Genomic DNA, 226,720 nt, shown 5'->3' with positions numbered 1-226,720 from the left:
GGCGAGCTGGGGCTGAGCGGCGACTGGGCGACGCGCTCGCTGCAGCGCTTCGGCCGCAACTCGGCGTCCGGCACCTACGGCTATTTCAAACTGCGCGCGCTGTGCGGCGGCGATTTTATGCCGCGCGTCAATGAGCTGCCCGGTTCGGCCTCGGTGGTGCAGGCGGTGGCCGGTTCGCTCAACGGCATCGGCTACGCCAGCATCGGTTTTCGCGCCAGCGGCGTGCGGCTGCTGCCGTTGGCGGAATCGGGAGAGGACTATGTCGCGCCTACCGCCGCCAACGTGCGCAACGATCGCTACCCGCTGTCGCGCTATCTCTATATCTACATCAACAAAGCCCCCAATCAACCGCTGGAGCCGCTGACCGCCGCGTTCCTCGATCGCGTGCTGTCGAACGCAGGGCAGAGCCTGGTCAATCACGACGGCTATCTGCCGCTGCCGCCGGGCGCCCTGCAGAGGACCCGCCAGGCGCTCGGGCTGCAGCCGCTCGCGGCGGCCACGGTGCAATAAGCGACAAAAAGCGGCGTAATTTTCGCCTTTTTTAACGGCCAAACGGAGCTTATACCACGCGAAAACCGGGCATTTATTGGCGTTTTCGCGCGGTAAAGTGGTATATGTTTCACGTTTCGTGAATCCATTGTTCAAAAATGATACAAATCATGTAGTGTATATTTATTGATAGCCAATATGATCGACTGGTGGCTAAAGTTTATATGGTTGATAGCTCTGCTTTTCGCCGTGCGTCTTGCCTTGAAGCGCTATAAACGTTTACCTTAGCCCTCGTTGTCGGATTAAACCTCCATTTTTATAACTCCTAAAATTTTGCCCATCTTCATGAGCGGCCACTTTCGAATAGGGACATAAACGCCGGATCGACTGCGTTTAGGATGCTTATTTGGCGCTGCGACGATCGGGCATGCCGGCAACCGGTGGGGCGTCACGCCACCACGCTATCGGACACTATTTTTCATTTGAACAGGCAACACGACATCGTATGAGTCATCGTTTAACGTCAAAAGATATCCTGGCACTGGGCTTCATGACCTTTGCCTTATTCGTTGGGGCCGGGAACATCATCTTCCCGCCGATGGTCGGCTTGCAGTCCGGTGAACACGTCTGGATCGCGGCGCTGGGCTTCCTGATCACCGCCGTCGGTCTGCCGGTCATCACCGTCATCGCGCTGGCGCGCGTCGGCGGCGGCATCGACGCCCTCAGTTCGCCGATCGGCCGCGGCGCCGGCCTGCTGCTGGCGACCGTCTGCTACCTGGCCGTCGGCCCGCTGTTCGCCACGCCGCGCACCGCCACCGTGTCCTTTGAAGTGGGCATCGCCCCGCTGACCGGCGACGGCGCCATGCCGCTGTTCATCTACAGCCTGGTGTACTTCGCGCTGGTGATCGGCATCTCCCTGTATCCGGGCCGCCTGCTCGACACCGTCGGCCATGTGCTGGCACCGCTGAAGATTGTGGCGCTGGCCGTATTGGGCATCGCCGCGCTGCTGTGGCCTGCCGGCGCGCCGATCCCGGCGACGGCGGCTTACCAGAGCGTGCCTTTCTCTTCCGGTTTCGTTAACGGCTACCTGACCATGGATACGCTGGGCGCGCTGGTATTCGGCATCGTTATCGTCAACGCGGCGCGCTCGCGCGGCGTGAAAGACGCCGGTCTGTTGACCCGCTACACCATTCTGGCCGGTTTGATCGCCGGCGTGGGCCTGACGCTGGTTTACCTGAGCCTGTTCAAGCTGGGCTCCGGCAGCGGCGCGCTGGTGCCGGACGCCACCAACGGCGCGGTGATCCTGCACGCTTACGTTCAGAACACCTTCGGCGGCCTGGGCAGCTTCTTCCTGGCGGCGCTGATCTTCATCGCCTGTATGGTGACCGCGGTCGGCCTGACCTGCGCCTGCGCCGAGTTCTTCGCGCAATACCTGCCGTTCTCGTACAAGACGCTGGTGTTTATTCTGGGCCTGTTCTCGATGGTGGTGTCCAACCTCGGCCTGAGCCACCTGATCCAGATCTCCATTCCGGTGCTGACCGCGATTTACCCGCCGTGCATCGTGCTGGTGGTGCTGAGCTTCACCCTGCGTTGGTGGCACAGCGCGCCGCGCATCATCGCGCCGGTGATGCTTGTCAGCCTGTTGTTTGGTATCCTTGACGCGGTGAAAGCCTCCAGTTTCCAGCAGCTGCTGCCGGCCTGGACCACTCACCTGCCGCTGGCGGAGCAGGGGTTGGCATGGTTGCCGCCTTCGCTGCTGATGCTGGTGCTGGTCGCGATTTATGATCGGGTGTGCACGCGTTCTCAAGTGACCGCGCACTGATAATCCCCCGGCTTAATCCAGGGCCACGGACATGTCCGTGGCTTTTTTACGTTTAAAACTATGGGTCATTTTCATGCAACAACAGTCACCCACCACTGCCCCCGACAATAAGCTGAAACGCGGCCTCAGTACGCGTCATATCCGCTTTATGGCGCTGGGATCGGCCATCGGCACCGGGTTGTTCTACGGCTCGGCGGACGCCATCAAAATGGCCGGCCCGAGCGTGCTGCTGGCTTACCTGATCGGCGGCATCGTGGCCTTTATCATCATGCGCGCCCTGGGGGAGATGTCGGTCAACAACCCGCAGGCCAGCTCGTTTTCCCGCTACGCGCAGGACTACCTCGGCCCGATGGCGGGTTACATCACCGGCTGGACTTACTGCTTTGAAATCCTGATCGTCGCCATCGCCGACGTGACCGCCTTCGGCATCTATATGGGGGTCTGGTTCCCGGAAGTACCGCACTGGATTTGGGTGCTGAGCGTGGTGCTGATCATCGGCGCCATCAACCTGATGAGCGTCAAGGTATTCGGCGAGCTGGAGTTTTGGTTCTCGTTCTTCAAGGTCGCTACCATCATCATCATGATCGCGGCCGGCATCGGCATCATCATCTGGGGCATCGGCAACGGCGGGCAACCGACCGGCATTCATAACCTGTGGTCGAACGGCGGCTTCTTCAGCAACGGCTTTATCGGCATGATCCTGTCGCTGCAGCTGGTGATGTTCGCTTACGGCGGCATTGAAATCATCGGCATCACCGCCGGCGAAGCCAAAGATCCGAAAAAATCGATTCCGAAGGCCATCAACTCGGTGCCGTGGCGCATTCTGGTGTTCTACGTCGGCACGCTGTTCGTCATCATGTCTATCTACCCGTGGAACCAGGTGGGCACCAACGGCAGCCCGTTCGTGCTGACCTTCCAGCATATGGGCATCACCGTGGCGGCAGGTATCCTCAACTTCGTGGTGATTACCGCTTCGCTGTCGGCGATCAACAGCGACGTGTTCGGCGTCGGCCGCATGCTGCACGGCATGGCCGAGCAGGGCCATGCGCCGAAGATGTTCAGCAAGGTGTCGAAACGCGGCATTCCCTGGGTGACGGTGGTGGTGATGATGCTGGCGCTGCTGCTGGCGGTATACCTCAACTACATCATGCCGGAGAGCGTGTTCCTGGTGATCGCGTCCCTGGCGACCTTCGCCACCGTGTGGGTGTGGATCATGATCCTGTTCTCCCAAATCGCCTTCCGCCGCAGCCTGAGCAAAGAACAGGTGAAGCAGCTGGCGTTCCCGCTGCGCGGTGGGGTGTTCACCTCGGTGGTGGCGATCGTGTTCCTGGTGTTCATCATCGGCCTGATCGGCTACTTCCCGACCACGCGCGTCTCGCTGTACGCCGGCCTGGTCTGGGTGGTATTGCTGCTGGCGGGATACTGGTTCAAGATCAACCATCAGAAAAAACGCGCGCCGCTGGCGACGCTGCAAGACTAAATGGAAAAACACCGGCCAAGGCCGGTGTTTTTTTAGGAGCAGGCGTCAAGCGAAGTCCAGCTTGCGCAGTTTGGAAACGTCGATGGACTGCCTGGCCTGCCACAGATCGTAAGCATCCTGCATGCCCATCCAAACCTGTTCGGAACTGCCTATCACGATGGACAGGCGGATGGCCATTTCCGGCGAGATATCGGACTTTCCGCTGATCAGGCGTTGAACCGTGGAGGGCGCGACGTCCAGCGCTTTAGCCAGCGCACGCGCGCTGAGATTCAGCGTTTCCATGGTTTCTTTGATCAACTCGCCAGGATGAGGGGGATTATGCATGCGGTTCATTAGTGATAGTCCTCATAATTCACGATATAAACATCACCCTCGACCAGTTCAAACGTGATACGCCAGTTGCCGGTTACGGTGACGGACCATTGCCCGCTGCGAGCGCCCGTTAGCGGGTGCAAGAAGAAGCCGGGCAGATCTACGTCATCAATCACTTTCGCCAGATCCAGCACGCTCAGCCGCAGCGCGATTTTCTTCGCCTGATTGGCGTCGATACCCGCCGTTGAACCGGTTTCGAAAAACTTTTTGAGTCCCTTATGCTTGAAGCTTCTTATCATCCTGACGGCTCCATGAGTGTTGCGCTATACGCATCATAGCCAGGTGTTGCGTATGGCGCAACAAGATGGGGCGTTTTTCAACCTATTATGCCGGGCGTTTGTCTTCCGCTTCATCCTCCCCGGCGGCGCGCGCTTCGATACGCATGTCGCCGCCGTTAAGGCGTTCCTCCTCTTCCTCGCCGGCGCAGCGCGCCAGCACCTCGCGAATGTCTTGCATATTGCTGCTCAGGGCGCTCAGCGAAGGTTGCAGGTTGCGGGGCATGCGGCTTTCGTCCAGCGAAGCGCTGTGCAGGCAGCCGATAAACAGCAGGGTGGCCATCAGGGTAAACAGCCGGTGACGTAAGCGTTTCAGCAAGGGCTTTCCCTCTCGGTGGTGAAGATGATGGCGCATTAACGCCGTTTTCACCGGGGAAAAGAAGGGGATGGAGATATCTGCTGGCAATTGAAAGAACATCATTACCAGCAGACACAGTTACGTCAGCCGACGTCAGGAAGCGTTGGCGTTTTGTAGCAGCATGCCGCGCAGGTCATTGCCGGTTGGCGTTTGATGCACGCGCAGGCCGAACTCGTCGATCACCGCCAGGATATGGTCGAAAATATCCGCCTGAATGCTTTCATACTCCGCCCAGACCGTGGTGTTGGTGAAGGCGTAGATTTCCAGCGGCAGGCCTTCCGGCGTCGGCGCCAGCTGGCGCACCATCAGCGTCATGTTCTGGTGAATGCGCGGGTGAGCGCGCAGGTAGGCTTCCAGATAGGCGCGCAGCGTGCCGAGGTTGGTCAGGCGGCGGCCGTTGAGCGGCGAGGCCAGATCGATGGCAATCTCCTGATTGTGCCGGCTCAGCTCCTGGGTTTTATCGTTCAGGTAGCTGTGCAGCAGCGGGTTGCGCTGCAGGCGACGCTGTTCCTCTTGCGACAGGAAGTGCACGCTGCCGGTGTCGATATTCAGGCTGCGCTTGATGCGGCGCCCGCCGGATTCCGACATCGAACGCCAGTTTTTGAACGAGTCGGAGATCAGCGCGTAGGTGGGAATGGTGGTGACGGTATTGTCCCAGTTACGCACTTTGACCGTGGTCAGGCCGATGTCGGTGACCGCGCCGTCGGCGCCGTATTTCGGCATTTCCAGCCAGTCGCCGATCTTCAGCATATCGTTGGCGGAGAGCTGGATGCCGGCCACCAGGCCGAGGATCGGATCCTTGAACACCAACATCAGGACCGCGGTCATGGCGCCCAGGCCGCTGAGCAGCAGCAGCGGCGATTTGCCCATCAGCAGCGAGACGATCATGATGCCGATCAGGATCGCCGCCACCAGTTTCAGGCCCTGGAAAATGCCGCGCAGCGGCAGCTGATTGGAGATCGGGCTTTGGCGCAGCAGCGCCAGCAGCGTATCCAGCAGCGAGAACAGCGACAGCAGGGTGAAGGCGAGGATCCACACCTGCGCGGCGGTGACGATCACCGCCTGGGTCTGGCTGCCGCTCTGCAGCCACAGCGTCGCCTGGATGCTGATGATCACCCCTTGCAGCAGCAGCGCCACGCGCTGGAACAGTTTGTATTGGGTGATGGCCTGTTGCCAGACGCGCTGCGATTGCTGGCCGCGGCGCTGAAGGGCGGCCAGCACCACCCGGTGCAGCACCAGGTGGATCGCGACCGAGATCAGGACAATCAACCCCAATACCATCAACAGCGACATCACTCCGCCGAATTCCAAACCAAATTGTTCCAGCCAGCGCGTTATCTGTTGTTGCATTACCGCTCCTTAAAAAATGCGCAAAAAATATCCTGTAAACTTAAAACGCGTTAGCCTAAGGGGTAACGTGCAGGATTTGTACCTGTTTACCTTTTTTTACATCGGGTTAGCGTTATTTTTCGGTCTCCGCCCCCCGGCTCATCCCCGGGTTTTGCGGCCAGAGAGGAGGGGGAGTTGCACTTAACGTGGCATTGTTCGTTTCTTGAAGAACGCCGTCGATTTCGTTTGGTACAGCAGGAGAAACAGTATGCTTAACGCCTGGCATCAACCGGTCCCGCCTTTTGTGGTAAAGCAAGGGCAACGTTTGGATATCACGCTGTGGTTACAGGGGGATGAACTGCCGGAACGGGTGTTTTTGCGCGCCGAACCGGACAACGAAGAGTGGCTGCTGGTGATGAAAGCGCAGCGCCACGAGGGGATGCGGCGCTACCAGGCCAGCCTGACGCTGAATGAGGGCGAGCCGACGCGGCGTTACTGCTTCAAGCTGCTGTGGGCCGATCGCCAGCAGTGGTTCGGGCCGCAGGGCTGGTCGCCAACGCCGCCGGGGCAGCTGGCGCAGTTCGCCGTCGACGAACCTGACAACGGCCCCGAGTGGGTGGCGGATCAGCTGTTCTACCAGATTTTCCCCGATCGCTTCGCCAGCAGCGGCGGCGAGCACGGCATCCAGAGCGGCAGCTACCGCCATCACGCGGCCGGCGCCGAGGTGATTCGGCGCGACTGGCAGCACCCGCTGGAGGATCGCCACGCCGCCTCGACCTTTTACGGCGGCGATCTGGACGGCATCGGCGCCAAACTGCCGTATTTGCAGCAGCTGGGCGTGACGGCGCTGTACCTGAACCCGATTTTTACCGCACCGAGCGTGCATAAGTACGATACCGAGGACTATTACCAGGTCGATCCGCACTTCGGCGGCAACGCGGCGCTGCAGCGTTTGCGAGTGAGCACTCACAAGGTGGGCATGAAACTGGTGCTGGACGGGGTATTTAACCACACCGGCGACTCGCATCCGTGGTTCGACCGCCATCGTCAGGGCGAAAACGGCGCCTGTCACCACCCCGATTCGCCGTATCGCGGCTGGTTCAACTTTTACCCGGACGGCCGCGCGCTCGACTGGAAGGGCAACGCCAGCCTGCCGAAGCTCAACTTCGCCGAGCCGCAGGTGGCGGAAGCGATCTATCGCGGGGAAGGCAGCGTGGTGCGCCACTGGCTGCGCCCGCCGTACAGCATCGACGGTTGGCGGTTGGACGTGGTGCACATGCTGGGGGAGAACGGCGGCGCCACCGGCAACCTGTACCACCTGGCTGGCATCTATCAGGCGGTGAAGCAGGAGAATCCGCAGGCCTACGTATTGGGCGAGCACTTCGGCGACGCGCGCCGCTGGCTGCACGCCGGCGTGGAGGATGCGGCGATGAACTACATGGGCTTCGCGCTGCCGGTGCGGGCGTTCTTGGCGGGGCTGGACGTAGCCTATCACCCGGTGCGGCTGGACGCCGCCGGGTGCGCGCAGTGGATGGACGGCTACCGCGCCGGGTTGCCGCACGGCCGACAGCTGATCCAGTTCAACCAACTGGACAGCCACGATACCGCGCGTTTTCTCACGCTGTTGCAGGGGAACCCGGCGCGCATGCAGATGGCGGCGGTGTGGTTGCTGAGCTGGATAGGCGTGCCTTGCCTCTATTACGGCGATGAGATTGGTCTGGACGGCGGCAACGATCCGTTCTGCCGCAAGCCGTTCCCGTGGGACGTCGGCGACTGGGACCGGCCGCTGCTGGCGCTGTTCCAGCGCATGGCGGCGCTGCGTAAACAGAGCGTGGCATTGCGCCGCGGCGGTTGTCAGGTGCTGTACGCCAGCGGGGAAACGCTGGTGTTCGTGCGCCTGTATCAGCAGGAGCAGGTGTTGGTGGCGCTGCAGCGCGACGGCAGCGGCCAGGCGCAGCTGCCGTACAACCCGCTGTTGGCGCGCGGCCCGTGGCGGCGTGTGGAAGGGCGGGGAGAGTTGAGCGAAACGGCAGGCGGGCTGCGCCTGCAGCTGGCGGAAGAGACGGCCACAGTGTGGCGCTGTGAAGGCTAAAGACACTGCGGGGGCCGAAGTGCCCCCGCGATAAAGGTGAGTAGGCGTTTACATCAGTAACCGACCGCAGAACCTGCCGGGCGACGCACGTCGTTGGCGCCGTACAGATAGCCTTCGCGCACCTTTCCGGAAACCGCCGAGTCGTTGCCGGAGTTGGCCGGGCTGACGCCCGCCGCGCCCGGCAAGCCGACCAGAATCAGTTCGGCGGCGCCCCACGGCGTTTGCTCGACCATCTTATAGCCCATGCCGCTCAGCAGCTTCAGCGTATCGGCGGAAACGCCGCGCTGTTCGTAGTACACCTCATCCGGCAACCATTGGTGATGGATGCGCGGCGCGTCCACAGCTTCCTGCGGCGCCATGCCGTGGTCTATCACGTTCAATGCGGTCTGCAGGGTGATGGTGATGATGCGCGAGCCGCCCGGCGAGCCCAGCACCATAAAGATCTTGTTGTCCTTGGTCACCAACGTCGGGCTCATCGACGATAGTGGGCGCTTACCGGGGGCAATGCTGTTGGCGGTGCCCTGCACCAGCCCGTACAGGTTTTTCTCGCCCACTTTGACCGTAAAGTCGTCCATCTCGTCGTTGAGGAAGAAGCCGGTGCCCGGTGCGATCACCACGGCACCGAAGCGGCCGTTGACGGTATAGGTGGTGGAGACCGCGTTGCCGTCGTGATCGACGATCGAATAGTGGGTGGTTTCCGGTTTCTCATGCGGTTCCATGCCGGGCTGCACGTTTTCCGACGGCGTGGCCTTGTCCGCGACGATTTTCTTGCGGATCTGCTCGGCGTAGCTCTTGCTCACCAGCCGGTCGATTGGGTTTTTGATGAACTCCGGGTCGCCGAGGTAGGTGTTGCGGTCCATGTAAGCATGGCGCATCGCTTCGGTGATGGTGTGAATGGCCGCCGCCGAGTTGAAGCCCATGCTTTTCAGGTCGTAGCCTTCCACCACGTTGAGGATTTCGCACAGCGTCACGCCGCCGGAGCTGGGAGGCGGCGCCGACACGAACTTGTAGCCGCGATAGCTGCAGGTAATCGGCGGCGTTTCGGTGACCTTGTAATTGGCGAAGTCGGCGGCGGTCAAGATACCGCCGCCCTGTTTGGCCGCCGCCTCCACCGCCTGCGGGATCTTGCCTTTATAGAAGGCGTCGGTTCCCCCTTTGGCGATGGCTTCCAGCGTATTGGCCAGATCGGTTTGCACCAGTTTGTCCCCCGGCTGCAGCGGGCTGCCGTCCGGGCGCAGGAAGATTTTGGCCGACTCGGGATCCTGTTTGAAGCGCGCGACGGTGGTGTCGAGGATATCGGTATCGGCGCGGGTCAGCACAAAGCCTTCGCGCGCCAGCCTGATCGCCGGCGCCAGCACCTGTTCACGGCTCAGCTTGCCGTACTTCTCACGCGCGGTTTCCATCCCCAGCACGGTGCCCGGCACGCCCGCCGCCAGATAGCCGTACAGGCTGGCGTCTTTCTTCACCTTGCCGTCGGCATCCAGATACATGTTGGCGCTGGCCGCCGCCGGCGCGGTTTCACGGAAGTTGATGAAGGTGTCGGTGCCGTCCGCCAGGTGAACGGTCATAAAGCCGCCGCCGCCGATGTTGCCGCAGCAGGGGTTAACCACCGCCTGCGCATAGCCCACCGCCACGGCGGCGTCGATGGCGTTGCCGCCCATCTTCAGGATATCTACGCCGACCTGCGAGGCCAGGTGCTGCGAGGTGACCACCATGCCGTTTTTGGCTTCCACCGCGGGGTTGGATGCCGCATACAGGCTGCCGCTGACCAGCAGCGCCGCCATGGTCAGGGGTTTGCTCCATTTCTGTAAAAACATAGTTATTCCTACCCTGTCAGTTTTTTATTGTGTTGTGTTTGCTTGCCGCTGTTCGCTTGCAAAGCGCGAGCCAGCGTTATTGATAGTAGCCGCAGATGGGCGCACGCGCGGCGAGCAGGGTGGGAAATGTGAGCGGAAACAGGGAAATAAAGCACTGAAGGTGGGCGGTCTGCCCCATAAAGGGGCATAAAAAAACCGGCCGCGTGGGCCGGTTGATTCACTATCAGGCTGAAATTACAGCTTGGCAGCGTTTTCAGACAGGTATTTTGCAACGCCGTCTGGGGAAGCGCCCATACCTGCTTTGCCTTTTTCCCACTGAGCCGGGCACACTTCACCGTGCTCTTCGTGGAATTGCAGCGCGTCAACGGTACGGATCATTTCGTCGATGTTACGGCCGATTGGCAGGTCGTTAACAACCTGAGCACGCACGATGCCGTCTTTGTCGATCAGGAAGGAGCCGCGCAGCGCAACGCCGGCTTCCGGGTGTTCGATGCCGTAAGCTTTCTGAATTTCACGCTTGATGTCAGCAACCATTGCGTATTTCACTTCACCGATGCCGCCTTTGTCGACAGGGGTTTTACGCCATGCGTTGTGAACGAACTCTGAGTCGAAGGAAACGCCAACCACTTCAACGCCACGCTTCTGGAACTCTTCATAGCGGTGATCGAAAGCGATCAGCTCGGAAGGGCATACGAAGGTGAAGTCCATTGGCCAGAAGAACAGGACGGCCGGTTTGCCGTTCAGGTGCTTCTTCAGGTTGAAGTTTTCAACGATTTCGCCGCTACCCAGTACGGCAGCTGCAGTGAAGTCAGGGGCTTGACGAGTTACCAGGACCATAATTACTCCTGTAATAGGTGTTAAAGGGTGGATGTAAAAACAAGGGCCAGTATAGGGGCCGCGACTTGGTGAATAAAGGGTAAAAGACCAATCGATGAGATAGCTTTCACCTATCAAAGTCGTTGATATAATTTAGCGAGCTTTAAAAATAACCTTTTCCCACAAAAGGGCAAGCGGCAAAACGTAAATTCTTGCAAGGCGTTGCAATTTCAAGGGCTTGAGCTTGACCTTAGAGCGCTTTGTCCTTCGCCTGCCGCATCATTTGCGGGTAAAACTGCCAGAACTGTGTTTCAAGCTGATGATAATGTTGCTCGACGTCGGCGAACGAACCGGCCAGCGCCTCGAGGCGCGGGCGGCGGCTGGCCATGCCCTGCAGCACCCGGGCGATGAACGGCAATTCGGCGTAGCGCTCCAGCCAGCGTTCCTGCCACAGGTAGCCGTTCAGGTTCTGAAAGCGCGGCGGCGTGAGCGGCAGGTAAGGTTCGATTTGGCTGCGGGCTTCCTGGGTAAACTGGTGCAGGTCGCGCGAAGGCTCGAGCTGCTGCCAGTGGCGCGCCAGAAAATGGTCCCACACCACGTCGAGGGTGATCGGCGCCACGCGGCGGTAGGGGGTGCTGAAATAGTCGCGGCTGGCTTTGACCTGCGGCAGGCTGTCGGTCAGCACGTCGACGCGGCGGTGCATCATGATGCCGGCCACCACCTCGGGCTGGTAGTCGGCGGCGGGGTTGCCGCGCACGAAATCGGCCAGCAGGTTGCCCAGCAGCGAGCTGTCCGCCAGCATGGCCAGGTGAAGATGAGCGAGAAAATTCATCCCTCAACTATACCCGAAGTCAGGCAAATCCTCCTTATTTCTTGCCGCTGACCGCCCCCGGCTTTAGACTAGGCCGCCTGTTTTTTACCAACCAGCCCTAAATTGAAGAAGTGAATACCCATGCGCGTCGCTGATTTTTCGTTTGAACTTCCCGAATCCCTGATTGCCCACTATCCCCAGGCCGAACGCAGCGCATGCCGCCTGCTGCAGCTGGACGGGCCGAGCGGGGCGCTGACGCACGGCGTATTCACCGATCTGCTGGATAAGCTGGAAGCCGGCGACCTGCTGGTGTTCAACAATACCCGCGTGATCCCGGCGCGCATGTTCGGCCGCAAGGTCAGCGGCGGCAAGATTGAGGTGCTGGTGGAGCGCGTGCTGGACGACCATCGCGTGCTGGCGCACGTGCGCGCGTCGAAAGCGCCGAAGCCGGGCGCCGAGCTGCTGTTGGGGGATGACGAGAGCATCGCCGCCACCATGGTGGCGCGCCACGAAACGCTGTTCGAGCTGCGCTTCAACGACGAGCGCGACGTGTTCACTATCCTCAACGCCGCCGGCCACATGCCGCTGCCGCCTTATATCGCCCGCCCGGATGAAGACGCCGACCGCGAGCTGTATCAGACGGTCTACAGCGAGAAGCCCGGCGCGGTTGCCGCGCCGACCGCCGGCCTGCACTTCGACGAGCCGCTGCTGGCGGCGCTGCGCGCCAAGGGCGTGGAAATGGCGTTCGTGACGCTGCACGTCGGCGCCGGCACCTTCCAGCCGGTGCGCGTGGAAACCATCGAAGATCACGTGATGCACGCCGAATACGCCGAAGTGCCGCAGGAGGTGGTCGATGCGGTGCTGGCCTGCAAGGCGCGCGGCAAACGCGTCGTAGCGGTGGGCACCACCTCGGTGCGCTCGCTGGAAAGCGCCGCGGCGGCCAGCAAAGAAGCGCTGATTGCGCCGTTCTTCGGCGATACCAGCATCTTTATCTATCCGGGCTATCACTATCAGGTGATCGACGCGCTGGTGACCAATTTCCACCTGCCGGAATCGACCCTGATCATGCTGGTGTCGGCCTTCGCCGGCTATAAAAATACCATGAACGCCTATCAGCAGGCGGTGGCCGAGCAGTATCGCTTTTTCAGCTACGGCGATGCGATGTTCATCAGCCGTAACCCGCAGGCGGAAAACGAGTCCGTCGGCGGTTAATTTCCCGGGCTGCGCGCACGGCGCGGCCCCGTTTCAACGACATCAGACTGTTTCTCTGATGCTGGAGGTTTTGTGAAGTACGAACTACAAACTACCGATGGCCGCGCGCGTCGCGGCCGCCTGATCTTCGACCGCGGCGTGGTGGAGACCCCGGCCTTTATGCCGGTCGGTACCTACGGCACGGTCAAGGGCATGACGCCGGAAGAAGTGAAAGAAACCGGCGCGCAGATCCTGCTGGGCAACACTTTCCACCTGTGGCTGCGCCCGGGCCAGGAGATCATGAAGCTGCACGGCGACCTGCACGATTTCATGCAGTGGCATGGGCCGATCCTTACCGATTCCGGCGGTTTCCAGGTGTTCAGCCTGGGGGCGATGCGCAAGATCAAAGAGGAAGGCGTGTACTTCCGCAACCCGATCAATGGCGACAAGGTGTTCCTGAGCCCGGAAAAATCGATGGAAATACAGTATGACCTGGGTTCCGACATCGTGATGATCTTCGATGAATGTACGCCGTACCCGGCCGACTGGGACTACGCCAAGCGTTCGATGGAAATGTCGCTGCGCTGGGCGGAGCGCAGCCGCAAGCGATTCGACGAGCTGGAAAATAAAAATGCGCTGTTCGGCATCATTCAGGGGGGCGTTTACGAAGATTTACGTGATGTTTCCGTCAAAGGGCTGGTGGATATCGGCTTTGACGGGTACGCTGTGGGCGGCTTGGCTGTAGGCGAGCCGAAAGAGGATATGCATCGCATTCTTGAACACGTTTGCCCGCAAATTCCGGAAGATAAGCCACGCTATTTGATGGGCGTCGGCAAGCCGGAAGATTTGGTGGAAGGCGTGCGCCGCGGCATCGACATGTTCGATTGCGTCATGCCGACCCGCAACGCCCGCAACGGCCATCTGTTCGTGACTGACGGTGTGGTAAAAATCCGTAATGCCAAGCACAAGGATGATACTTCTCCGCTGGATAAGGACTGTGATTGCTACACCTGTCGCCATTACAGCCGCGCCTACTTGCACCATCTCGACCGTTGCAACGAAATATTGGGTGCTCGACTGAACACGATTCATAACCTGCGTCACTACCAACGCCTGATGGCGGGTTTACGCCAGGCTATCGAAGAGGGTAAATTAGAGCAGTTTGTTGCGGATTTCTATGGTCGGATCGGCAAGCCGATTCCGCCTTTAAACGCTTGATCCAATAATTGATAACTTAATGAGGGAATTTCAATGAGCTTTTTCATTTCTGACGCCGTCGCATCCGCAGGGGCTCCGGCTCAGGGAAGCCCGTACTCTCTGATCATTATGCTGGTGGTGTTCGGCCTGATCTTCTACTTCATGATCCTGCGCCCACAGCAGAAGCGCGCTAAAGATCACAAGAAGCTGATGGACTCCATCGGTAAAGGCGACGAAGTGCTGACCACCGGCGGCCTGATCGGTCGCGTGACCAAAGTGGCCGACACCGGCATCATCGCCATCGCGCTGAACGACACCACGGAAGTGATGATCAAGCGTGACTTCGTGGCGGCCGTTCTGCCGAAAGGTACCATGAAGGCCCTGTAATCTTTTTTCCCGAAGGGAATTGCCGTGCTAAACCGTTATCCTTTGTGGAAGTATCTGATGTTGATCGTCGTGATCCTCGTCGGTCTGCTTTATGCGCTTCCCAACATCTACGGTGAGGATCCGGCCGTACAAATCACTGGCGCGCGCGGCGTCGCCGCCAGTGAAACTACGCTGGACCAGGTCCGTACCGTATTAGAAAAAGACAACATCGCGAGCAAGTCGATTGCGCTGGAAAATGGCGCCATCCTGGCTCGCTTTAAAGATCCTGACGTTCAGCTGCGCGCCCGCGAAGCGCTGGTGACCGAGCTGGGTGACAAATTCGTCGTGGCGCTGAACCTGGCGCCGGCCACGCCGACCTGGCTGGCCATGCTGGGCGCAGAGCCGATGAAACTCGGCCTGGACCTGCGCGGCGGCGTGCACTTCCTGATGGAAGTGGACATGGACACCGCGTTGAGCAAGCTGCAGGAACAGACCATGGATACCCTGCGCAGCGAGCTGCGCGAGAAGGGCATTCCTTACGCGTCTATCCGCAAGCTGGACAACAACGGCGTGGAAGTTCGCTTCCGCGACAATGCGGCCCGTGACCAGGCCATCAGCTACATCGGCCCGCGTCAGCGCGATCTGGTGCTGTCCGCCAACGGCGCCAACACCATGAAAGCCAGCCTGACGGACGCCCGTCTGAGCGAAGCGCGCGAATACGCCGTCCAGCAGAACATCACTATCCTGCGTAACCGCGTCAACCAGCTCGGCGTCGCCGAACCGCTGGTGCAGCGCCAGGGCGCCGACCGCATCGTGGTCGAGCTGCCGGGCATTCAGGACACCGCGCGCGCCAAAGAAATTCTGGGCGCCACCGCGACCCTCGAGTTCCGTCTGGTGAACACCAATGCGGACGCCACTGCGGCGGCCAACGGCCGCGTGCCGGGCGACTCCGAGGTGAAATACACCCGTGACGGCCAGCCGATCGTGCTGTACAAGCGCGTGATCCTGACCGGTGATCACATCACCGACTCCACCTCGAGTACCGACGAATACAACCAGCCGCAGGTTAACATCTCGCTGGACAGCGCCGGCGGCACGTCGATGTCCAACTTCACCAAGGACAACATCGGCAAGCCGATGGCGACCCTGTTCGTGGAGTATAAGGACAGCGGCAAGAAAGACGCCAACGGCCGCGCGGTGCTGGTGAAACAGGAAGAAGTGATCAACGTGGCGAACATTCAGTCGCGTCTGGGCAACAGCTTCCGCATCACCGGTATCGGCAACCCGAACGAAGCGCGTCAGCTTTCGCTGCTGCTGCGTGCGGGCGCGCTGATCGCGCCGATTCAGATCGTCGAAGAGCGCACCATCGGTCCAACCCTGGGTCAGCAGAACATCACCCAGGGTCTGGAAGCCTGTCTGTGGGGCCTGGTGGCGTCCATCGTCTTCATGGTGGTCTGGTACCGTAAGTTCGGCGTGATCGCCACCACGGCGCTGGTCGCCAACCTGGTGCTGATCGTCGGCGTGATGTCCCTGTTGCCGGGGGCGACGCTGACCATGCCGGGCATTGCCGGGATCGTGTTGACGCTGGCGGTGGCGGTCGACGCCAACGTACTGATTAACGAACGTATCAAGGAGGAGCTGAAGAACGGCCGGTCCGTTCAGCAGGCGATCCATGAGGGCTATAAAGGCGCGTTCTCCAGTATCGTCGACGCCAACATCACCACCCTGATCACCGCGGTCATCCTGTACGCAGTGGGCACCGGTTCGATCAAAGGCTTTGCGATCACCACCGCTATCGGTGTGGCGACGTCCATGTTCACCGCGATTGTCGGTACCCGTGCCATCGTCAACCTGCTTTACGGCGGCAAACGCATTAACAAGCTGTCTATCTGAGGAGTGCGTTGTGGCACAGGATTATACTGTTGAGCAACTCAACTACGGCCGTAAAGTCTACGACTTTATGCGCTGGGACTATTTGGCCTTCGGCATCTCGTTGCTGCTGTTGGTCGCGTCGATCGCCACCATGTCGGTGCGCGGCTTTAACTGGGGTCTGGATTTCACCGGCGGTACGGTGATTGAAATCAACCTGGAGAAGCCGGCTAACCTCGACCTGATGCGCGATACGCTGGAGAAGGCCGGGTTCCAGGATCCGATCATCCAGAACTTCGGCAGCAGCCGCGACGTGATGGTGCGCATGCCACCGGCGACCGGCACCGCAGGCCAGGAACTGGGCAACAAGGTGATCGGCGTGATCAACGACTCGGTGGATAAAAACGCCACCGTGAAGCGCATCGAGTTCGTCGGCCCGAGCGTGGGCAGCGAACTGGCGCAAACCGGCGGCATGGCGCTGCTGGTGGCGTTGATCTGTATCCTGATCTACGTTGGTTTCCGCTTCGAATGGCGCCTGGCGCTGGGGGCGGTTATCGCGCTGGCGCACGACGTGATCATCACGCTGGGCGTGCTGTCGCTGTTCCACATCGAGATTGACCTGACCATCGTCGCGTCCCTGATGTCGGTTATCGGCTACTCGCTGAACGACAGCATCGTGGTTTCCGACCGTATTCGTGAGAACTTCCGCAAGATCCGCCGCGGTACGCCTTACGAGATCATGAACGTGTCGTTGACCCAGACGCTGAGCCGTACGCTGATGACTTCCGGGACCACCCTGATGGTGGTGCTGATGCTGTACATCTTCGGTGGCGCGATGCTGCAAGGCTTCTCGCTGGCGATGCTGATCGGCGTGTCGATCGGTACCGTCTCCTCGATCTACGTCGCGTCCGCGCTGGCGTTGAAGCTGGGGATGAAACGCGAACACATGTTGCAGCAAAAAGTGGAAAAAGAGGGCGCAGATCAGCCTTCGATTCTGCCTTAACAACCGCAGTATTCAGCGATATGAGAAGGAGCGCCGATGGCGCTCCTTTTTTTTGCCTCGGGGGTCAGTGCTGCTTCACTACCGCCGGTTGGGCGGTCGAAACCAGACTGTGCAGACGGATATAGCCCAATTGTTCCGGCGTCAGGCCGCTGAAGCGCAGTTCGAAGTCCTGGCCGGGCTTCGGCAGCAGCGAATCGGCGCTGGCGATCGGTTGCGACAGCGCCTCGGCGGTCAACGGCCGGCCGGTGGCGTCGTCCAACTGGCCCCATTCCACCACGGCTTTGAACGGCGGCAGCGTGGCCTGTGAGAGGACGCGCACATGCAGCTGCGCCTGCGTGCCGTTGGCTTCATTCTTGATGTGGCTCAGCGAAACGCTCAGTTCGCCGATACCGCTCTGCAAACGGGCGGCGCTTCGGGCCGCCGGCAGCAGATAGACGCCGTTGTCGGAGTGCTGATTGAGCTGATTCTGCCGCTCCAGCGCGGTGGTTTGATCGGTCAGCACGCTCACTTTCTGGTTCAGCGCGGCGACCTGATGGCGCAGCTGGGGCACGGCGGCGTTATGCGCGCAGCCCGCCAGCAACACGGCGGCGGCGAGCAGGGCGATTTTGGGGTAACAGGTTGTCATGACGGCGATTTCCTATGCTGAATCTCCTGTTATCAGCTTAGTCCGCCCGGAGGGGAAAGTCATATCGGCGCCGCTTCCCGGCCGCGTGTCGCAACAAATGGCCGCCGCCCTTTGTTGTGGCTGCACTTCGGGGTAAACTGCATTTATCTATAAAAAACGTTTATCAGGACGTGTTATGCATTGCCCTTTCTGCGCCGCCGTTGATACCAAAGTCATTGATTCCCGCCTGGTGGGGGACGGTTCGCAAGTGCGCCGTCGCCGCCAGTGTCTGGTGTGCAATGAACGCTTCACCACCTTCGAGGTGGCTGAGCTGGTGATGCCGCGAGTGATTAAAAGCGATGAGGTGCGCGAGCCGTTCAACGAAGACAAACTGCGCCGCGGCATGCTGAAAGCGCTGGAAAAGCGCCCGGTCAGCTCGGACGACGTGGAAAACGCCCTTAATCATATCAAATCCCAACTGCGCGCCACCGGCGAACGCGAAGTGCCGACCAAACTGGTGGGCAATCTGGTGATGGACGCGCTGAAAAAGCTGGATAAGGTCGCCTACATTCGCTTCGCGTCGGTGTACCGCAGCTTCGAAGACGTGCGCGAGTTCGGCGAAGAGATTGCCCGCCTGCAAGACTAAAGGATCTTTCATGCATCACGACGAACTTTATATGGCGCGCGCCTTCGAACTGGCGCGGCTGGGGCGTTTTACCACCGCACCCAATCCGAACGTCGGTTGCGTTATCGTGCGCGACGGCGAAATTGTCGGTGAAGGCTATCATCTGCGCGCCGGCGAGCCGCACGCGGAAGTGCACGCGCTGCGCATGGCGGGCGACAAGGCGCGCGGCGCCACCGCCTATGTCACGCTCGAGCCGTGCAGCCATCACGGCCGCACGCCGCCCTGCGCCGATGCGCTGGTGGCCGCCGGCGTAACCCGGGTGGTCGCGGCGATGCAAGATCCCAATCCGCAGGTGGCGGGGCGCGGGCTGTACAAGCTGCAGCAGGCCGGCGTCGAGGTGCGGCACGGCCTGATGCTGGCCGAGGCCGAAGCGGTCAACCTGGGCTTCCTCAAGCGCATGCGCACCGGTTTCCCTTACGTGCAGCTGAAGCTGGGCGCGTCGCTGGACGGCCGCACGGCGATGGCCTCCGGCGAGAGCCAGTGGATCACCTCACCCGAAGCGCGTCAGGACGTGCAGCGCCTGCGTGCGCAGAGTGCCGCCATTCTCAGCACCAGCGCCACCGTGCTGGCGGACGATCCGTCGCTGACGGTGCGTTGGGATGAATTGGACGCCGAGACGCAGTGCCTCTATCCGCGCGACAATCTGCGCCAGCCGCTGCGCATCCTGCTCGACAGCCAAAATCGCATTACTCCGCAGCACCGCGTGGTGCAGCAGCCGGGCGCCACCTGGCTGGCGCGCCTGCAGGCGGATGAACAGGCCTGGCCGCAAGACGTCGAGCAGTTTATCTGCCCGGCGCACGGCGGCGGCGTCGATCTGGTGGTGATGATGATGCTGTTGGCCAAGCGCCAGGTGAATTCAATCTGGGTGGAGGCGGGCGCATCGCTGGCCGGCGCACTGCTGCAGGCCAGCCTGGTGGATGAGCTCATTTTGTACATCGCGCCGAAACTGTTGGGCGATAATGGCCGTGGCCTGTGCCACCTGCCGGGCCTGGAGCGGTTGGCCGACGCGCCGGAATTCGTCTTTAGCGACGTGCGCCAGGTCGGCCCCGATCTGCGTTTACGCCTGCGGGTGAAACACTGAATCTCGCGCCCGTGCGCCGGTTTTACAAAAGCGCCGCGCAGGCGATGAAAGAATATGATAGAATCCGCCCCCCTGCGGGGTATTGAACCCATTTTTAAGGAAAGCCCATGAAAGTTATCGAAGGTGTTGTTGCTACTCCAAAGGCCCGTGTGGCGATCGCAATTGCACGTTTTAACAATTTCATCAACGACAGCCTGCTGGAAGGCGCGATCGACGCGTTGAAACGCATTGGTCAGGTTGCTGACGACAACATCACCGTTGTCTGGGTCCCGGGCGCTTACGAGCTGCCGCTGACGGCGAACGTATTGGCCAAAACCGGCAAATACGACGCGGTTATCGCGCTGGGCACCGTTATCCGTGGGGGCACCGCGCACTTCGAATATGTGGCGGGCGAAGCCAGCTCCGGCATCGGCAACGTTGCGATGAATGCCGAAATCCCGGTTGCTTTTGGCGTGCTGACCACCGAAAGCATCGAGCAGGCGATCGAACGCGCCGGCACCAAAGCGGGCAACAAGGGCGCTGAAGCCGCGCTGACCGCACTTGAAATGATTAATGTTATCAAAGCTATTAAAGCCTGAATTTAGTTAAGGGGAATTCCGTGAAACCTGCTGCTCGTCGCCGCGCTCGTGAGTGCGCTGTTCAAGCGCTTTACTCTTGGCAGTTGTCTAAAAACGACCTTGCCGATGTTGAACACCAGTTCCTGACGGAGCAGGATGTCAAAGATGTTGACGTCGCCTATTTTCGCGAGTTGCTGTCCGGCGCGGCAGTGAATGCAGGTATGCTGGACGAACTGATGGCGCCTTACCTGTCGCGTCAGCTCGAAGAGCTGGGCCAGGTGGAGCGCGCGGTGCTGCGCGTCGCGCTGTTTGAACTGAAAATGCGCGAGGATGTCCCTTACAAGGTGGCGATCAACGAAGCGATCGAACTGGCGAAAACCTTCGGCGCGGAAGACAGCCACAAGTTTGTGAACGGGGTGCTGGATAAAGTGGCGCCAACCCTTCGCAAGAAAAAGTAAAACATTAAGGCCGGCATTCCCGGCCTTAATTTCTTCTAGTGGAATATCGATATGGCATGCGGCGAATTTGACCTCATTGCCCGCTATTTTGACCGGTTCAAGCGTGTGCGCCGGGATGTACAGTTGGGCATTGGAGATGACTGCGCACTGCTGGCAGTGCCGGAAAAACAGCTGGTGGCCGTCAGTACCGATACGCTGGTGGCGGGCGTGCACTTTCTGCCGGACATCGATCCGGCCGATCTCGGCTATAAGGCGTTGGCGGTCAATCTGAGCGATCTGGCGGCGATGGGCGCCGATCCGGCCTGGCTTTCGCTGGCGCTGACCCTGCCTGAAGTGAACGAATCCTGGCTGAAGGCCTTCAGCGACAGCCTGTTCGATCAGCTCAACTATTACGGCATGCAGCTGATCGGCGGCGATACCACGCGCGGGCCGCTGAGCATGACGCTGACCATCCAGGGGCTGATCCCGGCCGGCCGGGCGCTGACCCGCAGCGGCGCGCGCATCGGCGACTGGATCTATGTGACCGGCACGCTGGGCGACAGCGCCGCCGGGTTGGCGATCCTGCAGGATCGTTTGGCGGTGACGGAAACGACGGCGCGCGATTATTTGGTCGCCCGCCATCTGCGGCCGCAGCCGCGGGTGTTGCAGGGGCAGGCGCTGCGCGATCTGGCCAGCTCGGCGATCGACATCTCCGACGGCCTGATTTCCGATCTGAAGCATATCCTTAAGGCCAGCGACTGTGGCGCACGCATCGTGCTGGACGAGCTGCCGATGTCGCAGGCGCTGAGCAGCCACGCCGATGCCGAACAGGCGCTGCGCTGGGCGCTGGCGGGCGGCGAAGATTACGAGCTGTGCTTCACCGTGCCGGAGATCAACCGCGGCGCGCTGGAAGTGGCGTTGAGCCACCTCGGGGCCGACTACACCTGCATCGGCCAAATTGGCCCGCTGTCTGAAGGCATCCGCTATTATCGCAACGACGAAGCGGTAGAGCTGGACTGGGCTGGGTTCGATCATTTCAACGCGGAGCCGGGCACCCATGGATGAAGCCAAGCGCCGGCTGCGGATGAGCAATCCGTGGCACCTGCTGGCCACCGGGTTTGGCAGCGGTTTGTCGCCGGTGATGCCGGGCACCATGGGATCGCTGGCGGCGATCCCGTTTTGGCTGCTGCTGATCCAGCTGCCGTGGCAGCTCTACTCGCTGACGGTGATGTTCAGCATCTGCATCGGCGTCTATATTTGCCACCGCACGGCAAAAGACATGAAGGTGCACGATCACGGCAGCATCGTCTGGGACGAGTTCGTCGGCATGTGGATCACGCTGATGGCGCTGCCGGTCAATGACTGGCGCTGGGTCGCCGCCGGTTTCGTTATCTTCCGCATTCTCGACATGTGGAAGCCGTGGCCGATCCGCTGGTTCGACCGCAACGTGCATGGCGGCATGGGCATCATGGTCGACGATATCATCGCCGGCGTGCTGTCCGCCGGCATCATCTACCTGATTGGGCACCACTGGCCGATCGGGCTGTTCTGACAGACGGGCGCGCCGTTTTGCGCCCGCTTCTCTTATTCAAATCCCGTCACCCGATGCGGCACGTAAGCCGTCTCCAGTTCTGCGACCTCTTGCGGCGACAAACTCAAATCGACCGCGGCGATGGCGTCATCCAACTGCTCGCTGCGTGAAGCGCCGACGATCGGCGCGCTGACCGCCGGCTTGTTCAGCAGCCAGGCCAGCGCGATCTGCGCGCGTGAAACGCCACGTTCGTCGGCGAGGCTGGCGACGCGCTCGGCGATGATGGCGTCGATGCCTTCAGTTTCCTCGTACAGGCTCTTGCCGAACTGGTCGGAAACCAGCCGCGCGGTGGTTTCGCCCCAGGGGCGGGTCAGGCGGCCGCGCGCCAGCGGGCTCCACGGCAGCACGGCGATGCCTTCGGCGGTACACAGCGGATGCATTTCGCGCTCTTCTTCGCGCTGGATCAGGTTGTATTGATCCTGCATGCTGACGAAGCGCGTCCAGCCGTGCAGATCGGCGGTATACAGCGCCTTGGCGAACTGCCAGGCGTACATCGAGGAGGCGCCGATGTAACGCGCCTTACCGGCTTTCACCACGTCGTGCAGCGCTTCCAGCGTCTCTTCCAGCGGCGTTTCGTAATCCCAGCGGTGGATCTGCAGCAAATCGACATAGTCGGTGCCCAGGCGCCGCAGGCTGTCGTCGATGGACTGCATGATGTTGGCGCGCGATAAACCGCGCTTCAGGTTACTCAGCGGGAAATACACCTTGGTGGCGACCACCACGTCTTCGCGGCGCGCATAGTCGTGCAGCGCCCGGCCGAGGATCTCCTCGCTGCTGCCGTCGGAATAGCTGTTGGCGGTGTCGAAAAAGTTGATACCGGCTTCCAGCGCCTGTTTCAGCAGCGGACGGCTGCTCTCTTCCGGCAGCGTCCAGGCGTGATTGCCGCGGTTCGGTTCGCCGTAGGTCATGCAGCCCAGGCAGATGCGCGAGACGTTCAGATCGGTGTTGCCCAGTTTCAGGTACTTCATGCTTGCCTCCCATTCACAGCTCAGACAATAACTGTAGCGCGGATCCCGGAGGGCGGAAATGAAAACGCCCCCGAAGGCGGAGGCGTTTTGTCAGGCGCGAGTGGCGATTACTGCGCCAGCCAGGTTTCGATTTGGCGCTGAATGCCGGCGGCGTCCAGCCCCAGATCGGCGCGCAGTTCTTCCTGGCTGCCCTGCGAGACGAAGCTGTCCGGCAGGCCGAGGTTCAGCACCGGCACCGGACGGCGTTTGGCCATCAGCAGTTCGTTGACGCCGCTGCCGGCGCCGCCCATGATGGCGTTCTCTTCCAGCGTGACCAGCGTTTCATGGCTGGCGGCCAATTCGAGCACCAGCTGCTCGTCCAGCGGTTTGACGAAGCGCATGTCGACCAGCGTGGCGTTGAGCGCCTCCGCCGCTTGCGCGGCCTCCGGCAGCAGGGTGCCGAAGTTGAGAATGGCGATCTTTTCTCCCTGGCGGCGCGCCACGCCTTTACCGATCGGCAGCAGGTTGAGCGGCTCCAGCGCCGCGCCGGTGCCGGTGCCGCGCGGATAGCGCACGGCGCTCGGGCCGTCGTTGTAGTGATAGCCGGTGTACAGCATCTGGCGGCATTCGTTCTCGTCGCTCGGCGTCATGATCACCATGGTCGGGATGCAGCGCATGAACGACAGATCGAACGCCCCCTGGTGAGTCTGGCCGTCGGCGCCAACGATGCCGCCGCGATCGATGGCGAACATCACCGGCAGGTTTTGGATCGCCACATCGTGGATCAGCTGATCGTAGGCGCGTTGCAGGAAGGTGGAATAGATCGCCACCACCGGCTTGTAGCCGCCGATCGCCAGCCCGGCGGCGAAGGTGACCGCATGCTGCTCGGCGATCGCCACGTCGAAATATTGCTGCGGGTAGTCACGAGAGAACTGCACCATGCCGGAGCCTTCGCGCATCGCCGGCGTGATCGCCATCAGCGAGCTGTCTTTGGCGGCGGTTTCACACAGCCAGTCGCCGAAGATTTTCGAATAGGTCGGCAGACCGCCGGCGCTTTTCGGCAGCGTGCCGCTGGCGGGATCGAACTTCGGCACCGCGTGGAAGCTGATCGGATCCTTCTCCGCCGGCGCGTAACCGCGGCCTTTCTTGGTCATGATGTGCAACAGCTGCGGGCCTTTCAGATCGCGCATGTTTTTCAACGTGGCGACCAGCCCCTGCACGTCGTGCCCGTCTACCGGGCCGATATAGTTGAAGCCCAGCTCTTCGAACAGCGTGCCCGGCACCACCATGCCTTTCAGGTGCTCTTCGGTGCGTTTCACCAGCTCCTTGATCGGCGGCACGCCGGCCAGCACTTTCTTGCCGCCTTCGCGCAGGGTGGAGTAAAGCTTGCCGGACAGCAGCTGCGCCAGGTGGTTGTTCAGCGCGCCGACGTTTTCCGAGATCGACATCTCGTTGTCGTTCAGCACCACCAGCATGTCCGGGTTGATGTCGCCGGCGTGGTTCATCGCTTCGAAAGCCATGCCGGCGGTGATGGCGCCGTCGCCGATCACGCACACCGTGCGGCGGCCTTTGCCTTCACGTTCCGCCGCCACCGCCATGCCAAGGCCGGCGCTGATCGAAGTCGACGAGTGGCCGACCGACAGCACGTCGTATTCGCTTTCGGCGCGCCACGGGAAGGGGTGCAGGCCGTTCTTTTGCCGAATGGTGGCGATACGGTCGCGGCGGCCGGTCAGAATTTTGTGCGGGTAGGCCTGGTGGCCGACGTCCCACACCAGATGATCGAACGGCGTGTTGTAGACGAAATGCAACGCCACCGTCAGTTCGACGGTACCCAGCCCGGAGGCAAAGTGGCCGCTGGAGCGACTGACGCTGTTCAGCAGGTATTGCCGCAGCTCATCGCACAGCTTCGGCAAGCTCTCTTTGGGCAGTGAGCGGAGTTCCTCGGGGTTTTCCGCTAGCGCCAGGGTTGGGTATTTGGCTATATCAAGACTCATTCGATACTCATATCAGAGGAGTTAACGTCACACGTTAATTGTCGCGTTCAATAATGAAGCTGGCTAACGCTCGCAATGGCGCTGTGTTATAAGATTGCGCTGCCAAAGTGTCTAATGCAGCTAATGCTTCCTGATAGAGATCCCACGCTTTTGCTTTCGCGCTGTCAAGCCCGAGCAACGCCGGGTAGGTACTCTTTCCGTGTTGTTGGTCCGCTCCCTGGCGCTTGCCGATTTTTTCAGTCTCGCCGACAACGTCCAAAATGTCATCCTGCACCTGGAACGCCAGGCCAACCGCAGCGGCGTAACGATCCAGCTGCGGCAACGCCGCTCGCCCGGCTTCGCCGGCGCTCAGCGCGCCCAGACGCACCGCCGCGCGGATCAGCGCGCCGGTTTTGTGGCGATGGATCTGCTCCAGCGCCTGCAGGTCCACGCGTTTGCCTTCGGCTTCCAGATCCAGCGATTGGCCGCCGCACATGCCGGCTACACCGCTGGCGGTCGCCAGTTCAGAGACCATCGCCAGCCGATCGCGCAGGGCCACGTCGGGCATTTCAGCATCGGCCAGGATCGAAAACGCCAGCGTTTGCAGCGCATCGCCGGCCAGGATCGCGTTGGCTTCGCCGAATTTAATGTGGCAGGTCGGCTGGCCGCGGCGCAGATCGTCGTCGTCCATCGCCGGCAGATCGTCGTGGATCAGCGAGTAGGCGTGAATGCATTCCACCGCCGCCGCCGGCGCGTCCAGGTTGGCCAGCGACACGCCGAACATCTGGCCGGTGGTGTAGACCAGGAACGGGCGCAGGCGCTTGCCGCCCAGCAAGGCGCCATGACGCATCGCCGCCACCATGTTGCCGTCGTTGAACGGCAGTGGGGCGATGAAGTCCAGCAGCGCGCGATCGGCGCGCTGGCGGAAAATCTGCAGTTGATCGGCAAAAGCGGCCGCTGGGGCGATCTCAGACATGTCGGTTACTCGGCATCCGGTGTGAAAGGCGCCAGCGCCGCGTCGTCGGCGCTGTCGTTAAGGAGTATCTGCACACGCTGTTCCGCCTGTTGCAGTTTCTGCTGGCCCTGACGCGCCAGCTGCACGCCGCGTTCGAACTCGTTCAGCGCGTCTTCCAGCGGCAGTTCGCCTGATTCCAGACGCGTCACGATGCTTTCCAGCTCGCCGAGGGCGCTTTCAAAGCTGGCTGTTTGCTCTGTACTGGCTGATTGTGCTGGTTTTTTCGGCATAATTTTCTTTTTACGTCATCATGTGAACCGTGGCGCCAGAGCCTATCCTAGCGGATCTTGATTAGCAAATCATGGCGCTCATGTATGGTTTTGTGCGCAGAGCGCGGCGATATGGTGATATACTCCGCGCCGTAATTCTTATCTGACAACAAAGACCGCCATGAAGTTTATCATTAAATTGTTCCCGGAAATCACCATCAAGAGCCAATCTGTGCGCTTGCGCTTTATCAAGATTCTCTCGACCAATATTCGCAACGTCCTGAAGCAGTATGATGAAACGCTGGCGGTCGTCCGTCACTGGGATCATATCGAAGTTCGCGCCAAAGATGAAAACCAGCGGCCGGTCATTGCCGACGCCCTGACGCGCATTCCCGGCATCCACCATATTCTGGAAGTGGAAGATCGCGCTTATACCGATATCCACCACATCTTCGAGCAGACGCTGGAAGCCTACCGCGCCCAGCTGGAAGGCAAAACCTTCTGCGTGCGCGTCAAGCGCCGCGGCAAGCAGGCGTTCAACTCGCAGGACGTGGAGCGCTATGTCGGCGGCGGTCTGAATCAGCATATCGAGAGCGCGCGCGTTAACCTGACCCGCCCGCAGGTTACGGTAAACCTGGAGATCGAAGACGACAAGCTGATGCTGGTCAAACGCCGCCTCGAAGGCATCGGCGGTTACCCGGTCGGCACCCAGGAAGACGTAATGTCGCTGATTTCCGGCGGTTTCGACTCGGGCGTGTCCAGCTACATGCTGATGCGTCGCGGCTGTCGCGTGCACTTCTGCTTCTTCAACCTGGGCGGCGCCGCGCACGAGATCGGCGTGAAGCAGGTGGCGCACTACCTGTGGAATCGCTTCGCCAGCTCGCACAAGGTGCGCTTCGTCGCCATCGATTTCGAGCCGGTGGTGGGTGAGATCCTGGAGAAGATTGACGACGGCCAGATGGGCGTGGTGCTCAAACGCATGATGGTGCGCGCCGCTTCGCAAGTGGCCGAGCGCTACGGCGTGCAGGCGCTGGTGACCGGCGAAGCGTTGGGGCAGGTCTCCAGCCAGACGCTGACCAACCTGCGCTTGATCGACAACGCGTCCGATACCCTGATCCTGCGTCCGCTGATCTCGCACGATAAAGAGCACATCATCAAGCTGGCGCGCGAAATCGGCACCGAAGACTTCGCCAAAACCATGCCGGAATACTGCGGCGTGATTTCGAAGAGCCCGACGGTGAAAGCGATCAAGGCCAAGATCGAAGAGGAAGAGAGCCACTTCGATTTCAGCATTCTCGACCGGGTGGTGAGCGAAGCGAAGAACGTCGATATCCGCTCCATCGCCGAGCAGGCGCAGGAACAGGTGACCGAGGTGGAAACCGTCGCGGCCTTCGGTGCCGACGAAGTTATCCTGGATATCCGCTCCAACGACGAGCAGGAAGAGAAGCCGCTGCAGTTGGAACAGGTTGAAGTGAAAGCGCTGCCGTTCTACAAGCTGAGCACCCAGTTCGGCGATCTGGACCAGAGCAAAACCTACCTGCTGTACTGCGAGCGCGGCGTGATGAGCCGCCTGCAGGCGCTGTATCTGCTGGAGCAAGGCTTCAGCAACGTGAAGGTTTATCGTCCGTAATTTATCCGCCGGCGTCGCCAGACACCGGCCGTTTTCTTTCAAAGCGCATTTTCCCGCCAAATAACCCTGCTTATTACGCCGTTTTTTAAATAATACACTTAACTTGGCTTTTGTTTTTATTAAAATCACTTCAGTCAATATATTAAATATCTATTGATTTTTTTATTTGATGGTATGGATATTATTGTTATCGAACGCTGGCAGCCCTGTCGGTGTTTATCTGCAGATTCCCTATTGAAATTGTGTTTTGGCATTTGATTGCGCATATTTTTTCTCTTACTGTGCAAATTATATTTTTGCTGAGCATAGGCCATTCGTATTTTATGGTTATCAGGGTAATGCACATTGCAAAGGAGGATATCCCTATGGCCATTAATGTTTTTCGCCATTAGTCTGAACGTCAGTTAATGGTTGGCAGGGATGGACAACGTTATTTAAGGAGAGCGATTAATGAAAATGAATAAGACGACATTGCTGTTGTCGGCAGCGGCGTTGCTGTTGCCCAGCGCGCCGCTGTTGGCGCAAATAGCACCTCAGGCGGGGGGCGCATCGGTTGACCATATCAATCAGGTGCCGGTGGTGAATATCAATCGTGCGGGTGCGGACGGTGTCTCGCATAACGTTTACACGCAGTTCGACGTTGGCGCTCAGGGCGCTATTTTAAATAACAGCCTTGCGGGCGCGAATACGTCATTGGCCGGAACCGTTGCGGGGAACGCTCAGTTAGAGGGTCGTGCAGCTAAGGTAATTCTGAATGAAGTGAATTCGGCAAATAAAAGTATTTTGAAGGGGGTGGTAGAAGTCGCCGGGCAACGTGCCGATGTTGTCATTGCCAATAAATCCGGCATTACCTGCAACGGTTGCGGTTTTATTAATGCCCGCAACGGCGTATTAACTACCGCCGATTTGCAGTTCAAGGACGGCGCTTTTAACGGCTTCCACGTTAATCAAGGCAATATTCGAGTCGAGGGGGAGGGCTTGACGAAGGGAGATGTCGATTATACGGCTGTTATTGCGCGCACGGCGGAAATCAGCGCGGCGGTTCATGCGGACGCCCTGTTAGTCTCGGCGGGGAAAAAAACGGTTTCGGCAGATCTATCCCGCTTCAATAGCGTTGAAGCGTCTAAAGATAAGCCTGAAGTATTGATCGACGTCGCCGAGTTGGGGGGAATGTATGCCAACAAGATTAGGCTGGTCGCCAATGAAAACGGCGTAGGCGTCAATAGCGGCAATGCCAATGGGGCGGGCTCCAACGCCGGCGCCGCGTTGAACAATGTCAGCATCGTCAGTATCCAAACCGACGCGGGAAGTGATGAACGCGTGCAAATCGGCAACGGCGCTCAAAACGTATCTCGCGCTTCCGTCGGTATCGCCAACCGCGGTCAGATTCAGGCGAAAAACGGTGGCGCCGACATCAGTACCGACTCGCTGGTCAATCAAGGAAATATCGCCTCACAGGGGCAATTGAACATCAGCGCTACCCGGCTGCAAAATGAAAAGAACGTGAATGCGCGTTCTGCCTCCCTGACGGCAACGCAGCTGGACAATATCGGCCGCATCGAGGGCGAGGCAATACGGCTGAATGCGACCCAACTGAACAATCGCGGCAGCGTCAAAACGCAAAACGGCGCGCTGACACTGCGGGCGACCCGCGTCGACAATACCGGCGGCATTCAATCCGCGCAGGCTTTGCAACTCAACGCCACCAGCTTGTTCAACGCCGGCAATGGCGTGATCGAAGCCCAAAACGGCGCGGCGATCCAAGGAACGTCCATAACCAACCGCGGGAGCATCGTTTCTCGCGCTTCTTCCATCAGCTTGTCGGACACCAGTTTCAGCAACTACGGCAGGATTGAAGCCTATGGCGATATCAGCCATCGCGGCGTCTCTTTCAACAACTCAGGCACGATGCGCTCCACGTCCGGCGCGGTCACCAACAACGGCCGCGACATCAACAAGCCCGCGAATAGCTGGGGTTGGGGATACGGCGGTTTCGGCTGGCCTTACGGTTGGTCTTATTGGATGTGACAAACGTTTCCCCCACCCAAGGGTGGGGGAATGGATGAGAGAGCATGAAAAGGGAATGTCTTATTCTTTGTCTGGGCGTGCTGTTCAGCTGTTGCAGCCGCGCTGAAGCCACGCCGGCGCCGGCCAAACAACGCGTTAGCCAGGAAAGCCTCATCGGCGATACGCAACGCAAGCTGTTACCGTCCACCCCTCCTGTTTTGTCGCCGCAGCCGGAGCAAAACGCGCAAGCGGACATATTTATCAGCGAATCTCCGTGTTGGATGATCGATAAAGTCGAAACGGCGACGGCGCCGCTACGCCTCACGGCTTTCAAACAGTTGGCGCATACGGCCCGTGGCCGCTGTATGGGGGAGAAAGGGTTGGCGAGGTTGCGCAAAAAGCTGCAAAACGCGCTTATAGCGCAAGGCTATATCACTTCGCGGGTGCAGCTCGACGTTCAAGAGGTACCGGCAGGGATACTGAAGGTTCGTGTGCATTATGGCCGCATCGGTCAGCTGAAAATGCAGGCGGGCAGCAGCGCCTATTTCCGCCCCGATGCGCTTTTTCCCATTGCGGCCGGCGATGTGCTGAATTTGCGTAGCATCGAGCAAGGGCTGGAGAACATGGGGGGGATACCGGACGTCATCAGCGATATCCGCATTGCTCCGGGCGAACGAGCTGGCGAAAGCGATATCGAGATCCTGCGCCAACAGGATAAATATTGGCGTTTTACCGCCTGGGCGGATGATGCCGGAGTTCGTTCTACGGGGCGTTATCAGACCGGCGGCGCGCTGTATCTCGATAATCTGACCGCATTGGGCGACGTTTTTTACCTGTCGATGGCGCGCAGCATTCTGGCGCCGCCGGGCAAAGGCAATGAAAGCCGCGCCCTGTACTATAGCTTGCCTTGGGGATACTGGCGCTTCAGCGCGTTGGGCGGAGACAGCCGCTATCACCAGACTTTCGCCGGCAACTTCACCGATTATCGCTATAATGGCCGTTCGCAGTATTGGGGGCTGCAGGCTGACTATACGTTGGCGCGCGGGATGAATGAGAAAACGTCGTTGAATGCGCAACTGCTGCAACGTCATTACCGCTATTACCTCAATGACACGGAGATTGCCTTGCAGAGTGCACGGCTAACCAACCTGAAGCTGGGCGTCAGCCATCTTTATTATGGCGCCCGTGCGCAAATCGCGCTGACCGCCGACGCCCTTGCCGGCGTCGTGAAGGGGAGCTCACATGCCGAACAGCAGCTGCGAGCGGGCGGCAGTATGCTGAAACCCTTCAATGCATTTGGTCATCGTCTGCGTTATCTCGGGGAGTTATCGGGGCAATGGGCAAGCGCCGCACAGCCGATCCAGGATAAGTCGTTTATCGGCGACCGTTCTACGGTGCGCGGGTTTAGCGGCGACAGCAAATTGATCGGCAGCAGCGGAGGGTATCTGCGCAATACGCTGACGTTGGAACGTGACATGCTGCAACCTTATATTGGATTCGACTATGGGCAGTTGGCCAAACAACAGGGGGAAGGCGGCCAGTTGGCGGGGAGCGTCATTGGCCTGCAGGTGAATCAGGGGCGTTTTGCTGCGGACATTTTCGCCGGCACGCCGGTGATCAAACCCGGCGCGCTGCCGAGTGAGCGTCTGGTTTTGGGCTTCTCCAGCCAGCTCAGTTTTTGACGCGATACGGGGCGCGGATCTGCGCCCCGTGTTTACGATCGCTGATTCAGTTTTCTTCACTGTCGCGATAATCGTACATCCCGGGGATCAGCACCAGCTGCGCGGCGATCTCCGCCGCCTTGGCCTTGCCGAGCAGCAGGTCTATCAGCTTCAGCGCGAACTCCATCGCGGTGCCCGGCCCCTGGCTGGTGAGCAGGTTGACGCGCGCGTCGTACACCACGCGGCGCTCCATCCATTTATCCGCCGGTATCTGGTCTTTCAGGCCCGGGAAGCCGGTCATGTTGCCGATCGGGAACAGATCGTGATGCTGCAGCACCAGCGCCGGCGCCGCGCAGATGGCGGCGACAATGTTGCCCTGCAGATGCATCTGCCGCACCTTTTCCACCAGCAGCGGGCTGTCGCGGAAGCATTCTGCGCCTTTCAGGCCGCCGGGCAGCACGATGGCGTCGAACGGCTCATCGACGATCGCCACCAGCGGCGCGTCGGCCAGCAGCTTGACGCCGCGCGAACAGACGATAGTCAGCTCGCCGTCGCCGGCAACGCTGGCGGTAGTGACTTTTACGCCCGCCCGCACCAGCAGATCGAGGGTGGTGACGGCTTCGATTTCTTCGCTACCAGGTGCCAGGCAGACCAGCGCCGATACGCTCATATTCATTTTCCTTTCGTTTAATCAGTTCAAACAGCCGCGCATTCTCCGGCAGCGTGAGGCCGTGGCTGCGCGCGCGGCGCAGCAGGTAACCGGTGATGTAGTCGATCTCGGTGTGCCGCTGGCTGCGGATATCCTGCAGCATCGACGAAACGTTGTCGGCGGTGCTGTGGATCACGTCCATCACGTATTGCATCAGACCTTCGCAGGAGGTGTGGTAGCCCTCCATCGCCATCACGCTGGCGACTTCACGGCACAGCGTTTCGATCTGCTCCGGGTAGCGCTGCAGATCGCCGTTGCGGCAGCCGTACAGCGCCGTCAGCGGGTTGATCACGCAGTTGACCGCCAGCTTGCGCCAGTTGGCCGAGGCGATGTTGTTGTGCCAGGCGACGTCGGGCAGCGCCTGATGCAGCACTTCCGCCAGGTGGCTGAGGTGTTGGGCGGCCGGCGAGGTGGGGCCAATGTGGGTGATGCCGGTGGCGACGTGAATAATGGTGCTGCCTTCGTGGCGCGCGGCGTGGGTGGTGGTGCCCTGCAGGATCGGCTGGCCGTTCGGCGGCAGCTCCTCCTGGGTGCCCATGCCGTTGTGCAGCAGCAAAATGGCGCACTGGGGGTTCAGCTTCGGCAGCAGCGCGCTGACCGCGCTGGACACCTGCCAGGCTTTCAGCGTCACCAGCAGCAGCTCGCTCTGCGCGAGGTGCTCCGGATCGTTGGTGGGCAAGTTGCGATTAAACGAGACGCCTTCCGGCTCTATCACGTTCACGGCGCAATAAGGCTGAGGCACTCTTAGCCATCCCTGCACATCGTGGCCCTGCTGATACAGCCGGGAGAGCCACAGTTGTCCGAGCGCGCCGCAACCAAGAATGGTTATTTTCATTCAGTCTCCTTGGAAACACGGGAATACCGCTCAATTACCGTGAATTAACTATAGGCTTTATGGCAGCCCGAAGCGCTATCCCTGCGTGCGTTCAGCAGATTTTGTCTGAGGCGGCAAAGCGGTTATCATGCTCGGCATCAAAATCGCCTAAGCTATTAGGCACTCATTCAGGAGGAAGAAGTATGCCATCTTTCGACATCGTTTCCGAAATTGATATGCAGGAAGTGCGTAACGCCGTTGAGAACGCCACCCGCGATCTCGGCACCCGCTGGGATTTTCGCAACGTGCCGGCCAGCTTTGAGCTAAACGAGAAAAACCAAAGCATCAAGGTTGCCACCGAGTCTGATTTCCAGGTGCAGCAGCTGCTCGACATTCTGCGCGAAAAGCTGAGCAAGCGCAGCATCGACGGCGCCGCGCTGGAGATCCCGGAAGAGTTTACCCACAGCGGTAAAACCTACAGCGTGGAAGCCAAGCTGAAGCAGGGGATTGAAACCTCTGTGGCGAAGAAAATCGTCAAGCTGATCAAAGACAGCAAGCTGAAGGTGCAGGCGCAGATCCAGGGCGAAGAAGTGCGGGTGACCGGCAAGTCACGCGACGATTTGCAGAGCGTGATGGCGCTGGTGCGCGGCGGCGATCTGGGGCAGCCGTTCCAGTTCAAGAACTTCCGCGATTAATCTCTACGGGGCCGGCATTGCCGGCCCTGATGCTTTATAGCGAATTGACCAGCGCTTCCAGCTGACCGCGATTGGTCTGCTTGGTATCCACCTTGACGTAGGCGCTGCGCTCTTCCGGCACCACGATCGCTTCGGCCACGCCGGGCTGCGCCTTCAGGCGGCTTTCCAGCGCCGAATCCTTCACCGCCAGTTCCGACAGCGTAATGCGCAGGCTGCTGACATACGGTGGCTCTTTCATGGTGCTGCTGACCAGGAACCAGACCGCGGCCAACACGGCGCCGGCGATAAACACCAGCCCTGCGCCCTGCAACCCGTATAGCCAGCCGCCGAGGCTGCCGCCGATCGCCACGCCGATAAACTGGCTGGTGGAGTAGACCCCCATCGCGGTGCCCTTGTAGCCGGCCGGCGATTCTTTGCTGATCAGCGAAGGCAGAATGGCTTCCATCACGTTGAAGGCTATGAAGAACAGCTGCACGCCGGCGATGATGCCCCACAGGCGCGCGCCGGAGAGCCACAGCAGCACTTCGGCGCAGAACAGCACCGCCACGCAGCCCATAAACACCTGTTTCATGCGGCGATATTTTTCGGCATAGATGATGAAAGGCACCACGGCGGCGAACGACACCAGCATGGTGACCAGGTAGACGATCCAGTGCTCGCTGGCCGCCAGCCCGGCTTTTTCCATCGCCAGCGGCAGCGCCACGAAGCTCGACATCAGCAGGATATGCAGGCACATGATGCCGAAGTTGAGCTTCAGCAGGCGCGAGTTGCTCAGCACCTTGCGGAAGCTGCCGCGCACGATGCTGGACTCGCGGTTCAGCAGGTGAGTGTCGGCGGAAGGCACCACCGCCAGGGTGATGACAATGCCGGCCAGCGCTAGTACGGCGATCATCCAGAACAGCGCATGCAGGCCTAAGGCGTGGGTGATGATAGGGCCCAATACCATGGCGATGGCGAAGGTGATGCCGAAGCTGACGCCGATAAACGCCATCGCCTTGGTGCGGTTCTGCTCGCGGGTCAGATCGGAGAGCAGCGCCATTACCGCGGCGGCGATGGCGCCGGAGCCTTGTAGCGCGCGGCCGAGGATCACGCCCCAGATCGAGTCGGTAGCGGCGGCGATCACGCTGCCGAGGGCAAAGATCAGCAGGCCGCCGACGATCAGCGGCTTGCGGCCGATGCGATCGGACACCAGGCCGAACGGGATTTGAAACACCGCCTGCGCCAGGCCGTAGATGCCGATGGCGATGCCGATCAGCGCTTCGCTGGCGCCGTTGAGCGCCATGCCGTAGGTGGTCAGCACCGGCAGTACCATAAACATGCCGAGCATGCGCAGGGAGAAGACGGTGCCCAATCCCCAGGTGGCGCGGCGCTCCTGCGGGGTCATTGAATTATCGTTCACATCAAACCTCGGTAAAAACCATGCCATCAGACGTTGAGACAGCGCCTGATGGCATGATTTCTGTAAAGCTGCGTCATTTTAGTGTGCAGGGCAGGGGGGGTAAATCGAATGTTGTTTAACAGATATTACAGTTCGGCCGCTTTTCGGCGTGACAAATAAAATGGGCCGCAAAAGCGGCCCATTCACAGATGATTTGGCTTACCAAACGTAGGTCACCAGCGCTTCAGGCGCCGCCGTGGCGCTGAAGTCGATCGACATCATCACGCTCAGCGAGGTGATGGCGACGATGGAGAACACGAACAGTTTACGCGCCCAGACGCTGTCGTTTTCGGTTTTGTAACCGCGCAGCGCCATGCCCAGCCACCAGACGCTCACCGCCGCAGCGACGATCAGGTATTTGTAGCCGGCGTAGCCCACCAGGGTCAGCATCAGCGTGGCGATCATAAATGCCAGGATGTAGACCGTGATGTGGTTCTTGGCGACGGAAATGCCTTTCACCACCGGCAGCACCGGAATGTTGGCCGCCTGGTAATCTTTAAAGCGGAAGATAGCGATCGCATAAGAATGCGGCATCTGCCACAGGCTAAAGATAGCCAGCAGGATCAATGCCCCGGCGTCGAACTCGTTGGTTACCGCGCAGTAGCCGATAACCGGCGGCGCGGCGCCCGACAGGCTGCCGATCAGCGTGCCGTAGACCGAGTGGCGTTTCATGTACAGGCTGTAAACGCCGACATAAACCACGAAGCCCATCACCGCCAGCCACATGGCCAGCGGGTTGGCCGCGATATACAGCAACGCGAAGCCCACAATACCCAGAACGGTCGCATAAACCAGGGTGACACTCGGCGCGATCAGGCCTTTTACCAGCACCCGATTCTTCGTTCTCTCCATTTTCTTGTCGATGTCGCGGTCGATGTAGTTGTTAAACACACAGCCCGACGCGACCACCAACGAGACACCCACCAGGGTGGCGAGAAACAGGGGATAGTCGATGCTCCCTTTGGAAGCGAGCAGGAATCCCCCAACGACAGAAATTAAATTGCCGAAAATAATTCCTGGTTTAGTGACTTGCAGGTATTGCTTAATCATCACGTGCAGCTCAGCTCTTAATCGACCATCATATTGATGTTGAGGTTGTACATAATCCAGAGTGAACCTACAACAACGATACCGATGATCATAGCGGTGAACAGCAATGCCACCAGGTTCCAGCGCTCTTCCGATGAGGTGTTCATGTGCAGGAAGTAAACCAGGTGAACAATCACCTGGATAACCGCCATGCCGACAACAACCGCCAGGATGGTGGAATGAGAGGCAGTGCCGTTCATTACCATCGCAAATGGAATTACCGTCAGGATGATCGACAGGATAAAGCCGATCAGGTATGACTTCACGCTGCCGTGGCTTGCGCCGCCGTGAGAGGTTTCATGGGATGAATGGCTCATTACATAACCCCCAGCAGGTAGACAACGGTAAATACGCAGATCCAGACCACGTCCAGGAAGTGCCAGAACAGGCTCAGGCACATCAGGCGGGTTTTGTTGGTCGCGGTCAGGCCGAACTTGCTCACCTGAATCATCAGCACGATGATCCAAATCAGGCCGGAAGTTACGTGCAGACCGTGGGTGCCGACCAGCGCGAAGAAGCTGGACAGGAACGCGCTGCGATCCGGACCGAAGCCTTCGGCGATCAGATGATGGAATTCATAGATTTCCATCGCCACGAAGCCCAGACCAAACAGGAAGGTCAGGAACAGCCAGGTGTTTACACCGCCAACTTTACCCTTGTTCATGGCGATCATCGCCATGCCGTAGGTGATGGAGCTGAACAACAGCAGGAAAGTTTCGACCAGGACAAACTTCAGGTCGAAGATGTCTTTACCTGAGGGACCGCCAGCGGTCCCGTTCACCAGGACTGCATAAGTCGCGAACAAGCTCGCAAACAAAATACAGTCGCTCATCAGGTAGATCCAGAATCCGAAGACTTTGGTCTCTCCCGCGTCGTGGTGCCCATGCTCTGCATGGGCTGCGTTATGATTGGTCAGAGTTTCAGTTGACATGGTTCACGCCTGCTTTACGGATTTGTTCGTAGTGTTGGTTCTCAATGCGCTCGATTTCATCAACCTGCACATAGTAGTCAACATCGTGATCGAAGCTCTTGCCGATCCAGACAACGATCATACCGATGAAGCCGGCCAGAGCCATCCACCAGATTTCCCAAATCATTGCGAAACCGAATACCAGGCTGAAGAAGGCGATGATAACGCCGGCGCCGGTGTTCTTAGGCATATGAATCGGTTCGTATTTAGCCGGTTTCTTATACGCTTCGCCTTTTTCTTTCATGTCCCAGAATTCATCACGGTCATGAATCTGCGGCACTACGGCAAAGTTATAGAACGGCGGTGGAGACGAAGTTGACCACTCCAGAGTACGAGCGCCCCATGGGTCACCGGTCAGATCGCGGTTTTGTTCGCGGTCACGGATACTGACGAAGATCTGGATCAGCTGGCACAGGATGCCGCAGGCGATCAGCGCCGCACCGCCGGCTGCAACCAGCAGCAGAGGGTGGAACTCAGGGTTGATGTTCTGGCTGATACGACGGGTCATACCCATAAAGCCCAATGCGTACAGCGGCATGAAGGCGGTGAAGAAGCCGATGATCCAGAACCAGAACGCGCGGATGCCCCATTTTTCGTTCAGCGTGAAGCCGAAGGATTTCGGGAACCAGTAGGTCAGGCCCGCGAAGCAACCGAACACCACGCCGCCGATGATGACGTTGTGGAAGTGAGCGATCAGGAACAGGCTGTTGTGCAGCACGAAGTTCGCGCCCGGCACCGCCAGCAGAACGCCGGTCATACCACCTACGGAGAAGGTGATGATGAAGCCAACGGTCCACAGCATCGCGGAGTTGAGCTTGATACGGCCCTGATACATGGTGAACAGCCAGTTGAAGATTTTCACCCCGGTCGGGATGGAAATGATCATGGTGGCGATACCGAAGAAGGCGTTAACGTTCGCGCCGGACCCCATGGTGAAGAAGTGGTGCAGCCAGACGATGAACGACAGAACGGTGATCGCGATGGTTGCCCATACCAGTGAGGTATAGCCGAACAGGCGTTTTCTGGAGAAGGTCGCGGTGACTTCGGAGAACACGCCGAACACCGGCAGAACCAGGATATACACCTCTGGGTGACCCCAGGCCCAAATCAGGTTGATGTACATCATCATGTTGCCGCCCATATCATTGGTGAAGAAATGGGTGCCCAGATAGCGATCCAGGGTCAGCAGCGCGATGGTGACGGTCAGAATTGGGAAAGAAACGATGATCAGGACGTTGGTACACAGCGCCGCCCAGGTGAACACCGGCATCTTCATCATAGGCATGCCTGGGGCACGCATCTTCAGAATGGTGGCGAAGAAGTTCACGCCGGTCAGCAGGGTACCCAGACCGGAAATCTGCAGACTCCAGATCCAGTAATCGACCCCGACGCCAGGACTGTACTCTTTACCCGACAGCGGCGGATACGCCAGCCAACCGGTCTGAGCGAACTCACCGACCCCCAGGGAGATGTTGATCAGCACAACGCCCACCACGAAGAACCAGAAGCTCAGGGAGTTCAGGAACGGGAAGGCGACGTCGCGCGCACCGATTTGCAGCGGCACCACGACGTTCATCAGGCCGACCACGAAAGGCATCGCCATGAAGAAGATCATGATAACGCCGTGCGCGGTGAAGATCTGGTCGTAGTGGTGCGGCGGCAGGAACCCGGCTTCGCCGGCGGACGCCAACGCCTGCTGGCTACGCATCATGATGGCGTCGGCGAAACCGCGCAGCAGCATGACCATCGCCACGATGATGTACATGATACCAATTTTTTTATGGTCGACCGAAGTCAGCCATTCGCTCCACAACCACTTCCATTTGCCGAAATATGTCAGCAGCGCCAGCACTGCCAGGCCCCCGACAATAATTGCGGCTACGGTGACCATGATGATCGGTTCGTGGTACGGAACCGCATCAAGTGTTAATTTTCCCAACATCAGTTATTCCTCGGCTCCGGCGTGAGCAGCATGTTCACCCATGTCCATACCTTGGCTCATGTCCATGCCTTCGTGCGCGCCAGCGCCTTTGTGCATATCCATGTCGCCCATGAATTTGGCAATTGTTTCTTTGAACAAATTCGGTTTGACAGCGGCAAAGTACTCAACCGGGTTGTTTTCACTCGGCTCTGCCAGTTTGTTAAAGTCGTCGGTGGTGTTCAGGTTTTTAGACGATGCCTTCACCTTGGCCACCCACTGATCGAAGTCGCCTTCGGTCGGGGTAACGATCGCGGTGAATTTCATGCCGGAGAAGCCTGCGCCGCTGTAGCTGCTGGAGATGCCTTTGTAGGCACCGGCTTCGTTGCCGATCAGGTGCAGTTTGGTCTGCATGCCGGCCATCGCATAAATCTGTCCACCCAACTGCGGGATAAAGAACGAGTTCATTACCGAGTTAGAGGTGATCTTGAATTCGACTGGAACATCTTTCGGGAAAGCCAGCTCATTAACGGTCGCAATGCCTTGTTCCGGGTAGATGAACAGCCATTTCCAGTCGAGCGACACCACTTCGATCGTCATCGGCTTCTTGTCGGTGACAATCGGCTTGAACGGGTCGAGTTCGTGGGTGGTCTTCCAGGTAATGGTGCCAAGGATGGCGATGATAATGATAGGAATGGTCCAGACGACCGCTTCGATCTTGTTGGAGTGGGCCCAGTTCGGACTGTACTTGGCGTCTTTGTTGGAAGCGCGATACTTCCAGGCAAAGGCGAACGCCATGAAGATAACTGGCACCACCACGATCAACATCAACGCGATTGCAGTGATAATCAGTGTCCGTTGCTCAACACCAATTGCTCCTTTGGGATTCATCAAAACCATATCGCAACCACTGAGCAATACAGTGGCTGCGATTAATGACAGCATCCCAATACTTTTATTGTATTTCTTAAGTCTCATCTAACGACCTCAATAACAAAGGCTCAATTGTCGTTTCATGTGTGCGGGCATTTTACGGGAAGGTTGCAGTACTGTAAACATGCTTAAGGGAGTGTCAGCGGCTTGTTGACACTTTCTGTTAAGGGGGTCACAGATGTAACCCTGCGTGACAATTTACTAATGACAACAACGCGTTGGCACGCTGAATCGTGACGAGCAGCCCGTATGTTAAGGAAAACTAAAGGTATGATGAATTTGGCGAAGAAATGCGCGGCAGGGAAATACGAAGAAAAGGTTTATTTAATGTAAAATAATTGTGTCTTAAAGGTGAATTTAATTTTATTTCCGAGCGCGGCAGTCGGATAAAAAAATAATTTTCGCGCCGATTATCTTTTTTTAGCGAAATAAATATACCCCCGGATCGCTTTTTTTTCGGCCGGCGAAATCGCCGGCCGGTCAGATTATGCCAAACGGGTGCGGCGAAGGGCGAGGTAATCCAGCGTGCTGCCCATCGCGACGCCGAGCAGGCTCAGCGCGGCGCCGACTTGCAGCAGCCGATCGGCCAGCAGCGGTGCCTGCGTCCAGTCCAGCGCATTGGCGATCAGCAACAGCAACCACAGGCCCAACAGCGAACAGCCTAGCGTCAGCAGGCGCAGTGCCCAACGGTAAGATTCTGAAAACTCGGTGCGCGGCATGAAGTCGCCATGCTGCTGGGTGTGCTCCAGCGTCTGACGGCAGATGCCGAGCAGCAGCAAGCCGGGCAGGGCGGCGGCGATAGAGAACAGGTAGAACAACGGCCAGCCGTGGGCTTCGACGAACCAGCCGGCGATCGGGCCGACATAGACGCGCCCCACGGCGGACAGCGCCGACAGCAGCGCGAACTGGGTGGCGGAGAACGAACGGTTGCACAGCGTCATCAGCAGCGCCACGAAGGCCGCGGTGCCCATGCCGCCACACAGGTTTTCGAGGAAGATGGCGCTGCCCATGGTGAGCAGGCTCTTGTCGGTCACCGCCAGGATCCAATACCCGAGGTTGGAGACCGCCTGCAGGACGCCGAACAGCATCAGCGCGCGGAACAGGCTGAGACGCTGCATCAGCACACCGCCGAACAGGGCGCCGACGATGGTGGCGAACAGGCCGAGGGTTTTGTTGACCAGCCCGACTTCACCGGCGTCGAACCCCACACCGCGGATCAGGAAGGTGGTGCTCAGGCTGCCGGCGAAGGCGTCGCCCATTTTGTACATCACGATCAGCAGCAGGATCAGCCAGGCGTTGTTGCGGCCGAAGAAATCACGCAGCGGCGCGACGACCGCCTGTTCCATGGTGCGCGGCGCCGGGATGCTTTCGTCCGGCTCCGGCGCCAGCAGCGTGGCGGCCACGCCGATCAGCATCAATCCGGCCATCAGCCAGTAGGTGGCTTGCCAGCCGAAATAGCGATCCGCCAGCCACAGCGCCAGGCCGCCGGAAACCAGCATCGCCAGCCGGTAACCCAGCACCGAGATCGCCGCGCCCGCCCCGCGCTCTTCGGCTTTCAGCAGATCGGTCTTGTAGGCGTCGAACACGATATCTTGCGAGGCGGAGCAGAACGCCACCAGCACCGCCAACGCCGCCAGCCACCACAGGTGCTGCGCGGGCTGCATAAAGCCCATCGCCACGATCGCCGCCACCAGCAGCAGCTGGCTGACCAGCAGCCAACCGCGCCGCCGCCCGAGGAACGGCGGGGTATAGCGGTCCATGAACGGCGACCAGAGGAATTTGAAGACGTAGGCCTGGCCCACCAGCGAGAAGATGCCGATGGTTTTCAGATCGATATTTTCGACGGTCATCCAGGCTTGCAGCGTGCCGGAGGTCAATGCCAGCGGCAGACCCGACGCGAAGCCCAGCAGCAGCAGAATGGCGGAGTTACGCTGGGTGAAAATGTTCAGATAGTGTTTCGACATGAGTTCCCTGTCTGCGCCGCCCGATCCGCCGGGCGGCACAAGGCGCGGCGATTAACGCGCGTTTTGCTTGATGAAATCGTTGACGCTGGTGTCCTGGGCCATATCGGCGATCACGTCGCCCAGCACGGAGTTGACGGCGTCGGTGATCTTCTCGTTGGTGGCCGTGAAGGCGCCCTGCACGTTATAGGTCGAGCGGTAATTCTTCACCTGCTTGTTGCCGTTCTTCGCCTGGGCGATGATCGAGATGTCGGCTTTGGTGGTGATGTTGTAGCGCAGGTTGCCTTCGGAGACGTCCGCGTACAGATTATTGACGACGATTTGCAGCGCCACCGGGCCGTCGGCGCCGATCATGTAGCCGCGAGCGCCCATCTGTTTCTCCAGCACTTCCTGCAGCAGGAAACGCAGATCGCGCGATGGCGTCAGCGTGACCAACTGGCCGTCGCGGTTCACCTTGGCCAGCGCCTGATCGGTGCGCTGATCCGCGCCGTTGATGCTGACGGTGATGCCCTGCAGGGTAGGATCCTGCTGCGGCAGAACGATTTTCGGCGTGACGTTCAAGGTGTTGCTGCTGGTCGCGCAGCCGGCCAGCAGCAGGGCGGCCAGCAAAGGAAGACAAAGTTTCTTTAACATGTTTTCTGTCTCATTCTCGATGGATTTAGCAATAATCAGAGCGGGATAGCTGACAACAAATTGCCGACATCATAGCATCGCCGCCGTGCGGTGGAAGCGCGGAAGGCGCCTGAGTGACAAATTTTTACCTGCCGTTGATAAAAACACGCTTTTTTGGCCCGCTCAATCGGATAATCCCCCAAGCGGCGGGGATGACGCTCATCATTTGACCGCAGAAAAGAGAAATTTGTCCCGGCGATGGTCTAAACGGGGGGAAACCGGCTAATATTGAACTAGATGGGCACGGTCCTCTGCCGGTGTTGTAAGGAGATCCTATGATTCGCGAGCAAATAGAAGCAAAGTTAAGGGCGGCGTTTGAGCCCGCGTATCTGGAAGTCGTTGATGAAAGCTATCGTCATAACGTTCCGGCGGGTTCAGAAAGCCATTTCAAAGTGGTATTGGTCAGCGATCGCTTCGTCGGCGAACGTTTTTTGACGCGCCACCGCTCCATCTACGGCGTGCTGTCGGAGGAGCTGGCGGACGGCGTACACGCGCTGGCGCTGCACACCTACACGCTCAAAGAGTGGGAAGGGTTGCAGGATACCGTACCGGCCTCGCCGCCGTGTCGCGGCGCCGGGACGCTGGCCTGAGGGGGAAATTTTCAGGTATCAGTGGAACTTTGCCCTTGAATTAGGGTATTACTACTGACGAATTTTGAAACGGCCTGCGGGCCGTTTCTGTTTTTGACGACGACACGGCCGATGCGCAATGTGGCCAACGTTCGGGCTGTTTTGGCGGCCTTTTGGCGATCGAATCGGCAAAAGTGTGAGTTTTAGCGCGCCTGCGCCGCCTAGCTTTCCTCGACTCGCCATGCATGCGCCGCTATAATGTCGCGTCTTATTTTTCCGGAATGGTTTCGGGACGCTTCTGTCATCAGGGAACTCGGTTCTTATTTGTAGCCGTCCTGGTTCTTGGAACGGAGTTGACCGAGCACTGTGATTTTTTTGAGGTAACAAGATGCAAGTTTCAGTAGAAACCACTCAAGGCCTTGGGCGCCGTCTCTCTATTACTGTACCGGCTGATACTATCAAGCAGGCGGTGAAGAAAGAGCTGATCAACGCAGCGAAAAGCGTGCGTATCGACGGCTTCCGCAAAGGCAAAGTGCCGATGAACATCGTGGAACAGCGTTACGGCGCCTCTGTTCGTCAGGACGTGCTGGGCGAAGCGATGCAGCGCAGCTTCGTTGACGCGATCATCAAAGAAAAGATTAATCCGGCCGGCGCACCAAACTACGTGCCGGGCGAGTACAAAGAAGGTGAAGACTTCACCTTCGCCGTTGAATTCGAAGTGTATCCAGAAGTTGAGCTGAAAGGCCTGGAAAACATCGAAGTTGAAAAACCTGTGGTTGAAGTGAACGACGAAGACGTCGACGCGATGCTGGACACCCTGCGCAAGCAGCAGGCGACCTGGAAAGAAACCGATCGCGCAGCGGAAGCTGAAGATCGCGTGACCGTTGACTTCACCGGTTCTATCGACGGTGAAGAGTTCGAAGGCGGCAAAGCGTCCGACTTCGTACTGGCAATGGGCCAGGGCCGCATGATCCCAGGCTTCGAAGAAGGCCTGGTCGGTCACAAAGCGGGCGAAGAGTTCTCCATCGACGTGAACTTCCCGGAAGATTACCACGCGGAAAACCTGAAGGGCAAAGCGGCCAAATTCGCTATCGTGCTGAAGAAAGTTGAAGAGCGCGAACTGCCGGAGCTGACCGAAGAGTTCATCAAGCGTTTCGGCGTGGCGGACGGTTCCGTTGCCGGCCTGCGCACCGAAGTTCGCAAGAACATGGAGCGCGAGCTGAAAGGCGCCGTGCGTAACCGCATCAAGTCTCAGGCGATCGACGGCCTGGTGAGCGCGAACGAAATCGACGTGCCTGCTGCCCTGATCGACGGCGAAATCGACGTGCTGCGTCGTCAGGCTGCACAGCGTTTCGGCGGCAACGAGAAGCAAGCGCTGGAACTGCCACGCGAGCTGTTCGAAGAGCAAGCGAAACGCCGCGTAGTGGTTGGCCTGCTGCTGGGCGAAGTGATCAGCACCAACGACCTGAAAGCTGACGAAGACCGCGTGAAGACGCTGATCGAAGAAATGGCTTCTGCCTACGAAGATCCGAGCGAAGTCATCGAGTTCTACAGCAAAAACAAAGAGCTGATGAACAACATGCGCAACGTGGCTCTGGAAGAGCAAGCGGTTGAAGCCCTGCTGGCAAAAGCGAAAGTGACTGAAAAAGCCACTACCTTCAGCGAGCTGATGAACCAGACTCAACAGGCGTAATGCCGGCGTGCCGGGTGCCATTAACGGCGCCCCCGGTTTCGCCTGGCGAACCGGCGCACGATGAAAAAGCCCGCAACCTCAGGTTGCGGGCTTTTCTTTTTGCCACGTTGCTGATTAATCTCAGGTTAAGCGGGGCAATATGCACTATATTTACCCTGTTGCCTGGGGAACTGGCTGGCATGATAACGGTCAGATTAACGGCATCGTTTTCGGCGCGCGGAGAAAATCGGCCTCTGGGCTTGAAATCGCGCCGGGATCCCCCAATCTGTAAAGAATAATTCTGGGGCTGTTTGCCAAAGTGCGCGGGATGAAATAACCGTCGGGTACGTGCGGCGCGGGTCGAATGCTTGAGCATAGTCATCATGGCCGTTCTCAAGTAGAATCGGCGTATTAGGGTGACACCCTGGCCGCCAAGGCAATTTCTATTAGGAGACGGTAATGTCATACAGTGGCGAACGAGATCAATTTGCACCGAACATGGCGCTGGTGCCGATGGTGGTAGAGCAGACTTCACGCGGGGAGCGTTCTTACGACATCTATTCCCGCCTGCTGAAAGAGCGCATCATTTTCCTGACCGGCCAGGTGGAAGATCACATGGCCAACCTGATCGTGGCGCAAATGCTGTTCCTCGAAGCGGAAAGCCCGGAAAAAGACATTTACCTCTACATCAACTCGCCGGGTGGGGTAATTACCGCGGGCATGTCGATTTACGACACCATGAAGTTCATCAAGCCGGACGTCAGCACCATCTGTATGGGCCAGGCGTGCTCGATGGGCTCCTTCCTGCTGACCGCGGGTGCCAAAGGCAAACGTTTCTGCCTGCCTAACTCGCGCGTGATGATTCACCAGCCGCTGGGCGGCTACCAGGGCCAGGCGACGGACATCGAAATCCATGCGCGTGAAATCCTTAAGGTGAAAGCGCGCATGAACGAACTGATGGCCGAGCATACCGGCCAGCCGCTGGAGCAGATCGAGCGCGACACCGAGCGCGATCGCTTTATGACCGCGGAAGAAGCCGTGGAATACGGCCTGGTTGACGGCATTCTGACACACCGCAGCTAGAACCACGCGGCGCCGATGGACTATAGTAATCAGAGTGGGCAGGGGCTCGCTCTGTTGTGGCTCCTCGGCGTTCCCGATATGAGTTTGGGCGCACTGCCGCCGTGATTTTCCTGCGGGACAAGACTAAAGAAGAGGTTTGACTGATGACAGATAAGCGCAAAGACGGTTCAGGAAAGCTGCTGTACTGCTCTTTTTGCGGCAAAAGCCAGCATGAAGTGCGTAAGCTGATTGCCGGGCCGTCAGTGTATATCTGCGATGAATGTGTCGATCTGTGTAACGACATTATTCGCGAAGAGATTAAAGAAGTTGCCCCGCATCGTGAGCGCAGTGCGCTGCCGACGCCGCACGAGATCCGCCACCACCTGGATGACTACGTCATCGGCCAGGAGCAGGCGAAGAAAGTGCTGGCGGTTGCGGTGTACAACCACTACAAACGCCTGCGCAACGGCGATACCAGCAACGGTATCGAGTTGGGCAAGAGCAACATCTTGCTGATTGGCCCGACCGGCAGCGGTAAAACCCTGCTGGCGGAAACGCTGGCGCGCTTCCTGGACGTGCCGTTCACCATGGCCGACGCCACCACGCTGACCGAAGCCGGTTACGTGGGCGAGGACGTGGAAAATATTATCCAGAAGCTGTTGCAAAAATGTGACTATGACGTGCAGAAAGCGCAGCGCGGCATCGTTTATATCGATGAAATCGATAAGATTTCCCGCAAGTCCGATAACCCGTCGATCACGCGTGACGTCTCGGGTGAAGGCGTGCAGCAGGCGCTGCTGAAGCTGATTGAAGGCACCATCGCCGCGGTTCCGCCGCAGGGTGGGCGCAAGCATCCGCAACAGGAGTTCCTGCAGGTTGATACCTCCAAGATCCTGTTTATCTGCGGCGGCGCTTTCGCCGGCCTGGATAAGGTGATCGGTCAGCGCGTCAACACCGGCTCCGGCATCGGCTTCGGCGCGACCGTCAAGGGCGAGTCCGAGAAGGCGACCGAGGGCGAACTGCTGCTGCAGGCCGAACCGGAAGATTTGATCAAGTTCGGTCTGATCCCAGAGTTCATCGGCCGTCTGCCGGTGGTGGCGACCCTGAGCGAGCTGAGCGAAGATGCGCTGATTCAGATCCTGAAAGAGCCGAAGAACGCCCTGACCAAGCAGTATCAGGCGCTGTTCAATCTGGAAGGCGTGGAGCTGGAGTTCCGCGACGAAGCGCTGAACGCCATCGCCAAGAAAGCCATGGCGCGCAAAACCGGCGCCCGCGGCCTGCGTTCCATCGTGGAAGGCGCGCTGCTCGACACCATGTACGATCTGCCGTCGATGGACAGCGTAGACAAAGTGGTGATCGACGAGTCGGTCATCGCCGGCCAATCCAAGCCGCTGTTGATCTACGGCAAGCCGGAAGCCCAGGCATCTGGCGAATAATTAGCCAGTTAAACCAGAGCGTTATCAGCAAAATGGGGGATTTCATCCCCCATTTCTTTTTCCTGCATTCTTGCCGTTGAATGTAAGAGATTCATCCCCATATACTCATTAACCAGATTTTATGAAACGTTAGATGCTTGCGTCTCATGAGATTCCCCCTCAACCTGGCGGAAATTAAACTAAGAGAGAGCTCTATGAACCCTGAGCGTTCCGAACGCATTGAAATCCCCGTCCTGCCATTGCGCGACGTGGTGGTTTATCCGCACATGGTGATCCCGTTATTTGTTGGCCGGGAAAAATCGATTCGGTGCCTCGAAGCCGCAATGGATCACGATAAGAAGATCATGCTGGTGGCACAGAAAGAGGCCTCAACGGATGAACCTGGCATTAACGACTTGTTCTCGGTTGGCACCGTAGCGTCGATCCTGCAGATGTTGAAGCTGCCGGACGGCACGGTAAAAGTGCTGGTCGAGGGGCTGCAGCGCGCACGCATCACTACGCTGTCCGACAGCGGTGAGCATTTTGCCGCGCAGGCGGAATACCTTGAGTCGCCAGCGATCGACGAGCGCGAGCAGGAAGTGCTGGTGCGCACCGCGATCAATCAGTTTGAAGGCTATATCAAGCTGAACAAAAAAATCCCGCCGGAGGTGCTGACTTCACTGAACAGCATCGACGACGCCGCGCGCCTGGCGGACACCATCGCTGCCCATATGCCGCTGAAACTCAGCGACAAGCAGTCGGTGCTCGAGATGTCCGACATCACCGAGCGCCTGGAATACCTGATGGCGATGATGGAATCGGAGATCGACCTGCTGCAGGTCGAGAAACGCATCCGCAACCGCGTCAAGAAGCAGATGGAGAAGAGCCAGCGCGAGTACTATCTGAATGAGCAGATGAAGGCGATTCAGAAAGAACTGGGCGAGATGGACGACGCGCCGGACGAGCACGAAGCGCTGAAGCGCAAGATCGATGCGGCGAAAATGCCGAAAGAGGCGCGCGAGAAAACCGAAGCGGAACTGCAAAAGCTGAAGATGATGTCGCCGATGTCGGCGGAAGCGACCGTGGTGCGCGGCTACATCGACTGGATGCTGCAGGTGCCGTGGAATGCGCGCAGCAAGGTGAAAAAAGACCTGAACAAGGCGCAGGAAGTGCTCGATACCGATCACTACGGCCTGGAGCGCGTCAAGGATCGCATTCTCGAGTACCTCGCGGTGCAGAGCCGCGTTAGCAAAATCAAGGGGCCGATCCTGTGTCTGGTGGGGCCGCCGGGCGTGGGTAAAACCTCGCTGGGGCAGTCGATCGCCAAAGCGACCGGCCGCCAGTACGTGCGCATGGCGCTGGGCGGCGTGCGTGACGAAGCGGAAATCCGCGGTCACCGCCGCACCTACATCGGTTCGATGCCGGGCAAACTGATCCAGAAGATGGCCAAGGTCGGGGTGAAGAACCCGCTGTTCCTGCTGGATGAGATCGACAAGATGTCTTCCGACATGCGCGGCGATCCGGCCTCCGCTCTGCTGGAGGTGCTGGATCCGGAACAGAACGTGGCGTTCAACGACCACTACCTGGAAGTGGATTACGATCTGTCCGACGTGATGTTCGTCGCCACCTCGAACTCGATGAACATTCCTGCGCCGCTGCTGGACCGTATGGAAGTGATCCGCCTGTCGGGTTACACCGAGGACGAGAAGCTCAACATCGCCAAGCAGCACCTGCTGCCGAAGCAGCTTGAGCGCAACGCGCTGAAAAAAGGCGAGCTGACGGTCGACGACAGCGCCATCATCGGTATCATTCGCTTCTACACCCGCGAAGCCGGGGTGCGCAGCCTGGAGCGTGAAATCTCCAAGCTGTGCCGTAAAGCGGTGAAAACGCTGCTGATGGACAAGAAGCTCAAGCATATCGAGATCAACGGCGACAACCTGAAGGATTACCTGGGCGTGCAGCGCGTCGATTACGGCCGTGCGGATACCGAAAACCGCGTGGGCGAAGTCACCGGGCTGGCGTGGACGGAAGTGGGCGGCGATCTGCTGACCATCGAAACCGCCTGCGTGCCGGGCAAAGGCAAGCTGACCTACACCGGTTCCCTGGGCGAAGTGATGCAGGAATCGATTCAGGCGGCGCTGACCGTGGTGCGCGCGCGCGCGGAGAAATTGGGCATCAACGCCGATTTCTACGAGAAACGCGACATCCACGTGCACGTGCCGGAAGGGGCGACGCCGAAAGACGGCCCGAGCGCCGGTATCGCGATGTGCACCGCGCTGGTCTCCTGCCTGACCGGCAACCCGGTACGCGCCGATGTGGCGATGACCGGGGAGATCACGCTGCGCGGCCAGGTGTTGCCGATCGGCGGCCTGAAAGAGAAGCTGTTGGCGGCGCATCGTGGCGGCATCAAAACCGTGCTGATCCCTTACGAGAACAAGCGCGATCTGGAAGAGATTCCGGACAATGTTATCGCCGATCTGGAGATTCATCCGGTGCAGCGAATCGATGAAGTTTTGAACATTGCGTTGCAAAACCCGGCCTTCGGCGCACTGCCGGTAGCGGCAAAATAGTGACGAATCGCAAAAACCATTGATAAAACTTATACTGGCAAGCCATTTCGGACTTGCCAGTATTTTTTTGTACCGCTAAGTTAGATCTCTGTCGGCCCGCGTTTTGCCACCCAGTCGGTGGCTTGCCAAGGTTCGATGGGATTGATATAACAGCTGCGCTGTCGCAACCGTAGGGATTTTTCGGTGCGACGATAGAATTCTAGAGGGGATGATAGAGTGAATAAGTCACAACTGATCGACAAGATTGCCGCAGGTGCTGATATTTCCAAAGCGGCAGCGGGACGTGCTTTAGACGCAGTAATCGCTTCCGTTACCGACTCTCTGAAAGCAGGGGATGACGTGGCTCTGGTAGGTTTCGGTTCCTTCACCGTGCGTGAACGTTCGGCTCGTACCGGCCGCAACCCGCAGACCGGTAAAGAGATCAAAATCGCGGCAGCCAAAGTACCGGCCTTCCGTGCAGGGAAAGCGCTGAAAGACGCTGTAAACTGATTTAGCGTCTAACCGTTTAGCGTAACAGGGTTTTGTAATAAACAATCACCTGACGCAGCGGTGCTGGTAAGGTAAGATACAAGGCGCATCGGACTGATGCGCTTTTTTTATTTTTGTCGCAGGGAACGCGCCTGCACAAGGGTTGTTAATCCACATCACAGCGGAGTGTTGTCACACTATGATGGACAATTTACGCGCGGCTGCTAATCACGTCGTGCTCAAAATCATCCTGGCCCTGATCATCCTGTCATTCGTTCTGACCGGGGTGGGTAACTACCTGATCGGCGGCTCCGGCGATTATGCTGCGAAAGTAAATGGTCAGACGATCGAGCGCGCTCAGCTGGAACAGGCTTTCCAAAGCGAGCGTAGCCGCATGCAGCAGCAGCTGGGTGACCAGTTCTCCGCGCTGGCCGGCAACGAAGGCTATATGCAGCAGATGCGCCGTCAGGTGTTGTCCCAGTTGATCGACAACATGCTGCTCGACCAGTACGCCAAGAAGCTGGGCCTGGCGGTCAGCGACGATCAGATCAAGGACGCCATCCGCAAGGCGCCTTACTTCCAGACCAACGGCCAGTTCGATAACGCCAAATACCTCGACCTGATCGGCCGCATGGGCTACACCGCCGACAACTTCGCGCAGTCGATGCGCCAGCAGTTGGTCAATCAGCAGGTGATCCAGGCCTTCGGCGATTCCGGCTTCGTGCTGCCGTCTGAATCGCAAGCCATGGCGGCGTTGGTGCTGCAGGAGCGCGACGTGCGCCTGGCGACCATCGATTTGAAAGCGCTGCAGGCGAAACAGAGCGCCGGCGACGACGAACTGAAGGCGTATTACGATCAGAACAAGAACAGCTTCATCGCACCTGAGCAGGTGAAGGTGAGCTATATCCCGCTGGACGCTGCGTCCATGCAGGACAAGGTGAAAGTGAGCGAAGAAGACATCAGCGCTTACTACGACCAGCACAAGAGCAGCTACGGCCAGCCGGAGCGTAAAAACTACAGCGTGATCCAGCTGAAAACCGAGGCGGAAGCCAACGCGGCGCTGGACGAGCTGAAGAAGGGCGCCGATTTCGCCACGCTGGCGAAAGAGAAATCCACCGACATCATCTCACGCCGCACCGGCGGCGAGCTGGGTTGGCTGGAGCCGGAAACCACCGCCGACGAGCTGAAGCAGGCTAACCTGACCGAGAAAGGGCAGCTGTCCGGCGTGGTGAAGTCTTCCGTCGGCTACCTGATCGTGCGTTTGAACGATATCGAACCTGAGAAAGTGAAGCCGCTGAGCGAAGTGCATGACGCCATCGCCAAGCAGGTGCAGCAGGAGAAAGCGGTAGACGCGTATTACGCGCTGCAGCAGAAGGTGAGCGAAGCGGCGACCAGCGACAACGAATCTCTGGCCTCGGCTGAAGAAGCGGCCGGCGTGAAAGCGGCGCAAAGCGACTGGTTCACCCGTGACAACATTCCTGCCGCGCTGAACTTCAAGCCGGTCGTGCAGGCGATCTTCGACGGCTCGCTGATCGGCGAGAACGGCGCGCCGGGCAGCAACTCCGACGTGATCACCGTAGACGGCGACCGCGCCTTCGTGGTGCGCGTGAGCGGCCACAAGCCGGAAGGCATCGAACCGTTCGACCAGGTGAAAGACCGCGTGGCGGAACTGGTGAAGCGCAACAAGGCGCTGCAGGCAGCGAAACTGCAGGGCGAGAAGCTGCTGGTTGAGCTGAAGCAGGGCAAGGGCGACGAGGCGATGAAAGCCGCCGGCCTGAGCTTTGGCGCCGTGCAGAAGATGGCGCGCGCGCCGGAAGACAGCCAGCTGGTGGAGAGCGTGTTTGCGCTGCCGCACCCGCAGGAAGGTAAACCGGTATACGGCATGTCGCAGGATCGTCAGGACAACGTGGTGCTGATCGCGCTCGATGCGGTGAAGCCAGGCACGTTGCCGGAAGACGAAATGAAAACCTTCGTTGGCAAGATGGAAGAGGGCGCGACCGGCGTCTCCTTCGATTCGCTGCTGGCGAGCCTGCGTAAAGAAGCCGAGATCAAAATGGGAGCCGCTGAGCAACAGCCTCAGTAATCGCCGCATTTTTCTGCAACGCAGTGCAACAAACAAAGGCCGCTTTCGCGGCCTTTTCCACATCTGATATCCGCCGATTGCTGAATATCCGCCGCCGCGGCAAGGTAACCGTGCTGTCACACACAAGGAGGATACAGCATGCAACATTCAGAGAAAAAAGCGTTTTTCGGTTACCGTCGTCACGTTAACGCCGCGCTGACCGCGCTGTTGTTATGCCTGGCGGGGCCGGCCGCCGCGGTGAATAAAGCCGAGGCTCCGGCACCCATGCTTTCAGCACCGGCGAGCAATGGCGGGCAACCGGTGATGACCAAGGCAAGCGAGGAGGCGGCGGTCAGCATCAATCAGGCCACCGCCGAACAGCTGGCCGCCGCCTTGAGCGGCGTCGGCCTGAAGAAGGCGGAAGGCATCGTGCGCTACCGCGAGCAGAACGGGCCGTTCACCCAGATTGAGCAGTTGCAGGAGGTACCGGGCATCGGGCCGGCGCTGTTTGAGAAGAACCGCGCCCGGCTGAAAATGTGATCCCGGTCGCGGCTGCGTGGCAAAATGCCGCTGAGGCCGAAACTCCTCTGCTACATTTTACAGGTCTTACCAGTTTGGCGCGTTGACCAAACGGGCGAGGGAGCCAGCGCGGCTCCCTCTTTCTGTAATCACCAGGCAGGAGCGATCGTTCCCTATGCAAACCTTTATCAAAGTTCGCGGTTATCATCTTGATGTTTACCAGCACGTTAACAATGCTCGCTATCTGGAGTTTTTGGAAGAGGCGCGTTGGGAGTGGCTGGGGAACGAGGCCGGGTTCCGCTGGATGACGGAAAACAACATCGCTTTCATCGTGGTGAACATCAATATCAATTACCGCAGCCCGGCGGTATTGGGGGATAAGCTGCGTATCGACAGCCAGATGGTGCAGCTCAACGGCAAGAGCGGCGTGCTGAGCCAAAAGGTGACGCAGGATCCGGCGGGGACGCCGGTGGCCGACGCGCTGCTGACTTTCGTGTGCGTCGATCTGAAAACGCAGCGTGCGCTGCCGCTCGAGGGGGAACTGCGTGCGCATCTGGAGGCGCTTGTGCCGCAGGAAAACTCACGGTAAACAGGGGGGGAACGGGCGGCAGAAGCTGCCGCCGTCACTGCCTCAGGCCAGACCGGCCTTTTGTTTCAACGCGGCCATCACTTCCGCCTGATTGGCGCGATACTGCGTCAGGCCATTGGCGCGCAGGTTGCAGGCGGCGCACTCGCCGCAGCCGTCACCCTTGATGCCGTTGTAGCAGGTCAGCGTATCCTGGCGCACGCGATCCAGCTGGTGGTAATAGTCCGCCAGCGCCCAGGTCTCGGCCTTGTTCAGCCACATCAGCGGCGTTTCGAAGCGGATATCGCGGGCGATGCCCAGCGTCACCGCCTTGTTCAACGCTTTAACGAACTCGTCGCGGCAATCGGGGTAGCCGGAGAAATCGGTTTCACACACGCCGGTGATCACCGCTTCCGCTTCCACCTGGTAGGCGTAGATCGCCGCCAGCGTCAGGAACAGGATGTTGCGGCCCGGCACGAAGGTGCTCGGCAGCGCATTTTTCTGATTGGGATCGTAGGCGGGAACCGGGATATTGTCGCGCGTCAGGCTGCTGACGGCCAGCTCGTTGAGCAGCGTTACGTCCAGCACCTTGTGCGCCTTGGCGCCGAGGGCCACCGACAGCTCCTGAGCCACTTCAATCTCGGCGCGATGGCGCTGGCCGTAATCGAACGTGACGCAGTGAACTTCGTCATACTGTTGCAATGCCTGGATCAAGCAGGTCGTGGAGTCTTGCCCACCGCTGAAAACGACAACCGCGCGCTTCATAAAATCACCTTTTTGGGCTTTGGCCTCTCCCGATACACATTCGGGCGGCAGGATAAAATTGCGTTGCGGCGACAATAGTAGCAGAAAGGGCCGCCAGGCGCAGGGCGGTTCGGCTCAGGCCGGGGCGTCGTCCACCGGCGGCGGCAGCCACGCCTGGCAAAAATCGAACCAGCCGTGAGCGGTCAGCGTGACGCCATGCATGCGCGGCGGCGCGCTGATCTGATACTGGTAGTGAAACAGCGGCGTGATGATGGCGGCGGCCATCAGCCGTTGATAATAAGCCTGCAGTTGTGCGAAGCGCGGTTGCTGCGCCTGCAGCTGCTGGATCTGCCGCAGCGTGTCCTGTTGCTGTTGCCAGCGGCTTTCCGTCAGGATGCCGCGCCACAGCGTATCCTGCCGCAGCCAGCTCTCCAGCGTCGCCTCCGGCGCTTCGCCGATCAGGTTGTCCGCCAGCAGCAGGTCGGCCTGGGCGATCTGTTCCTCGCTTTGCCAGCGCTTGCCGGCGTAGTAGCGCACTTCCAGCTCGCAGCCGTGCTGCGCGAGCAGCCGCTGTAGCGCGGCCGTCACCGTTTCCAGCTCGACCGGCGGCCGATACAGCAGCGTCAGCCGGGCGGGCAGGGCGACGTCCTCTTCGACCTGTTGGCGGGGGATGCGCCAGCCGGGCAGCATTTCATGGCTGGGGGTGATCACGCTGTTGGGGATCGGCAGATGGCTCAGCAGGCCGGACTGCTGGATCAGCATCAGCAGTTTTTGCCCCTGGGCTTCGCTCAGCACGCCGTGGCGCAGGTTCAGCGCCAAATAACACCAGCCCAGGCTCATGCTGCGCTGCACCGGCCGGGCCTGCGCCAAATCGTCTTGTTGACCGATGGTGATGCGCACCGGATGCTGGCAGCTGGTGTAGGGGGCGGCGGTGGGCAGATCGGGGGTGATCCAGTATTCGATGGTGTCCAGATACGGATGCTGCAGGTGGTAACCGGCGTGCTGTTCCAGCCGCACCAGCTGCGGTTCATTCAGCGTCAGCTTGAACGGGCCGGCGCCGATGGCCGGCAGCTCCGGGTGGGTCATCAGGCAAGGCAGTTCCGCCAGCCGGTGGGCCAGCCAGTAATCCGGCAGATGCAGATCGAACTGAACGCACAGCGGATGCGGCAGGCTGATGCGCGCGACGTTGGCCAGGCTCGGTTGGCTGCGCGGATGGTGTTGCAGTTTTTCCAGCGTTTGCAGCAGCTGGTGGCCGGTCAACGGTTCGCCGTTGTGCCAGCGCAGCTGGCTGCGCAGAAAGAAGCGCCAGCGCAGGCCGCAATCGCTAATCTGCCAATGGTGCGCCAGATCGGGCTGCGGTTCCGGGTTACCGGTCATCAGGCGCGTCAGCCCGGCGTGCAGGGTCGACACCAGGTGTTGCTCGGCGCGGCCGGTCAGCGTGAGCGGGTCGAGCGTTTCCAACGTGCGGTAATAGGGAATGCGCAGCGTCGGGCTGCCGGCCTGCCATTGCCCGCCGAGGTGCGGGCTGAGCAGATCCTGCAGGTGCTGCGGATCGAGCTGCGCCATCTCCAGCGCCCCCTGATGGTTGCCCTGTTGCAGCAGCTGTTGCAACAGCTGAGCGCGTAGCTCATCCGGGGTTTTCAGGCAGTGTAGGCGGGCGCGTTTGCCCCGGCCGGGCTGCGAATGCCAGCTCAGCCAGCCCTGATCCTGCAGCTGTTGCACCAGCGTGCGGGCGTGCCGCTCGCTGCAGTAGAACATCGCCGCCAGTTCGCCGATGGTCACGGCGACCGGCGCGCTGCCGAGCTGATGGTACAAGCGTTGATATTGGCTGAGGCGGTGAACCAGGCGCATGGGCAGAAATCCGGAACGGTTTTCTCAAATTGTTCACTATTACTTCCGCAAATACCATCCCATACTGCATTGATTGCAATCGCGTTCACATTCAAGAGGTCTTTATGTATCGCCTGGCAGCTTTCGATATGGACGGCACGCTGTTGATGCCGGATCACCGGGTTGGCCCGGAAACGCTGGCGGTGCTGAACCAGCTGGTGGAGCGGGAGATGGTGGTGACGTTCGCCACCGGGCGGCACTACCTCGACGCGCAGCCGATCATGGCGCAGTTGGGGCTGCAGGGCTACCTGATCACCGGCAACGGCACGCGGGTGTATGACAACCGCGGCCAACAGCTGCACGCTACCGATCTGCCGGCGGCGGTCGCCGAAGAGGTTTTGCATCATCATTGGCGCACCCGCGCCAGCATGCACGTGTTCCGCGACGAAGGCTGGCTGACCGAGTTTCCCGTGCCGGAAGAGATGCTGCGGGCGCACCACCTGAGCGGCTTTCGTTTTCAGCTGGCCGACGTGCGCCGCCTGCCGGCGTTCGGCAACAGCAAGGTGTGCTTTGTCGCGCCGCATGAGGAGCTGCTGGCGTTGCAGGTGCAGCTGCGGGCGCAGCTGGGTGACGAGGCAGACCTGTGCTTTTCCGCCTACGACTGCCTGGAGGTGCTGCCGCTCGGTTGCAACAAAGGCACGGCGCTGGACCGGCTGAGCCGCCATCTGGGGCTGACGATGGCCGACTGCATGGCGTTCGGCGACGCGATGAACGACAAAGAGATGCTGGGGGCGGTGGGGCACGGCGTGGTGATGGGCAACGCCCTGCCGCAGCTGAAATCCCTGCTGCCGCAGCTACCGGTTATCGGCCATTGCCAGCAGCAGGCGGTGGCCCACTATTTACAACATTGGCTGCGTTCACCTTGCCTCACCTATTCCCCCGAAGAATGAGGTTCTCCTTACAGCCGGCCGGGTATGACTACCCGGCTTTTTTTTATCCGCAGCCTGGCGTTACAAATCCGCCAGCTGCGCCAGATACGGCTGCAGATCGCCGATGTTATTGCTGACCCATTCCGGGTTGTAATAGGTATCCAGATAACGCTCGCCGCTGTCGCACAGCAGGGTGACGATCGACCCTTGCTCGCCGTTTTCCCGCATCTGTTTCGCCAATTGCAGCGCCCCCCAGACGTTGGTGCCGGTGGAAGCACCAACCTTGCGGCCGAGCACGCCTTCCAGCCAGTGAATGGTGGCGACGCTGGCGGCATCCGGCACCCGCAGCATGTTGTCGACCACCGACGGGATGAACGACGGCTCGGCGCGCGGGCGGCCGATGCCTTCAATGCGGCTGCCGCAGCTGCCGATCAGGGTGCGATCGCCGTGGTGGAAGCAGTCATAGAACACCGAATTTTCCGGATCGACCACCGTCAATTGCGTATCGTGCCCCTGATAGCGGATGTAGCGCCCCAGCGTGGCGGAGGTGCCGCCGGTGCCGGCGCTCATCACGATGTGTTTCGGCACCGGGAAGGGTTCGCGCGCCATCTGGCGGAAGATGCTGTCGGCGATATTGTTGTTGCCGCGCCAGTCGGTGGCGCGCTCGGCGTAGGTGAACTGATCCATATAGTGGCCGTTCAGCTCTTTCGCCAGCTGTTCGGAGGCGGCGTAGATCTGGGCGGCGTGATCGACGAAGTGACAGCGGCCGCCGTAAAAGGCGATCTGTTCCACCTTGCGGCGCGCGGTGCAGGACGGCATCACCGCGATGAACGGCAGGCCGATCAGACGGGCGAAGTAGGCTTCGGACACCGCGGTGCTGCCGGAAGAGGCCTCGATGATGGTGGTGTTTTCGGTGATCCAGCCGTTGCACAGGCCATAAAGGAACAGCGAGCGCGCCAGACGGTGTTTCAGGCTACCGGTCGGGTGGGTGCTCTCATCTTTCAGATACAGGCAGATGCCGGGAAACGCCGGCATGTTCAGGCGAATCAGGTGCGTATCGGCGGAGCGCTGAAAATCCGCTTCTATTTCACCGATAGCATATTTTACCCAAGAGTTTGTCATGATTTGGCCTCAGAATAGGGGGCTGGTTTATGGCGTAGCATAGCCTGTCGGCAGGAAAAAAGGATTGCCATTTTCCCTGTTTAATCGCCTAATGGGAGAAAATTTTTCTCCTGGTAGCCGCTATGTTAGATAAAACAGACCGTAAGCTGCTGTGCATGCTGCAGCAAGATTGCACCCAGTCACTGCAGGCGCTGGCCGATGCGGTCAATTTGACCTCGACGCCGTGCTGGAAACGGCTGAAGCGCCTGGAAGACGAGGGCTATATCCGCGGCCGGGTGGCGCTGCTGGATAACGAAAAGCTCGGCCTGGGGCTGACGGCGTTTGTGCTGATCAAGACCCAGCAGCACAGCAGCGAGTGGTATCAGGCGTTTGTGCAGTTGACCAGCCAGATGCCCGAGGTGCTGGCGTTCTACCGCATGGCGGGGGAGTACGATTACCTGATGCAGGTCGAAGTGGCGGACATGAAAAGCTACGACGGCTTTTATAAGCGCCTGGTGAACGGCGTATCGGGCCTCATCGACGTCACCTCGAGCTTTGCCATGGAAAAAATCAAATACACCACTGCATTGCCGGTGCCGGAGTGAAAAGTTCACCGGACGGGCGGCTCAACGGTGGTATCCTGCTCCGCTGAAGCAGAAAAAGAGACAAATCCCATAAAATCCTGGAATCAAACTGCGTGAGATTATTTGCTCAAATCGGCTGGTACTTCCGCCGGGAGTGGCGCCGCTACCTCGGGGCGGTGGTGCTGCTGATCGTCATCGCCATCCTGCAACTGTTGCCGCCTAAGCTGGTCGGCATCATCGTGGACGGCGTCACCGAAAAACAAATGTCTACCGGCGTGCTGATGGCCTGGCTCGGGCTGATGATCGGCACCGCGATCGTCGTTTACCTGCTGCGCTATGTGTGGCGGGTATTGCTGTTCGGCGCGTCCTACCAGCTGGCGGTCGAGCTGCGCGAGAACTTTTACCGCCAGCTCAGCCGGCAAAACCCGGCGTTCTACCTGCGCCACCGCACCGGCGATCTGATGGCGCGCGCCACCAACGACGTGGACCGCGTGGTGTTCGCCGCCGGCGAAGGCGTGCTGACGCTGGTGGATTCGCTGGTGATGGGGTTGGTGGTGCTGGTGGTGATGAGCACCCAAATCAGCTGGCAGCTGACGGTGCTGGCGTTGATCCCGATGCCGCTGATGGCGATCGCCATCAAATATTACGGCGACCAACTGCACCAGCGCTTTAAATCGGCGCAGGCGGCGTTTTCCAGCCTGAACGATCAGGCGCAGGAAAGCATGACCAGCATCCGCATGATCAAGGCCTTTGGGCTGGAAGATCACCAATCCAACCGCTTTGCCGACGTCGCGGCGCAGACCGGCGCCAAGAACATGCACGTGGCGCGGGTGGATGCGCGCTTCGATCCGACCATTTATATCGCCATCGGCGCCTCTAACCTGCTGGCCATCGGCGGCGGCAGCTGGATGGTGGTGAACGGTTCGTTGACGCTCGGGCAGCTGACCAGCTTTGTGATGTACCTCGGCCTGATGATCTGGCCAATGCTGGCGCTGGCCTGGATGTTCAACATCGTCGAGCGCGGCAGCGCGGCCTACAGCCGCATCCGCAGCCTGCTCGACGAGGCGCCGGCGGTGCAGGACGGCCCGCAGGCGTTGCCGGCCGGGCGCGGCGTGCTGGACGTGGATATCCGCGCGTTCCACTACCCAGAAAACCCGCACCCGGCGCTGCATGATGTGGCGCTGACGCTGAAACCGGGGCAAATGCTGGGGCTGTGCGGGCCGACCGGCGCCGGCAAATCGACGCTGCTGTCGCTGATCCAGCGCCAGTTCGACGTCGATCAAGGGCAGATCCGCTATCACGGCCTGCCGCTGCCGCAGGTCAAACTCGACGACTGGCGTTCGCGGCTGTCGGTGGTGAGCCAAACGCCGTTCCTGTTCTCCGATACCGTGGCGAACAACATCGCGCTGGGCCATCCGGGGGCGACGCAGGCGCAGATCGAACAGGCGGCGCGGTTGGCCAGCGTCCATGAGGACATTCTGCGGTTGCCGCAGGGCTATGACACCGAGGTGGGCGAACGCGGCGTGATGCTGTCGGGCGGGCAGAAACAGCGAATCTCCATTGCGCGCGCGCTGCTGCTGGATGCGGAGATCCTGATCCTCGACGACGCGCTGTCGGCGGTGGACGGCCGCACCGAACACCAGATCCTGCACAACCTGCGCAGCTGGGGGCAAGATCGCACGGTGATCATCAGCGCGCACCGGCTGTCGGCGTTGACCGAAGCCGGCGAGATCCTGGTGATGCAGCACGGCGGCGTGGCGCAGCGCGGCGATCATGCGGCGCTGGCGGCGCAGCCGGGCTGGTATCGCGATATGTACCGTTATCAGCAGCTGGAAGCGGCGCTGGACGAAGCGCCGGAAAACGGCGAGGAGGCGTTGGCCGATGAATAAAGTGCAAAAGCTGTGGCCGACGCTGAAGCGGCTGCTGGCCTACGGTTCGCCGTACCGCAAACCGCTGGGACTGGCGGTGCTGATGCTGTGGGTGGCGGCGGCGGCGGAAGTCGCCGGGCCGATCCTGGTGAGCTATTTCATCGATAACTACGTCGCCAAAGGGCAGCTGCCGCTGACGATCGTCGGCGGGCTGGCGGCGGCTTACATTCTGCTGGAGTTGCTGGCGGCGGCGCTGCACTACTTCCAGGCGCTGCTGTTCAACCAGGCTGCGGTGGGCGTGGTGCAGCGGCTGCGCACCGACGTGATGGACGCCGCGCTGCGCCAGCCGCTCAGCGCCTTCGACACCCAGCCGGTCGGGCAATTGATCTCGCGCGTTACCAACGACACCGAGGTGATCAAGGATCTGTACGTGATGGTGGTCTCCACGGTGCTGAAAAGCGCCGCGCTGATCGGCGCCATGCTGGTGGCGATGTTCAGCCTCGACTGGCGCATGGCGCTGGTGGCGGTCTGCATCTTCCCGGCGGTGTTCGTGGTGATGGGCATCTATCAATACTACAGCACGCCGATCGTGCGCCGGGTGCGCAGCTATCTGGCGGACATCAACGACGGCTTCAACGAAGTGATCAACGGCATGGGCGTGATTCAGCAGTTCCGCCAGCAGGTGCGCTTCGGCGAGCGCATGAGCGCCGCCAGCCAGTCGCACTATCTGGCGCGTATGCAGACCCTGCGGCTCGACGGTTTTCTGCTGCGGCCGCTGCTCAGCCTGTTTTCGGCGCTGGTGCTGTGCGGCCTGCTGATGCTGTTCGGCTTCAGCGGCGAAGGCGTGATTGGCGTCGGCGTGCTCTACGCCTTCATCAATTACCTGGGGCGCCTGAACGAACCGCTGATCGAGCTGACGTCACAGCAGTCGATCCTGCAGCAGGCGGTGGTGGCCGGCGCGAACGCATCTTCGAGCTGATGGATCGCAGCCAGCAGAGTTACGGCGCCGACGATCGTCCGTTGGCCGGTGGCCGCATCGACATCACCGATCTGAGCTTCGCCTACCGCGCGGACAAAAAGGTGCTGCAGCACATTTCGCTGGCGGTGCCGTCGCGCGGCTTCGTGGCGCTGGTCGGGCATACCGGCAGCGGCAAGAGCACCTTGGCCAACCTGCTGATGGGCTATTACCCGGTCAGCGAAGGGGAAGTGCGCCTCGATGGCCGCCCGATCTCCAGCCTGTCGCACCGCACGCTGCGCCAGGGCGTGGCGATGGTGCAGCAGGATCCGGTGGTGATCGCCGATTCGGTGCTGGCCAACGTCACGCTGGGGCGCAACATCGAGGAAGACGCCGTGTGGCGGGCGCTGGAAACGGTGCAGCTGGCGAGTCTGGTGCGCGGCTTCCCGCAGGGCATTCACACCCGGCTGGGAGAGCAGGGCAATAACCTGTCGGTCGGGCAGAAACAGCTGCTGGCGATGGCGCGGGTGTTGGTGCAGGCGCCGCAGATCCTGATCCTCGACGAGGCGACCGCCAATATCGACTCGGGCACCGAACAGGCGATCCAGCGCGCGCTGCGTGCGATCCGCGAGCACACCACGCTGGTGGTGATCGCCCACCGATTGTCGACCATCGTCGATGCCGACTCCATTCTGGTGCTGCATCGCGGCCAGGCGGTGGAGCAGGGCAATCATCAGCAGCTGCTGGCGCAGCAGGGGCGCTACTACCAGATGTATCAGCTGCAGCTGGCGGGCGAGCAGCTGGCGGAAGCGGTGCGCGAGGAGAGCCAACCCGCCTGAACATGGGCCGCGATCGCGGCCCCTGTTTCTTTCCAACGCACCACAAGCAGGCACCCCGCCAGAGCTATGCCCCCTTTCTGCACTCTTTCGACGCGATGCGCACCAAATCAGTGCGCATTATTTAACCCATTCAAGGTATCGGTGCTGCGCTGCGTCGCGGGGGCGCCCGCGCGCCCGCTAATCCGCTGAATCGCCATGAAAAATTAAATTTGGCACAGCCCTTGCTACATAAGAGGCGTACCAGGGGTGAGTTTGGGCTTAATTCGTGGAGGGGCAATATGAAGCTGGTGACCGTGGTAATCAAACCGTTCAAGCTGGAGGACGTGCGCGAGGCCCTGTCCTCCGTGGGCATTCAGGGGTTGACCGTAACCGAAGTGAAGGGCTTTGGCCGCCAGAAGGGGCACGCCGAGCTGTATCGTGGCGCTGAATATAACGTCAACTTCCTGCCCAAGGTCAAAATCGACATCGCCATCGCCGACGATCAGTTGGATGAAGTGGTTGATGTGATTAGCAAAGCCGCCTACACCGGCAAAATCGGCGACGGCAAAATTTTCGTTGCCGAGTTGCAACGCGTGATCCGCATTCGCACCGGCGAAACCGACGAATCGGCACTGTAACCGCGAACTCAGTTAAGTGATGGGGATGATTGATAATGAAAAGACTGTTATCCATGTTGGGCCTGAGTTCGGTAACCCTGGTTCCTTCTTTGGCCCTGGCCGCTCCGGCGGTCGCTGATAAGGCCGACAACGCCTTTATGATGATCTGCACCGCGTTGGTGCTGTTCATGACGCTGCCCGGCATCGCGCTGTTTTACGGCGGCCTGCTGCGCGGCAAAAACGTGCTGTCGATGCTGACGCAGGTCACCGTCACCTTCGCGCTGGTTTGCGTGCTGTGGGTGCTGTATGGCTACAGCCTGGCGTTCAGCGAGGGCAATGCGGTGTTCGGCGGGTTCGAAACGGCGATGCTGAAAGGCATCGGCATCGACAGCGTCACCGGCAGCATCAGCCAGATGATCCACGTCGCCTTCCAGGCCTCCTTCGCCTGTATCACCGTGGCGCTGGTGGTGGGCGGCTTCGCCGAACGCATTCGCTTCTCGGCGGTGCTGATCTTCGCGATCCTGTGGTTCACGTTGTCTTACCTGCCGATCGCGCACATGGTGTGGGGCGGCGGCTACCTGGCCGCCGACGGCGCATTGGACTTCGCCGGCGGCACCGTGGTGCACATCAACGCCGCCAGCGCCGGGTTGATCGGCGCCTACCTGATCGGCAAGCGCGCCGGCTTCGGTAAAGAGGCCTTCAAACCGCACAACCTGCCGATGGTGTTTACCGGGGCGTCGATCCTGTATATCGGCTGGTTCGGCTTTAACGCCGGCTCCGCCAGCGCGGCCAACGGCATTGCGGCCCTGGCATTCCTCAACACCGTGGTTGCCACCGCGGGCGCCATTCTCTCCTGGACCTTCGCCGAATGGGTGCTGCGTGGCAAGCCTTCGCTGCTGGGCGCCTGCTCCGGCATGATCGCCGGGTTGGTTGCGGTGACGCCGGCGGCGGGCACCGTGGGCGTGGGCGGGGCGTTGATCATCGGCCTGGTGGGCGGCGTCGCCGGTCTGTGGGGCGTCGTAACGCTGAAAAAATGGCTGAAAGTGGACGACACCTGCGACGTATTCGGCGTGCACGGGGTGTGCGGCATCGTCGGCTGCCTGCTGACGGGCGTGTTCACCGCCTCTTCACTGGGCGGCACCGGCTACGCCGAAGGCGTGACGATGGGCCACCAGGTCTGGATCCAGCTGGTGAGCGTGCTGATCACGCTGGTGTGGTCGAGCGTCGCCGCCTTTATCGCCTTCAAGATCGCGGGCGCCATGGTGGGGCTGAGAGTGCCGGAAGAGCAGGAACGCGAAGGGCTGGATGTCAACAGCCACGGCGAGAGCGCCTACAACCAATAAGACTCGAAGCAGGGCAGTGCGCTAAAGACTAAAATAATGATGAAGCCAAAAGGGGCGATGGAAACATCGCCCCTTTCTTTATATTGCGGATCAGGCGTCGCGCTGGCGAATCACCCCTTCCTGCACGGTGGTGGCGACCAGTACGCCGTCGCGGGTGTAGATCTGGCCGCGCACAAAGCCCCGTGCGCCGGAGGCGGAGGAGCTCTCCACCGCGTACAGCAGCCAGTCATCCATGCGGAACGGACGGTGGAACCACATCGAGTGGTCAATGGTGGCCACCTGCATGCCCGGCTCGAGGAAGCCGACGCCGTGCGGCTGCAGCGCCGTCGGCAGGAAGTTAAAGTCCGACGCGTAGCCCAGCAGATATTGGTGGATGCGTTGATCGTCCGGCATGCTGCCGTTGGCGCGGAACCACACGTAGCGATGCGGTTCTTCCACGCTGCCTTTCAGCGGGTTGTGGAATTTCACCGGGCGCATTTCGATCGGCTTCTGGCCGATAAATTTTTCGCGCACTTTTTCCGGCAGCATATGCGCCAGTTTCTGGGCGATCTCTGACTCGGACAGCAGCCCTTCCGGCGGCGGTACGTCCGGCATCAGGTTCTGATGCTCGAAACCCGCTTCCGGGCTCTGGAAGGAAGCGGTCATATAGAAGATAGGTTTGCCGTGCTGGATGGCGCTGACGCGGCGCGCGCTGAAGCTGTTGCCGTCGCGCAGGGTTTCCACGTCGTAAACGATAGGCTTGCTGCTGTCGCCTGGGCGTAGGAAGTAACTGTGGAACGAATGCACGCTGCGTTCGTCCGGCACCGTCTGTTTGGCGGCGTACAGCGCCTGGCCGACCACTTGCCCGCCGAACACCTGGCGCAGCCCCAGATCTTCACTCTGGCCGCGGAACAGCCCTTCTTCGATTTTCTCCAGACCCAGCAGATCGAGGAGGTTTTGCAATGCCTGGCTCATAAAGTTATTACCTTTCTAATAATCATTTTGCGCAGTGTGCGGAATATCACGGCGCGGCGTCAACATTTTGCGTTAAAGGGCCGATGAGAATGCTCTTAATCGTGGACGCCTTGGGTTGTTTAAGTGATTAATAGGCAGGGTAAAGTGGATTTATCAGTGTTTTGTGCTAGGTTTAATAGGTGAGGTGGTGAAAGCCACCAACATGTTGATAATAAAAAAGGAGACCGATCCATGAAACTCTGGCAAATCGTAGGCGGTGCCGCGGCACTGACGATCACGCTGGCGGGATGCGCGCAAAAGAGTGCTGATGTGCCTACCCAGGCGGCCGGTAATCCGGCGGCTGCGCAAACGCAGATTCAGGGCCCGGCGGTGACAGGTTCGGTTAATATACGTCAGCGCATTGCGCTGCCGCCGGACGCCGTACTGACGGTCACCCTCTCTGATGCCTCGCTGGCAGATGCGCCGTCCAAAGTGATTGCACAGCGCGCGGTACGTACTGAAGGGCAGCAGGCGCCATTCAGCTTTACGCTGCCGTACAACCCGTCCGACATCCAACCGAATGCGCGTATCATTCTGAGCGCGGCGGTGACGGTCAACGGGCGACTGATGTTTATTACCGACACCATCCAGGAAGTGGTTAACCGCAACGGCACCCGTGCCGATCTGCTGCTGGTTCCGGTTCAGGGTGTGCCGATTCAGGCTGCGCCAACCGCCATGCAGTAAGCTTACTGCGGTACAGCAAGATGAAATCAGCAGCCTTTGCGCTTCGGCCAAAGGCTGTTTTGTTTTACCAGCGCCAGCCGTAGCGATCGAAATCGACCGTGCTGTGCGGGCCGAAAATAATCCCCTCCGCCAGCAATGCCTGCCGTTGCCGTTGAAAATCCTCCCCCTGCTGCGAGATCTGTCCGTGCCGGTTGATCACCCGGTGCCAGGGCAGCGTGCTGCCTTCCGGCAAACGCCGCAGCACGCCCCCGACCTGACGCGCGGCGCGCGGCGAGCCGGCCAGCCGGGCGACTTCGCCGTAGGTGGTGACTTTGCCGAACGGGATGGCGGCCACGATATGGAAAACCCGCTGGCTGAAAGAGGCGTCTTCTGGTTGCATATTGCTGTTCCTGCGTGACTCAAAACCCAGGCGAAGAGTGTGCCACAGCGCAGGTGGGTAAGAAAACAGCGGTTAACCCCGGTTGGCTTGCTATTTGATGGGGCATCGCCGATAATGCCCACCGCTTCGGAGTACAGAAGCCGTCAATGGGGGCCCTGTTGGTTCTCCCGCAACACTAACTTGTGAACTCGGTCAGGTCCGGAAGGAAGCAGCCGCAGCAGGTGACGTGTGTGCCGGGATGTAGCTGGCAGGGTCCCCACCCATTTTGCGGCCCGCAAAATGCTTATCCCCGTTATTCCTCATGTCGACAAGCTGCGCAAGCGTCATTTCGCACGCCGCGAGCGTGAATCTTTTCCTCTGCGCCGTTTTTGCCCTTCTCCTCCCGTGACCAAATGTATTGTTGCCAACAGATCCGATGACGGTGAAAAAATAGCGTTTATATCGTTATTTGTGGGACAAATAATGACGCAGGGATAGGGAAAATTCTTAAAGTTGCACGCCTGTTGGGATGGCGTTAGTATGGTTTATTCTCGTTGCGAAAAAACTATCCGCGCTTCGCGGCGGTCGACGAACTGGCTGAATAAGTTTAAATAATAACCCGTGTGCGCTGTCAGGCTGAACATGATTTATATCATTGATAAAGATATTACATTTAACACTGAAAACGGTTCATTGAAGAGTATAAAGAAGGGACGGGAAGTTTTCTTATCCAGCGTCAATTCGAGAGTATTCAAATGCTTGCTCGAGCATGGCCACGAGGCGGTAAGCCGGGAAACGCTGTTGCAACAGGTTTGGAGCGATCACGGCTTGAGCGCTTCTTCCGCGACGTTAAATCAATATATCAGCCTGACGCGGCGGGCCTTGACGTCTGTCGGTTTCAACGAGCGCCTGATCGTTACCCTCTCTAAAAAGGGGTATAGACTCAATAGAATAATATCGATAGAGCGGCTGCGGATTGATTTGCCTGAGCCTCCCCACGCCGCGGACGTTCCCGCTACATCGCCCGCATCCGCCGCGGCGTCAAAAAATACCCACCATTATTTTTTTATTCTGCTGCGCAGCTTATCGATCGTCGTGCCATTATCTTTTCTGGCGCTGTGCTTCATCTATTACAAACATCATCGCGACAGTGAAAAGAAGCAGGTATTGTCTTACGTCGGTACGGTGAACGGCTGCCCGATCTACTATGCCGGCCATTTTTTGGAGAATCATCAGGACGACTATTTGCAGTTCTTGATCCGTAAGGATCTTTATGGCCAGCGTTGCCGCCCCAGTGAGATTATCATCACCAAGGTTAACCGTTCTCATAATGCCAGTGAAGACAGCGGACGCCAGTTTATCGCCAAATGCACGAAGGACAGTGCGGCCGTTTTGCATAATTGTGAGAGCGAGTACATCCGGGCATGGAAAAAAAGTTAAATATCTTGTCAGCCACGCTGGTCGGCCTGTGCGTGTTGACCGGCAGCGTGGTGTATTCCCTGGTGCGCAGCCATCATGGCTTCGGCGATTTGTCCTGCGAAGCGAACGCCACGTTTAATTATTTCAATTCGCTGGACGCGCAGGCGGCGCACGATGATATCCAGCTGTCGCTAAAAATAAACTACATCTTTTTGTCCGGCGATAAGGGCGTGATGATGCTGTCGGGCCTGGCCAACGATGGCGAAGAGAAGTATTTCGTCAACCGACGGGTTAACTTCAGCTACGTCTCGCAAGGCAGTTTTTATCGCTTCCACTATGGCGAGGTGAATTATTCGCCGCGTGATACCTTGCCGGACGAGGTGTATACTTACTTTTTCAGCACTGAATCGACGTTTTATCATATTCGCAGCGTGGATAAGAATACGTTGATGTTTAGCGATGCCTACTCGCCGATGTTTTTATGCAATATTGAATCCTGATGTGCATGCTATTTTATATGGGTTAAGGTGTATTCTGGTTACCTTTTATATCCTCGCGCCTGCCTTTTTCGCACGCAGCTAATAACATGGGTTATTATGCGTGAATGCCTATTTTTTCATTGTTAATCAAATTTAATGGTGATTTAGCTATTTTATAAAAACGGCTATCATCATGTTTTTAAATGATTTAATGAATCTAAGGTGGTGCGGTGTATCCATATTAATTTTATATTGTTTATATTAAAGAAATAAGTTGCATGAATGTTTTTCGCATGATTAATTGAGGCCGCTCTTGAAACGGCGAACTATTAATTTTCATTGAAAATGCATCTCGCCGCATGCGTGCAAAGGTGATGGCACAAGAGCCTTTGGACTTCATTAAACTGATAGGCGAGAGATGGACATACATAACATTGCCCTGAACGAGACTCTGTTGGAAAATGAGTTGGTGATATTAAACAACAATGAAAAAACGCTGTTGTTTAAAAAAGAGAATGTGCTCATTGAAATGACCGAATTACAGCGGCGCTTCATGCTGTGCCTGTTGAGCGGTATTTATAAGAAGAACGACATTATTCGCGCGGTCTGGTTTTGCAATCATGAGACCATCAGCGACAACAATTATTATCAGATGATATTCCAATGCCGTTCTTTGCTCTCACGCCACGGTATTCCCGGCGAGGTGATCAAGACCATTCCCCGATTTGGCGTGATGCTGAGTTTTCAGGCCTGCGAGCGCGCGGCCGCTAATTTGCAGGGGGACTGCCCGTCGCCATCGGCTAATAAGCGCCGGCGAACGTGGTTGGACGCCGTGAATTATAAAGTGGCCCTGATCATCACGCTGCTGTTTTCTGTCGCGATGGTGGTCGGTATTTCCGCTTAGCGTTGACACCGTTGAATAACCGGGGGGCACGTGAGCAAGCGGTTGACAGACCTTCTTATTCTACTTTTCTGCCTGATAAATCTGGCATTCATGCTCCAGCTGGGATGGCGAATGGTGGCCGGGGATGGCGCGCCCGTTGAGCCGAGCCGTGAAAACGCGCGCGGGCCGGTGCGTCATAGTGTCTTTCCTCAGGAAGATGACATCGGAAAAATTCATGACGCGCACTGGTTTGGCCGCTATCAAGCGGCGAAAAACGGCGAAAAGGCGCACGGGTATAAAGTCGGCGAATGGGCGATCGGTGCCGAGCTGCTGGCTAACGCGCCGGAAGCCGCAGCGCTCGGCAAGATAGCCGGCCTGCTGTTCAGCGACAACGCCAAAAAAAGCCTGGTCATCGTCGAGCATGGCGGCAAGCAAACCGGTTATGGCGTTGGCGACCGTCTGGCCGGCAGCAATGCCGTTATCGTGCGGATAGTGAAAAATAAAATACTGCTCGATGAAAACGGCTATTACGCCACGCTGACGTTTAAAGAGTAGCCGGCGCGCCGTTTCGGCGCGGGGTGTTTCATAGCATAAGGCGACATTGTGATTACGCATTTCATTTATCGTTCCGGCCCAGGCTGGAGCGCCGGCTTATGGCGCGCATTAGCGGCGGCGGCCGTCATGATCGCGCTGGGCGGCGCGGCGCGCGCGGAGCAATTCTCTGCCAATTTCAAAGGCACGGACATTCAGGAATTTATCAATACGGTCAGTAAAAACCTGGGCAAAACCATCATTATCGATCCGGCGGTGAAAGGTAAGGTCACGGTGCGCAGCTACGAACAGCTCGACGAGAAACAGTATTACCAGTTCTTTCTCAACGTGCTGGACGTCTATGGCTATACGGTCATCGGCATGCCCAACAACGTCCTGAAGGTGATTGCCGCCAAAGAGGGAAAAAGAGCCGCGCTGGCGCAAAACGGCGCAGAGGCGATCGCCGAAGGAGATGAGGTGGTGATGCGCGTGGTGCCGCTGCGCAATATCGCGGCCAAGGACGTTTCGCCGATATTGCGCCAGCTTAACGACAGCATCGGCGTGGGCAGCGTGGCGCATTACGAGCAGGGCAACGCGCTGTTGATCACCGGGCGGGCCAGCGTGGTCAACGGCCTGCTCGAGCTGGTCAGGGAGATGGATCAGGACGACGGCAATCGGGTCGAGACCCTCGCGCTGAAGCATGCGGCGGCGCCGGAGATCGCGCGCATGGTGAATGAACTGTTTCGCGAAGAGGGCAAGCGGCGCACGGCCGGCGCGAGCTCGCTGCGGCTGGTGGCGGATGAGCGGACCAACAGCGTGATGATCGCCGGGGACGATCGGGCCCGCGAACACGCCAAAGAACTGATTGACCAGTTGGATAACAAGAGCGTCACCCAGGGCAATACCCAGGTTATTCCGCTCAAATACGCCAAGGCGCAGAGCCTGGTCGAGGTATTGACCGGGGTGAGTGCGGGCCTGCAAAACGAGAAAGATAGCGCCGCCGCCAACGTGGCGCTGCTGAAAAACGTGGTGATCAAGGCCGATGAGCAGACCAATGCGCTGATCATCACCGCCGCGCCGGACGTGATGCGCGATCTGGAGGCGGTGGTCGCCAAGCTCGACGTGCGCCGCGCGCAGGTGCTGGTCGAAGCGGTGATCGTCGAAGTGCAGGATGGGCAGGGGCTGAACATCGGCGTGCAGTGGGCCAACAAATACGGCGGCGGCACGCAGTTCGCCGGCTCGGCGCCCGGGGTGTCGGCGGGGTTCGAAAACGGCATGAGCGACGTGTTCGGCAAGGCCAACGGCCTGATGACCGGTTTCTACAGCGGTAACTGGGGCGTATTGCTGTCCGCCATCGCCAGCAATAACCAAAACAATATCCTGGCCACGCCGAGCATCGTCACGCTGGATAACGCCGAGGCGGAATTCAGCGTCGGGCAGGATGTGCCGATCCTGACCGGTTCGCAAACCACCAACAGCGATAACGTCTTCAATACCGTGTCGCGCAAGACGGTGGGGATCAAACTCAAGGTCAAACCGCAGATCAACCAGGGCCAGTCCGTGCTGATGCAGATCGAACAGGAGGTCTCCAGCGTTGCCGACAGCGCCGGCGCCACGCCGGATTCGCTGGGGGCGACCTTCAACATCCGCACGGTCAACAACACGGTGCTGGTGGACAGCGGCGAAACCGTGGTGGTGGGCGGCCTGTTGGACAAGTCCAACTCGGAGCTGGAGAGCAGCGTGCCGATCCTCGGCAAGATCCCGCTGGTGGGGGCGCTGTTTCGCTCGACCGCCACCAAAGCGAGCAAGCGCAATTTGATGCTGTTTATCCGCCCGACCATCATTCGCAGCACCGAGGGGTATGCCCGGCAGAGCCAACGCAAGTTAGGCAAGTTCGACGCCGAGCAGCAGGACGATCGTGAGCTGAATGACGCGCTGCGCGGCGAGATCGCCGGCGATAAGAAGGCGCTCGACAATCGGGCGTTTCTCGCCACCGTTGCCAGTATCGACGCGTTTTATCCGCGGGGAGCCCGCCCGTGAAGCGCCGTTCCGCGGGGCCGCTGCTGCCTTTCGCCTGGGCGCGCCAGCATGGCGTGCTGGCCGTCGATGGGCAGAGCGGAATCCAAATGTATTGCCATCCTGACACGAGCCACGCCGGGTTGATGGAGGCCTACCGCTGCCTGCCCGGCGAGCCGGCGCTGGCCCGGCTGGAGGTGGAGGTTTTTGATCAACGGCTGGTGGCGCACTACCAGCAGGAAAGCGGCCAGGCGCAGAAAATGATCGACGACCTGGGCGGCGAACTGGATTTTTACGCGCTGGCCGAGGAGCTGCCGCAGCAGCAAGACCTGTTGGACGAACAGGACGATGCGCCGATTATCCGCCTGATCAACGCCTTACTGAGCGAGGCGATCAAAGAGCGCGCCTCCGATATCCACATCGAAACCTACGAGAGCGAGCTGGTGATCCGCTTTCGCATCGACGGCGCGCTGCGGCGGATTCTGGCGCCGCAGCGCAAGCTGGCGGCGCTGCTGGTGTCGCGCATCAAGGTGATGTCGAAGCTGGATATCGCCGAGAAGCGCGTGCCGCAGGACGGGCGCATGGCGCTGAAGGTCGGCGGGCGAGCGATCGACGTGCGGGTGTCGGTGATGCCGGCCAGCCACGGCGAGCGCGTGGTCATGCGCCTGTTGGACAAACAGGGCGTGCGGCTCGAACTGCCCAGCCTGGGTATGGCGCCGGCGCACCAGCAGGCGTTGCTGCGCCTGATCCGCCAGCCGCACGGCATCATTTTGGTCACCGGGCCGACCGGCTCCGGCAAGAGCACCACGCTCTATACCCTGCTGAGCCAGATCAACGATGAACAGCGCAACATCATGACGATCGAAGATCCCGTCGAGTATGAGTTGGCCGGCATCGCGCAGACGCAGGTGAATCCCAAGGTGGACATGACCTTCGCGCGCGGGCTGCGCGCGCTGTTGCGGCAGGATCCCGATGTGGTGCTGATCGGCGAAATCCGCGACGGCGAAACGGCGCAGATCGCGGTGCAGGCCTCATTGACCGGGCATTTGGTGCTGTCGACCCTGCATACCAACACGGCGATCGGCGCCGTGACCCGGCTGCGGGACATGGGGGTCGAACCGTTTCTGCTTTCGAGTTCGCTCAGCGGCGTGTTGGCGCAGCGCCTGGTGCGTCGGCTTTGTCCGCAGTGCCGCGAGCCCTATGCGCTGTCTGACGCGCAGCGGCGCCTGCTGGGGCTGCCACCGACGCAGGCGGTGACCTGCTGGCGCCCGTTGGGGTGCGAGGCCTGCGGCGGGCAGGGATATCACGGCCGAATCGGCTTGCACGAACTGTTGGTGCTGGATGAACCGATGCGCATGGCGATCCATCGCGGTGACGGCGAGCTGGACATCGCGAAACTGGCCGCCGAACGCTACCTGCCGCTGCGCCAGGATGGGATCGCCAAAATGCGCGCCGGGGAGACCAGCCTGGAGGAAGTGCTGCGGGTGACGCGCGAAGGGGACGGCGATGAAGTTTGATTATCGCGCCTGCGATCGTGAGGGGCGCGCCCAGCGCGGCGTGTTGGAGGCGGATTCTCTGCGCCACGCCCGCGATCGCCTGCGTGAAAAGGGGTGGCTGGTGCTGGCGGTGCAAGCGCGCGGGCGGCCCGTTTTCGCCGGCATGTTGGCCGGCCGCTGGATGAGCGGCGTGAGCAGCGGCGATGTGGCGCTGTTGACCCGGCAGCTGGCGACGCTGCTCTCCGCTGCGCTGCCGCTCGAGGAAGCGTTGATGGCGGTGGCGCGGCAAACGGAGAAAAAAGGCCTGCAGGCGGCGTTGGCTCAGGTGCGGCAGCGCATTCTGGAAGGCTTCCCGCTGGCGCAGGCTCTAGGGCAGCATCCGCGAATTTTTGACCGTCTCTACTGCGCCATGGTGGCGGCCGGTGAGATTTCCGGCCATCTGGCGCCGGTGCTGGAGCGGCTGGCCGACTACGTCGAACAGCGCCAGCAAATGAAGAACAAGATCGTGCAGGCGCTGGTGTACCCGATGGTGCTGACGGCGGTGGCGATCGGCGTGGTGGCGATCCTGTTGACGGCGGTGGTGCCGAAGGTGATCGAACAGTTTGTGCATATGAAGCAGACCTTGCCGCTGTCGACCCGGATGCTGCTCGGCGCCAGCGACGGGCTGCGCCAATGGGGGGCGTTGGCACTGATGTTGGCGCTGGCGAGTCTCGGCGCTTTCCGCTATCGCCTGCGGGATCCGGCGCGGCGCGTGCGCTGGCATGCGTTCATCCTGCGGTTGCCGGTGGTCGGCAAGCTGTCGCTGGCGGTGAATACGGCGCGCTACGCCAAAACGCTGAGCATTTTGAACGCCAGCGCGGTGCCGTTGCTGGAGGCGATGCGCATCAGCGCCGGCGTGTTGGGCAACGACGCCGCCCGCGAACGGCTGCTGGCGGCGATGGAGCGGGTGCGGGAGGGCGAAGGGTTATCGCCGTCGCTCGAGGGCACCGCGCTGTTCTCGCCGATGATGCGGCACATGATCATGTCCGGCGAGCGCAGCGGTGAGCTGGACATGATGCTCGAGCGGGCGGCGACGATGCAGCAAGAGGCTTTCAGCCGGCAAATCACGCTGGCGCTGGGGCTGTTCGAGCCTTTATTGGTGATCGCGATGGCCGGTTCGGTGCTGTTCATCATTTTGGCCATCCTGCAGCCGATATTGCAGCTCAATAATATGGTCGGCTAATCATGCCGTTAATGGAGAGTAAAGTGAGTCATATCAGCAAAATACGCAGGTCGCGGCAGCGAGGGTTTACGCTGCTGGAAATCATGGTGGTGATCGTCATTCTGGGGCTGTTGGCCAGCCTGACCATTCCAAGCCTGATGGGAAACAAGGAGAAGGCCGATCGGCAAAAGGCCGCCAGCGATATCGTGGCGCTGGAGAACGCGCTGGATATGTACAAGCTGGATAACGGGCGTTATCCCAGCGCGGAGCAGGGGCTGGCGGCGCTGGTGACCCGGCCGGTGCTGGCGCCGATCCCGAGGAATTATCCCGAAGACGGCTATATTCGCCGGTTGCCGCAAGATCCCTGGGGGCAGGAGTACCGTCTGCGCAACCCGGGGCGCCACGGCAAGCTGGACGTGTTTTCTCTGGGCCAGGACGGCGTTGCCGACACCGATGACGACATCGGCAACTGGGTGGCCGACGCCGACGCGCCATGAGGCGCATACGCGGCTTTACGCTGCTGGAGATCATGCTGGTATTGCTGTTGCTGGGAGTGACCAGCGGCCTGGTGATGCTGAGTTTTCCTGCGGATGAGAAGCCGCTGGCGCGGCAGGGGGAGCGGCTGAACCATTGGCTGTATGCCCTCGCCGAGCGGGCCGAACGTGAAGGGGTTAGTTATGGCGTGGCGTTCTCCAGCGGCGGTTGGCGCAGCGTCGCCGCCGAAGAGGGGCGGGATGAATACGTTTTGCCGGAGGGCATCGCGCTGCGGCTGAGCGTTGAGGGGCAAGCCGTCACGCTTGACGACGCGGCGGCGCAGATGCCGCAGGTGTGGCTGTATCCGGGGGGCGAAACCACGGCGTTCAGCGTGGCGCTGTCGCAGGGCAAGTGCCAGTGGCGATTGCAGGCACCCGGTTACTTCGTATTTGAAACGACGGATATTCGTTGCGATGACGCGGAAAATTAAACGCCAGCGGGGTATGACGCTGCTGGAGGTAATGGTGGCCTTGATGATCTTCGCCATCGGCTGCCTGGCGCTGATCAACAGCACCGGCGGCCAGGTGCGCAGCCTGAGCGCGATCGAAGCCAAGACCGTTGCGCTGTGGGTGGCGGACAACCAGTTGACGCTGCTGCAGCTCGACCCGCATCCGCCGACGCTGGCCTGGCATTCGGGCACTGCGGCGATGGCCGGTGAAACCTGGCACTGGCGCTATCGCGGGCAGGAGACCAGCGACGCCGGAATGCGGGCGATCGCGATTGAAGTCCGGCGCGATCCGCAGGATCGCAACGCGCTGGTGGAGATGTTGGCCTACAGGGCACTGCCATGAAACGCGGTTCGCAATGCGGTTTTACGCTGGTGGAAATGCTGCTGGCCATCGCCCTGTTCGCCATGCTGTCGCTCACCGCGCTGGCGGTCTTTAGGGGCGTGCTGAAAAGCGATGAAATCACCCGGCGCAAATCGACGCAGCTGACCCAGCTGCAACGGGCGCTGGCGATCGTCGAACGCGATTTCACTCATGCGCAGGCGCGGGCGCCGATTGGCGATAAGCGCTTGCCGGCGGTGCCGGAGTTCGCGGTGCGGCAGACGGTGGGCGAGGACGCGGATATACAGCTGCTGCTGATCCGAAACGGCTGGCCGAATCCACACGCTCGGCTGCCGCGCGCCACGCTGGAGCGGGTGGAGTATCGCTACCGGCAGGGGCGGCTCGAGCGTCTCAGCTATCCGAGTTTGGGCAGCCCGCAGGCGGCGGCGCGCAGCGTGCTGCTGCTGCCGGAGGTGACGCGGTTCCGCCTGCGTTTTTACCTGCAGGGCGAATGGTTGACGGCCTGGCGCGCCGGCGGGCTGCTGCCGCAGGCGGTGGAGATCGTCGTCGAAACTCCCGCGCTGGGGGAGGTGCGCCGCATCGTCACGGTGCCCGCCGCGAGGCCATCATGAAAAAACAACGCGGTATGGCGCTGTTGATGGTGCTGCTGCTGATGTCGCTGATGGCGATCGTGGCGATCAATATCAACGATAACTGGCAGCGTTCGCTGGCGCGCACCCAGTCTCAACAGGATCGGCTGAAGGCCAAATGGCTGCTGCTGGGCGGGGAGATCTACGCCCAACAGCGGTTGCGGCAGGCGGGAGAGAAGCGCAAGGCCTGGGGAGCATCAGGAGCGGCGTTCAGTATGCGTACCGAAGAGGGGGAGGTGGCGATACGCCTGCGCCGGGTCGATGCCTGTTTCAACCTAAATGCCCTGATCCGCGCCGCCGGCCCAACGGAGGCCGGGGATAGCGAGGGGGGGCCCCCCAATAAGGAGAGGCGGATATTCATGCTGTTACTGAACAACCTGGGGATCGACGACGCGCAGGCGGCCGCGATTGCCGAGGCCATCGTCGCCAGGGGCGATGACGAGGGGTATCTGATGGGGAATGTCAGCGAACTGCGGGAGCTGGCCGGCATCGATCGTGAGCTTTACCTGCGCCTGGCACCGCAGCTTTGTGCGGCGCCGGATGCCGAACTGCGCATCAACCCGGATGCCGTGAGCGAGGCGCAATTACCGCTGCTGCGGGCGATGCTGATGAACGCCCTGAGCGATGAACGGCTGCGGGCGCTGCTGGCGGCCCGTCCGCCGCAGGGCTGGCAGACGCTGGCGTTTTTGTCGCAGGAAAAAGCGCTGCAAGACTTGGGTGACGACGATCTCGGCGAGCGATTGACGTTCGACGATAGCCGCTGGATTGCGCAGCTGCAGCTGACGCTGAACGACGGGCGCTATCGGCTCGTCAGCGCGTTGCAACCGGGCCAGTCAGGCGTCACGGTCAGCGGACGCCTGTTCGACAGAGGGGAGGGGTAAAGGGTGGCGAATACAATCCTGCTTATCGCGCTGAGCGAGGACTTGATGGCCGATGTGCGCTGGGGCCGCGTCGGCGAGACGAGTTGCCGTTTCGCCGCCCACCTCGATCTGACCGAAGGCGGCGGCGAGTTGGCGGCCATGGCGCAGGGCAGCCGCGTCGTGGTGTTGGTGCCTGCCCGTCATGTGGCGCTGAGGCAAACGACATTCCAGGGCAAGGCCCGGCAGGCGACGCCGTTGGCGCTGGCCTACGCCCATGAGGCCGGGTTGTTGGCCGATGCCGAGCAGATGCACTGGGCGGTGCTGGACAAGGCGCAGCGCGATTTCACCCTCGCCGGCGTCGCGTTGACGCAGATGCAGGAATGGGTCGAGCGCCTGAGCGCCAGCGGCATTCGCGCCGATAAAATGCTGCCCGACGTGCTGGCATTGCCGCTGCCCGGTCAATGCAGCGCGCTGCATTGGCGCAACCACTGGTTGATCCGAACGGGAAACGGGCAGGGAATGCAGCTGCCCGACGCCTGGCTGGGCTGCGCTTCACTGCCGACGCCGGACTGGTGTCTGCACCGCGGCGGGGAGGTTCCGGCGGGCTGGGAAGCGGCGCGCATTGACGAGGATCCGCTCTGGCGACTGGCGGAAGAGGCCTGGAACAGTACATTCACGCTGCTGCAGGGACGTTTCAAACCGAGCGTACGCTGGCCGCGCCGCCTGCCCGACAAGACCGCCTGCGCGCTGCTGTTGCTCAGCGGTTCGCTGCTGGTGGGCGGTTTGCACCACCAACAGATGGCCCGGCAGAGCGAGAGCCAGATTGCGGCGCTCTCACGGCACCTGCTGCCGGGCCAGGCCGCGTCGGCGTTTGCCGAGCAGGCGGTGAAAGCGCGGGTGCGGCGTATGCAGGATGCCCTGAATGCGCCGCAGCTGTTCAGGCTGTTGCCCTACGCGGCCGGGGCGCTCGCGTTATGGGCGCCCCAGCAGCTGCAGGCGCTGGCTTTCGACGCCGCCGACGATCGTCTGGTGGTGACGGTGAACAGAAACGACGTGCCGCTGCCGGCGCCGGTTAACGACGGCGAGGTCAGCATGGCGTTCAGCGAAGGCGGTGCGTCCAACCAGGCGATCCTGACGGTGAGAGGTGAGCGATGAATATCGGGTGGCGCGATAAGGCGTTGCGGCGGGCGGTGCTGTTAAGCCTGTTGCTGCTGGCAGCCTGCGGCTACTGCCTGTATCAGTTTTCACAGGCGCAGAAAAGCGCACAGCGCCTGGCCGCGCTGCAGGGGCAGGCACGCGTCATCCAGCAACTGCAGGCGCGCTTGCCGCCGGATGCCGCTGCGCGCGAGCAACTGCCGGAGCGGCTGCGGCAGAGCGCGCAGGCGTTCCGCATCCCCATCATCGCCCTGACGGAAAGTGATGCGCAGATGCAGGTGGGGCTGCCGCCCGTGCCGTTTGAAAGCCTGCTGTCGTGGCTGGCCGCCCTGCAGCGTGAGCATGGCATCCGCGTGCTGGCGCTCGCCGTGGAACGCGCGGAGCAGGCGCCGGGCATAGTGCAGGTCAGCCTGCTGCGGGTAACGACGCAGCCGTCGATGTAACCAACGCGAAAGAATCATCAGGGATCAGAAAAAATCATGCTATTTGCTATAAACGCGGCGGCAGATGAACACTGGCTGTTATTTAGCGCCGTGTTGAGTTTGTGCGTCGGTAGTTTTATTAACGTAGTCGTTTATCGGCTGCCCATTATGCTTGAGCGCGAAATGGAAACGGCGCAGGCCGAGCGGTTCGATCTCTTTTGGCCGCGTTCATTCTGTCCGTCATGCACAAAAAAATTATCGGCGTTCGATAATATTCCTTTATTAAGTTGGCTGCTGTTGCGTGGCCGCTGTCGTTATTGCCGCCGTCCTATTGCCGTGCGTTATCCACTGCTGGAATTATTCCTGATGCTGATGGGGATAACGCTGGCCTGGCGGCTCGGCATCGGGGTGGATTGGTTTTTCATGCTGGCGTTGGTTGCGCTGTTGCTGGCGTTGGCGGCGATCGACAACCAATGTCAGCTGCTGCCGGATTGCCTGACGCTGTCGCTGCTGTGGATCGGCTTACTGTGGCATTGCCTGGCGCACCCGGCCTTTTTGCCGGCGGCGGTCATTGGCGCGATGGCGGGCTATCTGGCGCTCTGGCTATTGTATTGGGGATTTCGTTTGGCGACCGGCCGCGAGGGGCTGGGATACGGCGATTTCAAACTGTTGGCGGCGCTTGGCGCCTGGGGCGGCTATGCCGCTTTGCCGTCGATCCTGCTGTTCGCCTCCGCCGGCAGCCTGCTATGGCTGTTGCTGCGCGCGTGGCGCGGCGGCGATGCGGCCCAACCCCTGCCCTTCGGGCCGGGGCTGGCGACGGCGGGCGCCGGCGCGGTGGCCTGTCAGTGGCTTGCGCTGCCGATAGGGGGCTAACGCAGCTGGGCTAAAAAAGGCGCCAGCGAGCGGTTGAGTTCACGGCACTTTTCCTGCAGCGGCGTGGCGTCGGCCTCCAGCTGCGCGGCGACGTGTTTACCCGCCGCAAGCAGTTGGGCGCGATTGAGCGCCGGCGTCCAATCTTTTTCCTTCGCTTCCTGCAGCGCCGCCGCCGCGAGCTTATCGCCGGCCGGAATATCGGCGCGGTTGCACCTGTCTCTTAGAAATTGACCGGCGCCGACCAGCGACGACAGCTGGTCGCGTTGGGTGGCGGCGTCAGGAGCCGATTTGGCGGCGTGCTGGCAGCCGGATAACAGCAGGGATGCCACGATCGCTGCGGCAATATTTTTCAATGTCACGTTATTTTCTCTGCGGTGTTGGTACGGTGTATTTATTTTCTTGCTCGGTGCTACGGTATTTCACGCTTTCCGGATTATTTTAAACGTTTGTCATGTCATTTAATATCATGACGATATTAGGTTTTATTATTTTAATGCATTCTAAGTGCCGGGCGTTCAGGGCTTCTACTTATTATTCCTCTCGCGGTATCGCCGCATCTCTTTGAGTTTCTTCTCACTCAGTTGGAATCCAATAAATTTAACTGGAGTCGTAATGAAATTATCCAAAATCGCCCTGATGATGGCAACGCTCGCGGCCTCCTCGGCCGCCTGGTCGCACGGTTATATCGAAGTGCCCGAGAGCCGCGCCTACAAGTGCAAGCTGGGCAGCAACACCGACTGCGGCCGGGCGCAGTGGGAACCGCAGAGCGTCGAGCAGGTTTCCGGCTTCCCTGGCGGCGCGACGCCGCTCGACGGCCAGCTGGCCAGCGGCGGGGTGAACGGCTTCGAGTCGTTGGATCGCCAGGGCGTCAACGTCTGGGCGTTGAATACCATGAAGCCGGGGCCACAGACGTTCACCTGGTACCACACCGCCAAGCACAAAACCAATAACTGGCGTTACTACATCACCAAACAGGACTGGGATGTGAACAAGCCGCTGTCGCGCGAGGCCTTCGAAAAAGAGCCGTTCTGCGAGATTGATGGCCATGCCAAGCCGCCAAAAGATCGCGAAGTGCACCAGTGCGTGGTGCCGGAGAGAACCGGCTATCAGGTGATTTACGGCGTGTGGGAAATCAATGACACGGTAAACAGTTTCTATCAGGTGGTTGACGTTAACTTCGAAGACGACGGCGTCGTGTCGGAATGGCGCAAGCAGCTGCAAGGTTCCCTCACCGGTAAAAACCTGCAGGTTGGCGACAAGGTGATCGCCCGCTTCTTCGATGCGGACGGTGAAGTGCTGACTATGAAAACCGAACTGGCGATCGACAGTGAGACGCTGACCGACAAAAACCGCTGGGGTCACGCGCTGGCCAGCAAGATCAACGCCGAACAGAAAGCGGTGCGTGCCGGGGTGAAAGACGGCAAAGGCAACGTCAATCCGGTATTCGGCAACAACGCGGTCTACGCCAAGCAGGGCAGCACGATGAAGAGCGTGGTGATTTCCTATGAGGAAGAAACGCCGGCTATCACCGAAGAGATCCGCATCGGCAACCTGTCCAGCACCAAAATCAAGGACGGCAAAGCTCAGCTGACCTTCAATGCCGAGGTCAAAGGCAAACTGACGGTTGAAGCGCGCGTTTACGACCACGGCCAGACGGAAAAAGGCTACCTGAAAGCGACGCTGGAAGACGCCAGCCAGCCGCTGACTATGGCGCTGAGCAACGTCAGCGAAGGCCACCACATGCTGAAAGTGATCGCCAGCAACGACAACGGGCAGAGCATTCAACCAGATATCGAAAACTTCAACCTGGAAGCGGAATCCACCGGCGGTGGCGGCGGCAACGGCGACTATAACTTCGTCTTCCCGAACGCGCTGAGTAAATACACTGCCGGCACCACAGTGCTGCAACCGAAAGACGGCAAGGTATATCAGTGCAAACCTTTCCCTTACAGCGGTTACTGCATGCAGTGGAACAGCGGCGCGACTCACTTTGAGCCGGGCGTGGGTTCCAACTGGCAGGATGCCTGGGTCGTGAAAAAGTAAGTGTAAATCGGATAGCCAAGCGGCCAGCGATGGCCGCTTTTAAAGGAGTTTTATGTCACACGAACCTGCCCGTTACGATCTTTTCAGTCGGTTACTGCATTGGGGCATTGCCGCCGTGATGATCTACGTAATGATCGTTGGTTATTCACTGCATTTTATGACGGATGCACGCATCTTCGCCTTTTTCTCCGTGACCAATATGTCGCTGGCCTTGGTGCTGACACCGCTGATGGCGGCGCGCTTTATCTGGCGTTTTTTCCGGCCTAAGGTGCCCTATGGCGATATGCTGCAAGGGCACGAGAAGGGATTGGTGCATTTGCTGCACGAAATATTCTACCTGCTGATTTTCGTGGTGCTGCTCAGTGGATTCCTTATGCTGGAGCACGGCTTTGCCGTTTTCGGTGCGATCGACTTCCCTCGCCCGATAGCAAATCTCGACGTTAACCGCTTCTTTTTCGCCGTGCACCGTTATTCGTGCATCGCGCTGTCGGCCATGATCGTGCTGCACATAGCGGCGGTGATTAAACACCACTGCTTCGCCGGGCAGGCGATTTTGCGCCGCATGCTCTGATTTTACGGGGCGATCACGCCGCCCGGCGAGGCAGTGCGGCGGCGTGGCCGCGAAGGTAATAGGAAAGAGCGACGGCATGACCGTGACGCGTGTGGCCGATAAGCAGGGAGTGCGAGAGACAGCACGCGTTAATCGCGTTAAGGCGTAATACCCCGGACAGGAACAGAGAATTGTTTCTATTTATTATTAACGATAAAAATGAACGTAATTAACATTTCATTGTCAATAGGAAAAATACGTATTCAGTTTGAACATTGAAGCCGATAAAAGCATCGGCTCAACGCGTTGGGGGATGATTATCTGACATATTTCCAAACGGAGGTGGGGATTTTGTCATACAGTTTGTTCATGGTGAGCTCCGCCAGACGGTGATCGGCCGCTGAGTAAAACAGCTCCAGTTCATCATCGGAAAGCTCGTACTTATTTTTCTCAATAACACGTTCGAGAGTATCAATCGTGGTGCATTTACGTAAACGCATCAGATAGTCGGTTTTAGTCATGGTGGCCTTTAGTTTAATAACCGTAAAATAGCTCGGGAATAATTATCCCCTAAGTTTTCATTGTCGTACAGATGTCCTCTCCTGAGAACATTCTGAATAATCTCGCCTTGGTTTTTTGCCAGCGGCGCAGGTCGGAATCATTGATACCGTAGCTGCTGAACAGCGTATAGGTATCGTCGAGATATTCTTCGACTAACTCCGACAGGTCTGATTCGTCCATGTATTTAATTTTATAACTCATCACAAACGAAGCGATATGTTCGATCAACTCATTAAGCTGCAGGTTGACGGAGGACGTCGGATCGTTGACCCACCCATGGTGACTGTCTCCCAGGGTAGCGATACCTTCATCATACAAATTTTCGCACAAGAATTTGAGCTGAGCAATGTCGTGTCGCTTAGGCGAATACTCATCCATATCATCCCCTCCGTAAGTCTTAATTGCGGTGTGATAACACTATGTGAGTAAGCTGATTTACATCATGGACGGAGGCAGCTTAACGGTGGTTAAATAAACTTCCCGTAAAATGAATATAAATCATTTTTTCGCGTTTGGCCTGCAGTTATTACGTAAACTTACAATTCATCCGCAGTTGATGGCCGTGAGTTATCAATGATGTCGAAGATTAAACCCCGCTCCGTCACTCGGAACCGTACGCTGTCGTTGATGATATCTTCGCAGTTGATATCCAGACAGGCATTAAAAATGCCCCACTTATAGCGATAACTCATTGAATAATCGCCGTCACCTTGTCGTACTATATCAAGTATTTCTAATGAATCTTCGGCATAGCGTGCGCTTTCAGAATAAAAACTGAGTCCGCTGGTCAGCGCCGGCACTAACTCCGTTATATTGTCATTAATCACTTTCTTTAATTTTTTAACAGAAAGTGCGTTGACGTCCAGGCTACAGGCAAGGGTAACAAGCATTAATCTCGGCCAACAGCAATGTTATCTGCTTATCTTACTCCTTTTTCACTCACGCCGGTAAATTTTTCGATTTACCGCTGTTCTTTACCTTATGCCAACATTTCAACCGAATGGGAATATCCCTGGATTTGATAAGGAGGCTGCGGGGGGAAGCGCCGCTGCGCGAAGGACTGTTACGTTCCGTTGCATTATTGTCGCGCCATAGCTTGAGATGTGGTAGTGGGTGTGATGTTATATTGTAACTATTAACCCATCATTTTGGTCACCACATTGACTCCCTCTTCACAACATGACGCCGCGCCGTCACTGAATTCGTTGTTTACCACCTCCGCCGCCGCGCGCTGTGCGGGGGCCGTTGCGCTGCTGGCCCTGCTGTGGCTCGGCATCTTCTGGGCGGTATCGCTGCCATGATCTCCTTGCGCCAACTGGCGATAGGCTATGGCGTCACGCCGCTTTTCCCGCCGCTGAGCGGGCAGTTCAGCGCCGGTTCGTTAACCGCGGTGGTGGGCGTCAACGGGGCCGGGAAATCGACGTTGCTGAAAACGCTCGCCGGATTGTTGCCGCCGCTGGGCGGCACTCTGAGTTTTAGCGGCGGCAAGCCACCGCGCAGGGCTTATCTACCGCAGCAGGCCGAGTTGGATCGGCAATTCCCGATCGCGGTAAGCGATCTGGTGGCGATGGGCTGTTGGCCGCAAAGCGGCATGTTCGGCGGTATGAACAGGCGCGCGGCAAGCCAGGTCAATGAGGCGCTGGCGAACGTTGGCATGAGCGCGCTGGCGCGCAGCCCGGTGGGCGAACTGTCCGGCGGCCAGCTGCAGCGGGTGCTGTTTGCGCGCCTGCTGGTTCAACCGGCGCCGCTGATTTTGCTGGATGAACCTTTTACCGGCATCGACAGCGCCACCACGCAGATCCTGCTGCAGGCGATCGCGCAACTGCACCGGCAGGGGAAAACGGTGATCGCCGTGCTGCACGATATGTCGATGGTCGCCGAGCATTTTCCACAGGTGCTGTTGCTGACGCCGCAGGCTTGCCACTGGGGCGCGGCCGAGCGGGTATTGGAACAGGTGCCGAGGTATCACGCCGCCGAACGGCAGCCGGATCTGCGGGCGGTGGCGCCATGATGCTGTGGCATGGGCTTATCGATCCTTTCCTCTCTTTCGGTTTTATGCGCCGCGCGCTCATGGCGTGCCTGGCGTTGTCGCTCAGCGCCGCCCCGCTGGGCGTGTTTTTGCTACTGCGCCGCATGAGCCTGGTGGGGGATGCCTTGTCCCACGCAGTGTTGCCGGGCGCGGCGATCGGCTATCTGATCTCCGGCATGTCGCTGGTGGCGATGGGGGTGGGCGGCTTTATCGCCGGGCTGGCGGTGGCGATGCTGTCCGGCCTGGTGAGCCGCCGCACGCCGCTGAAAGAGGACGCCAGCTTCGCCGGGTTCTATCTGGGCTCACTGGCGCTGGGGGTCACGCTGGTCTCGCTGCGCGGTTCCAGCGTGGATCTGCTGCACGTGCTGTTCGGTTCGATCCTGGCGGTGGATGCGCAGGCGATGCTGATGGTCGGAGCGATCGCCTCGGTTTCGCTGCTGGCGCTGGCGGCGCTGTACCGTGCATTGGTGATCGAGTCCTTCGACGTCACGTTCCTGCGCGTCAACGCGCCGCGCCGGTTGGCGCTGATCCACGGCCTGTTTCTGGCGCTGGTGGTGGTCAATCTGGTGGCGGGATTCCAGATCCTCGGCACTCTGATGTCGGTGGGGCTGATGATGCTGCCCGCCGCCAGCGCGCGCTTCTGGGCGCGCAATCTGCCGCAGACGCTGGCGACGGCGATGGGCATCGGCGCGCTTTCCAGCCTGATTGGGTTGGTGTGGTCCTATTACGCTTCGCTGCCCGCCGGCCCGGCGATCGTGCTCAGCGCCAGCGTCATCTTTTTCGTCTCGATCCTGTTTGGAACGCGTGGAGGCATTTACGCCTTCGCGCGCCGTTGAGAAGTGCCATTTGCAAGGAGAAAGTATGAAACGTTTACCTATATCGCTGGCGGTCGCTGCGCTGCTGGCCAGCCCATTGGCGATGGCGAAGACCGTCGACGCCGTCGCCAGCTTTTCCATTCTGGGCGATATCGTCAAACAGGTGGGGGGCGATCACGTCAAGGTCAGCACGCTGGTGGGGCCGGATGGCGATCCGCACAGTTTCGAGCCTTCGCCGCAGGACGGCAAAAAGTTGGCTCAGGCTGATGTGGTATTCGTCAGCGGACTGGGGCTGGAAGGGTGGATCGATCGCCTGGTCAGCGCTTCGGGTTATAAAGGGCAGGTGATCACCGCTTCACAGGGCATCAGCACCCGCCAGATGGAGGAGGACGGCAAAGCGATTACCGATCCTCACGCCTGGAACAGCATGAAAAACGGCGTGCAGTACGCCACCAACGTGATGAACGCCCTGATTGCCGCCGATCCCGAGGATGCCAACTATTTTCGCCAGCGCGGGGCCGAATACATTCAGCAACTGCAAAAGCTGGACCTGTGGGCCAAAACCCAGTTCGCCGCAGTGCCGCCACAGAAACGTAAAGTGCTGACCAGCCATGATGCTTTTGGTTACTTTGGGCAAGAGTATGGCGTCACCTTCCTTGCCCCGGTCGGATTTTCCACCGAGGCCGAAGCCAGCGCCAGCGACGTGGCCGGCCTGATCAAGCAAATCAAACAGGAAAAGGTCAACGCTTACTTTATCGAGAATCAGACCGATCCGCGGTTGGTGAAACAGATTGCCGCCGCCACCGGCGCCAAGGCGGGCGGCGAGCTGTACCCTGAAGCGCTCTCCCGTACGGGCGGCCCGGCGGCCACCTATGAACAGGCGTTCAAGCACAATGTCGATGCGCTGCTGAGCAGCATGAAGTAACCTCTGCCCCCGCCGGCAGGCGGGGGACAGCTTGCAGGCACTTTCTCGCCATAAAAAAAGCCCCGTTGAGCAGCAACGGGGCTTTGCGACAGATGACACTGGGGAGTTAACGCTTTTTCTTACGTCCCTGTACCGCTTTGAATCGCGGATTGCTTTTACAGATCACATAGATGCGGCCACGACGACGCACGACTTTGCAATCCGGGTGGCGATTTTTCGCCGAACGCAATGAACTCAATACCTGCATGGGATTTCCTTGTTACTTATTGCCGATAAAGCGGCCAAAGCGCTGCTGGAAGCGCGCCGTGCTGCCTTCTTTGGAATAGTCTTTCTGCTTGCCGGTGTAGTACGGATGCGAAGCGGAAGAGACGTCGAGGGTGACATACGGCCAGCTTTCGCCGTCCAGCTCGATGGTGCGATCGGTTTTGATGGTCGATCCCACTTTAAAGTAGGCGTTGGCGCTGACGTCGTGGAAGACCACGGTGCGGTAATCGGGATGGATGCCGGGTTTCATAATGGCTCTCTCGTGTGATGTTATACTATAACAATAATTATGCGCCGACCCGGCGTCGCGATCAAGCGTAAATTGCGCCCACGAGTGAATTAATGAGAACGGTTTGCATTAAGCAACTGAAGCAAAAGAAAAAGGCCGCATGTGCGGCCTTTTCGACTATCGGGTGGAGCTCATATCACTGAGCGATCAGTGGTGCTCTACCGGATGGCTGTGTTCCAGGTCTTCGTTCTTCTTGCTGAAGCGGCGGCGAACCACCACGAAGAACACCGGCACGAAGAAGATCGCCAAGACGGTGGCGGTGATCATCCCGCCCATTACGCCGGTACCTACCGCGTTCTGTGCGCCGGAGCCCGCACCGCTGCTGATAACCAGCGGCAGAACCCCGAGGATGAAGGCCAGAGACGTCATCAGGATTGGACGCAGACGCATACGCACCGCTTCCAACGTCGCTTCGATCAGGCCTTTGCCTTCTTTCTCCATCAGATCCTTGGCGAATTCCACGATCAGGATGGCGTTCTTCGCCGATAGACCGATGGTGGTCAGCAGCCCCACCTGGAAGTACACGTCGTTGTTCATACCGCGCATCGTCGCGGCCAGCAACGCACCGATAACCCCCAGCGGCAATACCAGCATGACCGAGAACGGCACGGACCAGCTTTCATACAGCGCCGCCAGACACAGGAACACCACCAGAATCGAGATGGCGTACAGCGCCGGCGCCTGGTTGCCCGACAGACGTTCCTGATAGGACATGCCTGTCCAGTCGTAACCGATGCCGCTTGGCAGTTTGGACGCCAACTGTTCCATCAGGTTCATCGCTTCACCGGTACTCTTGCCCGGTGCGGCCTGGCCCAGAATTTCCATCGACGGCAAGCCGTTATAGCGTTCCAGGCGCGGTGAGCCGTATTCCCATTTCGCCGAAGAGAAGGCGGAGAATGGCACCATCTGGCCGCTCGTGCCGCGCACGTACCACTTGTTGATGTCTTCCGGCAGCATACGGAACGGCGCGTCGGCCTGTACGTATACCTTCTTCACACGACCGCGGTCGATGAAGTCGTTGACGTACGAGCCGCCCAGCGCGGTGCTCAGCGTGCTGTTGATGGTGGTGATGCTGACGCCCAGCGCCTTGGCTTTCTCCTGATCGACGATCAGTTTGAACTGCGGCGTATCTTCCAGGCCGTTCGGGCGCACGCCCACCAGCACGTCCGGATGTTGAGCAACCATGCCCAACAGCTGGTTACGCGCTTCGGTCAGTTTCTCGTGCCCCAGGCCGCCCTGGTCAATCAGCTCGAAGTCGAAGCCGGTTGCGGTACCGAGTTCGATGATCGCCGGCAGGTTGAACGGGAATACCAGGCCTTCTTTAATCTGCGAGAATGCGCCCATGGCGCGACCCGCGATCGCTTCGACCTTGTTCTCGCTCCCTGGACGCTCGCCCCAGTCTTTCAGGCTGACGAATGCCAGGCCGTTGTTCTGGCCGTTACCGTTGAAGCCGAAGCCCGCGACGGTAAATACCGAAACCACGTTGTCCTTTTCCTTGTTCAGGAAGTAGTCGGAGACTTCTTCCAGCACTTTGTTGGTGCGGGACTCGGTGGCGCCGGCAGGCAGCTGCACCATGGTCAACAGGATGCCCTGATCTTCGTCCGGCAGGAACGAGGAAGGCAGGCGCAGGAACAGCAGGCCCATGCCAACCACGATCAGCAGGTAGATGATCAGATAGCGACCGGTGCTGCGCAGGATGTTGCCCACGCTGTCGGTATAGTGATGGGTGCTTTTCTCGAACATGCGGTTAAACCAGCCGAAGAAGCCTGTTTTAACCCCGTGATCGCCTTTCGGGATCGGTTTGAGCATGGTGGCGCACAGCGCCGGCGTCAGGATCAAGGCCACCAGCACCGACAGCGCCATCGCGGACACGATGGTGATCGAGAACTGGCGATAGATGGCGCCGGTTGAACCGCCGAAGAACGCCATCGGTACGAATACCGCCGACAGCACCATGGCGATACCCACCAGCGCGCCCTGAATCTGGCCCATCGATTTACGGGTGGCTTCTTTCGGCGGCAGCCCCTCTTCGGCCATGACGCGCTCAACGTTTTCCACCACCACGATGGCGTCATCCACCAGCAGGCCGATCGCCAACACCATGCCGAACATCGTCAGGGTGTTTATCGAGAAGCCGAACGCCGCGAGTATCGCAAAGGTTCCCAGCAGCACCACCGGCACCGCGATGGTTGGGATCAGCGTCGCGCGGAAGTTCTGCAGGAACAGATACATCACCAGGAATACCAGGATGATGGCTTCGATCAGCGTTTTCACCACTTCGTTGATGGAGATCTTAACGAACGGGGTGGTGTCGTACGGATAAACCACTTTCATCCCTTGCGGGAAGAATGGCGTCATCTTGGCCAGCTCGTCTTTCACACCTTTGGCGGTGTTCAAGGCGTTGGCGCCGGTTGCCAGTTTGATACCCAGACCGGCGGCAGGCTTACCGTTATAGCGAGCGGTAACGGCATAGCTTTCCGCGCCGCGCTCGATGTGAGCGACGTCGCGCAGGCGTACCTGGGAACCGTCGGTATTCACCTTCAGCAGGATCTTGCCGAACTCTTCCGGCGAAGTCAGACGGGTCTGCGCGATGATCGAGGCGTTCAACTGCTGCCCCGGCACCGGCGGCAGGCCGCCCAGCTGGCCAGCGGCGATCTGGTTGTTCTGCTCGGTGATGGCGGAGGTCACGTCCGTGGTCGTCAGCTGGTAGTTGTTCAGCTTGTTCGGATCCAGCCAGATACGCATCGCGTACTGGGCACCGAACAGCTGCACTTCACCCACGCCGGACGAACGGCTGATCGGATCCTTGATGTTGGACGCCACGTAGTCCGCAATATCGTCCTGAGTCATGTTCGGATCGTCGGAAACGAAGCCGGCCACCATCAGGAAGCTGCTGCTGGATTTTTCTACTTTCAGGCCCTGTTGCTGAACTTCTTGCGGCAGCAACGGGGTGGCCAACGACAGTTTGTTCTGGACCTGAACCTGCGCGATGTCAGGATCGGTGCCGGATTCAAACGTCAGGGTAATGGTGACGCTACCAGAGGAATCACTGGTGGAGGACATGTACATCAGGTTATCGATACCGTTCATGTTCTGTTCGATAATCTGCGTGACGGTATCCTGCACCGTTTTGGCATCTGCGCCCGGGTAGTTGGCGGAAATACTCACCGCCGGCGGTGCAATAGTGGGATACTGCGCAATAGGCAGTTTCATTATTGCAAGCACCCCCGCCAACATGACGATGATGGCGATTACCCAGGCGAAAATTGGGCGGTCTATAAAGAACTTAGCCATGTATTACAGGCTCCTTTTTATGACTTCTGCGCTTCAGACTGCGGCTGTTTTTGCGCCTGAGTGTCAACTTCCTGCACTTTTACCTGCGCGCCCGGATGCACTTTCATCAGGCCGGAGACGATCACGCGATCGCCGGCTTTCAGGCCATCGGTAACCAGCCATTTGTCGCCAATCGCCTGGTCCGCTTTCAGCGTGCGCAGCTCAACTTTGTCGTCTGCCCCTACCACCAACGCCGTCGCTTCGCCGCGCGGGTTGCGGGTTACGCCTTGCTGAGGCACCAGCAGCGCATCGCTGCGCACGCCTTCGTCCAGACGGGCGCGTACGAACATGCCCGGCAGCAGCGTATCGTTCGGGTTAGGGAACAGGGCGCGAATGGTGATGGAGCCGGTGGTCTCGTCGACGGTGACGTCGGAGAATTCCAGCGTGCCTTCCTGTGCGTATTCGGTGCCGTTTTCCAGCAGCAGTTTCACTTTAGCCTTGCCGTTTTCCTGCTTCAGCGCGCCGCTGGCCAACTCTTGCTTCAGGCGCAGGAAGTCGGTGCTCGACTGGGTGACGTCGACATACATCGGATCCAGCTGCTGCACGGTGGACAGGGCGGTCGCCTGGCCGTTGCTGACCAGCGCGCCTTCGGTCACGGCGGACTTGCCGATGCGGCCGGAGATCGGGGAGGTCACCTTGGTATACGCCAGGTTGATGCGCGCGGTTTCCACGGCGGCCTTGGCGGCCACCACGGCGGCATCCGCCTGCTGCAGGGTGGAGACGGCGTTGTCGTAGTCCTGCTTGCTGATGTAGCTGGTACCCAGCAATGGCTTGTAGCGGTTTACCGTCACGCGTGCGATGGAAGCGCTGGCCTGTGCTTTGGCCAAATCGCCTTTCGCGCTGTCGTAGCTGGCTTGATAGGTGGCGGGATCGATTTGGTACAGAGACGTCCCGGCCTTGATATCGCTGCCTTCAACGAAGTTGCGCTTCAGGATGATGCCGCTGACCTGAGGGCGAACTTCGGCGATACGATACGCAGCGGTGCGGCCAGGAAGATCGGTAGTGATGTTGAGAGGCTCGGCCTTCAAGGTGACTACGCCCACTTCAGGCGCCTGTTGTTGGGCGCCTTGCTGTTGGGTTTCTTTATCGTTACATCCTGTTAGCACTAAGCTGCCTGAAAGCATCAGAACGGCCGCCAGAGGCGTTAACCCTCTGTTTTTGTTCATAGAAAAACCTCAAGTGTCCGATTTCAAAATGATCAATGGATCACAAGCTTTAAAACCCATTGCTGCGTTAATTATATGTGCGTGCTATGGTACATACATTCGCGAATGTATGTAAATCACACTCCCCCTAAATAACAATGCCATGGCACGAAAAACCAAACAGCAGGCGCAAGAAACCCGACAGCAAATCCTTGATGCTGCGGTGAGAGAGTTCTCTGAACGTGGCGTTGCTGCAACGTCACTGACAGATATTGCCACCGCTGCCGGGGTTACGCGTGGAGCCATTTACTGGCACTTCAAGAATAAGGTAGACCTGTTTAATGAAGTTTGGGAATCTACCGAGCCGAAAATTGACCAGCTCGAAACAGAGTATCAGGCAAAGTTTCCCGATAATCCACTGCGGGTTATCCGAGAAATTCTGATTTACATTCTGACGTCTACGGTTGAAGACGGCCGTAGGCGGGCGTTGATGGAAATTATATTCCACAAATGCGAGTTTGTCGGTGAAATGATGCCGCTGCTGGATTCGCGCAAGGTGCTGTACCTCGCCGGCTACGAACGCATTGAAGCGGTGCTGTATAACTGCATTCACCACGGGCAATTACCCGCCGATTTACATACCCGCCGCGCGGCGATCATCCTGCGCGGTTATATCACCGGCCTGATGGAAAACTGGCTGTTTATGCCGGAAAGTTTCGATCTGCGGGCCGAAGCCGAAGCGCTGGTGGACGCGTTTTTGGAAATGCTGCAGTTTTGCCCCACCTTGCGCCTCAAACCCGACGCGGCGACGTCTGACGCCGACCGCCTTCCTTTATAAGGAGAGATTTCATGTCATCCATCGTTCTCATCGCCAATGGCGCCGCCTATGGCCATGAATCCTTGTTCAATGCGCTGCGGTTGGCCATCGCCATGAAAGAGCAGCAGAGCAGTCTCGACCTGCGGCTGTTTCTGATGTCCGATGCGGTGGTGGCCGGGCTGGCCGGGCAGCAGCCGCACGAGGGATACCACCTGCAGCAGATGCTGGAGATCCTCACCGCGCAGCAGGTGCCGGTCAAGCTGTGCAAGACCTGTGCCGACGCGCGCGGCGTCAGCCGCTTGCCGCTGGCGGACGGCGTGGCGATCGGTACGTTGGTCGAGCTGGCGCAGTGGACGCTGGCGGCGGAAAAAGTGCTGACTTTCTGATTCCGCTGCAACGGGCCATCAGCTGCAACGCTTTTGTTGTTCGTTGCCCGCCGGCGGCCGTGACACTCTTCAGGCTTCTTAACCGATCCGAAGCTAAATCATTCAGCGCTGATTGATTCTGCCTTCTCTGGCTCTGGCGCCGCTCACGTTTGTCGGCGCATCGCCGCCGCGACACGCTTTTTTTTCCTTATTATTTGCGCGCTCAGCTCGCCGGACGAAGGCGGCCAGACGGCGGGCTGATGAGCGTTGAAAGACGAAAGGGACAGCGGCGCTGTCCCTGATTACTGTCCGGCAGGCAGATAGGGAGAGGTGACGCCGGCGCGCTGCAGTTTTTCCTGATAATCCCGTTTGACGATATCCAGCGCCGCCAGCGCGGTGGCCGGATCGATCTCGTTGCATTCCAGCAGGTAAATCAAGTCTACCGCCAGCTGCAGTTCGGGTGAGGCGTTTTCCAGAGACATAGCACCTGCGCTTAATTAATGGAATGAATAACTCGCGTACCGGCAGAGTATAGTGAACCCGGCGCGCAACCGGGAATAATCATTAAAATATTGTGATAAATCTTCAAAAACCGTTTTCTTTGCGCTCGATATTGCGCTCGATGCGCGCCAGCGCCTGGCGGCAGCGCATCAGGCGCCCCTCCAGCGCCGCCAGCTCGTGCTGCAGCTTTTGCTGCGCCGCCAGCGTGGTCTGACGGCCAAGCAGGCTTTCCCGATCCTGAATCATGGCGATCAGCCGGCGTTCGTAGTCCTGATGCTCGGCCAGCTTGTGGTACAGATCGGCCTCAGGGGCTTCTTTCGGCTGGTTCTTGCGCCGCAGCGCCTGGGTGGCCAGCTCGCGCTGCAGGGCGGCGATCTGAGCCACCAGTTTTTCGGCCAGAAAGGCCACCTGGCTGGTGCGGCTGTCGTTGGCGGCGCTTTGCAGCTGGGCGAAATTCTTCTCCACCTCGGCCAGGTAGTCGCGCAGCCGCGTACCGCGGTTGGCGAACAGGGCGGCGTCGAAGCGCGCCTGCGGGATCGGAACGTCGCCGCGCGGGGTCACTTCGGCCGCCAGCGCCGCGATCTGCTGTGCCAACACCTGTAATAGACGCTGAGTGCTCACATAAGCTCCCTCTTGATTTCAACAGGCGTAAGCTTGCCCGCGATCCTGCCGTGAAACAAGCGCCGCACGCATATTCCGCCGGCGCGGCGCCGATGCTACAGTAGGCGGCAACCGATTGAGGAGCGAAGAGCCGCATGACGCGTGGGTTATTGATCATTTTGGGCTGGCTGGCGGTGGTGCTGGCGACGTTGGGCGTGGTGCTGCCGCTGTTGCCGACCACGCCGTTTCTGCTGTTGGCCGCCTGGTGTTTCGCCCGCTCTTCGCCGCGCTTTCATCACTGGCTGCTGCACCGCTCCTGGTTCGGCCCCTACCTGCGCCACTGGCAACAGCATCGCGCGCTGCCGCCGGGAGCGAAGTGGAAGGCGGTGCTGGTGATCGTGCTCACCTTCGCCTGTTCGCTGTGGCTGGTGAAAATCTGGTGGGTGCGCGGGCTGTTGCTGCTGATGCTGGCCATTTTGCTGACCTTTATGCTGCGCCTGCCGGTTATTGACCTGCCGCAACAAAAACAGCGCTGATTGTCCCTTAAACTCCCCAATAGCTTTCAAGCCGCAGCCAGGCGACAAACGCAGGCATCCCCGGGAGCTTACTTAGGTAAGTGACCGGGGTGAATGCGTGCAGTCAACAACGCTGCGGGTTGAAAGATGCAGGGGAGAGTTGCATTTGTCCGCCAGTTTGCATAGATTTGGGCGTTTTCGTGCGCGGATCGCCTGCCATTTCATCTCCGGTGTGTTTCACCCGGCGGCGGCGGGTGAGCGGCGCGCCGGTTTTCAGGCAGTTTTATCAGGCAACAATTATGACCGCTACTGCGCAGCAGCTTCAGTTTATTAAAGACAGTATCAAAACCATCCCGGATTATCCGAAGCCGGGCATCCTGTTCCGCGACGTGACCAGCCTGCTGGAAAACCCGTTGGCCTACGCCGCCAGCATCGAGCTGCTGGTTGAGCGCTATCGCGAAGCGGGCGTGACCAAGGTGGTGGGTACCGAAGCGCGTGGTTTCCTGTTCGGCGCGCCCGTCGCGCTGGCGTTGGGCGTCGGTTTCGTGCCGGTGCGCAAACCGGGCAAACTGCCGCGCGCCACGCTCAGCGAAAGCTATGAGCTGGAGTACGGCACCGACAAGCTGGAGATCCACACCGACGCCATCACCGCGGGTGACAAAGTGCTGGTGGTGGACGATCTGCTGGCGACCGGCGGCACCATCGAAGCGACCACCAAACTGATCCGCCGCCTGGGCGGTGAAGTGAACGACGCCGCATTCATCATCAACCTGCCGGATCTGGGCGGGGAAGCGCGTCTGAACAAGCTGGGCATCGACTGCTACTGCCTGGTGGACTTCGCCGGCCATTGATGCGGCATCGCCCCTTGGGCACAACGGCCTCGCGGATCGCCGCGGGGCTGTGTTAGCATGACCCTCCAGATTCCTCGACTTCTCCGGTATTAATGAGCTATCAGGTTCTCGCCCGTAAGTGGCGCCCTCAAACGTTCGCAGACGTGGTCGGCCAGGAACATGTCCTGACCGCGCTGGCCAACGGCCTCTCGCTGGGGCGGATCCATCACGCCTATCTGTTCTCGGGCACGCGCGGCGTGGGGAAAACCACCATCGCGCGCCTGCTGGCCAAAGGCCTGAACTGTGAAACCGGCATCACCGCCACGCCGTGCGGCCAATGCGACAACTGCCGCGAGATCGAGCAGGGGCGCTTCGTCGATCTGATCGAGATCGACGCCGCTTCCCGAACCAAGGTTGAAGATACCCGCGATCTGCTGGACAACGTTCAGTACGCGCCGGCGCGCGGCCGCTTCAAGGTCTACCTGATCGATGAAGTGCACATGCTCTCGCGCCACAGCTTCAACGCGTTGCTCAAGACGCTGGAAGAGCCGCCGCCGCACGTCAAATTCCTGTTGGCCACCACCGATCCGCAAAAGCTGCCGGTGACCATTCTCTCGCGCTGTCTGCAATTCCACCTCAAGGCGCTGGACGTCGATCAGATCCGCCAGCAGCTGGAAACGGTGCTGACGGCGGAGCAGATCACCAGCGACGCCCGCGCGCTGCAGCTGCTGGCGCGCGCCGCCGACGGCAGCATGCGCGATGCGCTGAGCCTGACCGATCAGGCGATCGCCATGGGGCAGGGGCAGGTGACCGCCGCCACCGTCAGCCAGATGCTCGGCACGCTCGATGACGAACAGCCGCTGGCGATCCTCGAAGCGCTGGTCAGCGCCGACGGCGAAAAGGTGATGGCTCAGGTCGCACAGGCCGCTTCGCGCGGCGTGGACTGGGAAAACCTGCTGGTGGAGACGCTGGCGCTGCTGCACCGCATTGCGATGGTACAGCTGCTGCCTTCGATGCTCGACAATCAGTACGCCGCCGTGGAACAACGGCTGCGCGAGCTGGCGCGCACCCTGCCGCCGGCCGATGTGCAACTTTACTACCAGACGCTGTTGGTCGGCCGCAAAGAGCTGGCCTATGCGCCGGATCGCCGCATGGGGGTTGAGATGACCCTGCTGCGCGCGCTGGCGTTTCACCCGAAAGCGGTGATCCCGGAGCCGGTGGCGTTGGTGCAGACCGCGCCGGCGCCGATGGCGCAGCCGCAGGCCGCCGCATCGCAACAGCCGCCGCAGTTTCAGGACGCGCCGCCGCCGCTAGGGCAGCCGGCCGCGCCGTCGCGGCAATCATCGACCCCATTACCGGATGCCACCGCCCAGCTGTTGAAAGCGCGGTCCCAGCTGCAGCGGCAGCAGGGAGCATCCACACCAAAAAAGAATGAGCCGGCGGCGCCAGGAATAGCGCGGCCGGCAAACTCGGCGCTGGGGCGTTTGGCTTCCGTGACCGAGCGTAGCCAGCAGCGTCTGGCGGAGAAGAAGGTGCCGGAAAAACCGGCCAAGCCGGAAGCCTATCGCTGGCGCGCGCAGACCGAGCCGGAAGCGGCACCGGAACCGCTGGCGACGCCGAAAGCGTTGCGCACGGCGTTGGAGCACGAGAAAACGCCGGAGCTGGCCGCCAAGCTGGTGGTGGAGTCGCTGGAGCGCGACGCCTGGGCGGCGGAAATCGACAGGCTGAAGATCCCGAAACTGGTGCAGCAGCTGGCGTTGAACGCCTTCAAGCAGCAGCCGGAAGCGGGCAAGATTTGCCTCCATCTGCGGTCTTCGCAGCGTCATCTGAATTCGCCTTCGGCGCAGAAGACGCTGGCCGAAGCGCTCGGCGAGCTGTACGGCAGCCCGATCGAGCTGACCGTGATAGAGGACGATAATCCGGCGGAGCGCACCCCGCTGGAATGGCGACAAGCCATCTATGAAGAAAAGCTGGCGCAGGCGCGCCAGTCCATCGTTGCGGATACCCATATTCAGACGCTGTGCCGGTTCTTCGACGCGGATCTGGATGAAGAGAGTATCCGCCCCCTTTAAACGCCGCGCGAGGTGCGCGGCCCTAGCGACGAGAGACGACTATGTTTGGTAAAGGCGGTCTGGGCAACCTGATGAAGCAAGCCCAGCAAATGCAAGAAAAAATGCAGCAGATGCAGGAAGAAGTCGCCAAATTGGAAGTGGCCGGCGAGTCTGGCGCGGGCCTGGTGAAGGTCACCATCAACGGCGCGCACAACTGCCGCCGCGTGGAGATCGATCCTAGCCTGATGGAAGACGACAAAGAGATGCTGGAAGATCTGATCGCCGCCGCGTTCAACGACGCCGCGCGCCGCATCGAAGAGACCCAGAAAGAGAAGATGGCCTCCGTCTCCAGCGGCATGCAGTTGCCGCCTGGCTTCAAGATGCCGTTCTGATGCAAACCAGCCCGCTCCTTGAATCCCTGATGGAGGCGCTGCGCTGCCTGCCGGGCGTCGGCCCGAAATCGGCGCAGCGCATGGCGTTTCAGCTGCTGCAGCGCGATCGCAGCGGCGGCATGCGCCTGGCGCAGGCGTTGACGCGCGCGATGTCGGAAATCGGCCACTGCGCCGACTGCCGCACCTTCACCGAGCAGGACGTCTGCACCATCTGCGCCAATCCGCGCCGTCAGCAAAACGGCCAGATTTGCGTGGTGGAAAGCCCGGCGGATATCCATGCCATCGAGCAGACCGGCCAGTTCGCCGGGCGCTACTTTGTGCTAATGGGGCATCTGTCGCCGCTGGACGGCATCGGGCCGGGCGATATCGGTCTGGATCGCCTGGAGCAACGGCTGGAAAAGGAGAGCATCACCGAAGTGATCCTCGCCACCAACCCGACGGTGGAAGGGGAAGCGACCGCCAACTATATCGCCGAGATGTGCGGCCAGTATGGCGTGCTCGCCAGCCGCATCGCCCACGGCGTGCCGGTGGGCGGCGAGCTGGAGATGGTCGACGGCACCACGCTGTCGCATTCGCTGGCCGGGCGTCACGCCATCAAGTTCTGATGTTTTCCCGGATGGGGCCGTTCGGCCCCGTCATTTTTTTGCCAAAAATCTCCCGCCGTCCGCTTGAAAAACAAGACCCTGACCCTCATCTGATCCTCATTGTTCGATTTTGGTAGCCATTGTCTTTTGAGGTAATCAATGAGTATGAAAGGTCAAGAAACCCGCGGGTTCCAGTCTGAAGTAAAACAGCTGCTTCATTTGATGATCCATTCGCTGTACTCCAACAAAGAAATTTTCCTGCGCGAGCTGATTTCCAACGCCTCTGACGCCGCCGACAAGCTGCGTTTCCGCGCCCTGTCCGCGCCAGAGCTGTACGCCGGCGACGGCGAGCTGCGCGTCCGCTTGTCCTTCGATAAAGAGCAGCGCACCCTGACCATCGCCGACAACGGCATCGGCATGCGCCGCGAAGAAGTGATCGAAAACCTCGGCACCATCGCCAAGTCCGGCACCAAAGCGTTCCTGGAATCCATCGGCTCCGATCAGGCGAAAGACAGCCAGCTGATCGGCCAGTTCGGCGTCGGTTTCTACTCGGCGTTCATCGTGGCGGACAAAGTGACCGTGCGCACCCGCGCCGCCGGCGCCGCCGATGACGAAGGCGTGTTCTGGGAGTCTGCCGGCGAAGGCGACTACACCATCGCCGACATCACCAAAGAGACGCGCGGCACCGAAATCACCCTGCATCTGCGCGAAGGCGAAGATGAGTACCTCGACGCCTGGCGCCTGCGCTCGGTGATCGGCAAATATTCCGATCACATCGCCCTGCCGGTGGAGATCGAAAGCAAAAACGAAGAAGACGACACCGTCACCTGGGAGAAGATCAACAAGGCGCAGGCCCTGTGGACCCGCAGCAAGGCTGACGTGACCGACGAAGAGTACAAAGAATTCTACAAGCACATCGCCCACGACTTCACCGATCCGCTGAGCTGGAGCCACAACCGGGTAGAAGGCAAGCAGGAGTACACCAGCCTGCTGTATATCCCGGCGCAGGCGCCGTGGGACATGTGGAACCGCGATCACAAGCATGGTCTGAAGCTGTACGTGCAGCGCGTGTTCATCATGGACGACGCCGAGCAGTTCATGCCGAACTACCTGCGCTTCGTGCGCGGCCTGATCGACTCCAACGATCTGCCGCTGAACGTGTCGCGCGAGATCCTGCAAGACAGCCGCGTGACGCAAAACCTGCGCGGCGCGCTGACCAAGCGCGTGCTGCAGATGCTGGATAAGCTGGCCAAAGATGACGCCGAAGGCTACCAGAAATTCTGGCAGCAGTTCGGTCTGGTGCTGAAAGAGGGCCCGGCGGAAGACCACGGCAACCAGGAAGCGATCGCCAAGCTGCTGCGCTTTGCCTCCACCCACGGCGACAGCTCGGCGCAGACCGTGTCGCTGGAAGAGTATGTCGGCCGCATGGCGGAAGGGCAGGAGAAGATTTACTACATCACCGCCGACAGCTACGCCGCCGCCAAGAGCAGCCCGCACCTGGAGCTGTTCCGCAAGAAAGGCATCGAAGTGCTGTTGCTGTCCGATCGCATCGACGAGTGGATGATGAGCTACCTGACCGAATTCGACGGCAAGCCGTTCCAGTCGGTTAGCAAAGCGGATGAAACGCTGGATAAACTGGCGGATGAAACCGAAGAGCAGAAGGCCGCCGAGAAGCAGCTGGAGCCGTTCATCGAACGCGTGAAAACCCTGCTGGGCGAGCGGGTGAAGGATGTGCGCCTGACGCACCGCCTGACCGATACGCCGGCGATCGTGGTGACCGACGCCGACGAAATGAGCACCCAGATGGCCAAGCTGTTCGCCGCCGCCGGCCAGCAGGCGCCGGAAGTGAAGTACATTTTCGAGCTCAATCCGGAGCATGCTCTGGTCAAACGCGCATCCGATGTGGGCGATAACGAACATTTCGCCGAATGGATCGACCTGTTATTGGATCAGGCTCTGCTGGCTGAACGCGGCACGCTGGAAGATCCGAACCTGTTCATCCGTCGCATGAACAAGTTGCTGTCCGCCTGAAACTGAAAATATGCGCCCTTAACGGCACCGTTAGGGGCGCATTGCCGATTTTTCCCCGCCTTTTCTCGCTTTTTGCTCGTCCGTTTTTTTGCACATTCCGCAATCGATTTCCTTCGCGCGCCTTGAGCCTGCCCCCCCTGAAATGGTATCGTTGAGCGTTTTCGCAATTTTATAAAAACTACATAGCAAGGGGATTTACGCAATGCGTATCATTCTGCTGGGCGCTCCGGGCGCTGGTAAAGGTACTCAGGCTCAATTCATCATGGAGAAATACGGCATTCCGCAAATCTCCACCGGTGATATGTTGCGCGCAGCCGTGAAGGCCGGCAGTGAACTGGGCAAGCAGGCGAAAGAGATCATGGACGCCGGCAAGCTGGTGACCGATGAGCTGGTGATCGCGCTGGTCAAAGAGCGCATCGCTCAGGAAGATTGCCGCAAGGGCTTCCTGCTGGACGGTTTCCCACGCACCATTCCGCAGGCTGACGCGATGAAAGAAGCCGGCATCAACGTGGACTTCGTGCTGGAGTTCGACGTGCCGGACGAGCTGATCGTTGACCGCATCGTTGGCCGCCGCGTGCACGCGCCGTCCGGCCGCGTATACCACGTGAAGTTCAACCCGCCGCAGGTGGAAGGCAAAGACGACGTGACCGGCGAAGAGCTGACCACGCGCAAGGACGATCAGGAAGAGACCGTGCGCAAGCGCCTGGTGGAATACCATCAGATGACCGCGCCGCTGATCTCTTACTACAGCAAAGAAGCGGCGGCGGGCAACACCCAATACCGCAAAATCGACGGCACCCGCAAGGTGGCCGAAGTGAGCGCAGAGCTGGCGACCATCCTCGGTTGATCGCAAGCGCGTTGTGCATGACGCCGGGCCTGTGGCCCGGCGTTTTTTTTTGCCGTTTTCCCGCCAAATTGTGATCGCGGCGGCTTGTTGCGGCCGTGCCCGTTAATCGTCCGCGCCAAATAGCGTATAACAAGCCTGCGTTTTCACCCTCAGCAGGGAGCGGGCATGCTCAGACAAACCAATCTTCTGGCGGAAGCCACCGCGCGCCAGATCGTCCAGCGGGCGATGGGCATCATCAGCCATTCCGTCAACGTGATGGACAGCAACGGCGTGATTATCGCCTCCGGCAACCCGCAGCGCCTGTTCCAGCGCCATGAAGGCGCGGTGCTGGCGCTGGCGGAAAATCGGGTGGTGGAAATCGACCGCGCCACCGCCGAACATCTGAAGGGCGTGCGGCCCGGCATCAACCTGCCGTTCAGCTTTCGCAACCAGCGGGTGGGGGTGATCGGCATCTCCGGCGAACCGGCCGAGGTGCGCGCCTACGCCGAGCTGGTGAAGATGGCGGCGGAGATGATGGTGGAGCAGGCGGCGCTGCTGGATCAGCACCAGTGGGAAAAACGCTACCGGGAAGAGCTGGCGAATCAGCTGCTGCAGCCCCAGCCGAACACCGCGTCGCTGGCGGCGATGGCGGCGTATTTGGGGTTGGATCTGCGCCAGGCGCGCATCGTGTGGATCGTCGAGCTGCAAGAGGCGCAGCCGCACCTGCTGCGCGAGCTGCTGGCGGAGCTGGAGGCCACCCAGCGCGACGCGTTGATCGCCATTACCGGCTTCAATGAAATGACCCTGCTGCGACCGGCCTGCATGGTGCAGGGCGAATGGAGCCTGAAGCTGGAGCGCCAACAGGCCCAGCGTTTGCAAAACCAACTCAAACACCGCTTCCGGGTGCGGCTGATCGTCGGCGGTTTTTATGACGATCCGCAAAGCGCCTATCGTTCCAGCCTGACGGCGCGCGCCACTCAGGCGATGGCGCAGCGCCTGAAACTGCGTCACGCCACGCTGTTCTACCACGACTACCCGCTGCCGTCGCTGTTGTGCGATCTGGGGGAGGATTGGCGCGCGCAGGAGCTGGGTCGCCCCTGGCGGACGCTGGGCGAACAGGACGAAAAAGGCGTGCTGCGCGGCACGCTGCGCCACTATTTTTCGCAGAATTGTGATCAGACGCAGACCGCCGCACAGCTGCATATCCACGTCAATACCCTGCGCTATCGCCTGCAGCGTATCGAAGCGATAACTGGCATGAAAATCAACCAATTAACCGACGCTCTGCGGTTATATATCGGCATGCTGATGCACGACTGAGTTGTGCCAACCCACAAATTCCACGCCGTTCCCCCGGCGATTTTTTGTTGTTTCCCCTCAGGCCAACGCCGGGCGCGCGGGATATGTTGGCCTGCACATCAACCACGGAGAAAACAACAATGACAACCGTATCCACTCTGGGGGCGCTGGTGGCGTTAGCCGTCGCCATCGTCCTGATTCTACGCAAGGTGCCGCCGGCTTACGGCATGATCGCCGGCGCGCTGGCGGGCGGGCTGTGCGGCGGCGCCGACCTGGTGCAGACCGTAACGCTGATGATCGGCGGGGCGCAGGGCATCACCAACGCCGTGATGCGCATCCTGGCGGCGGGGGTGCTGGCCGGGGTGCTGATCGAATCCGGCGCGGCGCATACCATCGCCGAAACCATCGTGCGCAAGGTGGGCGAAACCCGCGCGCTGCTGGCGCTGGCGGTGGCTACACTGATCCTGACGGCGGTGGGGGTGTTTATCGACGTGGCGGTGATCACCGTCGCGCCGATCGCGCTGTCGATAGCCCAAAAGGCCGGCATTTCGCGCGCGGCGATCCTGCTGGCGATGATCGGCGGCGGCAAGGCCGGCAACGTGATGTCGCCCAACCCGAACACCATCGCGGCGGCGGACAATTTCCACGTGCCGCTCACCTCGGTAATGATGGCCGGCATCGTGCCGGGGCTGTGCGGCCTGGTGGTGGCCTATCTGCTGGCGCGCCGCCTGAGCGATAAAGGCAGCAAAGTGATGGCCGAAGAGCTGACTCAGCATGCCGAAGGGGCGCGGCCGGGCTTCGCTGCGGCGATCAGCGCGCCGCTGGTGGCGATCCTGCTGCTGTCGCTGCGGCCGATCGCCGGCATCGCCGTCGATCCGCTGATCGCGCTGCCGGCCGGCGGCTTGGCGGGCGCGCTGCTGATGGGGCGCATCCGCCAGTGCAATCAGTTTATGGTCTCCGGCCTGTCGCGCATGGCGCCGGTGGCGATCATGCTGCTCGGCACCGGCACGCTGGCGGGCATTATCGCCAACTCGGCGCTGAAGGATGTCTTGATTAACGGCTTAACGCACACCGGGCTGCCGGCCTGGCTGCTGGCGCCGCTGTCCGGCGCGCTGATGTCGATGGCGACCGCGTCGACCACCGCCGGCACCGCCGTGGCTTCCGGGGTGTTCAGCTCCACGCTGCTCGAGCTGGGCGTGAGCGGGCTGGCCGGCGCTGCGATGATCCATGCGGGCGCCACGGTGCTGGATCACCTGCCGCACGGCAGCTTCTTCCACGCTACCGGCGGCAGCGTCAATATGGCGGTGCACGAGCGGCTGAAGCTGCTGCCGTACGAAACGCTGGTGGGGTTCACCATTGCGGCAATCTCGGCGCTGATGTTTGGCGTATTTAACCTGGCGGGATAAGGAACAGTGATGAAAACGCTGAAAAAAGTGGTTATTGCCCCGGATTCTTTCAAAGAGAGCCTGAACGCGCTCGGCGTCGCCGACGCCATCGAGCGGGGGTTCCGCCAAATTTACCCGCAGGCGCACTACGTGAAGCTGCCGATGGCGGACGGCGGCGAAGGCACGGTGGAGTCGATGGTGGCGGCCACCGGCGGTGAAATCGTCCAGGTGACGGTCACCGGGCCGCTGGGGGAGCCGGTGCAGGGGTTCTATGGCTTGCTGGGCGACGGCGAAACCGCGGTGATTGAAATGGCCGCCGCCTCAGGGCTGCACCTGGCGCCGCCCGGCCGGCGCGATCCGCGCATCACCACCAGCTACGGCACCGGCGAACTGATGCTGGCGGCGTTGGAACGCGGCGTGAAGGCGATCATTCTCGGCATCGGCGGCAGCGCCACCAACGACGGCGGCGCCGGGATGATGCAGGCGCTGGGCGTGAAGTTGCTGGATAAGGCACGCCGGCCGCTGCCGGCGGGCGGAGCGGCGCTGGCGCAGCTGGCGCATCTCGATCTCGCCGGGCTGGATGCGCGTTGGCAATGGGTGAGCGTGACCGCCGCCTGCGACGTCGATAACCCGCTGTGCGGCGAAAAGGGCGCCTCGGCGGTGTTCGGGCCGCAGAAGGGAGCGACGCCGGAGATGGTGGCGCAGCTCGATGCGGCGCTGCATCACTATGGCGAGCTGCTGGAACGGGAAACCGGCCGCGCGGTGCTCACCCAGCCAGGGGCGGGCGCGGCGGGCGGCATGGGGGCGGCGCTGCTCGGCATGCTCAATGCGCGTTTGCGGCCGGGCATCGAGATCGTCACCGAAACCCTGCGCCTGGATGAGGCGGTGCGCGATGCCGATCTGGTGATCACCGGGGAAGGCCGGCTGGACAGCCAGTCGATCCACGGCAAAACGCCGATCGGCGTGGCGCGGGTGGCCAAGCGCCACGGCGTGCCGGTGATCGCCATCGCCGGCAGCCTGACGTCGGATTACCAGGTGGTGCATCAACACGGCATCGACGCGGCGTTTTCGGTGCTCGATGGCATCGTGACGCTGGAAGAAGCGCTGGCGGGCGCCGATCGCAATCTGCAGGTGACGGCGCGCAACGTGGCGGCGGTGTGGCGACTGGCGCAAGGGGGAGGCCCACAGGCATAGCCTGTTGCTGTTATCGGTTTCGATGCACGACTTTTCCGTTACAATAGCCGGCATTAATGGCTGCTGACATCCCGACCCAGAACGGAATGCCGGCCGGAAAGGAAATGAGGGGAACTGAGATGAAGCAAGAGAAACACGGCGTATTGCTGGTGAACCTGGGCACGCCAGATGCGCCGACCTCGTCGGCGGTCAAACGCTATCTGAAGGAATTCCTCAGTGACGATCGCGTGGTCGACACGGCGCCGCTGATCTGGTGGCCGATCCTCAACGGCGCGATCTTGCCGATCCGTTCGCCGCGCGTGGCGAAGCTCTATCAGTCGGTGTGGATGGAAGAAGGCTCACCGCTGCTGGTGTACAGCCGCCGCCAACAGCGGGCGCTGGCGGCGCGCATGCCGAATACGCCGGTGGAGCTGGGCATGAGCTACGGCTCGCCGAGCCTGGCGGAAGCCATCGACAAGCTGCTGGCGCAGGGCGTGACCAACCTGGTGGTGCTGCCGCTCTATCCGCAATATTCCTGTTCCACCAGCGCGGCGGTATGGGATGGCGTAGCGCGGGTGCTGAAAGGCTATCGCCGCTTGCCTTCTGTGGCCTTCATCCGCGATTACGCCGAACACCCGGCCTACATCGCCGCGCTGCAGCAAAGCGTGGAGCGCTCGTTCGCCGAGCATGGCCAGCCGGATCGGTTGGTGCTGTCGTTCCACGGCATCCCCAAACGCTATGCACGCCTGGGCGACGACTACCCGCAGCGCTGCGAGGATACGCTGCGAGCGCTGAGCGCCACATTGCCGCTGGCGCCGGAGCGAGTGATGATGACGTACCAATCGCGCTTCGGCCGCGAGCCGTGGCTGACGCCGTACACCGATGAGACCCTGAAGGGGCTGCCGGCGCAGGGCGTGAAGCACATTCAGCTGATTTGCCCGGGTTTCTCGGCGGACTGCCTGGAAACGTTGGAAGAGATCAAGGAGCAGAACCGCGAGATCTTCCTCGAGGCCGGCGGCGAGAAGTTTGAATATATCTCTGCGTTGAACGACGAGCCGGCGCATATCGATATGATGCAGCAGCTGGTGGCGCAGCGCCTCTAATCATCAATAATCTGTATATTAGAATCATCGTGATCGGGCGGGAATGTGTTAACATTCTCCGCTTGTTAAACCGCCACCACCGCCAATCACATGAAATTTCCTGGTAAACGCAAGTCCAAACACTATTTCCCGGTGAGCGCCCGCGATCCGCTTCTGCAGCAGGCCCAGCCCGAAAGTGAAATCAGCACCTCGTATATCGTCGGCATCGACCAGACGCTGGTGGATATCGAGGCGAAGGTGGACGACGCTTTTGTCCAGCGCTACGGCCTGAGCCTGGGCCACTCTCTGGTGATCGAAGACGACGTCGCCGAGGCGCTGTATCAGGAACTGAATGAAAACAACCTGGTTACCCATCAGTTCGCCGGCGGCACCATCGGCAATACCATGCACAACTATTCGGTGCTGGCGGACGATCGCTCGGTGCTGCTCGGCGTGATGTGCAGCAACGTGAAAATCGGCAGCTACGCCTACCGTTACCTGTGCAATACCTCCAGCCGTACCGATCTCAACTATCTGCAGGGCGTAGACGGCGCCATCGGCCGCTGTTTTACGCTGATTGGCGAAAGCGGCGAGCGCACCTTCGCCATCAACCCGGGCCAAATGAACCAGCTGCGCCCGGAAAGCATTCCTGAAGAAGTGATCGCCGGCGCGTCGGCGCTGGTGCTGAGCTCTTATCTGGTGCGCTGTAAGGAAGGGGAGCCGATGAAGGCTGCCACCCTGCAGGCGATCGAATACGCCAAAAAGCACGACGTGCCGGTGGTGTTGACGCTGGGCACCAAGTACGTCATTGCCGACAACCCACAGTGGTGGCGCGACTTCCTGAAGGAAAACGTGACGATTCTGGCGATGAACGAAGACGAAGCGCTGGAGCTGACCGGGCTGAGCGATCCGCTGACCGCCTCGGACATGGCGCTGGAGTGGGTGGATCTGGTGCTGTGCACCGCCGGGCCGAACGGCCTGTATATGGCGGGCTACACCGAAGAGGCCAACAAGCGCCAGACCCAGCACCCGCTGCTGCCGGGGCATATCGCCGAGTTCAACCGCTACGAATTCAGCCGCGCCATGCGCCGCGAACACTGTGAAAATCCGCTGCGCGTTTATTCGCACATCGCGCCGTATATGGGCGGGCCGGAGAAGATCATGAACACCAACGGCGCCGGCGACGGCGCGCTGTCGGCGTTGCTGCACGATATCGCCGCCAACGGCTATCACCGCCACAACGTGCCGAACTCCAGCAAGCACGTGCGCAGCTACCTGACTTACTCCTCCCTGGCGCAGGTGTGCAAATACGCCAACCGCGTCAGCTACCAGGTGTTGAACCAGCATTCGCCGCGCCTCACTCGCGGCCTGCCGGAGCGGGAAGACAGCCTGGAAGAGTCTTACTGGGAGCGTTAACCCGCTGAAAAAGAAAAGGTCCGGCATGCCGGACCTTTTTTTATGCGCGCGTGGCGCTTCAGATCGGGCAGCCGCCCATTTTTTCTTCTTCGCTCAGGGTGTCCAGCTGCAGGATGTTCAGCATGCTGTTGGCGATCTCCCGTTCGCCCATCACCACCTGGTTGGCGCCGCGATCGGTGATGTAGGCCACCTCGTCGTCGTAGTGGGCGCGGGCGATGATCTCGATATTCGGCCGCTTGGCGCGCGCCGAGGCGACGATCTCGCCGGCCTCATAGCCATTGGGGATGGTCAGCAGCAGCCAGCGCGCGCAGTCGAGCCGCGCCAGATCCATCACTTCCGGATTGGCGGCATTGCCCAGCACTGTCTTGATGCCCTGTTCGCGCAGCGCTTCCACCCGCGGGCGGGAGTTCTCGATCACCACCAGCGGGATGCCCGCTTCGGCCAGTTTGCCGCCCAGCAGGCTGCCGACGCGGCCATAGCCGACCACCAGCGCGTGATTGCACATATCCACCGGGATTTGCTTCTCTTCTTCCACCGCCTCTTCGAGGATTTGGTCTTCGATGGTTTCGGTCTTGGCCAGATAGCGTTCCAGCAGGGTGAACAACAGCGGATTGAGCATGATGGACAGAATGGCGCCGGCCAGCACCAGATTGCGGCCGTGTTCCGACATCATGCCGAGCGCAATGCCGAGGCCCGCCAGAATAAAGGCGAACTCGCCGATTTGCGCCAGGCTGGCGGAAATGGTCAGCGCGGTGCGCTTGGAGTGACCGAACATTTTCACCAGCAGGAACGCGGCGGCGGATTTGCCGAACACGATGATCGCCAGCGTCGCCAGCACCGCCAGCGGTTCGTTAATCACGATCATCGGATCGAACAGCATGCCGACCGAGACGAAGAACAGCACTGCGAATGCGTCGCGCAGCGGCAGGGTGTCATGCGCCGCGCGGTGGCTCAGTTCGGACTCGTTCAGCACCATGCCGGCGAAGAAAGCGCCCAGCGCGAAGGAGACGTCGAACAGCTTCACCGCGCCGTAGGCGATGCCGAGCGCCAGCGCCAATACCGCCAGGGTGAACAGCTCGCGCGAGCCGGTGCTGGCGGTTTTTGACAGGATCCACGGCACCAGGCGGCGGCCGACCACGATCATCAGCGCGATAAAGGCGATGACCTTACCGATGGTCAGCGCCAGCTCCATCAGCAGCTGGCTGCTGCTGGCGTTGTCGTTGCCCAGCATGTTGCCGAAGGCCGGCAGCAATACCAGCGTCAGCACCATCGCCAAATCTTCGACGATCAGCCAGCCGATGGCGATTTGCCCGCGCTGGCTGTCGATCAGCTGCCGCTCCTCCAGCGCGCGCAGCAGCACCACGGTGCTGGCGGTGGAGAGGCAGAGGCCGAACACCAGGCCGGAGATCAGATCCCAGCCGAGCAGCTTGGACAGCCCCATGCCGAGCAGGGTGGCGACGGCTATTTGCGCTACGGCGCCGGGAATGGCGATAGATTTTACTGCGAGGAGGTCTTTCAAAGAGAAGTGCAGGCCAACACCGAACATCAACAGGATAACGCCGATTTCCGCCAGTTCCGGCGCCAATGAGGTATCGGCGACGAAACCGGGGGTGAACGGGCCGGCGAGCACGCCTGCGGCCAGATACCCCACCAGAGGGGAGATGCGCAGGCGGTTCGCCAGCATGCCGAGGAGGAAGGCGAGTACTAACCCTCCGACGATGGTGGTAATGAGCGGTGTTGAATTATGCATCCATACTCCTTCTGGCTATGCATCGCGGCACGGGAGAAACGCAACAAAGTTACGAAAAGATACATTTAGTTTATTGCATTTGTGCGCGGCTTGCTTGGCTAATTTGGCCTTTTTTGTAAAAAGGCAGAGGATTTCACTTAAGGTGCGGCAATGAGGGAGTTTTGTGCCAGATAGGGAAAATAACATTGATTTATCCGTAAGATAACCCGGACGAATAAGTAATTTCATCCGGGCTAGTCGCGGGGTTATTGCGGTTTATGCTCCATATTGGGCAGTAGTGCGGTGATAATACCGATCAGCGGCAGGAAAGCACAGATTTGGTAGACCAGTTCGATACTGGTCAAATCCGCGACATAACCAAGAACTGCCGCGCCTAATCCGCCCATACCGAAAGCAAAACCGAAGAATAAGCCGGAAACCATGCCCACCTTGCCGGGGATCAGCTCCTGGGCGTAGACCAAAATGGCGGAGAACGCCGAGGCGAGAATAACCCCGATAATCACCGTTAAAATGCCGGTCCAATAGAGCGATGCATAAGGTAAAACAAGGGTAAACGGCGCAGCGCCGAGAATAGAGCCCCAAATAACGTATTTTCGCCCTATCTTGTCGCCGAGAGGCCCGCCGATAATGGTGCCTGCCGCCACCGCGAACAGGAAGGCGAACAGGTGAATTTGCGCATTCTGCACCGAAACGCCGAATTTATGTATCAGATAAAAGGTGTAATAGCTGCTGATGCTGGCCAGATAGAAGTATTTAGAGAAAATCAGCACCAGCAGGATGCCCAGCGAGTAGACTACGGTACGTTTTGGCAGCGGTTTCAGCGTTGATGGGCTTTTCGGCTGCCCTTTAGTTGCCCGGTGCTGATGTTGATACCACTTGCTGACCTGCAGCAACACCACGATCGCCAGCAGCGCCGCCAGCGTGAACCAGGCGACGTTACCCTTGCCGTAAGGCGCGATGATCAGCGCCGCCAGCAGCGGGCCGAGCGAGCTGCCGAAGTTGCCGCCGACCTGGAACAGCGACTGCGCCAGGCCGTGCCGGCCGCCGGAGGCCATGCGCGCCACGCGCGAGGATTCCGGGTGGAACACCGATGAGCCGGTGCCCACCAGCGCCGCCGCCAGCAGCACCAGCGGGAAGGTGCTCGCCACCGACAGCAGCAGCAGGCCGGACAGGGTAAAGCCCATGCCGATCGGCAGCGAATAAGGCTGCGGGTGTTTATCGGTGTAATAACCAATCAGCGGCTGCAGCAGGGAGGCCGTCAGCTGATAGGTCAGGGTGATCATGCCGATCTGCACGAAGCTGAGGTGAAAATCGGCTTGCAGGATCGGGTAAATCGCCAGGATCAGCGATTGGATCATATCGTTGAGCAGGTGAGACACGCTGATGGCGCCGAGGATGGAGAAGGCGGTGCCTTTCACCGCACTGCCCTTGGCGGGCGGCATCGCGCTTTGGCTACTGTCGGTCATATTATTATTAGCCTGATAAGTTGTTGAGCACAGAGAAGACATCTTAGGCAGGGTGCGCAATTTTTACCATATCTGAAATAATCAGACTCACATCGCAAAAATTTGAAATCAGCTGTCATTGATTCGCGCTACAATTTCGCCCTCATCATAAAAGCCATTTAATACACGGAGATTCGCCATGCGTTTTTCGCTGAAAACCACCGCATGTGCGTTGGCCGTTTCCCTGACGTTGCTGTCGGGGGCCGCCAGTGCCTGGGAAAAGGATAAGACCTACGCCATCACCATTCTGCATACCAACGACCATCACGGTCACTTCTGGCAGAACGATCATGGCGAATACGGCTTGGGCGCGCAGAAAACGTTGGTGGACGGCATTCGTCAGGAAGTGGCGGCGCAGGGCGGCAGCCTGCTGTTGCTGTCCGGCGGCGATATCAACACCGGCGTGCCGGAATCGGATTTGCAGGACGCCGAGCCGGACTTCCGCGGCATGAACCTGGTGGGTTACGACGCGATGGCGATCGGCAACCACGAATTCGACAACCCGCTGAGCGTGCTGCGGCAGCAGGAAAAATGGGCGACCTTCCCGCTGCTGTCGGCCAATATCTATCAGAAAAGCACCGGCCAGCGCCTGTTCAAGCCTTACGCCTTGTTCGACAAGCAGGGCATCAAGATTGCCGTGATCGGCCTGACGACCGACGACACTGCCAAGATAGGCAACCCGGAGTACTTTACCGACATGGAGTTCCGCGTGCCGGCGCAGGAGGCGAAGCAGGTGGTGGAGCAACTGCGTAAGGACGAGAAGCCGGACGTGATTATCGCCGCCACCCATATGGGGCACTACGACAATGGTGAACACGGCTCGAACGCGCCGGGCGACGTGGAAATGGCGCGCAGCCTGCCGGCCGGGTATCTCGACATGATTGTCGGCGGCCACTCGCAGGATCCGGTGTGCATGGCCGGCGACAACCGCAAACAGGCAGATTACGTGCCGGGCACGCCGTGCTCGCCGGATCGCCAGAACGGCACCTGGATCGTGCAGGCGCACGAGTGGGGCAAATACGTGGGCCGCGCCGACTTCGAATTCCGCAACGGCGAGCTGAAGCTGGTGCATTATCAGCTGATCCCGGTGAACCTGAAGAAGAAGGTGGAGAAGGCGGACGGCACCAGCGAGCGGGTGTACTACACCCAGCAGATCGCGGAAGACCCGACCATGATGAAACTGCTGACGCCGTTCCAGGAGAAGGGCAAGGCGCAGTTGGGCGTAAAGATCGGCAGCGTTAACGGCAAGCTGGAGGGCGATCGCAGCAAGGTGCGCTTCGTGCAGACCAACCTGGCGCGGGTGATGCTGGCGGCGCAGAGGGAGCGCGCCGATGCCGACTTCGCGGTGATGAGCGGCGGCGGGGTGCGCGATTCGATTGAAAGCGGCGATATCACCTATAAGAACGTGCTCAAGGTACAGCCGTTCGGCAACACCCTGGTGCATGTCGATATGAAAGGCAGCGAGGTTGAGCAGTACCTGGCGGTGGTGGCCAACATGAAGCCGGATTCCGGCGCCTACGCCCAGTTCGCCAACGTCAGCCTGGTGGCGGACGGCAAGGGCGTCAGCGAGGTGAAGATCAACGGCCAGCCGCTGGAGGCGGATAAAACCTACCGCATGGCGACGCTGAACTTCAACGCGCTGGGCGGCGACGGCTATCCGAAGCTGGACGGGCTGCCGAGCTACGTCAACACCGGCTTTATCGACGCCGAGGTGCTGAAGCAATACATCGAGAAACATTCACCGCTGGATGCGGCGGCCTACGAGCCGAAGGGCGAGATCGTCTATCGATAAGGGCGTAGCGGAACGGCGTTTCTCGCTTGTCGCGGGGGCGCCGTTCCCGCCGTCGCTTTTTTCCTCCCCATCAACGCTTTCCGTCGGCGTTGCCGTTTTAGACGGCCTCTTACTTTCTTCTCTCCATATACGCCCTCGGCGGGCAGCCCACCATATTCTTGAAAAAAGTGGCGAAGGCGCTGTCGCTGGAAAACGCCAGCCGACCGGCGACGTCGGATTGGCTCAGCCCTGCGGCCAGCATCTCTATTGCTTTGATCAGGCGCCATTGCTGACGCCACTGTTGATAACTGAGGCCGGTTTCACGGCGGAAAATCCGGCTGATGGTTTTCTCGGAAGCGCCGCTGTAGCGCGATAGCTCGTGCAGCGGCGGAAGCATGTCCAGATTGGCCAGATGGCGCAGGCGCCGGTCACTGGGCAGCGGCAGCAACGTCAGTTCGCGCGGCGCGGCGGCGATCTCGTCCAGGCAGACCGCCAGAATATTGGCGTGAGGCCCATGCTGCCAGTCGGTGTCGAATGCGGCGAACGCGATGCGTTCCAACACCTCGCGCAGCAGCGGCGAGGCTGTCAGTACGGCAAGCTGCGTAGGCAGACAGGCATAGCGATCGGCGTCGAGATAAAGCGAACGGTAACCGACTACGCCGTTGACCTGAACGCGGTGAGCCACTTGCGGCGGGATCCAGGCAACTCTGCCCGGCGGCAGCATACAGATGCTTTGGTTGAGCGTGATACGCATGCTGCCTTGCTGACAGAACAGCAACTGGCCCCTGTCATGCCAATGCGTGCCAGAGTCGTGCTGCGCCAGTTCGGCGGCGATCCCGAGCACGCCGTTGTCGAGCGTATCCGGATTAAAACTGTCCTGCGCCTGAAGCCACGCCATAGTATGTCCGATTTTGTAAATTTATTGTCTTTTATATTGTAATCGGCGCCGGGGAGCAGATGCTACCTTGTGCAGCTTATTCTTGGCTACAGGATCTGTTATGCAACGTAAGCTGACTCTGACATTGGCGACGTCGATGATGATGTTTCCCCAGGTGGTGGAGACCATCTACAGCCCGGCATTGACGCACATTGCGCACGGTTTCCGGGTAAGTGCGGAAATGGCGGCGCAAACGCTCTCTTGCTACTTTTTCGCCTTTGCGCTGGGCGTGGTGGTTTGGGGGCGGATGTGCGACGTTATTGGACGCCGTCCCACCATTTTGGCCGGGCTGACGCTCTATCTGCTGGCTTCTATCGTCGCACTGTTCAGCGGCAGCTTCAGCGTGCTGCTGGCGGCGCGGGTGCTGGCCGCCTTTGGCGCGGCGGTCGGTTCGGTCGGGACGCAAACGGCGATTCGCGATCGCTTCGACGGTTATGAGTTGGCGCGGGTGTTCTCGGTGATGGGGATCGCCATGGCGATCAGCCCGGCGGTTGGCGTATTGAGCGGCGCAGTGCTGACTCACTATTGGGGCTATCAGGGGGTGTTTGGCGGTTTGGCGCTGTTGGCGGCGCTGTTGCTGGGCTATGCCGGTTGGCAACTGCCGGAGACGCGTCCGCAACAGGTGGTGAGGCATTCATTTTTCGGCACGCTGGGGCGGATGATCAAGGACGGGGATATTTGGCTCAGTGCGCTGCTGGTGGCGTTGTTCAATATTTGCATGTTCAGCTATTACCAGCTGGCGCCATTCCACTTCGCGGCGTTGGAACTGCCGGCGCAGTGGTTCGGTTATACCGGTTTGGTGTTGGCGGCCGGGGTCGGTATCGGCGCGGCGATCAACAAGTTTTTGATCGGCAAACACTGGCTGTTCCCCGCGTTGCTGATGCTGGCCTGCGTTTTGTCACTGGCCGGCGGCCTGCTGGTACTGCTGCTGGAAGGGAGCTTGTGGTTCGTTCTGCCGATGATGCTGGTGGTGATGGCGTACGGCATCGCCATTCCCAATATTCTGGCGCGCGCGCTGCGGCATTATAAAGACTGCATGGGCACCGCCGGCGCGATCCTTGGCCTGATGTATTACCTGATGCTTGGCGGTGGCTTGGTGCTGGCCGGGCTGTCGCAGCACCTGGGCGCCGTGCTGTCGCTCTGCAGCCTGTGCGTGCTGCTGTTGGCGTGGCGGGTGGTGCACAACGAGCGCCGTTTGGCGTTGCCTGAGCGTGAAAACGCCTGAGTGTTACCGGCTGGCCGGTTCGCTCAGGCGGCCAGCCAGCAACTGGTGAACGCCGGCTATCACCGCCTCGCGCTGCGTGGTGATATACATATGTCCGCCGGCAAAAGTGCGCTGCTGAAAATCGCCTTGCGCGATCCGGCGCCAGTCGAGCAAATCCTGCCGATCAATCAACTTGTCGTTTTCACCATAGAACATCGCCAGCGGGGCGTGGTAACCCGGTTGCGCAGGGAAAAGCAATTGGCTGGACAGCAACAGATCGGCACGGATCAGCGGCAGATAGTAATCGACCAGCGCGCTGTCGCCGATGAGAGACTCATCCAGGCCCTCGCCGGCACAAAGCGCGTTCAGCAAAGCGGCACGAGGCATCCTCAGCAACTGGCTGTGGCGCGCAAGAAAGGGCGATGAACTGGCGGAAATGATCAACTGCAGCGGCGGTTGGGGCAGCGCCATCGCTAACGCCAGCGCAACCCGTCCGCCAAGACTGTGGCCGAAAAAGATCAGCGGTTTATCCTGCAGTGGCTGCAGTGCCGATATCAGTTGATTGATGAGCGATTGGGGTTGGCAGAGCGGCGCTTCGTGCGCCCGCTCCTCTCGACCGGGATATTGCACGGCATAGAGTTCGATGTCCTGATGCAACGTGGGGCTCCATCGCTGAAAGGCAGTGGCTCCGGCGCCGGCGTGGGGAAAAGCGATCAGCCGCAGGCTGCCCTGGCGTCCCGGCGTCAGCGGTTTCAGGCCGAGGGGGGCGTTGGGGAAGTGGGTGCAATGCATGGTGAAAATCCGTATTTTCAGGGGTGCCAAGGAAGCCTGAGCTTCCTTGGCGTTAAGGGAATGCACTCAGTTGATGGCGTTCCACAATTCATCGAAGATCGGCGTGAACAGCGTAGATTTAAGATAGTCCGAACCCGATGAACCGCCGGTACCTTTCCGCTGCCCGATCGTACGCTCCACCAGTTTCACATGGCGGTAGCGCCACTCTTGCAGCAGTGAATCCAAATCAAGCAGTTGGTTGAGCAGCAGCGACTCGCAGCCTGAACGCGTCAGCGATTGCCTGATGATGTCGTCGAAGCCTTGCGCCGCCTGATTGGGCTGGTCATTGAGACGCATCAGGTGGCCGCGTATCGCCTGCCATAGGGAAACCGGTTGGATAATAGCCGCCAATCGGCGCTGTGCCTCTTCATCACCTTGATACTGTTGTAGTTTCTTTGGGTTTTCCTTGCCGAGCAGCGCTTCTATGCCGGCAAACTGGTAGGATTGGAAACCGCTGGCGGTGCCGAGATAGCTGCGAAAACGCTGGAATTCATGAAACTTCAGCGTGCAAATCACGGCGATCTGATTCACCACGGTTTGGGTAATGGCATTGACGCGCGTCATCGTTTCGATCGCCGCCGGTATATCTCCTTCTTCGATCAGCGCAATCGCCAGATGAAGCTCATCGATCAACTGCTTGAACCAGAGCTCGTAGGTTTGATGAGTGATGATAAACAAGTTTTCATTGCGGTGTTCCGCAGACGGCGAGGCTGGCTGTTGCAGTGACAGCAGCTGGTTTAGCTGCAGATAGCTGGCGTAATTCATGATGTCACTTTCCCTGTAGAAAACGAAAATAGGACGGGCCGACTGGGAAGGGCATCCCCGCTCAAATCCGGCAGTTGAATGGTCAGAAAATAGTGTCCCGCCGCGGCGTGCGCGGGAACCTGAATCAGCTCGGTCACGGAGGCGTATTTGCGCCCGGAGTGCGGCCTGTCGGGGGCATCAAGCCCCCAAAAACGGCGATGGTTGTCCATGCGTCCGCCGTCGTATAGCCGGTCGATCGACGGAATATCCACCAACAGATGCTGGACGCCGAGTTCGACGATGCGCGCCAGAGCTTGATGGCTGAAGTAGGGCGCGCAGGCTGCGGCGCGGAAATCGCTCGGCGTCTCGACCGCTATCACCAAAGCCTGCAGGTAGTCGCCCGACAACGGCGCCAGCGCGTCATCGAGCGCCGCCTGGGTAATCAGCCAATCTTCAGAGGCAGCGCTGGCGTTATAGCTCTCCGTGGTCCCGTCCGCGCGTTGCGGCCTGACGCGAATCAGGGTGGCGGCGATGAACGGTTCAAGCGGCAAATCCGCCACGTTGTGCGTTTCAGCAAGAATATGGCCGATGCATTCGGTGTGCGTGCCGTGGCAGTGTGGCACCAGGCTGATACGCTCGGCGTTGCAGACCCCGCCATGACGCACGCTGGCGACGGTATCGCCGTAACTCAGCGGCGCCGAATCGGCGGGGGCCACGCCATAAAGGTTGGTCGGGTTATCGGTGAAGTCCAGCCTGGCCGAGAGCCGCAGCGGCTCTCGGTAGTCAAGGTGATGACAACGTCCATGGTGGTACACCTCAATGCGTTTCATCGGCGACCCCGGCAGTTTTGCTCAAGGCCAGCGCGGTGAGTTCGCGGATCTGGCTGTGCATGATGAATTCGCGGATAGTCAGCGAGACGCCCATCTGTTGACGAATGGCGTGCAGCAGTTGCGGGATCTGCAGTGAATTTCCACCCAGGCTGAAGAAGCTGTCGCAGACGCTGATCTGCGTCTGCGACAAGACTTGTTGCCAGATATGCTGCATGGCGCTTTCCGCCTCGTTGGCCGCAGGCGTGTAGTCCGCTTCGGAAGCCGAGTAGCGGGTTTCCGGCGCCGGTAGCCGAAGAATGTCGATTTTATTGTTGTTGGTGAGCGGGAAGGCCGACAGCACCACAAAACCGGACGGGATCATGATATTCGGCAAGCGAGCTTTCAGCGCCGTGCGCACCGCTTTTTCATTCAGCTCCTCTCCCGGCGTTAACTGCAGGTAGCTGACGATGCGGGCCTGCTGGCCTTCACCGACAATTAAGCTGAGCGACCGTTCGATATTGTCGAGAGAGGATAAACTGAGATCGATTTCGCTCAATTCGATGCGGTGGCCGCGAATTTTGACCTGGTGATCGTTCCGGCCGAGGTATTCCAGCTGCCCCTGACGATTAAACCGCACAATGTCGCCGGTGCGGTACATATAGCGCTCGGTGCCGAACGCCTGGCGCCGTAGAAAGACCTTATCGCTCAGCGTCGGGTTGCGCCAATACCCCGGTGATACCCCTGCGCCGCCCAGCCATAGCTCACCAAATGCGCCGCTTGGCATCGGGTTGCCGGCCTGATCCATGACCAGAACGTCAGTTGACTGTATCGGCGTGCCGATACAGTCGCTCGCGCCTTCGTGAGTCAGATCGGCGCAGGTCGACCAGATGGTGGTTTCCGTCGGGCCATACACCTGTAGCACCCGTGTCGCGATGCGTCGCAATTGCGTCAACAAGGCCGCCGGCATCTTCTCGCCGCCGCACAGCACGGTCAGGGGGCGCTGGCCCGCCGCCGGCAGATGGTGGACGATGGTGCTCCAGACGGTAGGTGTCGCTTGAATCACGCTGGGCTGCTGTCGCTCGATAAAGTGATACAACTTGACCGGATCCATGGCGGTTTCTCGTGGACACAGCGTGACGTGCGCGCCGCCGGCCAGCGAGCAGAACAGTTCCAACCCAAAAATATCGAAGCTGATGCTGGTCAGGCTGAGCACCTTATCGCTCGCGCTCAGCGCCAGCCGCCCGACGAAGTCGTGGGTGAAATTGTTCAGGTTGCCGTGGGTGATCATCACGCCTTTGGGGTTACCGGTTGAGCCTGAGGTGTACATGATGTAGGCCAGCGTATCGTCGGCTGGGATCGGCAATGTGTCGGCCGCTGCAGGTTGAGAAACCAGCGAGTCGAAACCGACGGCGGGACTGGCCCAACGTTGCTCTGGCTCACCATCGGTCACCAGCAACCGGGCTTGCGCGTTCTCGATCATGTAGCTCACGCGGTCGGCCGGGTAGTGTACGTCAATCGGCACGTAGTGTTTGCCGGCTCTCAGCACGCCGAGCAGGAGTACGGCGACGTGGCAACTTTTCTCCATCATGACGCCGACCGAAAAAGGCTTGCTGTCGATGCGCTGCAATGCATGCGCGATGCGCTCAGACTGCGCCCACAGCTGACGGTAGCTGTACTGTTGCCGTTCGCAGCTGACGGCGAGACTGTCAGGCTGGGTTTGTGCCAAGCGAGCAATTTGCACCAGCAGCGAGTCACCTGAACCAGCGTCCGAGCTGACGGCCAACTGTTGCAGCCAATGTTGCTCCCGTTCGCATAGCGGGTTGAGGGCACGCTGCGCCGTGTTGGCCGGCAGGGTGAGCAGTTGCCGCAGCGTTTGCTGATAGTTGTCCAACAGCATCTGCATGCTGGCGGGATAAAACAGTTCGCTGGCGTAATCGAGTTCGATGGCGACGGCGTCCTGTTCCACACTAAAGTTCCAGGTCATATCGAACATCGAGAAGCCGGACGAAAGCGGCAAGCGATGCAGCGTGCAATCGTGCAGGTTTTGTTGGCATACGTCGCCGGCGTTCTGCAGGATCGCCATGATTTGGAATAACGGATTTTTGTTCGACATCCGCTCGTATTCGATCTGGTGCAAGATCCGGTCGAACGAGAGCTGCTGATGCTGATAGGCGCCGATGCAGGTTTCCATCATGTTACCGATCAGCTCGGCCAGGGTGTCCTGTTCGCTCAGTTGGATACGCAGCGGTACGGTATTGACATGGAAGCCGCTGACCTGCGCCTGATCCAGGTTGTCCCGCGCTGCAATGGCGGTGCCGATGACGATATCCTGCTGCTGGGTATAACGGCTGAGCAGTAAACTTAATGCCGCGCAGAGCAAGGCGAAAGGCGTGGCGCCCAGCGCTTTGCCCCGTGACGCCAGCAGACCGGCCACGTCGGGCTGCAGCTGATAATGGATGCGTTCTCCGGCATGTGTCGGCATTAGCGGGCGTGGTTTATCCAGCGGGAAGTCCAGTTCGCGGCAGCCTTGCAGTTGCTGTTGCCAGTAAGCGACATCCGCCGGCGCAGGTGGTGCGATGCCGCTGTTGACGATGTCAATGGTTTGGATCTGCGGTTGCGGCGCGTCAAACCCATTGTGATCGTCGAGCTCGTTATAGCGCTGCCACAGATCGTTAAGGATCAGCTGTTCGCTCCAGGCGTCGGTAATTATGTTGTGTTTTACCCAAATCAAAACATGGTGCTGCTGATGATACTGTACCAGCCGAAGCACCAGCGGCGGCCGAGCGGTGATGTCGAAAGGCGTGGCACACAGTTGGCGCACCCACTTTTCTGCCGACAGCGTTTGGCCTTCCACCCAGTGGTCGGCAAGGCGAATCGGGGTATGCGGTTCTGCCAACTGATAGGCGACACCGTCGGTTTCGGCGAAGCGAGTGCGCAGGCTTTCATGTTTTTCATAGATAAAATTGATCGCCTGTTCAAAGCGCGCCAGATCGAGCGAGCCCTGGATGTCTATCGCCAGCGGCAGGTTGTAACTGCAGTCGTCAGGATTCAATGCGCTCAGGTACCAGAGCAGGTTCTGCTGAGGGCTGAGCGGCGCGCGGCGTTCGTCGCAGATAGCGATGGCGCGCTCCGCGGCAACGGCCTTATTCTCGATATATTCGGCCAGTTTGCGTACCGTATTATGGCGGAACAGATCGGCGATGCTCAGGTGGCAGCAAAGATCGCGTGCGACGAGCGCGACGATTTTGCTCATTGTCAGCGAGTGTGCGCCCAGGTTGATGAACTCCTGTGTGACGTCGGCTTGCGGACAGCCGATGGCGTTGGCCACGATGCGCTCGAGAATGGCCTCAGTTTCTGTTTCCGGTGGCGTCAGGCGCTCATTTCGTTCATCCAGCGGCCAGTTTTCCAACTGTTGACGGGCGATCTTGCCATTGATGGTCAGCGGCAGCGCCGGCAAGAAAATAAAGACGCTGGGGATCGCGGCGGGGTGGAGCTGTGTGACCAACGCGTGACGCAGCGCGTCGATCGTCAGCTCAGGCGAAGCGGGTTGTACGAAGGCGGCGAGAATTTTGCCCGAGGGCTGGCTGCGAGCCACCACGCAGGCGCTTTCAACCAGGGGGTGACTGCGGACGGCGCTTTCCACTTCACCCATTTCGATGCGTACACCGCGTATCTTCACCTGGTGATCACGGCGGCCGACGAAAATAATGTTGCCCTGTTCGTCCCATTTGGCGATGTCACCGGTTTGATAAAGGCGCTCTTCGGCCGCCATATACGGTAGCCGACAGGTAATGAACTTCTCTGCGCTCAGCGCCTCTTGATGCAGGTAACCGTGCGCCAGGCCGCTGCCGGCGATGCACAGTTCGCCCTCAAAACCGACCGGCAGTGGATTGTGGTGGGGATCAAGGATGTGACAACGGTAGTTTTTCAGCGGTTTGCCAATGCAGTTCCAGGGAACGCCTGGACGATACTCGCACAGCGAAGTGGCAATGGAAGCCTCGGTCGGCCCGTAACCGTTGCACAATCGGGTGCGCTCGGCCCACCAGGTGACGACGTCCGCTGGCGGTGCGTCTCCCATGACGATCATTGTCCGCAGTCCCGGCCACATCTCGCGGGGCAACAATTCCAGAATTGCCGGTGTAATAGTGATATGGCCGATATCGTGTCGAGTCAGATAATCGTGCAGCGCGCCGACATCGGTATGCAGCTCCGAGGGCGCCAGATAAAGCGTCGCACCGCTGACCAACGCGCCATAGACGTCCCAGCCGAAGGCGTCGAAACCCAACGAGGCGATGGCCAGCACGCGACTGCCTTGCGCCAGGCCAATGAAATCGCGGTGGTTTTGCGCCACGTTGCTCAGGCCCTCACGCCCTATCATGACGCCTTTGGGTTTGCCGGTCGTCCCGGAGGTATAGCAGACGTAGGCCAGTGCGTCTCGCGATTGAGGGAGTTGCTCCGCATGGATGTTCAGCGAACGGTAGTCAATGCTTGATGGCGCAATGCACGGCGCGTCGCCGGAGTGCAACGGCGAGTCGGCCAAAATCAGCGCAGGCTGCACGTCGTCAAGAATGCTTTGATTGCGCGCCGCTGGCGCCTGCGGATCGAGCAGTACATAGGTTTTATTGCTTTTCAGTATCCCCAACAGCACGATCAGCAGCGTCGCTGACTTGTCCATCGAGACGGCGACGACCGAGCTGGCGGCCCCGCAGTGTTCAAGCAGCCAACAGGCAAACTGATCCGAGGCGCGATCGATCTCGCCATAGCTGTATATCTGGCCATCGGCATGCAGCGCGGCCTGTTGCGGATGAGCGGCGGCGGCGTGGCGGAACAAAGCGATGACGTCGTGCGCCAGCAGCTTGGCATCGTCGGTTGCGTTGAATTGGCTCAGGCGATGCAACGTTTGAGGTTGAGTAACAATGGGCGCGGCGACGGGATCGGCCGGATCTGCCAATAGCGCGTCAAGATAGTCGGTGAACGCGTTGAAACGCATGTCGTCGCCATACAGGGTAAGCTGAGTGCCGTCACCGCAAGCCGCTACGTCGACCATCGCTCGTGGCTGGGCATAGCGCCCCTGTTTGAGCGCGCCGGTTTCATTAAAGAAGAAATGTTGCAGCTGTGCGGGGGACGTGATGTCCGCCACCGGCAGCGTATGGAAGTCGGCGCCGGGTTGCCAGGTGAGATGGCAGAGATCGCTGCCGCAACGCCCCTGCATCTGATCGCCAAGGCGTTCCATCAGCAATGCGGTCAACTCGCGCATGCGCGTCGGTGATTCGGCATAGTATTTACGCGCCAAACGGTAGGGAGTGTCTTGCGCGTGCGGTAAGCCGCCACGCGAAAGCTCGACCACAATGTCGACAAGCTTTTCCTGCAGCAGGGGAAGTTGGGCGCCTGCTGGCATATCGGACAGCGCGTCGCACAGATAAGCGGCTTGGCCGGCGGAGCTAAAGTACAGAGAAAAGTGTTCTTGGTTTTGCAGGGTATCAATGTCGCTAATATTTTTTTTATTGGTTACGATCGTCAGCAGATTTTTTCCCTGCTGTTGCAGCCGTCGTATTGTTTCAGCGTTATTTTCAGTGGTGATAATAAGATCGAATTTTTCGATTGGACGGCGTTCGAGACTGATAAAACTAACCTGATGGCCGTATTCCTGGATTTCGTCTGTTAATAATTTACCGCAGGCACTGTCGCCGAAATAGCCAATATGAAGTAATTCCATTTTTGCTTCCTGAGAATAATGATTTCCCTTGCGGAATATCAAAGGGTGCTGACTTTTTATGCCGGTTAATTAGATTTTTGCATGCAGCGCATCGGCGATAGGCAAATCAGCCAGAATGCCTGATTTATTCAGTGCCACCAGCATTTGTTCCGTGACGATATTATTGGTTTCCCACGGTTTAACATGCGTTGCTGGATAAGTATCTGCGATGATGTCGATAATTTCCGCTTCGGCCAGTCCGAGTTGGCGCAACATGCAGGCGCTGAAATCTTTGGCGATAGCGTCGGTTGCGTAGCCTTCCAGGAAAGCCAAAATCGGTTGTTGCAACGCTTGCTTGGTCGCCGCGTCGCTGTGGCGCCAGATATGGCTTAGCACCTGCTGTGAGAAGCGGGCATGGCGGCCTTCATCCGCAACGTGATCTTTCATCACCAGATAGAAGGTCGGGAAAATATCTTCGTTGTTGATCACATCGATAAGATCGGTCGTCAGCGCCTGCTCCGACAGAGACACGCACACCAGTCGCAGCAGTTCGCGCAGCCGTTCGTCCCCCATTGCCAACGATTGCGCCAGGGCATAGGAAGCCTCGGTGTCTTTTGGCATCGGCAGCGGCGCAATGGACGTCATCTGCTCTACCTGATTGATCAGATCCAGCGCCACCAGGGCGTGATAGGACTCATCCACGACCACGGTCAGCGCGTCTAAGCGCATTTCAAGCGGAAAGTCTACGCCGACCGCGTTTTTGTAGAGCTTGTAACTGGAATCATTGATGATATCCAACTCGATGTTGGCGATGCCATTCAGGTAGTGGTAGAGGGTTTGCACCTGAATATAGCGCAATGCTTGTTCACCGAGCGCGGCAACGCGCGGATGGAGGCACAGCGGCAGACGTTCGAGGGGGAAGAAAAGGGTTGATTGGCTGTCCTGTTCGTTGAGAAGGCGACGAGGACGGGAGCGGACAATCGCGGCGCGATCCCATTTTTTCAACGTGGTTTCAATGAGGCTCATCGGTTAATCCTTATTAATAGAGTTCTATTTCAATATCCGATTGTGAATAGGCACAGCAGGCTAGAATAATATTCTCTTCTAACTCCTCTTCGCATAAGGCACTCTGTTTTTCATGGCGTATATTTCCGCTGATTAGAAGTAATTTGCAACAGCCGCACCTCCCCTTTCGGCATAGGTTGGGGATGTCGATATTTAATCTTTCAAAGTTTTCAAGCAGCGACGTTTCAGGACAAAAGTCACCGATGCCCGCGCCATCAAAAATAACATGATGACCACCGGGCCCTGTTTTTGCAGACATGGCGTGTTATTCCCTATGGAAGTCAGTGAGTGAGATCACATTTTAAAATTCATATAAGTAAATTGTTATTAATAATAGGTTGTGGGTTTTAATGGGGAGTAACGATAGCTTTGGCTTTGTATATTGTCAACACGACACATTAAAAACATTAACATTATATTAAAGGTTGTTTCACATAATATAGTTCATATTCAAACTTTATTGCCTGGATTGTTTAGCAATTCTTATTATTGTTTGTTTTATAATATCAACAGGCAAAAATCTTTGTTCAGCGAATGGAAAACAGGACGTCGCCGCCTTCTAATGATAGCCTGAGCGGCAATTTGGTTTTGATAACGCAAGCAGGAAGATGACATGTTGAAAACCGCAGGCTGGCTGCTGCCCGCCATCCTGGCGCTGGCGGGGTGTTCGTCATCCGGCCAACGTCATGAGCAAACGCTTAGCCAGGCGCTGACGGCCCTCGGCCAGGACAAGGCGCTGATTGGGGCGTCGAACGGCGTGATGGTGCGCGACGCCGAGAGCGGCACCGTGCTGTATCAGGCGCACGCGCAGCAGCGTTTGGCGCCGGCTTCCAACATGAAGATGTTCACGTCTCTGGCGGCGTTCGGCGTGCTGGGGGCGGATTACCGGTTTGAAACCCGGCTGCTGACCACCGGCGAGCAGCGCGGCGACACCTTGCGGGGGGATCTCTATCTGCAGGGCAGCGGCGATCCGACGCTGCACCCGGACGATCTCGACAGCTTCGCCGCCACGCTGGCGCAGCGTGGCATTCGCCATATCCATGGGCGGCTGATCCTGGATGCCAGCGCGTTCGATCAAACGCCATTCGGCGCCGGCTGGAGCTGGGACGACGAACCCTTCGCCTTCGCCGCGCCGATCTCGGCGCTGAACTACGCCTTTACCCCCGGCGGCGATATCAACGTGGTGCAGGTGGACGTGCAGCCGGGCGCCCGCGCCGGTGCGCCAGGGCGGGTGAGTTTCTATCCCGCCAATGACGCGGTGAGGCTGGTCAACCGCACCACCACCGGCGGCGACACCGCACTGACGTTCGATCGCCAGCCGGGCAGCAACCGAATCGTGGTCAGCGGCACCGTCGCCGCGCAGGCGGAGGCCAGCTCACGCTTGATTACCGTCGATCAGCCCGCCCGCGTGGTTGGCGCCTTATTGCAAAATGCCCTGCGCGCGCACGGCATCACGCTGCGCGGCAACGCTGAAGAAGGCGTGACCCCTGCGGGCGCCCGGCTGCTGGCGGAAAAAACCTCGCCGCCGCTCTCCCGATTGGCCGTCACCTTCCTGAAAGTGTCCAACAATGGTTACGGCGAGGTATTGACCAAAGCGATGGGCCGCAAGACGCAGGGCAAGGGGGACTGGGCCGCCGGCCTGCAGGCGATCGGCCGGTTTGTGCAAAGCCAGGGCATCGAGGCCAGCGCGTATCGCCAGGTGGACGGTTCCGGGCTGTCGCGCATGAACCAGATCACGCCGCAGCAGCTGACGACGCTGCTGCTGGCGGCCAGAAAACAGCCGTGGTTCGCCGAGTGGTATAACGCCTTGCCCATCGCGGGCCAGCCGGGGCTGCTGGTGGGCGGCACGCTGCGGAGCCGCATGGTGAAAAGCGCGGCTGCCGGCCGCGCCCACGCCAAGAGCGGTTCCATGACCGGGGTATCGTCGCTCAGCGGCTATGTCGACTCGGCGACCGGGCGGCCGCTGGCGTTCGCCATCATCAGCAACAACTACCTGGTGCCCGGCGCAGAGGTGAAAGCGCTGGAGGATCGCCTGGTCGAGACGCTGGCGGCCTGTGACGCCTCGGTGGTGTGCCGCTGAGAAGGCGGCGTCAGTCGCGCTTGGCGATGTCGGCGAAGCTGCCGGCCAGCAGGCGGCACAGATCGGCGGCGGCCAGTTCGATGTCCAGCCCGCGTTTGCCGCCGGAAACGTAGATGGTGGCGAACGCTTGCGCCGGGCTGTCGATCACTGTCGGCAGCCGTTTTTTCTGCCCCAGCGGGCTGATGCCGCCCACCAGATACCCGGTGACGCGCTGGGCCAGCTGCGGATCGGCCATCTCGGCCTTTTTGGCGCCGAGCGCGCGGGCGACCTTTTTCAGATCCAACTGGGTGGCGACCGGCGTGACCGCCACCGCCAGATGTTTGGCGTCGCCGTTCAGCGCCACCAGCAGCGTTTTGTAAACCCGATCGGCATCCAGCCCCAGCTTTCTCACCGCTTCGTCGCCGAAGTTGGTTTCGTCGCTGTCGTGGTGATACGGATGAAGGGTGAAGGCGACCTTTTGTTTCTCGAGCAGAACGACTGCGGGCGTCATAATGTATTGTCCAAAATGTCCCTAACGGGGAAGGGGTGATAACCAGCCTTAAAAATACAAAAATCCAACCCGCCCGGCAACCTGAGCGGCTGTTACATAAAGCGGGTTGCCAAGATATTCACCGGGTTGCTACCCTGTTTGTTGTAACCGTTAACACGGTTGCTATGCGTATAACTACAATACAAGAAATTCCTCTTTGACTGGCCAATAGCGATATTGGCCTCTTTTTTAGCCCTGTGGCTGCAGCATCGCCGGCAGGTTATCCTCGCCGTACAGGTGCAATGCGCCAACCGCCACCACATAGTCCCCGGCCGGCAGCGCCTCCAACTGATGCCGCCAGTCGCGATTGCGCTGATGCATCAGCACATCGTACAGCCCGGCGCTGAAGGTGGCGGGCAGGGTGTCCAGCGTGCCGCGCGGTTTGGCGTCCAGCCACCAGCTCACCATGGTTTGCAGCAGCCGCGCGTTGGTGTGCCAGTGCTCCAGCGTATCGCGCAGCAGCGCGATGCCGCCTTCCGGCAGCTGTTCCAGCATCGCCAACTGCTGCTGTGCCCCTTCCAGCTCGATCACCGGTTTGTCATGCGCGCGGGCGGCCTGCAGCAGCTGATAGTCCACGCCGTACTCCGCCCGTAGCCCCAGACGCTGAGCCTGGCGCGCCTGCATCATCAGCGCCACCTGCCAGCCGGGCAGGGTGGCGAAGGCGTGCGGATCGGCGCCCAGCTCGTGGCAAAGCGTCAGCAGCCGTTGATATTCTTCGGCGGACAGGCGCTGTTCCAGCGCCGGCTGCTGTTCTGCGTGGTCAAAAGGGGAGGCGGCGCCGGTGATATCGGCCTCGACGATCAGCGCGTCGGCCTGCTGCAGCCGGGTGGCCAGCCGCGCCGGCAGCGGCGACATATCGACGGTGCCCATATGGATGCTGCCCACCAGATGCAGCCGACGATCGCCCGGCAGAGTGATGTCCAGCGCCGGATAAGCGTATCGTTTGGGCGAGATCAGGCCGAGAAAGGCGGCGAGGCGGCGTAACAGTTGACCCATACGGCGTGGCTCCTGAATAACGGGTGCGCGTTTCAGCATGAAAGGCGAGGGAAAATCGTCATTCATGCTAAACGCTATCCGCCGCGCAGGAAAGCCCGGAAAACGGCGGGGCGCCATGACGGCGCCCCTGAGATCACTTCCTGGGTTTAAAACGCAGCAGCCGGTTGGCGTTGCTGACCACGGTAATCGACGACAGCGCCATCGCCGCGCCCGCCACCACCGGGCTGAGCAGCGCGCCGGTCAGCGGGTAGAGCACGCCGGCCGCGATCGGGATACCCAGCGTATTGTAGATAAAGGCGCCGAACAGGTTCTGCTTCATGTTGCGCAGCGTGGCCTTCGACAGTTCCACCGCATCCGCCACGCCGTGCAGGCTGTGGCGCATCAGGGTGATGGCGGCGGTCTCGATGGCGATGTCGCTGCCGCCGCCCATCGCGATGCCCACGTCGGCCTGCGCCAGCGCCGGGGCGTCGTTGATGCCGTCGCCGACCATCGCCACGCGTTGGCCCTGCGCCTGCAGCTGTTTGATCGCCGCCGCTTTGCCGTCCGGCAGCACCCCGGCAATCACCCGATCGATACCGGCCTCTTTGGCGATGGCGTTGGCGGTCACCGGGTTGTCGCCGGTCAGCATCACCAGCTGATACCCCTGCTGGTGCAGGCGCTGCAGCGCCGCGACGCTGTCTTCGCGCAGCGGATCGCGAATGGCGAACAGCGCGGCCGGTTTACCGTTAACGGCCAGCAGCACCGGTGTCACGCCGCGTTCGGCCTGGTCGCGCATCGGCGCTTCCAGTTCGGCGGTCGCGACCTGATGCTGCTCCAGCAGCGCGGCGTTGCCCAGCAGCACCTGCACGCCGTCGATCTCCCCGCTGACGCCGGCGCCGCGCAGGGTGCGGAACTGCGCCACCTGCGGCAGCGTTTGCCCGGCGGCACGTTCCATGATGGCGCGCGCCAGCGGGTGATTGGAGCCTTGTTCCAGCGCGGCGGCCCAGCCGAGCGCCTGCCGTTCGCTGACCTGATTGAAGGTCAGGATCTCTACCACCTGCGGTTTCCCTTCGGTCAGGGTGCCGGTTTTGTCGAACACCAGGGTGTCCAGCTGGCTGGCCTGCTGCAGGGCGTCGGCGTCGCGTACCAGCACGCCGAACTCCGCCGCGCGGCCCACGCCGGAGATGATCGACATCGGCGTCGCCAATCCCAATGCGCACGGGCAGGCGATGATCAGCACCGTGGTGGCGATCACTAACGTGTAGACCAGCTGCGGCTGCGGGCCGAAGAAGTACCACATTGCCGCGCTGAACAGGGCGATCGCCACCACCGCCGGCACGAACACCGCTGAAACGCGGTCGGCCAGTTGGCCAATCGCCGGTTTACTGCTCTGCGCCTGGCGCACCAGTTTGATGATGCGCGCCAGCGTAGTTTGGCTGCCGATGGCGGCGGCGCGGAACAGCACGCTGCCGTCGTCGACCACCGTCCCGGCATGCACCGTATCGCCGGGGCCTTTCTGCTGCGGCACCGCTTCGCCGGTCAGCATCGCTTCATCGAGCCAGACTTCGCCCTGCACGATTTCACCGTCGACCGGCACGCGATCGCCGGTGGTCAGCCGCAGCGTCATGCCGAGCTGCACCTCCGCCAGCGGGATATCGCGCTCGCCGTCGTCGGTTACCAGCCGTGCGGTAGGCGGCGTCAGATCCAGCAACCGCTCCAGCGCCTGCGAAGAACGCTGACGGGCGCGCTGCTCCAGCGCATGGCCGAGGTTGATCAAACCGATGATCATCGCGCTGGCCTCGTAATAGAGGTGGCGCGCCTCCATCGGGAAGAAATCGGGCCAGATGTTGACGGCGATCGAATAGAGCCAGGCGGCGCCGGTGCCGAGCGCCACCAGGGTATCCATGGTGGCGCTGCCGTTCATCAGCGCGCGCCAGGCGTTGCGGTAGAAGTGCCCGCCGGCGAACACCATCACCGCCAGGGTGATGACGCCGACCAGCAGCCAGGGGCGCTGGGTTTCCGGCGTCAGCGTCATGCTGCCGCCGAACAGCCCCCAGGCCATCAGCGGGATACCCAACGCCAGACCCAGCGCCGCCTGCCAGCTAAAGCGCTTCATGTTGGCGCGTGCGGTCTGCTGTTGGCGCTCGCGGCGTTCGGTCTCGTCCTGAATCATTTCGGCGCCGTAGCCGGCTTTTTCCACCGCCGCCACCAGCGCCTGCGCATCGGCGGCGCCGGTCACCAGCGCGCTGCGTTCCGCCAGGTTGACGCGCGCGTGCTCAACGCCGGGAACGCTTTGCAGCGCCTGCTGCACTTTATTGACGCAGCTGGCGCAGGTCATGCCGCTGAGCAGCAGCTGTACGCTGTCGTCCGCGCCGTCGGTTGCCGGAAGGGGAGATTGCGCCGCTGGCTGAACGTCCGGCAACGAAGGTGTTGCGTCAGTCAACGGCTCAGTTTTTGGGGCGACGGCGCCCGCTACGCCGGCGTGATAACCGGCATTTTCCACCGCGGCGATCAGCGCCTGCGGATCGGCATCGCCGTACACTTTCGCGCTGTCGATAGCGACGTCGGCGGCGAACACGCCCGGCACCGCTTCCAGCGCTTTGCGGGTGGTGCCGACGCAGTGCATGCAGCTCAGGCCGCTCAGCTGCAGTTCGGTATCGGCGCGCGGCGCGACTTCGGCCTGATAACCGGCGGCGATCACGCTGTCGATCAGCGCGCTGTCCGGTGCGTCGCCGGTCACTTTGGCGTAATGCACGTTAACGTCCGCCTGTTCGACATCGCTGCGGCTTTCCAGGGCTTTTTTCACCCGCTGCGCGCAGTTCATGCAGGACAGCCCCTGCAATGCCAGCATAGTGGTGTGTGACATGATTGAACTCCTTGCTTAAAAGGCGGTGTTTAAAGGTTGACCGCCGGACCTGTTTTCACTAAGAATGGAGCTTAAACCTTCCAGCAAGGGTAAGGTCAAGGAGGGAAAATGAATATTAGCGACGTCGCGAAAAAAACCGGGTTAACCAGCAAAACGATTCGTTTTTACGAAGAGAAAGCGCTGATTACCGCCCCGATCCGCAGCGATAACGGTTACCGCCATTATTCCGCCAGGCACGTTGAAGAGCTGACGCTGCTGCGCCAGGCGCGGCAGGTGGGCTTCAACCTGGACGAGTGCCGCGAGCTGGTGGCGTTGTTCAACGATCCGGCCCGCCACAGCGCCGACGTGAAGGCGCGCACGCTGCAGAAGGTGGCGGAGATCGACAGGCACATCAGCGAACTGGGCGAAATGCGCCAGCGCCTGGTGACGCTGGCCGACCAATGTCCGGGCGACGAGGGGGCGGAGTGCCCCATCATCAACAACTTGGCAGGATGCTGTCGTTCAAATTAACGGCCGATGGCGCGGATCACCAGCGTGACCCCTTCCACCGCCACCACTTCCACTTCGGTACCGGCGGGCAGATCTTCCGCCGCCTGCGCGCGCCAGCTGCTGTCGCCGATATTGATGCGCCCCATGCCGTTGTGCATTGGCTCCGTCAGCGTAGCGCGGGTGCCGATCAGCTGGCGGTTGCGCTGGTTGAGCACCGGCGAACCGCCGGATGCGGCCGCCGGGCGCCGGCGCAGCCAGTACCACCACAGATAGGCGACGACGACGGTCAGGACGGCGAAGATCATGCCCTGCCACGCCCAGGAAAGCGGCGGCAGCAGCCAGATCAGCACGCCGACCAACAGCGCCGCCACGCCGCTCCACAGCAGGTAGCCGCCGGCGCCGAGCATTTCCGCCGCCAGCAACACGCCCCCGAGGGAGAGCCAAAACCACAGCGGATTCGCCGCGATCAGTTCAAGCATGATTATTTGCCTTTGCTTTCTTTCAGCAGCTCGGTAATGCCGCCGATAGAGCCGAGCAGGCTGCTGGCGTCCAGCGGCATCATCACCACCTTGCTGTTGTTGGAGGAACCGATCTTCTGCAGCGCGTCGGTGTATTTCTGCGCCACGAAGTAGTTCACCGCCTGAATGTTGCCGCTGGCGATGGCGTCGGACACCAGCTGGGTGGCGCGCGCCTCGGCCTCGGCGGCGCGTTCACGCGCTTCCGCCTGCAGGAATGCCGACTGGCGTTCGCCCTCGGCCTTCAGGATCTGCGACTGTTTCTCCCCCTCGGCGCGCAGAATGGCCGCCTGACGCACCCCTTCCGCCTCCAGGATGTCGGCGCGCTTGGTCCGTTCGGCCTTCATCTGGGCGTTCATCGAGGCGATCAGTTCCGCCGGTGGCCGCACGTCGCGGATCTCGATACGGGTGATTTTCACCCCCCACGGATTGGTCGCTTCATCGACGATGTGCAGCAGGCGGCTGTTGATGCTGTCGCGCTGAGACAGCATTTCGTCCAGCTCCATCGAGCCGAGCACGGTGCGGAAGTTGGTCATGGTCAGGTTGACGATCGCCTGTTCGAGGTTGCTGACCTCGTAGGCGGCGCGGGCCGGATCGACCACCTGGATAAAGCACACCGCGTCGATGGCGACGTTGGCGTTATCGCGGGAAATCACCTCCTGTGAGGGAATGTCCAGCACCTGTTCCATCATGTTGATTTTACGGCCGATGCGGTCCATGAACGGCACCACCAGGTTCAGGCCCGGCATTAGTGTTTTGGTGTAGCGGCCGAAGCGTTCTACCGTCCATTGGAACCCCTGCGGCACAATTTTGACGCCGGCGAACACCACAATCAGCGCGACGACGATCACGATGGGGATAAAAGTAAGCATGCAAACCTCCTGTCAGACATATGTAAACAGATATTACGTCAGCGCCGGAAAAATGCCTACCGATACCGCGACTTAATCCAGAGCGCCGATCAAACCCGCGATCAGCGGATCCCGCGTCTGGAACAGGTTGATAAGGGTGCGCACCGCTTCGCCGCCGCGAGCATCGGACCAGGCCAGCGACAGGGGAGAAGACTGGCGCGGGTATTTGAGCTGTTTGGCCACCAACTCGCCGCTCTCCAGATAAGTTTGGCACAGCCGGCGCGGAAGGAAACCGATCCCGAGACCGCGCAGATGGCACTCCAGCTTGGTGCGCAGATCCGGCACCTTGATTTCCTGCTGGCCCGACAGCAGCCAGGCGGTGCGCTTGGCCAAATGGCGTGCGGTATCTTCGACGTTGATCGCGGCGTAAGGGCGCAGCTGCGTTTCGTTCAGCGGATCGGCGGCGGCGGCCAGCGGGTGCGTCGCCGCGATGGCGAACACCCACTCTATTTTGCCCAGCGGCAGCACCTTGATGCTGTTTTCCAGCGATTCATTGCCCGCCGCGCCGATCGCCAGATGGCAATCCTCATTCAGCAACGCGTCCCACACGCCCATGTACACCTGGCGGGAAATGTGGAATTGGGTGAACGGGTATTTGTCGTGCAGGTGAGTTAACAGCCCGGCTACGGCGGCGGCGGCATCCCGATGATCGCCGGCGAGCGTGGGCTGACGGGCAGCGAAGCGGTGATCGACAAAGATCTGGCGGCGGCGCTGTTGGCGGAGCAGGTGGGGGCCGATCATCTGTTGATCCTCACCGACGCCGACGCGGTGTATCAGGAGTGGGGCACGCCGCGCCAGCGCGCCATTCGGCGCGCCACCACGCAGGAGTTGGCGCCGATGGCGGTGGCGGACGGCGCCATGGGGCCGAAGATCATGGCGGTCAGCCGCTTCGTCGATCGCACCGGGCGGACGGCGCATATCGGTGGCCTGCAGGATATCGACGCGGTGCTGGCGGGCCAGGCCGGCACCTCTATTTTACCTTAGCCGCCGGCGGTTGATCCGCGCCCGCGCTGGCGCGGATAAGTATGCCTAAATGGCATAATTTCAATAATTTTTATTCATTTCATGATGTTGCTCGCCTTGGCTAGAGTAAAAACACCCCGGTGTTTACCGTCAAAAATTTGTCATTTTTATTTGCGACTATGCTTTTTGAAATGACATTTCGGCCAAGGATTGTTATGGATTCGCTCAGTGTTGATGAACTCGCCCAGAAGAAGGATCGCTGGTATCGCATTGTGGAGGAGATGTTGGCGGAAGCCGGCGTCGCCATCAACGGCCCGCGCGCCTGGGATATCCGGGTGCACAACCCGGCGCTGTTCAAACGCATTTTGCAGGAAGGCTCGCTCGGTTTCGGCGAAGGCTATATGGACGGCTGGTGGGAGTGCGAACGGCTGGACATGCTGTTCACCCGCATTCTGCAGGCCGGCGTCGATGAGCGGTTGCCGAAAAGCCTGAGCGACATCGCGCGCATCGCCTATGCCCGGCTGTTCAACCGCCAATCGCGCAAGCGCGCCTGGCAGGTGGGCAAAGAGCACTACGACATCGGCAACGACCTGTTCCGGGCGATGCTCGATCCCTACATGCAATACTCCTGCGGCTACTGGAAAGAGGCGCAGACGCTCGAGCAGGCGCAGCAGGCCAAGCTGCGGATGATCTGCGAAAAACTGCAGCTGAAGCCGGGCATGACGCTGCTGGATATCGGCTGCGGCTGGGGCGGGCTGGCGCAGTTTGCGGCGCAAAACTACGGCGTCTCGGTGCACGGCGTGACCATTTCCGCCGAGCAGCAGAAGCTGGCGCAGGCACGCTGCGCCGGGCTGGACGTCGAGATCTTGCTGCAGGATTACCGCGATCTTGATCGCCAGTTCGATCGCATCGTGTCGGTCGGCATGTTCGAGCACGTCGGGCCGAAAAACTACGAGACCTATTTCAGCGTCGCGGCGCGCAACCTGAAGCCCGACGGCCTGTTCCTGCTGCACACCATCGGTTCCAATCAGACCGATCTCAACGTCGACGCCTGGATAGACAAATACATCTTCCCCAACGGCTGCCTGCCTTCGGTGCGGCATATCGCCGAGGCCAGCGAAGGGCGTTTCGTGATGGAGGATTGGCACAACTTTGGCGCCGATTACGATCGCACGCTGATGGCCTGGCTGGAGAACTTCAAACGGGCGTGGCCAGAGTTGGCCGGCGGCTATTCCGAGCGCTTCGAACGCATGTTCACTTATTACCTGAACGCCTGCGCCGGCGCGTTCCGTTCGCGCAACATTCAGCTGTGGCAGGTGTTGTTCAGCCCGGCGGGCGTGGAGGGCGGGGTGCGGGTCTATCGCTGATATCCCCGTCATATTTCAAGCTGCATCTGTGTTGGCTGCGTTTGCGCGCCCCGGTCGCTTACTTGAGTAAGTTCCCGGGGACTTACAAACTTGCCGCCTTGATGCAACTCGAACTATTTAGGGGATACCCTTCAATATTTACTTTGGGACAACACATATACCCAATGGATTTCCAGTTGCGTCTAGGCGGCAAACGTGAGAAACCCCAGGAGCTTAGATAACTAAGTGACTGGGGTTCGAACGTGCAGCCAACAACGATGCGGCTGGAAAGACGAAGGGTATATCAGTACAGCAGCGAGTACAGCTGGCGGCGATATTTAGCGGCCAGCGCGTCGCCGGTGCCGAGCGCGGCCAGAATGTCCATCAGGGTCTTGCGCGCGTTGCCGTTGGCGGCGGCCAGATCTTTCTTCAGATGCCCCATCAGCAGCTCCAGCGCTTCTTCGTTACGCCCGACCTGATGCAGCTGCAGCGCCAGCTGCACCGCCAGCTCAACGTTGTCCGGCTGCTGCTGCACCTGCTGTTGCAGCTGTTGGATTTCCGGCGTGTCGGCCGCCTGTTTCAACAGTTCAATTTGCGCCACCAGGCCCTGATAGCGGGTATCGCGATCCTGCAGAGGAATGGTCGCCAGCACTGCTTCGGCGTCTTCGCTGCGGCTGAGCGCGATCTGAGTTTCGGCCAGGGTCAGGCCGATGTCGCTGCGCTGTTGGCTGCTCTGCCAGGCGTCTTTCAGCAGCGGCAGCGCTTCGGCGGCGTTGCCGGCGGCCAGCAGTTCCTGCGCCTGCGCCAGTTTCAGATCTTCTTCCTTCGGCAGGAAACGCTGCAGCAAGTCACGGATCGCTTCTTCCGGCTGCGGGCCCTGGAAGCCGTCGACCGGCTGGCCATCTTTGAACAGGTAGACGGTCGGAATGGAGCGCAGCCCGAACTGGGAGGCGATCATCTGTTCGGCGTCGCAGTCCACCTTGGCCAGAATGAACTGGCCGGCGTATTCCGCCGCCAGTTTGTCGAGCACCGGCGTGAGCTGCAGGCAGTGTTGGCTGCGCTCGGACCAGAAGTAGAACAGCACCGGAATGGACATCGACTGTTCCAGCGTCTGGTGCAGGTTAGTTTCGTTAATATCAACAACAGCTTGAGCTAGCATCTTTTTTCTCTCTGATCGTGCGGAGCCATGGGGAGTAGATGGGGGCGCGCCGCCATTCTTCAACCCCGGCGGGCGAATTAAGCGTTGCTGCGCAGCAGCCAATCCAGACAGCGGCCCGGCAGAATGCGGCGCAGCACGCTCATGGCGTGCGCCAGCAGGGTCACCGGGTAGCGCAGTTTGGCGCGCGGGCTTTCCAGCGCGTGGCGCAGTTTGGGCAGAATGGCCTCCGGCGGCAGCGTCAGGCGCTTGGCGATGCCGGGGTTATGCACCGGCTTGTCGCTCTGCGTCTGATTGACGTTCTGGCTAAAGTGGGTGGAAATCGGCCCCGGTTCGATCAGGCTGACCTGAATGCCGCTGCCGTGCAGCTCCATGCGCAGTGCGTCCGACCAGGCTTCCAGCGCGAATTTGCTGGCGGCGTAGGCGCCGCGCCCGGCGCTGGAGACCAGGCCCATCACCGAGCTGGTCTGGATAATGCGCCCTTCGCCGTGCGGCAACATCGCCGGCAGCAGCAACTGGGTCAACTGGTGGGTGCCGAACAGGTTGGTGGCGAACTGCCGCTCCAGCTGGCTGCGCGAGATGCCGCTGAGCGGGCCGTAAACGCCGAAGCCGCCGTTGTTGAACAGGCCGTACAGACGGCCGCCGGTCAGCGCGATCACCTCGGCGGCGGCGCGCTCGACGCTGGCGCTGTCGTCCAGATCCAGCTCGATGCCTTCCAGCCCGAGCTGGCGCATGTTTTCCACGTCCTGCGGCTTGCGGCAGGCGGCCAGCACCCGGTAGCCGCGGTTGCGCAGATCCTGCGCCGCAATCAATCCAATTCCGCTGGAGCAGCCGGTTATCAATACTGCTTTTTGCATAACTTTACCTAGTGTACGACCCTAATTTAGTTAGACTCATGTTTTACTAGCGGTTCCAGGCGCTCCGCCATCCAGGTGGCGATAAACGGCTGGGCGTCCCCATTGGGGTGCAATCCGTCATCCTGCATCCATTCCGGCTTCACCACCACCTGTTCCATATAGAACGGCAGCAGCGGAATGTTGAACTGCTTGGCCAGCGCCGGGTAGACGGCGCTGAACGCCTCGGTATAGCGGCGGCCGTAGTTCGGCGGGATGCGAATTTGCATCAGCAGCGGCTGTGCGCCGGCCTGCTGCACCTGCGTGATGATCTGGCCGAGATCGCGCTGCATGTCCTGCGCCGGGAAACCGCGCAGGCCGTCGTTGGCGCCCAGCTCGATCAGCACCCAGCGTGGCTGATGCTGTTTCAGCAGCGCGGGCAGACGCGCCAGCCCCTGTGCGGCGGTGTCGCCGCTGATGCTGGCGTTGACCAGCTGCGGCGCGCCCGGTTTTTTCTGCCACTGTTCGGCCAACAGCGTCGGCCAGGCCCGCTCGATCGGCAGGCGGTAGCCGGCGCTTAAACTGTCGCCCAAAATCAACAAGGTATCGGCAGCGACAGCGCGTAAACTGAATAATCCCAACAGCAAAAGGAAGGGAAGATGCCAGCGGAAAACGTTCTTGAAGTTCATCATCTTAGTAAACACGTTGGTCAGGGTGAGCATCAGCTCACCATCCTTACCGGAGTCGAGCTGCTTGTCAAACCCGCGCAGACGATCGCCCTGATCGGCGAATCCGGATCGGGAAAATCGACCTTGCTGGGCATTTTGGCCGGGCTGGATGACGGCAGCGAGGGCGAGGTGCGCCTGCTCGGCGAGTCGCTGACCGCGCTGGACGAAGAAGGCCGCGCCGCGTTGCGCGCCAGGAACGTCGGCTTCGTGTTTCAGTCGTTCATGCTGGTGCCGACGCTGAACGCGCTGGAGAACGTGCAGCTGCCGGCGCTGCTGCGCGGCGAGAGCGACAGGCAGAGCCGCGAGCAGGCGGTGCAGCTGCTGGAACAGCTGGGATTGGGCAAACGGCTCGATCACCTGCCGGCGCAGCTGTCCGGCGGCGAGCAGCAGCGCGTGGCGCTGGCGCGCGCCTTCAGCGGCCGGCCGCGGGTGCTGTTCGCCGATGAACCGACCGGCAACCTCGATCGCCAGACCGGCGATCGCATCGCCGATCTGCTGTTCTCTCTCAACCGCGATTTTGACACCACCCTGATCCTGGTGACCCATGACGAAACCCTGGCGGCGCGCTGCCAGCGGCGGCTGCGGCTGCGCGAAGGCAAGCTGTGGGAGGAAGCATGATCTGGCGCTGGTTCTGGCGCGAATGGCGCTCGCCGTCGCTGCTGATCGTTTGGCTGGCGCTGACGCTCTCCGTGGCCTGCGTGCTGGCGCTGGGCAGCATCAGCGATCGCATGGACAAAGGGCTCAGCCAGCAGAGCCGCGATTTTATCGCCGGCGATCGGGTGCTGCGCAGTGCGCATCCGGTGCCGGAAGGCTGGCTGCTGGACGCGCAGCAGCAGGGGCTGACGCTGAGCCGCCAGCTGTCGTTCACCACCATGACCTATGCCGGCGACCGGCCGCAGCTGGCGGACGTGAAAGCCACCGATCTGGCCTATCCGCTGTATGGCAAGCTGGAAACGCGCCCGGCCAACATCAAGCCCGAACCGGGCAGCGTGCTGGTGGCGCCGCGTTTGCTGGCGCTGCTGAATGTGAAAGTGGGGGATTCGCTCGAGGTGGGCGACACCACGCTGCGCATCGCCGGTGAAATCATTCAGGAACCGGACGCCGGCTTCAACCCGTTCCAGACCGCGCCGCGCATCATGATCAACCTGGCGGACGTCGATAAGACCGGCGCGGTGCAGCCGGGCAGTCGCCTGACCTACCGCTACATGTTCGCCGGCGCCGAGCCGGATATTCAGCGTTACGAGGAGCGGCTGACGCCGCAGTTGACGCCGGATCAGCGCTGGTTCGGGCTGCAGGAGTCCGGCAGTGCGCTCGGCAAGTCGCTGCAGCGATCCCAACAGTTCCTGCTGCTGTCGGCCCTGCTGACGCTGCTGTTGTCGATCGCCGCCGTGGCGGTGGCGATGAGCCACTATTGCCGCAGCCGCTACGATCTGATCGCGGTGCTGAAAACCCTTGGCGCCGGGCGCGGCGCGCTGCGTAAACTGATCGTCGGCCAGTGGCTGGCGGTGATGGCGCTGGCGGCGGTGTGCGGCGGGGCGATCGGGCTGGCGTTCGAAGCGCTGTTGATTCGCCTGCTGAAGCCGGTGTTGCCGGCCGCGTTGCCCGCCGCCGGCGCCTGGCCGTGGCTGTGGGCGCTCGGCGCGCTGGTGCTGATTTCGCTGCTGGTCGGGCTGCGGCCGTACCGTCAGCTGCTGGCCACCCAACCGCTGCGGGTGCTGCGCCGCGATGTGGTGGCCAACGTCTGGCCGCTGCGCTACTTCCTGCCGGTGACGGCGGCAGTCGTGGTGGCGCTGCTGGTGACGCTGATGGGGACCAGCACGCTGCTGTGGGCGATCTTGGCGGGCATGGCGGTGCTGGCGCTGCTGCTGGGCGGCATCGGCTGGGGCAGCCTGCAGCTGCTGCGCCGCATCACGCTCAAGAGCCTGGCGCTGCGGCTGGCGGTCAACCGCCTGCTGCATCAGCCGTGGGTGACCATCAGCCAGCTGGCGGCGTTCTCGCTGTCGTTTATGCTGCTGGCGCTGTTGCTGGTGCTGCGCGGCGATTTGCTCGACCGCTGGCAGCAACAGCTGCCGCCGGACAGCCCGAACTATTTCCTGCTCAACATGACCGAGGCGCAGGTGCCGCAGGTTAAAACCTTCCTGCAGCAGCACCAGATCAAGCCGGAAACCTATTATCCGATCGTCCGGGTGCGCCTGACCGAGATAAACCAGCAGGTAGCGACAGAGCGGGTGCATGAAGACGATCCGGGCGGCGAGGCGGTGAACCGCGAGCTGAACCTGACCTGGTTGGCCGATCTGCCGGATCACAATCCGCTGGTGGCGGGCAATTGGCCGCCGAAAGCCGGCGAGGTTTCTATGGATGAAGGCATTGCCGGGCGGCTGAAGATCAAGTTGGGCGACACGCTGACCTTCAGCGGCGATACCCAGGCGTTCAGCGCCAAGGTCACCAGCCTGCGCCAGGTGGATTGGGAGAGCCTGAAGCCGAACTTTTACTTTATCTTCCCGCCGGGCGCGCTGGACGGCCAGCCGCAGACCTGGCTTACCAGCTTCCGCTACGACGGCGACGGTCAGATGCTGACCCAGCTCAACCGCCAGTTCCCGACGCTCAGCCTGATGGACATCGGCGCGATCCTGAAACAGGTCGGCGGCGTGCTGCAGCAGGTCAGCCGCGCGCTGGAGGTGATGGTGGTGCTGGTGGTGCTGTGCGGCGGCCTGCTGCTGCTGGCACAGGTGCAGGTCGGCATGCGTCAGCGCCGCCAGGAGCTGGTGGTGTACCGCACGCTGGGCGCCGGCAAACGGCTGCTGCGCCGCACGCTGTGGTGCGAGTTCGCCCTGCTGGGGCTGGTGGCGGGCATCGCGGCGGCGGTGGGCGCCGAGGCGGCGCTGTGGCTGCTGCAGAGCCGGGTGTTCGACTTCCCGTGGACGCCGACGCCGGTGCTGTGGTGGGCATTGCCGCTGGCCAGCGCGCTGCTGCTGTCGCTGTGCGGCGGCTGGCTGGGCGTGCGCCTGCTGCGCGGCCGGGCGCTGTTCCGCAGCTATGAGGGCTGATCTTGCTATCGCAGGTCCGTTGCCGCCAAGCGCGGCCGGACCTGCCGATTTTCCGCCGCGTGTTACCGTGGCTTTTCTCCTTGTTCCCTTCCGCACGTCACGTTGATTTTTGTGAAATCGATTACATTTTTTCTCTGTCGATACAATGCGTATTGGCAATGCTGTTACCAAACTCAGGCCTTCTTTTACTTTTTTATGCGTATAAATAATGGGTTAAACAGTAACCAAACGAGTTTGTCGTCTGTTGATGCGTAGAATTAAGGTTTAAAATTATGTAACCGCTTCCACTAATGTGATCGTACTCACTTATCTCCGACGCATTGCCTCCTATTATGTCGCACACTGATGACCGTTTTCTCCTGGAGGCTGTATGAGCGCTACCGTTAAAGTTGCACCGGCGGAGAAAAGCCCGACCCATGTCGGCATGACTTTTTTCGTCTGTTTTTTGGCCGCCTTGGCCGGCCTGTTGTTTGGCTTGGATATCGGCGTAATCGCCGGCGCTCTGCCGTTTATTACCGACACTTTTCATATCACCAGCTCTCAGCAGGAGTGGGTGGTCAGCTCGATGATGTTTGGCGCTGCCGTCGGCGCCATCGGCAGCGGCTGGATGAACTTCCGGCTGGGGCGCAAATACAGTTTGATGATCGGCGCCATTCTGTTCGTCGCGGGGTCGCTGTGTTCAGCGTTTGCCCCCAACGTGGAGGTGCTGATCGTTTCACGCATTCTGCTGGGATTGGCGGTGGGTATCGCTTCTTATACCGCGCCGATTTATCTTTCTGAAATCGCGCCGGAGAAAATCCGCGGCAGCATGATCTCGATGTATCAATTGATGATCACCATCGGTATTTTGGCGGCTTACCTGTCTGATACGGCATTCAGCTATACCGGCGCCTGGCGCTGGATGTTGGGCGTCATCACCATCCCGGCCGGGCTGTTGTTGGTTGGCGTGTTCTTTTTACCTGACAGCCCGCGGTGGCTGGCCTCGCGCAATCGTCATGAGCAGGCGCGCCAGGTGTTGGAGAAGCTGCGCGACAGCAGTGCCCAGGCGCAGCATGAGCTGAATGAAATTCGTGAAAGCCTCAAACTGAAGCAAAGCGGTTGGGCGTTGTTCAAAGGCAATAAAAATTTCCGCCGCGCGGTTTTCCTTGGCGTTCTTCTCCAGGTGATGCAGCAGTTCACCGGGATGAACGTCACCATGTATTACGCGCCGAAGATTTTCGGTCTGGCGGGCTTCGCCAGCACGGAACAGCAGATGTGGGGCACGGTGATCGTCGGTCTGGTCAACGTGCTGGCCACCTTTATCGCTATTGGGCTGGTCGATCGCTGGGGCCGCAAACCCACCCTGATCCTTGGGTTTATCGTGATGGCCGTCGGCATGGGGGCGCTGGGAATCATGATGAATATCGGCATGAACTCGGCGGTGGCGCAATATTTCGCCATCGTCATGCTGCTGATGTTTATCGTCGGCTTTGCCATGAGCGCCGGCCCGCTGATTTGGGTGCTGTGTTCAGAGATCCAGCCATTGAAAGGCCGCGATTTCGGCATCACCTGCTCCACCGCCACTAACTGGATCGCCAATATGATTGTGGGAGCGACGTTCCTGACCATGCTGAATTCGTTGGGTAGCGCGCACACCTTTTGGGTCTATGCGGGGCTTAACGTGCTGTTTGTTTTCATCACGTTGGCGCTGATCCCGGAAACCAAAAATATTTCTCTGGAACATATTGAACGTAATCTGATGGCCGGCAAACCGTTGCGTAATATCGGCTCGCGTTGATCTTTGCGGCAAAAAAAAGGTTCAGCCTGGGCTGAACCTTCTTCTTTTTCGGCGGCTTAAACCGTTAAGCCAGCTTCTGCTGCGCCCAGGCCAGCCCGCTTTGGTATTCGCCCGGCAGCAGCGGCGCCAGCGCCTGCAGCGCCTGGCGCAGAACGGCGGCGCTCGGGTCGCTCAGATTGAGATGGCCGACCTTGCGGCCCGGGCGCACCTCTTTCTCATACCAGTGCAGATGCACCAGCGGCAGCGACAGCCACTGTTCGTTGACGGCGGTGCCGATCAGGTTGACCATCACCGACGGCGTGCTCACCACCGGCTGCGGCAACGGCAGGCCGAGAATGGCGCGCAGGTGCAGCTCGAACTGGCTGATGGACGCGCCGTTTTGCGTCCAGTGGCCGCTGTTGTGCACGCGCGGCGCCAGCTCGTTGATCAGCAGCCGATCGCCGACGATAAAGCACTCCATCGCCATCACGCCGACGTAGTTCAGCTCGTTCAGGATCGCCGCCAGCATCTGCTCGGCCTGTTGCTGCAGCGCCGGGTTGGGCTGCGGCAGCGCCACGCTGGTGCGCAGGATGCCGTCTTCATGCAGGTTGTGGGTCAGCGGGTAGAATACCGAACGGCCGTCGTGGCCGCGCGCGCCCACCAGCGACACTTCGCCGGAGAAATTGATGCCTTGCTCGACGATGCACTCGCCATAGGCATCGGCCGGCAGTTCGGCTTCCTGCCCCGGGCGCAAGCGCCACTGGCCGCGGCCGTCATAACCGCCGACCCGGCGTTTGACGATCGCCAGCTCGCCTAGCGCAGCGAATACTTGCGGCCATTCGGCGGCGCTCGCCAGCAGCTGCCACGGCGCGGTCGCCAGGCCGAGCTGATCGAGCAGCTGTTTTTGCGTCAGGCGATCCGCCAGGCGCGGGAAAATGTCGCGGTTGACGAAGGCGCTGTGGGTCGCCAGCTCGCGCGTCAGCGCGGTTTCCGGCCAGCGTTCGATCTCGGCGGTAATGACGCTATTCTGATACGGCACCGCCTCGGGTTCGGCATCGATGCCGACAGGGTAAACGGCGATGCCCAGCGGTTCGCCGGCCTGGCGCAGCATGCGCCCCAGCTGGCCATTGCCCAGTACGCAAACCGGCTTCATGCATCCTCCCGCGGATCGGGGTGGTTCAAGACGTCTTCGGTCTGCGCCCGACGCCAGTCCGCCAAACGCTGCGCCAGCGCGGCGTCGTGCAGCGCCAGGATCTGCATCGCCAACAGCCCGGCGTTGGCGGCGCCGGCTTTGCCGATCGCCAGCGTGCCCACCGGAATGCCGCGCGGCATCTGCACGATGGAGTACAGGCTGTCTACGCCGCTCAGCGCGGCGCTTTGCACCGGCACGCCCAGCACCGGCACCAGGGTTTTCGCCGCCAGCATGCCCGGCAGGTGCGCCGCACCGCCGGCGCCGGCGATGATCACGTCAAAACCGTTGGCGGTAGCCTGCTCGGCGAAGCTGAACAGCTTGTCCGGCGTGCGGTGGGCGGAAACGACTTCGACATGGAAGGGGACATCGAGCTGGGTCAGGACTTCGGCGGCGAACTGCATGGTGGCCCAGTCACTTTTCGATCCCATTACAATTGCGATTTTCGCCCCGGTAGTGGCGGCTGAAGCAGCGTTGGCTCCCATGGGTGTAAGGCTCCTGTGATTTGTCTGGCGTCGGCTGAGGGCCGAATGAGGGCGTAGAGCATACCATGAGCGCACGGCGAGGAAAACGGTTGCGTCGCCGGTTTTCACCGTCGAAAGCGCGAATTTTCACTCGCGCGCCAGTCCGGAATTCAGAATGGGAATTGGATCAGCTCGACGGCGTCGGCGCTGACTTTGATCATCGATCCTTCGACGTGCCAGGCGCCCAGCACCGCGCGATGGGCTTCGCCGTTGCTCAACGCCAGCCGGTGCACCGCCGGGCGATGGGTATGGCCGTGGATCATCCAGTGCACGTCGTGGCGCAGCATGGTTTGCTCGACCGCCTGCGGGTTGACGTCCATGATGGCTTCCGACTTGTCCTGGTTGGATTGCTGGCTGCGGGCGCGCATTTTGGCGGCGATCTTCAATCGCCAGCGCAGCGGCAGCGCCAGGAACAATTTTTGAATCAGCGGGTTGTGCACTTTACGGCGGAATTGCTGATAGGCGCGATCGTCGGTGCACAGGGTGTCGCCGTGCAGGATCAGGATCCTGCGGCCGTACAGCTCCAGCACTTTCTCTTCCGGCAGCAGCTGCATGCCGCTGGCGCGGGCGAAGCGTTTGCCGAGCAGAAAATCGCGGTTGCCGTGGATGAAGTAGCAGGGCACGCCGGCCTGTTGCAGCGCTTTCAGCGCCGCGGCGATCTCCGCGTGCAGCGGCTCGGGATCGTCGTCGCCGATCCAGGCTTCAAACAGGTCGCCAAGGATGTACAGCGCGTCGGCGTGCACCGCTTCGCGCCGTAAAAAACGCAGAAAACCGGCAGTGATTGCCGGTTCCTGTGCGCACAAGTGCAGATCTGCGATGAACAGCGTACTCATGCAGCCGCGATTACTCGCTGACGGTCACGCTGTTGATCACCACGTCTTCTACCGGTACGTCCTGGTGCATGCCGCTGCGGCCGGTTTTCACGCCTTTGATCTTGTTGACCACGTCCATGCCTTCAACCACTTCAGCAAACACGCAGTAGCCCCAGCCCTGCACGTTTTCGCCACGGAAGTTCAGGAAGTCGTTGTCAGCCACGTTGATGAAGAACTGTGCGGTGGCGGAGTGCGGATCGTTGGTGCGCGCCATTGCCAGGGTGCCGATGGTGTTTTTCAGACCGTTGTTGGCTTCGTTCTTGATGGCCGCGTTGGTCGCTTTCTGGTTCATGCCCGGCTCGAAACCGCCGCCCTGGATCATGAAGCCGTTGATCACACGGTGGAAGATGGTGTTGTCGTAGAAACCGGCGCGGCAGTAGTTCAGGAAGTTTTCAACGGTAACCGGCGCTTTGTCAGCAAAGGTCTTGATAACGATATCGCCGTGATTGGTGTGGAAAGTAACCATAGTTTTAATCCTAACAAGGTGAAGTGAGACGTCACGTAAAGCGAGTGAACATTCAGACCGCCCTTATAACATATCCGCCCCAGCGAGTCAGCAGCGGCTCAACCGCGCACTGTCTGTGGTAATCACATTTATGTTATATTATAACAATTGCGCCGGCCGCCGAATTTCGCGCATTTTATTCGCGTGAAATCAGCAAAGCATGGCCTTAACCTTGCAATAGATCAGGCTTCAGGTTTCAATACGCTACCGGGCGGAAACCTGAAGCCCGGTTATCTTTTTTGTTATCACGCACACCACGGAATCTCCCGATGCTAAAGATTTTTAATACCCTGAGTCGTCAAAAAGAGGAATTCAAACCCATTCATGCCGGGAAAGTGGGCATGTACGTGTGCGGGGTAACCATCTATGACCTGTGTCACATCGGGCACGGTCGTACCTTTGTCGCTTTCGACGTGGTGGCGCGTTACCTGCGCTACCTCGGCTATTCGCTGAACTACGTGCGCAACGTCACCGACGTGGACGACAAAATCATCCGCCGCGCGGCGGAAAATCATGAGACCTGCGACCAGCTGACCGAACGCATGCTGGCGGAAATGCACGCCGACTTCGACGCGCTGCTGATTGATCGCCCGGATCAAGAGCCGCGCGCGACCCAGCACATCGCCGAGATCATCGAGATCACCCAGCGCCTGATCGATCGCGATCACGCCTACGTGGCCAGCAACGGCGACGTGATGTTCTCCATCGACAGCGATCCGCAATACGGGCTGCTGTCACGTCAGGATCTGGATCAGCTGCAGGCCGGCGCGCGCGTGGAGATCGACGACGTGAAGCGCAACCCGATGGACTTCGTGCTGTGGAAGATGTCCAAGCCGGGCGAGCCGAGCTGGCAGTCGCCGTGGGGGCCGGGCCGTCCGGGCTGGCACATCGAATGCTCCGCCATGAACTGCAAACAGCTGGGCACCCACTTCGACATTCACGGCGGCGGTTCCGATCTGATGTTCCCGCACCACGAGAACGAGATCGCACAGTCGAGCTGCGCCCACGACGGCCCGTACGTCAATTACTGGATGCACTCCGGCATGGTGATGATAGACAAAGAGAAGATGTCCAAATCGCTGGATAACTTCTTCACCATCCGCGACGTGCTCGGCCATTACGATGCGGAGACGGTGCGTTACTTCCTGATGTCCGGCCACTATCGCAGCCAGCTGAACTACAGCGAAGAGAACCTCAAACAGGCGCGCACCGCGCTGGAGCGCCTCTATACCGCGCTGCGCGGCACCGACGCCGACGCCGCGCCGGCCGGCGGCGAAGCGTTCGAAGCCCGCTTCCGCGAAGCGATGGACGACGACTTCAACACCCCGGAAGCCTACTCGGCGCTGTTTGATCTGGCGCGCGAGGTTAACCGCCTCAAGGGTGAAGACATGGCGGCGGCTAACGGCATGGCGGCGGAACTGCGCAAGCTGGCTAAGGTGCTCGGCCTGCTGCAGCAGGAACCGGAGCAGTTCCTGCAAGGAGGCGCTCAGGTTGATGACGGCGAAGTGGCGGAGATCGAAGCGCTGATCAAACAGCGTAACGAAGCGCGCGCCGCGAAGGATTGGGCGCTGGCGGATGCCGCCCGCGATCGGTTGAACGAGATGAACATCGTGCTGGAAGACGGCCCGCAGGGCACCACCTGGCGCCGTAAGTAAGCCGGCCGCAGGGAAAAACAAAAAAGGCGCTGAATTCAGCGCCTTTTTCTATGGCTGCGGGTCAGGGTTTAACCATGACCTTGCCGCCGTTGAACTCCACCACCTGATCGGCGACGATCTTGCAGCGCTTGCGGGTTTCGACCTTGCCGTCGACTTTCACCTGCCCTTCAGCGATGACTTCTTTGGCGGCGCCGCCGCTTTCACACCAGCCCTGGAACTTCAGCAGATCGCACAGTTCGACGTGGGGATGATTGTCCAGATTGAAAATTTCCATACTGCCTTACTTATTTAGGTTGAACGTCGTGATATTCCTCGCAGGCCTGCAAGGTATTTTGGATCAGTGTAGCAACGGTCATCGGGCCAACGCCACCCGGCACCGGGGTGATGTAGGCGGCGCGCTCGCTGGCGGCGTCGAAATCGACGTCGCCCACCACTTTACCGCTTTCCAGACGGTTGATGCCAACGTCCACCACGATGGCGCCCGGTTTGATCCAGTCGCCCGGGATGAAGCCCGGTTTGCCGACCGCCACCACCAGCAGATCGGCGTTCTCGACGTGGTGACGCAGATTCTTGGTGAAGCGGTGGGTGACGGTGGTGGTGCAGCCGGCCAGCAGCAGCTCCATGCTCATCGGGCGGCCGACGATGTTGGAGGCGCCGACCACCACGGCGTTCAGGCCGTAGGTATCGATGTTATAACGCTCCAGCAGGGTGACGATACCGCGCGGCGTGCACGGGCGCAGCTTAGGGGCGCGTTGGCACAGGCGGCCGACGTTGTACGGGTGGAAGCCGTCGACGTCTTTGTCCGGGTGGATGCGTTCCAGCACCTTGACGTTATCGATGCCGGCCGGCAGCGGCAGCTGCACCAGAATGCCGTCGATTTCCTCATCGGCGTTCAGCTGGTCGATCAACGCCAGCAGCTCGGCTTCACTGGTGGCAGCGGGCAGGTCGTAGGAGCGGGAAAGGAAGCCGACTTCATCGCAGGCGCGGCGCTTGCTGGCGACGTAAATTTGCGAAGCCGGGTTCTCGCCGACCAGCACAACCGCCAGCCCTGGGGCGCGTTTGCCGGCCGCCAGACGTTGTTTCACTTGCTCAGCCACTTCGTTTCTAACCTGCTGCGCAATCGTTTTACCATCAATAATCTTTGCTGACATCAGTGTGGAAATCCATCAATTAAGAAAAGCGGGGATGCCGCTATTCTGGCAGAAGCTGAGCGCGCTGTCAGGCGCAGAATCACCCTCGCAGCCGTTGCCGACGCCGATTTACGCTTTTTTTATGCCGGCCTCAGGATCCTCTACGCCATTTTTACCGGCACTTGGATACGCTGGGGCGGTTCACAGGGCGAAAGAGGGCAGGATCATGAGGGCGATAACCCGGCTTTACCCGTTGCATCATCAGCCTGACGAGCAACCGGCGGAGCCTAAACGCATAGGGGAAACGGTGTTCGATTCTTCGCTGCATCCGGCGGACAGCGCGCAACTCACCGCGCTGCATCAGCTCGGCAAGCATGAAGGAGCGCCGTCGTGGCGGGCGCGCCTGAGCGCGCTGTGGCGGAGGCTGTGCGCATGAACGGCAGCGCATGGGCAGGGTGCGCGCTATTGCTGGCTTGGGCGCCGTGGAGCCAGGCTTCTTTAAACAGCGCACGTCCCGACGCAACACTGGAGGAAAGGGGGGAGATGACCTGCAACGCGCGGGTGGTTGAGCATGCCGATTGGGGGGACATCGCCGCAGTGGTGCAGTCCGCCCGCCTTTGCCTGCGGCGGGGCGGTGGGCGGCAAGGGGCTGAGCGCGCGCCGATTTACATAGGCTTTGGTCTGGCTCAGCATGGCGGCGCCCGGTTGACGGGAACCCTCGCCGCGCGGGCGCTGGCGGAAAAAACGCCATAAAGCACGGCCGCCGCCGTAACGCCATGAAAAGGCATTGACTCGCTAACCTCTGACCGTATAATCCCAACCCGCAGCCGCAGGTTGCCGCATCTCAATGCGCCCTTAGCTCAGTTGGATAGAGCAACGGCCTTCTAAGCCGTAGGTCATAGGTTCGAATCCTATAGGGCGTGCCATTACTCCCTTGATTTTCTTCCCCCTACTTGTTCCCTTGAAAACTCGACTGCGCTACCCGTACTCCCGTTGGCTCGCCGCTGAACGTCATGCTATGTTCATGCGTTAACTTTCAGTGAGTAGTAGAGAGAAAAATGCAAAGCTTATTCGTTTACGGCACCCTGGGGCCGGGCAGGCCCAACGCGCACATTATGGAAGCCATCGGCGGCAGCTGGGAAGAAGGCAGCGTCGGCGGCTCGCTGCTTAACGAAGGCTGGGGCGCCGAGATGGGCTACCCGGGCATCGTGCTGGATAACAGTGGCAATCGGGTGAACGGGTTTCTGTTCCGTTCAGCTAACCTCGTCAACCACTGGCCGACTCTCGATGCGTTTGAAGGTGAGGGTTATGAACGAGTGGTGGTCAGCGTCACCACCGCCGGCGGCGAAACCGTCGATTCGTTTATCTACATGCTGAATAATGATACGAGCCGCTTCGCCGAGTGAGTGCGAGGCGCTTGACCCACCGGCAATTGAACCTTCGTTTATTTTGCCGCGCTACAATAGGCGAAAATTTCTCCACGGAGCCTATCGTGCGCAAATCCAGATTCCTGCTCGTGACCTTGCTGTGCCTGTGCGCCGCCGCCGTGCTATACGTTATGGCTTACCGGGCGTTGGGGCATTACCTCAGCGACGGCGAGCAAGCTTACCCGGATATCACTGTTGAAATCCGCTGAGGGCCGTGCGGCGCCGCGCTGATTGCGCCGATTTTTCGAACTTCGGCCGTTCGTCGCCGGGGGGGCAATACCGGCATCTTCAAGAGCGGCGGTTTGAGTCGCGCCTGTTCGTGGTGCGTCGAGAAAAATGTCATATTTCCCATTCGGCGTTACATCTGGCCGAGCAAACTTACGCGGGGATGACAGTTCTATACATTGGGATTGGTACTGTAGCTCTACCCGATGATGTTGTGTGTTATCCATTCCCTGTAGTGTATTACCCCATCCCTGTTAAGTTTATCCCGCCTTGCGCGGGATTTTTTTTATCTGCGCATGCCTGGCAGAGTAACGCGATTTTTTTGAATAACACCGTCAGTTTTATTTGGTATTCAGCCGCTGCGCGCTTGATTAGATTGAACGCGAAGGGGCGCCGTCGGCGTCTTTGTGCAATGAGTGGAGAATTTCTATGGCGAAGACAGTAGTGGTGTTTCATTCCGGCTACGGCCATACCGAGCGTTTGGCGAAAGTCGTGGCGGAAGGCGCCGGGGCGGAATTGATCGCCATCGATCAGAACGGCGATATCAGCGACGAAGCCTGGCGGACGCTGGATGAGGCGGACGCCATCATCTTTGGTTCGCCGACCTATATGGGCGGCCCGTCGTGGCAGTTCAAGAAATTCGCCGACGCCAGCTCCAAGGCCTGGTTCGGCCGCAAGTGGCAGGACAAAGTGTTCGGCGGCTTTACCAACAGCGCCAGCCTGAACGGAGACAAGCAGGTAACGCTGATCGCGCTGCAGACGCTGGCTTCGCAACATGGCGGCCTGTGGGTCAGCCTGGGGCTGATGCCGGCCAACACCAAATCGGCGCAGCGCACCGACGTCAATAACCTGGGCGGTTCGGTGGGGCTGCTGGTGCAGACCCCGGCGGATGCCGGCGTGGATGAGATGCTGTCGGGCGATCTGGCGACCGCCAAGCTTTATGGCCAGCGCGTAGCGGGCTTTGCCGCCAAACTGGCGTAAGCCCTTCCGTGCAGAGAGGGCGGCGGTGCGGTTGAACGGACGCCGCGTTCATTTTCTCTGCACAATTGGCGTGTAAGCTGCGAAATGTTATTAGCCTGCTTGGGCTAACACTGCATTTCGTACAAATATTCCCGGTTCCTAGGCCGGGTTTTTTGTTGCTAAGGTCTGCTTAAGCTTGCACCGCTATACTGCGCGGCAGCACGGGCATGCAAGGCATGGCCGTGTTGTAACTGTCGATTTGCTGTTGTTCAGGCAAGCCCGCGCTATGCGGGCTTTTTTGGGGTTGTTATTGCACGGGCGGCCCAGTTGCAGGAAAATAATCGCGCAGTTATTCAAACAGCATTCAACGACCAATAACCATAAACTTATTAATGTAATTAACGCCCTCGGCGGCCTATTACGCTATGCGCTATGCTGACAGCAGAGCGGGCATTATTTGCTGACGCTATGCGGGGGGAGTCCGCCGCAGGCGCATCAGGCTAAGAAAAGTCTGTTAATTAAATGTTAATGCTTTTTATTATTGATTTGTCTGGCTTTTTTGGTTGAAATTCGGATTGACTATCCCTCACTGGCCGGGCGAGAGAGTATGCACATTATTATTCTGGTTATTAGCAAAATATGGGCGAGGCGATGAACGCCAGAATAAACGCCAGGCATGGCCTGCCGCTAACGGTTCAGCTGATCAATCTTTTCATGCTGGCCTTTTTACTTTCCCTGGTGGGTATTCTTAGCCGGCCGATTGGCTCGCTTTCCTTATTTTGGCCGGTGAATGCGATTCTGCTCGGCCTGCTGCTGCGAAAACCCGTTTACGCCACGCCGCTCGGCTGGCTTACCACCTATCTGGGCATGGTCGCCGCCGATCTCAGCACCGGCGAAGGCTGGTCTCTGGCGCTGTGGCTGAACGCCTGCAACATGTCGCTGATCGCCGTCGGTTACGGCATCATGCTGATGCTGCCCCAATCTCAACGGCGCATGGGCAAACCCCATGCGATACTCTATATGTTCAGCGCCAGCCTGGCCGGCGCGGCGGTGGCGTCGACGCTGTCGGTGCTGCGCAACGACAGCCTGTACAACAACACGGTGGTGGTCGCCTGGCTGGCCTGGTTCAGCGAGCAGTTCTCGACGACCTTGCTGCTGTTGCCGGTGCTGATGGCGGCGCCGCGGTTGAAGCAGCTGCTGCGCATGCAGGTGCGTTGGCGCCTGAAGGGCTGTCTGCCGCTGCTGGCGCTGCTGCTGTCGCTGATATTCAGCGTCTATATCGGCGGGCCGGGCGCTATCGCCTTCCCGATCCCGGCGCTGCTGTGGTGCGCGGTGCGCTACCCGCTGTTCCCCGTGACGTTGCTGACGCTGTTGACCGGCATGACCGAGATCAGCAGCATTTCCGCCAACCTGATGCTGTACGAAACGCCGAACAACCACAACGCCTTCCTCGATACCCTGATGTCCGCCCGCTTGGGCATCGCCATGCTGGTGATGGGGCCGCTGATCCTCGCCAGCTCCATCGCCGCCAACCGCAAGCTGATGCGGCGTCTGGAGCACAGCGCCAACCACGATTTTCTGACCGGGGTGCTGGCGCGCAGCGCGATGACGCGCAAAGCGGGCGAGCTGCTGGAGCATAAACACCGCTCCAAAGAGGCGGTGTCGCTACTGCTGATCGACATCGACCATTTTAAGCAGATCAACGATACGCACGGCCACAGCGCCGGCGATCAGGTTTTGGCGTCGTTCGCGCACATCGTGCGGCGCGAACTGCGGCACGATCAGCTGTTCGGCCGCCTGGGCGGGGAAGAGTTCGCCATCATGCTGCCGCGCGCGCTGGCGGCGCAGGGTGTGGCGCTGGGGGAACATCTGCGCCGGCTGGTGGAGCAGACGGCGCTGCAGGTGGAAGGCAAGCAGACGTTGAAAATCACCATCAGCGTCGGCGTCGCCAGTCTGGCGATGAACGAGGTGAAATCGCTGGAGCAACTGATGAATATGGCGGATATCGCGCTGTATCGCGCCAAATCGCAGGGGCGTAATCGGGTGGAGTCGTTCAACGTGGTGAACGGCAACAGCGTCGAGCATATCCTGTTCCGCTAGGGCTCGACGCTGGGCAGCCGGCGCTTACAGGCTTTTCAGCGCCTTAATGGTCTCATCCATATCGATCTCGTGCTCGGAGAAGGTATGGGTGGTGTTCTGGAAGGTGGTAATGGTCAGCATGCGCAGCGTTTGCATGGTCTGCGCCTGATCTTCTGACTGCGGGCGAATGCGGTTCATCAGCAGGCCGACCGACAGCACGGTGTTCTCTTTATCCACGTCGGCTTTGGCCGGCACTTCCTTGGTGAAGGTATTGAAAGACTTGATGCTGGCGATCTTGATTCTTTCATTGGCGATGATGATGTATTTGCTGGGCGCCAACACTTTGACCGCATAAGCCGACGGGCCTTTGGTGTTGTTGGTCGGTTCGAAGGTCACCGCCGCGTTTTTCTTAATCAGCTCCGGGTTTTGCACTTTAATCACGTGAAAATAACGATTTTCTCCGTTCTCGTCGGTAATAAAGCCGAAGCCTTTGTCTTCAAAAAAAGTCGTTATCTTGCCGTTCATCGCTATTCTCACAAAAGGGTTCTATACAGCGCTTATGATAGCGCGGAATGCCTTGCAACGACAGATTGCGCGGGCGGCATTTCGTCATGCGATAACGGCATTTAGCGGCTTTCCCCCCACATGCTATGTTCATGCTGACTTCATTCAATGCGTAAAGGAATAGCGATGGGAATCAAACGTCTCAATCACGCCGTGCTGTATGTCAGCGACGTGCGGCAGAGCGCCGACTTTTATCATCAGGTGTTGGGGTTCAAGCTCAAGCCGTCCGACAGCCCCGATCGGGCGGTGTTTACCCAGGCCGCCGATTCGGACAACGATCACGATTTGGCGCTGTTCAGCAAGAACCTGGGCCAGCAGCGCGCCGGGGTGTTTCGTGCCAACAACGAGCCGCCGGCGGAGCATGAGCCAGCGGCCGGGCTGTACCATCTGGCCTGGGAAGTGGACAGCCTGGAGGAGCTGGAGCGCATTCGCCATCAGCTGGCCGAACGCGGCATTCTCGGGCTGGAAGAGGATCACGGCGTGCACAAAAGCATTTATGGCCACGATCCGGACGGGCTGCTGTTCGAGGTAACCTGGTTTATTCCGCCGGCGTTGCTGACCGAAGAGGACAAAAACCAGCAGGGTATCCGCCCGCTGGATTTCGCCGCCGAGAAGCGGCGCTTCGCCGGCCGGTAAGCAGCTCGGGTACGGGGCGCCGCGGCGCCCCGACGATCACAGCACTTTGTTGAGAAAGTTGACGGTGCGCGGATGCTGCGGCTGAGTCAGCACTTGCCTGGCGTCGCCCTGCTCGACGATCTGCCCATCGACCATAAACACCACCCGATCCGCCGCTTCGCGCGCAAAGCCGATTTCATGCGTGACCACCACCAGCGTGACGCCCAGATCCGCCAACCCCTTTATCACATCCAGCACTTCGCCGACCAGCTCGGGATCGAGCGCGGAGGTCGGTTCATCGAACAGGATCACCTTCGGGTTCAGCGCCAGCGCGCGCGCGATGGCGATACGCTGCTGTTGGCCGCCGGAGAGGTGGCGCGGGTAGGCGTCCGCCTTGTGGCGCAACCCGACGGTATCCAGCAGCGCATAGGCTACCGCTTTCGCCCGTTCGCGGGTGTGAATTTTATGCACTACCGGCGCTTCGATGATGTTTTCCAGCACCGTCAGGTGCGGGAACAGGTTGAAATTCTGGAACACGTAGCCGACGTTGATGCGTTGCCGAAGGATGGCCTTTTCCTTCAGCTCATACAGCCGGTTGCCTTTGCGGCGGTAGCCGACGTAGTCGCCGTCGATGCGGATAAAGCCTTCGTCCACGCGCTCCAGGTGGTTGATCGCCCGCAGCAGCGTCGATTTGCCGGAGCCGGAAGGGCCGAGGATCACGGTTACGGTGCCCGGCTGCAGCGTCAGGCTGACGTCGTCCAGCGCCTTGTGCTTGCCGAAGAACTTGCTGACGTTGCTGATTTCGATCAGGCCGCGTGCCGGCACCGGGGTGAGATTGCGCGCCGGCTGTTCGGGCAAGGCGTAATAATCAATGGCTTCAGACATGCGGGTCTCCTAACGTTTTAGCCAGCCGGCCAGTTGCTGCCAGGGCGTCGGCGGCAGTTCGCGCACCGCGCCCCGGGCGAAATAGCGCTCGATGTAGTATTGGATCACCGACAGCGCGGTGGTGATGAACAGATACCAGACGGTGGCGACCATCAGCAGCGGTATTACCTGCTGGGTGCGGTTATAGATAACCTGAATGGTGTAAAACAGCTCCGGCAGCGCCAGCACGTAAACGATCGAGGTGCCTTTCGCCAGGCTGATGATCTCGTTGAAGCCGGTCGGAATAATGGAGCGCAGCGCCTGCGGCAGAATAATGCGGAAGGTGCGGCGATAGCCCGGCAACCCCAGCGCCGCCGCTGCTTCGTGCTGGCCGTAATCCACGCCCAGGATGCCGCCGCGGATGATCTCGGCGGTGTAGGCGGACTGCACCAGCGTCAGGCCCAGCACCGCCACGGCGAACTGGCCGAGAATGTCGATGGTCGGGTAGCTGGCGAACACCACGGAGGTGAAGGGAATGCCCAGCGAGATGGCGTCATACAGATAGGAAAAGTTGTACAGGATGATCAGCACCAGAATCAGCGGCAGCGAGCGAAACAGCCAGATATAACCCCAGGCCAGCGACGCCAGCAGGTAAGAGCGCGACAGCCGCGCCAGCGCCAGCAGGGTGCCGAACAGGATGCTGAACAGCGTGCCGAGCAGCGTCAGCAGCAGGGTTTGCCCCAGCCCTGCCAGCACCGCCGGCGCGAAGAACCACTCGGCGAACACGCCCCATTCCCAGCGCGCGTTGCCCGCCACCGATTGCACGATGGCGGCCAGAATAAACAGCGAAAACAGCGCGCCGATCAGCCGCAGCGGATAGCGGGCGGGCACCACTTTCAAGACTTCTTGTTTGGACATGTCATGTCTCCTGATACAGATTAAGGGGCCTTAGGCGATTTTCCTTTCCGACGCGCAACAACACGCGTCCTCTGCAATCAGGCTTTTGCGGAACGGCAGGCGGCCATCGTAGGGTGGGCGACTGTATATCTCGCTGTCGACGGTGGGATCGAACTGCGGCTGATACCCGTTGCTCAGATACAGGCCCACCGCTTCGGGCTGGCGAAAGCCGGTGGTTAGATAGAGCCGGCGATATCCCTGCGCCAGCGCCAGCGTTTCCAGCTGCTGCAGCACCCGCTGCGCCAGGCCCTGGCGGCGTAGGTCGCCCCGCGTCCAGATGCGCTTCAGCTCGGCGGTTAGCGCGTCATAGCGTTTGAAGGCGCCCATGGCGATCGGCGCACCGGCGCGCAGCAGCACGATGAAGGCTCCTTGCGGTGGCGCGTACAGATCCAGCGCTTCCGGTTCCTGGTCACCAAAATAGTCGCCGTAGCGCTGACGATATTCGCCGAACAGCCCTTCGATCACCGGGGCGATCAGCGGGTCGGTCGGCAGCGTCTGAATGAAGGTGTCTTGCGTCATTGCGCGCTCCTAATCGCCCTGGCTGGGCGGGTTGATTTCCGACTGCGCAAGGCGTTCGGCGCTCTCGCCCCAGCGGTTGACCATGGCGTTCGCCTGCGGGTTCTTCGGCGCGTGAATAGGGGGGCATTGGCCTGCGAATCGATGCCGGTGCCCGCCTGCGCGGCGCCGGTCAGGCTCGGCAAGGCCGCCACGAGGGCGGCGGTAACGGTTTTCTGCATAGCGGGTATCCCTGGCAGCGATCTTGTTATTGGGTGAATCTGTTCAACGGGCGCTTCAGGCCTAGATGTTCACGCAGCGTGTCGCCGTGGTACGCCTGGCGGAACAGGCCGCGTTGCTGCAGGACGGGCACCACCCGATCGACGAAGTGGCCGAAGGCGTTGGGCGTACCGCCGCTGATGATGAAACCGTCGGCGGCTTCGCCGTCGAACCAGCGTTGCAGGCCATCCGCCACCGCTTCCGGCGTGCCGCTGAACACCGGGCGCGGCGAGGCGGCTTCCAGCGCCACCTGGCGCAGCGTGAGGTGGCGCTCGCGGGCGCTGCGCTTGATGGCGTCGGTGGTGCTGCGGAAGCTGTTTTGCCCCAGATCGCCGATGTCCGGGAAGGGGGCGTCCAGCGGATGACGGGCGAAGTCGTAATGCTCAAAGTAGCGGCCGAGGTAGTTGAGGGCATTCTCGATGCTGACCAGGCGGGCGGTCTCCTGGTACTGGCGCTCGACGTCCGCGTCGTCGTCGCCGACGATCACGCTGACGCCCTGGAAGATGCGCAGGTCGTCCGGTTCGCGCCCCTGTTCCACCAGCTGCCGCTTCACGTCCTGGTAGAAATCCTGCGCCTGCTCCAGCGTGTCGTGATGGGTGAAGATCGCATCGGCGTGTTGGGCCGCCAGCCGTTTGCCGTCTTCGGAGGCGCCGGCCTGGAACAGGATCGGGCGCCCCTGCGGCGTGCGGCCGATGTTCAGCGGTCCCTGCACCGAGAAGAACTCCCCCTGGTGATTGAGAGTGTGCAGTTTGCCGGCGCGGAAAAATTCGCCGCTGGCCTTATTACGCACGAAGGCGTCGTCTTCCCAGGAGTCCCACAGCCCTTTGGCAACGTCGAGAAACTCGCCGGCGATGCGGTAACGCAGGCTGTGCTCCGGGTGTTCTTTGCGCGAGAAATTTTTGGCCGAGCCTTCCAGCGGCGAGGTCACCACGTTCCAGCCGGCGCGGCCGTTGCTCAGGTGATCGAGGCTGGCGAACTGGCGGGCGACGGTGAACGGATCGCTGTAGGAGGTGGAGAGGGTGCCCACCAGGCCGATTTTATCGGTGGCGGCGGACAACGCGGCCAGCAGGGTGAGCGGTTCGAAACGATTAAGAAAATGCGGAATGGACTTTTCGTTGATATATAGCCCATCGGCGACAAACACGAAATCGAATTTCCCCTGTTCGGCTTTTTTCGCCGTGGCGATATTAAATTCGAGGTTGATGCTGGCGTCGGCGGTGGCGTCCGGGTGGCGCCAGGCGGACATATTTCCCGATGCACCATGCAGAATGGCGCCCAGCCGCAATTGCCGTTGATTAGTCGCGTTGTCGCTCATCGTGATTATCCTGTCATGCGCCGCAGAGGCGCGCGGTGTCTGATGTGCCCACTATTGATGAGCGGCGGCGGGATGTAAAACAACAAAACAGCATATTCAAATGTTGAAAATTGCAAATATCACGGCGAGCGAAAAAATAATCCCCGACGCGGCATCCGCGGCGTCGGGGAAATACGCTTTACCGTTATTCAGGCGTTGCTGAGGGCTTTTTCCGGTGCGGTGGTTAATTGTTGCAGCGTGCGTTCCGCCAGCAGCGTGAAATATTGCGCGGCGGGAAACAGAGCGCGTTCATCGGGATTGAAACGCGGATGATGCAGGCCGAATTCGCTGGCGGAGCCGATGCTGACGAATACGCCCGGCACATGGTGCAGATACAGCGCGAAATCTTCACCGCCCATCTGCAGTTCCGCCTCTTCGACCCGGTAGCCGGCCTCGGCGGCGACGGTTTTGCTGAACGCCGCCCAATGCGGATCATTGATCACCGCCGGCGGCCCCGGCTGCCAGCGGAGTTCGGCCTGCGCGCCCAGCGCGGCGGCAACGCCGTCGATCACCTGGCGAATTTTGTCCGGCACCTGGCGGCGCACCGCGTCGCTGTGGGTGCGCACCGTGCCTTCCAGCTCCACGGTTTGCGGCAGCACGTTCCAGGTATTGCCGCCTTCGATGCGCGTTACGCTCACCACCAGCGATTCCAGCGAGCTGAAGCTGCGGCTGGGCAGCGTCTGCAGTGCGCCGACGATCTGGCTGGCGGTGACGATGGTGTCGACGCCCTGTTCCGGTTTGGCGGCGTGCGCGCCTTTGCCGGTGATGAGGATCTGGAAGCGATCGACGTTGGCGTAGAACGGCCCGGCGCGGGTGGCGAAGGTGCCGGTGGGCAGCTCCGGCGCGTTATGCAGGCCAAATACCGCCGCAACGTTATCCAGCGCGCCAGCGTCGATCAGATGTCGGGCACCGTTGAAGGTCTCTTCCGCCGGCTGGAAGAAGATGCGCACCGTGCCGGGCAGGTCGGCCTCACGCGCTTTCAGCAGGTGTGCGGCGCCGAGCATCACCGAGGTGTGAAAGTCGTGGCCGCAGGCGTGCATCACGCCGCGGTTTTGCGAGCTGAAGGGCACGTCGGCGATTTCGTCGATCGGCAGGGCGTCAATGTCACCGCGCAGCGCGATGATCGGCCCCTTGCCGCTGCCAATCTCCGCCACGACGCCGGTTTTCAGCGCCAACGGCAGCAGGCGAATGCCCGCCTCTTGCAGCCAGCGGGTCAGCCGGGCGGTGGTGGCGAATTCGTGATTGGAAAGCTCCGGGTTTTGGTGCAGCTCACGCCGATAGGCGATGATTTTGTCTGCCAACTGGCTGGTCATAGGCTTGGCTCACAGTGGGAAATAAACCCTAACCCTAGTGCAGCGGCCGCCGAAGCAAAAAGACCATCTGGTTATATTTCATAGCGATTGCGTCTGCATGGGGGCGTCAACGCTGGGGTAAGCGGGCGGGTTTGGCCGTTCGCGCATTGTTCGCCGGCGCGTGGAGAGGATTGACCTGGAACGGGAGCTTATCGCAACCGGTGCAATCCATTTACACCGGGCTACACGGATTTTTTCACTCTTTATCGGATTTCTGTGATCGCGGTGGTGGACAAAATCCTGCCTGCTTGCTGTACTGTAATCGACACAGGTTTTGTGTCTTTCATTCACGTTAAAGGTAAGTTTGATGTCTAAGATTAAAGGTAGCGTTAAGTGGTTTAATGAATCCAAAGGCTTCGGTTTCATTACTCCGGAAGATGGTAGCAAGGACGTTTTCGTTCACTTCTCTGCCATCGTTAGCAACGGTTTCAAAACGCTTGCTGAAGGCCAGCGTGTAGAGTTTGAAATCACGAACGGTGCCAAAGGCCCATCTGCCGCTAACGTTACTGCTATCTAAGCTGCGTAGCTGAATTTCTTAAAACCCGCTCATTGAGCGGGTTTTTTATTGGGCGCGTTATGCCTCGCTGCGGCGGGCCAACAGGCTGAACAGCAGGATAGCGATGGCGTAACAGCCGACGATGGTCAGCGCCATCGACAGGCCCGAGGTGCCCCCCAGCCCGGTGAGCGGCACGGCGCAGGCGCCGAGGGCGAACATGCACACGCCGATCAAGGCCGAGGCGCTGCCCGCTTTGTCACCCTGGCTTTGCATGGCCAGCGAAGAGGCGGTCGGGCCGACGATGCCGATCACCGCCACCGAAAAGAACAGCGGCACCAGCAATACGACCAGCGGCGCATGCAGCGCGGCGGCCAACAGCAGCAACAGCGATGCGACGGCCGCCAGCGTTAGCCCGCTCTTCAATACCCGACGCTCCCCCCAACGCGAACTGAGGCGGCTGGCCAGCTGCGCCGCAATGATCAGCCCGACGCCGTTAATGGCGAAGCACAGGCTGAACATCTGCGGGCTGAGGCCGTAGATCTGCTGCAAGACGAAAGGCGAGGCGCCGATATAGGCGAACATGCCGGCCATCACGAAGCCTTGCGTCAGGCACAGGCCCATGAAATAGCGCTGGGTCAGCAACCCGCCCAGCGACATCAGCATCGCCAGGATACCGCCCTGGCTGCGGCGTTCTACCGGCAGGGATTCGCGCAGCTTCAGCGCCGACAGGCTGAACAGCAGCACGGCGATGGCCGCCAGCACGCCGAAGATGCCGCGCCAGTTCATCACCTGCAGCATCACGCCGCCCAGCACCGGCGCGACGATCGGCGCCAGGCCGTTGACCAGCATCAGCAGGGCGAAGAAGCGGGTCAGCTCATGGCCGGCGTACAGATCGCGGGCAATGGCGCGGGAAATCACCGCGCCACCGGCGCCGGCGATGCCCTGCAGCAGACGGGCGATCAGCAACTGGTCGATGGTGGGCGCGAGGGCGCACCACAGCGAAGCACCCAGCAGCAGGATCAGCGACAGCAACAGCGGGCGCATGCGGCCCAGTTTGTCGCTGTAAGGGCCGAAAATCAGCTGGCCGACGCCCAGGCCTAGCAACCCGGCGGTCAGGCTGAGCTGTGCGGCGGCGGTGGAGGTATTCAGTTCGCCCGCCATTTCCGGCAGGGCGGGCAGATAGAGATCGGTGCACAGCGGCCCCAGCGCGGCCAACAGGCCAAGCACGACGGCGTACACCAGACGTTGTCTGGCTAAGTGTTTGGTCATGGGAGATTAGCGTTTCCTGAACAGGTGAGAAATGGCCTGCTGATACAGCTCGCGCAGCAGGGACGCATCGGCTTTTTGCGTGGTAAGGATGCGGTAACCGGTGCCTTCGCTCATGACGGCGATAAACTCCACCCGGGCGGCGATCTCTTCCGCGCTGAAATCGGGATACAGCCGCTGCAGGTTGTGGCACACGTGGCGAAACAGCCGCGCTTCCGCATCGCTGAGCATTTTGGCTACCACCGGGTTGCGCGTGGCCTCGGCGGTCACTTCCAGCATCAGCATGTGATCGGTTTCGCTCTCGCCCGGCTGCTGAAACAGCGTGCGCGCCGCCAGCGTGCCGGCGATCAGGTTGATGTGATCGCCAAGGTTTTCCAGCCGTTGCATCTTGCTGGCGATGATGCGGTTGACGATCTCTTCGATAATCGCGTCTTTATTGGCGAAATAGCGATAGATTTGCCCGACGCTGAGCTGCGAGCCCTGGGCGATCTCCGCCATGCTGGCGGCGTGGAAGCCGTGGCGGCGGAAGCTGGTTTTCGCCGCTTCGACGATCTGATCGCGGCGGGCCTGCACCTTGGCCTGTTTACTGTCGTTGGGGGAGAGCATCTGCCCGATCCTTTGCTACGCGTGAGCCGGGTTCACATTTCTGGGTGTGAACGTTCATTCTCAATTGTAGTGTAACCGGCGGGAAAGACGCAACATGAACGCGTGCTGCGGGAAAAAGCGCTTAAGCGAACAGGTAGGATTTGATAAAGGCGGCGACGATCAGCACGCACAGCGCAACGGCAATCGCTTCGGCGGCGGTTTTCGGCAGGCTAAACATAGCGGTTTCTCATCCAGTCAGGAGTACTGGATGAGATTATGCGCATGCAAGATTAAGGAAACATTAAGGGCTTAGCGCCCGTTGACCCACATCACCAGCATGAAAGCCAGCAGCGTCATCGCCAGCGAGCCGGCCAGGTTGAGCAGCATGTTGGCCAGCGCCCAGCCGAAGCGGCCATCCTGCATCAGGTATACCACCTCCAGCGAAAAGGTGGAGAAGGTGGTCAGGCCGCCGCAGAACCCGGTGGTGATCAGCAATTTCCAGGTGGGATCCAGATGCGTCATGCGGGTGAAAATCGCCATCGCCAGGCCGATGATAAAACCGCCGATCAGATTGACCATCAGCGTACCGAGCGGAATGTGGGCGTTCAGCGGGTTCATTTTCATGCTTACCGCCCAGCGCAAAACGCTGCCGACGCCGCCGCCGATAAATACGGCCAGTAAAGAGCTCAACATGGGGCAACTCCCTTTCAATCAGAGAAATTCACGGGGTTCGGAAAGGGACAGGCGTAACGCTACGCGCCTCTCTCCGAGAGGTTACGTAGACATCATCAGCCTGTGAAGGCGGTTAGGGAGGAATGTCATCTCCAGCGTGCCGCACGGCCTTTTTCGCCGCACCGGATGGATGTTACACCTAACGCCGCCTATTTTGTAGTATCGACAATCTGCGAGGTCACCCCATGAAAATCAGAACGGCGCGCCTGAGCGATCGCCGAATTAATGACGGCGCTGGATTATCCCGGCACCGAGGCGCTGCTGGTGGCGGTGGAAAGCGAGCGGGCGCATGCGTTTTACCGGCGTGAAGGCTTTGTCGAAGCGCCGAAGTATTTTGCCAAGTTATTAAACCAGTCAGTTAGTCGCCCGTCGGCGCCGCCGTTTCCAGCCGGTTGCGGCCATTTTGCTTCGCCCGGTAAAGCGCGCCGTCGGCCGCTTTCAGCCAGTCCAGATAACCGCCCAGCGCGGGGTGGTAGTTGGCGATGCCGGCGCTGATCTGCAGCCGCAGCTGTGGTGCCTCTTTGAAGATGACGGCGTCCAGCCGCTGCTGGATGCGCCGCAGGACGGTTACCGCCTGTTCGGCGCTGGTGTTCGGCAGCACTGCGCCAAACTCGTCGCCGCCGTAGCGCCCGACGATATCCACGTTGCGCAAGCCGATCAGCAGCTCTTCCGCCAGCGCCGCCAGGGCCTCATCCCCTAAAGCGTGGCCGAAGGTGTCGTTGATGGTTTTGAAGCGATCGATATCCATCAGGATCAGCGTGGCGTTGTCCTGGTAGCGGCGGCAGCTGTCAAACTGGCGATGCAGCAGGTGCTCCCAGTGGCGGCGGTTGTACAAGCCGGTCAGCCCATCGCGAGTGCTGATGCGTTGCAGCTCCTGTTTCTTTTCCGCCAGCCGCTTGGCGGTGCGGTAGGTCACCAGCCCGAGCAGCGTCGGGTACAGGTAGATCATCGGCAGGCACAGATAGATTTGCAGCGGCGTGCTGTGCGGTTGAAACGGGAAGCCGAGCAGCGCGCCGGTCAGCGCCGCCGTGGCCAATTGAATCGCCAACCCTTTGACAAACAGCGCTTTGCCGGCGGAAGCGATGTTGTTCATGCTCATCATCGACAGGATGACGATCGCCGGCAGCGCATTGAACGCCATCATCGCGGCCCAGAAGCCACCGAAGGCGGAGTCGATCAGCAGGTTGCGGATCTCGGCTTTGAACGGATCTTTGGCGCGGCGGGCCAGGCGGTAGGCGAGATGCGGCCAGAGAAAGCCGTGAAAGGCCAGCAATAGCCAGACCGCCGTGGGCGGAGCCAAGGGGTAGAGCGCGGCGCAGACGCAGATAAAGCCGAGTCCCAGGCCGGCGACGCGGGGCAGATAGGTGCGTTTGGCGAAGCTGAGGCCGGATTTTCGGGCATCGAAAATGGGTGGAGCAATATACATCCGGCATCTCCCTGATAAGTATCACGGCAGCGTATCATGCGGGCGATAAACTAAGAATAGTCTGGAATCCGCGCCGTGCGGCCGCGTGGCATTCCTGCGACGGATCTCACTCTGTTACATGTTGCGGTTGTGCGAGCCGAAGGAAAGTCGCTAAATATTCGCAGGCAAGGTCAGTTTTTCTCGCTGTTCACGCAGCGCTCTATGATAAGAAGGTGAGTATGGAAGGTATCAGCATTACCAAACTTCTGGTGATTGCCGTGTTGGTGATTTTACTGTTCGGCACCAGCAAACTGCGCACGCTCGGCGCCGATCTTGGCGCGGCGCTGAAAGGCTTTAAAAAAGCCGTGGGCGACGACAGCACGCCGCCGGCCGCCGGCAACAACGCCGCCGAAAGCCAGTCCGCTCAGCAGAGCGTCGAAAAGAAAGACGTTTAACCCCGCCTGGTGGCGCGCAATAAAAAACGGATGCCTTGCGGACATCCGTTTTTTGGCGTTTCCGCCGTCTTTAGCGTAACAAACTATTACGCGTTATTTCACTTCCATCCCTTTGGCCTGCAGATCGGCGTGGTAAGACGAACGCACGAACGGGCCGCAGGCGGCGTGGGTGAAGCCCATCGCCATCGCTTCTTCTTTCATCTCGTCGAACTCGGCCGGGCTGACGTAGCGCTGCACCGGCAGGTGGTGACGGCTCGGCTGCAGGTATTGCCCCAGCGTTAGCATGGTCACGCCGTGGCGGCGCAGATCGCGCATCACTTCGACGATTTCCGCGTTGGTTTCGCCCAGGCCGACCATCAGGCCGGATTTGGTCGGGATATCCGGGTGCGCTTCTTTAAAGCGCTCCAGCAGCTTCAGCGACCACTCGTAGTTGGCGCCCGGGCGCACCTGGCGATATACGCGCGGCACGTTTTCCAGGTTGTGGTTGAATACGTCCGGCGGCGTGGCGGTGAGGATTTCCAGCGCGCGATCCATACGGCCGCGGAAGTCCGGCACCAGCGTTTCAATTTTGATGTTCGGGCTCTTGGCGCGGATGGCCGAGATGCAGTCGGCAAAGTGTTGAGCGCCGCCGTCGCGCAGATCGTCGCGGTCAACCGAGGTGATCACCACATAACGCAGCGCCATGTCGGCGATGGTTTGCGCCAGCTTTTCCGGCTCGTTGGCGTCCGGCGCGATCGGGCGGCCGTGGGCCACGTCGCAGAACGGGCAGCGGCGGGTACAGATGGCGCCGAGGATCATGAAGGTGGCAGTGCCGTGGTTGAAGCACTCGGACAGGTTAGGGCACGAAGCTTCCTCACAGACGGAGTGCAGGCCGTTTTTACGCATCGCGGCTTTGATGCCCTGAATGCGCGTTGAGTCGGCAGGCAGTTTGATCTTCATCCACTCGGGTTTACGCAACAGCTCCTGCCGTTCGGTGACCACCGTTTTGACCGGGATCAGCGCCATTTTGTCAGCATCGCGGTATTTGACGCCGCGTTCCATCTGAATTGGTTTACTCATAATCGTGCAGGTTCCAGTTACGAAGCTCGACCGTCTGGTAGCCGAGTAAATGAACAAATTCCTGTACCAGGATTGGGTGTATGTCTTCAATGCCAACGCCGGGCGCCAGCGCGCTGACCTGCGTCATCTGCATGCCGGCGTAACCGCAAGGGTTGATGCGTTGGAAGGGGCTGAGATCCATCGCCACATTCAGGGCCAGGCCGTGGAATGAGCTGCCTTTGCGGATCCGCAAACCCAACGAACAGATTTTCTGCTCCCCCACGTACACGCCCGGCGCATCCGGACGGGCGCGCGATTCGAGGCGGAAGTGGGCGAGGGTGTTGATAACCGTATCTTCTATCGCCGTGACCAATTGGCGTACGCCGACCTTGTTGCGTTTCAGATCGACCATCACGTACATCACCTGCTGGCCCGGCCCGTGGTAGGTCACCTGGCCGCCGCGATCGCTCTGAATCACCGGGATATCGCCGGGCATCAGCACATGCTCGGCTTTGCCGGCCTGGCCCTGGGTGAACACCGGGTGATGCTGCACCAGCCACAGCTCGTCCGGCGTGGTCTCGGTACGACTGTCGGTGAAGTTATGCATGGCTTGGGATACAGGCGCGTAGGGCTGCAACCCCAGCTGACGCAAAATGATCTTGTCTGGTTGCAAAAGAGTCATCGTCAGGTTACAGAAGTGGTAAAGCCATTATACCGGGCGCTCCGGTCTGCGGCCAGCCTTTCGCTGACCAAAAATGCGCAACCCGGGAAGACGCTGCGCCATCCCGGGTTGATAAGCAGGGGTTTATGCTGGAATTACAGCACCATGCGAACAATTTCAATGTTACCCAACTCTTCGTACAGGGTTTCGACCTGCTCGATGTGAGTGGCGTTGATGGTGATGGAGACCGAGTGGTAGTTGCCTTTGCTGCTCGGCTTGACCTGCGGGTTGTAGTCGCCCGGCGCATGGCGCTGCACCACTTCAACTACCTGGTCAACCAGCTCAGGCTGCGCCAGGCCCATCACCTTGTAGGTAAACGGGCAAGGGAATTCGAGCAGTTCGTTCAGTTTAGTTTTTTGCATGTGCGTGCGCTCCAGAGTGCTAGCTAATCTATAAAGTATAACTCCCGCCGGGGCGGGAGTTAGTGTTATTCACTATATGGGGGCAATTTCGCCCGTTTCAACCGTTAACCGAACCAGTGGTGGAACATCAGTTTGATGTAGTCCACGATGCGGCTGAAGAAACCGCCTTCTTTCACTTCGTTCATCACCACCAGCGGACGCTGGTCGATGGTTTTGCCGTCCAGCTGGAAGTTGATGCTGCCGACCACCTGGTTTTTCGCCAGCGGCGCGTGAATTTCCGGCGTGTTCAGCACGTAGCTGGCCTTCAGATCTTTCATGCGGCCGCGCGGGATGGTCAGGTAGACGTCTTTGTCCACGCCCAGTTCAACGCGGTCGGCATCGCCGAACCAGACCGGCTCGGAAGCGAACTCTTTACCGACCTTCAGCGGCGCCACGGTTTCGAAGAAGCGGAAGCCCCAGGTCAGCAGTTTCTTGCTCTCGGCTTCGCGGCCTTTGTAGGTGCGGCCGCCCATCACGGCGGAGATCAGGCGCATCTGGCCTTCGGTCGCCGAAGCCACCAGGTTGTAACCCGCCGCGTCGGTGTGGCCGGTTTTGATGCCGTCGACGTTCAGGCTGTTATCCCACAGCAGACCGTTGCGGTTCATCTGGCGGATATTGTTGAAGGTGAACTCTTTTTCTTTGTAAATCGCGTACTCGTCCGGCACGTCGCGGATCAGCGCCTGGCCGATCAGCGCCATGTCGCGCGCCGAGCTGTACTGGCCCTGAGCATCCAGGCCGTGTACCGTCTGGAAGTGGGTGTTCTGCAGGCCCAGCTTGCTGACGTAGGTGTTCATCAGGTTAACGAACGCGTCCTGGCTGCCGGCGACGTAGTCGGCCATCGCCACGCAGGCGTCGTTACCGGACTGCAGGTTGATGCCGCGGGTCAGTTTGGAGACCGGCACGCGATCGCCCGGCTTCAGGAACATCAGCGAGGAGCCTTTGAACACCGGGTTGCCGGTCGCCCAGGCGTCCTGACCGACGGTCACCAGATCGTCTTGGCCGATTTTACCCGCTTTCAGCGCCTGGCCGATGACGTAGCTGGTCATCATTTTGGTCAGGCTGGCCGGATCGCGACGCGCGTCGGCGTTCATCTCGGCCAGCACCTTGCCGGAGTTGTAATCAATCAGGATGTACGCTTCCGCATCGATCTGCGGGACACCTGGGATCATGGTTTTGATGTTAACGTCATCGGCATGTGCAACGGAGGCTGCGCTCATTGCGATAACGGTGCCGAGTGCGATGCTTTTGATTAAGCGAAAAGAAGTTACTTGTTTCATGATCGGGACTACAACATCCGTGAAAGTAAAGTTAAAAAACGAGCCACACTATAGCAGATGCGATCCCGGCAGGCATTATCCATTCATCTGACTAATCGCGGTTAAAGACCTTTTAGCTGCAAGAAAATGTTTCAGCTAAATAACCGCTTATCAGCCGCGAATGCCCGCCGGGCATAACGCTTAGGGTGCAGCAGTAACGAAAGACTGTTGTTGCGCTTCGCTGGCCAGGCGTTGCTGCAGCTGGGCCGCCTGCTGACGGCTGCTGAATGGGCCGAGCTGGACGCGATAAACGTTGCCGTTGGCTGCCACTTTGCCCGGCACGCCAAACTGTTGGCTCAGGCTTTGCTGCCAGCTCTGGGCGCGCTCGGCGCTGCTCAGCGCACCGACCTGCACCACGTAACCGCCGGAGGAAGAAGCGGCCGCCATGCCGGCCGCCGCAGCGCCGGCCGCAACCGGAGCGGCCACGGCGGCGGCTTCCGGTTCGGAACCTTCCAGCACGCCGGCCGGTACTGCGCTTGGCGCGCCGAGGAAACCGCTGCGGCCGTTGCCGGCGTTTGCCGGAGCGCCATCGTCGGTGCGCAGGGTGCTGTTATCGATCGGGCGCACCGCCGCGCCGCCGGCGACCGGCACGTCCTGTTGGATCGGGGTGCCCATGCCGCTGGCGCCGAGATCCGGGCGTGCCGGCAGGGCGTAACTCTGTTTCGCCACGATGGTGCCGATGGTGCCCGGGCCGCTCAGCGTGCCGTCCGGCGCCACGTTGATGAAATCGACTTTGACCTTGGTGTTGTTGGACAGGTTGAGGCGGTCGGCGGCGGCTTTCGACAGATCGATGATGCGGCCCTTGGTGTATGGCCCGCGATCGTTGACGCGCACCACCAGCTGACGGCCGTTGGCCAGGTTGGTGACGCGCACATAGCTTGGGATTGGCAGCGTTGGGTGCGCCGCGGTCAGGCCGTTGGGATCGAACTGCTCACCCAGCGCCGTGGTGTTGCCGTTGGCCTCTTCGCCATACCAGGACGCCAGGCCGGTCTGCGAGAAGTTCTGCGGATCTTTTACGATGCGGTAAGTATCGCCATTAACCTTATAATCCTGCATGTTGTTAGGGTTATAGGGTTCATATTGAGGCTCGACGCCACCGATTTCCACCACCGGGCCGTTGTACGGCTGCTGTGGCGCCTGCTGTTCCGTGGTCGGGGCGGTACAGGCGGAGAGCAACACCGCCGCGACGCCGATCCAAAGCCATTCCTTACGCATTACTCACCTCTTATAAACTTTTAGACAGCATTTTCCGATGCGTGTGGATCGACATGATGATGCCGAAACCGGCCATCAACACTATCAGCGCCGAACCCCCGTAACTGACCAGAGGCAAAGGTACGCCAACTACCGGCAAAATGCCACTGACCATACCGATGTTAACAAAGACATAAACGAACAAAATCAGCATCAAGCCGCCAACCATCACGCGGCCGAAGGTGGTTTGCGCCTTGGCGGCGATCATCAGCCCGCGAATGATCACCAGCAGGTAGAGCGCCAGCAGCACCAATACCCCGATCAGCCCCAGCTCTTCGGCCAACACGGCGAAGATAAAGTCGGTATGGCGCTCCGGCAGGAACTCCAGCTGCGACTGGGTGCCGTGCAGCCAGCCCTTGCCGGACAGGCCGCCGGAGCCGATGGCGATCTTCGACTGAATGATGTGATAGCCGGCGCCGAGCGGGTCGCTTTCCGGATCGAGCAGCATCATGACGCGGTCGCGTTGATAACCGTGCATCAGGAAGAACCACAGCACCGGGATAAAGGCCGCCAGCGCGACGGCGGCGACGGCGATCAGTTTCCAGCTCATGCCCGACAGGAACAGCACGAACAACCCGGAGGCGGCGATCAGGATCGAGGTGCCCAGATCCGGCTGTGCGGCCACCAGCAGCGTCGGCAGGAAGATCAGCACTAGCGCGATGGCGGTGTTTTTCAGCGAAGGCGGGCAGACGTCGCGGTTCATAAAGCGCGCCACCATCAGCGGCACGGCGATCTTGGCGATTTCCGACGGCTGGAAGCGCACCACGCCCAGATCCAGCCAGCGCTGCGCGCCTTTACTGATCTGCCCGAAGGCGTCTACCAGGATCAGCAAAATCACGCAGAAGATATAGAGATAGGGCGCCCAGCTTTCGTACACGCGCGGCGGGATTTGCGCCATGACGGCCATCACGATCAGCCCCATGACGATCTGCCCGATCTTGCGCTCCATCATGCCGATGTCCTGGCCGCTGGCGCTCCACATCACGAAGGCGCTGTAGACCAGCAGGGCTAGGATCAGCAGCAGGAACGTCGGGTCGATGTGGATTTTGGTCCAGATCGAGCCTTTTTGTTGGCTTTCAGTCATGTTCTACCTTAGTCACCTTCTACGCCAGGCGGCAGCGGGGCCTCGCTTGGCAATTGCGTATTGTTGTCGCCCAGCATGATATGGTCGAGGATCTGGCGGGTGATGGTGCCCACCGCCGGACCGGAGCCGCCGTTTTCCAGAATGATGGCGACCGACACCGTCGGGTTGTTGAACGGCGCGAAGGCGGTCATCAGCTTGTGATCGCGCAGGTGCTCCGCCAGTTTGTGGGCGTTGTAGGTTTCGTAGCCGAATACCTGTGCGGTACCCGATTTCGCCGCGGCTTTATAAGGTGCGTCCGCAAAGTACTTGCGCGCCGTCCCGTTCGGACGGTTGGCCACCCCGTACATGCCGTCTTTGGCGATTTCCCAGAAGCCGGAGTGAATATCGCCGATCTGCGTGCTCTCTTCCTGTTTGAACGGCACCAGCGCGCCGTTGACGCGGGTGCTCTGCAGCAGGTGCGGCGTTTTGACGGTGCCGTCGTTGATCAGGGTGTTCAGCGCCTTGGCCATCTGGATCGGCGTGGCGGTCCAGTAGCCCTGGCCGATGCCCACCGGAATGGTGTCGCCCTGATACCACGGTTTTTTATAGCGTTTCAGCTTCCATTCGCGCGTCGGCATCAGGCCGGAACGCTCTTCGGCCAGATCGATGCCGGTGTACTGGCCATAACCGAATTTGGTCAGCCAGCTCGACAGCCGATCGATCCCCATGTCATAGGCGACCTGATAGAAGTAGGTATCCGCGGACTCTTCCAGCGCCTTGGTGACGTTCAGCCGGCCGTGGCCCCATTTTTTCCAGTCGCGGAAGCGTTTTTCCGAGCCGGGCAGTTGCCACCAGCCGGGATCGAACACCACGGTGTTCTTGGTGATCACGCCGGCGCTGAGTGCCGACACTGCGATATAAGGTTTCACCGTCGACGCGGGCGGGTAAACCCCCTGCGTGGCGCGGTTGATCAGCGGGCGATTCGGATCGTTCAGCAACCCCTGATAATCCTTGCTGGAAATGCCGTCCACGAACAGGTTCGGATCGTAGCTCGGGTTGGACACCATCGCCAGGATGGCGCCGGTGCGCGGATCGCTCACCACCACCGCGGCGCGGCTGCCCACCAGCAGCTGCTCGATGTAGCGCTGCAGCTCAAGATCGAGCGTCAGGTAGACGTCCTGACCGGCGGAAGGCGGCTGCTCGTGCAATTGGCGGATCACCCGGCCGCGGTTGTTGACTTCAACCTCTTCGTAACCGGTTTTGCCGTGCAGCGTGTCTTCGTAATAGCGTTCGATGCCCAGTTTGCCGATATCGTGGGTGGCGGCGTAGTTGGCCAGTTTGCCGTCTTTGTCCAGGCGTTCGACGTCGCGGTCGTTGATCTTCGACACGTAGCCGGTGACGTGGGTGAGGGCGGAGCCGTAAGGATAGTAGCGGCGCTGGTAACCTTTCACTTCCACGCCGGGGAAGCGGAACTGATTGACCGCAAAGCGGGCGACCTGCACCTCGGTCAGCGCGGTTTTCACCGGAATGGAGACGAAGCGGCGCGAACGCTTGCGCTCTTTTTCGAAATTGGTGATGTCGTCGTCGGTCAGATCGACCACCGTGCGCAGCGCCTGCAGCGTGGCTTTGAGATCGTCAACCTTCTCCGGCATCAGCTCCAGCTGATAAATGGTGCGGTTGAGCGCCAGCGGGGTGCCGTTGCGATCGTAGATAATGCCGCGGCTGGGCGCGATGGGCACCAGCTTAATGCGGTTTTCGTTGGAGCGGGTGCGGTAATCCTCGACGCGGAGCACTTGCAGATTATACAGGTTGGCGATCAGGATGCCGGACAGCACCAGGATGCCCAGAAACGCCACCAGGGCGCGGCGTACAAACAGGGCGGATTCAGCCGTATAGTCGCGAAAAGGGTTACGTTCTATTTTCATCCCGCTGCTTTATTTCACTCTGTCACGGTCACCACCGGCTATTCCCGGTGGTAAGGATGATTTGTAGTAATACTCCAGGCGCGGTAGAGGCTTTCGGCCACCAGGACGCGCACCAAAGGATGCGGCAGCGTCAGCGGAGACAGTGACCAGCTTTGCTCGGCAGCGGCTTTGCAGGCGGGCGCCAGCCCTTCCGGGCCGCCGATCAGTAAGCTGACGTTGCGGCCATCCTGCTTCCAGCGTTCAAGCTGCTGCGCCAGCTGCGGCGTTTCCCACGGCGTGCCTGGGATATCCAGCGTAACGATGCGGTTGCCTTTGCCCACCGCCGCCAGCATCTGTTCGCCTTCCTTGTCCAGAATGCGCTTGATGTCGGCGTTTTTGCCGCGTTTGCCCGCCGGGATCTCGGTCAGCTCAAACGGCATATCTTTGGGAAAGCGGTGCAGGTAATCCATAAAGCCGGTTTGCACCCAGTCTGGCATTTTGGTGCCGACCGCCACCAATTGCAGTTTCACCGCTTAGCTCCAGAGTTTTTCCAGCTCGTACAGGCGACGGCTCTCTTCCTGCATCACGTGTACGATCACTTCGCCCAGATCGACCACGATCCAGTCGGAGGCTTCCTGGCCTTTCATGCCGTACAGCTCCATGCCCGCGGCACGGGATTCCTGCACCACGTGGCTGGCGATCGACATCACGTGGCGAGTCGAGGTGCCGGTGCAGATGATCATGCAATCGGTGATGCTGGATTTGCCCTGGACGTCCAGAGCGATAATGTCTTGGCCTTTCAGATCATCGATTTTATCGATGACGAAATCTTGGAGCGCTTTACCTTGCAAAGGTTCCCCCTTGGGTGTGTTCTGTTCAGTCGGCTGCGGCGGGCAAAATGCGCGCGCCGCGGCGTAACCGGATAATGGTTTCGGCAGGCTGCCGCTGAAAGCCAGCTAACTGGTGACTGCCCGGCCAGCTAAGGTTTCCGGGGTTTTCAGCGGATACCTGAAAAATAGCGGCGCAGTATATCACGCACCTTTCGCTAGCGATATAAACCCTGCAACTCGATATAGCGCTGCACCGGGCGTGGCAGCAGGTCGTCGCAGTTGAGGCCCTGATGGCGGCGCTGACGGATCTCGGTGGCGGAAATTTCCAGCTCCGGCGTATCGGCCAAATAGATATGGCCGTGCGGGCGACGGCTGAGCAGCGCCGGGTCGGCGGTGCGATGGCGTTCCAGCCACTGCTGCAGTTCCGGCGTGTCCATGCGATCGTTATAGCCCGGGCGCGCCAGCACCAGCAGATGACACACGTCCAGCAGCGCCTGCCAGCGGTGCCACTTATGCAGCGTCAGCAGCGAGTCCTGACCAATGATAAACGCCAGCGGCTGGGCGGCGCCACGCTCTTTACGAATCGTTTCCAACGTCTCGATGGTGTAGGAGGGGGTGGTGCGGTGCAGTTCGCGATCGTCGACGGCAAACAGCGGATTGCCGGCGATCGCCAGCTCGACCATCTTCAGGCGCTGCTGCGCATTGGCCTCCGGCTGCGGGCGGTGCGGCGGCACGTGGTTAGGCAGCAGCGTGACGCGATTCAGGCCCACTTCGGCGGCCAACGCTTCCACCGGCCGCAGGTGGCCGTAGTGGATCGGGTCAAAGGTGCCGCCGAACAGCGCGTGCAAAACGGTGGGGTGTTCCGGGTTAGTGGGCATCGGTAAAACTCGTGGCCAGGGGTTTGCCGCACAGCAGCATCGACAGGGTTTCCAGTTCCGGCCAGACCGACTGGCCATAGTCCTGCTTGAGGGTCAGCTCGATTTGCGTCAGCAGCTGTACCGCCTGCTGCAGCTGGAGGCCGGACAGGCGTTGCAGCGCCTGGGTCACCAGCGGGCGGCGGTTCTGCCAGACCTTGTGCTGATCGAACAGCGTGCGCAGCGGCGCGGAAGCCATGCGGCGCTGCAGCGTCAGCAACAGCAGCAGTTCGCGCTGCAGGGTGCGCAGCAGGATCACCGGCTCCACGTCTTCTTGCTGCAGCTGCTGCAAAATATGCCAGGCGCGCTTGCTCTTGCCGGCCAGCAGGGCATCCAGCCAGTGGAACGGCGTGAAGTGGGCGGCGTCGTTCACCGCCTGTTCGACGCGCGGCAGCGTGAGCTTGCCGTCCGGATGCAGCAGCGACAGCCGCTCCAGCGCCTGCGACAGCGCCAGCAGGTTGCCTTCGTAGCAGTAGCACAGCAGCTGATTGGCGGCGTCGTCCAACTCCAGCTTCATCGCCTTGGCGCGCGTGGCGACCCAGCGCGGCAGCTGCGCCTGTTCCGGCGTCTGGCAACTGACGAGGGCGCCGTGCGGGCTGAGCGCCTTGAACCAGGCGCTATTTTCCTGCGCTTTGGTGAGGCGCGGGCCGCGCAGGATCAGCAGGATATCCTCGTGCAGCAGCGTGGCGAGCTTGGTCAGCTGTTCGCCGATCGGCGCCGTCGGGCCGTTTTCGGGGAAGATCAGCAGCAGCGTCTGGCGGCTGGCGAACAGGCTCATCGCCTGGCAGATGCCGAAGATGGCGTCCCAGTCGGTATGGGCGTCGAGGGAAATGCTGTAGTGCTCGCTGAACTGCTGCTGTTGCGCGGCCTGCCGGAGCAAATCCTGGCTCTCCTGCAGCAGCAGCGGTTCATTGCCGCTCAATAAATAACAAGCGCGCAGCCCCTCTCGGAGCTGCGCGGCAAGTTGTTCCGGATAAATGCGGATCATTGTGCGGTTTGGCTTGCCGCTCGTTCACCGGCGGCAGCGGCTTTCTGCCGGTTATCTTCTTCCGCCGCATGCACGGCCAGCAGTTTGCGCACCAGCTGTTGCGCCGCCTGCTCACGCATTTCCTGGCGAATGATCTCCTGTTCGGAGTCCTTGGCCAGCGCGGTCAACGGGTTGTCGAAGAAGGAACGGAACACTTTCACCGACAGCGGATACAGGTCATGGCCCGGGATCAGCACCTGCGCCTGCACGGTCAGCACCAGCTGGTACTCGGCGGTTTTACCGTCCTGGAAGATCGAAGCGGTATCCTGGCTTTCCGTCGCGCCGACGATGCGCAGGGAAGGCACGTCTTTACGCTTCGGATCGCTGACGATAGTCACGTCGTTCAGACGCAGCTGTTCGCGCACCGAGCGCGTCAACGGGCCGTAAGGGTCAGCGCTGTCCAGGATCAGCGTTTTCATTTCATTAGGCACCTGCGTGGTGCCGCGCAGGTGAAAACCGCAGCCGGCGGTGACCAGCACCGCCAACCCCAGCAACAGCGTCAGAATGCGTTGTCGCACAATTCCTCCTTGTGTTAACCCACAACCAGGTTAAGCAGTTTGCCCGGAACGTAGATCACTTTGCGAATCGTGACGCCGTCCAGATATTTAGCCACCAGATGCTCTTCGGCAGCGCGCGCGCGCACCTGCTCTTCGGTCGCATCGGCGGATACGGTGATTTTAGCGCGAACCTTGCCGTTCACCTGCACCACCACCAGTTTGGAGTCTTCGACCATCGCCTGCTCGTCGGCAACCGGCCATGGCGCAGTGTCCACGTCGCCTTCGCCGCCTAGCGCCTGCCACAGCGTGAAGCATACGTGCGGGGTGAACGGATACAGCATGCGAACCACGGCCAGCAGCGCTTCCTGCAGCAGCGCGCGATCCTGCTCGCTCTCCTGCGGTGCGCGGGCCAGCTTGTTCATCAGCTCCATCACGGCGGCGATCGCGGTGTTGAAGGTCTGACGGCGGCCGATGTCATCGGTCACCTTGGCGATGGTTTTGTGCAGATCGCGGCGCAGCGCTTTCTGATCTTCGTTCAGCGCCGCTACGTCGAGCGGCTGCACCGCGCCTTTTTCCACGTGATCGTAGGCCAGTTTCCACACGCGTTTCAGGAAGCGGTTAGCCCCTTCCACGCCGGATTCCTGCCACTCCAGCGTCATTTCTGCCGGTGAAGCGAACATCATGAACAGACGCACGGTGTCCGCGCCGTATTTTTCCACCATCTCCTGCGGGTCGATGCCGTTGTTTTTCGACTTCGACATTTTGCTCATGCCAGCATAGACCAGTTCACGGCCTTGCGGATCGGTGGCCTTGATGATGCGGCCCTTGTCGTCGCGCTCGACGGTGGCGTCAACCGGGGACACCCAGACGCGCTCGCCGCTGTTGCCGGTGTAGTAGAAGGCGTCGGCCAGCACCATGCCCTGACACAGCAGGCGCTTGGCCGGCTCGTCGGAATCCACCAGGCCCGCATCGCGCATCAGCTTGTGGAAGAAGCGGAAGTACATCAGGTGCATGATGGCGTGTTCGATGCCGCCGATATATTGATCGACCGGCAGCCAGTAGTTGGCGGCGGCCGGATCCAGCATGCCTTGGTCATACTGCGGGCAGGTGTAGCGCGCGTAGTACCAGGAAGACTCCATAAAGGTGTCGAAAGTATCGGTTTCACGCAGCGCCGGCTGGCCGTCGACGGTGGTCTTCGCCCACTCAGGATCGGCCTTGATCGGGCTGGTGATGCCGTCCATGACCACGTCTTCCGGCAGGATCACCGGCAACTGGTCTTCCGGCGTCGGCATCACGGTGCCGTCTTCCAGCGTCACCATCGGGATTGGCGCGCCCCAGTAACGCTGACGGGAAACGCCCCAGTCGCGCAGACGGTAGTTGACCTTGCGCTGGCCTACGCCCTTGGCGACCAGTTTGTCGGCGATGGCGTTGAAGCCCGCTTCATTGTCCAGGCCGTCGAACTCGCCGGAGTTGAACAGCGCGCCTTTGTCGGTCATCGCTTCGGCGCTCACGTCAGGCTGGCTGCCGTCGAGGTTCAGGATCACCGGTTTGATCGGCAAATCGTATTTGGTGGCGAATTCCCAGTCGCGCTGGTCGTGCGCCGGTACCGCCATCACGGCGCCGGTGCCGTATTCCATCAGCACGAAGTTGGCGACCCACACCGGCAGCTTCTCGCCGCTCAGCGGGTGGACAACGAACAGGCCGGTCGGCATGCCTTTCTTCTCCATCGTCGCCATTTCGGCTTCGGCAACTTTGGTGTTGCGGCATTCGTCGATGAAGTCGGTCAGCGCCGGGTTGTTGCGCGCGCCCTGTTGCGCCAGCGGGTGGCCCGCGGCGACCGCCACGTAGGTGGCGCCCATGAAGGTGTCGGGACGGGTGGTGTAAACCGTCAGCTTCTCTTCGCTGTCCGCCACGTCGAAGGTGATTTCCACGCCTTCGGAGCGGCCAATCCAGTTACGCTGCATGGTTTTCACCTGCTCCGGCCAGCTTTCAAGCGTGTCCAGATCGTTCAGCAGCTGATCGGCGTAGGCGGTGATTTTGATGAACCACTGCGGGATCTCTTTACGCTCGACCTTGGTGTCGCAGCGCCAGCAGCAGCCGTCGATAACCTGTTCGTTGGCCAGCACGGTCAGATCGTGCGGGCACCAGTTCACCGCCGAGGTCTTCTTGTAGACCAGGCCTTTTTCATACAGCTTGGTGAAGAACCACTGTTCCCAGCGGTAGTATTCCGGCTGGCAGGTGGCGATTTCGCGATCCCAGTCGTAGCCGAAACCCAGCAGTTTCAGCTGGTTCTTCATGTATTCGATGTTGTCGTAGGTCCACGGGGCCGGTGCGGTGTTGTTTTTCACCGCCGCGCCTTCCGCCGGCAGGCCGAACGCATCCCAGCCGATCGGCTGCAGCACGTTTTTGCCCAGCATGCGCTGATAGCGCGAGATCACGTCGCCGATAGTGTAGTTACGAACGTGGCCCATGTGCAGTCGGCCGGACGGGTAAGGCAGCATGGATAGGCAGTAGTACTTTTCCTTGCTGTCGTCTTCGGTAACTTTGAAAGTCTGCTTCTCTTGCCAGTGAAGCTGTACGTTCGATTCTATGTCTTCTGGACGGTATTGCTCTTGCATGGCGGCCGGTGGTCCTGTAGGTGTAAACCGTTGCCCCGGTCAGAGGCAACGCAATGAACATTTAGTATTCGTAGATCCGCATAGCATAGCTGATAAGACCTCCCGGCAACAACTCCAAGCGCCTGATTCGGCGCATTTAAAAAAAGCGTCGTCATGACGCGGCTCACAACCTGCGGATCCCGCGTCTTGCCAAGTGACATCAGTCATTTACGGCTAAAATAAGAACAAGTAGCTTAGGGGTATCCCTACAGCCAAGTCCGGCGCAGCGTTTATCGAGGAGAGTCTATGAACAAGGTTGCTCAGTATTACCGCGAATTGGTGGCATCGCTGACCGAACGCCTGAAAAACGGTGAACGCGATATCGACGAACTGGTGGCCAGCGCGGAGCGGCGGTTGAACGAGGCCGAGGATCTGACCCGCGATGAGGTGCGGCAGGTGACGCAGGCAGTGCGGCGCGATTTGGAAGAGTTCGCCCGCAGCTATCAGGAGAGCCGGGACGAGTTTACCGACAGCGTGTTTATGCGGGTGATCAAAGAGAGCCTGTGGCAGGAACTGGCGGATATCACCGACAAAACCCAGCTGGAGTGGCGCGAGGTGTTCAAGGATGTCAGCCACCACGGCGTTTACCACAGCGGTGAAGTGGTGGGGCTGGGCAATCTGGTGTGCGAGCAGTGTCACTACCACCTGGCGTTCTACACGCCGGAGGTGCTGCCGCTGTGCCCGAAATGCGGCCACGACCAGTTCCAGCGGCGGCCGTTTGAACCTTGATGGCGTTCCCCGGCAGGGCGGGGAACGCTAAGGCCGGCGTTTAGCGGAACAGTTTCTTCAGCAGGTTGCTGAGGAAACCGCCGCTGACGGTAGCCGGGGCGGCTTGCGCCTGCGCCGGTGCGCTGGCCGGTACGGCGACGCCGGCCGGGATTTTCTGCGCGACCGCGATGCGGCTGTCCTGGGCGGCTTTCTCCGCCGCTTCCGGGCCGTAGGCGAAGCCTTCCGCCAGCACGAATTCAACGTCGGTGATGCCGATAAAGCCCAGGAACAGCTTCACGTACGGCGTGATCAGATCCGTCGGCGTGTCGGCGTGGATGCCGCCGCGGCTGGAGATGACGATCGCTTTCTTGCCTGTCACCAGCCCTTCGGCGCCGGCGGAAGTATAGCGGAACGTCTGACCGGCGCGGGCGATCAGATCAAAGTAGATCTTCAGCTGCGTCGGGATGTTGAAGTTGTACATCGGGGCGCTGATGATCAGCGTGTCGTGCGACTTCAGCTCGGCAATCAGCTCATCGGACAGTGCCAGGGTGCTTTGCTGGTGCGGCGTCAGCGGTTTATCGCCGGCGGTAAAACCGGCCATCACTTCACCATCCAGCTCCGGCAGCGTCGGGTTGGCCAAATCGCGCACGGTGAACCTGTCTTCAGGGTGAGTTTCACGCCATTGTTCAACAAAAAAATCGACTAATTTTCCAGACTGGGAATATTCACCCAGAATACTTGATTTAAGGACCAGTACGCGGCTCATTGGCTTATCTCCAGGCGAAGTCTAATCGGTGACGATGTCAGTCGGTGTAAACGCATGGTAGAGGCAAGCCAGGAACAGTGATAGCGCAAAAATTCGCTGAGTTAAATCAAAAAAATTGAACTAGGGGCGCGAATGCGCCCCGATGGGATCAATAACGCGCTACGCGCTCGGCCAGCAGATCGATAAAGCCTTCGCGGTTGATGCCGGTCAGCACTTCCACGTTGGCCGCGTTGCCGGTTTGCTGGAAATAGTCCACCACCGTCATCCCGGCGGTGTATTCCCCCTTGGTTTCCACCCCCACCCAGCGCTCTACGCCGGTAAACAGCTGCGGCGCCAGCAGCCAGGCGATGGTGCAGGGATCGTGCATCGCCGCGCCGGGCAGGCCGCGCGGGTGGCTGAGATACAGCGGCAGGTAAAAATCGAGCATCTCCGCGACCGCCTGCGCGACCGGATTGGCTATCTGACGAATGCGTTCGATATCCTGCGGCAACACCAGCGCCTGATGGGTGACGTTCAGGCCGGCCATGGTCAGCGGCACGCCGGATTTCAGCACCATTTCGGCGGCTTCGGGATCGACGAAGATGTTGAACTCCGCGACCGGCGTGGTATTGCCGGCGTTCATGCCGCCGCCCATAAATACGATGCGCTCGATGCGGCTTTTCAGCTCGGCATGCTGGGCCAACAGCAGGGCGATGTTGGTCATCGGGCCGGTCACCACCAGGGTTATCGGCTGCGGGCTGGCGCGCAGCAGGTCGGCGATCAGCTCGATGGCGCCGCGGGGATCGGGTTTGAGGGTCGGCGCCGGCAGGTGGGTGTTGCCCATGCCGGTTTTGCCGTGGACATAGTCGGCGATCACCAGCTCGCGCATCAGCGGGCCGCCGGCGCCGGCGGCGACCGGTATGTCCTCGCGCCCCATCAGGGTCAACAGGCCCAGCGCGTTATGCAGGGTTTTCTCCGGCGTCTGGTTGCCGGCGGAGGTGGTGATGGCTTTGACGTCCAGCTCCGGCGAACGCAGCGCCATGGCCAGCGCGATGGCGTCGTCGAGGCCGGGATCGCAATCGATGATAATAGGGCGGGGCATGTTCTTTCTCCTCTGTTTGTTATCCAGCGAGCATCGGATCAAAACCGGGGAGAAACAAGCGCTTTTAGTGCCGGGCGTTAGCGCGACGGGATAAGGCGTTCAGACACCGCAGAGTTCATGAGCGCTGCGTTTCCATTCTTCCACCTCGTTTGGGTGCAAGAAGGAGTAATAGACGGTAGTGCCGTCGGACAAGATATTTTGCAGTGCCTGCATGCAGTTGGCCTCGCAGGGGCGCAGCTCGATATACACGTTGGTGATCGGCACCTGCTCCTTATCGGCGTCAAAGCGTTCGATGCGCCTTATCGCCGCAACCAGCGCGGCCATTTCGGCATGAAGCTTGACCCAGTTATGGGTGTAGATATCCGGCGGCATCTCCATTTTCATCTGGCTATTGCCAAAGGCATAGCGAGTGCTGCCGCGCAGCTGGTATTCGATGGTGGCGCAACAGGACTCCGGCCCGAAACCCGGTTTTTCAATCAGTTTCTTCTTGTCTTCCAACGTGCGTCGAACAATCGGATAACCGGATTTGATGTTGTACTCCGCTTGTACCAGTTGAATCATGCCAGCCTCTCTGATGGGTGAGTTAATCATCAAAGGTAGGACAGCCTGCAGGATCGCGCGTTGTTTACGGTCATCGCAACGGGGGGTTTAAGATAAATCCTAACTTTGTTGAGGCGGCAATGAGGGGCATTCAGGCGCATGGGCGCCGAAAAACTAGCGCCCCTTGGGGCGCTTGGGTTTAGGGGACTGCGCGATCAGTGCAGGATCTTGGCCAGGAAGTCCTTGGCGCGATCGGATTCAGGGTTGTTGAAGAAATCGTCTTTGTTGCGGTCTTCGACGATTTTGCCTTCGTCCATAAAGATCACGCGATTCGCCACCTTGCGGGCGAAGCCCATTTCGTGGGTCACCACCATCATGGTCATGCCTTCGTTCGCCAGTTCGACCATCACGTCCAGCACTTCGTTGATCATTTCCGGATCGAGCGCCGAGGTCGGCTCATCGAACAGCATGGCGATCGGATCCATGCACAGCGCGCGGGCGATGGCGACGCGCTGCTGCTGGCCGCCGGACAGCTGACCGGGGAATTTGTTGGCATGGGCGGTGAGGCCGACGCGCTCCAGCAGCTTCAGGCCCTTCTCGCGCGAGGCGGTCTTATCGCGCTTGAGCACTTTTACCTGCGCCAGCGTCAGGTTGTCGATGATGGACAGGTGCGGGAACAGTTCAAAGTGTTGGAACACCATGCCGACCTTGGCGCGCAGCTGCGCCAGGTTGGTTTTCTTGTCGTTAACCGGCGTGCCGTTCACCAGGATGCTTCCCTGCTGGATCGGCTCCAGGCCGTTGACGGTTTTGATCAGGGTGGACTTGCCGGAACCTGAAGGACCGCAGACGACGACCACTTCGCCTTTTTTCACTTCGGTGGTGCAATCGGTCAACACTTGAAAGTGACCGTACCACTTGGAAACATTTTTCAGGGATATCATCAAACAGTCCTTTTCTTCAAATAGCTTACCAGCGCCGAGGCGGCGAGGCTGATAACAAAATAGACAAAGCCGGCGAACAGGATCATTTCAACCTGGGTGCCGTCGCGTTCGCCGATGGTCGACGCGGTGCGGAAGAAGTCGGCCAGGCTCAGTACGTAAACCAGCGAGGTATCCTGGAACAGCACGATGCCCTGGGTCAGCAGCAGCGGCACCATGGCGCGGAACGCCTGCGGCAGGATCACCAGCCGCATGGATTGCCAGTGGGTCATGCCCAGCGCCAGCGCGGCGGAAGATTGGCCGCGCGAGATGCTGATAATGCCGGCGCGGATGATTTCCGAATAATAAGCCGCTTCAAACAGGGAAAAGGCTACCATAGCCGAGATCAGGCGAATATCGGTTTTCGGCGACAGCCCTAGAACCTGTTGTAATAAGCTTGGAACCACCAGATAGAACCACAGCAGCACCATCACCAGCGGCACCGAACGGAACAGGTTGACGTACAGGGTGGCGAACCAGCTGATCGGTTTGAACGGCGACAGGCGCATCACCGCCAGCACGGTGCCCCACAGGATGCCGACCACGACGGCGGTCACGGTGATCTTCAGCGTGATCACCATGCCCTGCAGCAGATAAGGGAAGCTTGGGACGATCGACGCCCAGTCAAATTCGTACATTATTTACTCCCCAGGTTGCCAGGCAACTGCACTTTCTTTTCGACCAGACGCATAAACAGCATGATAACGGCGTTGATGCCGATATAAGCCAGCGTGATGGCGGTAAAGGATTCATAGGCGTGTGCGGAGTAATCCAACAGCTTGCCGGCCTGCGCGGCCATGTCCACCAGCCCGATGGTGGAGGCGATGGCGGAGTTTTTGACCAGGTTGAGCATCTCCGAGGTCATCGGCGGCACGATCACCCGATAGGCGTTCGGCAACAGCACGTAGCGGTAGGTTTGCGGCAGCGTCAGGCCCATCGCCAGCCCGGCGGCTTTCTGGCCGCGCGGCAGGGATTGAATGGCGGCGCGCACCTGCTCGCAAACGCGGGCGGCGGTAAACAGCCCCAGACAAAGCATGGAAGAGACGAAGAACTGCACGTTGGGATCCAGCTCGGTCTTGAACCAGGTGCCGATATTGACCGGCAGCAGCTCGGGGATCACCAGATACCAGGTAAAGAATTGCACGATCAGCGGCACGTTGCGGAACAGCTCGACGTAACAGGTGCCGAGAGTGGAAAGAAAGCGGTTGGGCACGGTACGCAAGATACCGAACAGCGAACCGACGAAGAAAGCGATAATCCATGCACAGACGGAGAGGGCCACCGTGACCTGAAAGCCGGACCAGATCCAGCCGAGGTAAGTGGTGTTCCCAAACGGGGCCTGCTGCAGGAAGATACCCCAGTTCCAATCTATTGACATAACAAACTCCGATAAACGGGCGCAGGGCGCCGAAGATTGATGACTTGATGAGCGCCGATCGCCGCGCGGCCAGTCTGGCTGGCTTGTTGTGTACGGATGTCGGTGGCGCGCCTTGGGGAAAATGAGGGAGGGGAACGGCCCCCCTCATTCCTGTCTGTCCCAGTCATCAACTGGGCCGGTTTGGCCTGGCGGCCGCCCCGGCTTTTGTTCTATTTAGTTCAACGCTTTGTCGTTAGGCTCTTTGAACAGTTGCTTCATGTCGTCCGACAGTTCGAAGTTCATGTTGAGCTGTTTTGGTGGGATAGGCTGTTTGAACCATTTGTCAAACCACTTGGCCGCCTCACCGGAAGTTTGCGCCTGGGCGATGGTGTCATCGACCAGTTTTTTGAACTCAGGGTCGTCTTTACGCAGCATGCAGCCGTAGGCCTCTTTCGACTGCGGCGTGCCGATGATTTCCCACTGATCCGGTTTCTTGGCCTTGGCGCGCTCGCCCGCCAGCAGGGCGTCATCCATCATGAAGGCCACGGCGCGGCCGCTTTCCAGAGTGCGGAAGGAATCGCCGTGATCTTTGGCGCTGATGATGCGCATGTTCATCTTGCCGCTGTCGTTCAGCTTGTTCAGCAGCACTTCGGAGGTGGTGCCGGAGGTGACCACCACCGGTTTGCCTGCCAGGTCTTTAAAGTCTTTGATGTCGGAGCCTTTTTTCACCAGCAAGCGGGTGCCGACCACGAAAATGGTGTCGGAGAAGGCGGCCTGTTTTTGGCGCTCGAGGTTATTGGTGGTGGAGCCGCACTCGAAATCATAGGTGCCGTTTTGCAGCAGCGGGATGCGGTTCTGCGAGGTAATCGGCAGCATTTTCACCTGCAGATTCGGTGCATTCAGCTTTTTCTTAACGGCTTCAACGATTTGGTTGGAGTAGTCCTGAGAGTAGCCCACAACTTTTTGTTGGTTGTCGTAGTAGGAGAACGGCACTGACGATTCGCGGTGGCCGACAACGATCACGCCATTGTCTTTGATTTTCTTCAGCGTACCGGTCAGGTCTTCCGCATGCGCTACGCTACCTGCCATACCGAGCAGCAGTAACGATAACGCCAATTTACGCATTTGCATGGTCCAACTCCTTTGCTGTTGTGGTGGCTCTGACTAAAGAGCGTCAGGTTAAACCGACTATTTATTGCTCAAGTTATAAAGATAGTCTTAGAACGGATAGCCGTTAAAAAATAACCGATTGTGAATATCTTGAAACTAAAATGTTTCATTTTTTGAGACGCCGCGCGCACCAAATCAATGCAACAAAACGCTGACGCACTCGTGCGGTGCGCTCGATGCACCCAAAATGTGCGCAGGTGCGACAAAACGTCAGCAAAAGTAAACCGGCGCGCGAGGTCGCCATAGATAAAAGCAAGGAGTGTGCCAGCCGCGTTGATTTAACGGCATTTTCTGACTGAGGTGGGGATATTGACGGGAAAGTGGGGCGCGGCGGGCGCGCCCCGACGGAGAGGATTATTTGCGGCGCAGGCCCAACATCAGCGCCCAGCCGCCCAGCAGCAGGGTAATCACCCACAGCGGCGTGGCGCCGAAGCGCGCATAAGGCGTGACGCCGGTGGTCGGCGTGACCTTCACTTCGAGCACCTGACGGGTGAACTGCGGGATCTCGGCGATCACCTCGCCGTTCGCGTCCACCGCGGCGGTGACGCCGTTATTGGTGCTGCGCAGCAGCGGCCGGCCGAGCTCCAGCGCCCGCATGCGCGCCATCTGGAAGTGTTGCCACGGGCCGATGGAGTGGCCGAACCAGGCATCGTTGGAGATGGTCAGCAGGAAGTTGGTGTCCGGGCGGAAGTTATCGCGCACCTGCTGGCCCAGCACGATTTCGTAGCAGATGGCCGCCGTCAGGTTGTACCCGCGCACGCTGAGCTGCGGCTGCACATAGTCGCCGCGGCTGAAGGAAGACATCGGCAGATCGAAGAACGGCGCCAGCGGCCGCAGCAGCGTCTCCAGCGGCACGAATTCGCCGAACGGCACCAGGTGGTGCTTGTTGTAGCGATTCTTGTCCGGGTAGCTGTATGGCGTCGGCTCGCCGAGCACGATGGCGCTGTTGTAGATCTGCTGGCCCTGTGGCGTGGCGCGCACGTCGACGATGCCGGTGATCAGGCTGCTGTTCTTCGCCCGCATCAGGTCGTCCATCATGGTCAGGAAGCCGTTCTGGTTGGCTTCATAATCCGGGATGGCGGACTCCGGCCAGATGACGATCGGCGCCTTGCCCACGTACGGACGGGTTTCGTCCAGATAGGTTTGCAGCGTGCTGACCAGCGCTTTCGGATCCCATTTCATCGACTGGGCGATGTTGCCTTGCACCAAGGCGACGTTCACCGCTTTCTCCGGCTGCGGGGTAAACCACTGCAGTTGGCGCAGCGGCCACGGCAACAGCAGCAGCGCGGCGGCGATGACCGCAGCCGACAGGCGGCGCTGATTGACGGCATACACCAGCAGACCGGCGATGGCCATCAGCACAAAGGTGATGGCGTCGACGCCCAGCAGCGGCGCGATGCCCTTCAGCGGGCCGTTGATCTGGCTGTAGCCGAACTGCAGCCAGGGGAAGCCGGTCAGCACCCAGCCGCGCAGGAATTCGGTCACCTGCCACAGCGCCGGCGCGGCGATGGCCAGCCGCCACCAGCGAGTGGCCGGGCACAGGCGCGTCAACAGCCCGGCGAACAGCCCGGTATACAGCGACAGGTAAGCGGCGAGCAGCACCACCAGGAAGACGTTGACGGCGAAAGGCATGCCGCCGAAATCGGCGATGCTGACATACACCCAGTTGATGCCGCTGCCGAACAGCCCGAAGCCCCAGACAAAGCCGAGCAGGGCGGACTGTTTGGCGGTGCGATTGAGGGTGACGGCCAGCAGGCCGAATAGGGAGACGATGGCCGCGGGCCAGAAGTCGTAGGGTGAGAACGCCAGCGTCCCGCCGGCACCTGACAACAGCGCCAGCAGGGCGCGAACCCGCTGGCGTTCAAGTAATGAGGCTTTAGCCATGTTGGATTTAATCTTCCAGTTTCGGTGGTGGAGAATCGTCCGGAATTTTTACATGAACCTGGATAATACGTCGACTGTCGGCCATGGCAACTTTAAATAGGTAACCTTCGATTTCAATGGTTTCCCCGCGCGCCGGCAGGTGGCCGAAGGCCTGCATCACCAGACCGCCGATGGTATCGACCTCGTCGTCGCTGAAATGGGTGCCGAAGGCTTCGTTGAAGTCTTCGATTGGGGCCAATGCGCGCACGGTGTACATGTGGCGGCTGAGCTGGCGGATATCCAGATCGTCTTCGTCGTCGTATTCGTCTTCGATCTCGCCGACGATCAGTTCCAGAATGTCTTCGATGGTGACCAGGCCGGACACGCCGCCGAATTCGTCAATGACAATCGCCATGTGATAGCGCTGGGAGCGGAACTCTTTCAGCATCCGGTCGACGCGCTTGCTTTCCGGCACCACCACCGCGGTGCGCAGCACCTTGTCGATGCTGAACGGCTCGGAGTCTGCGCGCATGAACGGCAGCAGATCCTTAGCCATCAGGATACCTTCGATGTGATCTTTGTCTTCGCTGATCACCGGGAAGCGCGAGTGGGCGGAGTCGATAATCACGTCCAGGCACTCTTCCAGCGTCTGGTTGCGCTTGAGCGTCACCATCTGGGAGCGGGGGATCATGATGTCGCGCACGCGCTGCTCGGCGATATCCATCACGCCTTCCAGCATGTCGCGAGTATCGGGATCGATCAGGTCGTTTTGTTCGGAATCACGGATCAGCTCGACCAGATCGCCACGGTTTTTAGGCTCGCCGTGGAACAGCTGGTTAAGGATAAGAGTAAAGAACCCCTTCTTGGGACTGGGGCTGTCATTGCTTTGTGAATGGTCGTCGCTCATGGCGTTTTCGTTACTGTCACTCATGTCAGAGTTAAGGGGCGTCAGCGACAGCCCCGCAGGGGGCTGTAGGGTAAACGGCTGACGTCAGACGGGGTCTTTTTCCGCCAGGTACGGATCAGGATAGCCCAGTCCGTGCATGATTTCGGTTTCCAAAGACTCCATTTCTTCGGCTTCATCGTCTTCGATGTGGTCATACCCTAGCAGATGAAGACTGCCGTGGACAACCATATGCGCCCAGTGGGCCTCCAGCGCCTTGCCTTGCTCAATCGCTTCCTGTTCAACCACCTGGCGGCAGATGATCAGATCGCCGAGCAGCGGCAGCTCGATGCCCGGCGGGGCCTCGAACGGGAAAGAGAGCACGTTGGTCGGCTTGTCTTTGCCGCGGTAGGTCAGGTTCAGCTCGTGGCTTTCCGCTTCGTCAACCAGACGCACGGTCACCTCGGCCTCTTCCTGAAATTGCGGCAGCACGCCTTCCAGCCAGCGCTGGAAGGTGGCCTCATCCGGCAGGCCGTCGCCGCTTTCACAGGCAATCTGCAGATCCAAAATCACCTGGCTCATGGTGTCTCCTGCTCGGAGGCGGCGAGCGCCTCGCGCTTACGTTGTTCGGCAATCGCGTCTTTGCGTTTCTGTTCGGCCGCTTCCCAGGCCTCATAGGCAATGACCACGCGGGCCACCACCGGGTGGCGCACCACGTCTTCGCTGTGGAAGAAGTTGAAGCTCAGTTCTTCCACGTCCGACAGCACTTCCACCGCGTGGCGCAGGCCGGATTTCTGGTTGCGCGGCAGGTCGATCTGGGTGACGTCGCCGGTGATGACCGCCTTCGAGTTGAAGCCGATGCGCGTCAGGAACATCTTCATCTGTTCGATGGTGGTGTTCTGGCTCTCATCCAGAATGATAAAGGCGTCGTTCAGCGTGCGGCCGCGCATATAGGCCAGCGGCGCGACTTCGATCACGTTGCGCTCGATGAGCTTCTCCACGCGCTCGAAGCCCAACATTTCGAACAGGGCGTCGTACAGCGGGCGCAGATAGGGATCGACCTTCTGGCTCAGATCACCCGGCAGGAAGCCCAGCTTTTCACCGGCTTCGACCGCGGGACGGGTCAGCAGAATGCGGCGAATTTCCTGGCGCTCCAGCGCATCTACCGCGGCGGCGACCGCCAGGTAGGTCTTGCCGGTGCCCGCCGGGCCGATCCCGAAGGTGATGTCGTGATCGAGAATGTTGGCGATGTACTGCGCCTGGTTGGGCGTGCGCGGTTTCACCATGCCGCGCTTGGTTTTGATGGTGACCGCCTTGCCGTAATCCGGCACGCTGTCGGCCACCTGTTCCAGCACCCGGCTCTCTTTGATGGCCAGATGGATTTGCTCCGGATCGATATCCGGGATCACGCCGCGAATCGGCGCGGTATCCACGTACAGATGGCGCAGGATATCGGCGGCGGCGGCCACGCACAGGTTTTTGCCGACCAGCTTGAAACGGTTGTCGCGGCGATTGATTTCGATGCCCAATCGGCGCTCGAGTTGTTTGATGTTGTCATCAAACGGGCCGCACAGGCTGAGCAAACGCTTGTTGTCTGCGGGCTCTAACAAAATTTCTTGTGTTGCGACGTTCAAACTATTCCTCTAGGTCACATCGGGCCTGGTTGATGTCACATAGCGCGTCCGGGACGCGCGCGTTCAGGGCGAGCCTGAATACTCTCTTTCTTGAATTATTCATGGTGCGCCGCAACGGCGCAAGTTTACCGCTGATCTATCTGTGCGCCGTCGGCGAAATTCAAGGGAAGAAAAGGAAAAAACGCGGCGGGGCGCAAAGCCCGCCGCGTCATCACAGAACAAGGCCGCTGGGAATCAGTTCTTTTTCACGAACTCGGATTTCAGCTTCATCGGGCCGAAGCCATCGATTTTGCAGTCGATGTTGTGATCGCCTTCGACCAGGCGAATGTTTTTCACCTTGGTGCCGATCTTGAGCATCGAGGAGCTGCCTTTGACCTTCAGGTCTTTGATCACGGTGACCGCGTCGCCGTCCGCCAGCAGGTTGCCGTTGGCGTCTTTGACGATCAGCGTGTCCTGATCTTCCGCCGGGGCGCTGTCGCTCCACTCGTGGGCGCACTCAGGGCAGATGAACAGGGCATTGTCCTGGTAGGTGTATTCGGAGTTGCACTTCGGGCAGTGTGGGAGTTGCATGTTATGTCGCCTCTTCAACAATAAAAAAATAAAAAAGCAAATCACCGGGCGCGGACGCCCGGCGGAGAAACGGTAAGGAGTAGCGCGAATGGGCGGCGATAAGGCGGCCGCCGCGGCGTCAGGGCTGGTAAATGCCGACGCCCAGCGCGTTTTCTTTGCGGGTACGGGCGATCACCGACTGCGGGGATTCATGTACGCGCAGATCCATCTGCTGTTCGGTGCGCACCACTGCGCCACGCAGGGTGTTGGTCAGCACCTCGGTAATTTCCACGTCGACGAACTGGCCGATCATGTCGGGCGTGCCCTCGAAGTTTACCACACGGTTGCACTCCGTGCGCCCGGCCAGCTCCATCACGCTTTTGCGCGAGGTGCCCTCCACCAGAATGCGCTGGACGGTGCCGAGCATGCGGCGGCTGAACTGCAGCGCCTGCTGGTTGATGCGGTCCTGCAGAATATACAGCCGCTGTTTTTTCTCTTCTTCGCTGACGTCGTCGACCATGTCCGCCGCCGGGGTGCCCGGGCGCGACGAATAGATGAAGCTGAAGCTGACGTCGAAATTGACGTCGGCGATCAGGTTCATGGTCTGTTCGAAATCGGCCTGGCTTTCGCCCGGGAAACCGACGATGAAATCGGAGCTGAGCTGAATGGCCGGCCGCGCCTTGCGCAGCTTGCGGATAATCGCCTTATACTCCAGCGCGGTGTGCGCACGTTTCATCATGGTCAGGATGCGATCCGAACCGCTCTGCACCGGCAGATGCAGGAAGCTGACCAGCTCCGGCGTGTCTTCATACACCGCGATGATGTCATCGGTGAACTCGATAGGGTGGCTGGTGGTGAAGCGAATGCGATCGATGCCGTCGATGGCCGCCACCAGGCGCAGCAGTTCGGCGAACGAGCAGATATCGCCGTCATGCGTGGCGCCGCGGTAAGCGTTGACGTTTTGGCCGAGCAGGTTGACCTCGCGTACGCCCTGCGCCGCCAGTTGGGCGATTTCGAACAGCACGTCGTCGCTCGGGCGGCTCACTTCCTCGCCGCGGGTGTAAGGCACCACGCAGAAGGTGCAGTATTTGTTGCAGCCTTCCATGATCGACACGAATGCGGTCGGGCCTTCGGCGCGCGGTTCCGGCAGACGGTCGAACTTTTCGATCTCCGGGAAGCTGATGTCGACCACCGGGCTGCGGGTGCCCTGAACGTGATTGATCATTTCCGGCAGGCGGTGCAGGGTCTGCGGGCCGAATACCACGTCAACGCAGGGCGCGCGGCTGCGGATCAGTTCACCTTCTTGCGAGGCCACGCAACCACCGACGCCGATGATCACCGACGGGTTCTTTTCTTTCAGCAAGCGCCAGCGCCCCAGCATGGCGAAAACTTTCTCCTGCGCCTTTTCACGGATCGAGCAGGTGTTCAGCAGCAGCACGTCCGCCTCTTCGGCGTTTTCGGTCCACTCGAAGCCGTGCGTGCTGTTCAACAGGTCGGCCATTTTCGATGAATCGTACTCATTCATCTGGCAGCCCCAGGTTTTGATATGTAGTTTTTTCGTCATTGACTTGCCATTACTCAGTGCGGAGCGAAAGTTGCGTTACGCGACATGCAGGGCGCGTATTGTAATCATTTGCCGCCGTTGTGACCAGCGCGGGGGAAAATGGCACGCAACCTGAAGCCGGAGCGAAAATCCGGTACACTGCGCAAAACGCCATACCGGGTGGGATGGCGAGCATTCACACAGAAAACATAGCCAATATGAAGACATCTCAAAATCGGTATGACGCGGTGGTGGTCGGCGGCGGCATGGTCGGCGCGGCGGCGGCCCAGGGGCTGGCGCAGGCGGGCTGGTCGGTGGCGTTGCTGGAACATCAGGTGCCGCAGGCGTTCGAGGCGCAAAGCCCGCCGGATCTGCGCATTTCCGCTATCGGCTGCACCTCGGTGGGGCTGCTGAAACAGCTCGGCGCCTGGCAGGCCGTGACGGCGATGCGCACGGCGCCGTATCGCCGGCTGGAGACCTGGGAGTGGGCGTCGTCGCGCGTGGCGTTCGACGCGGTGTCCCTGGGGCTGCCGGAGCTGGGCTTTATGGTGGAAAACCGCATTCTGCAGCTGGCGCTGTGGCAGCAGTTCGCGCAGTGCGCCAATTTGACGCTGCTGTGCCCCGCCAGGCTGCAATCGCTGCAGCGGGCGGACAATGCCTGGCAGCTGACGCTGGACGGCGGTGAGACGCTGCAGACGCGTTTGGTTGTCGGCGCCGACGGCGCCAACTCGCAGGTGCGCAAGCTGGCGGCGATCGGCACCAACGGCTGGCAGTATCGTCAGGCGTGCATGTTGATCACCGTCGATACCGGCGCGCCGCAGCAGGATGTGACCTGGCAGCGCTTCTTCCCATCCGGGCCGCGTGCCTTCCTGCCGCTGTACGACAGCTGGGCGTCGCTGGTGTGGTATGACAGCCCGCAGCGCATTCGCCAGCTGCAGGCGATGCCGCCGGCGCAACTGGAGCGCGAGATCGCCACCGCTTTCCCGGCGCGACTGGGCCCGGTTAAGGTGCACGCCGCCGGTTCGTTCCCGCTGACGCGGCGTCATGCGCAGCGCTACGTGTTGCCGGGGCTGGCGCTGTTGGGTGATGCGGCGCATACCATCAATCCGCTGGCCGGGCAGGGCGTCAATCTGGGGTATCGCGACGTGGATGCCTTGCTGAACGTATTAAGCGATGCGCGGGAGCAGGGAGAGGACTGGAGCAGCGAGGCGGTACTGCTGCGCTATCAGCGCCGCCGCCGTACCGACAATCTGCTGATGCAGAGCGGCATGGATCTGTTCTATACCGCTTTCAGCAATAACCTGGCGCCGCTGAACGTGGCGCGCAATCTGGCGTTGATGGCCGCGCAGCGGGCGGGCAAGCTGAAAGAGCATGCGTTGAAGTACGCGTTGGGATTGTAACCGACAGGGCTCGGCTGCGGCTGGGCTCGTTAGGATTGGCCGAGCGCCAGACAGCAAAAAGCCCGCCGAAGCGGGCTTTTCTAAATATGGCTGGGGTGCCAGGATTCGAACCTGGGTATGCTGGTATCAGAAACCAGAGCCTTACCGCTTGGCGACACCCCAATTATGGTGGCTACGACGGGATTTGAACCTGTGACCCCATCATTATGAGTGATGTGCTCTAACCAGCTGAGCTACGTAGCCGATGGTACTTTTTACTTCTTTGATTTGCAAGCAGTTTGTTATGGCTGGGGTACCTGGATTCGAACCAGGGAATGCCGGTATCAAAAACCGGTGCCTTACCGCTTGGCGATACCCCACCTGCAAACAAATCTTATGTTGAAACCCCATTCCCGAAAGAATATGGCTGGGGTACCTGGATTCGAACCAGGGAATGCCGGTATCAAAAACCGGTGCCTTACCGCTTGGCGATACCCCATCAACATACTGCGCCGACGATGAAGAGAAATGGTGCGGGAGGCGAGACTTGAACTCGCACACCTTGCGGCGCCAGAACCTAAATCTGGTGCGTCTACCAATTTCGCCACTCCCGCAAATGCAAAAAAGAGATGGTGGCTACGACGGGATTCGAACCTGTGACCCCATCATTATGAGTGATGTGCTCTAACCAGCTGAGCTACGTAGCCCTCTTTTTTTGCTTTGCCTTCATCGGCGTTGCGGGGCGCATTATGCGTATATGACCGATTTGCGTCAACAAGTTTTTTCCCGAAAAAGCGCCCGGAAGCGCCGTTTGTCTGGGTTGTGAACATTATGGCGATAAAATCGGCAATTCAGGCAGTTGGCGGGCGGAAAAGGCAACAAAAAGGCGGGTCAAAAGGCCCGCCCCGGGGAAAATACCGCGCGATTATTTATAGGCGGCCTGGTGCACGCCGACGGCGCGGCCGGAAGGATCGTCCATCTTCTTGAACGATTCATCCCACTCGATGGCCTTGGCGGACGAGCAGGCGACGGATGGGCCGCCCGGCACGCATTCGGCGGCGCTCGGCAGCGGGAACAGCTCCTCGAAGATTTCGCGGTACAGGTAGCCTTCTTTCGACGTCGGCGTGTTGTACGGGAAGCGGAAACGCGCGGTTTCGAGCTGTTGATCGCTAATTTGCTGCGCAGCCACCTCTTTTAGCGTGTCGATCCAGCTGTAGCCGACGCCGTCGGAGAACTGCTCTTTCTGGCGCCAGGCCACGCTGGCGGGCAAATAGGACTCGAAACATTCGCGGACGATGTGTTTTTCCATTTTGCCGTTGCCGCACATTTTATCTTTCGGGTTGATGCGCATCGCCACGTCGAGGAATTTCTTGTCCAGGAACGGTACGCGGGCTTCGACGCCCCAGGCGGACATCGCCTTGTTGGCGCGCGCGCAGTCGAACATATGCAGCGCCAGCAGCTTGCGCACGGTCTCTTCGTGGAATTCGCGGGCGTCCGGCGCCTTATGGAAGTAGAGGTAGCCGCCGAACACTTCGTCCGCGCCTTCGCCGGAGAGCACCATCTTGATGCCCATCGCCTTGATTTTGCGCGACATCAGGTACATCGGCGTCGAGGCGCGGATGGTGGTGACGTCGTAGGTTTCGATGTGGTAAATCACGTCGCGGATGGCGTCCAGGCCTTCCTGCACGGTGAAGTGGATTTCATGGTGTACGGTGCCCAGATGGTTGGCCACCTCCTGCGCGGCGCGCAGATCCGGCGAGCCTTCCAGGCCGACGGCGAAGGAGTGCAGCTGCGGCCACCAGGCTTCGCTGCGTTCCTGATCTTCCACGCGGCGCGCGGCGTACTTCTTGGTGATCGCCGAGATGACCGAGGAATCCAGCCCGCCCGACAGCAGCACGCCGTAAGGCACGTCAGACATCAGGTGGCTTTTCACCGACTCTTCCAGCGCGGTTCGCAGGGCGGTGGCGTCGGTCACGTTGTCTTTGACGCTGTCGTAATCGAACCAGTCGCGGCGATAGTATTCGCGGATCTCACCGTCCTGGCTCCACAGGTAGCTGCCGGCCGGAAATTCCTTGATGGTGCGGCACACCGGCACCAGCGCTTTCATTTCCGAGGCGACGTACAGGTTGCCGTGCTCGTCGTGGCCCATGTACAGCGGGATGATGCCCAGATGATCGCGGCCGATCAGGTAGGCGTCTTTTTCGGTGTCGTACAGGGCGAAGGCGAACATGCCTTGCAGATCGTCGAGGAAGTCCGGGCCTTTCTCCTGATACAGCGCCAGGATTACTTCACAGTCGGAACCGGTCTGGAACGCGTAGCGGTCGCTCAGCTGTTGGCGCAGCGCCTGGTGGTTGTAAATTTCGCCGTTGACCGCCAAAACGTGGGTGTGCGCAGCGTTGTACAGCGGTTGAGCGCCGTTGTTGACGTCGACGATCGACAGGCGTTCGTGGGCCAAAATGGCTTTGTCGCTGGCGTAAACGCCGGACCAATCCGGGCCGCGATGGCGCATCAGGCGCGACAGCTCCAGCGCTTTCTTACGCAGTTCAACGGGATCGGACTTCAGATCGAGCACACCGAAAATAGAACACATACAACTCTCCTAACGGGCTTTTATGACTGTGATGTTGTTTTTTACTGTTATGGGCAGCATTGCCGATTCATCAGCGATAACGCGGTTTTGCTGCGCTGTGGTTATGAAAATGCGCCTAAAGCTGCATCAGATGCAAGCGTTTTAGCCATACGCTGAGAAATAGTTGTTTGCCTGGGCGCGGTTTTTGACGGATTTTCAGTTATCGGCGGGAAAAATTAGCGATTATGCAATTTTTAGCGTAATGACGGGATTGCCGGCCGGTTTGACCGGCAATCGATTAGCGATTAGGCGATGAGCTGCCACAGGGTGAAGGCGGCGTCCGGCGTCCAGGCGGCGTTGGAGGTGTGCGCCTGAATACAGGTGTATTTCTTGCCTTTATAACTCACCACGTCGCCGGCTTGGTAGCTGTGGTTGTTCTGCCACTCGGGCGCGCTCGGATCGGGCGGCGTGCCGTCGTTGGCGGTTTTGACCGCCAGCGCGCTGCTCGGCAGCGAGGTATTGCCCTGGCTGTCGGTTGCGGTAACGAAGTAGCTGTACTGGGTGGCCGGAGCCAGGCCGTTGTCGGCCAACGACAGGCCGGCAGTCTGGCCGATCGGGTTGCCGTTGCGGTAAACGGTGTAACTGGCGATCGGTAAGGCACCGGTGGCGGCGGCCCAGCTCAGCTTCAGCGAGGTGGCGCCCAACTCGGAGACCGTCAGCGCCGTCGGCGCATTAGGCTTTCCCGGCGGCGGGGTGACTCCGCCCTGAATCAGCGGCGCGTAGCGGGTTTTGAACTCCCAGCTGTAGGCCACGCCGGCTTTGCTTTTGCCGTTGTCCCAGTTGATTGACCAGGTCATCAGGCCCTTGATCGACAGGTTTTTGGCGTCGAGACGCGAGAAGGCGTTATACACCGCCTGTTTGTCGATCACGTAGCCGGTGGCGGCGGCATCGTTGTTGCTCGGCAGGCCGATAACGAATTTACTGGCTGGAATTCGGATAAATCCGCGGGTGCCGGTGACCAGACTTTCCGTCAGGTAATAGAGGAAGTCTTCTTTCATGGCGTCGTTGTTTTGGGCAATCCAGGCACCGGCACCGTTATTGGCCTCGGGAACCCAGATGCCGTCGCCACCCTGGTTATAATATTGCGGCGCGATAAAGTCATAATAGCCATCTAACGCATTAATATAATCGCCATAGCTGCCGTTAGCCTGCAGATAAGGGAATTCCGGCGCCATGCTGATAATAAAGTTTTTCCCCTGCGCGGCGTAATGGTCTTTTACTTTTTTCAGCGCCGCAGGCAAGACGGTTTTATTATTGGCGGCGCCGATCGCCGCCTGTTCCAGATCGATATCCAGGCCGTCGAAGCCGTAGACTTCCACCAGGCGAATAATCTCGTCTTTCAGCCGGTCTTCGTCGCCGGTTTTCAGTTCGATGTGCGCGTCTGCGCCGCCGAGGGAGATCAGCACCGCGCGGCCCTGGCTGTTCAGCACGCCCACCTGGCGGCGGAACTCGGCGTCGGACAGGTTGTAAGGCTTGAAGGTCGGGATTCCCTGGCCTTTCATAAAGGCGACGGCCACCACGTTATATTCGGCGGGAATGTCTGTCAGGTTCATATTGGCGAACTGGCCTTGTTGATAACCGTCACTGGCGCCGGCGGCCCAGTTGTGCCAGAAACCCATCAGGATTTTTTTATTGGCGATAGTCGGCATAATGGCTGCGTCATCGGCGGCATTAATAATGTTATTTGTGCTCATGGTAGCCTCATTAATTAGGGTAAGGGATTTTCGCCTGCCGGCAATATCAGCTATTGGCGGGGTGTAAGGTTATAATGAGGGTTTTTAGCGCGGGCAGGCTGAAACCTTTTGCGGCCATGAACGAATTAAATTCAAACTGCGGTCAGGAAGAGGGAAATAATGGCGGCCGGGCAGCCGCCATAAATGCGTCAGAAAATAGTGATATCGGCAACGGAAGGGTAGACGTAGCTCGGGCGGAAAGGCATGGTTTCGATGTCGCTCAGCGTGGAGACGCCGGACAGCACCAGCACGGTTTCCAGGCCGGCCTGGAAGCCCGCCAGAATGTCGGTGCGCAGGTTGTCGCCGACGATCACCGTCTCTTCCGAGTGCGCCTGCATTTTGTTCAATGCGGCGCGAATGATCCACGGGCTGGGCTTGCCGACGTAAAACGGCTTGCGGCCGGTGATCTTCTCGATGGGGGCGCACAGCGCGCCGCAGGCCGGCGAGAAGCCGTGGCCGTGGCTATCCGGGTTGGTGGCGATAAAGCGCGCGCCGTTACTGACGAAGTAGGCGGCCTTGTGCATCATGTCCCAGTTGTAAGAGCGGGTTTCCCCGACGATCACGAAATCCGGGTTGATGTCGGTGATGGTGAAACCGGCTTTGTACAGCTCATGGATCAGCGCGCCTTCGCCGACCACGTAGGCTTTTTTGCCTTCCTGGCGGCGCAGGAAATCGGCGGTGGCCATCGCCGAGGTATAGAACGCGCTCTCCGGCACTTCCAGCCCGGCGGCGGCGAAGCGGTTCGCCAGATCCTGCGCGGTCTGTGACGGGTAGTTGGTCAGCACCACCAGCGGCATGCCTTGTTCCTGGATGCGCGCCAGGAACAGATCGGCGCCGGGCACCGGCGTATTGTCATGCAGCAGCACGCCGTCGATATCGCATATAACGTTTTTGATTTTCATTTGTCGCTGTTTCTCATGATTACGGCAGGCAAGGGGTGACGATAACACACCTGCCAGAAGCGGCGGATCAGCTTTCCAGCAATCGCTGCAAGAGCACGCCGTTGAGCATCGCGCGTTTGGCCAGGGCGAAAGCGCCGATCGCCGAGCGATGATTGAGTTCGGAGGTCACCACTGGCAGATTCTTGCGGAAGTCCTTCAGCACCTGGGTATTGATGCAGCTCTGGATCGCCGGCAGCAGCACTTTGTCCGCTTCGGTGATCTCACCGGCGATCACCACCTTCTGCGGATTGAACAGGTTGATGGCGATGGCCACCGCCTTGCCCAGATAGCGGCCGACGTGTTCGATCACTTCGCTGGCCAGCAGATCGCCGCGGTTGGCGGCCTTGCAGATGGCGTTGATGCCGCAGTCTTCCAGCGTCAGTTTGCTCGGGTAGCCCTGGCTCAGCAGCTGGCGCACGCGCTGTTCGATCGCCGCGTTGGCGGCCACCGTTTCCAGGCAGCCGAAGTTGCCGCAGTGGCAGCGTTCGCCGAGCGGATCGATCTGGATATGGCCGATCTCGCCGACGTTGCCGTTGTTGCCGAGAAAAATCTGCCCGTTGACGATGATGCCGGCGCCGGTGCCGCGGTGCAGGCGCACCAGAATCGAGTCTTCGCAGTCGCGGGTGGCGCCGAAGTAGTGCTCCGCCAGCGCCAGGCTGCGGATGTCGTGGCCGACGAAGCTGGTGACGTTGAAGCGCTGCTGCAGGTTGTCCACCAGCGCCCAGTTGCTGACGCTGATGTGCGGCATGTAGCGCACCACGCCCAGCGCCGGATCCACCAGGCCGGGCAGGATCACCGCGATGGCGATCAGCTCGCGCAGGCGGCGCTGATTCGCTTCGATGAATTGGGCGATGGCGGCGAACAGCGCATTCTCCAGCGTTTCCTGGGTGCGTTCCGGCAGCGGATAGTGTTCTTCGCCGAGCGATTTGCCGCTCATGTCATACAGGGTGATGGTGGCGTCGTGGCGGCCGAGACGCACCGCGACGGTATGGAAATGACGGGTTTCCGACACGATGGAGATCGCGCGGCGGCCGCCGGTGGAGGCTTGCTGATCGACTTCTTTGATCAGCCCGCGCTCCAGCAGCTGGCGAGTAATTTTGGTGACGCTGGCGGGGGCAAGCTGGCTGAGTTCGGCAATTTGAATGCGCGAGATCGGGCCCTGCTGGTCGATCAGGCGGTAAACTGCCGCGCCGTTAAGTTGTTTGACTAAGTCAACGTTCCCTATTTGTGCTTGTCCGCCGGTGCTCATCAATAATGTTACTCGCTGTTCATTGAATTAAACCTCGTTACCGTTAACGAGCGTTTTGGTGATTTTAAAATCACGGGTGAAGGCGGTCAGGTTAGCCACCTTGCCGGCTTCGATGGTGCCCAGACGGTGCTCGACGCCGATGGCGCGCGCCGGGTACAGCGTCGCCATGCGCAGCGCTTCGTCCAGCGCGATGCCGATATGTTCGACGCTGTTTTGCACCGCTTCGATCATGGTCAGCGCGGAACCGCTCAGGGTGCCGTTCTCATCCACGCACAGCCCATCCCGATAGTATATTGTTTTACCGGCGAAAATAAATTGGTCAATATCTGCACCTGCCGGTGCGGTCGCGTCGGTGACCAATACCAATTTATCACCTTTCAGGCGTTTGGCGTTACGGATACTCGCCCAGGCCACGTGATGGCCGTCGGCGATGATGCCGGTATAGACCTCCGGCGTGTCGAAGATCGCCCCCATCAGCCCCGGTTCGCGGCCGGTGATATACGGCATGGCGTTGTACAGGTGGGTGGCAAAGCTGATGCCGGCGGCGAAGCCGGTGCGCGCCTGATCGTAGGTGGCGTTCGAGTGGCCGGCGGAGACCACGATGCCGGCCTCGGTCAGCTGCTTGATAACGTGTGGCTCAACCATCTCCGGCGCCAGCGTCACCTTGGTGATCACGTCGGCGTTGGCGCACAGGTAATCGATCATGTCCTGCGTTGGCTTGCGAATGAACGCCGGGTTATGGGTGCCTTTTTTCACCGGGCTGAGGTACGGCCCTTCCAGGTGCAGGCCCAGCGCCTGGTTTTGGTGCTTTTTCAGATAGGCGCGCATCACCTCGACGCTGTGCTTCATGAATTCGTCGCTGCTGGTGATCAGCGTCGGCAGATAGCTGGTGCAGCCGGATTTCTCGTTGGCGCTCTGCATGATCTCCAGCGTTTCTTCCGAAATCGCTTCCAGCGAATCGTTGAACTGTACGCCGCCGCAGCCGTTCAGCTGCACGTCGATAAGCCCGGGGGCCAGGATGGCGCCACCCAGGTCGCGCGTTTCGATGCCGGCGGGCAATTCAGCCGCCGGGCAGACTCTCTCGATCAGCCCATCAGCGATAATGACTGCATGGTCATCAAGTACGTCGTGGCCGGTATAGATTCGGCCGTGGGTTAAAGCGAACATCGTAGCCCCCTGCAAAGATTAAAGACTTTTTACGCTTTCCGCTTCTAACTCGCGGAAATATTTGACGGTTTTGACTTTCAGCTCCATAGTAGCCGGCTCGTCGCACACCACCACCGCTTTGGCGTGCAGCTGCAGGCAGCTGATGGTCCACATGTGGTTGATGTTGCCTTCCACCGCGGCTTCCAGCGCCTGCGCCTTGGCGTGGCCGGTCACCAGGATCATCACTTCTTCCGCGTCCAGCAGCGTGCCCACGCCGACGGTCAGCGCATATTTCGGCACCAGGCTGACGTCGCCGCCGAAGAAGCGCGAGTTGGCGATGCGGGTGTCTTCGGTCAGCGTTTTGATGCGGGTGCGCGAAGCCAGGGACGAAGCCGGCTCGTTGAACGCGATATGGCCGTCGATGCCCACGCCGCCCATGAACAGGTTAATTTTGCCGTAAGACTTGATCTTCTCTTCGTACTGGCGGCACTCGGCGTCGACATCCGCGGCGTTGCCGTTCAGCAGGTTGATATTTTCACGAGGGATATCAACGTGATCAAAGAAGTTGCGGTACATGAAGGTGTGGTAGCTTTCCGGGTGTTCCTGCGGCAGGCCAACGTACTCGTCCATGTTGAAAGTCACAACATGCTTAAAGCTTACTTCACCTGCTTTGTGCATCGCAATCAGATGTTTGTAGGCTTCCAGCGGCGTGCCGCCGGTAGGCAGGCCGAGGACAAACGGGCGCTCTGCGGTTGGCTTGAATGCGTTGATGCGTTGAACGATATGACGCGCGGCCCATTTGCCGACTTGTGCGGTATCTTTCAGTGGGATAAGTCTCATCTAACACCTCTTGGGATAAGTAAACTAAAGCTATACTGTACGGGCCTGCGGGAGTCCTAAGCGTAACCCAGCTTTATGATTCTCGCGTGAATCGTCCGTCCGGTTGATTTTTTGAATGATAAAATAAGTTTTGTGTGATGGCCAGCAATCCGGGAGGGAAAGACTACTTTTTGGTGATATTTATCACAAAAAGGGAGGTTTTAATTTGCGATACAAAATAAATTTTTTACACTCGGCATGAGTGATACGTGCCATGCGTTGTTTCTAAAAAGGTAGTGAGAGCTCCAAATAAACTACTAATAGGGTCCGTCCGCGGACAACATAGGGGGAAAAGGTGAACATTCTTAGTTATTTGCAAAAGGTGGGACGGGCGCTGATGGTGCCGGTCGCCACGCTGCCCGCCGCCGCCATCTTGATGGGCGTCGGGTACTGGATTGACCCTGTTGGTTGGGGCGGCGACAACGCGCTCGCCGCTTTCTTCATTAAATCCGGCTCCGCTATCATCGACAACATGTCGGTGTTGTTCGCTATCGGCGTGGCCTACGGCATGTCCAAAGACAAGGACGGCGCCGCCGCGTTGACCGGCTTCGTCGGCTTCCTGGTGCTGACCACCCTCTGTTCACCGGCCGCCGTGTCGATGATTCAGAAGATCCCGCTCGATCAGGTGCCTGCCGCGTTCGGCAAGATCCAGAACCAGTTCGTCGGTATTCTGGTGGGTATCATCTCCGCCGAAGTGTACAACCGCTTCAGCGGCGTCGAGCTGCCTAAGGCGCTGTCGTTCTTCAGCGGCCGCCGCCTGGTGCCGATCCTCATTTCCTTCCTGATGATCCTGGTCGCTTTCATTCTGATGTACATCTGGCCGGTGATCTTCAACGGTCTGGTGAACTTCGGTGAACACATTCAGAAAATGGGTTCGGTCGGCGCCGGCATTTACGCCTTCTTCAACCGTCTGCTGATCCCGGTCGGCCTGCACCACGCGCTGAACTCGGTGTTCTGGTTCGACGTGGCCGGCATCAACGATATTCCTAACTTCCTCGGCGGCCAGCAGTCAATCGAAGCCGGTAAAGCGGTTGTTGGCATCACCGGCCGTTATCAGGCGGGCTTCTTCCCGATCATGATGTTCGGTCTGCCGGGGGCAGCGCTGGCCATCTATCACTGCGCGCGTCCTGAAAACAAAGCCAAAGTGGCGGGCATCATGCTGGCGGCCGCGTTCGCCGCCTTCTTTACCGGCATCACCGAACCGCTGGAGTTCTCCTTCATGTTCGTGGCACCGGTGCTGTACGTGATCCACGCCGTGCTGACCGGTATCTCGGTGTTCATCGCCGCCAGCATGCACTGGATCGCCGGTTTCGGCTTCAGCGCCGGGCTGGTGGATATGGTGCTGTCGTCCCGCAACCCGCTGGCGACCCACTGGTACATGCTGATCCCGCAAGGCCTGGTGTTCTTCGTCATCTACTACGTGGTGTTCCGCTTCACCATCAAGAAATTCAACCTGATGACCCCGGGCCGCGAACTGGCGGTTGCCGGTGACGAAACCGACGGTTATGACGTCAACGTCGACAGCAACGCCGGTAAAGACGAAAACGAAACCACCACGCTGGCCCGTCGCTACGTCGGCGCGATCGGCGGTTCCGACAACCTGACCGGCATCGATGCCTGCATCACCCGCCTGCGTCTGAATGTGAAAGACTCCGCGCTGGTGAACGACGCCTTGGCGAAACGCCTCGGCGCATCCGGCGTTATCCGCCTGAACAAGCAGAGCGTGCAAGTGATCGTCGGCACCCGTGCTGAACTTATCGCCAGCGCAATGCGCAACGTGATTGCAGCCGGCCCGGTAGCGGCTGCGGCGGCCCCGGCGGCGGCCCCTGCCGCGGAAGCCAAACCGCAGGCGGTGCCGAACGCGCCGAAAGCCGCGTTTGAAACGCTGGTGGCGCCGGTGACCGGTGAAGTCGTGGCGCTCGATCAGGTGCCGGACGAAGCTTTCGCCAGCAAGGCGGTAGGCGACGGCCTGGCGATTCGCCCGACCGACAATATCGTCGTGGCGCCAGCGGACGGCACCGTGGTGAAAATCTTCAATACCAATCACGCGTTCTGCCTGGAAACCGACAAGGGCGCCGAGATCGTGGTGCACATGGGGATCGACACCGTCGCGCTGGAAGGCCAGGGCTTCAAACGCCTGGTGGAAGAGGGCGCGGAAGTGAAAGCCGGTCAACCGATCCTGGAACTGGATCTGGATTATCTCAACGCCAACGCGCGTTCGATGATAAGCCCGGTGGTGGTCAGCAACGCTGACGACTACGCCGGCCTGGCGGCGCTGGCCACCGGCTCGGTGGTCGCCGGTCAGACCAAGCTGTACGAGATCCAAAAGTAAGGCCGTTTTTACCTGAGTAGTACCGGGGGGCGGCCACGCATCATGGCGGAGTTTGCCCCGATTTGGCGGGAAGAGAGCGATCTCTTCCCGCTTTTTTTATCCCGTTTCGCCCCACGGCGGTGCGCTGCGCGCCGAGGGGGCAACGCGCTGCATTTTTCGTGCAACAAACGGTTGTTTCCAGACGTGGCTTGTTGGATCATAGGCGGTTATGTGTAGCGCTTTGCATTGAGGAACAGTGAAATGAGTGAGGCTGAAGCCCGCCCAACCAATTTTATCCGTCAGATCGTCGATGAAGATCTGGCGTCGGGGAAACACACGTCGGTACATACCCGCTTCCCGCCGGAGCCTAACGGCTATCTGCATATCGGCCACGCCAAGTCCATCTGCCTGAACTTCGGCATCGCCAAGGACTATCAGGGCCAGTGCAACCTGCGTTTCGATGACACCAACCCGGTGAAAGAAGACATCGAGTTCGTGGAGTCAATCAAGCACGACGTGGAGTGGCTGGGCTTTGAGTGGAGCGGCAACGTTCGTTACTCCTCAGACTATTTCGATCAGCTGCACCAGTATGCGGTCGAGCTGATCACCAAGGGGCTGGCCTACGTCGATGAGCTGTCGCCGGAGCAGATCCGTGAATATCGCGGCACCCTGACCGCACCGGGCAAAGACAGCCCGTACCGCGACCGCAGCGTGGAAGAGAACCTGGCGCTGTTCGAGAAGATGCGCAACGGCGAGTTCGCCGAAGGCGCCGCCTGCCTGCGCGCCAAGATCGATATGGCTTCGCCGTTTATCGTGATGCGCGATCCGGTGCTGTACCGCATCAAGTTCGCCGAACACCACCAGACCGGCAATAAATGGTGCATCTACCCGATGTACGATTTCACCCACTGCATTTCCGATGCGCTGGAAGGGATCACCCATTCGCTGTGTACCCTGGAATTCCAGGATAACCGCCGTCTGTATGACTGGGTGTTGGATAACATCACCATTCCTTGCCACCCGCGTCAGTACGAGTTTTCGCGTCTCAACCTCGAATACGCCATCATGTCGAAGCGCAAGCTGAACCAGTTGGTGACCGAGAAGATCGTCGAAGGCTGGGACGACCCGCGGATGCCAACCGTCTCCGGTCTGCGCCGCCGCGGTTATACCGCCGCCTCGATTCGCGAGTTCTGCCTGCGCATCGGCGTGACCAAGCAAGACAACAACGTCGAGATGGTGGCGCTGGAATCCTGCATCCGCGACGATCTGAACGAGAACGCCCCGCGCGCCATGGCGGTGCTGGATCCGGTGAAAATCGTCATCGAGAACATGGGCGATGCGGTGGAAATGGTCACCATGCCTAACCATCCGAACAAGCCGGAAATGGGCAGCCGCGATGTGCCGTTCAGCCGCGAGATCTATATCGATCGCGCCGACTTCCGCGAAGAAGCCAACAAGCAGTACAAGCGCTTGGTGCTGGGCAAAGAAGTGCGTCTGCGCAATGCGTACGTGATCAAGGCCGAGCGCGTCGAGAAGGACGAAGCGGGCGAGATCGTCACCATCTTCTGCAGCTACGATGCGGAAACGTTGAGCAAAGATCCTGCCGACGGCCGCAAGGTGAAGGGCGTGATCCATTGGGTGTCCGCGGCGCACGCGCTGCCGGCGGAAATTCGCCTGTACGATCGCCTGTTCAGCGTGCCTAACCCGGGCGCGGCGGAAGATTTCCTCTCCACCATCAACCCGGAATCGCTGGTGATCAAGCACGGCTTCGTCGAGCCGAGCCTGGCGGCCGCACAGCCGGAGAAAGCCTATCAGTTCGAGCGTGAAGGTTACTTCTGCGCCGACAGTCGCTATTCGTCGGCCGAGCATCTGGTGTTTAACCGCACCGTCGGCCTGCGCGACACCTGGGCGAAAATCGAGGGCTAATCTTATTCGCCTCGAAAATTAATGAATCAGCGCGGCTTAGGCCGCGCTTTTTTTTGCCTGTAATTTCACCTGCGGTCTATTTCTCTCTGATTTTAACCGGAGCGCGTTTAATTAATCACGGCGCATTAACCCATAAGCTTTCTGATATTGGCCTTGTTAGTCTTAATATTTACTTATATATTCGTGATGCGAATTAATTTCATTTAGAGAGCGCTTTCAATTTTTATCGCCTGACTGACGGATTTAGTCGGGCTGAAACCATTAATCGTCTCTGGTTGACCTGGTATCTCAATTTATTCTGATTTAATTGAATTTTTTATTCGACACCTTCCATGATCACCGGCGTAACAAAATCTCACTGATATGTGCTCCTTGTCATACTTTGACAAATCTCCCGCATTTTTCATTTGATAATTCGCGTCGCGAAAAATAGTCTGTCTGTAGCAATTAGTGCTGTGGGAATAACATCTCGTCGGCAATATTTTTTACCCGTTCGGGTTTTTTATTGGCAGTCGTGCAGGGCAGTGGTGAACACAGGCGGCTGCAACTTTTAAGTTAAGTCAAAGAGGAATTTCAATATGGGTACGCACGGTGCTCAGCGTAAAACGCTGGCGCTCGCAGTCGCGGGCGCGCTGTTGGGAACAGGGTTTGCCATGGCGCCTGAGGCGAAAGCCGCAGGGTTTATCGATGATTCCACGCTGACCGGCGGCATCTATTACTGGCAACGTGAGCGCGACCGTAAAGATCTCAATCCGGACAGCAAGGATTACAACCAATACACCACCAACCTGTCGCACTCCACCGCCAACCTGAGCCTGGATTTCGCTTCGGGCTACGCCTGGGATATGTTCGGTCTGGACGTCGGTGCCTTCACCGCTATCGAGCTGGCGGAATCCAGCGCCAGCGGCCACCCGAACGAGATCGCGTTTTCCTCGAAAAACCGGACCTACGACGAAGACTATTCCGGTGACAAGGGCGGCATCAGCCTGTACAAAGCCGCCGCCAAATTCAAATACGGCCCGGTCTGGGCGCGCGCCGGCTATATTCAGCCGAGCGGCCAAACCCTGCTGGCGCCACACTGGAGCTTTATGCCGGGCACCTATCAGGGGGCCGAAGCCGGCGCCAAGTTCGACTACGGCGATGCCGGTGCGTTGAGCTTCTCCTACATGTGGGCCGACAAATACAAGGCACCGTGGCATATCGAGGTGGACGACTTCCGCCAGAACGACAGGAAAACCCGCGTCTCCTACCTGCACTCGCTGGGCGCCAAATACGATTTCAAAAACGATCTGGTGCTGGAAGCCGCCTTCGGCCAGGCGCAGGGATACGTGAATCAATACTTCACTAAAGCGTCTTACAAATTCGATCTGCTGGGCAACCCGCTGACCACCAGTTACCAGTTCTACGGTGCGGAAGACCGCATCAGCGACAAGAACGATCCAAACAGCATCTACGACGGCCTGGCCTGGCTGCAGGCGCTGACCTTCGGTTACACCACCGGGCAGTTCAACTGGCGTCTGGAAGGCACCATGGTCAAGGCGGAAGGCAACCAGGGCTTCTTCCTGCAGCGCATGACCCCAACCTACGCCTCATCCAACGGCCGTCTGGACGTGTGGTGGGACAACCGCTCTGACTTTAACGCCAACGGCGAGAAAGCGGTGTACGCCGGCGTGATGTATGACCTCAGCAACTGGAACCTGCCGGGCATGGCGGTCGGCGGCTCCTACGTTTACGCCTGGGACGCCAAGCCGAGCACCAACCCGATCTACGATCAGAGCCAGCGCCTGAAAGAGAGCGCCTGGAGCCTGGACGCGATGTACACCATCCAGGAAGGGCGCGCCAAGGGCACGCTGATCAAGCTGCACTACACCCAGTATGACAACCACACCAACATCCCGAGCTGGGGCGGCGGTTACGGCAACATCTTCCAGGACGAGAAAGACGTCAAGTTCATGGTCATCGCGCCATTCACCATCTTCTGATGCGTTCCCCGGCCTCGCCGCCGGGGGCAGTTAAGGGAATTCAACGATGAAAAAAATCATGCTGATGTTGGCGGCCGCCGCGGCCTTGAGCGCCTGCGCGCAACCCGCCGCGCCGCCGGAAGACGCCAAATTGAAGCAGGCTTACAGCGCCTGCATCAACACCGCCGAAGGTTCGCCGGAGCGTCTGCAGCCCTGCAAGGCGGTGCTGAACGTGCTGAAGCAAGAGAAGCAGCACCAGCAGTTCGCCGCGCAGGAAACGGTGCGGGTGATGGATTATCAGAACTGCATTATGGCGGTTCACAGCGGCAACGGTCAGGCTTACGACGCCAAGTGCGGCAAGCTGTGGCAAGAAATTCGCGATAACAATAATTAAGAAGGACAAGAATATGAACGCATTCAAACTGAGCGCATTAGCCGCTTTGACGGCAACGATGGGATTCCTGGGCGGCATGGGAAACGCCATGGCCGATCAACAGCTGGTGGATCAACTGAGTCAGCTGAAGCTGAACGTAAAAATGCTGGATAACCGCGCCGGCGAAAACGGCGTGGACTGCGCGGCGCTGGGCGCCGACTGGGCCTCTTGCAACCGGGTGTTGTTCACCCTCAGCAACGACGGCCAGGCGATCGACGGCAAAGAGTGGGTCATCTATTTCCACAGCCCGCGCCAGACCCTGCGGGTGGACAACGACCAGTTCAAGATCGCTCACCTCACCGGCGATCTGTACAAGCTGGAGCCGACCGCCAAATTCAGCGGTTTCCCGGCCGGTAAGGCGGTGGAAATTCCAGTGGTGGCCGAATACTGGCAGCTGTTCAGAAACGACTTCCTGCCGCGCTGGTATGCCACGTCCGGCGACGCCAAGCCGAAAATGCTGGCGAATACCGATACCGAAAACCTGGATCAGTTCGTGGCGCCGTTCACCGGCGACCAGTGGAAGCGCACCAAGGACGACAAAAACATTCTGATGACGCCGGCTTCGCGCTTTGTCAGCAATGCCGATCTGCAGACGCTGCCTGCCGGCGCGCTGCGCGGCCAGATCGTGCCGACGCCGATGCAGGTGAAAGTACACGCGCAGGACGCCGATCTGCGTAACGGCGTGGCACCGGATCTGAGCACGCTGGTCAAGCCGGCGGCGGACGCCGTCAACCAGCGCTTTGCGCTGCTGGGCGTGCCGGTTCAGGCCAACGGCTATCCGATCAAGACCGACATTCAGCCGGGCAAGTTTAAAGGCGCGATGGCGGTGTCAGGCGCCTATGAGTTGAAAATCGGCAAGAAAGAGGCGCGAGTGATCGGTTTCGATCAGGCCGGGGTGTTCTACGGGCTGCAGTCGATCCTGTCGTTAGTGCCGAGCGACGGCAGCGGCAAGATCGCCACGCTGGACGCCAGCGATGCGCCGCGCTTCGAGTATCGCGGCATTTTCCTCGACGTGGCGCGCAACTTCCATAAGAAGGACGCGGTGCTGCGCCTGCTGGATCAGATGGCGGCCTACAAGCTCAACAAATTCCACTTCCACCTGAGCGATGACGAAGGCTGGCGCATCGAGATCCCCGGTTTGCCTGAGCTGACGGAAGTCGGCGGCCAGCGCTGCCACGATCTGAGCGAAACCACCTGCCTGCTGCCGCAGTACGGCCAGGGGCCGGACGTCTACGGCGGCTTCTTCAGCCGTCAGGACTATATCGACATCATCAAATACGCCCAGGCGCGCCAGATTGAAGTGATCCCGGAGATCGACATGCCGGCGCACGCCCGCGCCGCGGTGGTCTCGATGGAAGCGCGCTATAAAAAGCTGCATGCCGCCGGGAAAGAGCAGGAGGCCAACGAATTCCGCCTGGTGGATCCGACCGATACCTCCAACACCACCTCCGTGCAGTTCTTTAACCGCCAGAGCTACCTGAACCCGTGCCTGGACTCTTCCCAGCGCTTTGTCGACAAGGTGATCGGCGAAATCGCCCAGATGCATAAAGAAGCCGGCCAGCCGATCAAGACCTGGCACTTCGGCGGCGACGAAGCGAAAAACATTCGCCTGGGCGCCGGCTATACCGACAAGGCGAAACCGGAGCCGGGCAAAGGCATCATCGATCAGAGCAACGAAGACAAGCCGTGGGCCAAGTCGCAGGTGTGCCAGACGATGATCAAAGAAGGCAAGGTGGCCGACATGGAGCACCTGCCGAGCTACTTCGGCCAAGAGGTCAGCAAGCTGGTGAAGGCGCACGGCATCGACAGAATGCAGGCCTGGCAGGACGGCCTGAAAGACGCCGAGAGCGCGAAGGCGTTCGCCACCTCGCGCGTGGGCGTCAACTTCTGGGATACCCTGTACTGGGGCGGTTTCGATAGCGTCAACGACTGGGCCAACAAAGGGTATGAAGTGGTGGTTTCCAACCCGGACTACGTCTATATGGACTTCCCTTACGAGGTGAACCCGGACGAGCGCGGTTACTACTGGGGCACCCGCTTCAGCGACGAGCGCAAGGTGTTCAGCTTTGCGCCGGACAACATGCCGCAGAACGCGGAAACCTCGGTCGACCGCGACGGCAACCCCTTCAGCGCCAAGAGCGACAAGCCGTGGCCGGGCGCCTACGGGCTGTCCGCTCAGCTGTGGAGCGAAACCCAGCGCACCGATCCGCAGATGGAATACATGATCTTCCCACGCGCGCTGTCGGTGGCGGAACGCGCCTGGCACCGCGCCGGTTGGGAGCAGGACTATCGCGCCGGCCGCGAATACAAAGGAGGGGAAACCCACTTTGTCGATACCAAGGCGCTGGAGAAAGACTGGCTGCGCTTCGCTAATATTCTGGGCCAGCGTGAGCTGGCCAAGCTGGACAAAGGCGGCGTCGCTTACCGTCTGCCGGTGCCGGGCGCGCGCGTAGCGGGCGGCAAGCTGGAGGCGAATATCGCGCTGCCGGGATTGGGCATCGAGTATTCCACCGACGGCGGCAAGCAGTGGCAGCGCTATGACGCCAAGGCCAAACCGGCGGTTTCCGGTGACGTTCAGGTGCGTTCGGTCAGCCCGGACGGTAAACGCTATAGCCGCGCCGAGAAGGTTTAAGCCCGGTGCAACGGCCTGCTGCCCCGGCGGCAGGCCGTATAACGAAGGGGGAATGCGTCTGCCTTCGCGCGTGTCGGCGCGGGGCGGACGTTGAAGTGAGAGTAGTACGTGGAGTCGCAGTGCCGCTGCAATTGTGATATTTCATGACATGATTTTCCCCGGCTTGTCCGGGGATTTTTTTGCCCGTTGCACGGCGGGCATAAAAAAACCGCCTCGGTGTGAGGCGGTTTTTCATAGCCGGTCAGGCTTATTTCTTGTCGTGCAGCGTTTCGTCTTCACGACAGTCACCGGTTTCGCAGTGGCCGTACAGGTACAGGCTGTGGTTGGTGAGCTTGATGCCGTGCTGCTTGGCGATATCACGCTGGCGAACTTCGATGGATTCGTCGCTGAATTCAATCACTTTGCCGCAGTCCAGGCAAATCAGGTGATCGTGGTGATGCTGTTGGGTCAGCTCGAACACGGACTTGCCGCCTTCGAAATTGTGACGTGTCACAATGCCCGCATCGTCAAACTGGTTCAGTACGCGATAAACCGTTGCCAGCCCGATCTCTTCGCCCATATCAATCAGTTTTTTGTACAAATCTTCCGCACTGACGTGATGGCATTCCGGATTTTGCAGTACTTCCAGGATTTTGAGTCGCGGAAGCGTGACTTTTAAGCCGGCCTTCTTCAGTGCGATGTTGTTGTCGGTCATGCGAATTCAGTCCTGTTACTATGCTAATCAAGTTGAGGCGTACTCGCCTGTGGCATCGGTCGGCACAAAGAGTTAATGCGTCTCATTATAGAACCGGTTGTACTAAATAGAAACCGCCGGTTGTTAACAAAGATATAATTGCACTATTGCATGTTTTGCATGCAACGCCTTGATGGATGGGATAAACCGATATCTCAGTCTACCGTGACGGGGTGGGAAGTTACAAATCTGTAGCTTCTATCGCAGCAATCCCTGCTGCCGATGACGGCCCTGTGGGCACACTATGCACTTTACAGGGCCTTTGTTCAACCTTTCGCCAGTGCCGGGCTTAGCCGACGATATCGGCCAGGCTCAGCTCTTCGACGATCTGTTTGACCCAGGCGTCCACGCGCTCGTTGGTCAGCTCCGGCTGGCGGTCTTCGTCGATCGCCAGACCGATGAAGTGGTTGTCGTCCGCCAGGCCTTTGGAGGCCTCGAAGTGGTAGCCCTTGGTCGGCCAGTGGCCCACGATGGCCGCGCCGCGCGGTTCGATGATGTCGCGGATGGTGCCCATCGCGTCACAGAAGTATTCCGCGTAGTCTTCCTGGTCGCCGCAGCCGAACAGCGCCACCAGCTTGCCGTTGAAGTCGACTTCTTCCAGCGTCGGGAAGAAATCATCCCAGTCACACTGTGCTTCACCGTAGTACCAGGTCGGGATACCCAGCAGCAGGATATCGAACCCTTCCAGGTCTTCTTTGCTGCTTTTAGCGATGTCATGCACTTCAGAGACGTCGTCGCCAAACTGTTTCTGGAGAATTTTCTGGATCATTTTGGCAATGTTTTCGGTATTGCCAGTGTCGCTGCCAAAGAAAATGCCTACAGTAGCCATATCGCGTATAACCTTTAAATTCAAGTAATTGCATTACTCGACGCCGGCACTGCCGCCGCTGACGCCGATTAAAATGATGCCATGGCAAGAGCCTTTCGCCTCCGGGGCGGGCGCCGACAGGCGCAGTCTCTAGCCGGTAAATGCGTATCATGCCAGAAAGTGGCGCCGGGGTTTTATCGCATTTATGCGATGCCGGAGAATGAAGAAAAGCGTGGTCGATCCGGCGTTGTCCTTAACGCCGCGCCGCGCGTGCGGCCGAAGAGATCAATGTTCCGGCTGTTCTTCCGCCAGTTGCGCCAACAGCATCTGCTCGATGAGTTCGCTGCGGCTGATGTTGCGCTGTTCCGCCAGTTTGTTCAGGGCGTCCACCGCATCCGCGTTGATTTTCAGCTCTACGCGCCGCAATCCACGCACTTTATCGCGCCGTAACTGATTGCGCTTATTGATTCTAAGCTGTTCATCGCGGGAGAGCGGGTTGGTTTTCGGGCGCCCCGGACGGCGTTCATCTGCGAACAGATCCAGCGTCGTGCGATCCGTTTGTTCTTTTGCCATAGGTAGCGGTACTGCAAGGGAGTTTGCATCAAAAAGCGCTCGCACGCTTCCGGAGGCATCGGTTAACACACTTCGGGCCAATAAACCCTAACCCAAATTCACCCCCGAACCGGCGTTCATGAACGCGCTGGCGCGGCGGCAAAATTATAGCGCGCCATATTACCCCAGCAGATGGAGCGGCGACAATGCCTAACTGCGGGCTAAACGCGCTAAGCCGTTATCTTTAGCGCGTTTTTTCGCCAGGGGAGCGTGTTTTTCAGGCTTCGTCGAGGAAACGGTGGATGGCGCGCAGCACCGCTTCCGGTTTTTCGGCGTGCACCCAATGGCCGGTGCCGGCGACGACGTGCGCGCGAGCCTGCGGGAACTGGCGGGCGATGTCTGCACGGTAGCTGTCCTGCACGTACGGCGACAGGCCGCCGCGAATGAACAGGGTCGGGTGCGGCCAGGCCGGAACTTCCTGCCAGCCGGTGATGTCTTCGTAGCGTGCGATCAGCACCGGCAGGTTGAAGCGCCATTCGCCGTTGTGGAAGGACTTCAGCAGGAACTGGATCACGCCTTCTTCCTGCAGGTAGTCGCGCATCAGCTCGGCGGCCGCCTGGCGCTGGGTGATGCCGGCGGCGCTGACGGCCTTCAGCGCGGCGAAAATCTCGTCGTGGCGGCGGGTCTGGTAATCCACCGGCGCGACGTCGATAACGATCAGCTTGGCGACGCGCTCGGGCGCGATGGCGGTCAGCGCCATCGCCGCTTTGCCGCCCATCGAATGGCCGATGACGATCGCTTTCTCCAGCTGCAGTTCGTCGAGCAGCGCCAGCAGATCCTGTGCCATGGCGGGATAGTTCATGTCGTCGGCGCGCGGGGAGAGGCCGTGATTGCGCAGATCGACCTTGATCACCGTGTGCTGTTTATGCAGATCGCGCGCCAGCACGCCCAGGTTGTCCAGATTGCCGAACAGCCCGTGGATCAGCAGCACCGGCAGCGCGTCTGACTCGGCGGCCAGCAGTTGATAATGTAATTTCATGGCGAAGTTCATACTGAGAGAGATTCAGATTAGGGTATCATGATTGAATCGCACGATGAATCATGCGGAATTTTCGCGGCGCGGGCTTGGCAGTGCCGGCTATAGGTATTAGTCTGCATTTGCCGTCCGGAGGCACATTGTTGTGTTCGCCCCAGCGCTTTTAACCTTATAATCCCATGGCTTGAATGCAGGATCTGGCTTCAGGTTCTAAGTAGAAAAAACAGTATTGGATAAAGATGAAAACTATTGAAGTCGACGAAGAGCTTTACCGTTATATTGCCAGCCACACGCAACACATCGGTGAAAGCGCGTCCGATATTTTACGCCGCATGTTGAAATTCACCGCCGGGCAGCCGGTGCGCGCGTTGCCTGCCGCCAGTGCCCCGCAGTCCGTCGAGCTGGAAAAAGCGGCGCCGGCGCAGCGTCCGCGCGATCGCGTGCGCGCCATGCGTGAGCTGCTGTTATCGGATGAATACGCCGAGCAGAACAAAGCGGTCAACCGTTTCATGCTGGTGCTGTCCACGCTGTACACCCTCGATGCCGCCGGTTTCGCCGCCGCCACCGAGGCGTTGACCGGCCGTACCCGCACCTATTTCGCCGGCGATCAGCAGACCCTGCTGGCCAACGGCACGCATACCAAGCCGAAGCATGTACCGGGCACCCCTTACTGGGTGATCACCAATACCAATACCGGCCGCAAACGCAGCATGATCGAACACATCATGCAGGCGATGCAGTTCCCGGCGGAACTGATCGAGAAAGTTTGCGGTACCGTCTAATTTAGCGAACAGCCCGTCATGCTGGCCGTGCGCGACGTATTGCCCGGTCACCGACAGGGATGAGGGAGATATGTCGATGGCGAATAATCCACGTGCCGGGCAGCCCGCCTGCCAAAGCGATCTGATCAACGTAGCCCAGCTGACGTCGCAGTACTATGTGCTGCAACCTGAAGCCGGCAATGCCGCACACGCGGTGAAGTTTGGCACCTCCGGCCACCGCGGCAGCGCGCAGCGCCACAGCTTCAACGAAGCGCACATCCTCGCCATCGCTCAGGCGATCGCCGAAGTTCGTCATCAGCAGGGCACCACCGGCCCGTGCTACGTGGGCAAAGATACCCATGCGCTGTCTGAGCCGGCCTTCATTTCCGTGCTGGAAGTGCTGACCGCCAACGGCGTCGATGTGATCGTGCAGGAAAATAACGGTTTCACGCCAACGCCGGCGGTATCGCACGCCATTCTGTGCCACAACCGCCGCGGCGGCGCGCAGGCCGACGGCATCGTCATTACGCCGTCCCACAACCCGCCGGAAGACGGCGGCATCAAATACAATCCGCCGAACGGCGGCCCGGCTGACACCAACCTGACGTCGGTGATCGAGAAGCGCGCCAACGAACTGCTGGCGCAGCAGCTGAAAGGCGTTCAGCGCCAGTCGCTGGACAAGGCCTGGAACAGTGGCCACCTGCACGCCAAAGACCTGGTGCAGCCTTATGTCGAAGGCCTGGTTGAGGTGGTCGACATGCCGGCCATTCAACGCGCCGGCCTGAAGCTGGGCGTGGATCCGCTCGGCGGCTCCGGCATCGCCTATTGGCAGCGCGTGGCGGAACACTACAAGCTGGATCTGACGCTGGTGAACGACTCCATCGATCAGACCTTCCGCTTTATGCACCTGGATCACGACGGCATCATCCGCATGGACTGCTCGTCCGAGTCGGCGATGGCCGGCCTGCTGGCGCTGCGCGACAAATTCGATCTGGCGTTCGCCAACGATCCGGATTACGACCGCCACGGCATTGTCACGCCGAAAGGCCTGATGAACCCGAACCACTATCTGGCGGTAGCCATCAACTACCTGTTCCAACATCGCCCGCAGTGGGGCGCCGATGTCGCAGTCGGTAAAACGCTGGTGTCCAGCGCGATGATCGACCGCGTGGTGGCCGACCTGGGCCGCAAGCTGGTGGAAGTGCCGGTCGGTTTCAAATGGTTTGTGGACGGCCTGTTCGACGGCAGCCTGGGCTTCGGCGGCGAAGAGAGCGCCGGGGCTTCGTTCCTGCGCTTCAACGGCCAGCCGTGGTCGACGGACAAAGACGGCATCATCATGTGCCTGCTGGCGGCTGAAATCACCGCGGTAACCGGTGAGAACCCGCAGCATCACTATGACGATCTGGCCAAGCGTTTCGGTGCGCCGAGCTATAACCGCATCCAGGCGCCGGCAACCCATGCGCAGAAAGCGGCGCTGTCCAAGCTGTCGCCGGAGATGGTCAAGGCCAGTACGCTGGGCGGGGATCCGATCACCGCACGTTTGACCGCGGCGCCGGGTAACGGCGCCTCGATCGGCGGGCTGAAAGTGATGACCGACAACGGCTGGTTCGCGGCTCGTCCTTCCGGTACCGAAGAGGCTTACAAGATCTATTGCGAGAGCTTCCTCGGCGCGGAACACCGCGAGAAGATTGAGCATGAAGCGGTCGAAATCGTCAGCGAAGTGCTGGCTTCCGCCAAGTAATCACTTTCCCTGATTGATAAAAAGCGCTGTTTTTACAGCGCTTTTTTTTATGTCTTCAATTTAGATATATCTTTTTATCGGTGCGCGCTTGCGAATTTAGATATATCGATCTAGATTAGCGTTATCGACGCTGTTTAGATATATCTAAACAACCTCGTATTGATGTTCACTGTTAAAGCGAGGTATCACCCTATGTTTCATCGATTAGGTTTACACCGGCATCACCATCACCATCATGAATGTGAAGAGGGCCGCCGTCATCGCGGCGGGCGCCATCATTTCGGCGGCGACGGCGAAGAGCACGGCCGGGGTGGGCGCGGCGGCCGGGGCGGGCGTCATCGTCTGTTCGAACACGGCGATCTGCGCCTGGTGTTGCTGGCGCTGGTGGCGCGCAAGCCCAGCCACGGCTATGAGCTGATCAAGGCGATTGAGGAAGCCTCTTCCGGCCTGTACGTGCCGAGCCCGGGGGTGATTTACCCCACGCTGACGCTGCTGGAAGAGCAGGATTTCCTTGAGCCGCTCACCACCGGCAACGGCCGCAAAAGCTACCGCATCACCGCGGCGGGCGAGGGCGAGCTGCAAAAGCATCAACAGGCGGTTGACGTCATTCTGGCGCGCCTGGCGGGCGCCGGCCGCGAGCATCATCGGCACGGCAACCTGGCGGAAGGCATCTACGACGCCATGAACCGCCTGCGCAGCCTGCTGCGCGGCAACGTGATGCGCGCCGATCTTACGCCGCAGCAGGTGGAGCGCATCAACGCCGCGTTGCTGACCGCCGTGGCGGCGATCGAAAGCGAAATGCATATTCAACCCACGCAGCAGGAGAAGAACTGATGCCCGGCCACCGTTTTACTATTACCGTTGAAGCCCTGAGCGATCGCCAGGGCAATCCCGTCGCGAAAGCGCCGCTGAGTTTTGAAGTGACCAACCACGACGATATTCTCGAGATCGTCGAGCGTATCCGGGCGCGTGACGATCTGAACTTCGGCCCCGAGCAGAGCGCGGCCTTCGCCGTGGGATTGAAGCTGTTCTCCGAAGTGATGATCGAAAACCGCAAACACCCGGTGTTCGCTCCGCTGCGCGATGCGTTTAAGGAATTTATGGTCGGATTGAAGAAAGGCCCGGCGGCGTAAAGGCGCGGCACACCGCGCCCGCTGGGGTTAAGGCATGAAGCGGTAGCCGACGCCGGTTTCGGTCAGCAGGTGTTTGGGCCGGGCCGGATCGGCTTCCAGCTTCTGCCGCAGATGGCCCATGTAGATGCGCAGGTAGTGGCTGTGCTCCACGTAGTTCGGCCCCCAGACGTGGCTCAACAGCTGACGTTGGGTGATCACCTTGCCGGCGTTGGCCAGCAGTTCCGCCAGCAGGCGAAACTCGATCGGCGTCAGGTGCAGGTCTTCGTCGTTGCGCAGCACCCGGCGATTCACCAGATCGACGGTGATCGCTGAAAAACTCACCAGCGGGCTTTCCTGCTGGCTGGCGGAGTGGCGGCGCAGCGCGACCCGCACCCGCGCCAGCAGCTCGCCGATGCCGAACGGCTTGCTGAGGTAGTCGTCGGCGCCGGCGTCCAGCGCGGCGATCTTGTCCTCCTCGGCGTTGCGCGCCGACAGCACGATCACCGGAATGGCGCTCCACTGCCGCAGATCGCGGATGTAGCTCAGCCCGTCGCCATCCGGCAACCCCAAATCAAGGATGATCAGATCCGGTTTGCGCGTGCCGGCTTCAATCAGCCCGCGCTGCAGCGTTTCACTTTCAAATACCCGCAGGCCTTCGCTCTCCAGCGCGGTGCGCACGAAGCGGCGGATCTCTTTTTCATCTTCAACAATCAGAATGTTGGTTGGCGTTATGCTCACGTTTCCCCTGCGTTGATTACAGATCGAAGGCGTCGCCGTCGATCTCGGGCGGTTTTTCCAGCGGCAGCACGAAGCGGAAGCTGGCGCCGCCGTTGGCGCCGTTTTCCGCCCAGATGCGGCCATCATGCACTTCAATAATGGCACGGCAAATCGCTAACCCCAAGCCGACGCCGGGGATCGCCGACTCTTTATTGCCGCGTGAAAACTTGTCGAAAATCAGCTGCAGCTGATCGGCGGGGATGCCGGGGCCGTTATCCCAGACCTCGACTTCCAGCCACTCGGGCAGCGTGCGGGCGCGAATGCCGATGGTGGCCTCGGCGCCGGCGTATTTATTGGCGTTTTCCAACAGGTTGGTGAACACCCGTTCCAGCAGGCTGCCGTCGCAGTTGACCAGGATCTGTTCCGGCGGCAGCTCGACCACGATCGGATGCTGGCTGAGCAGCGGCTCCAGCATGTGCAGCGAGGCGCCGACGATCTCTTCCAGCGACTGCCACTCTTTGCGCAGGCTGAAACCGCCGGACTGGATGCGCGCCATATCCAGCAGGTTGTTCACCAGCCGGGTGGTGCTCAGCACCTGCTGGCGGATCTGGCTGGCCTGGGTGGCGTGATTGGAGCCTTCGGCCGCCAGGTCCAGCGTGAGGATTTCCGCCTGGCCGAACAGCACGGTCAGCGGCGTGCGCAGATCGTGCGACAGCGCCGCCAGCAGCGAGTTGCGCAGCTGTTCGCGCTCGGCGTCCAGCTTGGCTTCTTCGGCGCTGCGCGCCAGGTGCAGCCGCTCCAGTGCGCTGGCGATCAGCACCGCGAAGGTCTGCAGCAGCCGCTGCTGTTCCGGCACCATCAGCTGGCGCAGGTTGTTGGGCTCGATCGCCAGCAGGCCGAAGGTCTGCTTGGGGGTATTGAGCGGCAGCAGCTGGTAAGGCACGCCGGGCAGGGTGTCGGTGCCGGCACCTGCCGGCAGGCCTTTGTCGAAGCTCCAGCGCGCGATGGCTTCATCTACCGACAGCAGCCCGCCTTCCTCGCCGACCATCTGTTGCAGGCGGCCGTCTTCCTGCGGCAGCAGCAGCACGGTTTTCGCCTGGAAACTGCTGGAGAGGAAGTGACGGCTGGTGTTGGCGATGTCGGCCACGGTCAGCGCGCGGCTCAGCCCGCGCGACATTTCGTACAGGTGACGCGCCCGCTGCTCGCGGTAGCGCGCCACCCGGGCCTGATAACGCACCCCGGCGGTCAGGTTGCCGATGATGATGCCGACGGCGAGCATCACGCCGAAGGTCAGCAGATACTGCATATCGCTGACGGCGAACGACCATTCGGGCTGGACGAAGAACAGATCGAAGCTGGCGACGTTGATCACCGCCGCCAGCACCGACGGCCAGCGGCCGAAGAACAGCGCGACGATCGCCACGCCGAGCAGATAGATCATCACCAGGTTGGCCTGATCGAAGCCCGGCAGCAGCCACTGCGAGAGCAGGGTGATCAGCGCGCACAGCGCCACCGCCACCGCGCAGCCGCGCAGCTGCATGCGCCATTTCTCATTGAAGCTGCGGCCGTCGTGCTCCTTGCCCGGCGGCGGCTGCGCGGCGTCGTTCTCCAGCGCCACGATCACCAGATCGAGATCCGGGCCCAGCCGGCCGAGGCGATCGGCGAAGCTGCCGCGCAGCTTCCAGCGCTGTTCGCTACGGCGGCCGATGATGATTTTGCCGAGGTTATGCTCGCGGGCGTAGCGCAGCACCGCGCGCTCTTCGGACGGATCGGCCAGGGTGGCGGTTTCTGCCCCCAGTTCCTGCGCCAGCCGCAGCGCGCGCAGAATGGCGCGGCGCTGGTTTTCCGGCAGCCGGTGCAGCTTGGGGGTTTCCACATAGACCGCATGCCAGTGGCAGCCGAGCCGCGCCGCCAGCCGGGCGGCGATGCGCACCAGCTTTTCGTTGCCGCTGTTGTGGCCGACGCACAGCAGAATGCTGTCGCGGGTGTGCCACACTTTCTCGCGCCCCTGGGTATCGCGAAACTCGCGCATCTGATCATCGACCCGATCGGCGGTGCGGCGCAGCGCCAGCTCGCGCAGGGCGATCAGGTTGCCTTTGCGAAAGAAGTGCTCGATGGCGCGCTCGGCCTGACCGGGAATATACACTTTGCCTTCGTGCAGCCGCCGGCGCAGATCGTCCGGCGGCAGATCGACCAGCACCACTTCGGCGGCTTCGTCAAACACGTGGTCGGGCATCGTTTCGCGCACCCGCACGCCGGTCACGCCGCCCACGACGTCGTTCAGGCTTTCCAGATGCTGCACGTTGACGGTAGTCAGCACGTCGATGCCGGCGTCCAGCAGCTCTTCCACATCCTGCCAGCGTTTGGGGTGGCGCGAACCCTGGGCGTTGCTGTGCGCCAGTTCGTCCATCAGCACCAGCGCCGGGTGGCGCGCCAGCGCGGCGTCGAGATCGAATTCATGCACCAGCCGGCCGCGATGCTGGATGCGTTTTTGCGGCAGCAGCGACAGGCCGTCGAGCAGGGCGGCGGTCTCGCTGCGGCCGTGGGTTTCCACCACGCCGACCAGCACGTCCAGCCCCTGAGCGCGCAAACGCTGGGCCTCCTGCAGCATGGCGTAGGTTTTGCCCACGCCGGCGCAGGCGCCGAAGAATACCTTCAACCGGCCGCGCGGCTTTTCATTGGCCAGCGCCAGCAGGCTATCGGGATCGGGGCGCTGCTGCTCTTCTTCGACCATGACAATTCCTTGTGTTACCAAGCAAAAAGGGGTTCGGCATGCCGAACCCTATCACTATGCTGAATACGGCGCGTTACTTCAACGCATCCAGCGCCAGGTTCAGCTTCAGCACGTTGACCACCGATTCCCCCATGAAGTTGGGCGTGGCCCGATCGGTATTGTCGTCGATCAGTTTGGCGACCTGTTCCGGCGGCAGATGACGCGCCGCCGCGACCCGCGCCAGCTGATATTGCGCGGCGGCGATCGAGATCTGCGGATCCAACCCGCTGCCGGAGGCGGTCAGCAGATCGACCGGGATCGGGCCGCTCATTGCCGGGTTGGCCTGGCGCAGCTGCGCTGCGCGTTCGGCGATAGCCTTATCCAGCGCCGGGTTGGTGGCCGCCAGGTTGCTGCCGGCGGAGGCCTGTGGATTATAGGCCGAATCGCCGGTGGCCGACGGGCGGCCCCAGAAATAGTCAGCGCGCGTAAAGTTCTGGCCGATCAGCGCGGAGCCGACCGCCTTGTCGCCTTGGTACAGCAGCGAGCCGTTGGCCGCGGCCGGAAACAGCAGCTGCGCCAGCCCGGTGGTCAGCAGCGGATAGGCGATGCCGGTGATCAGCGTCAGCAAAATCAGCATCACCAGCGCAGGTCGTAAATAAGTCATGTTCATTTCCCTCAATGGTTAACCGGCGACGTGCAGCGCGACCAGGATCAGGTCGATCAATTTGATGCCGACGAACGGCACCAGCAGACCGCCGACCCCGTACAGCCACAGGTTGCGGCGCAGCAGGGCCGCGGCGCTCATCGGTTTATAGCTCACCCCTTTCAGCGCCAGCGGGATCAGGAACACGATCACCAGGGCGTTGAAGATCACCGCCGACATGATGGCGGAGGCGGGGGAGTGCAGGTGCATCACGTTCAGCGCGTTCAGCTGCGGGTAGGTGGCCGCGAACGCCGCCGGAATGATGGCGAAGTACTTGGCCACGTCGTTGGCGATGCTGAAGGTGGTCAGCGAGCCGCGCGTCATCAGCATCTGTTTGCCGATGTGCACCACTTCGATCAGCTTGGTCGGGTTGGAATCCAGATCGACCATGTTGCCCGCCTCTTTGGCGGCCTGGGTGCCGGAGTTCATCGCCACCGCCACATCGGCCTGCGCCAGCGCCGGGGCGTCGTTGGTGCCGTCGCCGGTCATCGCCACCAAACGGCCTTCTCCCTGATACTGGCGGATCAGCGCCAGCTTGGCTTCCGGCGTGGCTTCCGACAGGAAATCGTCCACCCCGGCTTCGGCGGCGATCGCCGCCGCGGTCAGCGGGTTATCGCCGGTGATCATCACCGTTTTGATGCCCATCTTGCGCAGCTCATTGAAGCGTTCCTTGATGCCGCCCTTGACGATATCCTTCAGCGCCACCACGCCCAGCACCCGGGCGCCTTCCGCCACCACCAGCGGCGTGCCGCCGGTGCGCGCCACGCTTTCCACCAGATCGTCCACCGCCCGCGGGAAGTGGCCCTGATTGGTTTCGACGTGGCGGCGAATGGCGTCCACCGCGCCTTTGCGGATCATGCGCTCCTGCACGTTGACGCCGCTCATGCGGGTCTGGGCGGAGAAGGGCACGAAGGTGGCGTTCAGCGCCTGCAGATCGCGTTCGCGCAGGTTGAAGCGCTGTTTGGCCAGCACCACGATGCTGCGGCCTTCCGGCGTTTCGTCCGCCAGCGAGGCCAGCTGCGCGGCGTCCGCCAGCTCTTGCTCTTTCACGCCCGGCGCCGGCAGGAACTCCGAAGCCTGGCGGTTGCCCAGCGTGATGGTGCCGGTTTTATCCAGCAGCAGCACGTCCACGTCGCCGGCGGCTTCCACCGCGCGGCCGCTGGTGGCGATCACGTTGGCGCCGAGCATGCGGCTCATCCCGGCCACGCCGATGGCGGACAGCAGGCCGCCGATAGTGGTGGGGATCAGGCAGACCAGCAGCGCGACCAGCACGGTGATGGTGACCACGCTGCCGCTGCCGGCCGCTTCCACGCTGTATTGCGAGAACGGGAACAGGGTGGCGGTGGCCAGGACGAACACGATGGTCAGCGCCACCAGCAGGATAGTCAGTGCGATCTCGTTCGGCGTTTTGCGGCGTTTGGCGCCTTCCACCATGGCGATCATGCGATCGAGGAAGGTTTCCCCCGGGTTGACGCTGCACTGCACCACCAGCCAGTCGGACAGCACGCGGGTGCCGCCGGTGACCGAGGAGAAGTCGCCGCCGGACTCGCGGATCACCGGCGCGGATTCGCCGGTGATGGCGCTTTCATCCACCGAGGCGCCGCCTTCCAGCACTTCGCCGTCGCACGGGATGGTATCGCCGGCTTCCACCAGCACGATATCGCCTTTGCGCAGGCTCTCGGCGGCCACTTTCTCCGTGGCGCCGTCGCGGCGCGGGCCGGCCAGCTTTTTCGCCCAGCTGGTTTTCTTGGTGCCCTTCAGGCTTTCCGCCTGGGCCTTGCTGCGCCCTTCGGCCAGCGCCTCGGCGAAGTTGGCGAACAGCACGGTGAACCACAGCCACAGGGCGACGCTGCCGGTGAAGGCGGCGGCGCCGTCGGTTTGGCCGGTGAGGATCGCCAGCCAGATGGCGGTGGTCAGAATGCTGCCGATATACACCACGAACATCACCGGGTTGCGCCATTGAACGCGAGGGTCCAGTTTTTTCACCGCATCGATCAGCGCGGTGCGCACCAGAGCCGGTTCAAACAGCGCGCGTTGTTTGCGAGTCATCTCTTATTCTCTCTCTGTGACGTCGATTAGTTTGCCAACCAAAGCTGCAAATGCTCGGCCACCGGGCCCAGCGCCAGCGCCGGCACGAAGGTCAGCGCGCCCACCAGCAGCACGGTGCCGATCAGCAGGCCGATAAACAGCGGCCCATAGGTCGGCAGGGTGCCGTTGCCCGCCGGCTGGCGTTGCTTGGCGCTCAGCGAGCCGGCGATCGCCAGCACCGGCAGGATCACCCCGAAGCGGCCGACGAACATGGCGAAGGCCAGCAGCAGGTTGTAGAACGGCGTATTGACGCTCAACCCGGCGAAGGCGCTGCCGTTGTTGTTGGCGGCGGAGGACAGGGCGTACAGCACTTCGCTGAAGCCGTGGGCGCCCGGGTTGAGGATGCCGGCGCGGCCCGCGTCGGTGCCGATGGCCAGCGCGCTGCCCAGCAACACCAGCGTCGGCGTGACCAGGATCGCCAGCGCGGTCATCTTCATGTCGTAAACGTCGATCTTCTTGCCCAGATATTCCGGGGTGCGGCCGATCATCAGACCGGCGATAAACACCGTCAGCAGCACGAACAGCAGCATGCCGTACAGGCCGGAGCCGACGCCGCCGAACACCACTTCGCCGATCTGCATCAGCCACATCGGCACCATGCCGCCCAGCGCGGTGAAGGAGTCGTGCATGGCGTTGACCGCCCCGCAGGACGCGGCGGTGGTGACTACCGAGAACAGGCTGGTGGCGAGAATGCCGAAGCGCGACTCTTTGCCTTCCATATTGATGTTGCTGTCGGCGCCCAGCGCGCTCAGGTGCGGGTTGCCTGCCAGCTCGGCGACCATCACCGCCACCACCGCCGCCACGAAGATCAGCGCCATCGCCCAGATCAGCGCATGGCCCTGGCGGTTTTCACCGGCCAACTGGCCGAAGGAGAAGCACAGCGCGCAGGGGATCAGGAAGATGGCCAGCATCTGCACGAAGTTGGTCAGCACGGTTGGGTTCTCGAACGGGTGCGCCGAGTTGGCGCCGAAGAAGCCGCCGCCGTTGGTGCCGAGCATCTTGATCGCTTCCTGCGAGGCCACCGGCCCCATCGGCAGCGTCTGCTGCGCGCCTTCGAGCGTGGTGACGTGCAGGTAAGGCAGGAAGTTTTGCAGCGTGCCCTGGCTGACGAAGAACAGGGCGATCAGCAGCGCGATCGGCAGCAGCACATACAGCGTGATGCGGAACAGATCGGCCCAGGCGTTGCCGACGGTCTTGCCGGCGCGGCGGGTAAAGGCGCGGATCAGCGCAAAGGCCACGGCGATGCCGGTAGAGGCGGAGACGAAGTTCTGCACCGCCAGCCCGGCCATCTGGCTCAAATAGCTGAGGGCGCTTTCGCCGCTGTAGGCCTGCCAGTTGGTGTTGGTGACGAAGCTGACGGCGGTGTTGAGCGCCAGATCCCAGGAGAGGCCCGGGAAGCCTTGCGGGTTGAGCGGCAGCGAACCTTGCGTCATCAGCAGGGCGAACAGCAGCGCCAGGCCGAGCAGGTTGAACGCCAGTATTGCCAGCGCGTACTGCCACCAGTTCATCTCGGTGACGCGGATGCCGCAGGCGCGCCAGACGCCGGCTTCCACCCCGCGTAGCGCAGGCAGCGGTTCACCTTCGATCAGGCGCGCCATAAAGCCGCCCAGCGGCCTGGCCAGCAGCAGAAGCACCAGCAGGAAGCTGGCGATCAGTAAAAAGGCTGAAGCCGCCATCAGAAATCCTCCGCGTTAAACAGGGCGTAGACCAGATAGGCCAACAGCAGCAGAACCAACAGCGCACCACCAATAACGCTGAAACTCACGGGACACCTCCAGAGGTGTTGTTTTTGATAGAGGCAGTGTAGGGAGAGGGGTAGAAAGAAGATGAAAAAATCGCGCGGGCGGGTGTAAAAAAAGTATAAAAATGGCTGAAATTTCAGCGAAAATTTAGCATTTCAATCATCAGGCCGGTGGCGAGATTGTCCCTGATGGGGGAGGGAGAACAGGCGTAAGCGGGAAATAATGAACCAGATAATAACCACAATGTAACTCATGGTAAGTTAAAAATTAACCTTGCTGTAACAAAATTACGGATCGCGGCGGCGGTTAGCGATTTTTTGTGCGATTTAGTGGTCGGATGAGTAGTAAACTTTCATCAAGTGCGCTAAAATTTTGTCCAGTTACCAAATTACCGATTGTTCATTTGATACGCCGACGCCGTTTTCCCTGACAAATCAACGGCAGGCGTTTTTAAGGAGGTTCGCATGTCTACGACCTATCACGCTTATTCACTGCATCGGATTCTCCTGCGCCGCAGCGCAGTGGTTATCGCGGGCATTTTGGCCCTGCCGGTGATGCTGTTCCGCAGCGATCGCGGGCGTTTTTACAGCTACCTGCACCGCGTCTGGTCAAAAACCAGCGATAAGCCGGTCTGGCTGCAGCAGGCGGAACTGGCGTCCTGCGATTTCTACTGAGCCACTGCCGATTCACGAAAACCCTCGCCCTGCGGCGAGGGTTTTTTTATGCCTATAGCCGGCACTATCAAGCGCAAGGTCGTATTCGGCAAGCCATTCTTCTACACTTTCCTCATCGGTCAACAACACGGGAGAGCGGTATGAGCGACAAGATCCCTATCGGCATCAGCGCCTGTTTACTGGGCGACGCGGTGCGTTTCGACGGCGGCCACAAACGGCTGGCCTTTGCGGTGGAACAGTTGGCGCCCTATGTGCGCTTTGAGCCCATTTGCCCGGAAATGGCGATCGGCCTGCCTACACCACGCCCGGCGCTGCGCCTGGTGAAGCAGGCGCAGCCGTGGCCGGCGATGCGCTACAGCAACGACGCCGGCGTGGATCTGACCGAGGAGATGCGCGGCTTCTCCGCGCAGCGCGTGGCGGCCTTGCAGCATCTGTGCGGCTATATCGTCTGCGCCAAGTCACCGAGCTGCGGCCTGGAGCGGGTGCGGGTCTACAGCGAAAACGGCAAGGACTCACGTAAAAACGGCGTCGGGCTGTTTACCGCGGAACTGCTGCGCCAGATGCCGTGGCTGCCGGTGGAAGAAGACGGACGATTGCAGGATGCGGCACTGCGGGAAAACTTTATCGAGCGGGTGTACGCGCTGTACGAGTTGAACATGCTGTGGCGCCAGGGGCTGACCCGCGGCGGGCTGATCGCGTTTCACAGCCGCTACAAGCTGTCGCTGCTGGCGCATTCGCAGCCGGCGTATCGCGAATTGGGGCGCTTCGTCGCCGATATTCACCGCTGGGATTCGCTGGAGGCCTTCGCCGTGGAATACCGCAGCCGCCTGATGGCGCTGTTGGCGCACAAAGCAACGCGGCGCAACCACACCAACGTGTTGATGCACGTGCAGGGCTACTTCCGCCGTCAGCTCAGTACGGCGCAGCGCCAGGAGCTGGCGCACCTGATCGACCGCTACCGGCAGGGCATGCAGCCGCTGTTGGCGCCGATCGCGCTGCTCAAGCATTACATGGCGGAATACCCCGATCGCTATCTGGCGGAACAACGCTATTTCGAACCTTATCCGGAGGCGCTGCGTTTGCGTTACGGCCATTGATTGACAAGGAGTTTTATGACCACGCATCTGGTCTGGTTGCGTAACGATCTGCGTATCACCGACAACAAAGCCCTGCACGCCGCCTGCAGCGATCCCGAAGCCCGGGTGCTGGCGGTGTTTATCGC

Annotated in this window: 213 protein-coding genes, 7 tRNA genes, 1 other RNA gene, 2 pseudogenes, 1 riboswitch and 1 other annotated feature (2 of these 225 running past the window's edge); of the genes and pseudogenes, 104 read left to right on the top strand and 119 right to left on the bottom strand. The window is 60.2% G+C overall.

The genetic code is table 11. The annotated features are described in order from the left end of the window. From ACSBQQ_RS13815 to proY, 3 genes are all read left to right on the top strand, one after another. Positions 1-510: the 3' portion of a PstS family phosphate ABC transporter substrate-binding protein gene (locus tag ACSBQQ_RS13815; protein ID WP_060429166.1), read on the top strand. Its footprint begins 453 nt before the window's first position; the window shows 510 of its 963 coding nt (coding positions 454-963); its start codon lies beyond the left edge, outside the window; it ends in the stop codon at positions 508-510. Between the two features lie 484 nt (positions 511-994). Further along, positions 995-2,311, top strand: coding sequence for a branched-chain amino acid transport system II carrier protein (gene brnQ, locus ACSBQQ_RS13810; protein ID WP_060429164.1), 1,317 nt, complete (start codon positions 995-997; stop codon positions 2,309-2,311). Positions 2,312-2,384: 73 nt separating this feature from the next. Beyond that, a complete protein-coding gene (gene proY, locus ACSBQQ_RS13805) occupies positions 2,385-3,791 on the top strand; it encodes a proline-specific permease ProY (protein WP_060429162.1) in 1,407 nt (468 codons plus the stop codon). Positions 3,792-3,836: 45 nt separating this feature from the next. On the opposite strand, the gene ACSBQQ_RS13800 is transcribed toward proY, so the two are convergent. From ACSBQQ_RS13800 to ACSBQQ_RS13785, 4 genes are all read right to left on the bottom strand, one after another. Beyond that, positions 3,837-4,124 carry a HigA family addiction module antitoxin gene (locus ACSBQQ_RS13800; RefSeq protein WP_025160069.1) on the bottom strand — a complete coding sequence of 96 codons (288 nt, stop codon included), beginning with the start codon at positions 4,122-4,124 and terminating at the stop codon, positions 3,837-3,839. Beyond that, positions 4,124-4,402, bottom strand: a complete 279-nt coding sequence (locus tag ACSBQQ_RS13795; protein ID WP_060429160.1) for a type II toxin-antitoxin system RelE/ParE family toxin — start codon at positions 4,400-4,402, stop codon at positions 4,124-4,126. Before ACSBQQ_RS13795 ends, ACSBQQ_RS13800 begins: the two co-directional genes overlap by 1 nt. 85 nt (positions 4,403-4,487) lie before the next feature. After that, on the bottom strand, positions 4,488-4,757 hold the full coding sequence (locus tag ACSBQQ_RS13790; protein ID WP_060429158.1) for a hypothetical protein: 270 nt from the start codon (positions 4,755-4,757) through the stop codon (positions 4,488-4,490). Positions 4,758-4,889: 132 nt separating this feature from the next. Further along, positions 4,890-6,146, bottom strand: coding sequence for a mechanosensitive ion channel family protein (locus ACSBQQ_RS13785; RefSeq protein WP_039566999.1), 1,257 nt, complete (start codon positions 6,144-6,146; stop codon positions 4,890-4,892). 247 nt (positions 6,147-6,393) lie between these two features. Here ACSBQQ_RS13785 and malZ point away from each other — a divergent pair, with 247 nt between their 5' ends. Continuing rightward, positions 6,394-8,217, top strand: coding sequence for a maltodextrin glucosidase (malZ, locus tag ACSBQQ_RS13780; protein WP_041033620.1), 1,824 nt, complete (start codon positions 6,394-6,396; stop codon positions 8,215-8,217). 53 nt (positions 8,218-8,270) lie between these two features. Here the strand turns inward: malZ and ggt are convergent, their stop codons facing one another. The 3 genes from ggt to ACSBQQ_RS13765 form a co-directional block, all read right to left on the bottom strand. Continuing rightward, a complete protein-coding gene (gene ggt, locus ACSBQQ_RS13775; RefSeq protein WP_060429155.1) occupies positions 8,271-10,034 on the bottom strand; it encodes a gamma-glutamyltransferase in 1,764 nt (587 codons plus the stop codon). Positions 10,035-10,268: 234 nt separating this feature from the next. Beyond that, positions 10,269-10,871, bottom strand: coding sequence for a peroxiredoxin C (locus ACSBQQ_RS13770; RefSeq protein ID WP_019454212.1), 603 nt, complete (start codon positions 10,869-10,871; stop codon positions 10,269-10,271). Positions 10,872-11,100: 229 nt separating this feature from the next. Then, a complete protein-coding gene (locus ACSBQQ_RS13765; RefSeq protein ID WP_060387346.1) occupies positions 11,101-11,682 on the bottom strand; it encodes an ACP phosphodiesterase in 582 nt (193 codons plus the stop codon). Positions 11,683-11,802: 120 nt separating this feature from the next. Between ACSBQQ_RS13765 and queA the strand changes: the two genes are divergently transcribed. The 5 genes from queA to secF all read left to right on the top strand — a co-directional run bounded on the left by queA (position 11,803) and on the right by secF (position 17,287). Then, positions 11,803-12,873: a tRNA preQ1(34) S-adenosylmethionine ribosyltransferase-isomerase QueA gene (queA, locus tag ACSBQQ_RS13760; protein WP_004940394.1), complete on the top strand. Its 1,071-nt coding sequence runs from the start codon at positions 11,803-11,805 to the stop codon at positions 12,871-12,873. Between the two features lie 72 nt (positions 12,874-12,945). Further along, on the top strand, positions 12,946-14,070 hold the full coding sequence (gene tgt, locus ACSBQQ_RS13755) for a tRNA guanosine(34) transglycosylase Tgt (RefSeq protein WP_033647322.1): 1,125 nt from the start codon (positions 12,946-12,948) through the stop codon (positions 14,068-14,070). A gap of 33 nt (positions 14,071-14,103) precedes the next feature. Continuing rightward, positions 14,104-14,436 carry a preprotein translocase subunit YajC gene (gene yajC, locus ACSBQQ_RS13750; protein WP_004940391.1) on the top strand — a complete coding sequence of 111 codons (333 nt, stop codon included), beginning with the start codon at positions 14,104-14,106 and terminating at the stop codon, positions 14,434-14,436. Positions 14,437-14,460: 24 nt separating this feature from the next. Next, the gene (secD, locus tag ACSBQQ_RS13745; protein ID WP_071883770.1) at positions 14,461-16,308 is read left to right on the top strand and encodes a protein translocase subunit SecD; all 1,848 of its coding nucleotides are present in this window, start codon (positions 14,461-14,463) and stop codon (positions 16,306-16,308) included. A 10-nt stretch (positions 16,309-16,318) separates the two neighbouring features. After that, positions 16,319-17,287, top strand: a complete 969-nt coding sequence (gene secF / locus ACSBQQ_RS13740; protein WP_033647318.1) for a protein translocase subunit SecF — start codon at positions 16,319-16,321, stop codon at positions 17,285-17,287. Positions 17,288-17,351: 64 nt separating this feature from the next. On the opposite strand, the gene ACSBQQ_RS13735 is transcribed toward secF, so the two are convergent. Further along, positions 17,352-17,912, bottom strand: coding sequence for a DUF3251 domain-containing protein (locus ACSBQQ_RS13735; RefSeq protein ID WP_033653274.1), 561 nt, complete (start codon positions 17,910-17,912; stop codon positions 17,352-17,354). A gap of 175 nt (positions 17,913-18,087) precedes the next feature. On the opposite strand from ACSBQQ_RS13735, the gene nrdR reads away from it, so the two are divergent. The 6 genes from nrdR (at position 18,088) to pgpA (ending at position 22,203) form a co-directional block, all read left to right on the top strand. Further along, entirely contained in the window at positions 18,088-18,537 is a 450-nt protein-coding gene (gene nrdR, locus ACSBQQ_RS13730) for a transcriptional regulator NrdR (protein ID WP_004940387.1), read from the top strand. Positions 18,538-18,547: 10 nt separating this feature from the next. Then, on the top strand, positions 18,548-19,657 hold the full coding sequence (ribD, locus tag ACSBQQ_RS13725; RefSeq protein WP_043146712.1) for a bifunctional diaminohydroxyphosphoribosylaminopyrimidine deaminase/5-amino-6-(5-phosphoribosylamino)uracil reductase RibD: 1,110 nt from the start codon (positions 18,548-18,550) through the stop codon (positions 19,655-19,657). 107 nt (positions 19,658-19,764) lie between these two features. After that, positions 19,765-20,235 (top strand): 6,7-dimethyl-8-ribityllumazine synthase, encoded by a 471-nt coding sequence (gene ribH, locus ACSBQQ_RS13720; protein ID WP_060387347.1) that lies wholly within the window; start codon positions 19,765-19,767, stop codon positions 20,233-20,235. 20 nt (positions 20,236-20,255) lie between these two features. Next, positions 20,256-20,672 (top strand): transcription antitermination factor NusB, encoded by a 417-nt coding sequence (gene nusB / locus ACSBQQ_RS13715; RefSeq protein ID WP_004940384.1) that lies wholly within the window; start codon positions 20,256-20,258, stop codon positions 20,670-20,672. A gap of 51 nt (positions 20,673-20,723) precedes the next feature. Beyond that, a complete protein-coding gene (thiL, locus tag ACSBQQ_RS13710; RefSeq protein ID WP_033647316.1) occupies positions 20,724-21,716 on the top strand; it encodes a thiamine-phosphate kinase in 993 nt (330 codons plus the stop codon). Beyond that, positions 21,709-22,203, top strand: coding sequence for a phosphatidylglycerophosphatase A (gene pgpA, locus ACSBQQ_RS13705; protein WP_033634010.1), 495 nt, complete (start codon positions 21,709-21,711; stop codon positions 22,201-22,203). Before thiL ends, pgpA begins: the two co-directional genes overlap by 8 nt. A gap of 32 nt (positions 22,204-22,235) precedes the next feature. On the opposite strand, the gene ACSBQQ_RS13700 is transcribed toward pgpA, so the two are convergent. The 4 genes from ACSBQQ_RS13700 to xseB form a co-directional block, all read right to left on the bottom strand. Continuing rightward, complete coding sequence (locus tag ACSBQQ_RS13700; protein WP_033647315.1) at positions 22,236-23,210, bottom strand: aldo/keto reductase; 975 nt, start codon at positions 23,208-23,210, stop codon at positions 22,236-22,238. A gap of 107 nt (positions 23,211-23,317) precedes the next feature. Next, on the bottom strand, positions 23,318-25,183 hold the full coding sequence (gene dxs, locus ACSBQQ_RS13695) for a 1-deoxy-D-xylulose-5-phosphate synthase (protein ID WP_033647313.1): 1,866 nt from the start codon (positions 25,181-25,183) through the stop codon (positions 23,318-23,320). A 34-nt stretch (positions 25,184-25,217) separates the two neighbouring features. Then, complete coding sequence (gene ispA / locus ACSBQQ_RS13690) at positions 25,218-26,138, bottom strand: (2E,6E)-farnesyl diphosphate synthase (protein WP_033637304.1); 921 nt, start codon at positions 26,136-26,138, stop codon at positions 25,218-25,220. A 5-nt stretch (positions 26,139-26,143) separates the two neighbouring features. Continuing rightward, complete coding sequence (xseB, locus tag ACSBQQ_RS13685) at positions 26,144-26,407, bottom strand: exodeoxyribonuclease VII small subunit (protein ID WP_015376838.1); 264 nt, start codon at positions 26,405-26,407, stop codon at positions 26,144-26,146. Between the two features lie 160 nt (positions 26,408-26,567). Here xseB and thiI point away from each other — a divergent pair, with 160 nt between their 5' ends. The 3 genes from thiI to ACSBQQ_RS13670 all read left to right on the top strand — a co-directional run bounded on the left by thiI (position 26,568) and on the right by ACSBQQ_RS13670 (position 31,705). Next, entirely contained in the window at positions 26,568-28,016 is a 1,449-nt protein-coding gene (thiI, locus tag ACSBQQ_RS13680; protein ID WP_047569033.1) for a tRNA uracil 4-sulfurtransferase ThiI, read from the top strand. 450 nt (positions 28,017-28,466) lie between these two features. Beyond that, positions 28,467-30,044 (top strand): filamentous hemagglutinin N-terminal domain-containing protein, encoded by a 1,578-nt coding sequence (locus tag ACSBQQ_RS13675; RefSeq protein WP_060429153.1) that lies wholly within the window; start codon positions 28,467-28,469, stop codon positions 30,042-30,044. A gap of 44 nt (positions 30,045-30,088) precedes the next feature. Further along, entirely contained in the window at positions 30,089-31,705 is a 1,617-nt protein-coding gene (locus ACSBQQ_RS13670) for a ShlB/FhaC/HecB family hemolysin secretion/activation protein (RefSeq protein WP_065424455.1), read from the top strand. A 46-nt stretch (positions 31,706-31,751) separates the two neighbouring features. On the opposite strand, the gene yajL is transcribed toward ACSBQQ_RS13670, so the two are convergent. Together yajL and panE are read right to left on the bottom strand one after the other, a co-directional pair. Further along, entirely contained in the window at positions 31,752-32,354 is a 603-nt protein-coding gene (yajL, locus tag ACSBQQ_RS13665) for a protein deglycase YajL (RefSeq protein WP_033647310.1), read from the bottom strand. Then, entirely contained in the window at positions 32,317-33,228 is a 912-nt protein-coding gene (gene panE, locus ACSBQQ_RS13660) for a 2-dehydropantoate 2-reductase (protein ID WP_060429151.1), read from the bottom strand. The genes yajL and panE overlap by 38 nt, the downstream gene beginning before the upstream one ends. 182 nt (positions 33,229-33,410) lie before the next feature. Here panE and ACSBQQ_RS13655 point away from each other — a divergent pair, with 182 nt between their 5' ends. Further along, positions 33,411-33,902 (top strand): YajQ family cyclic di-GMP-binding protein, encoded by a 492-nt coding sequence (locus ACSBQQ_RS13655; RefSeq protein ID WP_004940373.1) that lies wholly within the window; start codon positions 33,411-33,413, stop codon positions 33,900-33,902. 34 nt (positions 33,903-33,936) lie between these two features. On the opposite strand, the gene ACSBQQ_RS13650 is transcribed toward ACSBQQ_RS13655, so the two are convergent. From ACSBQQ_RS13650 to ACSBQQ_RS13615, 8 genes are all read right to left on the bottom strand, one after another. Next, entirely contained in the window at positions 33,937-35,301 is a 1,365-nt protein-coding gene (locus tag ACSBQQ_RS13650) for an MFS transporter (protein WP_033653267.1), read from the bottom strand. A gap of 198 nt (positions 35,302-35,499) precedes the next feature. Next, positions 35,500-36,390, bottom strand: coding sequence for a heme o synthase (gene cyoE, locus ACSBQQ_RS13645; protein ID WP_019454196.1), 891 nt, complete (start codon positions 36,388-36,390; stop codon positions 35,500-35,502). A 17-nt stretch (positions 36,391-36,407) separates the two neighbouring features. Then, the gene (locus ACSBQQ_RS13640; protein WP_004940369.1) at positions 36,408-36,746 is read right to left on the bottom strand and encodes a cytochrome o ubiquinol oxidase subunit IV; all 339 of its coding nucleotides are present in this window, start codon (positions 36,744-36,746) and stop codon (positions 36,408-36,410) included. After that, positions 36,746-37,360 carry a cytochrome o ubiquinol oxidase subunit III gene (locus ACSBQQ_RS13635; protein ID WP_004940367.1) on the bottom strand — a complete coding sequence of 205 codons (615 nt, stop codon included), beginning with the start codon at positions 37,358-37,360 and terminating at the stop codon, positions 36,746-36,748. The genes ACSBQQ_RS13640 and ACSBQQ_RS13635 overlap by 1 nt, the downstream gene beginning before the upstream one ends. Then, positions 37,350-39,341 carry a cytochrome o ubiquinol oxidase subunit I gene (gene cyoB / locus ACSBQQ_RS13630; RefSeq protein ID WP_033637313.1) on the bottom strand — a complete coding sequence of 664 codons (1,992 nt, stop codon included), beginning with the start codon at positions 39,339-39,341 and terminating at the stop codon, positions 37,350-37,352. Before cyoB ends, ACSBQQ_RS13635 begins: the two co-directional genes overlap by 11 nt. 3 nt (positions 39,342-39,344) lie before the next feature. After that, positions 39,345-40,295: a cytochrome o ubiquinol oxidase subunit II gene (cyoA, locus tag ACSBQQ_RS13625; RefSeq protein ID WP_025301763.1), complete on the bottom strand. Its 951-nt coding sequence runs from the start codon at positions 40,293-40,295 to the stop codon at positions 39,345-39,347. Positions 40,296-40,735: 440 nt separating this feature from the next. Then, entirely contained in the window at positions 40,736-42,214 is a 1,479-nt protein-coding gene (gene ampG / locus ACSBQQ_RS13620; RefSeq protein ID WP_033653264.1) for a muropeptide MFS transporter AmpG, read from the bottom strand. A 51-nt stretch (positions 42,215-42,265) separates the two neighbouring features. Then, positions 42,266-42,844, bottom strand: coding sequence for a lipoprotein (locus ACSBQQ_RS13615; protein WP_033634001.1), 579 nt, complete (start codon positions 42,842-42,844; stop codon positions 42,266-42,268). A gap of 314 nt (positions 42,845-43,158) precedes the next feature. Between ACSBQQ_RS13615 and bolA the strand changes: the two genes are divergently transcribed. The 9 genes from bolA to ACSBQQ_RS13570 all read left to right on the top strand — a co-directional run bounded on the left by bolA (position 43,159) and on the right by ACSBQQ_RS13570 (position 53,809). Then, a complete protein-coding gene (gene bolA / locus ACSBQQ_RS13610) occupies positions 43,159-43,473 on the top strand; it encodes a transcriptional regulator BolA (protein WP_004940361.1) in 315 nt (104 codons plus the stop codon). 367 nt (positions 43,474-43,840) lie between these two features. Further along, complete coding sequence (gene tig / locus ACSBQQ_RS13605) at positions 43,841-45,145, top strand: trigger factor (protein ID WP_004940358.1); 1,305 nt, start codon at positions 43,841-43,843, stop codon at positions 45,143-45,145. A gap of 438 nt (positions 45,146-45,583) precedes the next feature. Further along, complete coding sequence (gene clpP / locus ACSBQQ_RS13600) at positions 45,584-46,207, top strand: ATP-dependent Clp endopeptidase proteolytic subunit ClpP (protein ID WP_004940356.1); 624 nt, start codon at positions 45,584-45,586, stop codon at positions 46,205-46,207. A 143-nt stretch (positions 46,208-46,350) separates the two neighbouring features. Beyond that, positions 46,351-47,622: an ATP-dependent protease ATP-binding subunit ClpX gene (clpX, locus tag ACSBQQ_RS13595; protein WP_004940354.1), complete on the top strand. Its 1,272-nt coding sequence runs from the start codon at positions 46,351-46,353 to the stop codon at positions 47,620-47,622. Between the two features lie 194 nt (positions 47,623-47,816). Then, a complete protein-coding gene (lon, locus tag ACSBQQ_RS13590) occupies positions 47,817-50,171 on the top strand; it encodes an endopeptidase La (protein WP_033647305.1) in 2,355 nt (784 codons plus the stop codon). Between the two features lie 216 nt (positions 50,172-50,387). Beyond that, positions 50,388-50,660 (top strand): nucleoid-associated protein HU-beta, encoded by a 273-nt coding sequence (gene hupB / locus ACSBQQ_RS13585; RefSeq protein WP_004940351.1) that lies wholly within the window; start codon positions 50,388-50,390, stop codon positions 50,658-50,660. 178 nt (positions 50,661-50,838) lie between these two features. Then, entirely contained in the window at positions 50,839-52,722 is a 1,884-nt protein-coding gene (gene ppiD / locus ACSBQQ_RS13580) for a peptidylprolyl isomerase (RefSeq protein ID WP_060387350.1), read from the top strand. 138 nt (positions 52,723-52,860) lie between these two features. Next, positions 52,861-53,241, top strand: a complete 381-nt coding sequence (locus tag ACSBQQ_RS13575) for a ComEA family DNA-binding protein (protein ID WP_033647302.1) — start codon at positions 52,861-52,863, stop codon at positions 53,239-53,241. A gap of 154 nt (positions 53,242-53,395) precedes the next feature. Continuing rightward, the gene (locus ACSBQQ_RS13570) at positions 53,396-53,809 is read left to right on the top strand and encodes an acyl-CoA thioesterase (protein ID WP_060429149.1); all 414 of its coding nucleotides are present in this window, start codon (positions 53,396-53,398) and stop codon (positions 53,807-53,809) included. A 42-nt stretch (positions 53,810-53,851) separates the two neighbouring features. Here the strand turns inward: ACSBQQ_RS13570 and queC are convergent, their stop codons facing one another. After that, positions 53,852-54,550, bottom strand: coding sequence for a 7-cyano-7-deazaguanine synthase QueC (gene queC / locus ACSBQQ_RS13565; RefSeq protein ID WP_004940343.1), 699 nt, complete (start codon positions 54,548-54,550; stop codon positions 53,852-53,854). A 114-nt stretch (positions 54,551-54,664) separates the two neighbouring features. Next, complete coding sequence (locus ACSBQQ_RS13560; protein ID WP_060429147.1) at positions 54,665-56,380, bottom strand: SgrR family transcriptional regulator; 1,716 nt, start codon at positions 56,378-56,380, stop codon at positions 54,665-54,667. Positions 56,381-56,484: 104 nt separating this feature from the next. Here ACSBQQ_RS13560 and cof point away from each other — a divergent pair, with 104 nt between their 5' ends. Beyond that, on the top strand, positions 56,485-57,309 hold the full coding sequence (gene cof / locus ACSBQQ_RS13555; protein WP_033647299.1) for an HMP-PP phosphatase: 825 nt from the start codon (positions 56,485-56,487) through the stop codon (positions 57,307-57,309). A gap of 60 nt (positions 57,310-57,369) precedes the next feature. Here cof and ACSBQQ_RS13550 read toward each other — a convergent pair whose 3' ends face one another. Then, positions 57,370-58,410, bottom strand: a complete 1,041-nt coding sequence (locus tag ACSBQQ_RS13550) for a PLP-dependent cysteine synthase family protein (RefSeq protein ID WP_041033654.1) — start codon at positions 58,408-58,410, stop codon at positions 57,370-57,372. A gap of 122 nt (positions 58,411-58,532) precedes the next feature. Between ACSBQQ_RS13550 and ACSBQQ_RS13545 the strand changes: the two genes are divergently transcribed. The 5 genes and pseudogenes from ACSBQQ_RS13545 to amtB all read left to right on the top strand — a co-directional run bounded on the left by ACSBQQ_RS13545 (position 58,533) and on the right by amtB (position 64,574). After that, complete coding sequence (locus ACSBQQ_RS13545) at positions 58,533-58,994, top strand: Lrp/AsnC family transcriptional regulator (RefSeq protein WP_060429145.1); 462 nt, start codon at positions 58,533-58,535, stop codon at positions 58,992-58,994. A 92-nt stretch (positions 58,995-59,086) separates the two neighbouring features. After that, positions 59,087-60,862, top strand: coding sequence for a multidrug efflux ABC transporter permease/ATP-binding subunit SmdA (smdA, locus tag ACSBQQ_RS13540; protein WP_033653260.1), 1,776 nt, complete (start codon positions 59,087-59,089; stop codon positions 60,860-60,862). Then, a pseudogene (gene smdB / locus ACSBQQ_RS13535) lies at positions 60,855-62,635 on the top strand (multidrug efflux ABC transporter permease/ATP-binding subunit SmdB). The gene smdA and the pseudogene smdB overlap by 8 nt, the downstream one beginning before the upstream one ends. Before the next feature lie 278 nt (positions 62,636-62,913). Beyond that, the gene (gene glnK / locus ACSBQQ_RS13530) at positions 62,914-63,252 is read left to right on the top strand and encodes a P-II family nitrogen regulator (RefSeq protein WP_004940327.1); all 339 of its coding nucleotides are present in this window, start codon (positions 62,914-62,916) and stop codon (positions 63,250-63,252) included. A gap of 35 nt (positions 63,253-63,287) precedes the next feature. Further along, on the top strand, positions 63,288-64,574 hold the full coding sequence (gene amtB, locus ACSBQQ_RS13525; RefSeq protein WP_004940322.1) for an ammonium transporter AmtB: 1,287 nt from the start codon (positions 63,288-63,290) through the stop codon (positions 64,572-64,574). A gap of 90 nt (positions 64,575-64,664) precedes the next feature. Here the strand turns inward: amtB and tesB are convergent, their stop codons facing one another. Then, a complete protein-coding gene (gene tesB, locus ACSBQQ_RS13520; protein ID WP_060429141.1) occupies positions 64,665-65,528 on the bottom strand; it encodes an acyl-CoA thioesterase II in 864 nt (287 codons plus the stop codon). A 231-nt stretch (positions 65,529-65,759) separates the two neighbouring features. On the opposite strand from tesB, the gene ACSBQQ_RS13515 reads away from it, so the two are divergent. Further along, positions 65,760-66,251, top strand: coding sequence for a YbaY family lipoprotein (locus tag ACSBQQ_RS13515; protein ID WP_016928846.1), 492 nt, complete (start codon positions 65,760-65,762; stop codon positions 66,249-66,251). 64 nt (positions 66,252-66,315) lie between these two features. Here ACSBQQ_RS13515 and ACSBQQ_RS13510 read toward each other — a convergent pair whose 3' ends face one another. Beyond that, positions 66,316-66,630 (bottom strand): MGMT family protein, encoded by a 315-nt coding sequence (locus ACSBQQ_RS13510; protein ID WP_033647296.1) that lies wholly within the window; start codon positions 66,628-66,630, stop codon positions 66,316-66,318. Positions 66,631-66,786: 156 nt separating this feature from the next. On the opposite strand from ACSBQQ_RS13510, the gene ffs reads away from it, so the two are divergent. From ffs to ACSBQQ_RS13430, 16 genes are all read left to right on the top strand, one after another. Further along, positions 66,787-66,883, top strand: an RNA gene (ffs, locus tag ACSBQQ_RS13505) — signal recognition particle sRNA small type. Positions 66,884-67,251: 368 nt separating this feature from the next. After that, positions 67,252-68,049, top strand: coding sequence for a winged helix-turn-helix domain-containing protein (locus ACSBQQ_RS13500; RefSeq protein WP_039566988.1), 798 nt, complete (start codon positions 67,252-67,254; stop codon positions 68,047-68,049). Further along, a complete protein-coding gene (locus ACSBQQ_RS13495; RefSeq protein ID WP_033637327.1) occupies positions 68,034-68,528 on the top strand; it encodes a FidL-like protein in 495 nt (164 codons plus the stop codon). Before ACSBQQ_RS13500 ends, ACSBQQ_RS13495 begins: the two co-directional genes overlap by 16 nt. Positions 68,529-68,925: 397 nt before the next feature. Continuing rightward, positions 68,926-69,411 carry a winged helix-turn-helix domain-containing protein gene (locus tag ACSBQQ_RS13490; RefSeq protein WP_033637328.1) on the top strand — a complete coding sequence of 162 codons (486 nt, stop codon included), beginning with the start codon at positions 68,926-68,928 and terminating at the stop codon, positions 69,409-69,411. A gap of 30 nt (positions 69,412-69,441) precedes the next feature. After that, on the top strand, positions 69,442-69,945 hold the full coding sequence (locus ACSBQQ_RS13485; protein WP_033647289.1) for a type II secretion system protein N: 504 nt from the start codon (positions 69,442-69,444) through the stop codon (positions 69,943-69,945). 126 nt (positions 69,946-70,071) lie between these two features. Further along, positions 70,072-71,961 carry a type II secretion system secretin GspD gene (gene gspD / locus ACSBQQ_RS13480; protein WP_060429235.1) on the top strand — a complete coding sequence of 630 codons (1,890 nt, stop codon included), beginning with the start codon at positions 70,072-70,074 and terminating at the stop codon, positions 71,959-71,961. Continuing rightward, positions 71,958-73,454, top strand: a complete 1,497-nt coding sequence (gene gspE, locus ACSBQQ_RS13475; protein WP_060429139.1) for a type II secretion system ATPase GspE — start codon at positions 71,958-71,960, stop codon at positions 73,452-73,454. Before gspD ends, gspE begins: the two co-directional genes overlap by 4 nt. Then, positions 73,444-74,655, top strand: coding sequence for a type II secretion system inner membrane protein GspF (gene gspF, locus ACSBQQ_RS13470; protein ID WP_060429137.1), 1,212 nt, complete (start codon positions 73,444-73,446; stop codon positions 74,653-74,655). The genes gspE and gspF overlap by 11 nt, the downstream gene beginning before the upstream one ends. An 11-nt stretch (positions 74,656-74,666) precedes the next feature. Then, a complete protein-coding gene (gene gspG / locus ACSBQQ_RS13465) occupies positions 74,667-75,131 on the top strand; it encodes a type II secretion system major pseudopilin GspG (protein ID WP_049196516.1) in 465 nt (154 codons plus the stop codon). Then, positions 75,128-75,598 (top strand): prepilin-type N-terminal cleavage/methylation domain-containing protein, encoded by a 471-nt coding sequence (locus tag ACSBQQ_RS13460; RefSeq protein ID WP_033647284.1) that lies wholly within the window; start codon positions 75,128-75,130, stop codon positions 75,596-75,598. The genes gspG and ACSBQQ_RS13460 overlap by 4 nt, the downstream gene beginning before the upstream one ends. Continuing rightward, complete coding sequence (gene gspI / locus ACSBQQ_RS13455) at positions 75,582-75,959, top strand: type II secretion system minor pseudopilin GspI (protein ID WP_223182041.1); 378 nt, start codon at positions 75,582-75,584, stop codon at positions 75,957-75,959. The genes ACSBQQ_RS13460 and gspI overlap by 17 nt, the downstream gene beginning before the upstream one ends. After that, a complete protein-coding gene (gspJ, locus tag ACSBQQ_RS13450) occupies positions 75,956-76,567 on the top strand; it encodes a type II secretion system minor pseudopilin GspJ (protein WP_033647282.1) in 612 nt (203 codons plus the stop codon). Before gspI ends, gspJ begins: the two co-directional genes overlap by 4 nt. Next, positions 76,564-77,466 (top strand): type II secretion system minor pseudopilin GspK, encoded by a 903-nt coding sequence (gspK, locus tag ACSBQQ_RS13445; protein WP_033647281.1) that lies wholly within the window; start codon positions 76,564-76,566, stop codon positions 77,464-77,466. The genes gspJ and gspK overlap by 4 nt, the downstream gene beginning before the upstream one ends. Positions 77,467-77,469: 3 nt before the next feature. Continuing rightward, the gene (gene gspL / locus ACSBQQ_RS13440) at positions 77,470-78,600 is read left to right on the top strand and encodes a type II secretion system protein GspL (RefSeq protein WP_060418273.1); all 1,131 of its coding nucleotides are present in this window, start codon (positions 77,470-77,472) and stop codon (positions 78,598-78,600) included. Then, positions 78,597-79,043, top strand: a complete 447-nt coding sequence (gene gspM / locus ACSBQQ_RS13435) for a type II secretion system protein GspM (RefSeq protein ID WP_039566985.1) — start codon at positions 78,597-78,599, stop codon at positions 79,041-79,043. Before gspL ends, gspM begins: the two co-directional genes overlap by 4 nt. A 36-nt stretch (positions 79,044-79,079) precedes the next feature. Further along, positions 79,080-79,895, top strand: a complete 816-nt coding sequence (locus ACSBQQ_RS13430) for a prepilin peptidase (protein WP_049235196.1) — start codon at positions 79,080-79,082, stop codon at positions 79,893-79,895. Here the strand turns inward: ACSBQQ_RS13430 and gspS are convergent. Further along, positions 79,892-80,254 carry a type II secretion system pilot lipoprotein GspS gene (gspS, locus tag ACSBQQ_RS13425; protein WP_033647278.1) on the bottom strand — a complete coding sequence of 121 codons (363 nt, stop codon included), beginning with the start codon at positions 80,252-80,254 and terminating at the stop codon, positions 79,892-79,894. The two genes, ACSBQQ_RS13430 and gspS, sit on opposite strands and share 4 nt — an antisense overlap. 253 nt (positions 80,255-80,507) lie before the next feature. Between gspS and gbpA the strand changes: the two genes are divergently transcribed. Both gbpA and ACSBQQ_RS13415 read left to right on the top strand, forming a co-directional pair. Then, the gene (gene gbpA, locus ACSBQQ_RS13420; protein WP_043146738.1) at positions 80,508-81,938 is read left to right on the top strand and encodes an N-acetylglucosamine-binding protein GbpA; all 1,431 of its coding nucleotides are present in this window, start codon (positions 80,508-80,510) and stop codon (positions 81,936-81,938) included. Positions 81,939-81,990: 52 nt separating this feature from the next. After that, on the top strand, positions 81,991-82,509 hold the full coding sequence (locus ACSBQQ_RS13415; RefSeq protein ID WP_043146740.1) for a cytochrome b: 519 nt from the start codon (positions 81,991-81,993) through the stop codon (positions 82,507-82,509). A gap of 296 nt (positions 82,510-82,805) precedes the next feature. On the opposite strand, the gene ACSBQQ_RS13410 is transcribed toward ACSBQQ_RS13415, so the two are convergent. The 3 genes from ACSBQQ_RS13410 to ACSBQQ_RS13400 form a co-directional block, all read right to left on the bottom strand. Beyond that, positions 82,806-83,009, bottom strand: a complete 204-nt coding sequence (locus ACSBQQ_RS13410) for an HHA domain-containing protein (protein ID WP_004940313.1) — start codon at positions 83,007-83,009, stop codon at positions 82,806-82,808. 49 nt (positions 83,010-83,058) lie between these two features. Next, entirely contained in the window at positions 83,059-83,427 is a 369-nt protein-coding gene (gene tomB / locus ACSBQQ_RS13405; protein WP_004940312.1) for an Hha toxicity modulator TomB, read from the bottom strand. A gap of 158 nt (positions 83,428-83,585) precedes the next feature. Continuing rightward, a complete protein-coding gene (locus ACSBQQ_RS13400) occupies positions 83,586-83,939 on the bottom strand; it encodes a hypothetical protein (RefSeq protein ID WP_033647274.1) in 354 nt (117 codons plus the stop codon). A gap of 407 nt (positions 83,940-84,346) precedes the next feature. On the opposite strand from ACSBQQ_RS13400, the gene ACSBQQ_RS13395 reads away from it, so the two are divergent. Genes ACSBQQ_RS13395 through ACSBQQ_RS13385 form a run of 3 tightly spaced genes read left to right on the top strand, consistent with a single transcriptional unit; the run spans position 84,347 to position 86,818 of the window. After that, entirely contained in the window at positions 84,347-85,060 is a 714-nt protein-coding gene (locus tag ACSBQQ_RS13395) for a metal ABC transporter ATP-binding protein (RefSeq protein ID WP_060429135.1), read from the top strand. Continuing rightward, positions 85,057-85,914, top strand: a complete 858-nt coding sequence (locus ACSBQQ_RS13390; RefSeq protein ID WP_033637343.1) for a metal ABC transporter permease — start codon at positions 85,057-85,059, stop codon at positions 85,912-85,914. Before ACSBQQ_RS13395 ends, ACSBQQ_RS13390 begins: the two co-directional genes overlap by 4 nt. Positions 85,915-85,939: 25 nt before the next feature. Next, the gene (locus tag ACSBQQ_RS13385) at positions 85,940-86,818 is read left to right on the top strand and encodes a metal ABC transporter substrate-binding protein (RefSeq protein ID WP_041033680.1); all 879 of its coding nucleotides are present in this window, start codon (positions 85,940-85,942) and stop codon (positions 86,816-86,818) included. Between the two features lie 106 nt (positions 86,819-86,924). On the opposite strand, the gene ykgO is transcribed toward ACSBQQ_RS13385, so the two are convergent. The 4 genes from ykgO to sdeX form a co-directional block, all read right to left on the bottom strand. Next, on the bottom strand, positions 86,925-87,065 hold the full coding sequence (gene ykgO / locus ACSBQQ_RS13380) for a type B 50S ribosomal protein L36 (RefSeq protein ID WP_004940304.1): 141 nt from the start codon (positions 87,063-87,065) through the stop codon (positions 86,925-86,927). A gap of 12 nt (positions 87,066-87,077) precedes the next feature. Next, positions 87,078-87,332 (bottom strand): type B 50S ribosomal protein L31, encoded by a 255-nt coding sequence (locus ACSBQQ_RS13375; RefSeq protein ID WP_004940303.1) that lies wholly within the window; start codon positions 87,330-87,332, stop codon positions 87,078-87,080. Between the two features lie 186 nt (positions 87,333-87,518). Continuing rightward, positions 87,519-90,665 carry a multidrug efflux RND transporter permease subunit SdeY gene (sdeY, locus tag ACSBQQ_RS13370; protein ID WP_033637346.1) on the bottom strand — a complete coding sequence of 1,049 codons (3,147 nt, stop codon included), beginning with the start codon at positions 90,663-90,665 and terminating at the stop codon, positions 87,519-87,521. Positions 90,666-90,682: 17 nt separating this feature from the next. Continuing rightward, positions 90,683-91,870: a multidrug efflux RND transporter periplasmic adaptor subunit SdeX gene (gene sdeX / locus ACSBQQ_RS13365; RefSeq protein WP_033637347.1), complete on the bottom strand. Its 1,188-nt coding sequence runs from the start codon at positions 91,868-91,870 to the stop codon at positions 90,683-90,685. 142 nt (positions 91,871-92,012) lie between these two features. On the opposite strand from sdeX, the gene acrR reads away from it, so the two are divergent. Further along, the gene (acrR, locus tag ACSBQQ_RS13360; RefSeq protein ID WP_033637348.1) at positions 92,013-92,687 is read left to right on the top strand and encodes a multidrug efflux transporter transcriptional repressor AcrR; all 675 of its coding nucleotides are present in this window, start codon (positions 92,013-92,015) and stop codon (positions 92,685-92,687) included. A gap of 11 nt (positions 92,688-92,698) precedes the next feature. Further along, positions 92,699-93,052 carry a DsrE/DsrF/TusD sulfur relay family protein gene (locus ACSBQQ_RS13355; RefSeq protein ID WP_033647269.1) on the top strand — a complete coding sequence of 118 codons (354 nt, stop codon included), beginning with the start codon at positions 92,699-92,701 and terminating at the stop codon, positions 93,050-93,052. Between the two features lie 281 nt (positions 93,053-93,333). Here the strand turns inward: ACSBQQ_RS13355 and rsmS are convergent, their stop codons facing one another. Both rsmS and priC read right to left on the bottom strand, forming a co-directional pair. After that, positions 93,334-93,513: a pleiotropic regulatory protein RsmS gene (gene rsmS, locus ACSBQQ_RS13350; protein ID WP_016928837.1), complete on the bottom strand. Its 180-nt coding sequence runs from the start codon at positions 93,511-93,513 to the stop codon at positions 93,334-93,336. Between the two features lie 103 nt (positions 93,514-93,616). Continuing rightward, positions 93,617-94,153: a primosomal replication protein PriC gene (gene priC, locus ACSBQQ_RS13345; protein ID WP_033653242.1), complete on the bottom strand. Its 537-nt coding sequence runs from the start codon at positions 94,151-94,153 to the stop codon at positions 93,617-93,619. A 134-nt stretch (positions 94,154-94,287) separates the two neighbouring features. Here priC and ACSBQQ_RS13340 point away from each other — a divergent pair, with 134 nt between their 5' ends. The 12 genes from ACSBQQ_RS13340 to ACSBQQ_RS13285 all read left to right on the top strand — a co-directional run bounded on the left by ACSBQQ_RS13340 (position 94,288) and on the right by ACSBQQ_RS13285 (position 107,716). Further along, positions 94,288-94,668: a DUF454 family protein gene (locus ACSBQQ_RS13340; RefSeq protein WP_004940275.1), complete on the top strand. Its 381-nt coding sequence runs from the start codon at positions 94,288-94,290 to the stop codon at positions 94,666-94,668. Positions 94,669-94,946: 278 nt separating this feature from the next. Then, a complete protein-coding gene (gene apt, locus ACSBQQ_RS13335; RefSeq protein ID WP_015376864.1) occupies positions 94,947-95,498 on the top strand; it encodes an adenine phosphoribosyltransferase in 552 nt (183 codons plus the stop codon). A 92-nt stretch (positions 95,499-95,590) separates the two neighbouring features. Beyond that, positions 95,591-97,549: a DNA polymerase III subunit gamma/tau gene (dnaX, locus tag ACSBQQ_RS13330; RefSeq protein ID WP_047568984.1), complete on the top strand. Its 1,959-nt coding sequence runs from the start codon at positions 95,591-95,593 to the stop codon at positions 97,547-97,549. Next, positions 96,882-96,946 (top strand) — a sequence feature (DnaX frameshifting element). (Overlaps the previous gene by 65 nt.) A 41-nt stretch (positions 97,550-97,590) precedes the next feature. After that, entirely contained in the window at positions 97,591-97,920 is a 330-nt protein-coding gene (locus tag ACSBQQ_RS13325; protein WP_060429133.1) for a YbaB/EbfC family nucleoid-associated protein, read from the top strand. Then, a complete protein-coding gene (gene recR, locus ACSBQQ_RS13320; protein ID WP_004940263.1) occupies positions 97,920-98,525 on the top strand; it encodes a recombination mediator RecR in 606 nt (201 codons plus the stop codon). The genes ACSBQQ_RS13325 and recR overlap by 1 nt, the downstream gene beginning before the upstream one ends. A gap of 144 nt (positions 98,526-98,669) precedes the next feature. Then, positions 98,670-100,535 (top strand): molecular chaperone HtpG, encoded by a 1,866-nt coding sequence (htpG, locus tag ACSBQQ_RS13315; RefSeq protein WP_033637352.1) that lies wholly within the window; start codon positions 98,670-98,672, stop codon positions 100,533-100,535. 202 nt (positions 100,536-100,737) lie between these two features. Then, positions 100,738-101,382, top strand: coding sequence for an adenylate kinase (gene adk / locus ACSBQQ_RS13310; protein ID WP_004940261.1), 645 nt, complete (start codon positions 100,738-100,740; stop codon positions 101,380-101,382). A 165-nt stretch (positions 101,383-101,547) separates the two neighbouring features. Next, positions 101,548-102,681, top strand: a complete 1,134-nt coding sequence (locus tag ACSBQQ_RS13305; RefSeq protein ID WP_039566980.1) for a sugar diacid recognition domain-containing protein — start codon at positions 101,548-101,550, stop codon at positions 102,679-102,681. A 119-nt stretch (positions 102,682-102,800) separates the two neighbouring features. Further along, positions 102,801-104,066, top strand: a complete 1,266-nt coding sequence (locus ACSBQQ_RS13300) for a GntP family permease (RefSeq protein WP_015376868.1) — start codon at positions 102,801-102,803, stop codon at positions 104,064-104,066. Positions 104,067-104,075: 9 nt separating this feature from the next. Continuing rightward, positions 104,076-105,239, top strand: coding sequence for a glycerate kinase (locus tag ACSBQQ_RS13295; RefSeq protein WP_060429132.1), 1,164 nt, complete (start codon positions 104,076-104,078; stop codon positions 105,237-105,239). Positions 105,240-105,358: 119 nt separating this feature from the next. After that, positions 105,359-106,321, top strand: a complete 963-nt coding sequence (gene hemH / locus ACSBQQ_RS13290) for a ferrochelatase (protein WP_033637355.1) — start codon at positions 105,359-105,361, stop codon at positions 106,319-106,321. A 90-nt stretch (positions 106,322-106,411) separates the two neighbouring features. Continuing rightward, positions 106,412-107,716: an inosine/guanosine kinase gene (locus tag ACSBQQ_RS13285; RefSeq protein ID WP_033647265.1), complete on the top strand. Its 1,305-nt coding sequence runs from the start codon at positions 106,412-106,414 to the stop codon at positions 107,714-107,716. A gap of 58 nt (positions 107,717-107,774) precedes the next feature. Here the strand turns inward: ACSBQQ_RS13285 and ybaL are convergent, their stop codons facing one another. Together ybaL and ACSBQQ_RS13275 are read right to left on the bottom strand one after the other, a co-directional pair. Further along, positions 107,775-109,466 carry a YbaL family putative K(+) efflux transporter gene (ybaL, locus tag ACSBQQ_RS13280; protein WP_033637356.1) on the bottom strand — a complete coding sequence of 564 codons (1,692 nt, stop codon included), beginning with the start codon at positions 109,464-109,466 and terminating at the stop codon, positions 107,775-107,777. Between the two features lie 245 nt (positions 109,467-109,711). Then, positions 109,712-110,932 (bottom strand): MFS transporter, encoded by a 1,221-nt coding sequence (locus ACSBQQ_RS13275; protein WP_033637357.1) that lies wholly within the window; start codon positions 110,930-110,932, stop codon positions 109,712-109,714. A 178-nt stretch (positions 110,933-111,110) separates the two neighbouring features. Between ACSBQQ_RS13275 and ushA the strand changes: the two genes are divergently transcribed. Further along, positions 111,111-112,763: a bifunctional UDP-sugar hydrolase/5'-nucleotidase UshA gene (gene ushA / locus ACSBQQ_RS13270; protein ID WP_049213821.1), complete on the top strand. Its 1,653-nt coding sequence runs from the start codon at positions 111,111-111,113 to the stop codon at positions 112,761-112,763. A gap of 109 nt (positions 112,764-112,872) precedes the next feature. Here the strand turns inward: ushA and ACSBQQ_RS13265 are convergent, their stop codons facing one another. After that, on the bottom strand, positions 112,873-113,640 hold the full coding sequence (locus tag ACSBQQ_RS13265) for an AraC family transcriptional regulator (protein ID WP_048321321.1): 768 nt from the start codon (positions 113,638-113,640) through the stop codon (positions 112,873-112,875). Positions 113,641-113,740: 100 nt separating this feature from the next. On the opposite strand from ACSBQQ_RS13265, the gene ACSBQQ_RS13260 reads away from it, so the two are divergent. After that, entirely contained in the window at positions 113,741-114,904 is a 1,164-nt protein-coding gene (locus tag ACSBQQ_RS13260) for a multidrug effflux MFS transporter (protein ID WP_047568972.1), read from the top strand. A 3-nt stretch (positions 114,905-114,907) separates the two neighbouring features. Here the strand turns inward: ACSBQQ_RS13260 and ACSBQQ_RS13255 are convergent, their stop codons facing one another. From ACSBQQ_RS13255 to ACSBQQ_RS13230, 6 genes are all read right to left on the bottom strand, one after another. Beyond that, the gene (locus ACSBQQ_RS13255) at positions 114,908-115,705 is read right to left on the bottom strand and encodes a thioesterase II family protein (protein ID WP_140367547.1); all 798 of its coding nucleotides are present in this window, start codon (positions 115,703-115,705) and stop codon (positions 114,908-114,910) included. A gap of 36 nt (positions 115,706-115,741) precedes the next feature. Beyond that, complete coding sequence (locus ACSBQQ_RS13250; RefSeq protein ID WP_033647260.1) at positions 115,742-116,479, bottom strand: tryptophan 2,3-dioxygenase family protein; 738 nt, start codon at positions 116,477-116,479, stop codon at positions 115,742-115,744. After that, positions 116,476-117,288, bottom strand: coding sequence for a cyclase family protein (locus ACSBQQ_RS13245; protein WP_060435817.1), 813 nt, complete (start codon positions 117,286-117,288; stop codon positions 116,476-116,478). The genes ACSBQQ_RS13250 and ACSBQQ_RS13245 overlap by 4 nt, the downstream gene beginning before the upstream one ends. Further along, complete coding sequence (locus tag ACSBQQ_RS13240; protein WP_060429127.1) at positions 117,275-122,983, bottom strand: non-ribosomal peptide synthetase; 5,709 nt, start codon at positions 122,981-122,983, stop codon at positions 117,275-117,277. Before ACSBQQ_RS13240 ends, ACSBQQ_RS13245 begins: the two co-directional genes overlap by 14 nt. A 69-nt stretch (positions 122,984-123,052) precedes the next feature. Next, the gene (locus tag ACSBQQ_RS13235; protein ID WP_033647255.1) at positions 123,053-123,988 is read right to left on the bottom strand and encodes a diiron oxygenase; all 936 of its coding nucleotides are present in this window, start codon (positions 123,986-123,988) and stop codon (positions 123,053-123,055) included. 13 nt (positions 123,989-124,001) lie between these two features. Next, positions 124,002-124,286, bottom strand: coding sequence for a 2Fe-2S iron-sulfur cluster-binding protein (locus ACSBQQ_RS13230; protein WP_072071886.1), 285 nt, complete (start codon positions 124,284-124,286; stop codon positions 124,002-124,004). A gap of 354 nt (positions 124,287-124,640) precedes the next feature. On the opposite strand from ACSBQQ_RS13230, the gene dacB reads away from it, so the two are divergent. Continuing rightward, positions 124,641-126,107 carry a D-alanyl-D-alanine carboxypeptidase/D-alanyl-D-alanine endopeptidase gene (dacB, locus tag ACSBQQ_RS13225; RefSeq protein WP_033647254.1) on the top strand — a complete coding sequence of 489 codons (1,467 nt, stop codon included), beginning with the start codon at positions 124,641-124,643 and terminating at the stop codon, positions 126,105-126,107. A gap of 10 nt (positions 126,108-126,117) precedes the next feature. Here dacB and ybaK read toward each other — a convergent pair whose 3' ends face one another. The 3 genes from ybaK to copA form a co-directional block, all read right to left on the bottom strand. Next, entirely contained in the window at positions 126,118-126,597 is a 480-nt protein-coding gene (gene ybaK / locus ACSBQQ_RS13220) for a Cys-tRNA(Pro)/Cys-tRNA(Cys) deacylase YbaK (protein ID WP_004940240.1), read from the bottom strand. Between the two features lie 228 nt (positions 126,598-126,825). Further along, positions 126,826-127,632, bottom strand: coding sequence for a TraB/GumN family protein (locus tag ACSBQQ_RS13215; protein WP_033647253.1), 807 nt, complete (start codon positions 127,630-127,632; stop codon positions 126,826-126,828). 133 nt (positions 127,633-127,765) lie between these two features. Then, positions 127,766-130,477: a copper-exporting P-type ATPase CopA gene (gene copA / locus ACSBQQ_RS13210; RefSeq protein ID WP_060429125.1), complete on the bottom strand. Its 2,712-nt coding sequence runs from the start codon at positions 130,475-130,477 to the stop codon at positions 127,766-127,768. A 108-nt stretch (positions 130,478-130,585) separates the two neighbouring features. Between copA and cueR the strand changes: the two genes are divergently transcribed. Further along, entirely contained in the window at positions 130,586-130,987 is a 402-nt protein-coding gene (gene cueR, locus ACSBQQ_RS13205; protein ID WP_033637368.1) for a Cu(I)-responsive transcriptional regulator, read from the top strand. On the opposite strand, the gene ACSBQQ_RS13200 is transcribed toward cueR, so the two are convergent. The 3 genes from ACSBQQ_RS13200 to ACSBQQ_RS13190 all read right to left on the bottom strand — a co-directional run bounded on the left by ACSBQQ_RS13200 (position 130,984) and on the right by ACSBQQ_RS13190 (position 133,133). Further along, on the bottom strand, positions 130,984-131,445 hold the full coding sequence (locus ACSBQQ_RS13200) for an NfeD family protein (protein ID WP_033637369.1): 462 nt from the start codon (positions 131,443-131,445) through the stop codon (positions 130,984-130,986). The genes cueR and ACSBQQ_RS13200 overlap by 4 nt on opposite strands. 2 nt (positions 131,446-131,447) lie before the next feature. Continuing rightward, on the bottom strand, positions 131,448-132,353 hold the full coding sequence (locus ACSBQQ_RS13195) for an SPFH domain-containing protein (protein WP_004940203.1): 906 nt from the start codon (positions 132,351-132,353) through the stop codon (positions 131,448-131,450). Positions 132,354-132,425: 72 nt separating this feature from the next. Then, positions 132,426-133,133, bottom strand: coding sequence for a LysR substrate-binding domain-containing protein (locus ACSBQQ_RS13190; RefSeq protein WP_080377018.1), 708 nt, complete (start codon positions 133,131-133,133; stop codon positions 132,426-132,428). Here ACSBQQ_RS13190 and ACSBQQ_RS13185 point away from each other — a divergent pair. After that, positions 133,020-133,376 (top strand): annotated as a pseudogene (locus ACSBQQ_RS13185) (carbamate kinase); the annotation flags it as partial. The gene ACSBQQ_RS13190 and the pseudogene ACSBQQ_RS13185 sit on opposite strands and share 114 nt — an antisense overlap. A 194-nt stretch (positions 133,377-133,570) precedes the next feature. Continuing rightward, a complete protein-coding gene (gene cfa, locus ACSBQQ_RS13180) occupies positions 133,571-134,722 on the top strand; it encodes a cyclopropane fatty acyl phospholipid synthase (RefSeq protein WP_033637384.1) in 1,152 nt (383 codons plus the stop codon). Between the two features lie 283 nt (positions 134,723-135,005). Here cfa and ACSBQQ_RS13175 read toward each other — a convergent pair whose 3' ends face one another. The 3 genes from ACSBQQ_RS13175 to tesA form a co-directional block, all read right to left on the bottom strand. Beyond that, positions 135,006-135,860 (bottom strand): co-chaperone YbbN, encoded by an 855-nt coding sequence (locus ACSBQQ_RS13175; RefSeq protein ID WP_025160052.1) that lies wholly within the window; start codon positions 135,858-135,860, stop codon positions 135,006-135,008. Positions 135,861-135,937: 77 nt separating this feature from the next. Next, positions 135,938-136,714: an SDR family oxidoreductase gene (locus ACSBQQ_RS13170; protein ID WP_033637386.1), complete on the bottom strand. Its 777-nt coding sequence runs from the start codon at positions 136,712-136,714 to the stop codon at positions 135,938-135,940. Between the two features lie 26 nt (positions 136,715-136,740). Beyond that, a complete protein-coding gene (gene tesA / locus ACSBQQ_RS13165; protein WP_161707418.1) occupies positions 136,741-137,379 on the bottom strand; it encodes a multifunctional acyl-CoA thioesterase I/protease I/lysophospholipase L1 in 639 nt (212 codons plus the stop codon). On the opposite strand from tesA, the gene ybbA reads away from it, so the two are divergent. The 3 genes from ybbA (at position 137,350) to ACSBQQ_RS13150 (ending at position 142,242) form a co-directional block, all read left to right on the top strand. Further along, entirely contained in the window at positions 137,350-138,036 is a 687-nt protein-coding gene (ybbA, locus tag ACSBQQ_RS13160; protein WP_004940192.1) for a putative ABC transporter ATP-binding protein YbbA, read from the top strand. The two genes, tesA and ybbA, sit on opposite strands and share 30 nt — an antisense overlap. Beyond that, a complete protein-coding gene (ybbP, locus tag ACSBQQ_RS13155) occupies positions 138,033-140,465 on the top strand; it encodes a putative ABC transporter permease subunit YbbP (protein WP_060429123.1) in 2,433 nt (810 codons plus the stop codon). The genes ybbA and ybbP overlap by 4 nt, the downstream gene beginning before the upstream one ends. Before the next feature lie 370 nt (positions 140,466-140,835). After that, positions 140,836-142,242: a sugar porter family MFS transporter gene (locus tag ACSBQQ_RS13150; protein WP_060429121.1), complete on the top strand. Its 1,407-nt coding sequence runs from the start codon at positions 140,836-140,838 to the stop codon at positions 142,240-142,242. 64 nt (positions 142,243-142,306) lie between these two features. Here the strand turns inward: ACSBQQ_RS13150 and purK are convergent, their stop codons facing one another. The 4 genes from purK to ppiB form a co-directional block, all read right to left on the bottom strand. Continuing rightward, the gene (gene purK / locus ACSBQQ_RS13145) at positions 142,307-143,374 is read right to left on the bottom strand and encodes a 5-(carboxyamino)imidazole ribonucleotide synthase (protein ID WP_060429119.1); all 1,068 of its coding nucleotides are present in this window, start codon (positions 143,372-143,374) and stop codon (positions 142,307-142,309) included. Continuing rightward, entirely contained in the window at positions 143,371-143,895 is a 525-nt protein-coding gene (purE, locus tag ACSBQQ_RS13140; RefSeq protein ID WP_039566960.1) for a 5-(carboxyamino)imidazole ribonucleotide mutase, read from the bottom strand. The genes purK and purE overlap by 4 nt, the downstream gene beginning before the upstream one ends. A 149-nt stretch (positions 143,896-144,044) precedes the next feature. Further along, positions 144,045-144,767 carry a UDP-2,3-diacylglucosamine diphosphatase gene (locus ACSBQQ_RS13135; protein WP_060429117.1) on the bottom strand — a complete coding sequence of 241 codons (723 nt, stop codon included), beginning with the start codon at positions 144,765-144,767 and terminating at the stop codon, positions 144,045-144,047. A gap of 10 nt (positions 144,768-144,777) precedes the next feature. Beyond that, positions 144,778-145,272 carry a peptidylprolyl isomerase B gene (gene ppiB, locus ACSBQQ_RS13130; RefSeq protein ID WP_016928800.1) on the bottom strand — a complete coding sequence of 165 codons (495 nt, stop codon included), beginning with the start codon at positions 145,270-145,272 and terminating at the stop codon, positions 144,778-144,780. A gap of 308 nt (positions 145,273-145,580) precedes the next feature. On the opposite strand from ppiB, the gene cysS reads away from it, so the two are divergent. Then, positions 145,581-146,966, top strand: coding sequence for a cysteine--tRNA ligase (cysS, locus tag ACSBQQ_RS13125; RefSeq protein WP_033637393.1), 1,386 nt, complete (start codon positions 145,581-145,583; stop codon positions 146,964-146,966). A gap of 61 nt (positions 146,967-147,027) precedes the next feature. Here cysS and ybcJ read toward each other — a convergent pair whose 3' ends face one another. Both ybcJ and folD read right to left on the bottom strand, forming a co-directional pair. Beyond that, positions 147,028-147,240 (bottom strand): ribosome-associated protein YbcJ, encoded by a 213-nt coding sequence (gene ybcJ / locus ACSBQQ_RS13120; RefSeq protein WP_033637394.1) that lies wholly within the window; start codon positions 147,238-147,240, stop codon positions 147,028-147,030. Between the two features lie 10 nt (positions 147,241-147,250). Next, positions 147,251-148,117: a bifunctional methylenetetrahydrofolate dehydrogenase/methenyltetrahydrofolate cyclohydrolase FolD gene (folD, locus tag ACSBQQ_RS13115; protein WP_004940177.1), complete on the bottom strand. Its 867-nt coding sequence runs from the start codon at positions 148,115-148,117 to the stop codon at positions 147,251-147,253. A 205-nt stretch (positions 148,118-148,322) separates the two neighbouring features. Between folD and ACSBQQ_RS13110 the strand changes: the two genes are divergently transcribed. The 7 genes from ACSBQQ_RS13110 (at position 148,323) to ACSBQQ_RS13080 (ending at position 152,808) form a co-directional block, all read left to right on the top strand. Then, entirely contained in the window at positions 148,323-148,532 is a 210-nt protein-coding gene (locus tag ACSBQQ_RS13110; RefSeq protein WP_033647224.1) for a hypothetical protein, read from the top strand. Further along, positions 148,529-148,849, top strand: a complete 321-nt coding sequence (locus ACSBQQ_RS13105; protein WP_060441723.1) for a hypothetical protein — start codon at positions 148,529-148,531, stop codon at positions 148,847-148,849. The genes ACSBQQ_RS13110 and ACSBQQ_RS13105 overlap by 4 nt, the downstream gene beginning before the upstream one ends. A 96-nt stretch (positions 148,850-148,945) precedes the next feature. Continuing rightward, positions 148,946-149,022: transfer RNA gene (locus ACSBQQ_RS13100), tRNA-Arg, on the top strand. Positions 149,023-149,154: 132 nt separating this feature from the next. Then, a complete protein-coding gene (locus ACSBQQ_RS13095) occupies positions 149,155-149,502 on the top strand; it encodes a gamma-glutamylcyclotransferase family protein (protein WP_060387369.1) in 348 nt (115 codons plus the stop codon). An 86-nt stretch (positions 149,503-149,588) separates the two neighbouring features. Beyond that, the gene (locus ACSBQQ_RS13090) at positions 149,589-149,732 is read left to right on the top strand and encodes a hypothetical protein (RefSeq protein WP_162882640.1); all 144 of its coding nucleotides are present in this window, start codon (positions 149,589-149,591) and stop codon (positions 149,730-149,732) included. Between the two features lie 445 nt (positions 149,733-150,177). Next, positions 150,178-150,729 (top strand): flavodoxin family protein, encoded by a 552-nt coding sequence (locus ACSBQQ_RS13085; RefSeq protein ID WP_033637414.1) that lies wholly within the window; start codon positions 150,178-150,180, stop codon positions 150,727-150,729. Positions 150,730-151,359: 630 nt separating this feature from the next. Continuing rightward, entirely contained in the window at positions 151,360-152,808 is a 1,449-nt protein-coding gene (locus tag ACSBQQ_RS13080) for a sensor domain-containing diguanylate cyclase (RefSeq protein WP_060429403.1), read from the top strand. Between the two features lie 24 nt (positions 152,809-152,832). Here ACSBQQ_RS13080 and ACSBQQ_RS13075 read toward each other — a convergent pair whose 3' ends face one another. Next, positions 152,833-153,312 carry a cold-shock protein gene (locus ACSBQQ_RS13075; protein ID WP_033647218.1) on the bottom strand — a complete coding sequence of 160 codons (480 nt, stop codon included), beginning with the start codon at positions 153,310-153,312 and terminating at the stop codon, positions 152,833-152,835. Positions 153,313-153,477: 165 nt separating this feature from the next. On the opposite strand from ACSBQQ_RS13075, the gene ACSBQQ_RS13070 reads away from it, so the two are divergent. Continuing rightward, positions 153,478-153,987 carry a VOC family protein gene (locus ACSBQQ_RS13070; protein WP_033637415.1) on the top strand — a complete coding sequence of 170 codons (510 nt, stop codon included), beginning with the start codon at positions 153,478-153,480 and terminating at the stop codon, positions 153,985-153,987. Positions 153,988-154,023: 36 nt separating this feature from the next. Here ACSBQQ_RS13070 and ACSBQQ_RS13065 read toward each other — a convergent pair whose 3' ends face one another. The 5 genes from ACSBQQ_RS13065 to ACSBQQ_RS13045 form a co-directional block, all read right to left on the bottom strand. Continuing rightward, positions 154,024-154,851, bottom strand: a complete 828-nt coding sequence (locus ACSBQQ_RS13065; RefSeq protein ID WP_049213847.1) for an amino acid ABC transporter ATP-binding protein — start codon at positions 154,849-154,851, stop codon at positions 154,024-154,026. Between the two features lie 9 nt (positions 154,852-154,860). Further along, a complete protein-coding gene (locus ACSBQQ_RS13060; RefSeq protein ID WP_033647216.1) occupies positions 154,861-155,748 on the bottom strand; it encodes an amino acid ABC transporter permease in 888 nt (295 codons plus the stop codon). A 30-nt stretch (positions 155,749-155,778) separates the two neighbouring features. Next, on the bottom strand, positions 155,779-156,306 hold the full coding sequence (locus tag ACSBQQ_RS13055; protein WP_033653215.1) for a GNAT family N-acetyltransferase: 528 nt from the start codon (positions 156,304-156,306) through the stop codon (positions 155,779-155,781). Positions 156,307-156,550: 244 nt separating this feature from the next. Next, positions 156,551-157,876: an LLM class flavin-dependent oxidoreductase gene (locus ACSBQQ_RS13050; protein WP_048321339.1), complete on the bottom strand. Its 1,326-nt coding sequence runs from the start codon at positions 157,874-157,876 to the stop codon at positions 156,551-156,553. Between the two features lie 188 nt (positions 157,877-158,064). Then, entirely contained in the window at positions 158,065-159,228 is a 1,164-nt protein-coding gene (locus ACSBQQ_RS13045; protein WP_033637419.1) for a M20 peptidase aminoacylase family protein, read from the bottom strand. A 346-nt stretch (positions 159,229-159,574) separates the two neighbouring features. Between ACSBQQ_RS13045 and cspE the strand changes: the two genes are divergently transcribed. After that, positions 159,575-159,784 (top strand): transcription antiterminator/RNA stability regulator CspE, encoded by a 210-nt coding sequence (gene cspE, locus ACSBQQ_RS13040; RefSeq protein WP_004940030.1) that lies wholly within the window; start codon positions 159,575-159,577, stop codon positions 159,782-159,784. Positions 159,785-159,841: 57 nt separating this feature from the next. On the opposite strand, the gene ACSBQQ_RS13035 is transcribed toward cspE, so the two are convergent. From ACSBQQ_RS13035 to ACSBQQ_RS13020, 4 genes are all read right to left on the bottom strand, one after another. After that, positions 159,842-161,032: a multidrug effflux MFS transporter gene (locus tag ACSBQQ_RS13035; protein ID WP_048321340.1), complete on the bottom strand. Its 1,191-nt coding sequence runs from the start codon at positions 161,030-161,032 to the stop codon at positions 159,842-159,844. 6 nt (positions 161,033-161,038) lie between these two features. Continuing rightward, complete coding sequence (locus tag ACSBQQ_RS13030) at positions 161,039-161,635, bottom strand: TetR/AcrR family transcriptional regulator (protein WP_033637421.1); 597 nt, start codon at positions 161,633-161,635, stop codon at positions 161,039-161,041. 288 nt (positions 161,636-161,923) lie between these two features. Then, positions 161,924-162,307 (bottom strand): fluoride efflux transporter CrcB, encoded by a 384-nt coding sequence (gene crcB / locus ACSBQQ_RS13025; RefSeq protein WP_004940022.1) that lies wholly within the window; start codon positions 162,305-162,307, stop codon positions 161,924-161,926. 79 nt (positions 162,308-162,386) lie between these two features. Beyond that, positions 162,387-162,449: riboswitch (Fluoride riboswitch) on the bottom strand. Between the two features lie 255 nt (positions 162,450-162,704). Further along, positions 162,705-163,772 carry a diguanylate cyclase gene (locus ACSBQQ_RS13020; protein WP_060420307.1) on the bottom strand — a complete coding sequence of 356 codons (1,068 nt, stop codon included), beginning with the start codon at positions 163,770-163,772 and terminating at the stop codon, positions 162,705-162,707. A 218-nt stretch (positions 163,773-163,990) separates the two neighbouring features. Here ACSBQQ_RS13020 and tatA point away from each other — a divergent pair, with 218 nt between their 5' ends. Next, positions 163,991-164,206: a Sec-independent protein translocase subunit TatA gene (gene tatA / locus ACSBQQ_RS13015; RefSeq protein ID WP_004940019.1), complete on the top strand. Its 216-nt coding sequence runs from the start codon at positions 163,991-163,993 to the stop codon at positions 164,204-164,206. A gap of 93 nt (positions 164,207-164,299) precedes the next feature. On the opposite strand, the gene lipA is transcribed toward tatA, so the two are convergent. From lipA to leuS, 13 genes are all read right to left on the bottom strand, one after another. After that, positions 164,300-165,265, bottom strand: a complete 966-nt coding sequence (gene lipA, locus ACSBQQ_RS13010) for a lipoyl synthase (protein WP_025301835.1) — start codon at positions 165,263-165,265, stop codon at positions 164,300-164,302. Further along, the gene (gene lipB, locus ACSBQQ_RS13005) at positions 165,258-165,926 is read right to left on the bottom strand and encodes a lipoyl(octanoyl) transferase LipB (protein WP_033637424.1); all 669 of its coding nucleotides are present in this window, start codon (positions 165,924-165,926) and stop codon (positions 165,258-165,260) included. The genes lipA and lipB overlap by 8 nt, the downstream gene beginning before the upstream one ends. A 134-nt stretch (positions 165,927-166,060) precedes the next feature. Further along, positions 166,061-166,327 (bottom strand): DUF493 family protein YbeD, encoded by a 267-nt coding sequence (ybeD, locus tag ACSBQQ_RS13000; protein ID WP_033637425.1) that lies wholly within the window; start codon positions 166,325-166,327, stop codon positions 166,061-166,063. A gap of 104 nt (positions 166,328-166,431) precedes the next feature. Continuing rightward, positions 166,432-167,643, bottom strand: a complete 1,212-nt coding sequence (gene dacA, locus ACSBQQ_RS12995) for a D-alanyl-D-alanine carboxypeptidase DacA (RefSeq protein ID WP_033637426.1) — start codon at positions 167,641-167,643, stop codon at positions 166,432-166,434. A 180-nt stretch (positions 167,644-167,823) separates the two neighbouring features. Continuing rightward, a complete protein-coding gene (gene rlpA / locus ACSBQQ_RS12990; RefSeq protein WP_041033851.1) occupies positions 167,824-168,897 on the bottom strand; it encodes an endolytic peptidoglycan transglycosylase RlpA in 1,074 nt (357 codons plus the stop codon). Between the two features lie 10 nt (positions 168,898-168,907). Next, complete coding sequence (gene mrdB / locus ACSBQQ_RS12985; protein WP_004940006.1) at positions 168,908-170,020, bottom strand: peptidoglycan glycosyltransferase MrdB; 1,113 nt, start codon at positions 170,018-170,020, stop codon at positions 168,908-168,910. An 8-nt stretch (positions 170,021-170,028) separates the two neighbouring features. Further along, the gene (gene mrdA / locus ACSBQQ_RS12980) at positions 170,029-171,924 is read right to left on the bottom strand and encodes a peptidoglycan DD-transpeptidase MrdA (protein WP_033637428.1); all 1,896 of its coding nucleotides are present in this window, start codon (positions 171,922-171,924) and stop codon (positions 170,029-170,031) included. Between the two features lie 38 nt (positions 171,925-171,962). Next, positions 171,963-172,433, bottom strand: a complete 471-nt coding sequence (gene rlmH / locus ACSBQQ_RS12975) for a 23S rRNA (pseudouridine(1915)-N(3))-methyltransferase RlmH (RefSeq protein ID WP_004940002.1) — start codon at positions 172,431-172,433, stop codon at positions 171,963-171,965. A 3-nt stretch (positions 172,434-172,436) separates the two neighbouring features. After that, positions 172,437-172,754, bottom strand: a complete 318-nt coding sequence (rsfS, locus tag ACSBQQ_RS12970; protein ID WP_016928774.1) for a ribosome silencing factor — start codon at positions 172,752-172,754, stop codon at positions 172,437-172,439. Positions 172,755-172,948: 194 nt separating this feature from the next. Next, a complete protein-coding gene (gene nadD / locus ACSBQQ_RS12965) occupies positions 172,949-173,611 on the bottom strand; it encodes a nicotinate-nucleotide adenylyltransferase (RefSeq protein ID WP_015376938.1) in 663 nt (220 codons plus the stop codon). Beyond that, the gene (gene holA, locus ACSBQQ_RS12960) at positions 173,601-174,635 is read right to left on the bottom strand and encodes a DNA polymerase III subunit delta (RefSeq protein WP_060429365.1); all 1,035 of its coding nucleotides are present in this window, start codon (positions 174,633-174,635) and stop codon (positions 173,601-173,603) included. The genes nadD and holA overlap by 11 nt, the downstream gene beginning before the upstream one ends. Then, a complete protein-coding gene (lptE, locus tag ACSBQQ_RS12955; protein WP_033647199.1) occupies positions 174,632-175,192 on the bottom strand; it encodes an LPS assembly lipoprotein LptE in 561 nt (186 codons plus the stop codon). The genes holA and lptE overlap by 4 nt, the downstream gene beginning before the upstream one ends. 14 nt (positions 175,193-175,206) lie before the next feature. Continuing rightward, complete coding sequence (gene leuS, locus ACSBQQ_RS12950; RefSeq protein ID WP_033637432.1) at positions 175,207-177,789, bottom strand: leucine--tRNA ligase; 2,583 nt, start codon at positions 177,787-177,789, stop codon at positions 175,207-175,209. Positions 177,790-178,074: 285 nt separating this feature from the next. Between leuS and ACSBQQ_RS12945 the strand changes: the two genes are divergently transcribed. Then, entirely contained in the window at positions 178,075-178,557 is a 483-nt protein-coding gene (locus ACSBQQ_RS12945) for a zinc ribbon-containing protein (protein ID WP_025301844.1), read from the top strand. A 40-nt stretch (positions 178,558-178,597) separates the two neighbouring features. On the opposite strand, the gene ACSBQQ_RS12940 is transcribed toward ACSBQQ_RS12945, so the two are convergent. From ACSBQQ_RS12940 to miaB, 13 genes are all read right to left on the bottom strand, one after another. Further along, the gene (locus tag ACSBQQ_RS12940) at positions 178,598-179,302 is read right to left on the bottom strand and encodes an FMN-dependent NADH-azoreductase (protein WP_033647198.1); all 705 of its coding nucleotides are present in this window, start codon (positions 179,300-179,302) and stop codon (positions 178,598-178,600) included. A 148-nt stretch (positions 179,303-179,450) separates the two neighbouring features. Beyond that, complete coding sequence (rihA, locus tag ACSBQQ_RS12935) at positions 179,451-180,383, bottom strand: pyrimidine-specific ribonucleoside hydrolase RihA (RefSeq protein ID WP_039566941.1); 933 nt, start codon at positions 180,381-180,383, stop codon at positions 179,451-179,453. 99 nt (positions 180,384-180,482) lie between these two features. Beyond that, positions 180,483-180,944, bottom strand: a complete 462-nt coding sequence (locus ACSBQQ_RS12930; protein WP_039566939.1) for a hypothetical protein — start codon at positions 180,942-180,944, stop codon at positions 180,483-180,485. Between the two features lie 194 nt (positions 180,945-181,138). Beyond that, on the bottom strand, positions 181,139-181,864 hold the full coding sequence (locus ACSBQQ_RS12925; protein ID WP_033637437.1) for an amino acid ABC transporter ATP-binding protein: 726 nt from the start codon (positions 181,862-181,864) through the stop codon (positions 181,139-181,141). Continuing rightward, a complete protein-coding gene (gene gltK, locus ACSBQQ_RS12920; RefSeq protein ID WP_033637438.1) occupies positions 181,864-182,538 on the bottom strand; it encodes a glutamate/aspartate ABC transporter permease GltK in 675 nt (224 codons plus the stop codon). Before gltK ends, ACSBQQ_RS12925 begins: the two co-directional genes overlap by 1 nt. Continuing rightward, positions 182,538-183,278: an amino acid ABC transporter permease gene (locus ACSBQQ_RS12915; protein WP_033647195.1), complete on the bottom strand. Its 741-nt coding sequence runs from the start codon at positions 183,276-183,278 to the stop codon at positions 182,538-182,540. The genes gltK and ACSBQQ_RS12915 overlap by 1 nt, the downstream gene beginning before the upstream one ends. 213 nt (positions 183,279-183,491) lie before the next feature. Continuing rightward, positions 183,492-184,388, bottom strand: coding sequence for an amino acid ABC transporter substrate-binding protein (locus tag ACSBQQ_RS12910; protein ID WP_033637439.1), 897 nt, complete (start codon positions 184,386-184,388; stop codon positions 183,492-183,494). Positions 184,389-184,781: 393 nt separating this feature from the next. Next, positions 184,782-186,311 (bottom strand): apolipoprotein N-acyltransferase, encoded by a 1,530-nt coding sequence (gene lnt, locus ACSBQQ_RS12905; RefSeq protein WP_039566937.1) that lies wholly within the window; start codon positions 186,309-186,311, stop codon positions 184,782-184,784. A gap of 7 nt (positions 186,312-186,318) precedes the next feature. After that, on the bottom strand, positions 186,319-187,197 hold the full coding sequence (gene corC, locus ACSBQQ_RS12900) for a CNNM family magnesium/cobalt transport protein CorC (protein ID WP_004939973.1): 879 nt from the start codon (positions 187,195-187,197) through the stop codon (positions 186,319-186,321). A gap of 84 nt (positions 187,198-187,281) precedes the next feature. Beyond that, a complete protein-coding gene (ybeY, locus tag ACSBQQ_RS12895; RefSeq protein WP_033637441.1) occupies positions 187,282-187,755 on the bottom strand; it encodes an rRNA maturation RNase YbeY in 474 nt (157 codons plus the stop codon). Next, positions 187,752-188,807: a PhoH family protein gene (locus ACSBQQ_RS12890; RefSeq protein WP_033637443.1), complete on the bottom strand. Its 1,056-nt coding sequence runs from the start codon at positions 188,805-188,807 to the stop codon at positions 187,752-187,754. The genes ybeY and ACSBQQ_RS12890 overlap by 4 nt, the downstream gene beginning before the upstream one ends. A 234-nt stretch (positions 188,808-189,041) precedes the next feature. Next, positions 189,042-189,377 (bottom strand): zinc ribbon domain-containing protein YjdM, encoded by a 336-nt coding sequence (locus tag ACSBQQ_RS12885; protein ID WP_049195580.1) that lies wholly within the window; start codon positions 189,375-189,377, stop codon positions 189,042-189,044. Positions 189,378-189,495: 118 nt separating this feature from the next. Further along, entirely contained in the window at positions 189,496-190,920 is a 1,425-nt protein-coding gene (miaB, locus tag ACSBQQ_RS12880; protein ID WP_049195581.1) for a tRNA (N6-isopentenyl adenosine(37)-C2)-methylthiotransferase MiaB, read from the bottom strand. A gap of 197 nt (positions 190,921-191,117) precedes the next feature. On the opposite strand from miaB, the gene ubiF reads away from it, so the two are divergent. Next, positions 191,118-192,299 (top strand): 3-demethoxyubiquinol 3-hydroxylase, encoded by a 1,182-nt coding sequence (ubiF, locus tag ACSBQQ_RS12875; protein ID WP_060429364.1) that lies wholly within the window; start codon positions 191,118-191,120, stop codon positions 192,297-192,299. A gap of 87 nt (positions 192,300-192,386) precedes the next feature. On the opposite strand, the gene ACSBQQ_RS12870 is transcribed toward ubiF, so the two are convergent. The 12 genes from ACSBQQ_RS12870 to nagB form a co-directional block, all read right to left on the bottom strand. Continuing rightward, positions 192,387-192,461: transfer RNA gene (locus ACSBQQ_RS12870), tRNA-Gln, on the bottom strand. A 4-nt stretch (positions 192,462-192,465) separates the two neighbouring features. Next, a tRNA-Met gene (locus ACSBQQ_RS12865) sits at positions 192,466-192,542 on the bottom strand. Positions 192,543-192,583: 41 nt separating this feature from the next. Then, positions 192,584-192,658: transfer RNA gene (locus ACSBQQ_RS12860), tRNA-Gln, on the bottom strand. Between the two features lie 44 nt (positions 192,659-192,702). Then, positions 192,703-192,777 (bottom strand) — tRNA-Gln (locus ACSBQQ_RS12855). Positions 192,778-192,807: 30 nt separating this feature from the next. After that, positions 192,808-192,892: transfer RNA gene (locus ACSBQQ_RS12850), tRNA-Leu, on the bottom strand. Between the two features lie 16 nt (positions 192,893-192,908). Beyond that, a tRNA-Met gene (locus tag ACSBQQ_RS12845) sits at positions 192,909-192,985 on the bottom strand. A gap of 218 nt (positions 192,986-193,203) precedes the next feature. After that, positions 193,204-194,868 (bottom strand): asparagine synthase B, encoded by a 1,665-nt coding sequence (gene asnB / locus ACSBQQ_RS12840; protein WP_033637446.1) that lies wholly within the window; start codon positions 194,866-194,868, stop codon positions 193,204-193,206. 284 nt (positions 194,869-195,152) lie between these two features. Further along, positions 195,153-196,601: a carbohydrate-binding protein gene (locus tag ACSBQQ_RS12835; protein WP_033655299.1), complete on the bottom strand. Its 1,449-nt coding sequence runs from the start codon at positions 196,599-196,601 to the stop codon at positions 195,153-195,155. A 188-nt stretch (positions 196,602-196,789) separates the two neighbouring features. Continuing rightward, positions 196,790-197,542, bottom strand: a complete 753-nt coding sequence (locus ACSBQQ_RS12830) for an HAD-IIA family hydrolase (protein ID WP_004939957.1) — start codon at positions 197,540-197,542, stop codon at positions 196,790-196,792. 67 nt (positions 197,543-197,609) lie between these two features. Next, entirely contained in the window at positions 197,610-198,830 is a 1,221-nt protein-coding gene (nagC, locus tag ACSBQQ_RS12825) for a DNA-binding transcriptional regulator NagC (RefSeq protein ID WP_033637448.1), read from the bottom strand. Positions 198,831-198,857: 27 nt separating this feature from the next. Next, positions 198,858-199,997, bottom strand: a complete 1,140-nt coding sequence (nagA, locus tag ACSBQQ_RS12820) for an N-acetylglucosamine-6-phosphate deacetylase (RefSeq protein WP_060387381.1) — start codon at positions 199,995-199,997, stop codon at positions 198,858-198,860. An 18-nt stretch (positions 199,998-200,015) separates the two neighbouring features. Then, positions 200,016-200,816, bottom strand: coding sequence for a glucosamine-6-phosphate deaminase (gene nagB, locus ACSBQQ_RS12815; RefSeq protein WP_004939952.1), 801 nt, complete (start codon positions 200,814-200,816; stop codon positions 200,016-200,018). A 334-nt stretch (positions 200,817-201,150) separates the two neighbouring features. Between nagB and nagE the strand changes: the two genes are divergently transcribed. The 5 genes from nagE to ACSBQQ_RS12790 all read left to right on the top strand — a co-directional run bounded on the left by nagE (position 201,151) and on the right by ACSBQQ_RS12790 (position 210,118). Then, positions 201,151-203,187 carry an N-acetylglucosamine-specific PTS transporter subunit IIBC gene (gene nagE / locus ACSBQQ_RS12810; RefSeq protein WP_049213569.1) on the top strand — a complete coding sequence of 679 codons (2,037 nt, stop codon included), beginning with the start codon at positions 201,151-201,153 and terminating at the stop codon, positions 203,185-203,187. A 240-nt stretch (positions 203,188-203,427) separates the two neighbouring features. After that, positions 203,428-205,092 carry a glutamine--tRNA ligase gene (gene glnS / locus ACSBQQ_RS12805; RefSeq protein ID WP_033655303.1) on the top strand — a complete coding sequence of 555 codons (1,665 nt, stop codon included), beginning with the start codon at positions 203,428-203,430 and terminating at the stop codon, positions 205,090-205,092. 578 nt (positions 205,093-205,670) lie between these two features. After that, entirely contained in the window at positions 205,671-207,074 is a 1,404-nt protein-coding gene (chiP, locus tag ACSBQQ_RS12800) for a chitoporin ChiP (protein ID WP_033655304.1), read from the top strand. A gap of 46 nt (positions 207,075-207,120) precedes the next feature. Beyond that, positions 207,121-207,447 carry a ChiQ/YbfN family lipoprotein gene (gene chiQ / locus ACSBQQ_RS12795; RefSeq protein ID WP_004939944.1) on the top strand — a complete coding sequence of 109 codons (327 nt, stop codon included), beginning with the start codon at positions 207,121-207,123 and terminating at the stop codon, positions 207,445-207,447. Between the two features lie 13 nt (positions 207,448-207,460). Further along, complete coding sequence (locus ACSBQQ_RS12790) at positions 207,461-210,118, top strand: beta-N-acetylhexosaminidase (RefSeq protein ID WP_060429363.1); 2,658 nt, start codon at positions 207,461-207,463, stop codon at positions 210,116-210,118. Positions 210,119-210,365: 247 nt separating this feature from the next. Here ACSBQQ_RS12790 and fur read toward each other — a convergent pair whose 3' ends face one another. The 4 genes from fur to ybfF form a co-directional block, all read right to left on the bottom strand. Next, positions 210,366-210,812: a ferric iron uptake transcriptional regulator gene (gene fur / locus ACSBQQ_RS12785; protein ID WP_019454058.1), complete on the bottom strand. Its 447-nt coding sequence runs from the start codon at positions 210,810-210,812 to the stop codon at positions 210,366-210,368. Between the two features lie 328 nt (positions 210,813-211,140). After that, the gene (gene fldA / locus ACSBQQ_RS12780) at positions 211,141-211,680 is read right to left on the bottom strand and encodes a flavodoxin FldA (RefSeq protein WP_004939938.1); all 540 of its coding nucleotides are present in this window, start codon (positions 211,678-211,680) and stop codon (positions 211,141-211,143) included. A gap of 264 nt (positions 211,681-211,944) precedes the next feature. Continuing rightward, complete coding sequence (gene ybfE, locus ACSBQQ_RS12775; RefSeq protein WP_004939936.1) at positions 211,945-212,232, bottom strand: LexA regulated protein; 288 nt, start codon at positions 212,230-212,232, stop codon at positions 211,945-211,947. A 256-nt stretch (positions 212,233-212,488) separates the two neighbouring features. Beyond that, entirely contained in the window at positions 212,489-213,262 is a 774-nt protein-coding gene (gene ybfF, locus ACSBQQ_RS12770; protein WP_079656284.1) for an esterase, read from the bottom strand. 224 nt (positions 213,263-213,486) lie between these two features. Between ybfF and seqA the strand changes: the two genes are divergently transcribed. From seqA to ACSBQQ_RS12750, 4 genes are all read left to right on the top strand, one after another. Then, a complete protein-coding gene (seqA, locus tag ACSBQQ_RS12765) occupies positions 213,487-214,029 on the top strand; it encodes a replication initiation negative regulator SeqA (RefSeq protein WP_033637454.1) in 543 nt (180 codons plus the stop codon). A gap of 76 nt (positions 214,030-214,105) precedes the next feature. After that, positions 214,106-215,749 (top strand): phosphoglucomutase (alpha-D-glucose-1,6-bisphosphate-dependent), encoded by a 1,644-nt coding sequence (pgm, locus tag ACSBQQ_RS12760; protein ID WP_060418725.1) that lies wholly within the window; start codon positions 214,106-214,108, stop codon positions 215,747-215,749. Positions 215,750-215,941: 192 nt separating this feature from the next. Further along, complete coding sequence (locus tag ACSBQQ_RS12755) at positions 215,942-216,583, top strand: PadR family transcriptional regulator (RefSeq protein WP_060420297.1); 642 nt, start codon at positions 215,942-215,944, stop codon at positions 216,581-216,583. Beyond that, positions 216,583-216,882, top strand: a complete 300-nt coding sequence (locus ACSBQQ_RS12750) for a DUF3861 domain-containing protein (protein WP_033637457.1) — start codon at positions 216,583-216,585, stop codon at positions 216,880-216,882. The genes ACSBQQ_RS12755 and ACSBQQ_RS12750 overlap by 1 nt, the downstream gene beginning before the upstream one ends. A 27-nt stretch (positions 216,883-216,909) precedes the next feature. On the opposite strand, the gene kdpE is transcribed toward ACSBQQ_RS12750, so the two are convergent. From kdpE to ACSBQQ_RS12720, 6 genes are all read right to left on the bottom strand, one after another. Next, positions 216,910-217,599 carry a two-component system response regulator KdpE gene (gene kdpE / locus ACSBQQ_RS12745; protein ID WP_033637458.1) on the bottom strand — a complete coding sequence of 230 codons (690 nt, stop codon included), beginning with the start codon at positions 217,597-217,599 and terminating at the stop codon, positions 216,910-216,912. A gap of 16 nt (positions 217,600-217,615) precedes the next feature. Next, on the bottom strand, positions 217,616-220,312 hold the full coding sequence (gene kdpD / locus ACSBQQ_RS12740; protein WP_060429362.1) for a two-component system sensor histidine kinase KdpD: 2,697 nt from the start codon (positions 220,310-220,312) through the stop codon (positions 217,616-217,618). Between the two features lie 73 nt (positions 220,313-220,385). After that, positions 220,386-220,955 (bottom strand): potassium-transporting ATPase subunit KdpC, encoded by a 570-nt coding sequence (kdpC, locus tag ACSBQQ_RS12735; protein WP_047571678.1) that lies wholly within the window; start codon positions 220,953-220,955, stop codon positions 220,386-220,388. Between the two features lie 18 nt (positions 220,956-220,973). Next, positions 220,974-223,043 carry a potassium-transporting ATPase subunit KdpB gene (kdpB, locus tag ACSBQQ_RS12730; protein ID WP_033637460.1) on the bottom strand — a complete coding sequence of 690 codons (2,070 nt, stop codon included), beginning with the start codon at positions 223,041-223,043 and terminating at the stop codon, positions 220,974-220,976. A gap of 26 nt (positions 223,044-223,069) precedes the next feature. Beyond that, complete coding sequence (kdpA, locus tag ACSBQQ_RS12725) at positions 223,070-224,758, bottom strand: potassium-transporting ATPase subunit KdpA (RefSeq protein WP_033655172.1); 1,689 nt, start codon at positions 224,756-224,758, stop codon at positions 223,070-223,072. Then, entirely contained in the window at positions 224,758-224,847 is a 90-nt protein-coding gene (locus tag ACSBQQ_RS12720) for a K(+)-transporting ATPase subunit F (protein WP_016928742.1), read from the bottom strand. Before ACSBQQ_RS12720 ends, kdpA begins: the two co-directional genes overlap by 1 nt. 441 nt (positions 224,848-225,288) lie before the next feature. Between ACSBQQ_RS12720 and ACSBQQ_RS12715 the strand changes: the two genes are divergently transcribed. From ACSBQQ_RS12715 to phrB, 3 genes are all read left to right on the top strand, one after another. Continuing rightward, entirely contained in the window at positions 225,289-225,498 is a 210-nt protein-coding gene (locus ACSBQQ_RS12715) for a YbfA family protein (RefSeq protein ID WP_004939916.1), read from the top strand. A gap of 140 nt (positions 225,499-225,638) precedes the next feature. Continuing rightward, positions 225,639-226,595, top strand: coding sequence for a YbgA family protein (locus tag ACSBQQ_RS12710; protein ID WP_049213575.1), 957 nt, complete (start codon positions 225,639-225,641; stop codon positions 226,593-226,595). 15 nt (positions 226,596-226,610) lie between these two features. After that, on the top strand, positions 226,611-226,720 hold the 5' end (the start) of the coding sequence (gene phrB, locus ACSBQQ_RS12705; protein ID WP_033647168.1) for a deoxyribodipyrimidine photo-lyase. It continues 1,321 nt past the right edge of the window; 110 of the gene's 1,431 nt are visible here — the first part of the coding sequence; it begins with the start codon at positions 226,611-226,613; its stop codon lies beyond the right edge, outside the window.

Source organism: Serratia sp. G204Y, assembly GCF_051172435.1.
Classification (GTDB): domain Bacteria; phylum Pseudomonadota; class Gammaproteobacteria; order Enterobacterales; family Enterobacteriaceae; genus Serratia; species Serratia sarumanii.
The sequence above is the reverse complement of the archived record's forward strand: the minus strand, read 5'-3'. Positions and strand labels throughout refer to the sequence as shown.

Excerpts from the sequence above, each read along its gene's own strand:
- ykgO (WP_004940304.1), bottom strand. The coding sequence starts at position 87,065 with ATGCAGGTATTGAGTTCATTGCGTTCGGCGAAAAATCGCCACCCGGAT.
- ACSBQQ_RS13615 (WP_033634001.1), bottom strand. The coding sequence starts at position 42,844 with ATGTTAAAGAAACTTTGTCTTCCTTTGCTGGCCGCCCTGCTGCTGGCC.
- queA (WP_004940394.1), top strand. The coding sequence starts at position 11,803 with ATGCGCGTCGCTGATTTTTCGTTTGAACTTCCCGAATCCCTGATTGCC.
- ggt (WP_060429155.1), bottom strand. The coding sequence starts at position 10,034 with ATGTTTTTACAGAAATGGAGCAAACCCCTGACCATGGCGGCGCTGCTG.
- dacA (WP_033637426.1), bottom strand. The coding sequence starts at position 167,643 with ATGAAACAAGTAACTTCTTTTCGCTTAATCAAAAGCATCGCACTCGGC.
- yajL (WP_033647310.1), bottom strand. The coding sequence starts at position 32,354 with ATGAGCGTATCGGCGCTGGTCTGCCTGGCACCTGGTAGCGAAGAAATC.
- lipB (WP_033637424.1), bottom strand. The coding sequence starts at position 165,926 with ATGACTCTTTTGCAACCAGACAAGATCATTTTGCGTCAGCTGGGGTTG.
- gspM (WP_039566985.1), top strand. The coding sequence starts at position 78,597 with ATGAATATCGGGTGGCGCGATAAGGCGTTGCGGCGGGCGGTGCTGTTA.
- ppiB (WP_016928800.1), bottom strand. The coding sequence starts at position 145,272 with ATGGTTACTTTCCACACCAATCACGGCGATATCGTTATCAAGACCTTT.
- ACSBQQ_RS12755 (WP_060420297.1), top strand. The coding sequence starts at position 215,942 with ATGTTTCATCGATTAGGTTTACACCGGCATCACCATCACCATCATGAA.
- lnt (WP_039566937.1), bottom strand. The coding sequence starts at position 186,311 with ATGGCTAAAGCCTCATTACTTGAACGCCAGCGGGTTCGCGCCCTGCTG.
- thiL (WP_033647316.1), top strand. The coding sequence starts at position 20,724 with ATGGCATGCGGCGAATTTGACCTCATTGCCCGCTATTTTGACCGGTTC.
- ACSBQQ_RS13355 (WP_033647269.1), top strand. The coding sequence starts at position 92,699 with ATGTCATCCATCGTTCTCATCGCCAATGGCGCCGCCTATGGCCATGAA.
- ACSBQQ_RS13035 (WP_048321340.1), bottom strand. The coding sequence starts at position 161,032 with ATGACCAAACACTTAGCCAGACAACGTCTGGTGTACGCCGTCGTGCTT.
- asnB (WP_033637446.1), bottom strand. The coding sequence starts at position 194,868 with ATGTGTTCTATTTTCGGTGTGCTCGATCTGAAGTCCGATCCCGTTGAA.
- ACSBQQ_RS13050 (WP_048321339.1), bottom strand. The coding sequence starts at position 157,876 with ATGAGCGACAACGCGACTAATCAACGGCAATTGCGGCTGGGCGCCATT.
- mrdA (WP_033637428.1), bottom strand. The coding sequence starts at position 171,924 with ATGAAAATAGAACGTAACCCTTTTCGCGACTATACGGCTGAATCCGCC.
- leuS (WP_033637432.1), bottom strand. The coding sequence starts at position 177,789 with ATGCAAGAGCAATACCGTCCAGAAGACATAGAATCGAACGTACAGCTT.
- ACSBQQ_RS13085 (WP_033637414.1), top strand. The coding sequence starts at position 150,178 with ATGGCGAAGACAGTAGTGGTGTTTCATTCCGGCTACGGCCATACCGAG.
- crcB (WP_004940022.1), bottom strand. The coding sequence starts at position 162,307 with ATGTTGAGCTCTTTACTGGCCGTATTTATCGGCGGCGGCGTCGGCAGC.
- holA (WP_060429365.1), bottom strand. The coding sequence starts at position 174,635 with ATGATCCGCATTTATCCGGAACAACTTGCCGCGCAGCTCCGAGAGGGG.
- ACSBQQ_RS13095 (WP_060387369.1), top strand. The coding sequence starts at position 149,155 with ATGCAAAGCTTATTCGTTTACGGCACCCTGGGGCCGGGCAGGCCCAAC.
- gspK (WP_033647281.1), top strand. The coding sequence starts at position 76,564 with ATGAAAAAACAACGCGGTATGGCGCTGTTGATGGTGCTGCTGCTGATG.
- pgpA (WP_033634010.1), top strand. The coding sequence starts at position 21,709 with ATGGATGAAGCCAAGCGCCGGCTGCGGATGAGCAATCCGTGGCACCTG.
- ACSBQQ_RS13055 (WP_033653215.1), bottom strand. The coding sequence starts at position 156,306 with ATGACGCAAGACACCTTCATTCAGACGCTGCCGACCGACCCGCTGATC.
- ACSBQQ_RS13765 (WP_060387346.1), bottom strand. The coding sequence starts at position 11,682 with ATGAATTTTCTCGCTCATCTTCACCTGGCCATGCTGGCGGACAGCTCG.
- ACSBQQ_RS13045 (WP_033637419.1), bottom strand. The coding sequence starts at position 159,228 with ATGACCAGCCAGTTGGCAGACAAAATCATCGCCTATCGGCGTGAGCTG.
- cspE (WP_004940030.1), top strand. The coding sequence starts at position 159,575 with ATGTCTAAGATTAAAGGTAGCGTTAAGTGGTTTAATGAATCCAAAGGC.
- ppiD (WP_060387350.1), top strand. The coding sequence starts at position 50,839 with ATGATGGACAATTTACGCGCGGCTGCTAATCACGTCGTGCTCAAAATC.
- ACSBQQ_RS13275 (WP_033637357.1), bottom strand. The coding sequence starts at position 110,932 with ATGACCGACAGTAGCCAAAGCGCGATGCCGCCCGCCAAGGGCAGTGCG.
- ACSBQQ_RS13390 (WP_033637343.1), top strand. The coding sequence starts at position 85,057 with ATGATGCTGTGGCATGGGCTTATCGATCCTTTCCTCTCTTTCGGTTTT.
- sdeY (WP_033637346.1), bottom strand. The coding sequence starts at position 90,665 with ATGGCTAAGTTCTTTATAGACCGCCCAATTTTCGCCTGGGTAATCGCC.
- ACSBQQ_RS13400 (WP_033647274.1), bottom strand. The coding sequence starts at position 83,939 with ATGCTTGTTACCCTTGCCTGTAGCCTGGACGTCAACGCACTTTCTGTT.
- ACSBQQ_RS13325 (WP_060429133.1), top strand. The coding sequence starts at position 97,591 with ATGTTTGGTAAAGGCGGTCTGGGCAACCTGATGAAGCAAGCCCAGCAA.
- ACSBQQ_RS13515 (WP_016928846.1), top strand. The coding sequence starts at position 65,760 with ATGAAACTCTGGCAAATCGTAGGCGGTGCCGCGGCACTGACGATCACG.
- ACSBQQ_RS13635 (WP_004940367.1), bottom strand. The coding sequence starts at position 37,360 with ATGTCAACTGAAACTCTGACCAATCATAACGCAGCCCATGCAGAGCAT.
- ACSBQQ_RS13395 (WP_060429135.1), top strand. The coding sequence starts at position 84,347 with ATGATCTCCTTGCGCCAACTGGCGATAGGCTATGGCGTCACGCCGCTT.
- nrdR (WP_004940387.1), top strand. The coding sequence starts at position 18,088 with ATGCATTGCCCTTTCTGCGCCGCCGTTGATACCAAAGTCATTGATTCC.
- ACSBQQ_RS13430 (WP_049235196.1), top strand. The coding sequence starts at position 79,080 with ATGCTATTTGCTATAAACGCGGCGGCAGATGAACACTGGCTGTTATTT.
- ACSBQQ_RS13135 (WP_060429117.1), bottom strand. The coding sequence starts at position 144,767 with ATGAGTACGCTGTTCATCGCAGATCTGCACTTGTGCGCACAGGAACCG.
- ACSBQQ_RS13070 (WP_033637415.1), top strand. The coding sequence starts at position 153,478 with ATGGGAATCAAACGTCTCAATCACGCCGTGCTGTATGTCAGCGACGTG.
- ACSBQQ_RS13550 (WP_041033654.1), bottom strand. The coding sequence starts at position 58,410 with ATGACAAACTCTTGGGTAAAATATGCTATCGGTGAAATAGAAGCGGAT.
- ACSBQQ_RS13460 (WP_033647284.1), top strand. The coding sequence starts at position 75,128 with ATGAGGCGCATACGCGGCTTTACGCTGCTGGAGATCATGCTGGTATTG.
- gspG (WP_049196516.1), top strand. The coding sequence starts at position 74,667 with ATGGAGAGTAAAGTGAGTCATATCAGCAAAATACGCAGGTCGCGGCAG.
- ACSBQQ_RS13030 (WP_033637421.1), bottom strand. The coding sequence starts at position 161,635 with ATGCTCTCCCCCAACGACAGTAAACAGGCCAAGGTGCAGGCCCGCCGC.
- tomB (WP_004940312.1), bottom strand. The coding sequence starts at position 83,427 with ATGGATGAGTATTCGCCTAAGCGACACGACATTGCTCAGCTCAAATTC.
- ACSBQQ_RS12915 (WP_033647195.1), bottom strand. The coding sequence starts at position 183,278 with ATGTCAATAGATTGGAACTGGGGTATCTTCCTGCAGCAGGCCCCGTTT.
- ACSBQQ_RS13295 (WP_060429132.1), top strand. The coding sequence starts at position 104,076 with ATGAAAACGCTGAAAAAAGTGGTTATTGCCCCGGATTCTTTCAAAGAG.
- ubiF (WP_060429364.1), top strand. The coding sequence starts at position 191,118 with ATGAAGACATCTCAAAATCGGTATGACGCGGTGGTGGTCGGCGGCGGC.
- kdpC (WP_047571678.1), bottom strand. The coding sequence starts at position 220,955 with ATGACTTATTTACGACCTGCGCTGGTGATGCTGATTTTGCTGACGCTG.
- gspI (WP_223182041.1), top strand. The coding sequence starts at position 75,582 with ATGACGCGGAAAATTAAACGCCAGCGGGGTATGACGCTGCTGGAGGTA.
- ACSBQQ_RS13340 (WP_004940275.1), top strand. The coding sequence starts at position 94,288 with ATGACGCGTGGGTTATTGATCATTTTGGGCTGGCTGGCGGTGGTGCTG.
- ACSBQQ_RS13200 (WP_033637369.1), bottom strand. The coding sequence starts at position 131,445 with ATGCTTGAACTGATCGCGGCGAATCCGCTGTGGTTTTGGCTCTCCCTC.
- cyoA (WP_025301763.1), bottom strand. The coding sequence starts at position 40,295 with ATGAGACTTAAGAAATACAATAAAAGTATTGGGATGCTGTCATTAATC.
- ACSBQQ_RS13655 (WP_004940373.1), top strand. The coding sequence starts at position 33,411 with ATGCCATCTTTCGACATCGTTTCCGAAATTGATATGCAGGAAGTGCGT.
- ribD (WP_043146712.1), top strand. The coding sequence starts at position 18,548 with ATGCATCACGACGAACTTTATATGGCGCGCGCCTTCGAACTGGCGCGG.
- lon (WP_033647305.1), top strand. The coding sequence starts at position 47,817 with ATGAACCCTGAGCGTTCCGAACGCATTGAAATCCCCGTCCTGCCATTG.
- purE (WP_039566960.1), bottom strand. The coding sequence starts at position 143,895 with ATGGGAGCCAACGCTGCTTCAGCCGCCACTACCGGGGCGAAAATCGCA.
- ybeD (WP_033637425.1), bottom strand. The coding sequence starts at position 166,327 with ATGCAAAAAACTAAACTGAACGAACTGCTCGAATTCCCTTGCCCGTTT.
- tatA (WP_004940019.1), top strand. The coding sequence starts at position 163,991 with ATGGAAGGTATCAGCATTACCAAACTTCTGGTGATTGCCGTGTTGGTG.
- copA (WP_060429125.1), bottom strand. The coding sequence starts at position 130,477 with ATGTCACACACCACTATGCTGGCATTGCAGGGGCTGTCCTGCATGAAC.
- tig (WP_004940358.1), top strand. The coding sequence starts at position 43,841 with ATGCAAGTTTCAGTAGAAACCACTCAAGGCCTTGGGCGCCGTCTCTCT.
- hemH (WP_033637355.1), top strand. The coding sequence starts at position 105,359 with ATGAAGCAAGAGAAACACGGCGTATTGCTGGTGAACCTGGGCACGCCA.
- cyoE (WP_019454196.1), bottom strand. The coding sequence starts at position 36,390 with ATGATTAAGCAATACCTGCAAGTCACTAAACCAGGAATTATTTTCGGC.
- ACSBQQ_RS13510 (WP_033647296.1), bottom strand. The coding sequence starts at position 66,630 with ATGCAACCAGAAGACGCCTCTTTCAGCCAGCGGGTTTTCCATATCGTG.
- ACSBQQ_RS13500 (WP_039566988.1), top strand. The coding sequence starts at position 67,252 with ATGATTTATATCATTGATAAAGATATTACATTTAACACTGAAAACGGT.
- ACSBQQ_RS13800 (WP_025160069.1), bottom strand. The coding sequence starts at position 4,124 with ATGAACCGCATGCATAATCCCCCTCATCCTGGCGAGTTGATCAAAGAA.
- ACSBQQ_RS13110 (WP_033647224.1), top strand. The coding sequence starts at position 148,323 with ATGAGGGCGATAACCCGGCTTTACCCGTTGCATCATCAGCCTGACGAG.
- tesB (WP_060429141.1), bottom strand. The coding sequence starts at position 65,528 with ATGAGCCAGGCATTGCAAAACCTCCTCGATCTGCTGGGTCTGGAGAAA.
- ACSBQQ_RS12940 (WP_033647198.1), bottom strand. The coding sequence starts at position 179,302 with ATGAGCCGCGTACTGGTCCTTAAATCAAGTATTCTGGGTGAATATTCC.
- ACSBQQ_RS13410 (WP_004940313.1), bottom strand. The coding sequence starts at position 83,009 with ATGACTAAAACCGACTATCTGATGCGTTTACGTAAATGCACCACGATT.
- ACSBQQ_RS13375 (WP_004940303.1), bottom strand. The coding sequence starts at position 87,332 with ATGAAACCCGGCATCCATCCCGATTACCGCACCGTGGTCTTCCACGAC.
- ACSBQQ_RS13150 (WP_060429121.1), top strand. The coding sequence starts at position 140,836 with ATGAGCGCTACCGTTAAAGTTGCACCGGCGGAGAAAAGCCCGACCCAT.
- ACSBQQ_RS13560 (WP_060429147.1), bottom strand. The coding sequence starts at position 56,380 with ATGCGCCTGGTTCACCGCCTCAGCCAATATCAACGCTTGTACCATCAG.
- rlpA (WP_041033851.1), bottom strand. The coding sequence starts at position 168,897 with ATGCGTAAGGAATGGCTTTGGATCGGCGTCGCGGCGGTGTTGCTCTCC.
- ACSBQQ_RS12715 (WP_004939916.1), top strand. The coding sequence starts at position 225,289 with ATGTCTACGACCTATCACGCTTATTCACTGCATCGGATTCTCCTGCGC.
- ybfF (WP_079656284.1), bottom strand. The coding sequence starts at position 213,262 with ATGAACTTCGCCATGAAATTACATTATCAACTGCTGGCCGCCGAGTCA.
- ACSBQQ_RS13245 (WP_060435817.1), bottom strand. The coding sequence starts at position 117,288 with ATGAAACGCATTGAGGTGTACCACCATGGACGTTGTCATCACCTTGAC.
- ACSBQQ_RS13495 (WP_033637327.1), top strand. The coding sequence starts at position 68,034 with ATGGAAAAAAAGTTAAATATCTTGTCAGCCACGCTGGTCGGCCTGTGC.
- ACSBQQ_RS13545 (WP_060429145.1), top strand. The coding sequence starts at position 58,533 with ATGTTAGATAAAACAGACCGTAAGCTGCTGTGCATGCTGCAGCAAGAT.
- adk (WP_004940261.1), top strand. The coding sequence starts at position 100,738 with ATGCGTATCATTCTGCTGGGCGCTCCGGGCGCTGGTAAAGGTACTCAG.
- ACSBQQ_RS13795 (WP_060429160.1), bottom strand. The coding sequence starts at position 4,402 with ATGATAAGAAGCTTCAAGCATAAGGGACTCAAAAAGTTTTTCGAAACC.
- recR (WP_004940263.1), top strand. The coding sequence starts at position 97,920 with ATGCAAACCAGCCCGCTCCTTGAATCCCTGATGGAGGCGCTGCGCTGC.
- ACSBQQ_RS13735 (WP_033653274.1), bottom strand. The coding sequence starts at position 17,912 with ATGACAACCTGTTACCCCAAAATCGCCCTGCTCGCCGCCGCCGTGTTG.
- ACSBQQ_RS12835 (WP_033655299.1), bottom strand. The coding sequence starts at position 196,601 with ATGAGCACAAATAACATTATTAATGCCGCCGATGACGCAGCCATTATG.
- xseB (WP_015376838.1), bottom strand. The coding sequence starts at position 26,407 with ATGCCGAAAAAACCAGCACAATCAGCCAGTACAGAGCAAACAGCCAGC.
- ACSBQQ_RS13175 (WP_025160052.1), bottom strand. The coding sequence starts at position 135,860 with ATGCTAGCTCAAGCTGTTGTTGATATTAACGAAACTAACCTGCACCAG.
- clpX (WP_004940354.1), top strand. The coding sequence starts at position 46,351 with ATGACAGATAAGCGCAAAGACGGTTCAGGAAAGCTGCTGTACTGCTCT.
- bolA (WP_004940361.1), top strand. The coding sequence starts at position 43,159 with ATGATTCGCGAGCAAATAGAAGCAAAGTTAAGGGCGGCGTTTGAGCCC.
- ACSBQQ_RS13215 (WP_033647253.1), bottom strand. The coding sequence starts at position 127,632 with ATGGGTCAACTGTTACGCCGCCTCGCCGCCTTTCTCGGCCTGATCTCG.
- ACSBQQ_RS12885 (WP_049195580.1), bottom strand. The coding sequence starts at position 189,377 with ATGCAACTCCCACACTGCCCGAAGTGCAACTCCGAATACACCTACCAG.
- ybcJ (WP_033637394.1), bottom strand. The coding sequence starts at position 147,240 with ATGGAAATTTTCAATCTGGACAATCATCCCCACGTCGAACTGTGCGAT.
- queC (WP_004940343.1), bottom strand. The coding sequence starts at position 54,550 with ATGAAGCGCGCGGTTGTCGTTTTCAGCGGTGGGCAAGACTCCACGACC.
- ACSBQQ_RS13170 (WP_033637386.1), bottom strand. The coding sequence starts at position 136,714 with ATGCAAAAAGCAGTATTGATAACCGGCTGCTCCAGCGGAATTGGATTG.
- ACSBQQ_RS13670 (WP_065424455.1), top strand. The coding sequence starts at position 30,089 with ATGAAAAGGGAATGTCTTATTCTTTGTCTGGGCGTGCTGTTCAGCTGT.
- yajC (WP_004940391.1), top strand. The coding sequence starts at position 14,104 with ATGAGCTTTTTCATTTCTGACGCCGTCGCATCCGCAGGGGCTCCGGCT.
- dnaX (WP_047568984.1), top strand. The coding sequence starts at position 95,591 with ATGAGCTATCAGGTTCTCGCCCGTAAGTGGCGCCCTCAAACGTTCGCA.
- ACSBQQ_RS13195 (WP_004940203.1), bottom strand. The coding sequence starts at position 132,353 with ATGCTTACTTTTATCCCCATCGTGATCGTCGTCGCGCTGATTGTGGTG.
- dacB (WP_033647254.1), top strand. The coding sequence starts at position 124,641 with ATGTTGAAAACCGCAGGCTGGCTGCTGCCCGCCATCCTGGCGCTGGCG.
- ACSBQQ_RS13230 (WP_072071886.1), bottom strand. The coding sequence starts at position 124,286 with ATGTCTGCAAAAACAGGGCCCGGTGGTCATCATGTTATTTTTGATGGC.
- mrdB (WP_004940006.1), bottom strand. The coding sequence starts at position 170,020 with ATGACTGAAAGCCAACAAAAAGGCTCGATCTGGACCAAAATCCACATC.
- nagC (WP_033637448.1), bottom strand. The coding sequence starts at position 198,830 with ATGAGCACCGGCGGACAAGCACAAATAGGGAACGTTGACTTAGTCAAA.
- ACSBQQ_RS13105 (WP_060441723.1), top strand. The coding sequence starts at position 148,529 with ATGAACGGCAGCGCATGGGCAGGGTGCGCGCTATTGCTGGCTTGGGCG.
- ACSBQQ_RS13700 (WP_033647315.1), bottom strand. The coding sequence starts at position 23,210 with ATGAAGTACCTGAAACTGGGCAACACCGATCTGAACGTCTCGCGCATC.
- nagA (WP_060387381.1), bottom strand. The coding sequence starts at position 199,997 with ATGTTCGCTTTAACCCACGGCCGAATCTATACCGGCCACGACGTACTT.
- gltK (WP_033637438.1), bottom strand. The coding sequence starts at position 182,538 with ATGTACGAATTTGACTGGGCGTCGATCGTCCCAAGCTTCCCTTATCTG.
- rihA (WP_039566941.1), bottom strand. The coding sequence starts at position 180,383 with ATGCCCCGCCCTATTATCATCGATTGCGATCCCGGCCTCGACGACGCC.
- ispA (WP_033637304.1), bottom strand. The coding sequence starts at position 26,138 with ATGTCTGAGATCGCCCCAGCGGCCGCTTTTGCCGATCAACTGCAGATT.
- ybfE (WP_004939936.1), bottom strand. The coding sequence starts at position 212,232 with ATGGCAAAAGAACAAACGGATCGCACGACGCTGGATCTGTTCGCAGAT.
- ACSBQQ_RS12945 (WP_025301844.1), top strand. The coding sequence starts at position 178,075 with ATGAACAAGGTTGCTCAGTATTACCGCGAATTGGTGGCATCGCTGACC.
- ACSBQQ_RS13675 (WP_060429153.1), top strand. The coding sequence starts at position 28,467 with ATGAAAATGAATAAGACGACATTGCTGTTGTCGGCAGCGGCGTTGCTG.
- ACSBQQ_RS13415 (WP_043146740.1), top strand. The coding sequence starts at position 81,991 with ATGTCACACGAACCTGCCCGTTACGATCTTTTCAGTCGGTTACTGCAT.
- kdpB (WP_033637460.1), bottom strand. The coding sequence starts at position 223,043 with ATGACTCGCAAACAACGCGCGCTGTTTGAACCGGCTCTGGTGCGCACC.
- seqA (WP_033637454.1), top strand. The coding sequence starts at position 213,487 with ATGAAAACTATTGAAGTCGACGAAGAGCTTTACCGTTATATTGCCAGC.
- purK (WP_060429119.1), bottom strand. The coding sequence starts at position 143,374 with ATGAAGCCGGTTTGCGTACTGGGCAATGGCCAGCTGGGGCGCATGCTG.
- proY (WP_060429162.1), top strand. The coding sequence starts at position 2,385 with ATGCAACAACAGTCACCCACCACTGCCCCCGACAATAAGCTGAAACGC.
- brnQ (WP_060429164.1), top strand. The coding sequence starts at position 995 with ATGAGTCATCGTTTAACGTCAAAAGATATCCTGGCACTGGGCTTCATG.
- ACSBQQ_RS12790 (WP_060429363.1), top strand. The coding sequence starts at position 207,461 with ATGAACGCATTCAAACTGAGCGCATTAGCCGCTTTGACGGCAACGATG.
- lipA (WP_025301835.1), bottom strand. The coding sequence starts at position 165,265 with ATGAGTAAACCAATTCAGATGGAACGCGGCGTCAAATACCGCGATGCT.
- miaB (WP_049195581.1), bottom strand. The coding sequence starts at position 190,920 with ATGACGAAAAAACTACATATCAAAACCTGGGGCTGCCAGATGAATGAG.
- cysS (WP_033637393.1), top strand. The coding sequence starts at position 145,581 with ATGCTAAAGATTTTTAATACCCTGAGTCGTCAAAAAGAGGAATTCAAA.
- nadD (WP_015376938.1), bottom strand. The coding sequence starts at position 173,611 with ATGCCCACTAACCCGGAACACCCCACCGTTTTGCACGCGCTGTTCGGC.
- ACSBQQ_RS12910 (WP_033637439.1), bottom strand. The coding sequence starts at position 184,388 with ATGCAAATGCGTAAATTGGCGTTATCGTTACTGCTGCTCGGTATGGCA.
- dxs (WP_033647313.1), bottom strand. The coding sequence starts at position 25,183 with ATGAGTCTTGATATAGCCAAATACCCAACCCTGGCGCTAGCGGAAAAC.
- ACSBQQ_RS13785 (WP_039566999.1), bottom strand. The coding sequence starts at position 6,146 with ATGCAACAACAGATAACGCGCTGGCTGGAACAATTTGGTTTGGAATTC.
- ampG (WP_033653264.1), bottom strand. The coding sequence starts at position 42,214 with ATGTCGAAACACTATCTGAACATTTTCACCCAGCGTAACTCCGCCATT.
- ybbA (WP_004940192.1), top strand. The coding sequence starts at position 137,350 with ATGCCAGCGGAAAACGTTCTTGAAGTTCATCATCTTAGTAAACACGTT.
- ACSBQQ_RS13020 (WP_060420307.1), bottom strand. The coding sequence starts at position 163,772 with ATGTATATTGCTCCACCCATTTTCGATGCCCGAAAATCCGGCCTCAGC.
- gspJ (WP_033647282.1), top strand. The coding sequence starts at position 75,956 with ATGAAACGCGGTTCGCAATGCGGTTTTACGCTGGTGGAAATGCTGCTG.
- cueR (WP_033637368.1), top strand. The coding sequence starts at position 130,586 with ATGAATATTAGCGACGTCGCGAAAAAAACCGGGTTAACCAGCAAAACG.
- ACSBQQ_RS12710 (WP_049213575.1), top strand. The coding sequence starts at position 225,639 with ATGAGCGACAAGATCCCTATCGGCATCAGCGCCTGTTTACTGGGCGAC.
- htpG (WP_033637352.1), top strand. The coding sequence starts at position 98,670 with ATGAAAGGTCAAGAAACCCGCGGGTTCCAGTCTGAAGTAAAACAGCTG.
- ACSBQQ_RS13240 (WP_060429127.1), bottom strand. The coding sequence starts at position 122,983 with ATGGAATTACTTCATATTGGCTATTTCGGCGACAGTGCCTGCGGTAAA.
- ACSBQQ_RS13265 (WP_048321321.1), bottom strand. The coding sequence starts at position 113,640 with ATGGCGTGGCTTCAGGCGCAGGACAGTTTTAATCCGGATACGCTCGAC.
- ACSBQQ_RS13065 (WP_049213847.1), bottom strand. The coding sequence starts at position 154,851 with ATGTCTGAAGCCATTGATTATTACGCCTTGCCCGAACAGCCGGCGCGC.
- kdpA (WP_033655172.1), bottom strand. The coding sequence starts at position 224,758 with ATGGCGGCTTCAGCCTTTTTACTGATCGCCAGCTTCCTGCTGGTGCTT.
- ACSBQQ_RS13770 (WP_019454212.1), bottom strand. The coding sequence starts at position 10,871 with ATGGTCCTGGTAACTCGTCAAGCCCCTGACTTCACTGCAGCTGCCGTA.
- kdpD (WP_060429362.1), bottom strand. The coding sequence starts at position 220,312 with ATGGTCGAAGAAGAGCAGCAGCGCCCCGATCCCGATAGCCTGCTGGCG.
- ACSBQQ_RS13305 (WP_039566980.1), top strand. The coding sequence starts at position 101,548 with ATGCTCAGACAAACCAATCTTCTGGCGGAAGCCACCGCGCGCCAGATC.
- cof (WP_033647299.1), top strand. The coding sequence starts at position 56,485 with ATGTATCGCCTGGCAGCTTTCGATATGGACGGCACGCTGTTGATGCCG.
- ybbP (WP_060429123.1), top strand. The coding sequence starts at position 138,033 with ATGATCTGGCGCTGGTTCTGGCGCGAATGGCGCTCGCCGTCGCTGCTG.
- ACSBQQ_RS13300 (WP_015376868.1), top strand. The coding sequence starts at position 102,801 with ATGACAACCGTATCCACTCTGGGGGCGCTGGTGGCGTTAGCCGTCGCC.
- ybeY (WP_033637441.1), bottom strand. The coding sequence starts at position 187,755 with ATGAGCCAGGTGATTTTGGATCTGCAGATTGCCTGTGAAAGCGGCGAC.
- clpP (WP_004940356.1), top strand. The coding sequence starts at position 45,584 with ATGTCATACAGTGGCGAACGAGATCAATTTGCACCGAACATGGCGCTG.
- pgm (WP_060418725.1), top strand. The coding sequence starts at position 214,106 with ATGGCGAATAATCCACGTGCCGGGCAGCCCGCCTGCCAAAGCGATCTG.
- tesA (WP_161707418.1), bottom strand. The coding sequence starts at position 137,379 with ATGAACTTCAAGAACGTTTTCCGCTGGCATCTTCCCTTCCTTTTGCTG.
- ACSBQQ_RS12925 (WP_033637437.1), bottom strand. The coding sequence starts at position 181,864 with ATGATATCCCTGAAAAATGTTTCCAAGTGGTACGGTCACTTTCAAGTG.
- ACSBQQ_RS13075 (WP_033647218.1), bottom strand. The coding sequence starts at position 153,312 with ATGAACGGCAAGATAACGACTTTTTTTGAAGACAAAGGCTTCGGCTTT.
- ACSBQQ_RS13080 (WP_060429403.1), top strand. The coding sequence starts at position 151,360 with ATGAACGCCAGAATAAACGCCAGGCATGGCCTGCCGCTAACGGTTCAG.
- gspF (WP_060429137.1), top strand. The coding sequence starts at position 73,444 with ATGAAGTTTGATTATCGCGCCTGCGATCGTGAGGGGCGCGCCCAGCGC.
- rsmS (WP_016928837.1), bottom strand. The coding sequence starts at position 93,513 with ATGTCTCTGGAAAACGCCTCACCCGAACTGCAGCTGGCGGTAGACTTG.
- panE (WP_060429151.1), bottom strand. The coding sequence starts at position 33,228 with ATGAAAATAACCATTCTTGGTTGCGGCGCGCTCGGACAACTGTGGCTC.
- chiP (WP_033655304.1), top strand. The coding sequence starts at position 205,671 with ATGGGTACGCACGGTGCTCAGCGTAAAACGCTGGCGCTCGCAGTCGCG.
- ACSBQQ_RS13235 (WP_033647255.1), bottom strand. The coding sequence starts at position 123,988 with ATGAGCCTCATTGAAACCACGTTGAAAAAATGGGATCGCGCCGCGATT.
- gspD (WP_060429235.1), top strand. The coding sequence starts at position 70,072 with ATGATCGCGCTGGGCGGCGCGGCGCGCGCGGAGCAATTCTCTGCCAAT.
- ybaL (WP_033637356.1), bottom strand. The coding sequence starts at position 109,466 with ATGCATAATTCAACACCGCTCATTACCACCATCGTCGGAGGGTTAGTA.
- ACSBQQ_RS13190 (WP_080377018.1), bottom strand. The coding sequence starts at position 133,133 with ATGATCGGCCCCCACCTGCTCCGCCAACAGCGCCGCCGCCAGATCTTT.
- folD (WP_004940177.1), bottom strand. The coding sequence starts at position 148,117 with ATGTCAGCAAAGATTATTGATGGTAAAACGATTGCGCAGCAGGTTAGA.
- nagB (WP_004939952.1), bottom strand. The coding sequence starts at position 200,816 with ATGAGACTTATCCCACTGAAAGATACCGCACAAGTCGGCAAATGGGCC.
- glnK (WP_004940327.1), top strand. The coding sequence starts at position 62,914 with ATGAAGCTGGTGACCGTGGTAATCAAACCGTTCAAGCTGGAGGACGTG.
- ACSBQQ_RS13385 (WP_041033680.1), top strand. The coding sequence starts at position 85,940 with ATGAAACGTTTACCTATATCGCTGGCGGTCGCTGCGCTGCTGGCCAGC.
- amtB (WP_004940322.1), top strand. The coding sequence starts at position 63,288 with ATGAAAAGACTGTTATCCATGTTGGGCCTGAGTTCGGTAACCCTGGTT.
- corC (WP_004939973.1), bottom strand. The coding sequence starts at position 187,197 with ATGAGCGACGACCATTCACAAAGCAATGACAGCCCCAGTCCCAAGAAG.
- ACSBQQ_RS13260 (WP_047568972.1), top strand. The coding sequence starts at position 113,741 with ATGCAACGTAAGCTGACTCTGACATTGGCGACGTCGATGATGATGTTT.
- chiQ (WP_004939944.1), top strand. The coding sequence starts at position 207,121 with ATGAAAAAAATCATGCTGATGTTGGCGGCCGCCGCGGCCTTGAGCGCC.
- fldA (WP_004939938.1), bottom strand. The coding sequence starts at position 211,680 with ATGGCTACTGTAGGCATTTTCTTTGGCAGCGACACTGGCAATACCGAA.
- ACSBQQ_RS13285 (WP_033647265.1), top strand. The coding sequence starts at position 106,412 with ATGAAATTTCCTGGTAAACGCAAGTCCAAACACTATTTCCCGGTGAGC.
- cfa (WP_033637384.1), top strand. The coding sequence starts at position 133,571 with ATGGATTCGCTCAGTGTTGATGAACTCGCCCAGAAGAAGGATCGCTGG.
- sdeX (WP_033637347.1), bottom strand. The coding sequence starts at position 91,870 with ATGAACAAAAACAGAGGGTTAACGCCTCTGGCGGCCGTTCTGATGCTT.
- apt (WP_015376864.1), top strand. The coding sequence starts at position 94,947 with ATGACCGCTACTGCGCAGCAGCTTCAGTTTATTAAAGACAGTATCAAA.
- ribH (WP_060387347.1), top strand. The coding sequence starts at position 19,765 with ATGAAAGTTATCGAAGGTGTTGTTGCTACTCCAAAGGCCCGTGTGGCG.
- ACSBQQ_RS13490 (WP_033637328.1), top strand. The coding sequence starts at position 68,926 with ATGGACATACATAACATTGCCCTGAACGAGACTCTGTTGGAAAATGAG.
- ACSBQQ_RS13250 (WP_033647260.1), bottom strand. The coding sequence starts at position 116,479 with ATGAATTACGCCAGCTATCTGCAGCTAAACCAGCTGCTGTCACTGCAA.
- ACSBQQ_RS13640 (WP_004940369.1), bottom strand. The coding sequence starts at position 36,746 with ATGAGCCATTCATCCCATGAAACCTCTCACGGCGGCGCAAGCCACGGC.
- ushA (WP_049213821.1), top strand. The coding sequence starts at position 111,111 with ATGCGTTTTTCGCTGAAAACCACCGCATGTGCGTTGGCCGTTTCCCTG.
- ACSBQQ_RS12830 (WP_004939957.1), bottom strand. The coding sequence starts at position 197,542 with ATGAAAATCAAAAACGTTATATGCGATATCGACGGCGTGCTGCTGCAT.
- glnS (WP_033655303.1), top strand. The coding sequence starts at position 203,428 with ATGAGTGAGGCTGAAGCCCGCCCAACCAATTTTATCCGTCAGATCGTC.
- malZ (WP_041033620.1), top strand. The coding sequence starts at position 6,394 with ATGCTTAACGCCTGGCATCAACCGGTCCCGCCTTTTGTGGTAAAGCAA.
- ACSBQQ_RS12750 (WP_033637457.1), top strand. The coding sequence starts at position 216,583 with ATGCCCGGCCACCGTTTTACTATTACCGTTGAAGCCCTGAGCGATCGC.
- fur (WP_019454058.1), bottom strand. The coding sequence starts at position 210,812 with ATGACCGACAACAACATCGCACTGAAGAAGGCCGGCTTAAAAGTCACG.
- cyoB (WP_033637313.1), bottom strand. The coding sequence starts at position 39,341 with ATGTTGGGAAAATTAACACTTGATGCGGTTCCGTACCACGAACCGATC.
- thiI (WP_047569033.1), top strand. The coding sequence starts at position 26,568 with ATGAAGTTTATCATTAAATTGTTCCCGGAAATCACCATCAAGAGCCAA.
- ACSBQQ_RS13060 (WP_033647216.1), bottom strand. The coding sequence starts at position 155,748 with ATGTCCAAACAAGAAGTCTTGAAAGTGGTGCCCGCCCGCTATCCGCTG.
- acrR (WP_033637348.1), top strand. The coding sequence starts at position 92,013 with ATGGCACGAAAAACCAAACAGCAGGCGCAAGAAACCCGACAGCAAATC.
- ACSBQQ_RS13575 (WP_033647302.1), top strand. The coding sequence starts at position 52,861 with ATGCAACATTCAGAGAAAAAAGCGTTTTTCGGTTACCGTCGTCACGTT.
- gbpA (WP_043146738.1), top strand. The coding sequence starts at position 80,508 with ATGAAATTATCCAAAATCGCCCTGATGATGGCAACGCTCGCGGCCTCC.
- ACSBQQ_RS12930 (WP_039566939.1), bottom strand. The coding sequence starts at position 180,944 with ATGATTCAACTGGTACAAGCGGAGTACAACATCAAATCCGGTTATCCG.
- ACSBQQ_RS13570 (WP_060429149.1), top strand. The coding sequence starts at position 53,396 with ATGCAAACCTTTATCAAAGTTCGCGGTTATCATCTTGATGTTTACCAG.
- ybaK (WP_004940240.1), bottom strand. The coding sequence starts at position 126,597 with ATGACGCCCGCAGTCGTTCTGCTCGAGAAACAAAAGGTCGCCTTCACC.